The following is a 230,686-nucleotide window of genomic DNA, read 5'->3' on the forward strand; positions in this document are numbered from 1 at the left end:
GAAGTGCCGTTATTTATGTTGAAGGAAAAGCTGGATGTGATCTGTTTAAAGAAACTCAACGTAACCATTTTCCCTGAACCTGATTTAGAAAACTGGAAGAAGTTCATCGACAAATTAAAATATCCCAAAGGCCAGGTAAATATTGGTTTAATCGGTAAATACATTGAACTGCAGGATGCATACAAGTCCATTCTCGAAAGCTTTATTCATGCAGGTGCTATTAATGAATGCAAAGTAAATGTGGTGAATGTGCACAGCGAATTTATTACCGATCAGAATGTGGGTGAAAAGCTCGCAGGTTTGGATGGTTTGCTGGTAGCGCCTGGTTTTGGTAACCGTGGTATTGAAGGAAAGATCACCGCTATTAAATATGCACGTGAAAACGGGTTGCCATTCTTTGGTATCTGTTTAGGTATGCAAATGGCTTGTGTGGAGTTTGCACGCAATGTATTAGGATTGAAAGATGCACATTCGTTTGAAATGAATGCTGAAACACCAGACCCGGTAATTGATATGATGGAAGAACAGAAAAAGATCACCAACAAAGGTGGTACCATGCGTTTGGGTTCTTATCCATGCGATATTAAAGAAGGTACATTGGCTGAAAAGATCTACGGTAGTTTACATATCAACGAACGTCACCGCCATCGCTATGAGTTCAACAATAAATACATGGAAGCGTTTGAACAGGCAGGTATGATTCCCAGCGGTAAAAATCCTGAAACCGGATTGGTGGAGATCATTGAAAACCCAAAGCATCCATTCTTTATTGGTGTGCAATATCACCCCGAATTGAAGAGTACGGTAGAAAGCCCTGCTCCTTTGTTTGTGCATTTCATTAAAGCCGCAAAAGAATATTCGGAGAAGCAGCAATCAGTTAAAAATCCTTTGCTGGAAAGTGAAATGATTTAAAGAGTTTCTAGTTTATGGTTTGTGGTTTTTGGTTGCTTAAAATTTGAACCTGCTGATAAGATTCAACAGGTTGCTCTAACAAGAAACCAAAAACCACAAACCATAAACTGAATTTAATTTTCCGGTTTGCCAATCATCTGCTGTTTGATCTTTTCCCAGAAGCCCTGCACATTTTCATCATTTCGTTTCCAGTCTTTACCCCAATGATTAAGCTTATTCTTTTGCTCGTCTTTCTGCATACGGAAAAATTCTTCCATGGTTTCGGTATCCTGCTGCATAGATAGTTTGTTGTAGAGCCGTTTCATTTCACGTTCGTAATCCACGCTTTCTTCGGCCATTTGTTTTTCCAGTGCTTCACGTTGTTTTACTTTTTCGTCGTACACGCCAACGGGCAATAATGTTTTTGCAATCACCGGCATCAGCTCGATCAACATCAGGATAATTAAAATAAGATAATATCGAAACTGCAATGCGCTGTTATCCTTCAAGAGGTTATTCATTGCTTCAATGCGTGTAAGAAAGCCGGTGTTCAGGTAAGCAAGAAAATCTGTTTCCTGTTTCTTGATAGCTTCTTCCATTGTTTTCAACTCTTCATCAATCGCCTCAATACGGGGCTGCTGCTGTGTTTGCAATGTTTTGTAATCATCATCCAGCTTTTGATATTCGTTTCGTTTGGCAATAGCAATATCCTGTATGCCTACTTTACCACTACCGCCGCTGCCATCTGTTTCTGCAATAAACTTTTCTCTCGCATTATTTACTTCGGCATATTTTGTTGAGAGGGCTTTTTGCAAAGTTGCTTTTTCTTTCAGCAATTCATCTTTCCTGTTTTTGTATAGAAGATCCAGTTCTGTTCGCTTGGTAAGTTTTCGTTTTTCATTATCCAGCGATACCTGCATTTTGATCTCTTTATCGAACATATACAGAATGGCTGGTTGTGCCATAAACGTACCAATGGTGAGGGCCAGCAGACCACGAAAAAGTAGCGGGGGGAACTTGCGTTTATTAAACTGGTTGATGCCTTTGATCAGTGCACGGTCAATACTCAGGATCACAAAACCCATAAAAATGCCACTGCCAACATAGAGAAATACATTGTCGATAACGGTCGAGAAGAAATAGGTCCAGGCGAGTGTGGCAAAAATCCAGGTGGCTAAAACGCTCATTCCCACAATGCGGTAGCGGTTCCTGTCAACCACACAATCTTTGATCAGTTCTTTTTCTGCTGTCGCCAGCCACCAAAACAACTCATCGGTTTGGGTAGGGGCATACGTTTCCCGTTCGTACATGGGAGTAATCGGTTGGCTCATACTAATGATTTAAATTGTTAAGCTTGGTTAAAGCAGGAACAGCGAAGTGGTTAAAGTTGCAGATAAAACGAGCAGTAAAATTAGTTATTGTAAAAGAAAAGCAAAAACCAAGTTACAAGGATCAAAATCCAATGTTCAAGGTACAAGAACCAAAAGTCAGGATGATCTTCATTGATTGAAACTCTCTGGATTTTGGAGCCTGGACATTGGATTTTATATCTTGAGCCTTGAATCTTGTGCCTTCTTTTCGTACCTCGTACTTCAAGCCAAATACCTACCTTTGCCGCTCCAAAATAATTACTCAAATGAATTTTGACCGGAATACGATTATTGGCTTTGTAGCGATGATGGTTTTGTTGTTTGGTTACATCTTTTTTACCCAACGTCAGCAAGGTGCATTAGAGGCAGAAAAACAGCATATTGCAGATTCTACTGCTAAGGTGGAAGCAGTTAAACGCAAAGCTGCAGAAGAAAAACAAAAAGCGTTGGCTGCTCAACAGCAGGCCGATACATCAAATAAAGCTCCCATTGCAGCAGATGAATTTCAAACAGGAGCCGCAGAGCAGATTACTGTAGTTGAAAACGAGGTGATGAAGGTAAATTTCACCAGCAAAGGTGGTTACCCTAAATCGATCGAATTAAAAAAATACAAGCGTTTCGATGGTAAACAAGTTGTACTTGGCGGCGATAAGCACCAGTTGGTTTACCAGGTGAATGCAGGTGCCAATAAATCGGCCAAAACAAGCGATCTGCAGTTTGCCGCAGGAGCTGTTACTACTTCGGCTGATGGACAGGCGATCACTTTCAGTGTTGTGAATGCTGCGGGTCAATCAATAGAACATGCTTACAAAATCAAGAATAACAGTTACCTCATCGATTGGACTGTGCAACTTAAAGGAGCTGATAAATTATTAACGCAGGGAATACTCAACCTTAACTGGGATATTACTGCCAACCAGCAGGAAAAAGATCTGAAATACGAAAAAGGCCAGAGTAATATTGGTTTTGTTGAAGACGGTGGTTATGATTTTGAAGCAGCAGGAACAGGCGACAGCAAAAAGTTTGGTGAGAAAACAAAATGGATCGGCGTTAAACAACAGTTCTTTAATACATCGCTTATTGCGGTAAATAATTTTGCTTCTGCTGAAACTAACTGGACCGTTCCTGAATCGAAAGATGATTCATTACACAAAGTAATGGATGTGCAATCAACACTTCGCTTTAATCTGGCAGGTGTATCGGCTGCAACTATTCCCATGCAGTTGTATTATGGTCCTAACGATTACCATATTTTGAAAGCATTTGATAACAAACTCGAAAGTCACGTACAGTTGGGTTATGGCATTTTTGCGTTTGTAAAATACATCAACCGTTTTGTGGTAATGCCTGTGTTCGATTTCTTTAATAAGAATATCGGCAGCATGGGTATTGTTATTCTGTTGCTTACCTTCTTTATCCGTTTAATCATTTCTCCGCTTACGTACACCAGCTATTTAAGTGGTGCAAAAATGAAAGTGCTGCGCCCCGAAATTGATGAGCTTAAAAAGAAATACGGCAGCGATCAGCAGGCAATGAGCATGGAGCAGATGAAACTTTTCCGCCAGGCGGGTGTAAACCCATTAGGCGGTTGTATTCCTGCAGTGTTGCAGATTCCCATCTTCTTTGCCTTGTATAGTTTCTTTAACTCCAATATTGCATTGCGTGGCGAAAACTTCTTGTGGGCAAAAGATCTGTCGGCATACGATACAATTGCAAATCTGCCGTTCAATATTCCATTCTACGGCGATCACGTGAGTTTGTTTACCATTACGGCAACTATAACCAGCTTGTTGATCTCTGTTTACAACCAGTCGATGACACCAACACAGGACAATCCGGTAATGAAGTACATGATCTACTTCTTCCCGATCATGCTGTTGTTCATCTTCAACAGCTTACCATCGGCATTAACATGGTATTACACTGTATCGAATGTGGTTACACTTGGTTTGCAGTTGATCATTCAGAAGTTTATCATTAACGAAGATAAATTGCATGCAAAACTGCAGGAGAATAAAAAGAAGCCGGTTTCGAAATCGAAATGGCAGGAGCGTTTAGAACAAATGCAGGCAAGTAACCAGAAACTGCAGGATATGCAGAAGAAAGGACAAAACAAAAAATAGTCTTAACAAAGTTTAACAAAGCCCCGGATAATCTCCGGGGCTTTTTCTTGTTTGCAAATGCAACTTGGCTCACTATTTTTATATCTTTAACCGTATAGAATTGAATTCACTATGAAGCAAATGATTAAAGCCGGATTTCTGTTTTTGTTTGCGGGGTTTGTACAGGCTGCAACAGCACAGCAAACCTACAGCGAAGGAATGGTAACGTATAACGTAGTTGTAAATACCGGCAACAACGAACCGAAAGCTGCCGATTTGTTAGATGGGGCTACTCAAAAAATCTGGTTTAAAGGGGTTAACACACGTACCGAGCTTTCCAGCATTTTGGGTAAAACAGTAACACTGCACGATTCAAAAACTGGAGCTGCGGTGGTAATGAACGAGTATGGTGAGCAGAAGATTCTGATACGCATGACAAAAGAGGATTACGACGACCGTAACAACAAATATGCAGGTGTGCAGTTTGAGCTAATGCCCGAAACAAAAAAGATTATGGGCTACAATTGTAAACTGGCGATCGCCAAGTTGAAAGATGGTACAACCTTTCGTGTATATTACACAACCGAACTTGCATTCCAGAATAAAGACTATGGCGCACAGTTTAAAAACCTGCCGGGCTTTCCGTTAGAATATGAATCGGAGTTCCAAAAAATGAAAGTAACCTACATTGCCGATAAAGTAACGTTCGATCCTGTTCCGTCTGTAATGTTTGATGTGCCGAAAACAGGGTATAGAGAAATGACTTACGAAGAAATTAAAAAAATAAGAAAGAATTAAAAAGATAAGTGCAAAAGAAAGCCCCGATATTATCGGGGCTTTTAATTTATTTGATCTCTTTCTGCGGAGTTTTAAACTTGTTGAAGACAGCCTTTTTCTTCACCGGTAAAACATACAGGTTATTACCTTTTTGAAAGGTAACCGTGTTGCCACTTAAAACCAGCTTATTGTTGTTTGTTGATGAAAAGCTGAATCCACTCTTAAAACGGAAACCGTTTTGTAACGTTAATGGACTGCTTTTAAGGTTAAGCGATGTTTCGTTCTTCTTTTTACCGCCACCACCAGAAAAGAAAGAGGCAGATGAAGCTGTAAAGAAAAGGGCAAAACAGCTTACAAACATTAAACTTTTCCGAAGAAAGTTTTGGCTATATGTTGTTTTGGCTGTCATTTGATTGCAAATTTAACGATGAATAATGGGATTCTGTTATCCGTCTATCATTTTTTTATAATTATATTAACGCATGTTGATAACTAAATGTTACATGCCTATTGTAAATTTTCTGAAATACGGGGTAAATTACAGTAACCCACCCGCAACTACATGAAACAAAACCCCTCAAGAAACGACAAAGAAGAAATCAGAGAATTACTTCGTTTGTACGAAAACCTCAAGAACGGCCGTTCGCATTCCTTCCTTGAAGAGGAGAATTTTGAAAAGCTGGTTGATTATTTTGACGATAAGGAAGACCTTACACAAGCATTGGAGGCGGCTGAATTAGGGATTGAGATTTACCCCTACTCATCTTTATTATTGGTAAAAAAGGCAGATCTGTTGCTGGCAACCCGTCAGTACAAGGCGGCTTTGGAAGTGCTGGAACAGGCCGAGCTGCTTGATAGTAACGATATTAACCTGTACATACTTCGTACCGATGCTTACCTGGCATTAGATCAACAGGAAAAAGCAGTTGAGTTATTGGAAGAAGCATTGCAGTTATTTACAGGGGAAGAACGTTTGGAGCTCCTTTTTGAGTTATCTGATGTATATGACGATTATGAAGAATTTGAAAAAGTGTTCGACTGTTTAAAATTGATTTTGGAAGAGGATCCTGCTAACGAAGAAGCGTTGTATAAAATCTGCTTCTGGACCGATTTTACAGGAAGAAATGAAGAGTCGATCAAACTTCATTTAAATATCATCAACGAAAATCCTTACAGTGAACTTGCCTGGTTTAACCTCGGGGCAGCTTACCAGGGATTGAAGTTGTACGAAAAAGCAATTGATGCATACATGTACTGTATTGCTATCGATGAAAAATTCGATTATGCATACCGTAATATAGGCGATGCGTACATCCGTCTGCGCAAGTACAAGGATGCAATTGAAATGCTCGAAAAAGTACTGGAGTTAAGCAGACCCGAAGAAGTTATTCATGAAGCAATTGGTTATTGTTACGATCGTATGGGGCAATATGCACAGGCGAGGTTTCATTACCGTAAAGCTTCACACATGAACCCCGACGATAGTAAGCTCTACTACAAAATTGCCTGCACATACATTAACGAAGCACAATACGAAAGCGGAATAAAACAACTGCAGCAGGCACTGCGTATTCAGCGTACACAACCGGAATATAATCTGGCAATGGGAATGGCTTTGGTGGAAATTGGTGAGTACAAAACAGCTATTGAACACTATACACATGTAATAAAAGCAAGACCAAAAAATGTAAAGGGCTGGAGCGCTATTTTGGAATGTATGCTTAAAGCCGATATGCTCGAAAATGCAGATGAGTATGCAATTGCAGCTTATGAAGCTACAGGCGATAAACCCGTATTTCTTTTTTACAGAGTGGCTGTCTTTTTTGCACAAGGCAAAACAAAACAAGCCATCACACAGCTTGAATATGCAATGAGTAAGGCGCCCAAGCTTATAAAAAAGCTGATAGAGTTACAACCTCGCCTTTTGCAGCATCCACAGGTGGTTGAGCTTGTTACCCGTTACAAACGATCGAACTCTTTATAAGTCTACTCGTTATCTGACGAATGTCAGTAAATCACTAATTGCAGGTTGCGGCTCTATCCCTAAATTTGCCACGATTCAACAAAAAAAGCAATTGGATGAACTTTAATCTTACGCAAATTCCGGAACGCAACAAGAAGCCCCGTACGCATGGTATTACAATGGTGATGGATAAGGGGCTGAGTATAGAAGAAGCTAAAAATTTCATGAGTATTGCCGAACCGCATGTAGATGTGGTGAAGCTTGGTTTCGGAACTTCGTTCGTTACCCCCAAACTCAGAGAGAAGCTCGAGGTATATGCATCGTATGATATTCCCGTTTATTTTGGAGGAACCTTGTTTGAAGCATTTCTTATCCGTAATCAATTTGAAGATTATATCAGCGTTTGTAAGGACTACGGCGTTACCTACATGGAAGTAAGTGATGGCTCCATTGAAATACCGCATGCAGAAAAATGCGGTTACATTGAAAAACTAACCAAACACGGTACAGTTTTGAGTGAGGTTGGCAGTAAAGATGCGGCACACATTATCCCACCCTATAAATGGATAGAGTTGATGCGTGCTGAACTGGAAGCAGGTTCAAGCTATGTAATTGCAGAAGCACGTGAAGCCGGTAACGTAGGTATCTATCGTGGTAGCGGTGAGGTGAGGGAAGGCCTGGTGCAGGAGATCTTAACACAGATTCCTGCAGAAAAAATTATCTGGGAAGCTCCGCAAAAAGCACAGCAGTTATATTTTATTGAGTTGATCGGTCATAATGTAAACCTGGGCAATATTGCTCCAACTGAAGTTATTCCGTTAGAGGCAATGCGTATAGGTTTGCGTGGCGATACATTCCACATGTTTCTCGATAAACAAAAAGCATAATGCGGCAATTTGGACTGATCGGTTATCCGTTGAGCCATTCGTTCTCAAAAAAATATTTTACAGAGAAGTTTGCAGCCGAAAATATCAGCGGTTGCAATTACGAACTGTATTCAATCGAATCGATCGATCTGTTGCCTTCTGTACTGAAGCAGGTCGATGGGTTGGAAGGTATGAATGTAACCATTCCGTACAAGGAATCGGTATTGCCTTTTCTGCACGAGCAATCAACAGCAGTGCAGGAAATAGGTGCCTGCAATTGCATCCGCATCCGTAATGGAAAACTCACCGGTTTTAATACAGATGTGGTTGGGTTCCGTCAGTCGATTGAACCATTGTTAAAAAGTCAACATCAAAACGCATTGGTGCTGGGCACAGGTGGTGCAGCCAAAGCGGTGGTTTGGGTATTGAAACAATTAGGTATCAATTACAGTTATGTTTCCCGTACCAAAAGTGAAGGTGTTTTAGGTTACGATGAAATAACAGGAGAGCTGCTGCAGAAATATCCGCTTGTTATTAATACAACCCCTTTGGGCATGCAACCCAATGTGCATGCAAAACCATCATTACCCTACGAATCGGTAACAGCAGATTTTCTTTTTTACGACCTGGTGTACAACCCGGCGAAAACAGCATTTCTTGAAACGGCGGAACAATACGGGGCAACCATTAAGAACGGTGCTGATATGCTGGTAATCCAGGCAGAAGAAAGCTGGCAAATCTGGAACAGTTAAAGATTATTATGGAACTATAGTTATCATTGTGATTGATACATGATGCGCAGAACATTTTTTCTTTTCATTTTGCTTGCAGTTACATCCGTAACTGTTTTTGCACAGGCCGATAAAGCGGATGAATATCTGCAGGCAGCCCGTAAACTCCGTAAGGAAGGAAAATGTACCGAAGCGCTTCCTTTATTTAAAAAAGCAATTGAAACAAAGCCAACGCTTGCAGCTGCACATTACGAGCTGGGCTGGTGCTACAACGAAATGCAGCAATACGAACAGGCATTACCTGTTCTTGAAACAGCATTAAAACTCGATCCTGCAAACTTCCGCATCATTTACGAATCGGGTTTTGCACAATACAAATTGGGAAAAACAGAAGTGGCTTTGCAGAATTTCAATCGGGTTTTGCAAATGAATGGTTCGTTTACCAAAGCATATATTGCAAGAGGTGATTTGTATAAGGATGTGCAGAAAAATACAAATGCTGCATTAACTGATTTTCTTAAAGCTTTTTCAATCGACAGTACAGAAAAAAAACTGCATTACCGTATCGGCTGGTGCTATAACGATCTCGGTAAATACAATGAAGCATTGCCTTATCTGCAAAAAGCCATCAGCTTCGAAGAGCAGAATTATCTTTCGCACAGTGAACTTGGATTTACACTTTTTTCGCTGAACCGATACGACGAAGCTATTGTTTGCTTACAAAAGGCAAACAGCTTAAAAGCCGGTTTTGAAACCACTGTTTATTACCTGGGTTTATGTTTTGTAAAAAAGCAAAAGAAACAGGAAGCGGTGCAAAAGTACAATGAGCTTGTACAGCTAAACAGCAACTATGCTCCCGAACTCTTAAAGGGAATCAAAGAAATGAACTAATTATCGCCGGATAAGTTTGCTTTTACTTCTGCAGGTACAGCGGCAATCTTCTTCACATCGTAGTTGTAACAGATCATCCCGGTTTTTGCAAGTGCAGCAACAATGCTTTCTTTGTTGCGTAAACGGTAAAACAGATCGAACCCAACAGACGAAAAGTTTACTGCTGCAATTTCAATCGTCAATACATCTCCGTAAAAAATCTCTTTCTTAAACTCAATGCCAACATCACTCATAATTAAACCAACGCCGGCACAATTTAATTCGCTGTAACCGTAGTGGGAGAGAAACTGCATTCTTGCTTCGTGTATTATTGACAGCACTGCGTCGTTACCAACATGGTTGCCATAATTAAGATCAGTAATGCGTATAGGTATTGTTGCTGTAAATGAAACAGCTTCGGGGTAGGCAATTTTAATACGAGACATGAAGGCTGTGCTTGTTTATTGTTGTTCGGTGCTGTTTACCAATTCGCTTAAATCAATATCACCTGCCGATGCAGAAATAGCTGCTGCAAAGGCCATCTTCTCCCGCCATTTTTTTATCTGCTCATTGCATTCTTTCGATTGCAGCGCAGTAGCAGCATCTACCTGTGTGCTGCCATTGGAAACAGCGCATTTAAGATTGTTGATTTTTTTCGATACACGAACCAGTTCTCCATTATCATTCAATACCATGTAATACTGGTTTTCGGAAAAACCGGTAGTGCTTGCAGCGGCATCAGTTGTTTTATGATGAATGCCTTGGTAAGCCACCGTATTCTGCAGGTTATGATCGGGAACTTCAACATAAGCAACAGCATCTTTCAACGACGATTTCTGCCTGATGCGTTCTTTTATAGCTGCACGACGTACCACTTCTGTATCAGCCGTTTCTTCATCGGTTGCAGCAATCATATTTGAATCGCTGTTAGAAGAATCGGTGGTAGCAGCAGCTGCATTTTTAACTGCCGCATCAGTTACAACAGCAATACTTTCTTTTTCTGTTGAATTGCTGTTAAGCATACGATAACCACCAAACGCAATAACACCTGTAATAACAGCTGCAACAGCTATGCGTAAGATCTTTGTATTGTTGTTGATGGAAATAACTTTAGCAGGTTCGTTTTCCTGCAACTGCTGTTCAATAGCATTCCAGTTAGAAACAGGTGGTGTAACTTCTGCCTGTTGCAATGCTTCTGCTATTTCTGTATCGAATGAATCTGCTGAGAGTTCTGCTTCAATCGCATTCCAGATAAATGGCGGAACAGTTTCTTCTGTTGATAGTAATTTCTGTTGAAGTGTAAGATCATTTAACGCAGGTTCAATCTGCAACCATGCATCTGCCGGTGCTTCCGTTTCCATTGCCAGCAGTTGATTGCGCAATGGCTCGTCTGCATCCTGTTCGTCGAGCGTAACAGCAATCTTCTCCCACACGCTTTGTGGTGGTGGGACTTCTGCATTAAGAAGCGTTTGTTGAAGATTGGAATCGTTCATATTCTTTAAATCGATCAGCGTTTAATTTTTTCCTGTAAGATCATTCTTGCTCTTGCCAGTTGCGATTTGCTGGTGCCTTCGCTGATGCCGAGCATATCGCCGATTTCTTTATGACTGTAACCTTCTACCACGTACAGGTTAAAGACAGCTCTGTAACCCGGCGAAAGGTCCCTGATTATTTTCATCAGATCTTTTTCATTGATGTTTTCAATGGCCGATACAGATTTCAGTTCAATGCTTTCTTCTTTTTCGGTTAACGACAGATCGTTTTTCTTTTTGCGGATCTGCTCAATGGCTGTGTTTACGAAAATGCGGCGAACCCATCCTTCAAACGAGCCTTCTCCCCGGAAACGTTCCAGGTTTTTATACACTTTAATAAAGCCATCCTGCAAAATGTCCTGTGCGTCGTCGGCATTGCTCATATACCGCAGGCATACGGCATACATTTTTCCGGCGTACTTATCGTATAGCGCTTTCTGCATACGTCGGTCGCCTTGAATGCATCCCTGTATTAAGTCGGCATCTGTGAACGTTTGGTTGCTTTGCATGCTTAATTCTCTTTGATTATTGCTGAAGGAACTGGATCATTTTGTCTAACCCTTTTTTACGGTGGCTGTATTGGTTCTTTTCAGCCATCGTCATTTCGGCAAAAGACCGGTTACTTCCGTCGGGTAAAAATACAGGGTCGTAGCCAAATCCACCTGTTCCTGTTCTGTTTTCTAAAATCGTGCCGTTGCAGATGCCTTCAAACTGGTACAGTTTACCATTTCGTATAAGCGAAAAAACGGTACGGAAGCGAGCCCGGCGGTTGGCTTTACCTTCAAGATTCGTAAGCAACTTTTCAATATTAGCATCAAAATCTCTTCCTTCGCCGGCATAACGAGCCGATTTTACACTCGGCTCTCCATTTAATGTTTCTACCTCAAGCCCTGTATCTTCTGCAAAACAATCTTGTTGAAGACGATTGTATAAAAAATCTGCTTTGTGCTTTGAGTTCTCCTCCAACGTGTCGAATGGCTCGGGAATATCTTCGGTAATACCTGCATCCTTCATAATAAGTATGCGGAAACCTGCGGGAAGGGCGGCTTCAATTTCTTCGGCTTTGTGCCTGTTGCCGCTGGCGAAAATAAGTTGTTGCATAGTGGCTTAAAGACCGAGCATTTGTTTTAATGCTAGCCAGAGTTTTGATTTTTTGGTTTTATCTGTACGAATTGCTTCCAGCGATTCGGTATAACAGAGTTGATAGTTTTGTTGCTGCAGCACTTTATAATCGGCGGTTTGAATAGGCAAGGCATCAATTTGTACGGCTGCTGCAATAACGTACCTGGGTTGCAATTGCTGCACTAACTGTTCAAAAGAAGAACGATTAGCGACTACATTTACAAGTGCAATATCTTCCATATTCATTTTACAGGCATTGAGTACATCGCTTAAAAACTGGAAGTCAGCATCATCGAGGTAAGGGTAGTGGTGTTCTTCCACCAGCCAGATAAAGTTTTTTTTGTTTTTGCCTGTAAATCCAGGTGTGGTGGCTGTTTGCACATCTGCAACCGGTTGCTCTGTTACAGGAGCTTTTAAGGGAGTAGAATCTTTTTGAATGTCGTTTTCAAGAACAACAAGTTGTTTACCATACAATTCGGCTAATTGATCGCCTGTAAGTTGAATTTGTTGAAAAGACATAGTTCGTTTGCAGCAGAACCGTTGTTTATTTTTTTCGTTTCTTTGCGCAACAAAAATAAAGAGTTATGGTTGGCGCACTGGATATTTCAATAACAAAATCTGAAACAAGTAAACTCGGCACGCTTGATCTGGCAAATATTCCTTTTGGAAAATATTTTACCGATCATATGCTGGTTGCCGATTATGAAAACGGAGAGTGGAAGAATGTGGAGATCAAGCCTTATCAGCCCATTACAATTTCACCTGCCAATGCTGCTATGCATTATGGTCAAAGCATTTTCGAAGGCATCAAAGCTTACCGTCATGAAAACGGTGAAGCATATATTTTCCGTCCGTTCGATAACTTCAACCGCTTCAATAAATCTGCAGACCGTATGCAGATGCCTGCAGTACCCGAAGAAATTTTTATTGAAGGCATGCGTAAGTTGATTGAGCTGGATAAAGAATGGATTCCTGCCAAAAAAGATCATTCGTTGTATATCCGTCCGTTCATGTTTGCGAACGATGATGTAATTGGTGTAAAGCCGAGTGATAAATATAAGTTCATGATCATTCTTTGTCCAACAGGTCCTTATTACGCTGTACCGATGAAGATCTATGTAGAAGAACATTTTGTTCGTGCAGTGCCTGGTGGTGTTGGTTTTGCAAAAGCTGCCGGTAACTATGGTTCTTCCATGTATCCTACAAACGAAGCAAAGAAAAAAGGTTACGACCAGGTGTTGTGGACTGATGCTGTAGAGCATAAATACCTGCAGGAGTTTGGTATGATGAATGGATTTGTGATTATTGGCAATACTGCTATTACTCCAAATCTGGATGAAGGAACCATCCTCGCCGGTGTTACGAGAGATACGGTGATTACTATTTTGAAAGATTTAGGTTTAACTGTTGAAGAAAGGCCGATCAGTATTCATGAAGTGGTGGAAGCATACCAGAACGGTACATTGAAAGAAGTGTTTGGTACAGGTACCGCAGCAACTATTTCCATGATCAAAGAATTATGTTACAAAGACAATGTAATGACCTTTGATACAGATAGCTGGACTATTTCTCCCGAAGTGAAGAAGCGCTTAACCGATATTCGTGAAGGAAGAGCAGCTGATACACACGAGTGGTTGTATAAAGTATAAAAATCATTTTAATAGAAACAAAAGAGCGGCTTTGAAAAGAGCCGCTCTTTTTATTTTGGCTTTTTATTATTTTACATTTTCAGTAACAAACAGTATAGCATTTGTGGTTGATCGGTAGACACAACGAGGGCTGGCAGCGGTGTAAAGTTGAACAGTACATAGGTGCGGGCAGTAGAACATTAACAATGGCAAAGTCATATGCAAATTGAAGAATAAAATCCAATAGCTTTGATTTATTGACTTAAATATGAATAATTACTTACATGCAACGTCCTCCCAAACTGTGTAATAAAATTGCAACTAATTGCAAGGAGAGACGTTGCTGGGAAGGAAAGTATTTTACATTTTCAGCAACCAACAGTATTGGATGTGTGGTTGGTCGTGTGATACAAATGACCAGCAAATGAATGTTAGCAATGGAACACCAACAAAGGCAAACTTTGCGTATTGAATAACGAGATACATCACGACCATTAGCCATTTTTAAGATATGCCTGAAGTATTTAAGTTGCCAAGAGTGATTAAAAAATTATTGTACTCGTGTTTTTCAATTATTAGGCGTATTAACGCTTGAACATATAAATTGTAAACATCAATAGTAGTGGTTTTTGCCTCAATTTGACCAATCTTTAAAACATCAACAGATTTAAATGATCCTCTATCTTCAAACAGAACAGACTCTTTAGTTTTATCATAATCTTTAAAAAAAGTAGTCAATAAGAAAGTTTCTCGATCTAAATCCATTAAATTTTCAACAGAATTAATAGTATCTGTGAACCAGCTAATAGATTTTGAATCTAATAGTAATCTATTTAAACTATCTCGTGACAAAATCCTCGCATTATTTATTATTGCAGAGCCGTAAAAATTCTTTTCAAATGAATAAATGAAATCTTGGGTTATCGCATACCTCAACTCAATCGAATTCACAATGTAATGTAGTTTTTTTAGGAAATCATTTACGTTTCCACCAGCACTATACCTTTTTACATTGGCTTGAAAATACAATGCAAACACAAGTGCTTGTAATGGGTTGTCAAATATTTGAAACCCACCATCCCCTGTGCTAATGAAATTATCTTTAAAATCATTAATTTTTTTACCATAGCTATTGAAAAGAAAATTTTCATGCTTAATAACATTAGCAGCGGTTATCTTATATAGTTTTTCAAAAATAACAGGTACATAAACTTGTTCTGTTAATGGGTATTGACTGTATTTGTATATATCAATTCCTAACACAGTTTTTTCATGAATGTATTCATTAGGAAGATTTCTGATAATGTCTATATTATCGATAGCTTTAATTAATTCCTCAGGATTAAATGTTTTCATATTGTTCATTGTTGTCGAAAGCGAATGTTTCTGCTATTATACGTAACATCGCTCAAATCGCAAAGTCACCAAATCAATTTCTTCGTGGCAACGTCTCTTTGCCGATGTTGGTATTGCCGTCAAATTAAAAGTACCACAGCCGTTGTTGCGTGTTTTTCACCAACAACGAATTCAAGGGCTATGTAAGTTACCTGAAGAGTAACTATTATTCATCGGCCAGGTATTACGAAACGTAGGTGGATGATTTTGGCTTTCTTACACATTGGCGGGAATAGCGATGACTTTTATTCCCAGCAACGTCTCCCAATAGATGCACCGATTGTTTGTATTATGAACGTGGGACGTTGCGTACTACGAAGAAGAAGTTTATTTTTCTCAGCAACGTCTCCCAATAAAAGCAGCCGATTGTTTGTACTATGATAGTGGGGACGTTGCGTACAATCATCAATATAAAACTCTTCTCTGTGCTTTTCAGCGTAGTATAAATGTAAACGCTACAACAAAAGAAAGACGACCATTTGGTCGCCTTTTCTTTTTTATCTGATCAATGTAATCGTTCCCTGTAACCTAAACACGGCTCCATCACCACAAATAACATCGGTGATATAGGTATAAACACCGGAACCCTGTTCATAGCCATTGATGGTTCCATCCCAACCAACAGCAGGATTATTGCCTTGTATATTTTCTCTTGTATAAACTGGTTTACCCCAGCGATCGTACACAATAATGCGTCTTATCTTATCTACTCCATCACCCATTACAAAAAAGCGATCGTTTCGTCCATCGTTATTTGGTGTAAACGAATTTGGAATATAAATGCGGCCTGCCAGGCAACCAACCAATACAGTTACACTATCTGTTGCTTTACATCCTGCAATATTTCTTACTTCAACAGCATAAGTAGTATTGTTTTTGGGCGATGCCACAGGGTTGGCACAAGTGGTACAACTTAAAGTATTTGATGGCGGCCATGTGTAAGCTGTTACATCGGGTGAGCCAATTGCAAGCAGTTGTGCCGATGTGCCTCCCATAATAACCGTATCGTTGCCTGCATTAACCGTTGGATAATTGTAAACATATACCGTTACTGTTTTTGTATCGGTAAAGCAATTATCGGTATCGGCTCCTGTAACTGTGTAGGTAGTGGTTGTTGTTGGTGTTGCTAACGGATTCGCTGCTGTTGTACTGCTCAGTCCTGCAGGTGGAGTCCATGTATAAAGTTCTGCCCCTGCAGCAGTAAGTCGTAAGCTTTCGCCTACACACAAAGTATCGCCTGAACTTATACTCATTGTAAAAGGTTTGCGAACACGAACTACAACCGAGTCGCTGTTGCGGCAACCTTGTGCAGACGATCCTGTAACATAATAAACAATATTGTTTGTTGCTGTTGACACAGGATTGGTACAGTTGGTGCAACTTAAATCAGTTCCGGGGCTCCATAAATAAGTTGATGCTCCTGATGGATTTAATACAAAGCTGCTGCCAAGACAAATAGTGGTGTCTCTGCCTGCATCGATGGTTGGTGTTTGATTAACCGTTACTGTAGTTAAGGTACTGTCGGTACAACCACTGCTGTTTTTGGTAATTAACCAGGCAGGGTATGTTCCTGCTGTTGTGATGGAGAAATTCGACAGATTTTGTGTGTTGATGATTTTGTTATCGATCTTCCACGTCCAGCTGATTGCGGAAGTATCGGGGTTCGCCAAACTTCCATTTAGATTTACCAACGCCGGACTGCAATACGTAGTTGTGCCGCTAATTATCGGTTGCGGTGTTGATACAACTTTTATCAGCTGAGGTTTGGTTATGGTATTGGAACAACCATTTACCGTATTAATGGTAAGTGTAACATCATAATAACCGGTAGCCGAATAGGCGTGTGATGGGTTGCGTAGGTTGCTTGTAGTACCATCGCCAAAATTCCAGAAATAGCTGCTTACAATATCAGCTGTTACAGATGAATCTCTGAACTGCACAGTACCGTTATCGCAAAGCACTGTTCTGTCGAAACTGAAATCGGGTTTCGAACCAAATATTTTAATGGTATCAATACCAATGAGCGGAGTAAGGCAACCTTGTGTATCCTGTAAGATGACTTTCGGAACATAAAATCCCGGATACTGATAATTAAAGCCGATAATTGAATCGGGTGTGAACAATGTATTACCATCACCAAAATCCCAGAGGTATTTTACGTTGTTGTTAGCTGTTACAGCAAAGTTTACCTGCATTGGAAAACAACCGGAGATAGGGGTGTATGTAAGCGTACCAACAGTATTTGACAACACTCGAATACGCATTTGTTTTCTGTCTGTACAACCACCTGCTGATGTTACAGTTAATGTAACAATATAATCGTTCGGTATTGCATAGGAGTAAGATGGGTTAACAGCTGTTGATGTATTACCATCGCCAAAATCCCACAATACTGTTTTATAAAATGTAGATGTGTTTGTGAACTGTACCTGCAAAGGGGGACAGATTGTGAACGTATCGCTGGCAATAAAATCGGCTTTAGGAACATCAACAGTTATGTAATTTGTTTTTACAATTGAATCGATACAGCCAATTGCTTCACGTCCGATGAGCTTTACGGTGTACTTGCCTGTTGCAGTATAACTATGTGTTGGGTTAACTGCTGTTGAAATAGTACCATCACCAAAATCCCATGTATAAGTCAGGTTACTGCCCGATGATGTGTTGATGAATTGAACAGAGCCGTTGGGACATGATAATGTATCAACAGCATAGAAATTGATCTTTGATTCAAAAATATCAAGTATGGTTCCTCCCAAAGTACTGTCAACACAACCATAAGAATCAGTTACGATCAATTTCGGAAAATAAGTTGATGCAGCAGTGTAAGTATGTTGTATTGGCGAAGTGGGGCTTGTTAATGTATTACCATCGCCAAATTGCCAGTTATAACTTGTAATGGGATGTATGCCGTCTGTAATAGTTGTACTTGTAAATGTAACAGCCTGTCCTACGCATTGCGGATTAGGCAAGGCCGTAAACGATGGAGCAGGACCGTATACATTCAGCACTTTTGTAGTGCTGTCTTTACATCCGTTAATGTCTGTAACAACAAGCTTCACAGTATAGTTTCCTGTTGCTGTATAAGCGTAGCTGAACGATGCAGTTGTTCTCGTTGAACCATCACCTAAATCCCAAAACCAAGCAGATACATTGGCTGGATTAATATTGCCTGCCGAAAAATTAAATGATTGTAAACGGCATTTTGCATTCTGATCGGTAGTGATAGTGGGGGATAGATTATAGAAGTTTACGGCCTGACTGATTGAATTTGTACAGCTGCCGTTTGTAACAGTAAGTGTGGCTGTATATACACCCGGCGCTGCATAAGTATGTGTTGGATTACTTGCAGTAGAAGTATTCCCGTCGCCAAAATTCCACAAATAAGTTACAGCGCCATCCGAATTGTCTACAAAGGAAACGGTAGAAGTACTGTTACAGTTATAATTCAATGTAAAGTTTGCAATTGGCGGCAGTATGTTGATGTAGTTTGTTTTGGTAATGGTATCACGACATCCGTTTTTAATTGAAATAAGCCTTACAGTCATAGGCCCTGCTTTTGTATACGAGTACGATGGGTTCTGCATTGTGCTTGTACCGTTATCGCCAAAGTCCCAACTCCATTGATCGGGCGATCCGGTACTCATATCGGTGAACACAACCGGTTGTCCGGCGCAACTGCTTAATGGGGCGGCAGAAAAGTTTGCTGTTGGTTTGGTACCTGTTTTAACACCGTTAACATAGCTGATTGTTTCTGTACAGCCCGAACTTGTTGTAACTGTAAGCCGAACAGTATAACTGCCTTGGTTTGGATAAAGATGGCTGGGGAATTGTTGTGTTGATGTTCCTCCATCACCAAAGTCCCAAAGCCATGATACAACTGAATCAATAGAAGTAACAATGGGTGTTGGTGTAAAGGTATAAGGGTAACATCCTCCTCCCGGCATATTCGCTATATCAACCACTGTTTTTTTAATGCGGATGAAATCTGTTTTTGTTAAAGAACCGGAACATCCTGCCGATAAAGTAATATTTAAACGAACGGTGTAATTTCCTTCGGCAGTATAGGTATGGCTGGGGTTTTGTAAAGTTGAAGTAGTACCATCGCCAAAATCCCAAAACCATTGTTTTACTCCCGGTGTGTTGTTAGAGAAGTTGACAGTAAAGGGCGCTTTGCACGAAATAGAATCGTTAACAGCAATAGCAGGTACAGGATTGTTAATGATGTTGATTGTTTTTATGGCAGAGTCAACACAGTTGCCATAATTATTTACAAGCTTAACCGTGTATGTTCCTGTTGTGCTGAAAATCTTGATCGGGTTGGCTGCAATTGAAGTAGTACCATCGCCAAAATACCAGGTAACTGAATTGGATACCGGTATCGATTGATTGGTAAACTTTACTGTATCGCCAATACAAACACTGTCTCTGAAGCTGAAGTTGGAGTTGAAATTGCCGATACTCATTTGATTGTTCTTGACAATGGTATCGATACAGCCTTGATCACTTTCAGCAATTAGCCGTACGCTAAAAGTGCCTGCTGTTGTGTAAGTATGAACAGGATTGGTATTGGTAGAATTGCCGCCATCACCGAAGTCCCATTTATAAGAAACAGTACCCGGGCCCGTGGTTAAATTTGTAAACGTAATTGCTTCCGGCGGCTTACAGTTAACAGGCGAGCTGGCACTGAAATCCGCTTTAACCCCTGTTGTTACCCGTATAAACGAAGGTTTTACTAATAAGGAGAAGCAACCGTTGCTGTTTGTTACTTTCAGCGCAACATTGTAATTACCGCTGCTATAATATACATGATACGGGTTTTGTGCGGTGCTGGTTGTACCGTCGCCAAAATCCCATTCCCAGGAAGTAATTGTTCCTCCCGAGGTAGCTACGGAATTATCGGTAAACTGAACCCGAAGCGGAAAGCAGCCAACAGAACTGGTGGAAGTGGAAAAAGCAACCTGCGGAGGTTGCAGTACGTTGATATAGTTTGTTTTTATAAGCGAATCTTTACCTGCAGCATTGGTAATGATCAGTTTTACAGAATAAATTCCCGGAGTAAGATAAGTTGTTGATGGGTTTTGCTGGGTTGAAATGGTTCCATTCCCTAGATCCCAACGCCACCCGGTTGGCCCGCCAGTCGATTCATCAGTAAAACTTACAAGTAGGGGAGCACATCCGCTGGTTGGACTTGCTTTAAAGGCGGCAGACAGCTGGCTCCAGCCCTGGGAAGAAATGGCTACAACCAATAGAAAGAGTAAAAAAAACTTCCTGGTTGTGCCTGTATTTGGCGGTGTTACGTCAGCCCTTAGTTTTGTCATATAGTATTCGGTCTTTTCTGAACGAAAATGTGATATTGGGTGTAAAGCTGTGCTTGAAAACAAAAATAGCTTTCATTTTCAATATTTTATAGGAAATGCCTTATTAAATCTGCCTGGTTTTTCGTTCATAATATTCATAAACGTAAAACCAAGAGGAATAATGTCTTTTAAAAAAGTTTACTTATTTACATTGATGTGAACAGAAAACTGCGAAAGTTTTTTGTAGTTTAAATATGTACACCTACCTTTGCCGTCCGAAAAATAATAAGGTAAGGAATGCCTACAATACAACAATTAGTAAGAAAAGGAAGAGAAATCATCAGGGCAAAAAGTAAATCCCGTGCGTTGGATGCATGCCCGTTCCGCAGAGGTGTTTGTACACGTGTGTACACAACTACACCTAAAAAGCCAAACTCGGCTCTGCGTAAAGTAGCAAAAGTGCGTTTAACCAACAAAGTGGAGGTAATTGCCTACATCCCTGGTGAAGGTCACAACCTGCAAGAGCACTCAATCGTATTGGTGCGTGGCGGTCGTGTTAAGGATCTTCCGGGTGTACGTTACCATATCGTTCGTGGTTCGCTCGATACTGCAGGTGTAAAAGACCGTAAGAAGAGCCGTTCTAAATACGGAACCAAGAAAGAAAAAGCTAAAAAATAATCCTTCGGCTCTTTTAAGAGTCTTAAAATAACAGTACAATGAGGAAGACGAAACCTAAAAAGATAGCGCTGGCACCAGATCCAAAGTTTAACGACACACTGGTAACACGTTTTGTAAATAACCTAATGTGGCAAGGTAAAAAAAGCACTGCTTTTACCATCTTCTACGATGCAATTGATAAGGTTGCAAAAACAACCGGCGAAGACGGTTATGAAGTTTGGAAAAAAGCTGTAGCTAACGTTACTCCTGCTGTAGAAGTACGTAGCCGCCGTATTGGTGGTGCTACTTTCCAGATTCCTTCTGAGGTTCGTGCCGACAGAAAGATCTCCTTAAGCATCAAATGGCTGGTTCGTTACAGCCGTGAGCGTAACGGTCGCAGCATGGCTGATAAGTTAGCTAACGAAATCGTAAGCGCAAGCAAAGGCGAAGGTGGTGCTTTCAAAAAGAAAGAAGACACACACCGTATGGCTGAAGCAAACAAAGCGTTTGCACACTTCAGAGCTTAATTGCATCTGCATTAAAATAAATGAACCCATCAGTTTACTGATGGGTTTTTTATTGAAATAGATTTTACGCTTTACCGCTCAAACCAACGCTTAAATGCCGGTGCTTTTTCCCGGCTTACATCCTGTTCCATTTTTAGCGGAGCTTTTAAGGTAAGGGTGAGTTTTTGGTTTTCGTGTGGCTTGATAGTTTGAATAGCATCGATATGTACAATGCTTTGCCTGTTGGCCCGGTAGAAGTATTTAGGATCGAGCAGTTCTTCAATTTCTTCAAGCGTTACATAATCAAGAATATATTTTTCGCCACTGAACGTATAGAGATAGTTAAGGTTGTCCCTTACAAAACAGGCAATGTCTTTTGTAAGCACAGGAATCCAGTTGTTACGAACGCTCACCACAAATTTTTCTTTATAAAGTGTTGTTGCAGGCAAAGGGTTTTGCAACAGCTTCATTAACTCTTCCATGCTGGATGGAAGTTTTGGTTGTTGCTGCAGCATCGTACGACATTTGTCAATGGCTTTTTGCAGTTCATCCGTGTCAACCGGCTTCAGCAAATAATCAATACCGTTTACTTTAAATGCACGGATGGCATACTCATCATAAGCCGTCGTAAATATCACCGGGCAGTTAAGTTTAAAATGCTCAAACAGTTCAAAGCTTACACCATCGCTCAGCTGAATATCCATAAACAACAGATCGGGTTCTGCATTTTGCATAAACCATTTCCTGGCGGTTTTTAAACTGGTCAATACATCCAGTATCTGAACATCGTCAGCAACAGTACTGATCTTGTACTGAAGTTCTTTGGCAATGAGGTTTTCGTCTTCTATGATAACTGCTTTCATGTTCTGCTATTTAAATCCAGATTACAATAGTGGGATGCTGATGGTGAAAGTGCTGTTTGTTTCTTTTATTTCCACAGGCCGGTTGCTTAAGTACATATAAAGTGATTGCAGGTTGGCCAATCCCTGTTTATTGCTCGTCTCTACAAATTTTTTCTTTTGCAGATTGTTACGTACAACAATGCTATCATCCTCAACAACTATCTCCACTTTTAACGGCGTGTCTTCATCAATTATATTGTGTTTGATGGCGTTCTCAATAAGGTTCTGTAATGTAACGGGAACAATTTTGCGATGATGATATTCTTCCGGAACATGAAACAGCACATCAAATCCTTTTTCGAATCGGATGCGTTGCAGCTTTACGTAATTCTCTGCAAACTTCAATTCATCAATAAGCGATACGGTTTCACTATCCCTGCTTTTTAAAATATAACGATAGGTCTTGCTGAGACTATCAAGAAAACCAGCCGCCGTTTTTTTATCAGCACCCTGTATTAAACTGTTGAGCGAGGTTAACGAGTTAAACAGAAAATGCGGATTCAGTTGCTGCTTTAAACTTTCATACATCACCAGTGCTTTTTCTTTTTCCAGCAACTGTGCTTTGCTTTGCAGGTTATGCAATTGTTCCTGCTGACGGATACGGTACCGATAAAAACCATACAGCAAACCTGCAACTGCTGCTGCGATCAGTAACCAGAACCAGGTGGCTTTGTAAAACACAGTATCTACTTTTATCAGAATACTTTTCTCTTCCGTATTCCAGTTGTTGGCGTTAATGGTCGATTTAAAACGGAATGTATAACTGCCTCCGGGAACATTGGTATAAACTGCTTTGGGGTCCTGCGTGTAATGCCACTCCTTTTCCAATCCATCCAGTTTGTAGGCATACCATGCCTGGCCGGGATTATCATAATTCAGAGATTCAAGTTCAAGCGTAAAAAAGTTTTCGTTTGAATGAAAGTGCAGGCTTTTACATTCAGCAAAATTCTGTGTTGTGTGAAATGGTTTGCCGAATACTTCTACCGATGCCACATAAGTTTGTGCTGCTTTTTTTCCTTCGGTATAATTCAACGGATCAAAAAAGATATAACCTTTTACCGAAGGAAAAACCATGCGACCATCTCTTGTAACATGTGCAGGATGCTCCGGAAATTCCATCGCAGGCAACCCAAACGATTCATCAAAATAAGAGAAGAACTTACGGCTGCTGTCGAACATCATCAATCCTGCTGAGCTGCTTAACCATAGGCGATCTCTTGCATCAACCGCTATACCCATTACAAGATTTGAACGAAGACCATCTTTTGCCGTAAACCAATACTCCTGTTTTTGTTGCAGATCAATTCCACGCAAACCATGAAAGCTGCTGATCCAGATGACTCCCTTTTTATCTTCCTTAATATCAATCGTAAGATTAGCATTTGAATTCTTTTCTTCTTTCTTACCAAAGATCCATTCACGAGTTGTTTGCTGTTGCGGATCGTACATAGCCACACCCTCGCCACCAAACCCGATCCACAACCTTTGTTTACTGTCTTCAAATACAGTGCGAATGCTGTAGCCTTTGTATTTTTTTAAAACAGGATGTGTTGCAATGCTGTGGATCTTTTTATCGGCAACTGCATAATAATACAAGCCATCGTTCTGATTTGTACCAAACCATACGTTACCGCTTTTGTCTTTATTAATGTTTAAATAAAATCCCTGCGGTAATGAGTCTTTGCTTGTTAAGAATTCCATTTTACCGGTGATCCTGTTGTACCGATTGACACCTTTACCCGTTGCGATCCATACCACATCACTATCTGCAAGAACAGCACGAACAGAATTATAATACAGTTGATCGGGCTTACCGGTTTCGTTACGCCAAACTTTATATTTTTTTGTAGATGTGTTGTATTGTGAAATACCATCGCCTGTAGTAAACCAATAGTTTCCATCGTCATCTTCAGAAAAACCTCTTGCCAGCAAATTGGCATCTGCATTCGGAAAAGGATATACAACAGAGAACAATGTTTGCGATGGATTAAAATAATCAACACCACCCAGCATACTGATCCAGATATTACCATCGGGTGCTTTGTAAATAGTGCGGAGAATATTTACTGCAATGCTACCGGGCACAAAAGGTTGGTGTTGATGAAACCGCAGTTCACCTGAAACAATATTGTACTGGATCAATCCTTTTAATGAAGTAACGATCCACACATTGTGATTGGCATCGGCAACAAAATTCAAAAAGCTCATCTGCACTTTCAGTTCCCTGATGGAAGGCAGCTGATCGATCGCCACAACTGTATCTGTTGACGGCGTAACTTTCAGCAGTTTAAAATTGAACACATTGCTGAGCCAAATATCTCCACGCTCATCCATCATGACCCTGTCTGCACCCAAACCAGCAAAAACAGGAACAGTATGAAAGGTTGCCTGCCTGCTTTCAAGATCATACAAAATATAGCCACCATAACTGCCCATTAGTAACTGCTTGCCTTTTTTGTAAAGGCTGAGTGGATAGTGCTGCTTAAATAGTTCTTTGTTGTTAGCTGCTGTAAAAGGAGAAAGTTTTTTTTCGGTTGTGCTGTACACAAACGCTCCTTTGGCAGTAAGCAGAAGCAATTGTGTTTTACCTATTTCCGTAATGCTGTTGATGCGAAGTTTTTTTGTTGATTGCTGCAACTGAAAATGATCCGCAGCATAATTGTATTCAACAAGCCCATCATCGTACCCGATCCACAAACGACCTTCGCTGCTGCAAAACATCGCATAGGAAATTCCTCCAGGTGGCGAGGTAGTATCATTTTCTGTATGCAGGAATTTGCGAATGCTGCTGCCGTTATAACGGTTCAATGCGCCGTAAGAAGCAAACCACATATATCCATACTTATCCTGCACAATGGCATTGATGATGCCATCGTTCAATCCATCATTTACGGTAAGATGATGAAAGTTGAATGGCGCTTTTTGTGTACGAGACTGCAAACAACAAAACAAAAGCACAAGAAGAATGATATGCCTGCCATACTGCATGGGTGGAAATTAATAACAAAACCCCGCTGCTCAAAATATGAACAGCGGGGCAGTGTTGTTTTCTAACGAAGCGTGGTAAATTTCAAATGAGGCGTTTGTTTCATTCAATGTTAAAGTTGTTTATATCCATATTCGATCTTAAAGAAGTAAGTCGGATCCATTAAGTCCTTAACCTCTCGCTGAACGGGATAACCATCTTTATCAAAGGTCCAGTTATAGCGGAGGTCATACAGCAGCACATTGGTGGCTGAGTATCCTTTTTCACCTGAAGGCAACCAGGCACTTCGCCGACCAAAGACAGTAGCATGAGGCAATGTCCAATACATAGGATCGCCTTTGTATGGCATTGCGTTATCGTACATCATAGCGTAATGGCCATCAATTGCGTTATTCAGATACTTCTTAACTGATAGCAAGCGATCGTTTTCAATAGTGTAAAAGGCCTCGTACAAATAATTTGGTCGTGAGTATGTGTATTTAACCATGTAATTGTTTTTATCATACTCGTAAGCCAGTTCAGCAACTATCGTTCCTGCTGCATTTTTTTCCCATCCTTTCACAACCAAACCTCTTTCGTCCAGTTCAAAAACCTTGCTTGTGGTAGGAGCATTATTAAAATAATCCTGTTCAATGATTTTGTTTTTTTCAGGATAACTATAGGTTGTCTTTCCATTTTCGTAAGCATCGACTATGATCCTGTTCTGGTCATCGAAACTATAAGTGTTTGTTCTGGCTTTTCCATCACTATGAGTAATCTTGAAAGATGTCATTTGTTTTGATACTTTCTCAACTGGGTTACTTTGATTATCTTTTTTGCAGCTTGCAAAAGCAATTACTGCTGCAAGCAAAATGATAAAATGTTTCATGTGTTTTTCTTTAGTTGATTATTGTTTATTTAAATAGAAGGCGCCCTGGTTTGCAGTTCCGTTCACAACCCACACTCCTTTGATCTGTTTGTTTTCGTTAAGGAAGCCGCCTGATAATGTAGCTGTGTACTGTCCCTTATGATTGTAAGAAAGATCAAGCCCTTTTTTATCTGGCGTAAGAGCATAGGTGCCATCAAACTTGTCAACATTGGTCGTATCTGTTCCCAATACAAGCCCGTAAATACGAAGCGTGCCATCTTCTTTAAAAAGAATACTGAAATCGTTGATGTAGTTTGAAGCGTCGGTTCCCAGTTTGCCAATCCAGTAGCCTTTTACCATGGCATTCGGACTTTCAGGTGCAGGTTGTTTTTCTTTTTTGCAGGATGCTGCAGCAACAATTACCGCAAGCAATACAATTACTTTTTTCATGACTGATAATGTTTAACGTTGTGTGTTTTTTATTTTGTTAACAGCACAAAATTGAAAAGTAGCAGCAGCTGAAAAAAGTTTAAGCAGATGAGTGTGCTTTGGTTTGAAATGAAGCGGGTCAGTTCTTTAATGAACCAATTGATAGTTGACTGAAAATAAAAAAGCCCCATGCTGTTGCATGAGGCTGTCATGTGTTTTTGATCGATCAGTTTTCCTATGCGTTGATCATAACATCGGAAAGAATAGTATAACATTTTACCCAGGCTTGTTTTACATCGGGTGTATAATCACGCCCAAGACCCTGTTCCAATGTCCACAACAAAGCATCGCCCACAATTTTATATTGCTCCGGTTTTACACCATAGGCTACATGGCGTCTCGACATAGCTGCAATGTCATCTGTCAGTTCATCCAAATGGTCGAGCCTTGCAACAATGGTGCTGATCATATCCATCAGTTTCTGGTATTGCAGATTCATGTCTTTGGGAAACATTTTCCGCACCCCCGGATGATCAGTAAACAGTTTCCCATAAAAGGTATCGCCCACTATAACAGGATTTACATCCCTGAACAGCCGCCACGATCTTTTCACCAGCAAAATTTCCTCCTGCGTCATCAGTAACAATTCATTTAACGTTAATTAAAGTTCCATAATCTGCTCGTTGCAAAAAAGAAAAACTACCCGAAGTGTGGTAAATCTATATTGAAACGTAAAAAGCCCCGCCTGAGGCGGAGCTGCTTTATCTGTACCAAGAGAACCAACTATGCTCGTTGAGGGGTTTCCGCTACTGCATCAATCATAGCAGAAGAAAGTAACTGGTAACAGGCTGTCCATGCTTCTTTTACTTCCACCGTCCACAAAGCTGCCAACGCCTGCTCCAGTGTCCATAACAACGCACTGCCAACAATAGCGTAATGTTCTTCCTTTACACCATATTGCACATGGCGTTGTGCCAGCTGTTTAATATCGGTGAGGATCGTATCCAGCTTGTCAAGACGATTAATCACATAACCGATCATGGTCATGAGTTTTTTCGATTGCATGGGAATTGGCTCACGGAACATGGGACGCAGATGCGGCGCAGTATCAAGCAGGCGCTTATAAAAGATGCCACCTGCCACTACAGGATCAATACGCTCAACAACCGACCATGAATACTTTACCAGTTGAATATCACTTTGTGTCATACGATGTTTTTTTATGGTTATACAATTAATATTCTTGAAAGATCATCGGGACAATAGCGGATATGGATGGTATCGCCAATGCCCGGCTTTTGTTTTTTGTTGAGCAGTGTTTGCATGTGGCGATAAACAATTACTCCTTTTATTTTCAACATCACCCACATACGCAGCTGTACATAACCTAACAACTCATCCTGCTCTTCCACCATATCCAGTATCTGTGCTGTTGCCGGTACACCTGTGCGTAACAGGAAGCGCTGCCATTGCAACTGCTCATACAGCGTACGGCGGTTACTTTTCTTTACCATCCTGTTTATCCATTGTAGCAACATATCCCCGGTTTTACATGCAAATATTCAGTTGTAATGAAGCGGTTTAAAAATTTATCCAACCGAAGCGTATGGAATTTGAACTGAAGTGTAAGTGGGGAAAAAGCGAAAGAAGAGATATAACGGTTTGTTTCAATTCAACCACGTTTCATTTCAAACTAAGCCCTTCACATTCATTCATTTTTTTAACTGCGGTGTTCGTTTGCAAATTTTGACTCGTTAATCAAAACACTTACAAAAAAAATCAAGTAAAATGAAACAGTTAAACTTTGTATTGCTCATGCTTTTCTTTGCCTTAACCGTACATGCGCAAATACCCGATGCTATTAATTACCAGGCAGTGGCCCGCAATACCAGCGGACAAGCATTGGCAAACCAATCAATAAAAGTGCGGTTAAGCTTTGTACGTGGTACAACAACCTTATACAGCGAAACAAGAAATGTAACCACCAATGCACTCGGGTTGTTCAATGTACAAATTGGAAGTGCAGGTGCAACAAGTGCAAGCGGCGATTTTGCTGCTATCTATTGGCTCAATAACACACCTGCTATTATGCTGAAAGTTGAGCTGGATGTAAACAACAGTGGTGTGTTTACTGAAATGGGTACGCAAACATTAGCGACTGTGCCTTATGCATACGCTGCAAAAAAATCAATTGATGCAGTGAATCTTGGCGGACGATATGTTGATGATGTAACTGCACCAAATAACGGAGATGTGATGCTATGGAATGCTGCTGAAAATCGATGGAAGCCCGGGGTTGCTGCAACTGCTTCCTCCAGCGCTCCAACAATTACAAACCTTGCAGGATTTATTGCACCTATTGTACCTTCTGCACAATGGGCTTTTTTCCCATCTTCTGGAAATACAACAACAACAATTACAATTACCAAACCAACCACTATTGTTGCCAGTGCAACTGCGACACTTGGTCATAGCAACACAGGACAAACAGCTTTAGATGTATCAATAATGCCTGCCTACCAGCTAACTTCAGGTGCAGGCGGGATTGTTACAATTTTTAACCCGGGAAATTTTCCGGCTGCAAACATTGCCAATTTAAGAGTGCCCTTTTCTGCTTCCAGCAGCGTAACCTTAACAACACCCGGTACTTATAAAATAGGGTTTGCCATAAGGAACAATACATCGCTTACATTAAATAACAACGACTGGCTCAGTGGTTATATCATGATCTATCAATAATTATTTACTCATTAGCACATACACTATGCTTACAAAAATAAAAACTGCTATAGCCTTTATGATGCTGGTACTCCAGGTAAAAGCGCAGCAGTTAACACCGCAGGTGATCAATAGCGGAGGCAATAGTAAATCTGCAGGCAGCATTGTATTAGAAGATGCATTGGGAGGATTGGTTGTGTCAACGATTACTACACCCGGCACAATGTACACACAGGATTTTTTGCAGCCAGATGCAGGGATCACTTCGGTATTGCCTCCGTTCAATAACGTTGTGCTTAATACAGGAAGCGGAATTGATAATGCTGGCACAACATTTATCAATAAAAATGCAGGCATCCTTTTGGAGTTTACTTTAGGAGAAATGGCGAGCAAATCATACCAGCAAACCAACGCAATAGTAACGCAGGGAATTTTGCAACCTTACAATAATCTTGAAGGGCCGCTGCCTGTAGTTGGTTTGGAATTTAACGCCAAACGCATCAGCAACAGCAATGTGCAGCTCGATTGGAAAACGGTGCAGGAAATCGACAACAAAGGCTTTTCTATTGAGCGTAAGAAAGAAAACGAAACAAAGTTTGCACAACTTGGCTTTGTTCCATCAGCAGCAGCAAATGGCAACTCATCATTACCGTTAAACTACATGCATATTGATACCAACAGTTATGCAGGTAAAACTTACTATCGTTTAAAACAGGAAGATATTGATGGTAAATTTTTTTACTCGGTTGTTCGATTAGTAAACGGCAGTAATGCAAAACTGGTTGTACTGAAAGCATGGCCCATACCTGCAGTTGGCAACTTTAATGTTGTTGTGCAGGGAATTGCAAAACAGGAAACAGTGCAGTTGTTTGATGTTAATGGACGGCTGGTAAAATCGGTATTGGTAAACGATCAGATACCTGTTACCATCAACGGGCTAACGCCGGGCACGTACATCTTAAAACTTTCAAGTGATGGAGGTTTAGTTCAAAAAGTAATTGTGCAGTAATTGACGTAAAAGAAACAGCCATCGTTCAGAAGATGGCTGTTTCTTTTAAAAAATTGTAGCTCCAACTTAATACTTGTACGTTGTTACCCCTGTTGTACCATCGGAAACAAACTGTGTGATTATCTTGGTTACATCACCATCAGCATCACGTTCGTAACTATCTTTTGAATGCCAGGTAAGCACTCCAGCAGCATTGAATTCTTTTTCCTCTATGGGCAAATATTTCAACGGCTTGCCAAATAAGTTATGTGAATGCCAATAACCCCAGGCTGTAAAATGTTGCTTATTTTCCTTTGATGCATCAACAGTGTAAACCATTGAACCGGTTTGTGCTCCGTTATTAAATTTCTTGCCAGAAATCAACTTCCCGTTTTCGATCACATACTCACGACCATAGGAGCCGCCGTATGCCTGTGTAGAATGTTTAACAAGGTATCCTTCGCCATCGTAAGTGATGCTGGTATTTTCAAGCACGACTCCGCTTTTATCTTTTGTGATAATGGAAGTAATAAATCCTTTTTCGTTCAAGGTTGCTTCTATGGTACGTGCAATACTGTTGTCACTGTTACTTTTTTTGGTAACCATAAGCTTGGTGGCTGATTGGTACTCGAAAAAATAACTGTAGTCAGGCTCAATGCATGAACTGATCCTTCCGCTATTATCATATGTGTACTTAGAAACATCGTCCAATACGTTATCATACATATAATCTACCTGAACAAATTTTTTCCCTGCTTTCGGATTAACAAGTGATGGAGTTACAGTTACGTCTTTCCTGCATGATGTAATTGTAAGCAGGAAAAGAATTACTGCTGTTACTGTTTGTAGTGCTTTCATTGCGTTTGCTTTAATTGATGAGTGTTTTTTGTTTTGCTGCACAAAAATGCACTCACGCAGACAGCCTTTAAAATGCAGTTAGCTTAAACGGATAAACTAAGTGGTGAAGTGATGAAAAGAAGCAACAAAGAGTTTTATCTGTCCAGCCATTTTTTAAATTCCGGGCTTTTCAACCGGCTCATATCAATTTCCAGTTTATGATTGGGTTCTTTTAGCTTAATGATAAGCTTTGAATTTTCAACCGGCTTTACTGATTGAATAGATTCGATGTTGATGATGAACTGCCTGTTTGCCCGGTAAAACAGGTGAGGATCGAGCAGTTCTTCCACTTCTTCCAGTGTTACATAATCAATGATGTATTTCTCGCCATTAAGCAGGTAAATGTAATTCAGCACTTCTTTCGAAAAACAGGCAATATCACTTGCATTAATAGGCATCCATTGATTACGCACATTCACAATAAATTTCTCTTTGTATTTTGATGCAGCTGACGGGTTGGCAATTGACTGAAGCAGTGCAGCAAAATCAGCTGCAGGCTTTTCATTTTTCTTCCGGAGTTTTCTGCATTTCTCAATTGCATCTGCCAATTCCTTCTCCTTTACAGGCTTCAGCAAATAATCAACACTGTTTACTTTAAATGCACGGATGGCATACTCATCATAAGCCGTGGTAAAAATCACGGGACAGGTAAGACTAAAATCATTGAAGATATCAAAGCTTACGCCATCGCTCAATTGTATGTCCATAAATAAAAGATCGGGCTCAGCATTTTCACCAAGCCATTTACGTGCAGTTTTCAAACTCGAAAGCACCTGCGTTATTTCCACATCTGGCGCAACTTTTTTAATCTTGTTCTCCAGTACATTGGCAATGATCTCTTCATCTTCAATTATTACTGCTTTCATAATTTTATTTTTAAATAAGAGGAACTTTTATCAGGAAATAATTATCTGTTTCTTCAATCACCACGGGCAAATTGCTCAGGTAGCGGTAAAGTGTTGTAAACTGTGCCAGCCCTTTTTTATTCGACGTTTCTACCACATGCTTCAACTGCAAATTGTTTTTTACAACAACATAATCGTCTTCAATAAAAATATTGATCACAAGCGGGGTGGTTACATCAATAACATTATGCTTGATGGCGTTTTCAATAAGATTCTGCAGTGTAACCGGTGCGATCTTATAATGAAAATATTCGTCCGGCACATTCATATTTATCTGCAACCCTTTTTTAAATCTTGTTTGCTGCATGTTAATATAGAGTTGCACAAACTCAATTTCATCTTTCAGAAACACGGTTTCGGTATCACCATTCTTTAAAATATACCTGTATATGCCCGACATCTGCTCAAGAAAATCGCCTGCCACCTGCTGATTAGTTTCAATAAGACCCGATAAAGAAGTAAGCGAATTAAAGAGGAAGTGCGGATTCAATTGCTGTTTCAGGCTTTCATACATCACCATTGTTTTTTCTTTCTCCAGCAACTGGGCTTTGCTTTTCAGCTGGTACAATTGGCGCTGCTGCTTTGTACGATATTTATACAGCGCATAGAAAAAAGAGGCGATCAATAATAACAATGCTATCCTGAAGAGATTTGTTTTATAAAAAACAGTTGCCAGTTTAATGGAAACTGTTTTGGCAACTACTTTATCCCAGTTACCATTGCCAACCATGGCCTTATATAAAAAAGTGTATTCAGCACCCGGCACGTTGGTATAAACAGCTTTGGGATCTTGTGTATAATGCCATTCTTTTTCAAATCCGTCGAGCTTGTAAGCAAACCATGTTTGTGAGGGGCTACGATAATTCAATGCAACAAGATTGAATGTAAATGAATTTTCATGCGGCTTTAACTTCAACACAGGATCTTCATCACCTTCTTTTATTGAATTATATGACTTGTCAAAAATGGAATAGCCCGAAATATAAAAAAGCAGACTTTGTGTTTCTTCTTTATATGCTAATGGATCGAAACGTATAAAACCATTGTACGATGGTAAGATGATGTCGCCATTGGCAGCCGTAATACCTGCATGCTCAGGAAAACCAATGGAGGGGAGTCCATCGTTGATCGTGAAATTTGTCAGACGTTTTCTATCGGGGTGCAGCATGGCCATTCCGCCATTTACACCAACCCAAACTCTGTTGAGACTGTCAACAACAAGTGGCGCCGTCATATTACCGGCCAATCCGTTTTTATTATTAAACGAAATAAACCTGTTGCGTTCTACATCAATACCGGTAATACCATTGAAGCTGGTTACCCAAATCACGCCATCCTTATCTTCTTTAATATCTACCACCTGGTTGCCAATAAGTCCTTTGTTCATTGTATCGGAAGCAACATAGTGTTTTGTTTGCCCAGTTCGTTTATTCAACATGACCACACCTTTTCGGGAAAACGAGATCCATAGTCTGTTCTTACTATCCTCCAATACGTACGATGTTGGTGAAAACCCTTTGTATTTTTTTAGTTGAGGATGAACACTGATGTTGTAAAATTTCTTTTCAGCAAGCGAATACCAATACAGCGATGCTGAATCGTTTGTACAAAACCAGATATTACCACTTCGGTCTTTGTTGATAGAGTTATAAAAACTACCTGGTAATTTTTTTTCATCAACCATCTCCATCTTTCCCGTTGCATGATCATAATAGTTTACGCCGGATGCTGTACCAATCCAGATATTATTCTCATCATCACATAACATAGAACGCACAACGTTATTACCAATAACAGGCGTTTTGTTTTCATCGTTTCGCCAAACAGAATAATTCTTTGTTTTGATATTGTATTTTGTTACACCATCATGGTTTCCCATCCACAGGTTGCCATCTTTGTCTTCAGCTACCGCTCTGCCTGTACGTCTTGCACGCTCATCGAGCCTGTCGGGAAATGGAAAAACGGCAGTAAACAAATTCTGATCCGGTTCAAAATAATTAACACCGGTAACATCACAACCCAGCCAGATAATACCGGTATTGTCCTGGAAAATGCTGCGATATGTATTGCCGGATGGGCCTGACGGAAAGTTGCTGTTATACAAATGTTTTACAAAGCTATCGGTTGAGGGTTGGTATTGCATTAAACCATCAATGGCAGTTATTACCCAAACTCTGTCTTTATTATCAACCATTACAGCAATTACATTCAACGGTTGTGTATTAAGTTGAGCAGTTGAGTATTGATCGTAGATCGTAAGTTTTTTAAGATCGGCACTAAGCTTTACCAATTTAATTTCACTGTAGGTAGTCATCCAAATATTTCCTGCATGATCGGGGCGTACGGATATAACGGGCATGTTTGCCATTGCAGGAATGGAAACAAGATTCGACTTGCCTGTTAAAGCATCCATTATAACCAAACCTTTATTTGTGCCTAACAGCAAGCGGCTATTGGAAAAATAAACATCATTGATAGCATTGTTTTGCAAAGCAGAGTCGGCCATATTTTTTGACACTGCATAATTAAATGCCGTATTGCTGTTATAGTTATACCTGAACAATCCTTTTCTTGTTCCAACCAAAAGAATGCTATCGTTAATACTGGCAATACTGGTGATGAAAATACTTTTAAAGGCTTCAATTTTTCGAAAGCCTGCAGTTTTAAAATCATATTCCATTAACCCGGTTTCACAGCCAATCCAGAATCTTCCTTTCTTATCTGAATGCATACAACGTGGCTGGCTGCCGTATGGAGACTGTGGATTGCCAGGTAAATTGGTAAACTGTTTTACTGTCTTTCCGTCGAACCTGTTCAAAGCAGCAATTGTACCAATCCATATAAAACCAAACTTATCCTGACCAACACACCGTGCAGTACCATCGTGCAAACCATTTTGCAGATCAAGCTTATGAAAATTCAAGGAGGTCTGTTGTGCAGACACATACAGGCAGCAGAAGAACGACAGAACTATCAGCAGTTGTTTTACAAGTTGTTTCGGTATGCTCATAACAATACAGGAAAGCTAAATAAAACAGGCGGTGTTTACAAGTTTGAGAGAGCGATATGCCGAAAAATGAATTGAACTGCATAAAAACCAAAACGAGCTGCAGCATACCTGAAACGAACGATGCATCTTTCTTTTAAACCCGTTTTTTTACACGGTTTGGCTGTCTGCATTTTATTTGAAAACAACATCACATCGCTAAAGAAAATTGTCACATCAACTGCATAAACTTTTAAACAGGTAATTACTTTTTCATTTTTGATCTGCAAACAAAAAACAAACACCAATTACTAAAAAGTATTAAACCAAACTAAAATGAAAAAGTTATTTCTGCTTTGTTCACTAATTACAGTTGCCTTTTTTACACAGGCACAAAATGTAGCGATCAACAACGATGGCAGTTCAGCAACAGCCAGCGCTCTGTTAGATGTAAAGAGCACAACAAAAGGTTTTATGATGCCACGCATGACATCAGCTCAGCGTGCTGCTGTTCAAAACCCTGCACTTGGCTTGCTGGTATTTGATACCGATACAAAAACCATTTGGGTATACGACGGTAACACTTGGAAAAACTTATATACAAGTGGCGGCCTTGCACTTCCGTATACACAGAGTATAAATTTAGCTACACCCGGATTTCTTGTAAACAATAATGGAACCGGTGCTGGTATTGAAGCTACTTCATCAAATGAATTTGGTATGGCGCTCAGTGCAAAAACAACAGGGGCATTCGGTTGGGGATTGTTTGGTTATTCAAACAGACCCGGTGCAAAAACAATCAATGCTTTTACTGATAGCGGTACTGTTTTTCATGGTGAGAATAATTATGTAAGTAATACCAATACGTTAATGAACCTGCTTAACCGTGGTTTGGCAAAAACATTGAGTGTGCAACTTTCAAACACAAGTTCAACATCACCCAATATGCAAGTAGCAGGTAATAACCTTGCTGAGCAACTAATGATCTACCAAACAAATACGGCCAACACAAAAGATGCGGTATTGGTTAACAACTCCGGTTCAGGAGCAGGTGTGCACGCTATTTCAACAAAAGGCGCAGGTATTAAAGGTGAATCATCGGCTAATGGATACGATGGTGTGCATGGTGTACACTCAGGTGGAGTAGGTGTAAGGGGTGAAGCTATTTCAGGAACAGGTGTAATTGGGTACAGCACTTCAGGAACAGGTTTGGCTGCAAGCAGTATTTCCGGTACCGGTATTTATGCAAACAGCATTTCAGGTTTAGCGCTGAATGTAAATGGTAATATTAAAATCGCAGGCGGTAATACAACTCCAGGCGAAGGCAAAGTATTAACAAGCGATGCAAATGGTAATGCAACCTGGCAAACGCTTCCTCCTCCTCCGGCAGCTGTTCCAAAAATTGCTTTCAGAGCAGCAGGCATGGCTGATCCTACCGGTGTAGATAATATGATTCCATCTTCGCCTCCCGGTGAATACGCCATCAGAAAAAAAGTAGATTTTGCTTCTATAGGTTATGATATTGGTGGTGTATATACTTTATACAACGGAAGCAATGAAAATACTGCCAGTAAGTTTTCAGTACCACTGAACGGTCTTTACCATTTTGATGCACAATTCGAATTCATGTTTGCCATTACGTTTGATTTCAGAGAAATTGAAATATCGATCATGGTGCAACGTGGTACAGAAACATTTGAAATGGCAAGAGGTGGGGCTTATGTAAATAGTGTTGATAATACAGTAGCCAGTGTAAGTACCGATTTAACTTTACTTGCAGGCGACAAAGTATATGTAGCTGCACGTCAATATAATTTAAGTTCATTGCCTTCACCATTTGTAAGTTCAGTTTATTCAAACTTCTTCAGTGGACATCTTGTGTTTCCTTTCTAATAACAGCGCCTAATTATATTTTATGAAACATTACATCACTCTGTTGCTCTTGCTCCTCATGTATGAGCGAACAAGTGCACAACTGAAAATAGAAACGGGTGCCAATTGGGTCATCAGTGGCAACCCATCGGTTGTATTGCAGGATATGAACCTGGTAAATGATGGAGCCATTACTGCCGGAACCGGAACCTTCAAATTCACGGGGCTTCAAAGCTCTACCATCGCCGGCAGCAGTGCATCCGGATTTTATTTACTGGAAATAGTTAAAACAAATAATTCAAAAATTTTACTTGGTAATAACATCAATGTCAATCACTCGATCAACTTTATATCAGGTGAGTTAGATATGAACGGCAGAAATATTTTTCTTGCTTCATCTGCTTACCTCAATAATGAAACTGAGTTAAACAGGATTACCGGTATAAACGGCGGTTATGTACAGATCATTCAAAACATGAATTCGCCGGTACAAATTAATCCGGGAAATCTCGGCGCCATTATTACAAGTCCGGTTAACCTCGGTTCGGTTACCATCCGCAGGGGGCACACAGCACAAAGCGGTACCGGTATTACAGGAAGCATCAACCGTTATTACTCGATAGTTCCTGCAAACAACAGTAACATCAACGCAACGGCAAGGTTAAGTTATTTTGATGCTGAATTAAATGCACAAACAGAAACTAATCTTGTTATCTATCAAAGTACAAATGGTGGAACCAATTGGAATAATCTATCGAGAACGATCACCAATACAGTTTCAAATTATGTTGAGAAAAATGCAATAGCAAGTTTGGCACTGCAAACGCTGGGCAACGATAATGGAAATGTTAGTGTAGTAACCGGGCTTACATTTAGCGGCAGCAGAAAGAAAGCATCCGATGTGCAGTTGAAATGGACAACGCAAACCGAAACAAACATGAGCGGTTTCCAGGTGCAACGCAAACTTGACAATGAAGTTGATTTTACTGACAAAACATTTATCACTTCACAAGCGGTGGGTGGTAACAGCAGCTCTACATTATCCTATCAAACAACAGATGCAAATGCTTATGCCGGGATGTCTTATTACCGTTTGAAAATTGTTGATAAAGCAAATAACGTCAGCTACTCTCCAATCATCAGCGTTGCGGGAAAAACAACAAAGGGCAATGGTGGCGGTGGTCCTGGAAACAATCGCATGATGGATGAAGAAGAAACAGAAACAATGAAAGTTACTGTTGGTCCAAATCCTAACAATGGCAACTTCTGGTTTGTGGTGAGTGGTATTGAAAAAGAAACAGCTGCTACACTCTTTACATTAGATGGAAAAGTGTTGAAACAATTTAAAGTGTTCAATATGCAGCAGGAAAAAATAAATGGATTAAGAGCCGGAGTTTATATTTTGAAAGTACAAGGATCAGAAACCGTAAGAATTGTGGTACAATAAAAGCAACCCAAAATCCTGTCTATAAAAAAGCACTCATTCTATTGAGTGCTTTTTATTTATCGGTCTAACCATTTTTTAAATACGGGTGCTTTTTCCCGGCTCATATCAATTTCAAATTTGTGATTGGGATCTTTTAAACGAATGGTAAGCTTGGAATTTTCCATGGGCTTTACTGTTTGCACTGCATCAATATTAATGATGTACTGGCGGTTGGCACGGTAGAACCTGTTGGGATCAAGTACTTCTTCCACATCATCCAATGTAGAAAAATCGAGCATATAACGTTCACCGTTGAAGAGATAGATATAGTTGAGTGTTTCTTTTGTAAAGCAGGCAATATCACTGGTGTTTACCGGCATCCACTGGTTCCTGATGTTGACAATAAATTTCTCTTTGTACTTCTGTATCTGTTGTTGCGGATTGGCCAAAGCCTTCATCAGTTCGGTAAAATCAGCAATAACAGGATTTCGTTTTTCAATAATGGCTTTGCACTTATCAATTGCCCGGCGCAGTTCTTCTTCATCAACAGGCTTCAGCAAATAGTCAACGCCATTTACTTTAAATGCACGGATGGCATATTCATCATAAGCAGTGGTAAATACAATGGGACAGTTGAGTTTAAAATGTTCCAGCAGTTCAAAACTCACGCCATCGCTTAGTTGAATATCCATAAACAGCAGATCGGGTTCTGCATTGTTCAGAAACCATTTCTTTGCCACTTTCAGGCTGGGAATGATCTCAACAATCTCTACCGATGGATCAACATTCCGGATCTTGTTCTGCAAAACTTTGGCAATAATTTCTTCATCTTCTATAATAACTGCTTTCATATAACTATTTTAATGTGATCAGATCAAAGGAATACGAATAACAAACTCAGTGCTGTTTTCTTCTATCTGTACAGGTCGGCGACAGAGATAGTGATACAAAGATTGCAAACTTGCAAGCCCTTGCTTATTGGATGTTTCCACCATGTTTTTCTTTTGCAGGTTGTTTGATACATGCAGGTATCCATCGCTTGTTGTAATGGTTATGATCAGTGGTGTGTCAAGATCAATTACATTATGCTTCATGGCATTCTCTACCAGGTTCTGCAATGTAACAGGTGCAATTTTTTTATGCAGCTCATCTTCATCCACATTTATTTTTACCTGCAAGCCTTCTTTAAATCTTGTTTTTTGCAGGTTGATATAGGTTTGTACAAACGCTAACTCTTCACGTAAGCTTACCAGCTCAGCATCTCTGTTCTTTAAAATATACCGATAGATCTTCGACATCTGTTCCAGAAAATTGCCGGCCATCTTCTGATCGGTTTCAATTAAGCCCGACAGTGATGTGAGTGAATTAAAAAGAAAATGTGGATTTAATTGTTGCTTCAGACTTTCATACATCACCATCACCTTTTCTTTTTCCAGCAGTTGTGCTTTACCCTGTAACTGTAATAATTTTTCCTGCTGATGAATACGGTAACGGTATACGGCATAACCTGTTGCCAGTAAGGTTAAGAACAGTAACAACCGAAACCACCATGTTTTATAAAACACCGTGTCGATATGAATTGCAATTGTTTGTTCTGTGCAATTCCATTCTATACGGTCGTCAGATGCTTTTACACGAAACGTATAATTGCCACCTGGCAGTTTTGTATAATCAGCAAAACGGTTTTGTGTGTACTTCCAGTCGTCATCAACGCCATCTAGTTTGTAAGCATACCAGGTGCCCGATGCATTTTGGTAATTAATGGCTGCAAAACCAATGCTGAAAAAGTTTTCATCGTACTTCAAATCAATTTTATTCTGCAACAACGGTTGTTCCTCCTTGCCTGATAATGTAAATGAAGTAAAATAGGGAACCAGTTGATTGTGCTCCTTCGTGAAATTCTTTGGCGAAAAACGAACAAACCCATTTTGCGTTGGCATCATAATATCGCCCCCTGCTAGCAAGGAAGCAGCATGCTCCGGAAATTCAACAGAAGGCAACCCATGTTGTAAACCAAAGGAAGTAAAATAAGTACGGCTGCTGTCGAGCATCATCAAGCCACTGCCTGTGCCCATCCATAAACGATTCCATGCATCAACCGCCAGTGCACTAATACTGTTATTGATGAGCCCGTTTTTGTGATTGTAATTCCTGATGCTGAAGTTAACCGGATCAATAGCCGTTAAACCGGTAAACGTACTGATCCATATAATCCCTTTTTTATCTTCCGTTATATCCACAACAGAGCTTCCTGCTATGCCATTTTTTCCTGTAGTAGAAGCTTGCCACTTGTATGATTTTTTTGTTGCAGGATCGTACATGCCCGCACCGGTTCCATTAAAGCCGAGCCAGTACCTTCCCTTACTGTCTTGAAAAATTTTTCGTCCACCATTTCCTGCAAACACATGTAAACCGGGAAATGATTTTATGCTGTGGAATTTCTTTTCACTTGTGTTGTAGTAATAAAATCCATCACCATCTCTGCTGGAGAACCAGAAATTTCCTGCACGATCTTTATCTGCTGAAAAAAAGAAGAAAGCAGGAATGGAATCTTTCGATGTGTAAAAGATCATCCTGTTTTCCTTTTGCAGATATTGATTAATACCTCTGCCGGTAGCAATCCAGATGTTGTTTTCATCATCACATAAAATACCACGAACGGAATTGTAATGAAGCATGTCTGTTCTGCCTTCTCTGTTGTTCCATTCTTTGTATTCATTTGTTACAGGGTCGTATCGCACCACACCATCTATTGTACCCAGCCAGAGTTTGCCATTCAGATCTTCTGTTGCAATCCTTGCTACACGACGGTTACGGATATCCTGTTCTGTATTGAATGCCGGTATTATCTGAAAAAGATTTCTATCAGGATCAAAATAGTTCACACCATTATTTCCGCCAACCCACATCGTACCATCCCTATCGGCGTAAACAGATGTGTGCAGGTTGGTGGATGGCGTCCACACTTTTAAAGGATCATGCAAAAAGCGGTCGAAGCTGTTTTTTTGTTCGTTATACAACAACAAACCATCGAGCTGTGTGGTGAGCCACACTCTTCCTTTATGATCTGTAAGCAGTGAAGTAATGTTTACCAGTGTGTTTTTGCCCGATTCGAAATACTGATCGTATGTTTCATAACGTTGCAGATCGGGTGAGAATTTAAGCGGAGAATTTTTGCCATTTGCTATGATCCAGAAATGATGTTGTTTGTCGATGGCTACTGAAGAAATACCAACGCCTTCAAGCAACGGGATCGAACGCTTCGTTATCCGTTCTGTTTTTATATCAAACTCAAATAGTCCTTTGTTCGATGCAATAAAAAGAAGACTGTTCAGCCGCTCAATATTATTTGTTCTCAGTTTGTAACTGCTGTCAGCATAATTCCGGTAAAACACTGCTTTTTTTGTAAGCGGGTTATACTTTACCAGTCCCTTATGTGTACCGAGAAAAACAGTTGTTTTATTCACCGGAATAATTTGTGTAACCCATACATTCTCCAATGCTTTTATTGCGGTAAACCGATCGGAGGCTTCATTGTATTCCAACATGCCATCTTCAAGACCAACAAGAAAACCTCCGCTGCTGTCGGCCGACATCACTCTTGATAATGAAGTGGGGAAAGAAGTGCTGTCGCCTGCTATATGGCTGTAACTTTTAACTGCAAATCCATCAAAACGGTTAAGGCCAACACGTGTAGAGAACCACATAAAACCTTTACTATCCTGCGCAACAGCCATAATGCCGCCATCATTTAAGCCATCCGCCACCGTTAGTTTCCTGAAAAAGAAACGGCTTTGCTGAGCAATGGGTGCAGTTAGCAGAACAAACAATGCAAAAAGAGTAAGCAGGAGTTTCATGTATCCTCAAATTTATTACTCCTGTTGTGAAAAGAAAATTTATGCTTAAAAACCCGCAGAAACAAAGTTGAAGTGTAGGAAAATGAAGTTAAACCGTAAAGCCCCGCTTTTATGCGGGGCTTTACCAGAATAAAGAGTTGCAGTTACTGGAAAGTGCAGGTATAAACGGTTGATGATTGACCGCCTGAAGACCGGCTGATGGTTTTGATGTAACCATCAGCATCAGTTGTATAACTCAGATCAATGGAAAAAAATACTTGTCCGTCGGGTGCGAGCATCTTCGCATTCTTCAACAGATTCTTCGATTGTTTTCCGAACTGTGCATCGGTTACAAACTGAACTCCCTTGAAATCAAACAAATCAATTTGGATGGGGTTATACTGATTTGTGTAATATTCAAATACAAACATTGCTGTTTTCATCCCTCCTTCGTAAGCCGACATTGTTGTAAGGTTTCCCGCCTGGTATTCATAAACGTATTTTGCAAAACTATTCGAGCTGTTTGCCTTTATTGTCTGCTCAACAAGATACCCTTCTGCGCTGTATTTAAATTCCTGTGTGGCAGTAAGCCCCCCCGAATTATAGCGATCAAGCTTTGTTACCCTGCCCTGCGCATCCTGCACTGCATTCTGATATTCGTGTAAAAAACCTGATGCTGCTTTCTTAGCCGAAAAAGGAATACCCGGTTTGTACGATACTTTCATGTCCGTATTGGTAAACGACATCAGTTTACGGTCGTTTGAATAAAACATTGCCCACTCACTCATGCCGGGAGCTGTAACACTAATCAGATTCTTCGTGAATAAAGGTGTTTGTTCTGAAGGGCCTTCTGTTTTTTCTTTTTTACAACTGCTAAGCAGTGCAATGGCTGCAATAAAAAGTAATTTTTTCATAAAAAATAGTTTATGTGTTTTTAATAGTTAAAAATGTCATTGAAATTTGTACGTATAGGTTTGCGTAGTATTCTTTAGGATAGAAGTCATAATTTCTGCCACCGGGTAACCAGCTGCATCATGTGTAATGCTGTTTACCCTGTGATTAATAAGTTCGCCATTCGCATTATACTCCTTTGCTTCTTTCAGATAATACTTTAAAGGTTTGCCATGAAGAACCTCTGAAGGCCAGTTATACCAACAGGCTAATCCTGATTTGTTTATTCTTGAATTATCGTACACATACTGTTCTGTTCGGTAAAGCACCCCGCCAGTATATGTTTTTAATAAAACAGGCACTCCGTTTTCGTATGAAAAAAACTTTTCGTGTACACTACCGCTCCCAATTCCCTTCAGCGACACTAAGTTTCCAGACGCATCATAGCTAAACAGGTAGGTGTAAGTGATGCTGCCATTGTTCTTGTATTCTGCTTTTGTAATAGCACCGGCTTCATTTAATACACACTCAATTGTTTGATCAACTGTACCGTCGCTGAGCTTGCTTCTTGTAACAATAAGACTTGCATTACTTGTGTATGAAAAACTGTATTTGTGATCACTGTCAAGATAAGTTGTAAGCCGGCCATTGTTATCGTAACTCATTTTGTAAACCTCTGGGGTTGTGCCATTGTAACTATAGCTGAACTCGGCCAGTTTACTGCTTTTTGTATTTGATTCCTGTGAAGGGATCGTGTTCTTTTTACAGGAGAATAGTAATAACGAAACTGTTAATACCAGCAAAAGATGTTTCATGATTTTTTATTTGATGTTTTTAAATAGGATGTAAAAATGCTTTTTCAAAGTCCTTCTTAAAAAAATAAGAAAGTAATCCGGAAGAATTTGCAGTTAACATGTAGTAGAAGCCCGTTCATCTGTAAACAGAATAATAAGGAGCGTCGAAAATAACAGGCATAAAAAAGCCCGGTTGAAACCGGGCTGCCTTACCAAGAGAACTGAACTATTGAAAAATAAAATTGTAGTGCTTTAACATTTCGCCATTGCTTTCAATTTTCATTGAGCGAACATAACCATCCGCATCTGATTTATAAACATACTGAAGCGTGATTGCTGGAGAGCCCGGCGTAATTATTTCTAAACTTTTAGTGAGGTTTTTTGAAGGCATACCAAAATGCCCATCGCTTACAAAGCCAATTTGTTTCCAGTCAAAAAGATCAACTGCAATTGAATTAGGTTGGTTGTGATAATGATCAAAATGAATGGTTGACTTTAGCATTGCATTTTCATACTCCTGTATTTTAACCAGGTTTCCTTCTTTATAGGTATACACAAATTCTTGCTTATTATTATCGATACTTATTGTTCTTTTTGCAAGTTGACCATTTTCATTATAACTGAATTCTGTCCTGCTTTCTGGCAAACCGTTCGTATACCTGGCAAGTTGAATGATCTTTCCCGATTCATCTTGTTGTGCATATTCGTAGGTAATTTTCTCATTACTTTCTTTAAGTAATTGTGTAACAAAGCGATTGTAACCGGGCTTGTAATAGTTTACTACATCGTTTGCAACATAAGCCAGCAAGCAGCCATTTTGATCGTATAACAAATTGGTGCGTTTACCATTTTTCTCAACGATTGTTGCCAATTGTTTAGTAAATGCCATTCCTGTTTTTGTTTCAGCCACAAGTATGCTTTTTCTGCAATTCAATAACAGCAGAGCTGCTATTATTGACATGGTTATCACTTTCATAAATTTCCTTTAGCGGCTGTAAAATTGTATCAGAACCGGTACAGATAAAAACTTTACTGCGTCAATGGTCTGTTTTATTTATTAAAAGGTAGAGAACCTCATGCGAAGTGATTTCGAAGAAAGAAGTTGCCAACCCATTACAATTCAACTTCAGTTTTCTACTATTCAACAGAAAAACCACACAGCAACGGGAGATAAGTTTTCAAACCGATCTCCTGTTTTTCATTTTTGATCTGTGAAATAACAAAACACTTCATTCTTCAACACAAAACATCTATTTATGAAACAGCTTTTCTCTTCAATTTTTCTGTTACTGTTTACTGCAACAGTTTGGGCGCAGGCGCCACAGTTAATCAATTACCAGGGGGTTGCACGCAATGCAAGTGGTGTGGCTTATGCATCGCAACAGGTTAGTGTGCGTTTAAATATCCGTACAGGTTCTCCCGATGGAGCAATTGAATACAGCGAAACAAGAACAGTTACCACCAATCAGTTTGGTTTGTTTAATATACAGATAGGAAGTTCAGGTATGCAGGCCGTATCTGGTTTTTTTTCTACCATCAGCTGGGGCGCAGGAACTAAGTTTCTGCAAACAGAGATCAGCGTTAATGGTCAGCCATTTGCTAATCTCGGCGCAACACAAATGCTGAGCGTACCTTATGCGCTGCACAGCAGAGAGGCAAAGGATCTTATTTTTCCATTCACAAAAACGGGAACAAATACAACCGATTTGTTTAGCATAGCAAACAACGATAACACTGCAACATCTTCTGCCATTAAAGCAAATGCAACAGCAGGTCGTGCAATATTCGGCAACTCCAATACAGGCACAGGAGGCTACTTTGTATCAAGCAGCGGCATGGGAGTATTTGGTTATGCTCCCAACGGTACGGGCGTAACAGGTATGACCAATTCTGCAAGCGATATTGGAATTTCTGCAATAAATAACGGAGATGGTGTTGCACTTTCTGTAAAAGGAGGGTTGCGGATTTTTGATGGTAATACTAATCCGGGTACAGGAAAAGTGCTTACAAGCGATGCAAATGGTAATGCCACATGGCAAGCACCTGCAACAACAGCACCTGTTGCTTTTTTTGCAACCGGTGCAGCGCAGGGAGGGCTTCAAAATATTCCAAACAATGTTGAGTATAAAATTCATCCGGCTGTTCAGGATTATGACGGAAGCAACAATTTTACACTCTACAACCAAACACCTTCAAGCACTTTTACAGCTCCAACAACTGGCGTGTATCGATTTAATATTGAGGTTACGATTGATTCATATCATTTTGATGTAAACATTAAATACGGATACATGCGGCTGTATGTTAAAAGCAATGGCGTTGAAACGCAAAGTGGAAATGACGGCGTATGGGAACCTGGTTTTGGTACGATCAGTTTAAAAATTGATGAAGTGTTGTTCTTAAAAGCAGGCGACCAGGTATGGGCTGAAACGTTGACCAATACCGAAGATGGCAGTAATCCCATTCTTAAGAAATGCAAGTTTGCAGGGTATCTTATTAAATAACAACAGCACTTAAAAAAACAGGTATGAAAAAAATACAATTATTGCTGCTGCTGTTATTCCTGATTAACCTGCTGCAGGCACAAACCATTACTCCATCTGTAACTAACAGCAGCGGCCTATCAGGAGTTGCAGGCAACATTCATTTCGAGTTTAGCCTCGGTGAAAGTTTTACAACAACTCTTTCAAACGGAATGCTTGTTACACAAGGGGTGTTGCAACCAATAATGATTCAGCAAGGACCACTTCCTGTTCTCGGTCTTGAGTTCAATGCAAAACGCATCAGCAACAACAACGTGCAGCTCGATTGGAAAACAACACAGGAAATAGATAACAAAGGCTTTTATGTAGAGCGTAAGAAAGAAAACGAAAACAAGTTTACTCAACTCAGGTTTGTACCATCGGTAGCTGCAAACGGCAACTCCTCATTACCATTAAACTATACGCATATTGATACCAACAATTATGCAGGCAAAACTTATTACAGGTTAAAACAGGAAGATATTGACGGCAAGTTTATGTATTCTGTTATTCGTTTGGTAAATGGCAATAATACAAAGCTTGTTGTATTGAAAGCCTGGCCCATACCGGCTGTCGGCAATTTTAATGTAGTTGTTCAGGGAATTGCAAAGCAGGAAACAGTGCAGCTGTTTGATGTGAATGGACGGTTGGTAAAATCGGTAGCCGTTCAGGATAATGTGTCGGTTACAATCAACGGACTGGCACCGGGCACTTACATCCTGAAACTTTCAAGTGATGCAGGTTTAGTGCAAAAAGTAATTGTACAGTAAGTAAACAATGTACAATGATAAAGCCGCCTTTCAACAGGCGGCTTTCTTGTTTTGAATAAAATGTGTGCGCCGGTCTTCAAGCTTCTAAAACGGCTTATTCGCTTTTAAGCACACTTCAATAATGAAAACGAACTGTTGATCCTGTTTTGTTTTTACAACATTCTTCTTCGCTGTTTCTTTGTGTCAGAAAGAAAACATCACCTTACTATGCTAATCATGAAACATCTTAATAAACAATACTTGTTGCTAACCTTCTTTCTTTTTATTGCAGCTTTATTCTTGCTTGTGTCATGCAGTAAAATGAATACTGCAGGTATAAAAAAAGATTTCAACACGGGCTTATCGGCAAGCTATAAAAATATGGAGCCCGGTAATGTGTTACTTATTATGAATAATGAAGTGCTCAACCATACAGATATTCCGGTAGGAGAGCAGTTTATTTTAGCAAACGACGGCATTAAAGGATTGACAGAGAAAAATGGATATGTGCAGGTTGGTTGTGCTCTAACCATCAGCAATAAAAAAGGAGAAGTGCTGTTACAGGATGATGATTTGTTTGCAGACAAAGACCGGTTTAAAAAAGAAGATGCACAAATGCTGAAGTGTACGGTTAATACAGGTTTGCCAATGCAAAGCGACGAAGATTACAATGTATCCGTTGTGTTTTGGGATAAGAATGGTACAGGCAGAATTGAAAACAAGGTTACAATTCACATGATCGATATGCCTTAACGGTAATTAAAAATATTCTCATTAATGGTTCTTGGTTTTGGATTGATAACGGCGCTTTTCCAGGCGCCGTTTTGTTATTTACAGCAAACAAAAAAGCGAACAGTAGATTGTTCGCTTTATGTATTTCAAAGGTTGGCACTATTTCTTTGCCTTGTGTTTTTTCTTTTGCCTGGCTTTGCTTTTTGTAAAAGGCACTTGTACAATCACCGTTTCTCCACGGCCTTTTTCGTTTGCAATACTTTGGATGGTCCATAAGTCGAGTTGATTATCGCCATCAACAACACTGCCGCTGTAATCGCCCCAGGCTACGCCATCTGCTGCGCCTTTACCTTCGCCTGCACGAACAATTTCTTTTATAGTGCCTGCCCCATCATTTGCTTTACGGTATGCAAAACGTGGACTTACAAACATGTTTGCATTTGCTTCCTGAAAACCAACCAGCACATCTTTGTTTTTGTTAACAGCAATGGTTGTTTGAATATAGTTGGTTGTATCGCTTTTAATTAAACCGGTTTGTACAATAGTTCCATCTGTTGCATTTACCTGGTGCCATTGTACAGCAGAACGGCCTTCGCAATTAACAGCCTGCGAAAACCAGATGCTGCCACTTTGCAAAACCAGATTCTTCGGATTACGATCGCCGGAAGAAACTTTTTGTTGCGTGTTGTATTGCGGCGATTGTGGTGGACCACCAACATATTTTAAATTATGCGGTTTGCTGCTTACCAAAATACAAACAGGTGTACCGTCAGCTGCTTCTGTTACTTTGCGAATGACAAACTGATCACGAACAATTTCGAAGAAATAAATATCATCCGTTCCGTCTTGTCCGTACACAGGATGTCCAAGGCTGCCGTTGAAATGATAGATTGTTGCCGGCTTGCCCGATTTTGCATCGGCCGTTTTTAATACAAATGTTCTTTCTGTTCCACCGGGGAAAGAATAACCGATCCATTTTTTGCTGTAACCAATACCGCCACCATCAACACCTTTGGGTGCAGGAACAGGGTAGGTGTTCCATGCGCCTCGTGGATCGTTGGTTTCAGAAACAGAAACATTCACCGGTTTTATTTTTGCCGAATCCCAGTACACCCACAGATCAAAACCAAACACCTGGTTATGCGCATCAAAAAACAGTTTCGGATCGATACCGTTGTTGAAACACTTTTGTGAAATGCCTTGCTGGTACTCGCCTTTTTTATTGTAAATAACCAAACCGTTATTCGTTCCGTGAAGTATATAGCCTCCACCTACTGCAATTTGCGGATCAACCTGGCGGTTGCCATCCATGGAACCATCAAAAACCAGGTAGCCATTTACCGTACGGGCATTGCCACCTTGTTTACGTTCGGCACATTCACCGTTATTATTAAAACTGGTTTTGTGAATTGGACTGATGATTTCGGTTCGGGAAGGACGAACCGTATCGCCGATCGATTGCGCTTGCAGGCTGCCGTATAATCCGAGCAAAAGGGTGAAAAAGAAAGCTTTGGTCATTGGTTTAGAAGAATTTGCAGCAAAGTAAACCGCTGTGGAAATGCAAAAGCAGGGTCAATCGTTTGCACGATTTCGACCGTTCGTATAAAAGAAAAAGAGACAAATAAGCGAGGGGATTGGAGGTGGGTTCAGAAACTTGAAAAGCAAAAGGCTAAGTGCCTGAGTGTTGGCGAGCCCCAAACAGGAGTTTTTCCTGTACCTGTTTTGGTTGAGGTTTGAAAAAAATCCCTACTTTTGCGCCGCCAAAGTTTCCAACCAAAGGGTGCATTTGAATAGCGGATATGGGGTTCGAAATTGATTGGCATCGTATGAGAGTATAAATCTTACATATCAGCCCTCACCTTTTAACAGGTGTATCCTACGGGCAGAATGTCTCCAAACAGGGGATAGCAGTTCAATAGAATTCATAGAGTACAAGAGTGCGACGCCGATGTGGTTGAACAGAATTACGTAAGGCGATTTCACAAAATATAAATCACGATTTTTTAAACGATAAACATTCAAACAAAAACAGTCATGGCAGACTTAAAATTTCAGAGAAACTTTGGTATTGCGGCGCATATTGATGCCGGTAAGACCACAACTACTGAGCGTATCCTCCGCTATACCGGTATGATTCACCGTATTGGTGAGGTGCACGATGGTGCAGCTACAACCGACTGGATGGAGCAGGAAAAAGAAAGAGGTATTACTATTACTTCTGCGGCAGTAAGCTGCCAGTGGAACTTCCCAACTGTATTGGGTAAGCAAACTCCGGACACAAAGAAATATTCTTTCAACATTATTGATACTCCCGGTCACGTGGACTTTACTGTAGAGGTAGAGCGTTCTATGCGTGTATTGGATGGTCTGATCGCTTTGTTCAGTGCGGTTGATGGTGTAGAACCACAATCGGAAACTGTATGGCGCCAGGCAAACCGTTACAATGTACCACGTATCGGTTTCGTAAACAAAATGGATCGTAGCGGTGCTGACTTCTTAAATGTTGTTAAGCAGGTACGTGAAATGTTAGGTTCTAAAGCCGTTCCTCTTCAGTTGCCAATTGGTGCAGAAGATGATTTTAAAGGTGTGGTGGATCTGATTAAAATGAAAGGGATCATCTGGCACATGGAAACAGAAGGTATGACGTTCGATGAGATCGACATTCCTGCTGACATGGTGGAAGAAGCAAAAGAATGGAGAGCGCAACTGGTAGAAGCTGTTGCAGAATACGACGATCAGTTGATGGAGAAATTCTTCGACAACCCGGATAGCATTACTGAAGAAGAAATTCATGAAGCTGTACGCAAGGCAACAATTGATCTTTCAATTGTACCGATGATGTGCGGTTCTTCTTTCAAAAATAAAGGTGTACAAACTGCACTCGATGCGGTTTGCCGTTACCTGCCTTCACCTGTTGACGTTGAAGCGATCAAAGGAACTGATCCTGATACAGGCGAAGAATTAGTTCGTAAACCTGATGCAAAAGAACCATTCGCTGCATTGGCGTTTAAGATCATGACCGATCCTTTCGTTGGTCGTCTGGCGTTCTTCCGTTGTTACTCTGGTCATTTGGATGCAGGTTCTTATGTATTGAACGTAAGAAGCGGTAAGAAAGAACGTATCAGCCGTATCATGAAAATGTTTGCAAACAAACAAAACCCTGTTGAGTTTATTGAAGCAGGTGATATTGGTGCAGCGGTAGGTTTTAAAGAGATCAAAACCGGTGATACTTTGTGCGATGAAAATCATCCGATCACTTTAGAGAACATGTTCATTCCTGAGCCTGTAATCTCTTTAGCGGTTGAACCAAAAGCACAAGCCGACGTAGATAAAATGGGCTTAGCGATTTCTAAATTGGTTGAAGAAGATCCTACACTCCGTGTTAAGACTGACGAAGAAACAGGTCAGACTGTATTGAGTGGTATGGGTGAGCTTCACTTAGAGATCATTGTAGACCGTATGAAGCGTGAGTTTAAAGTGGAAGTAAACCAAGGTGCTCCGATGGTGGCTTACAAAGAAGCATTTAAACAAACTGTTGAGCACCGTGAAGTGTTGAAAAAACAATCGGGTGGTCGTGGTAAGTTCGCTGATATCGTATTCGAGATCGGACCTGCAGATGAAGAATGGCTGAAAGAAAACAGCGGTAAACAATTCCAGTTTGTAAACGATTTGTTTGGTGGATCGATTCCAAAAGAATTTGTTCCTGCTATTACAAAAGGGTTTGAAAATGCAATGAGCAACGGTGTATTGGCCAACTATCCAATGGTTGATATGAAGATCCGTGTGTTTGATGGTAGCTACCATGATGTGGATTCTGATGCAATGAGCTTTGAATTGTGTGCAAGAAGCGGTTTCCGTGAAGCTGGACGCAAAGCAAAACCAACATTGCTTGAACCAATCATGAAAGTGGAAGTTGTAACTCCTGATCAGTATATGGGTGATGTAACAGGTGACTTGAACCGTCGTCGTGGTATGCTGGAAGGTATGGATACAAAAGGTAATGCACAGGTAATTAAAGCAAAAGTTCCGTTAAGCGAAATGTTCGGTTACGTAACTCAGCTCCGTTCATTATCTTCTGGTCGTGCAACTTCAACAATGGAGTTCAGCCACTATGCACCAGCACCAAATAACGTTGCCGAAGAGGTAATTGCGAAGGTGAAAGGTAAAGTGAATGCTTAATTGTAAGTAGTATTCCTAATATTTGAAAGCCCCGACAATTTATTGTCGGGGCTTTTTTCGATATTTGAGACAAACCTGAATATTTTTTGTTACGATCTGTTAAAGTGAAACTAAATGAGAAAAAGCGTAAGGCTAATCTTTGTATTGTGTTTTCTTTTTAATTGTTTTCAAACAGCTGCTCAAAATCCTTATAATCTAAAAGATGGACGACAATTCGGTGGGTATTGCGATGCTTGCGTTGAAGTAATTAAACAAAAACCGAAAGAAGCTTTGTTTGGAATAGACATACATCAAAACGGAGATGTGTTTGTTGTAATGACTGACTTTTTTTGGTTTGAAAAAATATTTTCTGTAGCAAATGCTGTTACTGTTGATATCGTTTCTAAAGATAGATATGATTGTGCCGGTTCGAAGGAAACTAAAGGACTGTTTAAAGGATTTGTTTTGTTACCATTGTTAAAAAAGGATTTTTCTAAGAATATTCAGAAGATTGGTAATAACCAAATCCAATTAAAAGTTGGCACATTGCCGAAAAGCCTTTCCGTAAAAGAGATTGAAGGAAACTTGATTATCTTAAATGGCGATCTTGTATGTTTTTACTCAAACTTTATTAATATTCAGAGAGCGGGGTGGGAGTTGTTGCCGATGGGGCTTTATACAGACACTCTTTCTAAAACTTACTCATCCGATGAACTGGATAATACAAAGCTTTTTATTTTCTCCAAATATTTGCAGCAGGATGTTAATTTTCAAAAAAGTAAAACAGGTTATAATGATACAGATATAAAGCCTCTTTTTGACTCACTTTCACTAAATGGTTTTCTTATTAAGAAAGTTGAGATTAGAGCATATTCATCTGTTGAAGGGCCTTTGGATGTTAATAAACGCCTTATGCTTGGTAGGGCGAATGCAATTATAACCGCTTTTAAAAAGTATGACCCAAAACTGAGTAACATTAAAATTGTAACTGCAGAAAACTGGGTTGATTTTATTGATGATGTACGAAAGTCAAAATTCTCTTATTTGGCAACACTACCAAAAAATGAAGTTAAACGTAAGCTTACAGATGTGCAGATTTTAAATGAAATTGAACCTTTATTAACAAAACATCGTAAAGCAGTTATAACCGTTTATCTGGAAAAGAGGGCTGGCTTAAGCACTTATTCAAACAAAGTTTTAGGTGATGAATTAAATGCTGCAATCAATACAAAAAAGGCAGAGAAGGCGAGATTGGTACTAAAAGAAATAATGCAGCGAATTGAGGACAACAAACTACCTGATAATTACTTTAATGAGATTGAGATACCTCTTGAGAAGGAGTTTGTAGAAGTAATTAGTGATAGAGAGGTGTATAAGTATTTTTTAGCACAATCTTCAGAATATGAAGCATTGGAAGTGTTTCGTGAATTACAAAAGTTAGATAATACTAATCGTGCAGTAAATTATAATGTTTGTGCTCTTTCCATTTTTGCATGGAAACATGGCGGTGAGGATATTGATAAGAAAAAATTATTCATCAATATCGAAAATTTAAAAAATGTAAATGTCAATGAATCGCTTATTAAACGGATGCTTATTAATTATTACATTCTGATAAGTGAGGATTATTTAAATGCAGGTAACTATTCTGCAAAGGACGAATCTTTACTGGAAATAAAAGACTTATATCGGGACGTTTTGCTAACAGACGAAGAAGTGTATTCGTTGTGTAAATATTTTGCGTTATATTCTCGATTCGATTGGGCTGAAGATCTGATTGTTCCGAGAGTTGCTAATTTGAATGTAAACGAGAATCTGCTTTTTTATTTCATTAATCTTAGTTTTTATTACCCTAATCGTTATAAAAATGATGTTTTCAAAGCCGCACTTTTAAACGCACTTAATCTTAATTCGGAGCGCTATTGTGATTTCTTTAAACCTAATCATAAGGGCGGAGCAAGCTTTCAATTACTTGAAGAAAGCATTTTCAAAACTTATTATTGTGAGAATTGCTTAAGGTAATTGAGATATATTTTCACAGGCAGAATCTTGCGATTAAAGAAGAAGGCAAATGACAATCGGTGATTAACGATTTTAAACTGCTGGGCTGTACAACGAATCTGCTGGATAATTGCATATTTATATGCAATCGAATCACATCAATAAATTATAAAATGAATTGTTGATTAAAATATCTGTCTATTTACTTGCAATTGGTTAAACAGTTTTTTAGTTTCGTTGTGCGTTGGAACATTTCCTATTTTACTCCGCATTCCTCCTAAACACCATACATTAATCTACTCCCTTCAGTTAACCCTACCTTTCTAAACTTCTTTTATTCTTACCAACACCTGTATGCACAGGGTATAATTTTTTTCCAATGTCCGGAAACCGTATTGCCGCTTTCTTAAAGCGGAATAAATACTTATTTCCAATGGAAGAGTAAGAACCATACGTGTGTTTATTTCAATTTACTCAGTGATGTAATTATGCATCAGCCGCATTAAATTATGATCGGTTGTAGAAAGGATGCTTGTGTTTTTACACCATCCTTTCTGTTAACCATAACTGTTTACATCGCTTCAATTATTCTGTGTAAAGCCAGTAATAAAAGTGGTTACAGAGTCCCTGTCTTTATTTCCAAGTCCTTCACGCTTCTGATATCCTTTACAGTATGGTTAATTCAATTGCCTGGCAGGATGCATGTTAAGCAATCCGGTTTTTAATTGTGCCGGTTATGAAAACTTCCAGCGCCCCAATCTTTCCTGGAAAAATCAGGGTTAATTATTTTTTAACTGATAAACTGATTTTTATGAGTAGTTCTTTAAACCGATGTAGAACATATCCCGGTTTGCCAACGTGTTGGGGCAGGAGGTATGCATCTGCAATTAAACTGTTGTTGCTTTCCTTGCTGTTGCTTCCTTCCGCAATAGTGAAAAGCCAAACCGTCCACTGGTCACAATCGTCGAACAAAAACAATACACAGGGAACTGTTGTTTGGATCGGTTCAATTGTGCAATCGAGTAACTCTACTTTTTATGAAGGACAGAGTACACTGCAACGGCTTTTTCTGTTAGATATTCCCACCGATCCAACAGGAAAATACAAATTTACATTTAAGCATCTTGCTACAAAAGGATCCATTAATGCTTACGATTTTGTTACAGGTTGGTACAATACCAACGGATCACTAAACGGCAAAGCCATATCAACATCAAACGATATTGATCCGAATTGCTATTTAGTCATCAATAACTGTAGCGAAACAGGACAAAACAATGATCCTGTTTTTATGATCTGCGGAACACTTGATGCCGCTCCATTGGTTTATTCAAACGCAGTACCATCCAGTTCTTATGCAGTTCCTTCGCCTGGTACTCCCAACGTATCATCTAATTCAAACGTAAAAGCAAGAGTTGATGATTGGGATAATAATTTTTCACCAACAGGTTCTGATGGAAGAAGAATTACGATACAATCGAATGCAACAGTGAGTGCTGCTAATCTTGTAATGACAGGTTATGGAGATGAAAACGGCGATGTGTATGCACACTACGAATTATCATGGACAGGCCCCACTGCTCCGGGCAGTTATTCTATTCTTGTAAAAATCGGCGGTCATATTGCCGATCAATTATTTTATGGTACAGGAAAAGGAGCATCAAACATTAATGGCGGTCCTTATCACTTTAAAGTGAGTAACCTTTATTTAGGTAATGCGCCATTTGATTCGCAACATACAATTTCATTAGGCGACAGAGATAATCAATTAAAAGGAGCAGATATTCTTATACCTCCTCCTCCCTGCGATATTACTCCACAATCGCAATCGATTTGTGCCGGAGGAACATCGCAACAATTCTGTGGCCCGGCAGATATGGCTAATTATGCATGGAGTATTTTGCCTGCAGGAGCAAGTTTAAGTGCTACGAATACACAATGTGTAACCGTAACATCAAATACGCCGGGAACCTATACGCTTACCTTAGTTACAACAAAAAGCGGAGTTCAATCTACGCAAACATGTAACGCCACACTTATAGTAAATCCAAATCCAACTGCAGCTGCAGGACCAGATCAAACACTTTGTCAAACCAAACCCAATGGCCCGACAGTGTTTAACATCAGTGGTACTGCACAAAATGGTACAGGTGCATGGAGTAAAGTAAGCTCAACCGGTGGTGCCGATGTAAGCTTTGGCAACGCCAGCAATGCTGCAACAACAGCAAGCGTAAGCGGTATTGGAACAGTAACCATTCGTTTTACTGTTACAAGTAATACAACACCGGGTTGCGGAACAGCACAAGACGATCTTGTGTTGACAGTAAATGCTAATCCAACAGCAGCAGCAGGTGATGATCAAACACTTTGTCAAACCAAACCAAATGGTCCTACAGTGTTTAACATCAGTGGTACTGCACAGAATGGTACCGGTGCGTGGAGCAAAGTAAGCTCAACCGGTGGTGCCGATGTAAGCTTTGGTAACGCCAACAATGCTGCAACAACAGCAAGCGTAAGCGGTATTGGTACAGTAACTATTCGTTTTACAGTTACAAGCAATGCAACACCAAGTTGTGGCGATGCAACAGACGATTTAGTGCTTACAGTAAACGCCAACCCAACAGCAGCAGCAGGTGATGATCAAACACTTTGTCAAACCAAACCCAATGGCCCGACAGTGTTTAACATCAGTGGTACTGCACAAAACGGTACCGGTGCATGGAGCAAAGTAAGCTCAACCGGTGGAGCCGATGTAAGCTTTGGTAACGCCAACAATGCTGCAACAACAGCGAGTGTAAGTGGAATAGGAACAGTAACCATTCGGTTTACTGTTACAAGTAATGCAACACCAAGTTGTGGCGATGCAACAGACGATTTAGTGCTTACAGTAAATGCTAATCCAACAGCAGCAGCAGGTGATGATCAAACACTTTGTCAAACCAAACCAAATGGTCCTACAGTGTTTAACATCAGTGGTACTGCACAAAACGGTACTGGTGCGTGGAGCAAAGTAAGCTCAACCGGTGGTGCCGATGTAAGCTTTGGCAATGCCAACAATGCAGCAACAACAGCGAGTGTAAGTGGAATAGGAACAGTAACCATTCGTTTTACTGTTACAAGTAATGCAACACCAAGCTGTGGCGATGCAACAGACGATCTTGTGCTTACAGTAAATGCTAATCCAACTGCAAATGCAGGCGACGATCAGGCGGTTTGCCAAACCAAGCCAAGCGGTCCTACTGTATTTAATATTTCCGGTAGCGGAACAAACGGCACAGGTGCATGGAGTAAAGTAAGTGCAACCGGAACAGCTGATGTTAGTTTTGGCGATGCCAACAGTGCAGCAACAACAGCAAGTGTAAGTGGTGTTGGAACAGTAACCATTCGTTATACTATTACAAATGAAAATTGCGGAACAGCAAGCGATGATGCAGTATTAACTGTAAATGCAAATCCAATTGCATCTTGCAGTTCAACTCCATCGTTGATCGATATTAATTCTGCTGCTCACAATACGCAATTAGATGTTGATTTGAGTGCGAATGCAGATACAGATCCTACACATTATACTTATGTGTGGACAGAAGATGGTGTTGGTTCACTTAGTGCAAACAATGTTAAGAATCCGGTGTATACAGCTGCAGTACTCGATGGTGGACAGGTGATTTCATTCACTGTTACCATTACACATATTGCAACAGGATGTACAACTGTTTCTAATTGTTCTGTAACAGTAAATACAGCCGGTAGCTGTCCTCAGGTTACAACTTCTGCAATATGTAATGGATCTACAAGCAGCTTCTCAGCAGACAGAGCACCTGCTCCAACTGAAACATGGACATGGAGTGCAAACAACGGAGCCGTTATTAATTCTCCTAATGGTCAGCAATCAGTGTCTGTTACAGCAGGTAACCAAAGTTTTACGTTGAAACTCACCATTACGTTTGCAAACACAGAGTTATCGCCAATTGAATGTAATTACGAAGTGCCGGTAAGTTCATGTGCAGGAAGTTGTACTTACACACAAGGTAAGTATGGTAATACAAGTACTGCCTGTGATGCTGATGGTACCGATGGTACACCGGTAACTTATCCATCTGTGCTTGATATGATCAAAGCACTGTTAGGTGTAAATGGCGTTGCCGATCCGCTTTATATCGGTGGCGATGGAATTGCAAAACCAAGAGTAACTATTCCTGCAACTGCAAGTGCAGCAACTTTACTGCATGCATCAATGCCGGGTAGCAGTACACCAAGAGAACTGTTTGGAAATTGTACAGTTGATAATGTTCCTGTATTACCAGCTTGCTGGACACCCGGAACAAGCGTAACAACTACGTACATCAACAAACAGGGTAAGATCAATAATGTACTCTTATCGCAAACAATTGCACTTGGCCTTAACATGCGGTTGAGTGGTAGCCTTGGTGGCTTTGTTTTACAGGCAGGTACATTTGCTACTGCAGCACGTGATGGTGGTTGCGGTTCAACAGTTCCAAAAGTAAGAGTATGTTATTACGATCTTGTTTTGTTACAATGGGTAGTTCAAAACGAATACACATTCAAAACAATTACGCAAAGTGTAATTGATGCATTAAGCTGCAAACAATATCCTTTAACAGTAGCTGGTTTATATCAACTGGCAAATGATGCCTTAGGAAATATTGATGGTACAGTTGGTTACGAATGCGGAGCCAGTCTTGCAGATATCAACAAAGCTGTATCAGCAATTAACGAAGGCTTTGATGAATGCAGGATCTTTATCAGCTGGACAGAAGTTCCTTGTGGCACAACTCCGGCAAGCAGGATTGATATTACAGCATCAGGAACAATTAGCGGAAGCGGTTTGGCAGTAAATGAACTCAAGATCGCAGCTTATCCAAATCCATTCAGGGATAAAGTAAACTTTGCAATTACAGCACCTGTATCAGGTAAAGCTTCACTGGAAGTGTACAACCTGTTCGGTCAGAAATTACAAACAGTTTACGAAGGATATCTTGTTGCCGGCAGAAATCAAATTGTTGAGTTTACTCCGGGAACAGTTGCCAGCGGGGTATTGATCTATAAGTTGAGTATGGGTGATAAAGTGATAACAGGAAGAGTGATCAATATTAAACAATAGCGGGTAGTAGTAGGGAGTTCATAATGGAAGGCTGTCCTCACGGGGGCAGCCTTTTTTATGCGCATAAAAAAATCCCGGTTATTAACCGGGATTTCTATTCTTAAAAAAAGTTATTAGTTGATGGCATAGCAATACGTACCCGACCTTGTTGGCAGAAAATCGTAATCGATCCAGCCGTAGCCGGCATCGCCCCAACCTGTGCCCCATGAATTTTGAACGAGGTATGCATTTTTTGCATCATCATAACCGCAAATAACTACTGCGTGTGTTAGTGATCCCGAACCGGAATAAGCTTTCCAGATGAATCCTGTTTTTGCAGCAATAAACGAGTTGTCTGCAAGTATGGTTACAATTACAGGATGCTTTTGTGATACCAGCGCTTTAATAGCCGCTTTATCGTTTGTATAGAGCTTCGAGTAAGAACCTATTTTATAGTTCTGTGCTTCTGCAAGCTGTGTGCTTGTTGGCAATAAAGAACATCCGTTGCTGCTGCTGTACGGCATAGTCTGAAATGTGCTGATGCCTGTTGTTTTAATAAACTCAAGTGCTGTTTGCATTGCAGAACCCGAATTACAATCGGTGCTGAATTTAATTTGATTGTATAAAAACTCCGGGCTGAAAACATTGGTTGCAAAGCTGTACGATGTTGCACCCGAACGATAATACTGTTCGGCAGAACGGGCACTGTAACCAACAGAAAATGCTACGCAGGAACCTTCGCTTCCCTGGTTACCAACAGGAGGCATTGTTAAACTGAAGCCTGATGTAGTTGGAGGTTGAACAACAGTTGTATTAAGTGTTACAGAAACGGAAGTTGTTGCCTGGTTACCTGCCGCATCTTTTGCAAGTGCAGTAATGGTATAAACGCCGCTGGCAGCAGATGTTGTGTTCCAGCTATAACTATAGCTTGAAGAAGATGCACTTCCAACAACTGCACCGTTAATGCTGATGCTTGTAAATGTTACGCCAACATTGTCGGAGCCGGAAGCATTAATTGTAATGGTTGTGCCTGTGTTATAAGACGAACCGTTTGCAGGCGAACTGATGCTTACTGATGGAGCAATAATATCGCCAACAATTACATTGCTTACCCATACCTGTACAGAGCTGCTGGTTTTGTTACCTGCAGCATCTCTTGCTGTTACAGTAAGTGTATGCGAACCATTTGCAACCGTTGCAGAGTTCCATGTATTGGTAAAGGGTGAAGTGCTGCTTGTGCTGATGGTTGCACCATCTACTGCAAGACTTACCGATGCTACAGCAATATTATCTGCTGCATTTACAGTTACAGCATTTGCGCCTGAAACAGTTGCTCCGGATGCAGGAGAGAGAATACTTACAGTTGGAGCAATTGCATCACGTTTGCCTCTTGCAGCAATCATTGATACACGTACAACTTCGCTGTTTGCATTTGGAGCATCGGCTAAATAACCGGCAGAAATAATGAGGGGAACTTTTGCCTGTAATACAGGATCATCGTCAACAACGCCGGATACTTTTGATTGTGAAACCTGGGTTTCGCTTACGGGTACTTGTGTTGAGTTTTCCTTCGAGCACGACATCCATAAAACTGATAACAAGAACAACCCTGTCAAGCCCCGGGGCATGGCATTTTTTTTCATTTAAACTACTGTTGGTTTTTTTAATACGAAATAATGTTTGGCGATGAAGCCCATAGGTATGCAATCCAGGTATAGTTGTTTTTCACTGCCTGGCAGGTGTGTGAATGAAGGGATGATGCAGCTTCGCCACGGTAAATGCGCAGGCGTTTACATAACATCCTTCTTTGAATAGTTTTCTGGAAATTGTGTCTGGTACTGTCTGTTGGAGAATGGTTCTTCTGCGAACTGGATTTTATTCCGCTGGTCCTTTTTTATACGATTCAATTCCGCTCTGCCTCAAAGATTCGATCCTTTTTTACTCTGCCGTAATTGTGTGTAAACAAAACAATAATTATGCCACTCAGCTGTTGAATTTATTCGTCTGTTCTCTTATATATGCAAAAGTATTTTGTTTAGACATAGCCAGCGTTTACGTTGACTTTTACAGGTTGTAAAAGGGCTGATTAATACTTGTTAGCAATTGCAATGCAATAGCAAATTGAACCGACAAGCGTTTGCCGGCTTGAACTTAAACGATTGAAAAGAGCTGCATAATGTATAGCATAAAATAAGCTTCTGTTATTGTGCTGTTTGTTTCGGGCTCGGGTTTGCCGGTTGTTAAAATTTTGTCACAGCTTTTACACAATGCATATTTTTCCTGCTGCCGGCGGAAGCTGCTTTTCCATTATCGGTACATTCTTCCAAAAAAAAGAGCTGCAATCTGCAGCTCTTTTCAATTATTGTAAACAGTTTTATCTGCTGTTTGCATCATTCATACGGATGTTTCTTCCCTTGAACTTTTTACCGTCGATAGACTTCATCATTTGCTTTGCAGCTTTACTATCTACTTCAACCCAGCTGTTCATTTCACGCATATCAATTTTGCCAAGTACATCTTTACGCAAATCGCTCATGTCTAAAATAAACTGCAGGAAACTGGCTTTGTAAAAACCATCTTTGGTACCAAGGTTTACAAACAGTTTGGTGTAGTTGCCCGAACCTCCGCCGTTGAAATCACGGCCTTGTGTATCACGGTAAGGTTGACGTTCACCACGGGCTCCACGTGCCGCACCTCTGTCTCTATCGCCACCACGACCATCACGTTTAAATTTATCAAACTCACGGCCACGTTCACGAATGTTGAGGTCTTCTGCATTTTCGTAATATTTCAGGAAACGGTCGAACTCCATTGCTGCAACACGTTTCAGAATATCTTCCTTACTCATCTCTGCAAACTTCTCCTGCAACATGGGTACGTATGTTTCGTACTCTTCATTGCTTACATCTGTGCTGATGAGTTTATCCATAAACGAGAAGAACTGTTTGCGGCAAACATCTTTACCGGTTGGTATTTCCAGTTTATGAAACGATGATTGTACAATGCGTTCTATCTGGCGGATCTTGCCAATTTCACGGCTGTGTACAATACTCATACAAATACCTGTTTTACCTGCACGGCCTGTACGTCCGCTACGGTGTGTGTATACTTCAATGTCATCAGGTAACTCGTAGTTAATTACATGCGTTACTTCTTTTACATCAATACCACGTGCAGCCACATCGGTAGCAATAAGGAGTTGCAATGTTTTATCACGAAACTGACCCATTACTGTATCACGCTGCTGTTGGGTAAGATCGCCATGCAGTGCATCAATATCATAACCTTCACGTGTAAGCTTTTCAGCTATCTGTTGTGCATCAACTTTTGTACGGGTGAAGATGATACCATAAATCCCGGGATTGAAATCGATCAAACGTTTCAATGCTTCGTAACGGTGTTGCGATGAAACAACATAGTACTGGTGATCGATGTTTTTGTTGGCAGTGTTTACTTTACCAACTGTTACTTCTACCGGTTCGCTCATGTACTTACGGCTCACCTTACGGATCTCCGGTGGCATGGTTGCACTGAACAACCAGGTACTTTCTTTCTTTGGTGTGTTCTGTAAAATAAATTCAATGTCATCCTGGAAGCCCATGTTCAGCATTTCATCCGCTTCATCCAAAACAACGTACTGAATTTCGCCAAGGTCAATAGCTTTACGTTCAATCAGATCGATCAAACGGCCGGGCGTTGCTACAACAATATGCACGCCCCGTTTAATATCACGGATCTGCATACCAATGGAAGTACCGCCGTATACGGCCAGTACATTCATGCCTTTTACGTTCTTTTTAAAACGTTCCAGTTCTGTTACAATCTGCAAACAAAGTTCACGGGTGGGGCATACCACCAGTGCCTGGGGATATTTCTTACTTGTGTCGAGTAATTGTAAAAGGGGTAAGCCAAAAGCGGCTGTTTTGCCGGTGCCTGTTTGGGCAAGGCCAATAAAATCTTTGGTTCCACTCAGTAAAACCGGGATGGCTTTTTCCTGGATGGGGGTTGGGTTGGTAAACCCGAGTTCTGTAATTGCACTCATCAAACGTTCATCGAGTCCAAGCGCATCAAATGTGTTCATTCTTAATAATTTTTAACAAGGCGCAAAGGTAGGCTTTTAAGGGGAGACTGGGGGGAAGAAGTAGGGATGTGGTAAGGAATACAGACTGTTGCAGGTAGTGGGATGCCTGATTTAGGATGCAGGAAGTAGGATTTCTGATGTCTGATGTAGGAAGTATGAAGTAGGAAGTCAGCATTAAAGCTACCCACTCACCACTCGCTATTCACAACTCACCATTTCCATTACCTTTGCCCGATGCGAAAATTGGGCATGGACGAACTGAACCGCAAAACGGTGGATGAATTTAAAGAAGCGGAAAAAAACAGGGTGATTGTTGTGCTGGAGAACATCCGCAGCATGCAGAATGTGGGCAGTGTGTTCCGTACCGCAGATGCTTTTTTGGTAGAAGCCGTTTATCTCATTGGCTACACACCACAACCTCCACACAGGGATATTCATAAAACCGCATTGGGCGCAACGGAAACAGTTGCATGGAAATATTTTAAAACCACTGCAGAGGCTATTGAAGAGTTGAAAGCCAACGGGTATAAACTGTTTGGTATTGAACAGGTGGAAGGAAGCATTATGCTGAACGAATTTGAACAGCAGCCTGGTGAAAAAATTGCCCTCTTTTTTGGTAATGAAGCAGAAGGTGTGGAGCAGGAAACCTTACTGCAGTGCGACGGTTGTATTGAAATACCGCAGTTTGGTATGAAGCATTCGTTGAATATTAGTGTCGCAGCAGGAGTGGTGTTATGGGAGTTGGTGAGAGGAGTGGAGAAATGAAGAATGAAAAATTAAAAATGTAAAATGAAAAAGGAAAACCCCGTCAGCAGTTGTAAACCCTGACGGTGGTTGGATAAAAGAGAAATAAGCAATGTCTACAGTAAAAAACTATCTGTCTTTAATAAAATTTTCGCATACCATTTTTGCGTTGCCGTTTGCGTTGATTGGGTTTTGTTTAGGGGTTGAAGATGCGATCTATTGGAAATGCTTTGATGATGGCATTGATAGGTATCCCTTTAAAGAAGTAATGAAGGTTTTTCCACTTGTTCTCCTCTGTATGATCTTCGCCCGCAGTGCAGCCATGGCTTTCAATCGTTACCTCGATCGAAATTTTGATGCAAAGAACCCTCGTACGGCCATCCGTGAAATACCTGCAGGTATTATTTCGGCCAACAGTGCATTGTTGTTTACCATCATCAACAGTGTGTTGTTTGTGGTTGCAACGTTCTTTATCAATACACTCTGCTTTGCATTATCACCCGTAGCATTATTGGTGGTGTTGGGTTACAGTTATACCAAACGTTTTACACCGCTTTGTCATTTGGTGTTGGGCTTGGGTTTATCGTTAGCGCCCATTGGTGCTTACTTAGCTGTAACAGGCGTGTTTGATGTATTGCCTGTTTTGTTTTCATTCACCGTATTATTTTGGGTAAGCGGGTTCGATATTATTTATGCCTTGCAGGATGAAGAATTTGATAAGCAATATGAATTGAAATCGATCCCTGCATGGTTAGGTAAAACAAAAGCATTGCGTGTGTCGCAACTGTTGCATGTGCTTTCTGCTTTTTGCGTAACAGCAGCAGGTTACTATGGAAATTTCGGTGTGTTATATTGGATTGGTGTAGCGGTGTTCATTGGTATGTTGGTATACCAGCATTCCATTGTAAAACCAAACGATCTCAGCAAAGTAAACATTGCGTTTATGACAGCGAATGGGATTGCCAGTGTTGTGTTTGCCGTGTTTGTGATAGCGGATATATTTGTAGGGTAGGCAGTTCATAGTTGATGGTTCATTGTTCATAGAAAATCACACGCTTATGGCTTTTCGTTTTGAAGAATTAAAGGTCTGGCAAATGGCACTGGACTTGTCGAATGAAATTGACTTGCTTAGTAAAAAACTTCCCGTTGAAGAACGTTTCAGTCTTGCATCTCAAATCAAACGTGCGGCCGATTCAGTAGTGTTGAATATTGCAGAAGGAAGTACTGGACAAACCAAGCCGGAATTTAAACGGTTTCTTGACATCGCACTTAGGTCGGCTGTTGAGGTGGTAGCCTGTTTATTCATCGCTATAAAGCGTAATTACATTACAAAAGAGGAATTTGATAAAAATTATATTGCATACGAGGTGATTTGTAAAATGATCACAAAGCTGCGTGACTCAATGTAGGGCGTTACTATGAACCATGAACAATCAACCATGAACTTTTAACCAATGGCACGAATTCTTTGCATCGACTACGGCGGTAAACGCACCGGTATTGCAGTAACGGATCCTTTACAGATTATTGCTACGGGCTTAACCACCATCGAAACAAAAAACTTTATTCCTTTTCTGAAAGACTATTTCAGCAAAGAGCAGGTGGAGAAAATTCTTATTGGTATGCCCACCAATTGGGATGACAGCGACACCCATGCCACCCCGTTAGTAAAGAATGCCATCGCCCAGCTAAAGAAAAATTTTCCGCAGATACCCATTGAAACAGTTGATGAACGCTATACTTCCAAAATGGCCAAAGATGCCATGCTCGAAATGGGTTTAAAGAAAAGCCAGCGCAGGGATAAAAAGCTGGTGGATGAAATTGCAGCCACGATTATGCTGCAGGAATACCTGGCGAGGATGTAGAATGTATGATTTATGATGGCGGATGTTTAATCTCTCACGCCTTTCCTACATCATACATCCTAAATCAGACATCTCTCTGCTTTACTTATATTTGCAGCTAATTTTTATTGAGGCTGGTTTACAAACCATAAATCCGCCATCCTAAATCAGACATCGCATGATTCTTCCTATTGTCGCATACGGCTTTGATGTACTTCGTAAAGTAGCAAAAGATATTACGCCCGATTATCCGGGTTTGGATAAGCTTATTGCCGATATGTGGGAAACCATGTATTCATCAAATGGTGTTGGGTTGGCTGCTCCGCAGATCAATAAAGACATTCGCCTGTTTGTGGTAGACAGTGCACAGATGTTTGCCAATATGGATGAAGAGGAGACCATGTTGTACAACGACCGTCCCGGTATTAAGCAAGTATTTATTAATGCACAGGTGGAAGAACTGATTGGCGACGATTGGGCTTTTAATGAAGGCTGTTTAAGCATACCCAAAATTCGGGAAGATGTTTACCGTGCAGAAGAAGTAACTATTCGTTTTATGGATGAGAACTTCAACGAACATGTAAAAACATTCGATGGTATTACTGCAAGAGTGATCCTGCATGAATACGATCACATCGACGGGAAACTGTTCATCGATCACCTGAAGCCGTTGAAGCGCAAAATGCTGAAAGGAAAGCTTGATGATATTTCGAAAGGGAAGGTGAGTGTGGATTATAAAATGGTATTTCCGAAATAAATATGCTTATGCGATTACTGCTTTTACTTGTTGCTGTACTTTTTGGTTACAACGCAAATGCTCAAATTGAAGTTTTAACTGTATTAAATCCCAAACCGGAGTCGAAGTATATTGTGGGTTTTGGTGCCATGTTAAAGTTTGGAGTGCCGGTATTAGAAAAAGCAGATGAAATAAATATTGAAGTGGGGGTAAAATTCATTCCTGAAATTGAATATCCTGATTCGTATGGTATAGCCTATGTTCCTGTAAAATTAGGATACAGGTATACGTTAGACAGGAGCGGAACAGGATTTTATGCAGAACCTCAACTTGGTTACAGCGTTTACGGAGCAAGAAGTTACCAGAATATGGATGGTGCCGATGTGGATGAAATAATCAAAGGCCCCATAAGTGGTTTAAGTTTTGGATACCTGTTTCCTTCCGAAAAAATTGTTCAACTCGATTTATCGCTTCGTTACGAAAACGTATTCTACAAACAGGGGTCTGTACACACAATAGGGTTACGACTTAGCAGTCATTTCCGGTTTAAAAACAGAGATTATTGATTTGCTTACTCATCATCTCCGGTAAGATTCTTCGCCTTCGTATACACTCTCCACTTTTCAATTACCTGCTGCATATCTTTTGCCAGCTCACTATCGAACAACATCCGTTCCTGTGTTTTAGGATGCGTAAAGCCCAATGTTTTTGCATGCAGTGCATGGCGTGGACAAATAGCAAAGCAATTATCTACAAACTGTTTGTACTTGGTGTAAACAGTTCCTTTTACAATACGGTCGCCGCCATAGGTATCATCATTAAATAACGGGTGACCAATATGCTGCATGTGTACACGTATCTGGTGTGTACGGCCTGTTTCCAGTTTACATTCTACCAGTGTTGTATAGCCGAAACGTTCCAGTACTGTAAAATGTGTAGTAGCTTCTTTGCCATATTCACCATCAGGGTATACATCCATAATCTTGCGGAAACGTTGGTGACGGCCAACGTGACCTGTAATTGTTCCACTATCTTCTTTAATATCGCCCCACACAAGCGCTACGTATTTTCTTTCAACTGTATGATTAAAGAACTGTTTGGCAAGATGTACACTGGCCTGTTCTGTTTTTGCCATGATCACCAAACCGCTGGTGTTCTTATCGATCCTGTGTACCATACCAAAACGAGGTAACTCATCTTCGGTAAGGTTGGGTTTCTGTTGCTGAAAATGCCACAGAGCACCGTTTACTAACGTTCCCGAATAGTTGCCGCAGCCGGGATGCATCACCATGCCGGCTTCTTTATTCACCAGCATTACATGATCATCTTCGTAAACAATATTCAATGGAAGCTCCTCAGCTTTCAGATCGGTATCCTCAGGAGCAGTGTCGGTAAAGGTTACAATATCATCACCTGGTTTTACTTTGTAGTTGGCTTTTACCGGGTTGTTGTTTACCAGCACCATGCCCGTTTCTATACCACGCTGTACTTTATTACGGGTAGCGCCTTCAATTTTTGTCATCAGGTATTTGTCAATACGCAACGGTTCCTGCCCTTTGGTAACAACAAAACGTTTTTTCTCGTATAGCTCTTCCGAGCCATCGCCGTTCTCCAGTTCACTGTCTTCGTCAAGTAATTCTTCGTCGATCATTGTCTGCAAAAGTAAGTGCTGCGTTTCATCCGTTCAAATCAACGTAAATTTGCAGGCTATGACACAGTTTGTGCAGTTTGAAGATTTGGGAAACATGCCCTATAAACAGGCCTGGGATTACCAGGAAAGTTTATTGAAGAAAAATCTGGAGGTAAAGGCGGCGTTAAGAAATGCAACCGATAGCCAGGAGCCAATCACCACTCACGACTCACCCTTCACGACTCATCATTACCTGCTTTTCGTTGAGCACCCACCTGTGTACACATTGGGTAAGAGCGGCGATGTAAACAATATCCTCATCAGCGAAGAAGAACGTACTGCAAAAGGCATTGAATATTATCCTACCAATCGAGGTGGCGATATTACCTTTCATGGTCCGCAACAAATTGTAGGTTATCCCATTTTTGATTTAGAGAAATTCGAAACAGACATTGGTAAATATCTCCGCAAGCTGGAGGATGTGATCATTCTTACCATGGCCGATTATGGGTTAAAAGGCGATCGTAGTCCTGGCGAAACCGGAGTATGGCTCGATCCGGATGTGAAAGGCAAGGAACGGAAGATCTGTGCAATGGGTGTTCGGTGCAGCCGCTGGGTTACCATGCATGGCTTTGCATTTAATGTAAATACTGATCTGAATTATTTCAACAACATCATCCCCTGCGGTATTCAAAACAAACAGGTAACATCGTTGGAAAAAGAGTTAGGCCACGCCGTTAGTTTTAACGAAGCTAAAGAACGGGTGAAGAAGAATTTTGAAAAGGTATTTGATATACAGTTATAATGGCTTGGCGAAATAGAGCAGTGTTTTATGATCGCCAAAGATCCATTCTTCTTTTTCTATTTTATAAATAAACAGCAACCAGCTGTTGTCGCCCGATTTTATTTCTATCTGATTATTAACTACCGCTATGGTGCAGGGTGCTACTTCCGTTTTATCTTTTGAATAGAACGTTAATTCTGCTGTTGCTGTATTGTTGCCATTGTGTTTAATTGCTTTTATATAACGGATCAATACCGATTCGTTACTGATGGCTCCGGGCTTTGATCTTCTGCGATAGATGGTCCAGGTTGTTCCGTCTAAGTCGGCAAGGTTTGGACTTATCGGTGTATCCAATACAGGATCAGTTACAGCATTTTTTCCCAACGTCTCACGCCAGAAAATTTCTTTCTTCACCAGTGTGTGTACTGTTCCGTCGTCGTCAAGCAATATCAGTTCGCTTTCTGTAACAGTTTTTATGGTGTAAATATCTGCTGCAGCAATAAGTATATTTCCGGGTTCATCAATAACGGCTTCTCCACGCATGATGGTTTTTGTGCCATCACGTGTTTCAACTTTATTGGTATTGGTAAAATGGAGATAGATGGTGTCGCCAATCGGCAGGTCGCTTTTATCCTCAGTAGTCCGTTTTGTTTCCTGCCAGCGACCCTGCAGTTGCTCTAATGAGAACTGAAAGGTTTGCGTTTTTTTTGAATTGCCGGTATTGGTTGGAGTTACGCCTTTTCTTCCTACACGTTGTGCAAATACTAAACAAGGTGCGGAAAAAAGCAGGAACAGTAATAGGGCTAAATTTTGTTTCATAAGTGTGGATGCAGGGGGAAAGCAATCTGCAACATACTTCAAATTACAAAAACAACGCCATTCTTCAAATGAAGAAGCAAAAAGCTTAATAATCTCTTGTTATAAGGAACTTATTTTTCTCCTTCAGCTTACCGTCTTCCAGCAGTTCAAAGTGGTACCAGCCCGATTTCATGAAGTTTACTTTATCGAGCGTAAGGTAGCTTTCGGTAATTTTTGGAATAGCAAAAAGGAGCTTGCCATCTTCCCGCATAAAACGGATGCTGTATTTTTTTGCTGCGGCATCGGGCAGGTTAATTACAGGGTTGCCATCATCTCCTGTAAAAACATAGATCGACGGAACCCAAACAGGCTTTGGCGGCGTCTGTGGTTTATCTTCTTTCACTGTTTCTTTGGGATGTGTTGCAACTACAGGTTTATTGTTTTTTACGGGTTCAACGGAGGCAACAACTTCTCTGCTTGTATCTATAAATAATTTGCGTGATGGCGTGAAGATATAGTTCGTACCCTCAAATAAAATAAAAATGCGGTAATAGCCACTGTCGTTCTTGGCTGTTTTATCAATATAACTATAGCTTTTTGCATTCGGGTTCGGCACAGAATGGATGGTGCTGAAGCTGCGTAAACTGTCTTTCGACCGTTGAATATTTATCTGCGATACATTCTTATACGGGCTGTTCCAGCTTAATACAATTTCTCCTGTTCTTTTTTTAATAGCTGTAAATTTTGGCAGCGTATCGTTTTGTGCAAATACAAAAATAGTTACAAGGAGGAGAGAGGAGAGTAAGCTCAGTTTCTTCATGGATGATGTATGCTGATGGTTGATCACAATAAAGCGCAAATATAGTGCCGTTCAGAATAACAAAGTTCCTGCAGGCAGGCTGTTGTTTCCCTGTAGTCCACCGCTGTGTATGAGCAATACGCTACAGCTTTCGTAAAAAAAGCTCTGCTCAGCAAGCGCTGTTACTGCCTGCATTAATTTACCCGTATACACAATGTCGGTTGGAATACCGGTTTTAGTATAAAACAAATTCATAAAGTTGAATTGCTCCTGTGTTGTGCGTGCATAACCTGCACCTGCAAATTGAAACAGCACTTTTGTTGTTGCTTCGGTTTTAACATGTGCATGTTGCTGCAAAAAAAGTTCCTGCTCTGTTTCTTTTATTTTTAATGCAGGAATACCAATTACTGTTTGATGTGCTTTGGCAGCAGCTGCTATTCCTTTAAACGTTGTTCCGGTACCCATCGAACAAAGAATGTGTGTATAGCTGTCGGCCTCAGGAACTGCAGCAAGTATTTCTGTACAGCCAAGAAAACCTTCGTAATTATTTCCACCTTCAGGCACAAACAGTAAATGACGGTATTGCTCTTTAATAAAGTTTACAGCCTTGCTGTACGAATCATAATCTGCTCGGTTTACCGGTAGCAGTTGCATACCATGTGCTTTGCAAAATGCAAGTGTATTGTTTAACGGTTCCATCACTTCACCACGGATAATACCAACAGAAGAAAGACCTTGTTGATAACAGGCAAAAGCAGTTGCACAAAGATGATTTGAATAGGCACCGCCCATTGTAATAATTCCTTCTTTTTTTTCTTCAAGAACTTTAAGCAGATTGTATTTGAGCTTAAAGCTTTTGTTACCCGAAATAACAGGATGCAACAAATCGAGCCGGGCTACCGTAAAAGGGAAAAACAGACCATTTTCCAAAGGCCATTTGATGTTGTGATATGCTATTGTTAATGGAATCGTTTGCATGATGCGGGGGAACGATAGTTTCCTATCTTCGCAGCGCTCAAAAATAATCGATTACATGCAACCAACACTTTTAATACTTGCAGCAGGAATGGCCAGCAGGTACGGCAGTATGAAACAGATGGAAGGCTTTGGTCCTTCCGGCGAAACCATTATGGAATATTCTATTTACGATGCCATCCGTGCAGGATTTGGTAAAGTAGTGTTTATTATCCGTAAAGATTTTGCTGATAATTTTAAAGCAGCGTTTGAACCCAAGCTGAAAGGTAAAATTGAAATTGACTATGTATACCAGGAGCTCAATTCGTTTACAAACGGTTTTGCAATTCCTGCAACAAGGGTGAAGCCATGGGGTACAGCACATGCAATCCTTTGTGCGAAAGATGCTATTAAAGATCCGTTTGCTGTAATTAACGCCGATGATTTTTATGGCAGAGATGCCTTTGAAAAAGCAGCAAAGTTTTTAAAGGAAGAATGTGCTGCTGATAAGCATTCAATTATTGGTTACGAGCTGGCAAAAACATTAAGCGAAAATGGTACCGTTAGTCGTGGAGTTTGTGTGGTAGATGAGAACAATAATCTTGTAAGTATTTCTGAGCGTACAAAGATCTATCCCGAAAACGGAAAGATTGTTTACGAAGATGCAGAAGGTAAACACGAAGTGCCCTATCACTCAAGTGTAAGTATGAATTTCTGGTGCTTTGATGCATCGGTGTTTGATCTTGCTACCGATCTGTTTGCAGATTTTCTTAAAACAAAAGGCCAGGAAGAAAAATCAGAATTTTTCATTCCTATTGTAGCCGATCATTTTATTAAAGAAGGATTAGGTGTTGTAAAAGTAATTCCAACTTCTTCGCAATGGTTTGGCGTTACATACAAAGAAGATGCCCCGGGTGTACAGAAAAGTGTGAACGACCTGGTTGCTTCAGGTGAGTATCCGGCTTCGTTGTGGGGTTAATGTAAAATCAGTTTGCCGCTTGCAGTATGTCCTGAATTGCCTGTGGCCCGATAGATATAAAATCCTTTCTGTAACTTTTGAATATTGATCAGTTGCGGGAAGGATTTTAATTTTTCGCTCAACACTAATTTGCCACTTAAATCAAACAATTGAAATATATATTCGTCTCTTGTGTTTGAAAGAACCTGTAAAGGCTCATTCAATCTTACAGGATTAGGATAAACTGTAATTGTTTTTGGGCTGGTGAAATAAACGGTTCCGGTATTTGAATAGAGAACCCTTCCATCAACAAGTGTAATCGCAACCCTGTATGCATTGCTGCCATTAATAAGGAATTGATCGTTGAAAATAAATTGCAAACTGTTTTGCAAATTTTGTTCGTTCAACGGTATAAATCCTGTTGCTGATAGTTTTTCAAAACGTATTTTTTGCACCATATAGTCTGTTCCCAATACAAACGAAAGCAATACGCTGTTGTTAACCGTCAACTCTGCAAGAAAAGTTTTTACATAGCAATCGGTTCCCTGGGTTTCATAATTAAATGTGTAGGACGGCATCGCTGCATTATTGCGTAACAAAGGAGTAATACTGTAATATTTTGAAGGGCTACTGGCTTTTGAAAACAGAAATGAAGTATCGGTAACAATTCGTATCTGTTCCATATAGTTAGTGCCAAGACTGGTAATGCGATAAGATGATGCTTCATTTATTTTAGGCCAGGTTAGCAAAACAGAATCTGCACAGTTGAAACCAACAGCAGGTAAAAGGCGTTTGCTGATAGTAAAAGTATCCGATATATACCGTGTTCCGTTTACCGTAAAGGCAAGCAGCGCTTCGCTGTATACATTTGGGGTTATCCACTTATAATATCCTTTTTGTAAGTCTGCAGATTGGGTGATGTTTTGCCATGTAATTCCTTTGTCGAGACTGTATTCTATTGCTCCTGTATTATTTGCATAACTGGATTGAAAACGCAGTATATGCGAGTTTGCTGAAAAGAGATAGTCGGATGATGTTGGAAAATACCATGCAAACTTGTTCAACGTATCAAGTTGATAAGCGATGGAAAATGCTTGCGCACCTTGCGGTATAGATGACCCCTTAACGAAGAACTGGTAATCGCCGGCTGTGGGATTATCGAGTGTAATTTGTTCAACTACATTCAACGTGTCTTTTTTCCGAACCGGCAATTCTTCTATAGTTGTTACAGATGGAGTAGGGTTTAAGACCCATGGTAAAAACAGGCTTCCACTTGCAACGTGCTTCAGTTCAAGATCAAGATCATTCACCAAAGCTTTAACCGTTCCAGGTTGGGCGGCAGGGTCAGTCCATACCAATGTGACCTTTAGTTTTTTTATTCCTGTTGGTACAGTGATGGTAAATTGTTTTTGCTGTTTATCGGCTATCGTTTCATTAAAATAATGGGTTTGTAAAAGTGTACGGACTGCATTAGTTGCATTTAATTTTCCGTAGCCCGATTTGTAATCGATACCAACTGCATCAACATCCTCAGCACTGTTCAGCAAAACAGCTTTTATAAGCGATGCCTGTGCATTGGTATTATTATTTAAGTTTCGGTAAGTATGATGAAGTACTGCAGCTACACCAGAAACAAGTGCTGTTGCACCGGAGCTCCCATCTTCGCCAAATGCAACAAGCTCTGGTTTTATACGTCCATCGAAAGCAGGACCTTTTGAGCTGGGCGATAAAACAACGTCAGTGGAATCAGTATGCCCTACAGTAATAATATTTTTTGCCTGTTTAAAATTGCCAGTAAGATTTGCGTACCCATTTATGTTGGCGTAGGTTCCTGTTGTGGCAAAAGAAGAACCGGAGTTGCCTGCCGAGAAAAGATGAACAACTAATGGGTTTGCAATTACAGATGCATCGTAAGCAGCTGCTTCGGCTCCATAATAACTTTCAATTATTGTTCCGTATGAATGATTTTGTACAAGTATGGGAGTTTGATAATAACTGTTTGGTTCCGGTAAAAGATTTAAAAAACTTGCCGAACTGATTTTTGATTTCCATGCAGCCCCTTTTGTATTGTACCATGCATTACCACCCCCCGAGGTGATGGTTGCAATTAGTGAAGCATGCGAACTGATAGAAGCTGCACTATAAGCGGAGGGGATTATTCTTCCTTTAAAATCTATATCGGCAGTATCAAACATCTGCTCTTTTACAGAAAGTACAATGTTATCGCCATTCAAATTCGGAAAAGCATTTTGTATTGCTGAAATATTATTTGCCGAATAATCTACAAAACCAAGCATTAATTCTTCGACTGGTTTTTGTTGCTGATCGGCCCATTGAACAACATCAGAGGAGAGTAATTTTTGAAACGTAAGTGTCGAACAGTTGATAATGATGGTATTTGTTAACGGGTATATACGAAGTAGTTTTACCTCTTGTTGAAATTTAATTATTTCCAGAAAGGAGTCAATTGAGGATACTGTAAATGTAAAAGAACTAAGTTCATCAGTTCCAAGACGGGCAAAATTTATACGAAGCAATGGAGAAATTTTGGCTTCTGTTTTTTTGCTTAATGTTTGAGCTTGAACGCTTTGGAAAAAGAATAACCATATCAAAGCAGCCCCTCCTGAAACAAGGCAAAAAGCCCTTTTAGTGTTACAGACTATCGAATTCATTACATCAATGTTCGGGATTTATTTAACACAAATGTTGGTAGTTGGATTTTACGAAAAAAATGGTTTGAAAATTATAAGCAATTCATGTTTATAGTTTAAAATAAAATTAATAATTTAACATACATTTTCAACCTAAACATTAAAACATGAGAAGACTTCTTTTAGGCTCAGCTGTAGTATTATTTGCAGCATTATTTATTGTAGCCTGTTCTAAATCTGCAAAAGAATCTGCACCCGATCAGGTGTCCGATGAAATCTTAAGCTTAATTGCTTTTCAGGGTTTGTCTACAAGCAATGTAAAAGCAGTTAGCGGCGGCTACCTCGTCGAAGGCGACATCTTCATAAGCAACGATCAATTAAAGTCTGTTCCCGGTGGAGCGAATATGACTATTGCAAGCGAAGAACAGTACCGTACATTTAACCTGGTTTCAGTAAGCGGCACAAGAACGATCAATGTGTATCTTGAGCTCGCCGACCCTAATGCAGGTACTTATTTTGGTCCGGCACTTGATGAAGCTATTAAGCGTTATAACGATTTAAATCTGTCGCTCAAATTTAATCGTGTTACTTCTGCTCCCGGAACAGGTGGTATGACTGTAAAGGCTTATTACGAAAATAGCAATACAATTGGCTTTGGTGGTTTTCCTTCAGGTGGCAACCCTTATAATCTCATTAGCCTTAATACAAAATATTTTACTGCAAGTGCCAATACTAACTGGCTGGCAACTGTAATTGCGCATGAAATGGGCCATTGCATTGGTTTCCGTCATACAGATTATATGCGTCGTGCATATAGCTGTGGTTCGGGTGGCAACGAAGGACAGGCAAAGAATGGCGTTGGTGCTGTACTTATTCCTGGTACACCTTCAGGTCCTGATGCACTTAGCTGGATGCTTGCTTGTTCAGATGGAACAAACAGACCATTTAATGCAAATGATGTGATAGCCTTAAACTATCTCTATTAAGCGTAGTGATCGTACAAAAGCATAAAGAGAAAGCCCCGCAATTTGCGGGGCTTTCTCTTTTTATTTGCGTAATGCTTTGTATTGATTAATGAGAGCATTGGTTGATGCATCATGCGATGTAACAACAGCATCGCTTTCCAGCTCAGGGAGAATTTTATTCGCCAATTGTTTACCCAATTCAACACCCCATTGATCGAAACTGTAAACATTCCAGATAACACCTTGTACAAATATCTTGTGTTCGTAGAATGAAACCAGTTCGCCTAGTGTAAACGGCGTGATCTGTTTTACAAGAATGGAATTAGTAGGGCGGTTTCCTTCAAATACTTTGTAAGGAATCAACTCTTCTTTTACACCTTCAGCAATCACTTCTTCTTTTGATTTGCCGTTCATGAGTGCTTCTGTTTGCGCAAAGAAGTTACTCATGAGCTTGTTGTGATGATCGCTCAGCGGATTATGACTGATAGCCGGAGCAATAAAATCAGAAGGAATTAAATGTGTGCCTTGATGGATCAATTGATAAAATGAATGCTGACCATTTGTACCCGGCTCACCCCAAATAATCGGGCCTGTGCTGTACTCAACTTTGTTGCCGCTGCGATCAACATACTTACCATTGCTCTCCATATTTCCCTGCTGGAAGTAAGCTGCAAAACGGTGCAGGTATTGATCATAAGGAAGAATGGCTTCACTCTTTGCATCAAAGAAATTTACATACCAGGTGCCCAGCAATGCCATGATCACAGGAATATTTTTATCGAAGGCTGCAGTTTTAAAATGTTCATCAGCAGCATAGGCGCCTTTCAGCAATTCTTCAAAATTGTTATAGCCAATGGTTAAGGCAATAGATAAACCGATGGCGCTCCACAAACTGTAACGGCCACCAACCCAATCCCAGAACTCAAACATGTTGGCTTTATCAATACCAAACTTCACCACTTCTTTTTCGTTGGTAGATAATGCAGCAAAATGTTTGGCAACAAAAGTTTCGTCTTTTGCATGCTGCAAAAACCAGCTTCTTGCACTGTGTGCATTGGTCATGGTTTCCTGTGTGGTAAATGTTTTTGATGCAATAAGAAACAACGTTTCATCTGCAGTTACTTTTTTCAACGTTTCTGCAATATGTGTTCCATCTACATTACTTACAAAATAGGTTTCAATACCATCAACCCAATAAGCCTTTAATGCTTCGGTTACCATTACAGGGCCAAGATCGCTACCTCCAATACCAATGTTTACAATGTATTTGATCTTTTTACCGGTGTAACCTTTCCATTCGCCACCGTGAATGCTTGCACAAAAGCTTTTCATTTGTGCCAATACACGTTGCACATCGGGCATTACATCTTTTCCATCAACCAAAACAGGCTTGCCGGAGAAATTACGAAGAGCAGTATGCAACACTGCACGCTTTTCAGTATGATTGATCACATCACCGGCAAACATCTTTTCAATTGCTTCTTTCACCTTGCATTCATCTGCTAACTGTTGCAGCAGCTGAATGGTTTCTTCGGTAATGATATTTTTAGAATAATCGAAGATGATATCGCCTTCGGTAACATTGAATTTTTGAAAACGGTTTGCATCAGCTGCAAACAATTGTTTCATGTGTACCTGTTTCATTTGTACAGCATGTACTGTTAACTGTTGCCAGGCTTTTGTTGTAGTTGGGTTAATCGATGAAAGCATATTCGTTCATTTTATCAATAAATATTATTCAGCATCGGCCAGCAGTTGCAGGCTTTGCTCTTTGTCTTTGTGCAACTGTTCAATCAGTTTATCCAATCCGTTAAACTTCACTTCTTCACGTAAATGATATTTTACAAACACTTTTAAATGGCGGTTGTAAATGTCTTCTTCAAAATCGAACAGGTTTACTTCAGTTGTTTTTTGTGTGCCGTCAACAGTAGGTCTTGTGCCAATGTTCATCATCCCTTTTAAAATTCTTGTATCGCCTTCAATCTGTGCAAGCACAACATACACACCGTTTGCCGGAACCAGTTTACCTGCATCCTGTATCTGCAGGTTGGCAGTAGGGTAGCCCAGCTTGCGACCGAGTTTATTTCCTTCCACCACATATCCTCTGAAGAAATAGGTATAGCCTAAAAGTTGATTGGCTGTTTGTGCATCGCCTTTTGCAATGGCTTCACGGATTTTTGTTGAACTTACTGCTACTTCGTTCAACACCTGTTTCGGAATTTCTTTTACATCGTAGGCAAACTCTTTTCCCATCTGCTGCATCAACGCAAAATCACCTTCACGGTTGTTGCCGAATTTATGATCGTAACCAATAATAATGAGTGATGGGCTGAACAGCTTTACCAAAAAATCCTGGATGTACTGTTGTGCAGTTTGTGCTGCAAAAGCTTTATCAAACGGAACAACAACGAGGTTATCCAATCCCTGCTGTTTCAACAGTTCAATACGTTCTTCCAGTGTAGTAAGTTCGGCTACTTCCTGCTCGGGTTTAAGCACTTTACGGGGATGTGGGTAGAAGCTGATGAGTACCGATTCGGCTTCCCGTTCTTTAGCTTCAGCAATTAATTGCCGGATAATTTGCTGGTGACCAAGATGCACACCATCGAACGTACCGATTGTTAGTACGGTTTTGCTGAAAACCGGCAGTTGCTGCAGACTTCTGTAAACCTTCATAATTTGAAGGCACAAAAGTAACACATTTGATGTGTGGAAGTGTTAGTTTTGCGGCTCATAATCATCGGTACATGTCATTATACAATAAACGGGGCGTTTCAGCGCAAAAGGAAGAAGTACACAAGGCAGTAGAACATCTCGACCAGGGTTTATATCCAAATGCGTTTTGCAAACTCTATCCTGATTATTTGGGTGGCGATGCCGATTGGGTGAATGTGACGCATGCCGATGGTGCAGGTACCAAAAGTATTCTTGCTTATCTGTATTGGAAAGAAACGGGTAATGCATCGGTTTGGAAAGGCATTGCACAGGATGCTATTGTTATGAACCTCGATGACCTGCTTTGTGTAGGTATTTATGATAATATTTTATTCTCTTCAACAGTAGATCGTAACAAAACATTGATTCCGGGAGAAGTATTGGAACAGGTGATCAACGGGTCGGCTGAGTTGTTTGCACAACTGAAAGAATATGGGGTGAACATTCATTACCTAGGTGGCGAAACGGCTGATGTGGGTGATGTTGTGCGTACCATTGCAGTTAATGGAACGATGACGGCTCGCTGGCCAAAGAGCAAAGTAATCAGCAACGATAAAATAAAAGCCGGTGATGTAATTGTGGGTTTAGCTGGTTTTGGACAGGCAGATTATGAAACCTTTTACAACAGTGGCTTAGGAAGTAATGGCTTAACAAGTGCAAGACACGATGTGTTGGAGAAATATTATGCGCATCATTTCCCTGAAACATTTGAATCGAAATTGAGTGATGATGTGGTGTATATCGGCAAACATCGTTTGGCTGATGAAGTGCAATTGCCGAATGGTGAAACATCACTCATCGGTCGCTTGTTGCTTTCACCAACAAGAACATTTGCACCGGTGTTGAAGGAAATTCTGCAGAATCATTTTGATGCAGTACATGGTTTGATCCATTGCAGTGGTGGTGGACAAACCAAGTGTATGAAATATTTACCAGGACCAATGAAGATCGTGAAAGACAATCTGTTTACACCGCCAATCATTTTTGATCTGATACAGGAAGCTTCCGGTGCTGATGCACGTGAAATGTACCAGGTGTTCAACATGGGTACAAGGCTCGAGATTTATACCAATGAAAAAGATGCGGATACATTGATCAATATTTCGAAATCGTTTGGTGTTGATGCACAGGTGATCGGCAGGGTAGAAGCGAGTGAGAAGAAAGAGTTGCTGATTAAATTGAAGGATGAAGAATTAACCTTCTAGAAAATAGAAAAGCGAGGCTAAACCTCGCTTTTTTTATACAAAGCAATTTTGCTTTCTATGTTTTAATTAAACGTAATTGAAGTTGTACTTACAGGTAAACGGAGATTTATTTTTTGTATTGACCTACAATATACTTTTCTCCCGTTTTGAATTGCGGGAACCCATTTAGGGCCTTTTTTAATTGCTTCTATCAGCACTTCTGCAAGCTTCGTGTTCTGCATGGTTTTGGCTTTTACCTTACTGACAAATCCATCAGGAGTAACAATAAATTCAACTTCACACAAGCCGTCTTTACCCTCTGCAGTTAAAGCATCAATATTTTCTCTTATTACTTTTTCCATATACCTGTTCCATGCAAGTTCTCCACCGGGAAACTGAGGCATTATTTCTGCTTTTGTAAAAATGGGAGTGCCTTCCGGAATACTATTTGTGTTTTTAGGCAAAGTGTCTTTTGCTTGTTGCGGTTGTTCTATTGTATTTTTTTCTGTTATAACCGCATCTTCAAAAATAATAACGCCATCTTTTGCCTCAGATCCATATTTAGTGATCGCATCTTTATTGTTCTTTGGAATTACAGTAACTGTTTTTGCTGTAATTAATAAAGAGTCTGTCATTTTTCTTGTAGATTTCTTTCCATTAATAATGATAAGGTGATTATTATAAGTGTTGTTATCAACTAGAATTGAATCAGAAATCAGCTTTGTTACTTTTTTGTTTGAATTAGGGATTGTATCGTTTTGAGTGTTGGTAATTGTAGTTATGTCTGATGCTTTATTTTTTCCGGATGCATAGTTCACAATACCTTTTAAAATAGCTGCTGCTATTTGTTCCTGGTTCTTTTCGTTTGATACAAACTCCGCATCGTTTTTATTACTGATAAATCCGCATTCAATCAAAATAGAAGGGAAGGGAGCTGATTGAATAACATAAATACCCTTTTCCCTTTGCTTGATGGCAGGTTCACGAATAGCCATAATATCTTTCATCTCGCCAAGAATGGTTAAGCCAAGCTGCTTGCTTTTGTCAAGATAAGGAGTACCATCTTTCGCAACATAAATTTCTACACCATTTGCAGGGTTATCTGATTTGGTTCCTTGCCGAACAACAGGTGGCGCATAAGCGGCATGAATGGAGATAAACAGATCGGCATTTTGTTCCGTTGCAATACGTAACCGGTCGTTCAATGCAACATCGGTTTCTGTTGGTCTGGTAAAAACGAGTTTAAGGTTTACATCTTTATTGAGTGCTTTTATTTTATTGCAAATGGCCAGAACTACTTCATCTTCCTGCAAATTGTTTAAACCTCTTACGCCCGTAGGAATTCCATTTTTATAACCATGTGCGGCATCAATTACAACCGTTAATGGTTGTTCTAATTCAGAAAACGGGGAGAGATTTGTTTCACTACGATTAATTTTTACAGCAAAAGCAGTAACCAAAAACGTAAGCAACGGCAGTAATAACAAGCGGCTGATATAGCTCGCTTTCGGGTTTTTAAGTTTCGACAGCATAAGGAGTCTTCGTTTAATAGGTGAATAAAAAAAGGGGTTGGTGAAAGGAAGTGTATGACCGGGAAAAGCTGATGCAAGGATCATTGCAGCCAGTGCAGAACTGTCCTGATCCTGTACCGCTTTTTTATCGGCAATAAATTCATGGATCATTGATAGTTCTTTGCGTATAAGCCAGAAGAACGGGTTTATCCAAAATGCAATCAGCAAGAGATTCAAAAACAATTTATCAAGGCTATGTTTTTCTTTTACATGCACCAGCTCATGGGCAAAAATCTGTTGACCATGTATTGATTCAAATGCAATATTTCTGTTCCAGAAAATGTAATTGAAAAAAGAAAAGGGTGTGCCTTTGGCGTCGGTATCAACGAATACCAGCTGTTCTGTTTTCCAATGCTGGTATTTTTTATAAAGACGGAAAATTTGAACAAGTGCTTTTATAAATCCGGCAAATATCAGCAGTGATACTATCAGGTAGAGATAAGTGCTGATGTGTTCTGTAGTAAAATGATTTGTTACTGAAGCTGTTTGCTGCACATCTTCTTCAAACCAGGTTTCGTTGGTGGTGATGGTTTGTAAAACTTTGTACGAGGTAGCTGTTTGCTCAGCAGGATGATACCAAAGCTGAAATTGCAGCAAAGGAAGCGTTAGCGACAGCACTACAGCTGCCAGCAAATAAAAGCGATTCCATTGATGAAAGATTTTGTTACGTAGTGCCAGCCAGTAATAAGCGGTTAATACACCGGAGCAGATGATTACTTTCAGCAGGTATTCGGTTAGAGCAGTCATGGTTATTTCTTTTTCAGGGTTTGTAAGAGTAGTTCAAGCTCTTCGATGCTGAGATTGTTTTCTTTCACCATAAAGGAAACAGCTTCGGAAAACGAGCCTTCAAAATAACCTTTCACCAATGTTTTCATACTGGCTTTTGAATAAGCTTCTTTTGTAATTGCAGGATAGTATTGATGCATGCGGCCAACCACATCAACCTTGATGTATTTCTTTTCTATTAAAATTTTCAGCAACGTTGCAACGGTGTTTTGATGCGGTTTGGGAACAGGCATTGCATCTACAATTTCTCTCAGGAATGCTTTGTTCAGTTTCCAGATCGCCTGCATTACCTGCTCTTCTGCTTTGGTAAGCGGTTTTAATTTGTCTGCACTCATAAAACGAATGTATAACTAAAAAATTAGTTTAACAACTAAAAATTTAGTTAAAGAAACATTTCAGCTTTCTTTTTCATTGGTTTGCACTTATTTTGCGGTATATAAAATTGTAGTATGCTTCCGATCGTCGAAATAAACAACGCCAATATCTATCAAAGTGGTAATCTCATTCTCAGCAACGTTAATCTCTCGGTTAACCAAGGCGAGTTTGTGTACCTCGTTGGTAAAACAGGTACAGGTAAATCATCTCTACTTAAAACGCTTTATGGCGAATTGCCTTTAACCGAAGGCGATGCTACAGTATCCGGATTTAATCTGCGTGACATGGATTGGAAAAAAGTTCCTTTCCTTCGTCGTAGTTTGGGTGTGGTGTTTCAGGATTTTCAATTGCTCACCGATCGTAATGTGCACGAGAATTTAAAATTTGTACTGAAGGCTACAGGTTGGAAAGATGAAAACCTGATGGAAGAAAAAATCAACGATGTATTAGACAAAGTTGGTTTGAAATCGAAAGGATTTAAAATGACCTTTGAAATGAGTGGTGGCGAACAGCAACGTGTTGATATTGCACGTGCATTGCTCAACTCTCCTAAATTAATATTGGCCGATGAACCTACGGGTAACCTCGATCCCGAAACAAGCGATGAAATCATGAACCTGCTTTTCCAGGTTGCACGTGATTATAACACAGCAGTGATTATGGCTACGCATGATTTTATGGTGATCAAAAAATATCCTGCACGTATGGTAAAGACCGAAGGCGGTAAAGTGTGGGATAATGCTACTGTAGAGCACGCATAAGCTGCTCTGCATTTTTTCTGTTGTTAAAATTGTTTTGCAAGAGACCTTCTCTTATCTGCACATCATCATCGGTAAACTCTTTATGAAACAACCGGAATATCTGGTATTTCATTTCAGTAGGATTGTTTGCAAGCTGACATGCAGCCTCTAAACCTGTACCATTAAGCATGGCGTTGTTTGCAATAACATGTCGTCCTTTAAATAAGGCGTTTAATAATTTCAGTTTAATGCCCGACTGTATCATTGAAGGCAACACATGCACCTGTGCTTTCTGCATCAGATCGTTCAGTTCATCTTCACCGGGGTTAACTACCATGCAGGTGTGCGGATATTTCTGAGCTAATTCAACTAAGCGATCGGGAGGATTTTTTCCTGCAATTACAAAGGGAGTTTCCAGCTCATGAAAAACTTTTTCCAGCAACCAGCTTGCTGTTTTTTCATTTTCAGCTACCGATAAGTTACCGTGGTATAAAACGAAATTTCCTTTTCCTGTTTTGGATGTAACAATTGTATTGGGAATAAATGCAGGCAGGTAACTGATGTTCCCGGCTTTGAATGTTTTTTGATATGTGCTGCAGTCGTTTTGCGAAATAGAAAGTATGCGATAGTCTTTCAATGTAGCTTCATATCTTTTCAATAATCTGCTTTCGTGTTGCATGTAAGCTTTACGCACAAGCGATGTTTCCCACTTACCCAGTTGTTTATAGTATTCAAATTCGGTATTGTGTAAACGGATGGCGATATTCTTTTTTGTAACAGCACCTGAGCTTAAGCCGTAAGTGCAATGCACGCCTTCAAAAAAAACGGGATAATTATCTGCTTCCAAACGTTTCCATAATTGTTCATCGTTACGGGAAGCAACAATATAAGGGAGTTGCAGTGAAAAACCTTTGTGCCCTTCCTGGCGGGTGTAATAATACACTTCTGCACAATATTTTTCCAGCTCAGTTTGTTCGCCACGGCCATATTCAAAACAATGCAGGTGAACTTTAATTCCCAATTCATGCAATGCTTTCACTTTGTAGAATACATCAACCACGCCACCATAATCGGCAGGAAAGGGAACATCAAACGAAACAATATGTATGTGATCAGCCAAGGAGTTTTTTATAAAAGTTAATTAATCGTTTCTCTTCTTCCTGCCAGTTTAAAACAACTGCAGCTTTTTGGCAGTTTGCTTTTAACCGGGCATATAAAACAGGGTCGGATAATAATTTGTTTAAACCTTTTGCAATGGTCTCTTCACTTGTATCGGGTATCAGCAATGCAGTTTCAAATTGGTTGTTGATATTCCGGTAAGCAGGATAGTCAACACATAACTGCGGAACACCTGCCTGTATATAATCGAAGAAACGATTTGCAAGCGAAAGATAGTTACTAAGTCCGTTGTTTTCAAATAGTGTAATGCCTGCGTATGCAGTAGAGGTAATATTTTTCAACTCTGCAGGTTTTAATTTGCCTTTCAATAGCACTTTTTCTTCAAGTTGATTCTGAGCAATTAAGGTTTGTGTTTGTGCAAGAAAATTCCCATCACCATAAATATGCAACGAAACATTTACCAGCTTCATAGCAGGTATCAATGTTTCAAAACTACGGCCTTCGTTTACTGCACCCTGGTAAAGGAGGAAGGTTGAAGGTTTAGGGTTTAGGGTTGAAGGCTGTGTATTGTTTTCCGTATGCCTTACGCCTTTTACCATTTGGCTGTTTATCACCGGCACATTCCTCACCACTTCATACTTCACGTTATACATTTTTTCAAACTCTTCGGCAATAGGTTCGCAAACAGTATAACCATATCGGAATTTCGGAACAGCAAAACGTTCTATCCGTTTCCACATGCGGTAGCGTGAAGGGCGGGTAACAATTTCTTTCATCTCACAAAACAACTCATGTGCATCGTATACACGCTTTGTGCGTTTTAATTGCGAAGCAAAGTAGCAGGGTAGAATGGTGTCGAGATCAATTGCGCAAATACAATCAGCTTGTTGTAACAACAACCAAAAAAATAAACGAAGGTTGTACTCTGCATAAAACAATGGGCCTTTGGTAAACCAACAGAATAATCTTTTTTGAACAAAGGGATGTTGTTGAAGCGCTTCCGATTGGTTGAGTTTTCGTCCAACCAATGTAACAGTATAGCCTTGTTGTGCAAGTGTTGTACAGATCCGGATCATACGTTGATCGTAAGTAAGGTCGTTAGTAACTGTACAAATGATGTTTGGCAAAGAATAATTGGTTTTGCGCAATTTAGTAAAATGAACGATGAATCATCAATCAACTTTTTTACCCAGCCATATTCCTAACGAAACATCTGCAATGAAAGAGAATTCATTATTCACCAATGGAGAGTAGATGCTTGGTCCGATGCTGCAATCGAAACTAAAACGGTTTTTATAATTACGTTGTATGCCCCATACAATCCCAACATTGGGTAAATGCGATGCCTGCTTTATTGAATAATTTCCCTGGCTGTTATGATAATAAGTTATTCCTGAATATGCATACTTGGTTAAAAGTGAAATATAGTTTACCGAATTTCTGTCGGTAATTTTTCCCTTTCTCTCTCTTAATTCGAAGTTGTAATAATAACGGAGCTGCAGAGCCGCAAGTACTGCAGGCGAAAAGGAAGAAGATGATCCAAGCGAAGAGGAGTAGGAGTACGACCATCCGAAACTGAAAGCAGCTTTGGTTTTTATACTCAGCTTATCCGAAACAGGATGTTCATAAGCTAAGCCGGGTGAAATTATTGTTGCTGTAAATAGGGGTTTAACATAACCGCTTTTTTGAGCAATTAATGAAGATGAAAAGAGAAGTAAAAACAGGATGATAAGGTTGCGCATCTTTTTTCAAGAAAGATATGCAAACAAATTCAGCCTCATTTGCCGATGATTTTTTACCTTACTTAATATGAATCTGATAGAAACGTTCTATACAGCTTTTGCCAAAGGCGATTGGCAAACAATGGCCAATTGCTATCATCCTGATGCCGAATTTACCGATGAGGTATTTGTTGGGTTGAAGGGAAAAGAAGTACCGGCCATGTGGCGCATGTTAATTGAACGGGGCGGCGGCAATATGGAAATAACGCATAGCCATGTGCAGCTAGCCGGCGAGCAGGGTAATGCCGATTGGGTGGCGGTGTACATTTTTTCAGCAACAGGCCGGCGGGTCATCAATCGTATTCATGCAGAATTTGAGCTGAAGGATGGAAAAATTTTCCGCCATCGGGACAGTTTCGATCTGCACAAATGGGCCGGGCAGGCAATGGGTTTCAAGGGCCAATTGTTGGGTGGAACCGGATTTTTCAGAAAAAAAGTGCGGAAAACAGCCAGGGCAGGGCTCGACCGCTTCCTTAGCCGGAATAATTAATCTGTCAAATGCTGCTTTTTCAGGATATTTCCCCTACCTTTGCCGCCAATTTACAGATGTACAATTTGGATGTCAATTAAAAAAATCTGAGATGTCAGCAATTACAAAAGAAAAAAAAGCAAGCATTTTCGCCAACTTCGGTGGCGCTGAACAAAACACTGGTTCTATTGAAGGTCAGATCGCTCTGTTAACTGAGCGTATCAATCACATTTCTGCTCATCAAAAAGCAAACAAGAAAGACTTCTCTACAAACCGTGGTCTGATGCAACTGGTAGGTAAACGTAAGCGTTTACTCAGCTACCTGAGCAAGCACAACCTGCAAGGGTACCGTGCATTAATTGAGAAACTCGGTCTCCGTAAATAATTTACGGTTATGTAATAAATCATTATTCCCAACACGTTTTTTTGCGGTTGGGAATTTTGTTTTTCTTACAGGTTTCTCTTTTCACTTCATTATTTCACAGAATTGCTTGCAAGGCCTTTATCCCGCCTGCCTTCCTGTCAATTCAAAAACAAGATTTGTATGTTATTAAATCCTATCAGCAAGTCGTTCGATCTGGGAGATGGCCGCATCGTGTCCATCGAAACAGGTAAACTGGCCCGCCAGGCCGATGGTTCTGTTACTGTTCGTCAGGGTAACTGCGTTATCCTCGCTACAGTAGTTGCTAACAAAGAACCAAGAGAAGGACAAGACTTCTTCCCATTATCAGTAGACTACCAGGAAAAGTTTGCATCTGCAGGCCGTATTCCCGGTTCGTTTTTTAAGCGTGAAGCAAGACTGAGTGATTACGAAGTTCTCACCAGCCGTTTGGTTGACCGTGCTTTACGTCCTTTATTCCCCGAAGATTATTTCTGCGATGTGCAGGTTCTCCTCAGCCTTATTTCATCTGATGCAGAGGTTATGCCCGATGCAATGGCATGTTTGGCTGCATCTGCCGCACTCGCTGTTTCTGATATTCCCATCAAGGAAATTATCTCTGAAGTACGTGTAGCGAATATAGATGGTGAGTATGTTGTAAACCCAAGCCGTTCACAACTGGCAAAAGCTTCTTTCGATTTCATTATTGCAGCTACTGAAAAGAACCTGATGATGGTGGAAGGTGAAGCAAAAGAATGCAGTGAAGAAGAACTGGTAAAAGCATTGGAAGTTGCACACAATGCAATCCGTGTACAAATTAAAGCGCAACAGGAATTAAGAGACGCTGTTGGTGTTACTGCAAAACGTGAGTACACAAAGCCTGTTGTTAACGAAGAACTGAATGCGAAAGTGATCGCTTTTGCAAAAGATAAAGTATATACTATTTCAAAAGCAGGTAGCAGCAAGCACGAACGCAGTGATGCTTATGATGTACTGAAGCAGGAATTAATTACCAGCCTCGGTGAAGAAGCAACAGATGCAGACAAGAAGCTCGCTAAAAAATACTACGAAGATCTCAAGTGGGAAGTGGTACGTAATATGATCCTCGATGATCGTATCCGTCTCGATGGCCGCCAGTTAGACCAGGTGCGTCCTTTGCAAATGGAAACTGAGCCTCTGCCAACTCCACACGGTTCTTCTTTGTTTACCCGTGGTGAAACACAATCGCTCACTACTGTTACACTTGGTACCAAACTCGATGAGTTGTTAGTTGAAAGTGCAGCAAAAAGCGAATACACAAAATTCATTCTCCACTATAACTTCCCTCCGTTCTCAACTGGCGAGGTGAAGATGATGCGTGGTCCTGGCCGTCGTGAAGTTGGTCATGGTAACCTTGCTATGCGTTCATTAAAACAAATGATGCCTGGTAGCGAATATCCATACACTGTACGTGTAGTGAGTGATATTCTTGAATCAAATGGTTCGTCTTCTATGGCAACTGTTTGTGCTGGTTCATTGGCGTTGATGGATGCAGGTGTTCCTGTTCAAAAACACGTTAGTGGTGTGGCAATGGGATTGATCACACGTGGTGATGGTAAGTATGCTATTCTTACAGATATCCTTGGTGATGAAGATCATCTTGGTGATATGGACTTTAAAGTAACCGGTACACGTGAAGGTATTTGCGGTGTGCAGATGGATATTAAAGTAGATGGTTTGAGCATGGATGTAATGCGTGCAGCATTGGCACAGGCTCGTAACGGTCGCTTACACATTCTTGATGCAATGTATGAGTGTATTGCAGAACACCGTCCTGAGGTGAAACCACATGCACCACGCATGGAGAAACTCATTATCGATAAAGAATTTATTGGTGCTGTTATCGGGCCTGGTGGTAAAGTAATCCAGGAGATCCAACGTGAAACTGGTACAACCATTACGATTGAAGAAGTAGGTAACTACGGTGAAGTAAGCATCTTCTCACAAGAGAAATCAGGATTGGATAAAGCTGTAGCCTGGGTTAAAGGTATTGTAGCTGTTCCTGAAGTGGGCGCTGTTTACGAAGCAACCGTAAAAGGTATTAAAGAGTTTGGTGCGTTTGTAGAATTCCTTCCAAAGAAAGAAGGTTTATTACACATCAGTGAAATAAGCTGGAAGCGTTTGGAAAGCATGGAAGGCATCTTCAAAATCGGCGACCAGGTGAAAGTAAAACTCATCGGTCTCGATCCGAAGACTGGTAAGTTCAAACTCAGCCGCAAAGCGTTAATGCCAAAGCCGGAGAGTGCACCGAAACCACAGCCTCAACCAAGACAGGATGAGAGCAATGGTGAAGAGCGTCTCTAACTTTCAATGAAATAAGTGAACTTTACAGTCCCGCTGCAAGGCGGGACTTTTTATTGCGTATGAACTAGGTATGCCATACTTATCTGTGTTTCGAATGAAATGCGTCAAGCTATGGTAAGTATGGCATACCTGTCTGCAAAACAGATATTAACTATGATCAATTATATCAAAATTTCAGTGCCTGTTACAAGCGATGAGCAACAGGAAATACTACTGGCTTTGTTAAGCGAAGAAGGATATGACGGATTTGAAGAAACAACCGATGCATTGAATGCATACATCAGCGAAGAGCAATTCGATCAGCAGCAGTTGGAAGAATTGTTGCAACCATTTTCTCTCAGCTATACAAAAGAAGTAATTGCACCCAAGAACTGGAACGCAGAGTGGGAGAGTAATTATGAACCGGTTGTAGTAGATGAGTTTGTTGCAGTGCGTGCACACTTTCATCAAACAATTGCAACGGTGCAGCACGAAATTGTGATCACGCCAAAGATGAGTTTTGGTACAGGCCATCATGCAACTACATGGCAGGTAATGAAGCTGATGCAGGGAATTGATTTCTCTAACAAAACAGTTTTTGATTTTGGTTGCGGCACAGCGGTGCTGGCCATTCTTGCAGAAAAATTAGGTGCAACTTCTGTACTTGCAGTTGATAACGATGATTGGTGTATTGAAAACTCATTGGAGAATGTTGCTACCAACAACTGCACAAAGATCGTTGTTCAAAAAGCCGATGTGCCATCAACACATCAGTTCGATATTATTCTTGCAAATATCAATCGGCATATTCTGTTGCAATACATGGTAACAATGGCAGCTTCCCTTAATAATAAGGGTTATATTATCATCAGTGGTTTTTATAAAGATGAAAATCAGTTGCTCATTGACGCTGCAACCGCACAACAACTGCAATTAATAACAGCATCTGACAGAAACAACTGGAGTGCATTATTGTTTCAAAAGATAGCATAACATGAATGCGCTGTTGCTCATATTGTCAGCTTATCTTATTGGCTCCATTCCTACAGCTTACTGGATCGGTAAATGGTTTTTTCATATCGACATACGTGAACATGGCAGTAAGAATATGGGTGCATCCAATACCTTTCGTGTGCTTGGTTCAACATGGGGTGTTATTGTGTTGATAATAGATATGGGAAAAGGTATTGCTGCAGTGCAACTTTCACATGCAGTAGATTCGTCTATATGGCTGGGTTATGAAACCACATTCTGGAAATTGTTGTTGGGACTCGTTGCAGTAGCCGGACATATCTTGCCGGTGTTTGCCGGTTTCAGAGGAGGGAAAGGCGTAGCAACTTTGTTTGGTGTTGTGCTGGCAATACAACCATGGACAGCTTTAATAAGTATAGCAGCTTTTGTAGTGGTGGTTTTTTTAACAAAGTATATTTCACTCGGCTCTGTTATTGCTGTTACAGTATTTGCTGTATGCGTTTGGTTTGCAGTAAAGGAAACAAATGAATATATGCGGTGGTTTTCAATTATTGCAGCGTTGTTGGTAATTGTAATGCATTATAAAAACATTCTGCGTTTACTCGCAGGAAAAGAAAATAAATTCACCGGGTTTAAGCGGAAAAAGTAATCTTAACGTTCTTTTGCAGGAGTTGTTTTTTAAACTTGGTACGCAAATTGAAATCTGTAAGTAAAATCAATGAAGATGAAAAAGATAATTAGTTCGTTGGCAATTATAACGGTACTGCTTGCTGGTTGTGCAAAGAACCAGATAACTGGTCGCAGTCAGCTCAAGTTATTACCTGAAAAAGAATTACAGGCAATGGCTACACAACAATACCAGCAGTTTCTTGCCGAAAGTAAAGTTGTGTCGGTATCGGTTAATAAAGATGCAGAGATGGTACGCCGTGTAGGTACACGTATTGCAAATGCTATAACCAATTATTTAAAAGAGCAAGGCAAACCTGAAATTCTGGAGGGTTATAAATGGGAGTTTAATCTTGTTGATAATAAGGAAGTGAATGCCTGGTGTATGCCCGGCGGTAAAGTGGTTGTGTACACAGGATTATTGCCTGTAACACAAAACGAGGCTGCTCTTGCAGTGGTTATGGGCCATGAAATTGCACATGCTATCGCCCTGCATGGTAACGAACGTATGAGCCAGGGTTTGGCTCAGCAATTAGGTGGCGTAGCATTATCTGTTGCTGTTGCAAATAAATCTGCAGAAACGCAGAACCTGTTTATGAATGCCTATGGTATTGGTACAACAGTGGGCGGTACATTACCATTCTCCCGTAAACAGGAGCTGGAAGCCGATCAGTTCGGATTACGCTTTGCGGCCATGGCCGGATATAACCCGCAAGAGGCGATTCCTTTCTGGCAACGGATGGCACAAGCAAGCGGAGGTCAGAAACCACCGGAAATTTTAAGTACCCATCCATCCGATCAAACCCGTATTACCAAGATGCAGCAATACGTAAAAGAGGCCATGCCTTATTACAAACCAATAGGTAAGTAATTGAAAATTATATTTTAAGCATATCAAGCCGGCTAAAAGCCGGCTTTTTTGTGTCTTCAAAAACAAAAAAATGTTTGTTGATAACCTGTGAGTGATGGGGAAATTAACTACCTTTGCAATCCACTTTAGTTCTCATCAAAATTTACATTGGCATGTCTATTTCTCTCTTGGAAAAACTCCAATTGAACGAAGAAAAGAACTTATTAATTCAGGGCTTACCCTCTTCAATCGAAAAACAATTTGTAAAGTTATCGTTCGCCAAGAACGTAACTCCGTTGTTACGCAGTAAGAAGATCGATTTTGCCCTCGTCTTTGCAGTAAATCAAAATCAATTAAACGGAATCTTAAAGGAAGTGCTGCCAGCATTAGGCCCCAACGCCAAATTCTGGGTAGCTTATCCTAAATCGGCTTCCAAAATTGTGAGCGATTTAAACAGAGACGGAAGCTGGCAGTTTGTGTGCCAGTGCGGATTTGAAACTTCAGAAGAAGTAGTGCTGGATCATGTATGGACTGCAATGCGTTTTGAACGTGCTATTGCATTAGCTCCGAAACCAGCAAGATCAACAAACAGAACTTCAAGGTTAACACCGGCTGAAGCTTAAATCCGTTCACCAACTAATTACACTAGCCGTCTGCAAAAGGCGGCTTTTTAATTTACATGAGTCATAAGAATATTGAAATAAAAGCAAGGTGTGTAAACCCTGAATTTATTCGTGCTTATCTTCTACAGCAACAGGCCCGCTTTGTTGGTACAGATGAGCAGACCGACACATATTTTAATGTAAACAACGGACGGCTGAAGTTGCGGCAGGGGCCAATTGAAAATGCGTTGATCTGGTACAGCAGGGAAAATAAAGCAGGACCCAAACTGAGCGAAGTAAAATTGTTCCGGGTGCCTGCAAACAGCGATGTGCTGAAAGAACAACTTGCTTTTGCAAATGGTATAAAAGTGGTGGTGAAAAAGAAACGGGAGATCTACTTTATCGAAAATGTAAAGTTTCATATTGATGAGGTGGAAGGGCTTGGCAGTTTTGTTGAAATTGAAGCAATAGATACCGATGGCAAACTTGGCTTAGAAAAGATCAATACACAGTGCAACTATTATTTACAGGCATTTAAGATACCCGAAACCGATCTTTTAACGCATTCTTACAGCGATCTGTTGTTGAATGCATCTTAGCTTTGTATTAGTAATGAACTGGAAATACAATCATCCTGTACGAAACGTTTTTACCTACGCAACATTGCTGTTGCTGGTGGTTGGTGTTGCCGCTCTTTTTTACTGGAATAAAGAAACTGTTTTTCTTACGCTTAACAATCAGCACACCGATGTTGCGGATATTATTCTGAAATACTTTACCTATGTGGGCGACGGTATTTTTATGGCAGCATTGGGTATTATTCTCTGGCTCATTGGTAAAAAGAAACTTGGTTTGTTGTTGATCCTCTCATTTATTTTAAGTGGCTTACTTGCACAGGGAATTAAACGTTTGGAACAACGGCCACGCCCCGGATTGTATTTTGAAAAGCCGGAAGTGATTCATAAAGTGGATGATGTTTTATTGAAAGGGCACAACAGTTTCCCCAGCGGGCATACCACTACAGCCTTTGCAACATTCAGTCTGCTGGCATTTGCCACACGCAACAAATTTGTGCAGTTATTCTTTTTTGTTGTAGCCGTTGTAGTCGGTTATTCACGCATTTATCTTGGAGCACATTTTGCCGAAGATGTGTTGGCCGGTGCAGCACTTGGTTTCAGCAGCTCTTATTTTCTTTGCTGGTTATTGCGTAAGAAAGAATGGGATTAACGAACAATCACCGTTCCCAATGCTTTGGTTAATTCCATCTCCAGTTCTTTCAGATGCTGATGTGTTTTAATGAGTGTGATCAGTTCTTCATCGTTATGCGGCAGTTCCATATCACGTTGGTTTTCTTCAATCATTTTTTTGATCTTACGCAACTTCAGATAGGTTAAAACCGATTGCAGTTCCTGTATGTACAGGTCTTCTTTTGTAGGAAATGGTTTTTCGTAAATACGAATCCAGTTCGGACTTAATTCGTTGCCGAATTCGGATAAGGAAACGGTGAGTTTACTGATGTTCTGATCTTCATGAAAAATAAATCCTTTTAAGGTAGGTTCTGCACCCTGTTGATAAGCTTCACGATAAACCGTTGACAAATGCAGCAGCTCTGCATCTTCAATCATACCCCATTCATCTATTTCTGCAAACACATGCTGTGCAACTGTTGTTTGCTCATCCCAATGCAATAAGCCAAACTCAAGCAACAGGCAAACCAATGCCCGTTCATTTTTTATATCAAGATTAAAAAACTCAACACTGTCGGTATAACCAAATTCAGGAGGAGGCATATCCGGTGGCACATCGGTAACCACCTGTTGAAACCGTTCTTCCTGTTTAATTATACGTTCGCTGGTGAGTTTATTTACCAATGTGAGTAAACCAGCTTCATCGATTTTCAGCAGCTCTGCACTCTTCTTAATGTAATCCTGCTTGCGTGTAAAGTCTTCAACCTTGTTAATACGGCTGATGCTTTCTGCAATGGTATTAACAGCTGCAGCTTTTTTGGTTGAATCGTTACCTGCATCTTTCAGCATTACTTCCAGCTGAAAAAGGATCACATCTTTTTTATTGTTACGGATAAACTCATTGAAGCCCTGTGCACCAACTTTGTTTACATAACTGTCGGGATCTTCATTATCCGGAATAAGAACAAGACGAACATTCAACCCTTCTTCCAATGCAAGATCCAAACCACGCATGGCCGCTTTTACACCTGCAGCATCACCATCGTAAAGAATGGTAAGATTGTTACTGTATTTTTTGATCAACCGTAATTGATCAGGAGTCAACGAAGTGCCACCGCTTGCTACAACATTTTCAATGCCTGCCTGGTGTAAAGAAACCACATCGGTATAACCTTCTACCAGCAAACATTCATCGTTCTTATCAATGGCCTGTCTTGCGAAATAAGTGCCGTACAGAATTTTACTCTTAACATACACTTCGTTCTCCGGCGTATTGATGTACTTGGGTGCGTTTTCTTTTTTACCAATGATGCGTGCACCAAAGCCAATGATCTTACCGGTATTGTTATGAATAGGGAAGATGATGCGTTCACGATAGTTATCCATCAACTCACCATTGCGTTCGGCAACAATACCTGTTTTGGTCAACAGCTCAGGATTGTATTGTTGTTTGATGGCTTCACTTGTAAAAGCATCACGCTGGCGGGGAGAATAACCGATCTGGAATTTGTGAATGATATCTTCCCGAAAGCCACGTTCTTTCAAATAGCTTAATGCAATAGACTGGCCTTCTTCTGTTTCAAATAATTGCTTTGCAAAAAACTGCTGAGCAAACGAATTGATGATATAAAGACTGTCGGCGGTTTGCCGCATTTCTTTTACCTGCGGCGAAGAATAAGTTTCTTCAACTGTTACATTGTATTTGTTGGCAAGAAATTTCAATGCATCTACATAGCTGTATTTCTCATGCTCCATGAGAAAGCTTACGGCATTACCACTCTTGCCACAACCAAAGCATTTAAAAAGTTCTTTTGCCGGCGATACGGTAAAAGAAGGCGTTTTTTCGTTGTGAAAAGGACAGTTGCCGAGATAATTGGCTCCACGCTTCTTCAGTTTCACAAAGCCGCCTACTATTTCCACAATATCAATGCGGCTTAAAATCTGTTGTATGGTTTCCTGCGAGATCAAGGGGGGCAAATTACGAAAAGTACGAAAGACGGGAAGAAAGAAAGTCGGAAAGCCCGAAAGTATCAGGCTGATAAATGAACGACTTGTTTCTTTCTGACTTCCGGACTATAAGCTTCCCGACTTTCCGACTGTTTCCCTTACATTTGCACCCGTTATGACACTAGAAAAATTAAACGATATAAGGGAACGCATTCTTGTCCTGAGGAGGTTTCTTTGACGTCGAGAGCCGTCAATATAAAATCACAGAAGACAAACAACTCTCTCTAAGTCCCGGTTTTTGGGACGATAACAAGCGGGCAACTGAAATTCTGAAAGAAATCAAGAACAACGAGTATTGGGTAAATCTCTACGATGAAACCAGTACAGCTGTTGAAGATTTTGCTGTGCTCTTCGAGTTCTGGAAAGGCGGCGACGCTACAGAAGAAGAAACAAAAGAAGCATTTGAAAAAGCCATCAACGCTATTGAAGATGCTGAGTTTAAAAGTACACTCAATCAGCCGGAAGATGAACTGCCTGCAGTTTTACAGATCAACTCAGGTGCTGGTGGTACAGAAAGCCAGGATTGGGCCGAAATGCTTGCACGTATGTATCGCATGTATGGCGAAAAGCAGGGCTGGAAAGTAACTGAAATGGATTGGCAGGATGGTGATGGTGCCGGTATTAAAACCTGTACGTATCAATTCGATGGTCCGTTTGCGTATGGTTTCCTGAAAGCTGAAAGTGGTGTGCATCGTTTGGTGCGTATTTCACCATTTGACAGTAATGCAAGACGACATACTTCTTTTGTGAGCGTTTATGTTTACCCGTTAGTTGACGATACGATTACTATTGAGATCAACCCTGCTGATGTAAAAATGGAAACATCACGAAGTGGTGGTGCCGGTGGACAGAACGTAAACAAAGTAGAAACGAAAGTACAGTTAACGCATATCCCAACAGGCATTGTGGTGGTTTGTCAGCAGGATAGAAGCCAGCTGGGTAACCGTGAACTGGCCATGCAGATGTTGAAGAGCCGTTTGTACGAAATGGAATTGCAAAAGCGTAATGAATTGAAGGATGCCACCAATGCAAAGAAGAAAAAGATCGAGTGGGGCAGTCAGATACGCAGTTATGTATTCCATCCGTACAAGATGATCAAAGACCATCGTACCGATTTTGAAGTAGGTAATGTAGGCCCTGTGATGGATGGCGAACTGGATGGTTTCATCAAAGCTTATTTGATGAGTGAGAAAGAATCGGAATCGAATTAATTTGAATGAGTTTAATAAAAATGCCCTCGCTGAAGCGGGGGTATTTTTTTGTGCAAACGGAAGCGCAAGGCATATGAGCGATAGTTTGTACCTTGCGCCCATCTTTAAACCTGCCTTTGGGCGGATCGTAAAAAGCAAAACTCACACGTATGAATCTTGGTTATTTCAGTTATCCCTTACCGGCCAATGAGCCTGTTTTAAATTATGCACCCGGTTCAGCCGAAAAGAAACGTTTGAAAGAAGTATTAGCCGAATTAAAAAGTAAAGAAGTGGATGTGCCGATGTACATCGGTGGTAAAGAAGTTCGTACCAATAAAAAATACAAATTAACTGCTCCGCATGAACACAAACATGTGCTGGGTTATTATCATGAAGGTGAAGAGAAACATGTACAGCAGGCTGTTGATGCTGCCTTAGCAGCAAAAGAAGCATGGGCCAACATGAGTTGGGAAAACCGTGCAAATATTTTCCTTCGTGCAGCAGATCTGATCGCAACCAAGTATCGTCCGTACATGAACGGTACAACCATGCTGGGACAAAGTAAGAATGCTTACCAGGCAGAAATTGATGCTGCATGTGAGATCATCGACTTCCTTAAATTCAATGTTCATTTCTTAAGTGAAATTTATCGTCAGCAGCCCATCAGTGGTGCAGGTATGCATAACCGTATGGAGTATCGTCCGCTTGAAGGGTTTGTACTCGCTGTAACACCATTCAACTTTACTGCTATTGGTGGTAACCTGCCAACAAGTGCTGCCATGTGTGGTAATGTGGTGATCTGGAAACCGGCGCATACACAGATCTACAGTGCACAAATGTTCATGAAGATTTTAAAAGAAGCAGGCTTGCCTGATGGCGTGATTAATTTGATTTATGTTGATGGCCCAACTGTAGGCAAAGTTTGTTTTACACATAGAGAATTTGCGGGTGTACACTTCACCGGTTCAACTGGTGTGTTCAACAACATGTGGGAAACCATTGGTAAGAACATGAGCATGTATCGTTCGTATCCACGCATTGTTGGTGAAACAGGTGGTAAAGATTTTGTGATGGTGCATAAGAGTGCCGATCCTGATGTGGTGGCAACAGCATTGCTCCGTGGTGCATTTGAATACCAGGGGCAAAAATGCTCTGCTGCATCTCGTGCTTATCTGCCTTCAAACATCGCAGAAAAAGTAAAGAAGAAACTGGTTGCAGGTGTAAACAGTTTTAAAGTAGGTACTGTAGAAGACTTTACAAATTTTGTGAATGCGGTGATCGATGAAAAGAGTTTTGACAAGATCAAATCATACATAGATGCTGCTAAACGTTCAAAGAAAGCAAGCATCTTAGTTGGTGGCGAATGCAATAAGAAAGAAGGTTATTTTGTTCAGCCAACAGTGATTGAAACTACTGATGCGAAATATACAACCATGTACGAAGAAATTTTCGGACCGGTGTTGACCATCTATGTTTATCCTGCAAACGAATATGAAAAAACATTAGAGCTGGTTGATTCAACTTCGCCTTATGCATTAACAGGATCCATCATTGCACAGGATCGTTATGCAGTTGAACTGGCTACTTCTAAATTGCGCAACAGTGCAGGTAACTTCTACATCAATGATAAACCAACAGGCGCAGTTGTAGGTCAGCAACCATTTGGTGGTGCAAGAGCAAGTGGTACAAATGATAAAGCAGGTAGTATTTTAAATCTCTATCGTTGGTTAAGTGCAAGAACAATTAAAGAAACATTTAATCCGCCAACAGATTATCGTTATCCATTCCTTTCAGAAGAATAAATCATCTGATAAATAAAAATTGCAAAAGCTGCCCGCAAGGGTGGCTTTTTGTTTTTATTCAATTACTTATAAAAGTCTGTATCATGATTCGGTCACTGCAATAACTGTTTTGGCACGGTTTTTTAAAGGGTAGGTTTGTCTTCGCCGGCGATATTGTTCATTAAAATCAATTACAATGAAAGCATTAATAATTTCAGGAGCATTTTTATTTATGGCAGGATCTGTGTTTGCACAACATAACAATGTGCATGTAGGTTTGAAAGGAGGTTTGAATATTTCCAATCTTGCAAGTTCACCCAATGCAGGTTACGATGCGAAAGCAGGATTTCATGCAGGCGGTTTAGCACATATACATCTTAATAAATCCTGGGCTATACAACCGGAAATTATGTATTCCGGACAAGGTGCGCAAAACAGCAGTACAAAAACCAGATTGCATTATGTAAATGTACCTGTTCAGTTGCAATACATGTTCGATCGTGGTTTCCGTATTCAAACAGGGCCACAGGTAGGTGTGTTGGCAGCAGCTAACGTACAACAAGGCGATGTAAAAACCAATGTAAAAAGTTCGTTCAAAACTGCAGATGTTGGTTGGACGATTGGTGCCAGTTATGTTGGTGAGTCAGGTATTGGTGTTGATGCACGCTATAATTACGGATTCACAAATATTAATGATGCGAGCTCGGTAAACTTGTATAATCGAAACGTGCAGGTAGGTGTGTTCTATGTATTTAAACACAAATATTAATACAAGAAAATTGTTGATGAAGCTGTACGAATACTTTTCGTACAGCTTTATTTTTTTAACTGGTGGAATAAGCCCCAGCCAAAAGGCGAAAAAGTTGCAGTTCGGATAGAGCAGGCATGAAGTGCATTACTTGTCCATTGATTACAGGTTGTGAAAAGGCCATACTGTAACGTTGATTTATACATGTAATCGTAACCATAAAAACCTTTGTAGGAATGCACAATAGGTTTGCCATCCGATGTTTGAAAACTCCATTGAATATAGTTGATCAGTTGCCTGTATTGGCTTGTCGACAAATAGCGTTTAACCGTTACCGGTTGTTTTAAAGGCCATACCGTATCTCTCCATTGTACATGCATTATACTGTTGTTGTTTGGCAGTGCAACAATTTCGGCAACTGTTGAAAAACGGTGCCGTTCATTTGCTGCAACTTCCGTCATCCAGTCTGCATCGGCCCATGCAATGCTGATGAATTTTTTGTTTTGATGTTTACGTATTGTATCATCATTAAACCAATTCATCCAGTTGATGAGATGCAATGAATCTTCAACAGGCAAATACAGTTCGGTGTGAAATCCATCGCCATGTATGAGCAGGGGAATGCCGGAACTGTTTTTTACTTCATGTTTGTTACGGGGCCAGAAACAGCCGATCAATGTAAACAGAATGTACAGCAACAACAGATCGAAAAACAGTTGCAGCAGAAAGAAGAACAGGTTTTTGATATGTATCAGCCAACGCATCAAAACCAATTTAAGCTATTTACTACGAAGTGTTTATTTTTATCAAAATTTCAGCGAGTGAAAACGATCTTATCAAACGAACAGTTACAACTTACTATACAACGCCTCAGCCATCAGTTGATCGAAAATCATTACCCGTTTACCGATACGGTGATCGTTGGCCTGCAGCCGAGAGGTATTTTCCTGGCCGATAAAATTGTAAAAGCCATTCGTGAGAACTATCCCGATGTAAAATTGCAATACGGCAAACTCGATATTACATTTTATCGTGATGATGTGCACAAGGAATTGCATGTGGCCAATCAAACCACCATTGATTTCGATATCGAAAACAAAAACGTCATTCTCATTGACGATGTGCTGTACACCGGCCGTACCATCCGTGCTGCCATGGATGCATTGGTCGATTTTGGTCGCCCGGCCAAAGTGGAGTTGCTCGTGCTGGTCGATAGGCGTTTCAACCGCCAGTTACCCATTCAGCCCGATTATACCGGCAAGGCCATTGATTCAATCCTCAGCCAAAAAGTAACGGTTGACTGGGAAAAACCGGAAGTTGTGTTGCATTAGCAACCGGTCGGAACAACTGCCTGTGCACAAAAAAATATTCTTTTATGCCGCTCCCCAATCAGTAATTTGATTGGGGAGTTTTTTTATGATCTTTTTTTCGACCTTTTTTCGATATTCCCGTATAATATTAAAACAGGCGCATTACATGCAGAATGGCTGGGACACTGAATTAATAGAGCGATGTAGAAAAGGAGATTCAAATGCATTCAGACAACTCGTAGATAACTACCAGGGGATGGTATATGTGTTTGCATTCAGGATGCTTTGCAACGAAGAAGATACAAAAGATGTGGTGCAGGAAACCTTTATTAAAGTGTGGAGAAACCTGTCGAAATACAATACTGCATTAAAGTTTACTACCTGGTTATATAAGATCACTGCTAACTGTTGCTACGATCATCTCAGGAAAGGAAGGCAGCGAAAACAACATGTGGAAATCGACCAGGTAAAGCATGTTTGTGAGCAAATGCTTCAAAGCAATATGGAGCAGAAGATTATTAATGAAGACCTGGCTGCGGTCATCAGCCAGCTTACACATCAACTTACGCCCAAGCAAAAGCTGGTGTTTACATTAAAAGAGTTGGAAGGATTTGAGGTAAATGAAATTTCAACCATCACTGATCTTTCGCCTGAAAAAATAAAAAGCAACCTATATCTCGCCCGAAAAAATATTCGTGAACAACTTGAAAAAATGTGAGTATGCAATCGTCGGATTCCTATCAAAAAATGATCACTGCTCTGCAAAATGCAAAACCGGCACCGGCCGATGCTGTAGGGCTGACCAATTCAATTATTGAAGCTATTGAGAAGGATAAAGGGAACAAACAAAAAAGCAGGATCTATTACCTGTTCAGGAATGTAACAGTTAGTTCTGCTGCTATGTTAGCGGGTGTATTTCTCTATCAAACATTTTTAGTTGATGAGGAACAGTCGCACACAAAGCCAGGCATTGCAATAAATGCTCAAGCGCCGGAAAAACCAGCCTTAATTGACCGGGAGAATTTAGTGCAATCACTTAGGGCCTATATCAACGATCAAAAAACAGCAAGAGATAAATTCAAAAGACATATGCAGGATTATACATTCAACAATATAAACCAACGATAAAGATGAAGAAGATACTTTGGATAGTTTTAGCGGCAGCGCTCTATTCCTGCGAGCCGGGAAACATGACGACTATTGTTCATGCTGATGGAAGTTGTGAGCGGGTTTTTGTTGCAAAGGCCAATGATGCATTTATAAAAGGCGATAGCACAAACAATCCCTTCCCGGTTTCAATTGATAAAAACTGGAAAGTGGAATGGCAGTATAACGGAGATGAAAAATTCAGCGAATGGCCTTTAACCAATTGGACAAGGCAACCGCAAGACAGTGCGAAAGAAATGAAAGTGTATGCCACAAGAAAATTTGCATCAGCAAGAGAAATGGCAGAGAACTTTCGGTTTAATACCAAAAGCAAATGGAATGATCTTATTCCTAGGCCTGTATTTGAGAAAAAGTTCAGGTGGTTTTATACGTACTACAGTTACAGCGAAACCTATCCCCGTTTACCCATTAAATTTCCATTACCCATGGAAAACTATATGAGTAAAGAAGAAGCTGATTATTGGCTTACGGGTATGTCTGCTTTCGATAAAGGAATCAGTGGCATGGATCTGTATGAAAAACTGGATAACATAAAAGATAAATTTGAAACCTGGGCTTCTGCAAATGCATGGGAACTGCAATACGCAGCTGTGTTGCGTAACCTCCATCAATTCCCCGGTAATCCGGGTTCAGAAAAAATGGTACAGGAGAAGGATAGTATTTATAAATCGGTGAGCAACGAAAGCAAAGAAGATTATAAAGTAAAAAACATTGGCGAAGTATTGAACAGGCATTTTAACACGAATGCGTTTAATCCCTTACTGAATGAACAAAGTGAAATAAGCAGGGAAGTGAATAATCCAGTTGAGATGGAGAAGTTGAATGACTATACATCCACTTTTTTTAAATACCGGTTGGTGATGCCGGGACAATTACTAACAACCAACGGCATGATGGAGCAGGATACAATTTCCTGGAACCTCGATGCAACAAAGATGCTGAACAGCGATTATGTGCTCACTGCCACGTCAAAAAAGATGAATACATGGGTGGTTATTGTGTTCGGCATGATTGTGATCCTTGCACTTGTACTATTGTTTCGAAAAAGGCCATAGGACCGCCCGGAAGGCTCAATTTTGACTGTTATCTAATTTGCTTTAACTTCGCCCTTTAATGCAACTATCCACTCGTCATTTACTCGGCATTAAAGATCTTACGGCACAGGATATTCAACTCATCCTTGATACTGCCGCTCAATTCAAAGAAGTTTTACAGCGACCGATCAAAAAAGTACCATCACTGCGTGATGTAACGATCGTAAACCTGTTTTACGAAAATTCCACCCGCACACGTATCTCGTTTGAACTGGCGGAAAAACGTTTAAGTGCCGATACCATTAACTTCACGGCATCCGGTTCTTCTGCTGCAAAAGGCGAAACCCTGCTCGATACAGTCAATAATATCCTGAGCATGAAAGTGGATCTGGTGGTTATGCGTCATAGCGCCAGCGGTGCACCGCATTTCCTCGCCAAACATATCCCTGCAGCCATTGTAAATGCAGGCGATGGTATTAACGAACATCCTACACAGGCATTGCTCGATGCATTTTCAATCAGAGAAAAATTAGGAACACTCGAAGGAAAGAAGGTGGCCATACTGGGAGATATTATGCACAGCCGTGTTGCACTCAGCAATATTTATTTATTGAAGAAGATGGGAGCCGAAGTAACCGTTGCCGGTCCGCCCACACTCATTCCAAAATATTTACAACAGTCGTTTGGTGTAAACGTATCGTACAACATTGAAGAAACATTGAAGTGGTGCGATGTGGCGAATGTGTTGCGTATTCAGTTAGAGCGACAAAATCAACCTTTATTCTCTTCTCTTCGTGAATACAACCTGGCTTACGGTATTAACCGCAAGTTGCTCGATTCGCTCAACAAAGAGATCGTTATCATGCATCCAGGCCCCATTAATCGTGGAGTGGAACTGGATAGTGATGTGGCGGATAGTAAACAGTCGATCATTCTGCAACAGGTAGAAAATGGTGTAGCGGTGCGTATGGCTGCATTGTATTTGCTGGCAGGTAAACGTTCCGAAAATTAATTGCAATGATTCGTGCAATCGTTCTTCTGCTTTTTTCAAACATCTTTATGACCATTGCATGGTATGGGCATCTGCGTGAGCAAAATGTTCCGTATTGGAAAGTAATACTCATCAGTTGGGGAATTGCTTTTTTTGAATATTGTTTGATGGTGCCTGCAAACCGTATCGGTTACCAGGCAGGTGTAAGTGCTTTTCAGTTAAAGATGATACAGGAAGTAATTACACTGGTTGTATTTGGCGTGTTTGCTGTTGTATATCTCAAAGAACCTTTTCACTGGAAGTATATCGTGAGTTTTCTTTTTTTATTAGGTGCTGTCTATTTCATGTTTAAGAAATAACGCAGGCAAAAAAGTAAACCGGACTTGAAAGCCCGGTTTCTTGTCTTGATCATCAAAAATGAAAAAAGGACTATCGGTTTTTGCTTGTATTATTCGTTGTAAACATCTTCTTCATCCTCCTGTATCACAAACTCATCTGAATCCAATCGGCTGAATTCGTTTACATCTTTCAACGTAAAACTATCCATACCGGTTGTTTGCATCCACTCACCATGTTCTATACGAAGTACCTGTGCAGGTAAACCAAAACGAACCTGGAACTCACGTTCAAGATCAGCTACTTTTTCGGTCGGCATAATATCGATGATGCCATCTGTATGTCCGGCTTTGATTGTTTGCAGTTGAACATCATCTGGCAGAATATCTTTTTCGCAGGAAGCTTCAAATATTTTATGCGGAACGCTGTAAAACTCGAGTTTGAGATAAGGATAGTAAGAAGAAAAAACAGTTTTGATTTCTTTCAGTGTAATCCGGTCGTGCAATTGAATGTGCATACAGTAATCTTTAACGATAGTTAAAGGTATTTGTGTAGCAGCAGCTCATGTATGCCTGTTGTCAAAAAAGGGGATGATTGTTATCAGAAAATTTTGAAGGGAGAGAATCTGCTGAATTCTCCTGTCATCCCAACGTTAGGAGGGATCTGATCAACGCTTGTACTGCAGCCCAACAGATCCCTCGTATCTCGGGATGACAACAATACTCATCACCAAACCAACTTCGCAATTCTTCCTTTACCGCCTGCTAAGAAAACAGCTTTACCTTTCTTTGCTTTTTGCACCACATGAAAACCCTGTGCAGAAATATTGCGCCAGTTCATACCTCCGTCTTCACTTATATCCACACCGGAAATACCGCAGGTAATGAGTTTCGATTTGGATAAATATTCAACACAACTCCTGTAACCAAACGGTGGAGTAGTGGGATGTATAAATGTTTTACCTGCATCTTTTGTTAACACACAATTCTTTTCAGTAGACTTTGGATTTGTAAAATCGCCACCAACGATGGTGAATGTTTTTTTATCCCATGCAGCAATAGAATTGGCGCCTGTTGTTTCTTTTCCCTGCAAAAGCGGTAACACAAATTTATCATTACGGATAAACAAGCGTGAATAAGTGCCACCTGTGATAAATGCCAATTCATTTTTTCCAAGCGCACGGATATTGGTTCCGCTGCTGGCAAACATCGCTTCACCCGGCTCTGCAGAAGGCGCCATCTGTTCCGGCATGCTGCGCCATGTATTACCGCCATCAACTGTTACCGCCATGAAGATTTTTCCATTCATGGGATCACCGATCACCATACCACTTTCATTGCTGAAAAATTCCATGGCATCTAAAAACATTCCTGCACGTTTATCCTGGAAAACGATCTTCCATGTAATACCACCATCAACTGTTTTTAAGATCACAGCCGGCGTATCAATTCCCATGATGATCGCAGTATTTGCATCAAACGCTTCAATATCTCTGAAATCAGTTTTTGCAAAACCATCAACCTTGTTCCATCTGAACGTTGCGCCACCATCAATCGAACGACCGATCATGCCATTAGCACCACTTGCCCAAACAATATTATCATTCACCACACTTAATCCACGGATAGATGTTGTATGATTACTATCGAGTAATTGAATGGTTTGTGCCGATGATTGTACGCAGCAAACAAAAAGCAAAAGGGAAAAAGCGAAGAAGTATTTCATATGCTCAAAAATAAGTAATGCAAGAGTGAAAAAATCGTAAAGACTTCGCATAAATCATGCCTGCAAAAATTCAAAGACACATGTTGACTTTGAAAGAGCAAGATTTTTTCTTGTTCTTTTTGCTTGTCCAAAAAGAACCAAAAAAGACCCCGGCAATCAATATACAGCCTGATTGCCGGTTCACGCCTTGATTTTACTTCTATACTACTGTAGTTAAGGACAGATGAATTCACATCAACATCCTATGTGCTATCATTACAAGTAATACTAAAGTACTGCCAAGGTTCTACTGTTTAAATCGGTAGCAACAGCTGCTTTCTTTCGTACTTTGTACCTCTTACCCCGTACTTTTCTCTTGCTAACAGCAGTTCGCATTATCTCCATAATTTCCTACATTCGCCCCGATTGCAAATTATATGACTGAATACAACTATCTACCGCTCGACGAGCAACAGCTCACCTTCGATGAAGTAAAGAACTACCTGCATCATCAGCAATTTGTGTCCATCACCTTTCGTGCACATCATAAGATCGAAAAATGCAGGCATTACCTCGATCAGAAGATGGCGCAAAGCGATACTGCTTTCTACGGCATCAACACCGGTTTTGGTTTTCTGCAGAATGTAGTGATACCCGATGATCAGTTGGAGCAATTGCAAAACAATCTGCTGATGAGCCATGCATGTGGTATGGGTGAAGAAGTGCCGGAAGAAATTGTAAAGATGATGTTGATGTTAAAGATCAAATCGCTCAGCTATGGTTACAGTGGTGTGCAGGTTGATACAGTGAAGCGATTAATGGATATGCACAACAGTGGCGTACTGCCTGTTATCTATCAACAGGGGTCATTGGGTGCAAGTGGTGATCTTGCTCCACTCAGTCATTTAAGTCTACCCTTGATCGGAATGGGAGAAGTGAAGTATCAAGGCACAAGAATTAAGGCACAAGAAGTACTAATGAAACTCAACTGGCAACCCATTCATTTAAAAAGTAAAGAAGGGTTAGCGCTCATCAACGGTACACAGTTTATGAGTGCCTATGGTTTGTATTGTTTGGTACAGGCCGAACGATTGATGCAATGGGCCGATCTCATTGCTGCTATTTCCTTTGATGCGTTTGATTGTATCGATCAACCCTTTCATGAAAAGATACAGGCTATTCGTCCACACAGCGGACAAATACACACCGCTCAACAATTGCGAAACATTTTAAGCGGGAGCGAAATTGGTCAGCAGAAAAAACAACAGGTGCAGGACCCATATAGTTTCCGTTGCATACCGCAAGTGCATGGTGCAAGTAAAGATGCATTGGCACATGTAAAAGAAGTGTTCATGCGTGAGATCAATTCAGTAACCGATAACCCGAATGTATTTCCTGATGAAGACCTCATTGTAAGCGGTGGTAATTTTCACGGTCAGCCGTTGGCGTTAGCGTTGGATTATTTTTCAATAGCGATGAGTGAGTTGGCGAACATCAGCGAACGCAGAACCTATCAACTCATCAGCGGACAAAGAGGCTTGCCTTTATTCCTTGTAAAAGAAGCCGGACTCAACAGCGGCTTTATGATTCCGCAATACACAGCAGCAGGCATTGTGAGCGAGAACAAACAACTCTGCACACCATCATCGGTTGACAGTATTTCATCAAGCAACAACCAGGAAGATCATGTAAGCATGGGTGCCAATGCAGCCACCAAAGCTTATCGTGTCATGAAGAATGTAGAAAAAGTATTGGCCATCGAATTACTCAGTGCTGCACAGGCATTGGATTTCCGCAGGCCGTTAAAAAGCTCTTCAAAGATCGAAGAAGTGATGACCGCCTTCCGCCAACACGTAAGCTTTGTAGATAAAGATCGGGTGCTGCATGATGATATGATGAAAGCGGTTTCATTCATAAGCAAGGATTTGAACCACTAAGACGCAAAGGCGCTAAGGAGCACGAAGAAGAAATGAACCACAGAGACACAGCGACGCAGAGGAAGAAGACGGTAGTCGTTAGCCGATAGTGGATAGTAAAAGACAATAGTCAATTAACAATAAGCAAATCAATTCGTGTTCATTCGTGCTCTGCCCTCCGTAGTTTTAACGCAGGAGGGAATTCGTAGCAAAGAAATCTGTTTTCATCCGTGTAATCTGTGAGTAACAAAATCTTAATAATCTTTTCAATCCCATAAATCATGGTTCAGACAACCTACGACGCAATAAAATACAAAACCCCAACCGGCAGTGAAAAAACCTGCAAAGGCTGGATACAAGAGGCCGCATTACGCATGCTCCTCAACAACCTCAACCCCGATGTAGCCGAACGCCCCGATGATCTCATTGTATACGGTGGCAGAGGAAAAGCAGCAAGAAATTTTGAAGCCCTCGATAACATCATTGCAGCATTGAAAGTATTGGAGAACGATGAATCGTTACTCATACAAAGCGGCAAGCCTGTAGGCATGTTGAAAACACATAAAGATGCACCACGTGTACTCATCAGTAATAGTCAGTTAGTACCCAACTGGGCCAACTGGAAACATTTTGAAGAGTTGGAACAAAAAGGATTGATGATGTACGGACAAATGACCGCCGGCAGTTGGATCTACATCGGCTCGCAAGGCATTGTACAAGGCACGTATGAAACGTATGCTGCATTAGCTGATAAACATTACAACGGTTCATTAAAAGGAACATTGAACATCACCGCCGGTCTCGGCGGCATGGGCGGCGCACAACCACTCGCCATCACCATGAACGAAGGCGTTGCATTAATAGCCGAAGTAGAAGAATGGCGCATCGATAAACGCATCGAAACAAAATACCTCGATGAAAAATACACAAACATTGATGAAGCGATAGATAAAGCTGTAAGGTATAAGGCAGAAGGCGTAGGGAAAAGCATCGGTGTATTATGCAACGCTGTTCATCTCTTACAACGACTCATCGAACGCAACATCATCCCCGATACACTAACTGATCAAACAAGTGCACACGATCCACTCATTGGTTATGTGCCGCACACACTTACAAACGAGCAAGCCAACATCCTCCGCACACAAAACCCAACGGAGTACCTTGAACGCAGTTACGAAAGCATGTACCTCCATGTGCAACTCATGCTGCAACTCATGGACAAAGGCGCAATCACCTTCGATTATGGAAACAACATCAGGGCAAGAGCGAAAGAATTTGAAGACCGTAAGAAAACAAGTCCGCAAGAAGAAAAGTCGGAAAGTCCGAAAGAAAGGCAACCGTCTTCCGGACTTTCCGACTCCCCGTCTTTCCGTCTAAATCGCTGCTTCGACTTCCCCGGCTTCGTTCCCGCCTACATCCGTCCGCTTTTCTGCGAAGGCAAAGGCCCCTTCCGCTGGGCTGCACTCAGCGGCGATCCCAATGATATTGCTGTAACCGACGAACTCATCATGAACATGTTCCCCGAGAACAAAGGCATGATCCGCTGGATGAAAATGGCGAAAGAAAAAATTGCTTTCCAGGGATTACCTGCACGCATCTGCTGGCTGGGCCAGGGCGAACGGGAAAAGGCAGGTCTTGCCTTTAACGAACTCGTACGCACCGGCAAAGTAAAAGCGCCCATTGTTATTGGTCGTGATCATTTAGATACAGGTTCGGTGGCAAGCCCCAACCGTGAAACCGAAAGCATGCTCGATGGCAGCGATGCTGTTGCCGATTGGCCCATCCTCAACGCACTCGTAAACACCGCAGGCGGCGCCAGTTGGGTAAGCCTGCATCATGGTGGTGGTGTGGGTATGGGTTACAGCATCCACGCCGGTATGGTGATTGTTGCCGATGGTACTGATGATGCTGAACAACGTTTGAAACGTGTACTCCGCAACGATCCGGGAATGGGTGTGATAAGACATGCCGACGCCGGATATGATATTGCTAAGGAGACGTTGAAAGCAAACGATCTTGATTTCAGGGAGAGGTTGTAGTTCATGGTTCATAGTTCATGGTTCATGGAGGAAAACCCCCGTCTGACAAGTTTCATCCGGGAAGGCAAAAGACAAAAAACAAAAGCCAAGTGAAAGACAATTGGCAATAGGCAATTTGCAACAGGCAAGGGGAAAAGCGGATGACAACTGACATCTGCTGAATATAGTTGTCTTCCCGAGGGAGGATGGAACTGCTGGGTTTAGGATGGGGTAGGTTATGGCTGAGGTAAAGGGTATGATGGCTTTTGATGGAGTTAAAACGGGTGTATTACTGCTGTTGACAACGGAAGATGAACGAAGGATGAACGGAGGATGCTTGCATTTGCGCAGGTGAATGAGTAACTTTAAGCTACTAAACGCTGACTTATGGCAAGAACCAATAACAACGTGCTGCTGCGCCAATTACGAGGGCAGCTTGGAAAGCAACTGGTGGTGAAACGATACGGTACTAAAACTGTGGTGACTGCTTACCCCGATATGAGCAACGTAAAGCCCAGTACATTACAAATAACAAAGCGGAGCCTTTTTGCGGAAGCGGTGGCTTATGCGCAAGGTATTTTGCATGACCCGGTAAAGAAGGCTGCTTATGCCCAGCGACTAAAGAAAGGACAGCGTGTGTACCATGCTGCGATTAAAGAGTTTTTATCCAAGACAAAGGATGTGTAATATCTGAGCTTGTTTTGCAGCATTTAATCTGCGAATTAATGATGCAAGAAGAGATGTTATCTTAAACTAACCGGACCGACTAGTGCCAGGTACCTGGTTGACGTAAAACAGCATACTTTCTAAAACTCTAAATTTCAGGCACAATAAGGCAACGCTTATTTTCTCCGCCTCATTCTTGCGCCAGGCTTCTGAATGTTAAAGACCTTATATGCCTGGACTAGATGGTATGTTGCTTTCAGCTTCATTCCACCTCTTTTTTCCTTCGCACATAATAAAGTACAAACACGCCTTCTACTCTAAAAACAAGTTCAGTTTCATTTAATGTAACGATCACAGCTTCCGAATCTTCCTGCTGTATCATGCTGCCATTAGCACTGATACGGTACCTGCCACTGTCAATCATCACCGTTCCCTTTGCTGTTTTAAGCCGAACAATAAAGTTTACTGAATCAATAAATGTTGTGATCATACCTACGCCTTTTTCTTTCATAGCTACCGAATCATCAAATACTCTTAAAAATTCAATTCGTTTAAACTCCCATGTGCCAACTATAAGTTGTTTATTATGTTCCTGGCTATATCCAGTTTTACCAATAATGAAGCACACAACTACAGCAAACAGGTAAATGCGTATTCTTTTTTTCATAAAAATTGTAGTGAAGGCTGCCTGTACATTAAGCAGCAGCCGTGTTGAAGTGTTAATTCTATTGTACAATTATTTCTTCAAACACATAATCTCTTGGCAGGTTTTCAAGCACCTCTTTTTTAATCTTTATTCCTGCATTTTTGTCTTCAATGATAAAATGATAAACAGAATAACCATACATAAACTGTAACTCTTTTCCATTAACAGTAATGCTGCTGAAATTTGTACTTGTACGGGAGTTGCTACTGCTTAAACCCGGAATTGAATAACTGTCTTTAAATTTCACGATCTCACTATTCACCGGCTCTGTAGTAAAAGTGATGGAGTTGTCCGAAAGCTTTGTTGTTTTAGTAGCAGCAGGAATACGTTGTTCAATGATGATGCAAAAAGTCGATTCACCCGTTCTTACTTTTCTGAACCAGATACCTTTATCAACGTTGGGTAACGCATCAACTACTTCAAAGTTTATTTTATTTGTAGTGTATTTCGTTTTATCAAGATAAAATTCCAGCGGTCCTATTTCGTTCTTTCCTTTATTGATGGCGGTAACATTCATGGTTAGCTCACTGTTATCGGTAGTGCCGATATCGGTACTAAGCTGCAGTTTTCCTGCTAATGATTTAAAAATGTTTGCACGCAAATGATTGATGTCAATCGAAATCTGAAATGTTTCATGCAGTCGTGGCTGCGGCGTTGAAATAGTGAGTTCTATTGCTTGTGGCTCTGCAAGAAGTGAATCAACATTCTGAGAACGGCCAAATGCAGCCAGTAAACTAAAACAGGTAAAGAAAAACAGTTGCTTCATGGTTTTTATTGTTTTGATCCGGTAAATCATTTCCGGCAATAATGACGGTGATATTTTTCTGCAGCCAGCACATATAATGAAGAGCAAAATAGTTTATTTTAAGAAACATTCAATTTCCGCCGGGGGCTCATGCAATGAAGAGGTCCGGGACGATGAAAAACCCTGTTACGAAACGTCCCCTGCGGGAGACGTTTCTGATAAAAAAAGCATCAGCAGCCGTGTTGAATTTTATGCCGGGAAAATAAACCTCACTTCTGCACCGGGAGAGGGCTGTACACTCGAAGTGTTTATTCCCAACTAAAGGAAAGAGAGAGTAGGAACAAGGCTCAAAAAAATCCAAAGTCCTGGGTACAGGACGCAAGTATAAAAAGCAGGAATGTTCAACCACCTAGGGAAGCAGGTCTGAAAGTTGTGCGTTACCGTTACTTTTTCTCCAGCATGTCTCCTGCACAAAAATGACGCACAGCTTCAAAAAAAACACGGTCACTGTAACCTTTTCGATACTCACGGGCTCTGTTGTTTCAGAACAGTTTTTTAAACAGAAAAAACAAGTAACATGGAAACAACACACACATCGCAAAAACTAAGATCGGTTTACAGTATGCTCAAACTTACCTATGGCATTGTACCAATTGTGGCCGGGCTCGATAAGTTCACCAACCTGCTCGCCAACTGGGAGCAATACCTCAACCCTGCACTCGCAGAGGTACTCCCTTTTTCACCACACACATTTATGATGATGATCGGCGTAGTTGAAATTGCAGCGGGGGTAATTGTTCTGTTAAAACCAACAGTAGGAGGTTATGTTGTAATGGCCTGGCTTTCCTTAATTGCATTTTCGCTGCTCGCAAGTAAAGAGTACCTCGATGTAGCTGTACGTGACCTCGTAATGGCCATCGGTGCCTATTCATTTGTAAAAATGGCAAACATCATGGGTGCAGCGAAAACCGGAACTGTCGCAGCCAGGCAGGTGCAGCTATCCTGAGTTGCCTTTGTACAACCGCTATGTAACTTTGTACTACCATTACTGTAAACAGAAAGAAATGCCTCTTGATAAACTTAGAAACAGCGTTCAGCAATTTGACGATACCGATGTGATAGGCGAAATAGTAAAAGGCAACACAGCTATGTTTGAACTGATCATCCGTCGGTATAACCCCTATTTATACAAGGTTGGCAGAAGCTATGGTTTCAACCACCAGGATACAGAAGACCTGATGCAGGAATCCTTTATCAGCGCTTACACACATCTTGCACAATTTGCCGGACGCTCTTCTTTTAAAACATGGCTCATCAGGATCATGCTGAATCACTGTCATCGGAAAGCAGCTAAGTTCAGCTACCAAAAAGAACAGCCAACCGAATTACTACCCGATAATGCAAACTTTATGTTTCTGCAAAACAATCATAGCGACAACAGCAATACCGTTATCAAGCGGGAATTGAATACCATCATTGAAACAGCTCTTCAACAACTTCCACACAATTACAGGATCGCCTTTACGCTTCATGAACTCACCGGCTTAACGGTGGCGGAAACGGGCCACATTATGCACGCCAGCCCTTCCAACATCAAAGTGCGGCTCAACAGGGCCAAAGCCCTGCTGCGGAAAGAAATAGAAAAAACATATACCGCCGCCGACATCTATGAATTCAATCTGCTGTACTGCAATAAAATGGTGCACGCAGTCATGACACAAATTGCGGCAATGGAAAAAACAGATCCGCCTGCTTCCGGAGGGGCAATTGATTAAACAGGGTGTAAGCTTGAGGATGGCGATGCACTACCTCATTGCTACAGCCCTGGCATCCCGTAAATGCTGGGGGAGAGATAAGGTTATACAGGCACATCTTTTCGCCTCATAATAACGTACTGTTCATGCTCCAGGATAAAATAGGCATAGCCATAACAGAAATAAGCAGTACTCCCTTTTTTTGTAGTTGCTGAATCAGTGATATAATTAAAACGAAAACCCGCTTCCTGCAATTCGTTTTTATTTACAATCACTTCACTGGTTGACTTACCAAGCAAATTCTTTAAAACCGAACTGTTTTTGCGGAGTGTTAATAGGATATTCTTGGTCTGGTCATCCTGCAGCATTTTCATTTGCCGGCTGTAGCTTAACCGGCAGGCAGTGTCACAAAATTTTTTGCGCCGGTTTCCCTCGAGTGGCTTATCACAGGTAAGGCAGTTGTTTGTATGAAACATTCTCTCTTCCAAAGCAAAACTTTAAAAATTACAGATGATGAAGTTAAAAACAAAAGCGCAATAGAACGATACCTCATCCTCCTGGTCTAATGCAATGGGTCCCGTAATCATATAACCACCATACATCACTTAATCTTTTCACGAACGTAAAGCACTGCAGCACCGCCACCTGTTATACCTGTATGGCTGTTGGTGGGTTTGCAAAATACAGAGGCCTGCTATAATTGGAGCCGGGCTATCTTGTTACGAAACGTCCCCTCCGGGAGACGTTTCTGAGAAAAAAATATGTATTAGCTAATCTCTAATTACTACTCGTTTCTTCAAATTCCTCAACACTTACAGGATCAATTTTCAATTGATTTTCTACCCATTCCTCCTGAAGCTTAACATCTTTCTTCATGGCCTCTTCAAGTGCTAAACTTTCTCTGTATTGTTTAGCCTCTGCTGCCATAGTCCATTTTGGATTCAGGCCCATTTTTTCAATCTCATCTTTTATATCAGTAAGCGTCACTTTAAAAAACTCTTTCCGGGGATTGATCTTGTTCATTTGCATTTTTAAGAAAAGTTTATGCAGTTGTCTTTCTAAACCTGGAGCATCTTCACTGAAGATCATCGAATGAACATCAAATTCAAATGGTACACTTGCATCTCCAAGTTCACGAATCCTGTCTAAAGGTTCAAGCCTTCTCGTCATACCAATTTTAAATACATCTTCTCCAAAAGAACCAATATTTGAAATAATGTACACATTGCCTGATTTTGTTTGCTGCGCCATCGACATTGCCCGTTGGTTCTTCTCTTCAGCAGCCTTTAGTTTTTCTTCAAGTTGTAAAAGTTGCAATTCAAATTTTTCTTTTTGCTCTTCATTTGCTTTTGCAACCTCGCTTTGTGCTTTTTCAATCAGCTTCTTCAATGTTTCTTCTTCTTTCTGCGCTTCCTTCATGGCTCTTTCAAATTCCCTGCGGGCTTTTTCTTCTTCACGAATTTGTTCTTTAATTCTTCGTTGCTCCTCCTGTTCCTGCCATTTTAATTCCTGTGCTACAACAGCCCATTTTAATTCATCCAGTCTTGCATTTAAATAAGCTTCTGTAATCGCTGCATTTCGAAAAGCAGTACCGTTATAGTTAACAAGCTGGTAAGCATCTTTTATTTTTTGCTGTAGTGTTCCGTAATTATCCTTTTTAACCTTCGATAAAATGCTGTCAACTTTTCCGTTAAAAGCATCCAGTACAAATCGGATAGCGATTTCTTTACGGTTTGCCTCAACATAATCGCATTTGGCACCTGTTCCGTTCTCCGTCATTTTTGTTGAAAGCTGTCTTGCCTTCTTTAGCATTTCACCTGCTTCCAGGTGGCCAAACTCTTCAGCTAATTCATCAAGCAGGCTATAGGTAGGCACGAGATATTTATCGCCATAGCCCTCAATAATGTTTTGCATGGCCTTAATGGTGCCTTCCAGCTCATTTGCTTTTTGCAAAGCTTTATATGCATCACCGGCAATTTGTTCGGCTTTTGAATTTGCATCCGCAACGATTTTTACAGATTCGTTATTTGCAGAATTTAGAATAGCACTGGCTTTATCTTTCAATTCAGTTGCTTTGCTGTTTGCTTCTCTTCTGATGCCTGAAGCCTCTTCCTTTGCATCTTCCAGTTCTTCTTTTGCCTGTAGTATTAGGCTGTCAGCTTCGGTATGTGCACTTGAAAGCATTTCGTTTGCTTTTTCTTCCACATCAACCAGTCCTTCATATTTCACCAGCTGATTTATTTTTTGTTCATGGTTGGCGCATAATGTAGTAAGCGTACTGACTTCAGATTGTTTTTTATTTAAAGAGTCTAATGCTTCCTTTTTTTCTTTGTTAGCTTTTTTAAGCTGGAATAATAAAAGAACGAAGGCAATAAGAAGTAGGAGTAGAGCAAATTCCATAAGTATAGTTTATTTGATTATCGTTTAAAACTTGTTAGTGCATACATGAATCTGGCCATTAGTTTCATCTTAAGTTACTTTCATGTGCTTTCATTAATTTATTGAACCTTCCCCAGAAACGTCTACTTTGCCTTTTAATTAAATTCATGCCATTTATATTAAGCATTTTCTGATCAGCTTTATTGATATAGCTTAAATAATTTCCCCAGTTGTACTCTTTTGTTTTGACGTACTGTTTTGGATTTCCAGCCAATGGTCGAAACTTTATGCTCCTATTAGCTCCCTTATAAGTAAATCGCCTGAATAGCTTGGACTTAAATATCCTTCTGTCAGGATTTTTACTATGTAATGCAAATGACTCCGCTCTACTAAAAGCTCCTTTCATTGATCTGTAGAATTTTGAAAATCCAGAAGGTTTAATTAGCACATGTTGCCCATCAAATACAAATCCTAAATATTCCAACGGTTTCTTTATATATACCTCCTTTGTAAATTCATTTACTTCAAACCCCTTAAAAATGTCATTATGATTTTCAAAATGATATAGTTTTGTTTTTTCTGGTTGTATTTCGAGTCTAGTAACTTCGCTTTTTATTGTAGCTCTTAATGTTTTAATAAGTCCAGTTTCATGCTGCCGTTCGCATACGACAATCAAGTCATCACTATAACGTTGATAAAAACCTCCAACATTCTTTACAGCTTCAAAAATTAATCTGTCAAAATCAATCATATATATGTTGGCCAACGTAGCACTTATCGGGCTCCCTTGAGGTATTCCTGTTTTGTTGTTTTTTGATATTACCAGATTTAGATTCTTTTTGATAAACTCAACTTTGTCACAATATGCTATTGCATTTTTTTCTTTAAAATATTTTGTTCCGTTAATTTTTTTTCTAACATATGTCTTTTTTATTGGCGAATTAGGTATGCCTTTCTCTACCAACATTGTTTGGTCATATGCATCAAAAAGCTGTTGGGATTCTACATACTTAATTCTTGTTAAAGCTTTAAAAACGTTGTAATGATCTGGCGGAAGAGTGATTTTATTTAAGACTTTTGCCCATTGTTTTTTTAAAATATTATGGTTCAAATTGTCAAAAAAAGATGTTACGTCGGCAATGATTACAGAGAGTGTTTTGTGCTTATTAGTGAGAATATATTCAAAAGCACTTTTGGCAAAGTCGATATTGCATTTATTACCCTCTTTTCCAGGCTCTAAGGCTATTTTTCGATACGCAACAATAGATTCATTGAACCTCTCTTTTTCAATTACTTGCTCGTATGCGCAACTAAGTAATTGGTTGTATTTTGAAAATACCATCGCATCTAAATGAGACGCAAAAAAAGTGTCCCTAATTTTTGGCTTCTGTTTAATTCGTCTTCTTTTCTTTGATGGGTTTTTTACAAGTGCCTTCTTGTCGGCTCTAAACTTTCTTTTTACTATAGTTTTATGAATGAAGGGTAGAAAACTATGCTTCCTAATTTTAGTAGGGTTCTCAACATACTGTTTCACTCGATTATAGTGTTTGACTCTAATCGGCATTCCGATATGTGGATACTTCTTTGTTTTAAACCATTCTTCTATCTCTTGCATAATAAAAACAGGGGCAGGTTACGTAGCAGGTTTGGAATGTACATGCTCAGGTTTATTCAACCTCGAAGCTTCCCTCTTGTGGAGGTAGGCAACGCTACTCTATTCAGGTATAGAAATTGCTACCTTTGCTTTAACAACTCTAAACATAATAACTATGTTCAAGCCGTCTCTTCTCAGTATCAAGTTCAGACTCCCAACAGCATGTGCGCTGTTGATAACAGCTTCCTCATTAATTCTTACGAATAATTTGGAAATTGGTATTGCCTTTCCTGTTTAGCGTAATTCCTAAACAGTTCATTGTAGCTAAACGTAGCATTCCGACCACTCATCTGCCCCATAATTTTAATCTTTTTTTATTATTCTGTTTTTAATAGTACTTGTTTAAAGTTGGCGCTATACATATTTCGACATGAAGCTGTGTAATTATCTTAGCATAATATTAAAAGAATTTAAGCTGAACAATTGTAAAGAATCAAAAAGTACATTGCCAGTAGTTCCCGCCATTAAAACAAGAACAGTTCATTACTTCGCTATATCGTCAATGCAATGATAGCAGATGCACTATTATTTCTATGCTCCAACTTGTCTTATCCAATCTCGAATGTGTGAGCCTATTCTCTCAATGTCTCGGTTACCAAGGTCTCCACTATGCATTATAACATTTCTTGACCGTTCCACTGTGTCGAGTATTGTAGCTGCCCAATCAAAAGTAATTAAGTGAGGTTCGAATAGTTTCCAATTCCTCCTGATTGTATCTGTTAGATGCTTCATCTCAGTATAGTTGATGGGACTAAGTCCTCTTGGAGTATGCCATCTTATTTTCTTTTCGTCCTCCATTCTTCCTTCTGCTTTTTTTCTTATACCTTCATCGACTGACGTTGTCCACCAATTTTCTCCAACCTCTTCTAACAACTTCTTTTCTATGAATGCTCTGACAGAATTTTCAAAAGCTGCTATTGCAGTATACACTACAGCCATTTTTTTTGACCGTGTTACAAAGGTGTCATCCATTTCATCTATTGCAAGTGTTGAAGCCAACAACTTTGCATCTTCTTCAGAAAAATGCGTTTTGCTTTTCCTTCCCGCTTTATCTAATGCGTCTTCTGTAAGAAGCCCCTTAAATACGAATGAATAATAACTGTCCATTAAAACAAATGTTCTTTTAAACTTTTAAATATTGCGTCATAAACGGCTGTGTCCCTCGTTTCTGGTAAATGTATTTGAATGTTGTAATGAAGACTAGGTTTATCGTTTCCATCATTCAAAGGCACATGTTTTATAACTGTTTCTTTTGGTGGTTCAGAATGCTTCTCTTCCTTTTTCTCTGCTGCTGTGGTAGTCTTAGAAGTTGGCTGAATTGGTTTACTCCAGTCTGCATAATCTGCTAAAGCTTTAAAAGTTTTTGCCATTAATGCAAGAATATTGTCTTCTTTGGACCCTTGTGTCAGTGTTTTAAATTTATTTTTTACTTCTGTCTCAGTTAATTCATATGCTTTTTTATTAATTGCAAATAAATCAGAATAGGCTTCTTCGACACATTCTGCCATAACTTTTCTGGATTCTGCTTGGTCAAGAAATCTAAAGTATTTTTCGGTTGGAGCATTGGATTGGTCTATTAGCCCTAAATCCTTGAATAACCTTATGTATAAAGAATCATTGCTGCTTGTAAATCCTAATGTCTTGAGAAATCCAGTCGACAAACTCGATGGAGCTTTTGCAGAGAGTAGGGCAGTAAATATTGCGTCAAAGTTTTTTGTCGTTACTAGATACGAAGTTGATAGTGCCATATGAATTTTCAGTTTAGTTGCTGTTTAATTGCATAGCTGATAATACATTAATTGTCGTAACCAATTTAATTTCACTATTGATATCAATAGTAAGCAGTCATACTTTTTAATTATTTGCACTCAAATACATTTAAGTTTATTGAGTATAAACGCTCTAAACGTTTACTCCTGGTTATTCGCTAAAAAAATCAATAAATAATTAAAGTATCCCGGCGTATTATCATGTATTTCTTCTTGCGCAGCAATCAAAAATATATTCCGGGGTATAGCGTGGAGTGGGTTAGCTCTGGCTTTCCGGTGTTCACGGTAGCAGTTTCACAATGCTGGGCAGCACTAATATAGTGCTTTTTTTATATTAACAAATTATGCCGTTGTCAATTACTTCTTACTCTCTTAACTCTTTTTCTTTTTGCTGTCAAACTCCAATACAAAATCAAATAACTCTTTCGGCTGTATTTTAAATTGAATTAAAATATCAGCAAGTGAATCAATAGTAAAATTCTGTTGGCCTTTAAAAACTTTTCCTAACCAGCTATGATCTTTACCAATAGAAGCATCTAATTTTCGAAGCGTATTTTCTTTTTCTCTTTCTTCAATTAGATTCTTAAGATTTTTGCCAATTTTTTCACGGAAGTCACCTTTAATTTTTTCACTCATAAAAAAGCTTTAACATGAAAGGTGAATGAATCGATAAAAAAAATCGTGGTATTATAATGCTACAGTTAATAATTTCCCTATCTTAGTTTTAATATTGCGTTTCTTCAATTAACTAATTGATGCATTCGCTTGGATTCTCGTCTTGAAACCTAGGAAATTTCGACGCACACGGGATGATAAGTGGATGCCCACGTTACGGCGTGGGCTCTCTTATACGTGTGCAGGCTTCCTAGGGCCTCAAGGCGGTAAGCTGAGTTACCACGCCTGTTTTTATATTTTGTATCACAGTATTACTTGTACAAAAAATCAGTTAACTCTTCTTATTGCATATCGAGACTTTCAAGCGCACCTAAACCATAAAGCATGAGAGTTCAACACCGGCACAACGCTTTTTACTTACTGCAAACGAAATTCTGTGTGAAGCCCCAAGATCATGGGTAATACCACTACTTACAAACTATCCTGCTTTGCTTTAGCATAGCGGCCCTTCCAGTCTTACAAACATTCCCACAAACCATATTTCTTAACCGCTCCCTCTAAAAGGACAGACGCTCCTTGCGGAGCGTCTTACTCTCCCTCCTTTGGAGGGAGTTGGAGGGAGGCTCAAATTCTTTCGCAAAAATGAAACAACTCATTTATTGCCTGGCACTGCTTTGCCCATTGCTAAGCAACTGCCAGCAAATCACCATCAAAGGAAATGTTATTAACGAAGAAGGCAACCCCGTTTCAGCCGCCACCATTATCCTAAAAGGTACAACTATTTCCACCGTAGCCAATGCAAAAGGGGAGTTCACGCTTCCCAACACAAAACTCAATGATTCAATCATTGTATCAGCCATCGGTTATCAAACGGCTGTTGAGCCAAACAACATGCGGGGTCTTATAACGGTCATCCTCAAACGTAAAGTAACCCAGTTAGATGAAACCGTCATTATTGCCTATGGAACCAGCACAAAACGGTTTAATACGGGGAACGTTGCAACCATAACAACGGCACAGTTAGCAACACAACCCCTGTTGAACCCCCTGGCCGCCCTGCATGGCAGGGTGCCGGGGCTTGTGGTTACACAGAGCAGCGGTGCTCCCGGTGCGGCCATCAAAATAGAGATACGTGGCCGCACTTCTTTGGAGTCGTCTGCTTCCGGTAACGATCCGCTCTTTATCATTGATGGTATTCCTTTTTCGCCCGGCAACGAAGTGGTGAGCCAGTTGCGATCTTCGGCCAATAACCCACGTTCTGCATCGCAGGGAGGGCTGAGCCCTTTTGCGCTTATTAACCCTGCCGATATTGAACGCATCGACATTCTCAAAGATGCTGATGCCACTGCCATTTATGGCAGCAGGGGAGCCAACGGTGTGGTTCTCATTACTACCAAACAGGCAAAACCCGGCCGCACATTGTTTACGGTAAATGCCTATACCGGCATTTCACGCATCGCTACCAAAGCAGAGCTGCTCAACACCCAACAATATCTGCAGATGCGCAGGGAAGCTTTTGCCAACGATGGTATTGCACCCACCATAGCAAATGCCCCCGACCTGCTTTTATGGGATACCAGCCGTTACCGCAATTTTGTAAACGATTTTATCGGCAACAGCGCCAGCAATTCCAATATCCAGTTATCCTTGTCGGGCGGTAACAGCAACACCCGCTTTTTGCTGGGCACGGGTTTTAACAGGGAGACGGCTGTTTTCCCGGGCAGCTTTGCGGCCAGCAGGGCATCGGCCAATATCAAACTCACGCACAATGCCCCTTCGCAAAAACTCTCTCTTACGTTTACGGCATCTTATGCAGCGGCAGTCAACAATTCCATCAAGACCGATCTTTCTACCTATATTAACCTGCCGCCCAATTTTCCTGCCCTTTATGATGCGCAGGGCAATCTTAAATGGTCGGAGGGAGGTGTGTCTTTCGCCAACCCTTTAGCCGAACAGTTACGTTCGTACAAAGCCATCAACGAAAACCTCAACACGGGGCTGCTCTTATCGCTGGTTCTTACAAAGGCACTGAGCTTTAAACTCAATACGGGTTACAATCTGTTCCGCAGCAACGAACGTTCCCTGCATCCGGCGGCTTCGCTTGACCCGGCTTCTTCTTCTTTACCTTTTTCCAATTTTGCCGGTAACCGAATGGGTGGCTTTATTATTGAACCACAACTCGAGTACCAACGAAAATGGAAACAGCTGCGTTTTACAGGGTTGCTTGGTGCCACGGCACAGCAAAATGCCGCCGAAACAGAATCGGTAAACGGGCTCAACTACAGCTCTGATCTGTTGCTGGCTTCCATGGCGGCCGCACCATTGCTTATTGGTTCCAACAGCGAAAACCGCTACCGCTACACGGCCCTGTTTACAAGGCTGACCATGCAGCTCAACAACAGGTACTTGCTTAACCTTTCTGCCCGTCGTGATGGCTCGAGCCGTTTTGGTCCGGGAAACCGTTTTGGCAATTTTGGCGCCATTGGTTTTGGCTGGATCTTTTCAAAAGAAAAATTCCTGCAAAACCAATCCATCTTAAGCTTTGGTAAATGGCGCAGCAGTTATGGTATTACGGGCAGCGACCAGGTGGGTGATTACCGTTACCTCGATACCTGGCAAAACACAGCGCTTACCTATCTGAATGCAAACGGCCTGCAGCCATCACGCCTGTTTAACCCGAACTATGGCTGGGAGGTCAATAAAAAATTTGAAACAGCACTTGAACTGGGTTTCTTTAACGATCAACTCTTTTTTTCAGTTGCCTGGTTTCAGAACAGGAGTGGCAACCGCCTTGTTAACTATTCGCTGCCTGCCATTACCGGTTTTTCTTCTGTTCTCCGCAATTGGGATGCTCTGGTGCAGAATACGGGTTGGGAGTTCCTGTTCACTTCACAAAACATACAAACAGCAAAGATCAGCTGGTCAACAACAGTGAACATGACCTTGCCGCAAAACAAACTGCTGGCATTTCCCGGTCTTGATGCATCGCCTTACCGCAATAATTACAGGGTAGGGCAGTCGCTCTCTGTTATCTATGGCTTCCGGTATCTAGGTGTTGATCCGGCCACCGGTATTTATTCCTACCAGGATCTTGATTCAAACGGACTATTGAATACATCCGATTACCAGTTGCTGGGTAATACCGACCCGGTTTTTTATGGTGGTGTGGGCAACAGCGTCAGTATCGGGCAGTTTCGGTTTTCCTGTTTTGTGGAGTTCCGTAAACAGCAGGGGCGTAACTATCTTGCCACACAGGCTGCCACTATTCCCGGCCGTGGTATGTTTAACCAACCCCTGCTGGTACTCGACCGTTGGCAAAAGCCGGGGGATATTGCAACCATTCAGCGTTATACCACTACAACAAACAGCACTGCATACATCGCAGCTGTTACACAGCTGGCGGCTTCCAATGCCATCTTTTCTGATGCCTCATTCATTCGTTTAAAAAACCTGGCTTGTTCCTGGTCATTACCGCAGGCAATCGCTGCGAAGATGAAACTGCAGGCACTCAGTATTCAACTGTCGGCACAAAACCTGTTCAGCATCACCCGTTATGCTGGTGCCGATCCCGAAAACCAGAACTTCTTTGTATTGCCTCCTTTACGCACGGTAACAGGCGGTATTCAATTCAGCTTTTAAATAAAACAATATGCAATCCATAAACAACTACATCCTCATTTTTTGCTTCGCTGTTTTTGTTACAGCATGCGAAAAGTTTGTGCGCATTCCTGTACCTGAAACACAGGTGCAGGCACAGCGTATCTTTTCCGATGAGCGTTCTGCCGAAGCAGCACTTACCGGTTTATATGCACAGCTTACAGCCACCACATTAAGCATAACAAATGGCGGCCTCTCCATTTATCCCGCCCTTTCGGCCGATGAGTTATACAACACATCGCCGTCGGCCGATCTTGATCCGTTTTATACAAACAGTATTCCGGCAACTAACGGTACAGGTATCAATACCCGTTTATGGTCGGCTGCTTACAAATACATCTACCATTGCAACAGCATTATTGAGCAACTGGAAACAGCGTCTTTATCTGCTGCATTTAAAAACAGGGCGATGGCTGAAGCAAAACTTATCCGCAGTTTGCTGTATAGTTTTCTTGTACAGTTGTTTAACGATGTGCCGCTGGTGCTTACTACCAGTTATGAAACAAATGCGGTGCTGCCACGCACGGCTTCTGCAAAAGTGCTGGAGCAGATGCTTACCGATGCTGCCGATGCATACGATCATCTTCCACTTACAGGAGTAAAAGCAAAACCCGTAAAAGCAACGGCTGCTGCTTTGCTGGCAAGGTATTACCTGCTGGCGGGTAACTATGCAGAAGCAGAAAAAAAAGCAGCGCTGGTGATTGATGCCAATACTTATTCGCTTGCTGCTAATCTCAACAATGTATTTACAAACACATCAACAGAAACCATCTGGCATTTACCAAAAGACCAGGGCAATACGGCCGAGGGTGCAGCTTTTGTTCCGGCATCAGCAACGGTGCGACCTGCCTATGCACTCAGCAACAGTTTACTCAATGCATTTGAACCAAACGATCAACGTAAAACAGCATGGACAAAAAGTAATACGGTTTCAGGTTTCACTTATGTGTACCCGAACAAATACAAAGCAAGGCTGGCAACACCTGTTACGGAAGCAGCTGTTGTGATACGTGTTGCAGAACTGTTGCTGATCCGTGCCGAAGCAAGAGCAAAACAGGATAAGCTTGTTGAAGCAACGGCCGATATGAACAGTATCCGATTGCGTGCCGGTCTAACGGCTACCAACAACCTAAGTAAAGAACAGCTGTTACTTGCAATTGAAAAAGAGAGACGAACAGAACTGTTTACAGAGTGGGGGCACCGCTGGTTCGATCTTAAACGCACCGGTCGTATTGATGAAGTGATGCAGGCCGAAAAACCCGGTTGGAAAAGTACAGCACAGTGGTATCCTATACCGCAAAACGAATTACTCCGCAACGCATTTCTCACACAAAACCCCGGCTACGAATGAAAAAGTATTGTTTAATCATTGCACTGCTGTTATACAGTGCAGGAGGTTTTGCACAGGCAATTACCATTGGCGAAAAATGCCCTGATATTTTGCTGAAGAATATCTACAACTATCCCAAAAAAGAAATGAAGCTGTCTGGCTTTAATGCCGATCTTATTATTTTGGATATGTGGGGTTACTATTGTGAAGCATGCATCAAGGCGTTGCCAACGATCGACAGCCTACAGAAAAAATTTGCAGGCAGGCTGCAGTTCATTGCGGTGAACATTGAAAGTGAAGCAGCAACAAAAGCGTTCTTTGCAAAACGCAAAGCCATTCAAATGCCGGGGGTTCCTTTTGTTTCAGGCGACACGGTATTATCAAAGCTATTTCCCCGTGCGTTTGTACCCTGGCATGTGTGGCTTGATAAAAACCTGGTGGTACAGTACATTACGTTTGGCAGCAATGCAACCGAAGAACATATTGCTGCCTTTCTGAGTGGTAACAAACCCGATCTGTATGGCCTGGAAAACCTGCCAACTAAAAAGGATTCGTTAAACAGTCTCCGTGATTTTTTCTACTATTCAACCATCACACAAACAGTGCCCGGTGCCAACAGAAACAACGATTACGGCGTTATAAAAAACAACCGCTTCTTTCTGACAGAAGAAGGCGCAAAAATTACGGGGCTTGCTCAAACGGCCATGGAAGGTCTACACAACATAAAATTCAAACCGGTGGATACGGTGATACTGGAAGTAAAGCAACCCGAAAAGTTCCGTCGTCCTGCATCCGTTAGTACAACCACATGGGATCAGCAGCACAAATACAATTACTACCTGATGCTTCCGCAGGAAAGGAAGGACAAAGCCTATGAATATATGCTGACCGATATTCAGCGCTACTTCAACATCACGATCACAATGGAAAAAAGAATGGTGAATCATTATGTATTGATAAGGCTTGATACCATTGATCGTATCAAAACAAAAGGAGGGGTCAAAGCAGATTCATTGATGATAAGCTCGGTTAAACATCCGGTTGATTCAAAGAACCGGTACATGATCAATTGCCCTTTTGCAGCATTCAGCCGAAGATGGCAGGCATGGGTAGAAGGAATATTGCAGCAACCCTTTAAAGATGAAACGGGCTACGAGGGAAATATTGATGTAGTGGTTGATGCAGCACTGATTGACACACATACCTACGACGGATTTAAAAAAGCACTCAACAGGCTCGGTTTTGATTTGGTTTATGCCACACGGGAGAAAACCGTGCTGGTTATTAAGGACAATTGAAAAAGGAGCGGTTCTCCGCTCCTTGTTTTTGGTTATTCTGTTTTTTTGATCTGGTCCAGCCCGGCAGGTGGATGCATTTCGTTGGCCCGGTTGTTTTCTTCAAAGGCCCGAACACAATCCACATCATCGGTATCCTGGCAATCCGTTGCAACAGCTTCCTTTGCAATCGGGATACTGCTGTTGGGGTTGAGCAATGCACCTAACTGATCGTTAACGGCATCGTATTCATACCAGAAATAAGTGCTGCTGTTTGCTTTTGCCACAGGTTGTTTATTGGTAAAAGCAAACAATACAACGGCAAGCACAATTGAAAGGAAACCGGTTAAATACTGTTTCATAATAAACTGTTTTTAGTAAAAAATAATGCCTACTCTTTTACAGGTTTTCGGCTTCGCCTGCTCACTTCAGTTCCGTTGCGCACCGGTGTTGAAATGAAGTATTTTTTATTGCCTGGTTTTGCGTAATGCATGTAAACCGACACTATTCCATGCAATGAAAAAAAGATTAAACCATATATGCTGCTGCCAGCTCATCATGCTCAATACGCCTCCGCAACTGCAAGGCAGATCGTTTACAAACAACAGCATCGCAACCAGGTAAACAGTAAACAGCGTTAACAGGAATAAGGAACTGTACAAGCCGAAGGATTGAGTGCGGGGGAAAAAAAGGAGCAGCGCAACCAACAGTTCTGTTAAGGGGATTACATAGCTGAGGCCGGCTGCCCCATGACGCAGGAGTGCCGCTTTATTTAAACTGTAAAGAAAAACGTGATGCTGAAATAACTTACTGATACCTGTGTAGAAAAACAGTGCAATCAACAGAAAGCAGGAAACACGTATTGTAACAGAAGGGTTCATAAGTCATAAATGGATGAATGAAAAATGTCCCCTTGTTTACGGTATAAAATTCCATCATAAAAAAAGAAAATGCAAATCAAACAGGTTTCAAAAAGGGTATAAATGGTTTCAAAAAAGACAAAAGGTTTGTAAAAGAGCAGGGTTGTTTCAAAACAACGGCGCTTATGCGTTACCGTATTGTGCACGGTAAGCACCCGCCGTGCGTTTGTATTGTTTTTTAAACAGCATCATAAAATGTTTTTCGGATGTAAACCCGCAGCTGCGTGCAATGACGGTGATCTTGTCGTCTGTTTGTTTTAACAGGATGGCTGCCCGTTGCAAACGTTTTTTCAATACATATTGATGAATGCTGGTACCATAGGCTACTTTAAACCGTTGCATCAGTTTGGTTTTGCTAACATGCAACAGCCTGGCAAGCCGTTGAAGTGAATGATCCCGGGAGGGATCCTGATCGATCAGTGTTTTGATCTGTGCAGGTAATTTATCTTTCATATGCTGCTGTTTCAGGGGTTCGTCATTGCATACTGTCTCCTGTTTTTGTAACAGGTCAACAGTATACTGTGGTACTTTTAACTGCCCAACAGAATCTCCCCCGATTAACCATGAAAGAATTAAACATAAACCTGCGCATGCGTATGAATAATCCTTGTGTTGTAAAATTCTGCAATCAAAAAACAGGATGCAAATAAAAAAGGTGCGTAAAAGGAGAAAAGAAGTGCACTTTTGTACGTTGCTGTTTGTTGTGTTGGAATTTTTACGATCATGGTTTGTGATTGATCATTTTCTTAACCGGCGTCCATCAATATTTTATCGAGGGATCATTCTCTTTGTGCCATTCAAAGTATCCTTGGTGGCAATCGTTGATCAACTCAAGTTCTGTACAAATAGTAATAGCGAAAAAACTATTATGTGAAACCGCCGATAGCCGATGTGAAACCCTCTTTTCACGATGTGAACAGATTGCGATACCGTTTCTTTAAACAAAAAAATACTGTTTGACGTAACTCCACAAATCAATTACTACTGTAAAAGGGATTTTTTCTTTTGATAGCAGGAATTTGCGTTCTCTGAATTGCTGTATTTGGTTTTCTTGAACCGGATCTGCGCTGTATTAGCAGGGAGTAAGTACAACTGGATGGGTGTTTGGGATGAGAGGTATCTCTACATCCCGAGACTGTACCATTGCAATTAACCTGTTAAAACAATAACAGTAAAAGAGGGTAGAGATCCCTCGTTCCTCGGGATGACGTTCTATTGAGCAATAGAACAAAACCGCATCAACAATCCCAGATTGCTTCGGCGCAAACCCACCCACAAACCCAGCACCCTCGCAAAGACGCTCCGTAGGAAACAAACGTCATTGTGAGATGCATCCCGGCAATATCCCAACAGATCCCTCATGCTTCGGGATGACAGCAGTATTGAGCAGCAAAGCAAAATTCATCAAATGATCAACAGGCAGCACTTAGGATGATCGTGTAAGTATTACTGCTATTAACTACAGTAGTACTAAAACTTCATCAAGGCATAATCCGAATCCGTGTTGTATATCGAATTCGGGGCCTTTTTGTTTCTTCTGAGCGAAGTTGAAGGATTGGCAAGTGTTTACATCCCGACCGTAGCGTCGGGGCAAAAGGAAAAGAAAAACATCTTGGAGAAAATACTTTTAGAGTGCTGCCTGAATTGCAGCTGAATTAAAATCCTTCATTCGCAGGTTGGTTAAATTCCAAAGTATACAATTCATGCTTCTGTTTTAACACTTGGTTATAATAGCCCCGGTTTTTGTTTAACTGCACAAATAAGTTTGCGGAAAAAAGAAATGAACTTACTAAAAGAACAAAAAGCAATCGGTGTGATCACTGTGTTAGCAGGGCTGCTTGCATTGGCATGTATTCTTGCAACACTTGTAGCTGTTAATTTTAATAATGAGGCAATGGCAGATCCGGTGCTCGTTTTAACAACAGCCGGTACCAATACTGTTGCAGCAAGGTGGAGTATGCTCTTTGATATGTTTGGCTATTATCTTTTACTGCTTCCGGTAATTTACCTGTTGCACGACTGGATGAAGGAAAAAACAGCATGGAATAACCTTGTGACTTTTTGCGGTCTTGCTTATGTTTTAATCGGCAGTATCGGTGCTTCTATTCTGGCTGTGGTATGGCCAAATATTATCGATGCGTTTCAGCATGCTGCTGTAGCCGAACAACAAATATTGAAGGCTGATTTTCGTTTAATCAATGATGCGGTTTATAATGGTTTGTGGAATTTGCTGGAGATGGGTTTTGCAGCAACATGGTGGATCGTTACGGGCTATCAACTTTATAAAAATAAATTCAACATTGTTGGCTGGGTTAGTATAGTTACAGGTGTTTCCTGTTTAGGAGATGCATTGGCAGGAATATTTCAAATTGGCTGGCTGCATGAAGTTGCTTTAAATATCTACCTCGTATTCGCAATTGTTTGGGCGTTTGTAACGGGAGTATTTTTAATGCGGAAAAGATTAACTGCTTCAGATCTGGTCTGCGTTTAGCAATTCTAAAGCCCGCCGCTTTTGCGTGTTATCAGCAACGGCACATGCATTGCAGCAGAATATAAATCCCTTGTTGGTGGTACATTCGGCTCCGCTCAGTATACACAACAAGGGCTGGGGTAAACAAATTTCATCAGTTGATCAAGATGCAACACACAGGGTGATTGTGCAATTACAACCGTACTTCACTACAGTAGTACTAAAACTTAATCAGGGCATAATCCGAATCCGTGCTGTATATCGGATTCGGGGTCTTTTTTACGCAACCTATTAGTACGGTTGCCTATTTGGACAAGCAAAAAGAAAAGAGAAATATTTTGGTGAAAGCATTATCAGAATGCAAATACTAAATAAGATCATCAGTAAATAATTACCCAACAGATCCCTCATGCTTCGGGATGACAGCAGTATTCAGCAGCAATAAAAGGCTCTGCATCCCTTATCTTTGCCCAACTCATGGGGTGCCATACTTGAGAAGTTGTTTCAGGAAAATCATTCAAACAACTTCTGCGGGCTGAGATTATACCCACATACCTGATCCGGGTAATGCCGGCGTAGGAAAAGCAAGTTGCCATTGCATACCCGTGGGTGTTTAAACAACAAGTGATGAACATACATGAATGGGTGCAAACATTTTTGCAGCAACTGAAAGCAGTTCCCTTACTCGAATGGATAGGCGTTGGCTTTGGCGTTGCCGAAGTATTGCTGGCAAGAGCCAATAAAATTGCACTCTATCCCTGCGGTATTATTGCCGTGGTTATTTCCACTTACATTTTTTTTGATGCAGGTTTGTATGCCGAGAGTGCGTTGAATCTTTATTACTTCATCATGAGCATTTATGGATGGTGGTGGTGGGTAAAACGAAAAGATCATGCAGCACCGCCCATCAGTCGTGCAACAAAGCGTGACTGGATAACAACTATCGCCATTGTAGTAGCAGCTTTTGTATTGCTGTATACTGTGCTGGTAAACTTTACCGATTCTACGGTGCCGCTTGCCGATTCATGGGTGAGTGCCACAGCATGGGCAGGTATGTGGTTACTCGCCAAACGAAAAATTGAGAACTGGATCTTGCTCAACATCAGCAATGCATTTGCTATACCGTTATTGTTGTACAAAGGGCTTCCGTTGTATGCAGCATTAACACTGTTCTTATTCATCATTGCTGTACTTGGTTATATCGACTGGAACAAAACCCTCAAACAAACAAAACATGCAACTGCAGTTGAATAAAAAAGAGATCGCCGGGCTGAAACGTTTATGTGCATTGGCTGAACAGCAAGCAGCACTAACACCTGCGTTGTTAAAGATCATTTACAAAAAGAAATGGTTCAAGCTATTCATTCCAAAAGAGCAGGGCGGACTTGCATTGAGTTTACCCGATGCATTAAGGTTAGAAGAACAGCTTGCATACATCGATGGCAGTCTTGGCTGGACGGTTACACTTTGTGCAGGTGCAAATTTCTTTGCAGGGTTTTTAGATAAAGAGAAAACAGGCAAACTCTTCCATGCAAAAAATGTTTGCCTGGGTGGAAGCGGTGCAGCAACAGGTATTGCCACGCAAACAAAAGATGGTTACACGATAACCGGCAAATGGAAATATGCAACAGGCGCACCGCATCTTACACATTTCACCGCCAACTGCATCATTGAAAAAAACGGCAAGACTGTTTTGCATAAAGATGGCACAGTAATGATCCGTTCCTTTTATTTTAAGAAGAGCGAAGTAAAGCTGTACAACGATTGGGAGGCGATGGGTTTACGGGCAACAGCCAGCCGCAGTTTCAGTGTAAAAAAAATAAAGCTGAAAGAGGAGCGTAGTTTCTTGATCGATCATGCGCATGTAACATTAAACGATCTTGTTTATACCTATCCCTTTATGCCCTTTGCTGAAACAACATTGGCGGTAAATACATTGGGCATGGCCCGGCATTTTATGGATGAAGCAATTGCCATCATCAAACAAAAACAACAAAAAGCAGGTAATGCTTCGTTACAGGTTGCAATGGATGCTGTGCAAAAAGCACAACGGGAGATCGCTACTGTTGCAACTGCCTTTTATACCATTGCTGATGCATCGTGGCAGGAGTTAAGTGAACAAAAGAAGTTATCGGGCAAAACAACAAAGCAGATCAGTAAGGTCAGCAGACAACTGGTAAAGCTTTGTCGTACGCATGTAGCAGCCATTTATCCTTATTGCGGTTTATCGGCCACCTCACAACAATCGGAGATCAATCGTGTTTTCAGAGATGTGTTCACCGCCAGTCAGCATGCGTTGTTAACGTTTGGGGAATAGGGATGCTGCTCAAATATCCTGTCATCCCGAGGAACGAGGGATCTGTTGATCAGCAGTACAAGAGTTGAGATCCCTCCTTCGTCGGGATGACAAGTCTTTTCATCTTTTGTATTATTTTCAACTGCATGAAACCTATCGGAACACACAATTACTTCGTATACATCACAACCAATCAAAACAAAACGGTTCTTTACGTTGGTGTAACCAATGATCTTTATACAAGACTTGTTCAGCACCACGAACATGCGAAGCCGTTTACATACAAGAGTTTTGCAGGGAAGTACAATGCTTACTTCCTGATTTACTATGAGCGTTTTGGTGAAATAGAGCACGCTATTGAAAGAGAAAAAGAATTGAAAGGCTGGCGAAGGAGTAAAAAAGAAGAACTCATCAATTCGTTTAATCCGGAATGGAAGTTTTTAAATGATGAAGTTGAATAAAGTAACAAAGCACAAGTTTTCCTGTCATCCAGAGGAACGAGGGATCTGTTCAATAGTAGTACTGCTATCCGGCAGATCCCTCCTAACGTCGGGATGACAGCTCTAATGAGCATCAGCAACAAATAATCAAACAAAAGAAACTCTCATCCTCATCATCATTCAAGGAATGCAATACCTTTCGTCTTTCAAAAACAGTTATAATACAGAAGAAGCATATTTATGATCAACTGGGGAATTATCGGCTGCGGCGATGTAACCGAAGTAAAGAGCGGACCTGCCTTCAACAAAGTGCCCGGCTCCAAACTCGTAGCAGTCATGCGTCGCAATGCAGCCAAAGCAGCAGACTATGCAAAGCGGCACAACGTACCACGCTGGTACAGCGATGCAGAAGCACTCATCAACGATGCAGAAGTAAATGCCATTTATATTGCTACGCCACCTTCGTCGCATGAAGCGTATGCACTGGCAGCCATCAAAGCAGGTAAGCCCGTGTATGTAGAAAAACCCATGACGCTGAACTATGCAGCTGCAGTAAACATGGCAGATGCTGCCAATACTGCCAATGTAAAACTCACAGTGGCACATTACCGCAGGCAATGGCCTTTGTTTCAAAAAGTAAAAGCACTGCTTGCAGAAAAAGCTATTGGTGAGGTACGTTTGGTACAATTGAATTTTTTCAAACAGGCGCCAACTGCTGCCGAGTTAAGTGATGAAAAATACATGTGGCGTTTTGATCTTGCTATTGCAGGCGGTGGTCTCTTTCATGATCTTGCTCCACACCAGTTGGATATTTTGTATTACCTGTTTGGAGGTGCTGCATCTGTAAATGGACTTGCAGTAAACCAGGGTGGTTATTATGCTGTACCTGATCTTGTGAATGGGCAAGTGCTTTTCAAAAATGGCATTGTATTTACCGGCAGCTGGTGTTTTACAGCAGCAGAAGCATGTGATGAATGTGTGATCATCGGCAACAATGGTTCTATCCGTTTCAGTTTCTTTAATGATAACAGCATTACACTGCATCGCAACAATGAAACCATCCGTTTCGATTTCGAACGTTTGCAGCATGTACAGCAACCGATGATTGCAGAAGTAGTAAATTATTTTTCAGGCAATGCATCCAACCCCTGTACAGCAGAAGAAGGAGCAGAGATCATGCGGTGGATGGATGAGATGGTGAAGTAGGTTGTATGATTCATTTGCTAAGTTGTATGCTGGTCAGGCGACCAGCAAAGGCGGTGAAGTTGAAATTATCTGTCACCCCGAGGCACGAGGGATCTGTTGACAGTAGTGCAAAAGCCTGGCAGATCCCTCCTTCGTCGGGATGACAGGTTATTGGAGCAGTATCATGAAATCAACAAACAAAAAAGTCTCCTGCTTAGCAGAAGACTTTCAAAAAATAAATCAATAAAGTTCTACGTCAGTATCACTTTCTCCATCACATCACCTGCACGAATCGCATCAATCACTTCCAAACCTTCAGTAATTTTTCCAAAGCAGGTATGATTACGGTCGAGATGTTTTACACCGTTGCGGTTATGACAAATGAAAAACTGGCTGCCGCCTGTATTTCTTCCACGATGCGCCATCGACATGACACCACGATCATGAAATTGTTTGCTGCCGGTTAATTCGCAGGGAATGGTATAGCCTGGTCCGCCTGCACCTGTACCATCAGGACATCCGCCCTGGATCATAAAGTCGGGAATAACACGGTGAAATTTCAGACCATTGTAATAACCTTCGCTCACCAGTTTTTTAAAATTGCCTGCTGCAATAGGCGCATCATCATCATACAATTCAAATTTCATAATGCCTTTGGCAGTATGTATTTCGCCGGTTGTTAATTTTATTTCGCTCATTGTTCCTTTTTTAAGACTGCAAAAGTAGCATTTCGCTGCAAATTGAATGGTAGCTGTCGGGCATTTTTCTGTCTGATGAAAATAGCCGGTAGTTTACGACTTCCCAATCTTAACAATGTTTTGCCACCCACAACTTTTACATCAGCCAAACGTTTTCTATTTTGTAGTTGCAATTCCGGTTGATGCGGAACTTATTTCGCAGCAACATTCATCTAAATCGTACCGTATGCCTGCAACTCTACTCAAACATGTTTGGTTACTTTTCTTTATTACAGCCTGTGCATCTGTTTCGCAGGATCATCTCAGCAGTAACCGTCAACAGCAAAAAAATAGTAACACTGCAATAACTGCATCAATACAAATTGATACGCTGCTTATTGATGAGCAGCCCAAACCATTAACTGAACTTCAGCAAACAGAAGAAGGACAAATTGTATTGCAGGAAGGTTATTACGAAACAACTTATAAAAGTTACTGTCTGCAACCCGGCACACCCGATCCAACAGACAGGGATGCCTACCTGCAAAGTCCATTGCAAACGAACAGAAAAGATATTGTTGAAACTGTGTTACGTACATCGTTACAAAAGCCGGAGCTTGAGCAAAAAAATATTCAACTCTTGTTATGGTCGGTTGTAAGCGGTTCTGATTATAACAAACTTTCATGGCCTGTACAGTTAACCGCACAGCAGTTGCTTACACGTAAACAGATCTTTCAATTGAAAGGTGGGGTAGCAGGTGTGGTAAAAACAGTTGCACAGCATTTACCCGATGCACGCATTACGGGTGCACAGGTGAGCATGAAACGATTATTTGAATCGGGTGCCAATACATATGAGTCTTTTGAACGTGTAGCAGTGCTCCGTGAAAAATCTGTTGTGCATAACGAAGCATATAAGAAAGAGCAATGGAATAAACAGGCAGGCGGTTATTATCTCCGTTACTTCCCTAACGGTTACCAGCAGGTGAAAGTGCAGGTATATGTTCCCAAGGGTACACTCGACTCAACAGGAATGCAGGAAGGAAATTATCTGTTGTTCGATCCGGTAAACCAAATGGCCGTTCCTGCAAACTCCAATGCACAACGTTTGGGTATTGGTGCACCTGTTGTTGAGGTTATCCGTAAGATCATCCGCATACAAAGAGATGTGCCTGTGCCAACAAAGAAACCAACTGCTCCAAAAGAACAACCCAAGACAAGTAAAGAGCAACAGTAGAAAGTTATTTGATCCGATAGCTATCGGTTTGTTTTTTGGGTTTATTTCTTTGGTTGTTGTTGCCTGGGCCTTGGTTCTTTATTCCTTGAACCTTGTCCCTTTATTCTTGTTACTTTTGCGTTGTGAATGATCTCTTGCAAAATCCCGTCTTCAATGCTTTATCTACAGGTGATAAACGGTTAAGTTTTGGTACAGACAATATAAAATATTTTGATGCAGAAGTTTCGCCGTATGCAGGCTTCCCTGAAGAATATCAAAATGGTTTTGCAGACTTGTATGCAATGTTTCCTGAAGGCCGTAGAATTTTATTTGCCAGGCCAACACCCATCGATATTCCCAAAGGCTGGCAAGTACAACATGAAATAAAAGGGTTGCAGTTTGTGTACGAAGGCAACAATGTTATTGATGGAGATTTCTCAAGCATTGTTCCTTTAACAACTGCACATGTTGATGAAATGATCGAACTGGTAAGGCTTACCAAACCGGGTCCTTTTGATAAACGCACCATTGAGTTTGGTTCTTATCACGGCATTTTTGTAAACGGTCAATTAGCTGCCATGACGGGGCAGCGTTTGCATGTGGCTAACTATACAGAACTAAGTGCGGTGTGCACACATCCCGATCATTTGGGTAAAGGGTATGCTTCTGCTTTAATGCAGCACCAGATGCAGATTATTTTAAACAATCAACAAATACCTTTCCTGCATGTGCGTGCAGATAATGAACGGGCCATTGCTGTTTATGAACGGTTGGGCTTTGCAGTGTCAAGACCAATGTATTTTTATTTTATGAAGCGTTTATAACACAAATAAAAAAGAGCGATCATTATTTGACCGCTCTTATTGAATAGTTGTTTAACTGAAATTATTTACGCAATTCTAAATGCAGTTCACCATCACGCTGTGCGATCAATACCCAGTTTACAGTTGGTTGTGAAGATGGGGCTGCAGGTGTTTGTTTTTCCTCCTTATCCTCTGCTCCGGTGTTTTTTGGCAATGCTGCAATGTAATTGATGCGTTCATTTTTCGTCATCGTAACAAAACTTCCTTTTTCCTCGTAATAAAAATGCACTGCAATAAAACGCTTTACATGATCTCTTGATTCTTTTGGTAAAAAGTTTTGCAGTTTCCAGAAATCACGTGAGCCTGCATGTTTAATTGCTTTATACACATTACCGCTGCCGCAATTGTAAGCAGCAATGGCAAGTAACCAGTCATCAAATTCTCTATACAAATTGCTTAAGTATTTTGCTGCTGCTGCAGTGCTTTTGTAAATATTCCTGCGTTGATCTTCTGCTGCAGTTATCTTTAATCCCAATGTTTTTGCGGTTGCAGGCATCAGCTGCCAGATACCTGCTGCTCCTGCATACGAAGTTGCAGTGTTTTTCATTTTCGATTCAACAACGGCCATATAAACCAATTCTTCAGGTAAGCCTTCTTTAATAAACAATTTGCGAATGAGTTGAAAACTGTTGTTGTTCTGCTCTTTTATTTTATCAAGCAACTCATCGTGTTCATCAATATAAGCAGCTGTAAATTTTTTAGCAGATGCATGCATTGGAATAAATGCAGGTTGTTCGTTGTTTGCTGTGCTCAACGAATCGGTTGGTACAACATAGGCTGCCTGTTGCAATACAGGCTGCTGCACAGCAACAGTTGCACCTGCTTGCTGCAGCAAGGCCAACGGCATACACAATAAACCAAAACGTTTTAATTGCTTTGTTTTCATAACACTGTTTTTTCGTAAAGAGATACGGATAGGAAATGGATCTTCCTTAAAACAGTTTTTCAGAAAAGAATTGGAAAGAAATGATCAAAAAAGCCAGGATTGATCGGGTTACGGCGCACTATTTTCAATAATCGTGCTAAAGTGAGATTACAAAACTAGAGCGCATTCTTTCGATGAACGAATTTTTGACCATGAAAAAATACGATGACACGACAAACAGCTGAATCACAGTAGAATAAGTTTTCAACAGCAATTCTGTCAGGGAGAAATACGATGATTAAATTTTTTCAAAAAAATAATTCCTTATTCATCTTTAAGCTACTGAAATGCTGCAATTTGTGGTTTTGTCTGCTGCGGATTGTACGCAAATACACATGGTAAGGTCTTATTTAATAGTCCTGAATAATTGCAGTGGGCATCGTTTTTTTAATAGCGATCAACGGTCTTATGAAACGAAAATCAGCGACGATTCATCATTTTAATTGCTGTAAAAAAATTTATTGATAAGATGTTTACACAATTAGTTGCTGATGGAAAAAGGACTGCGTTTATATTCTTGTTGCTATTTTATCGCTTCTTATCTTTAAAGAAACAAAGGAAACATGGAAACAAATACACAGGCAGCGTTGCTCGTTAAAATGACGGTTGCAGCATGGGATACACAGAATAATTATTTTACCAAACTTATTGATATGTTGAGCGACGAGCAAATGAAGAGTGAAATTGCTCCCGGAAGAAATACAGGTGTATATCTACTCGGACATCTTGCAGCTGTAAGTGATGCAATGTTGCCGCTGCTTGGCTGGGGCGATAAGTTGTTTCCGGAATTAGAAGAAGTGTTCATCAAAAATCCGGATAAAGCAACTGCAGAAAAACCTTCTGTTGCTGAGCTCAAAGAAAAGCTGCAGGCTGTTAATACTACCCTCTCTTCACATATTCATGCAACAACACTTGATCAATGGCTCGACAGACATATGGCTGTATCGCATGAAGATTTTGCAAAAGAACCACATCGTAACAGGTTGAATGTTTTGATCAGCCGTACCAACCACATGGCTAATCATATCGGACAATTGTTATTACTGAAACAAGCAAGCTGATAGTACTGCATAAAGTTAATTACTGCTGACAGCTGCTCTTGTTTGTTGCTCTTTTAAAATGGCAGCAAGGTAGGGGGCAGCTGTTTGCTGTAACATTGCTTCTGTAAGATCAAGTGCATGTGGATTACTGATCAGCTGCAACCAGGGTTTTGCAGCATCAAACGGATAACTGCCAAATACAATTACAGGTGTTCCTTTTGCAACGAGGTTTTCATCATCATCCAGTATCCATTGCTCGGCCCAGTTGTACAGGTGTTTTGCATCCGCTTCTGCTAAACGTAAACAGGAATGCGATGCCGGATAACCCGGCAGCTCGTATTGATGAAAACCAACACCCAGTTTGTTTTCTATATTGAAATTCCAACGCAGATCCCACTCATCGTTAAACGTGCTGGTTGTTTCTTCTGCCTTCCAGTTGCAGAAGTATAAACCTGTGGGAGTAGTGTCTGCTTTTCGTCCCATGTTTGTAGGACCTGCGTACACCAGCTCGCCATATTCGTAGGCAGCAAATGTTTGTGATGGGTAAGAGAAGAAAAGAATTTTCTTTACAGCATTTAACGAAGTTACAGCAGCAGGAAAGTGAAGATACATTGCACGGTCGCCGGTTAAATCATCGGGCACAAGTATTGAATCCATTTTTGTCAGGTTAATACCATCTGTTCTGTTTACAGCAAGCACAATTGTTCTTTCTGATGCTGCAGGTTTTTTAGCAAGCCATTCCTTTGATTTTTCCAAATGATAACTTAAACGTGCAGGTTTGTTCCAGTGTTTTTTTTCTCTCGGTATTTCTTTCTTTTCTGTAACCTGGCAGCATTGAAAAAATGCAGCGGCACATACTACAAGCATACCTGTAATATGGATTGTACGTGTATTCATAACCGTTGGATTGATGGATGTAAACTGCGTTTTGCAAAGCATGTGCCACAAAAAATCAGACAGTGTTGGTACAAATAAAAAAGGGAATACAAGCACTTGTATTCCCTTTTACTTTAACTGTTTTTCATTGGTCATTTAACTGAGAGTTGAATTTCACCTAAATCGGTAAACTCGCCTTCTCTTACTATAACATTTGTGATGAGTTTATGCTGATAAGGCTCCAATGCCTCAATCCATAACTGGTAATTACCGGCTTTAAGTTTACTTACTTCAAAGTAGCCATCTGTAATATTGCTTTTAACAGTATCGGTGCCCATTACAGCATATGCCCGCAATGCATTTTCCGGCGGTATAACAATTCCTTTTATTGTGCCGTTATTTTGTACAACAAAGGCCGACAAGAAAAATGCCGCAATCAGTAAGCCAAAAACATATAAATACTTTGCTTTCATATACGGTTGTTTAAATGAACAAAGTGATGTCTGCAAAGTATAATCAAGCATCATGCCATGCCGGTCAATTGTTCGTATAGCAACAGCATGATGCCTTTAATGGGAATGAGTTACGTTGAAAAAAACTTATCTTATAACAGTTCATCTTTTGTTTTTGCTTCTGTTTGTTTGGCATCTCTTGTATTTTTCTGTACAGCAATAGCCGCAAATAAACTCAGCGTAAAGCTCATGGCATAAAAGCCTTTTTCACTTCGCAATAAATCTGCATTCCACAAACCAACGGTTAACAGAACTATTGCTGCAATCGTGCAGAACCAGGAGAGCCCGTAATAAATAGTTGTAACAGGAATTCCTTCTAACTGATCACGCACAGCTTTCTGTACAGATATAGCAGCGAACAAACCGAAAAGTAAAACAGTAAAATAGTAGCCTTTTTCATTCAGCTCCATATCTGCATTAAACAAGCCAATAAGAAAAGCAGTAATGCCAACAACCAATGCCAGCCAGGATGCTGCAATAAATGCGGGAGAAGGACCAAGGTTTTGTTTCTGTTCCATGTTGTGTTTTTTGATGTACTGCAAACCTATCTGCACTGTAGCAGAAACTTTTTGACAAACATCAAAACTCAACACTGTAATTGTTAAAGCCTGCTGCGAATGCGGCTGAGTGTTTCCTGGCTGATGCCAAGGTAAGAAGCAATTTGTCCTAAGGGCACACGCTCAAGAATGTGTGGCGAGTCGTTCAGCAATTGTTCGTAACGCTCTGCAGCAGTTTTAAACTGTGCATTCACATAACGCTCTTCCAAACGGATATAATATTTTTCGTAGGCAATGCGTACAATGCGTTCTATTTCGGGATGATTGTTGAACAAGGAAGTAAGTGTGTCTTTTGAAATACTCCATAAAATACTTCCTTCAAGCAGTTGTATATTTTCAACCGCCGGTTCCTGTGTAATAAAACTATGAAAGGAAGTAACAAAGTCGTTTTCAAAACCAAACCAATGTGTGATCTCTTTCCCATCGAGTGTATAATAGCCACGTAAAGCACCTTTCTCTACAAAATACAAATGCCTGCAAACCGCAGCTTCGGTAACCAGTTGATGATTTTTTGGATAAACTACCTGTTCGAAACAATTATGCAGCAGTTCTTCTGTTTCGTTACTGATGGTTGAAAATTGCCTGATCTGGATCAGCAGTTGTTGCATAATGTGTGAAGTTGTAAGTTATTATTTCGTGTTTGCAAATAATTCAATTAAACAACCTGCTATTACTTGCACAGCTCCCGGTATGGTTTCTTTATAGGCAGGAGCAAAGAATGGCGAATGCAGTGAAGGTAATGCTGCTGCATTGCTGTTTTGTGCAGCAGTGCCCAGCCATAACAAAAAGGCGGGTGTATCTTTAAAATATCTTCCATACACACCAAAGTCTTCACCAATCATAACAGGCAATACGTTTTGTACTGCAGCAGCACCGTTTCTTTTTGTAACAACTGAACGTAACTGATCGCCGAAAGCGGGTGTGTTGTAAACAGATGGTATCGACATATCCAGCAAATCGTATGTGGGCAATTTATCATTGGGCAAACCTGCAGCAATTGCAAGATTATCGCCAATAGTTTTAAGTCGTTTAAAGATCAATTCACGGGAGGTTTCACTGTACGAACGGATGGTTAAGCGAAGTAATACTTTATCGGGAATAATATTGCCTGCACTTCCACCTTGTATGCCACCAACAGTAATTACAGCCGGATCGTTCGAAGAAAGATTGCGGCTTACGATCGATTGAATAGCGGTTACATATTGTGCAGCAAGCAACACCGGATCAATTGCCTGGTCGGGTACAGCACCATGACCGCCCTTGCCATAAATCGTAATATTCATCATGTCAACAGCAGCCATCATATAACCATTGCAAAAACCAACAGTACCGGCAGGCAAACTTGCGTGATCGTGTACGGCTAACAGTTTTGATGGTTTTGGTAATTGCTGGAAGTTTGCAGTCGTTACCATACGCTTTGCTCCCTGCCCGGTTTCTTCTGCCGATTGTGCAAGCAATACCAATGTGCCTTTCCAGGTATTGCGTTGTTCGGCCATTAGTTTTGCAATACCTAACCACACACTCATATGAATATCATGACCGCATGCATGCATAACAGGCAGCGATTCGTTTGCACGCATCATGGTAGCATTACTTGCAAAGGATAAGCCTGTTTGTTCTTTCAAAGGCAAACCATCCATATCTGTTCGGTAATAAATAACAGGGCCGTTACCGTTTTTTAGTACAGCTGCAAAACTGTGGTAACCCAGCGAATCGGTGATCTGGTAACCCCATGCAGCAACTGTTTTTTTAAGATAGGCAGCTGTTGCAGCTTCCATGGTACTTAATTCAGGATTTGAATGCAGATGTTGATACCATTGGCTGTACAATAAACTGTCTTTCGTTGTTTGTTGTTGAAACGGTTTTGTTTGTGCAACAGCAAAACCAACGACGAGCGAAAAAGCAAATGATGCAGCAACTACTTTCATAAACGAAACAGCCTTGTTTGCGGGCAGATGCCTGCGAAGTTATTATTTAATCAGAAAAGGGATGAGCGTTAAAGAAAGAAGTATCTTCAACCCAAATCATTGCCATGAGAAAGAAAATGAATTTCTTTTTTTGTTTGCTGGCTTCTTTGTTGTTGTTCAGCAGCAGTCAGCTAAAACCTGCAAAGCAATCCATTTACCAACTAACGGTTTATCATTTTACAACTGCCGAACAGGAAAAACTGTTGGATAATTATTTGCAGCATGCATTGCTGCCTGCATTGCACCGGCAGAACTATTCAAGCATTGGTGTTTTTAAAGCCATTGCAAACGATACGGCGAAACAGAAACAGATCTATGTGTTGATTCCTGCAACATCAACGGAAAGCTTTGCGGCTATTACAACTAAGCTGGAAAAGGATAGTGATTATCTGCAGGCGGGTAAAGAATATCTTGATGCGGTTTATACTGCTGCTCCTTACAGCCGCATTGAAACTATTTTATTAAAAGCTTTTCATCTTGCACCAACCTTAACGAAACCGAATCTGCAATCGGCAAAGAAAGAGCGTGTGTACGAGTTACGCAGCTATGAAAGCGCAACTGAAAAGATCTTCCGTAATAAAGTGCACATGTTTAATGAGGGTGATGAAATCGGCCTTTTCAAACGCCTCAACTTCAACGCCATTTTTTACAGCGAAGTAATTGCCGGCGGCAAAATGCCCAACCTGATGTACATGACAAGCTTTGAAAACATGGACGACCGTAATGCACACTGGAAAGCATTTGGTGCCGATCCGCAATGGAAAAAACTTTCAGGCGATCCGTTTTATAAAAACAATGTATCACACATCGATATTACGTTTTTACGTCCGGCAGACTATTCTGATTACTGATTGTTCAACATGTAAAAAAGAAACAGGCTTACTGTTGTTGCTTTCGATGACAAACGGCATAATGCTGTTACTGCCTGTTTTTACCTGGTAAGGCAGATGATTACTTTTACTTTTTAAACAACCTTATTATGAAAAGAATTGTTATTCTCTTTTTTGTGTTGATGGGTATCAGCTATACAGCAACAACGCAACGTTTGCAGTTGCCCGACAACGGCGCAAATTATAAAAACAAGATCAGCCGTAAACTTGCATTAACCGATATTGATATTGTGTACAACTCACCGGGTGTTAAAGGTCGTGAAGGAAAAATATGGGGAACCGATATTGCACATTACGGTTTCGCTATTTTAGGTTACGGCTCTGTTGTTGAAAGTCCCTGGCGTGCAGGTGCAGATGAAAATACCAGCATTACATTTTCTACAGATGTAACCATTAACGGTGTGCCTTTGAAAGCAGGCAAGTATGGTTTCTTTATTGCACTTTACCCCGACAGCTGTACGCTTATCTTCAACAAAAACACTGAGGCATGGGGCAGCTATTTTTACAACAAAGAGCTGGATGTTGTACGTGTTTCAACAAAGCAACAGAAAGACCAGAAAGAAAGTAAAGAGCGTCTTGAATATACCTTCAGCAAACAAACGGCACAATCGGTGGAAGTTGCTGTAGAGTGGGAACGTTGGCGCATACCCTTTACAGTTGGCGTAGATAGGATAAAGACAACGCTTACAGCTATTCAAACACAACTCAGTGGTGCATTGGGTTTCGATCCGCCTGCACTTGAAGCAGGAGCACAATGGTGTTTGCAAAACAATGTCAACTTCGAACAGGCTTTGCATTGGATCAACACCGCTGTAGCACCAACCTTGGGTGGTGTAAAAACATTCAATGCATTAAGCACCAAAGCAGGGCTGTTAACCAAACTCGGCCGCACACAGGAAGCCGATGCATTGATGAAAGAAGCAATGGAAACAGGTACTGCTCTTGAAATACATGGCTATGCAAGGCAGTTGCTTGCGCAGAAAAAAGTAAACGAAGCAATGGAAGTGTTTCAGTTCAACTATAAAAAATACAAAGGAGCATTTCCAACCAATGCCGGTTTAATGCGTGGTTACTCTGCATCAGGCGATCTGAAGAATGCATTGAAGTATGCAAAACTTGCATTGGCACAATCGCCCGACGAAGGCAATAAAAAAGCACTGGAAGCTGCTATTAAAACTTTGGAAGCGGGGAAGGCGTTGTGATGATGAGTGATGAGTAATGAATGATGAGTGCGGGCAGCGATATATTGTTTCGGCGTAGAATTGAATGATGAACAATCTGCTTCTTTATCCCCTCCTTGGAGGAGGAGTAGAATCTTAAACAAACAGCATAACTGAAAGGGGTGGGTTCAATAAATTGATAAAAGAAAACCATGTCTTATAATAACTAAAACGGGCGGCCAAAGGCCGCCCGTTTTAGTTATATACTGAGCGCAGTTGAAGTGTGAGCGACTTGCTCTCCGTAGCTTTAGCGAAGGAGAGAGTCGAAATGTCTGCTGTTACTTATTGCTTACTGATGCGATACATGTTTCCATTATCCGTTACCGCATACAACATACCGTTGAAATAAGCCACATCACGAAAACGTTCCTGCTTATCGGCAAGTAAACGTTCTTCGCCAACAACTTTGTTATCCTTGATCACTAAACGACAAATATGCGAACCGCTTAAGCCACCGATAAACAGATTGTTTTCCCATTCAGGAATAGCATTGCCTTTGTAAAAAGTCATACCACTTGGCGAAAGCGTAGGATCCCAGTAGTAAACGGGTTGTTCCATGCCTTCTTTTTGCTGAATAGCATCACCAATTTTTTGTCCGCTGTATTCTGTTCCGTAAGTGATCGTTGGCCAGCCATAATTTTTTCCTGCTTTGATAATGTTCAACTCATCACCACCACGTGGACCAAATTCACATTCCCACAAATCACCTGTTACAGGATGAATATCGAGGCTTTGCACGTTACGGTTACCATACGAATAAATCTCGGGCATTGCGCCTGCTTTGCCAATGAACGGATTGCCCGGTGCAGGCTTTCCATCTTTCGTGATCTTGAAAATCTTTCCAAGACCCGATGCAAGATCCTGCGCCTGTACACGACCTTCCAGGATCGAACGTTCGCCGGTACTTACAAACATGTTTCCATCTTTATCAAACACAATACGTGAACCATAATGTGCATTACTTTTTAAAGCCGGTGTTGCACGAAAGATCACTACTGCATTATCAACTGTGCCGGTTGCTTCGTTCAGCTGCCCTTTTGCTACAGCCATCAGATTAACCGTACCTGTTTTTTCGGAGAAGCTCCAGTAAATTGTTTTGTTTGTTGTAAAATCAGGATCGGGGGCAACATCAAGCAAACCACCTTGTCCCGATGCATCTACAGCAGGTAAGCCGGTAATTTTTTTAATAAGTTTTCCATTGCCATCAAACAACTGCATAAAACCCGATTTGTCGGTAACCAGGAAATTACCACCTGGTATCGGCACAATGGCCCATGGGCGACCGATAGCTGTAGCCAGCTGATCTACTTTATATGCAGTGGTTGTTTTAATACCACCAATTCTGGTTTGACCGGGGAAAGCTGGTTTGTAGTCGGTACCTGCAGGTCTTGTTTCAACCGGCGGAAGATTGGTTGTATCGGAATAAGGATTGGTTGGTTTATCAGCACAACCATAAGCATGTCCCGAAAGAAGGATTGCGCTGCCGTAAAGAAGAAGTTTCGCCTTCATTGTAAATTTTGTTTGAGGAATAAAAATAATGAAACCTGCAATGTGTAACAGGTGAAATGTGTAAACGGTTCAAACAGCGGTTTGGTTGCATGATGGTAGTGGAAATGCCCGGTACGGTTCAATCAACATTATCCGTTATCTTCAGTTGCCAAACGAATTGCATGCAACCAAAACAATACGGTATTCTGTCGCTCCCTGTTATCGTTGGAGCACTTGGTTTTTTTGTTGATATCTACGATCTTCTTCTGTTCAATATTGTACGACGTTCCAGCTTTGCTGATCTCGGTGTTCCCGAATCATCCATGAAAGATGTTGGCGAGCACATCATCAGCTGGCAAATGCTTGGTCTTACTGTTGGTGGCATTCTCTGGGGAATACTGGGTGATAAGAAAGGAAGAAAAAGTGTGTTGTTCGGTTCTATTCTGTTGTATTCACTGGCAACAATTGCCAATGGTTTTGTACAAACCGTTGATCAGTACACATGGTTGCGTTTTATTGCCGGGCTTGGACTTGCAGGCGAACTTGGTGCAAGCATTACACTCACAAGCGAATTATTACCGAAAGAAAAACGTGGTATTGCTGCGGCCATTATTGCAACCAGCGGAGTGATGGGGACCATTACTGCATACTTCATCCACAACTGGAGTGGCGGCGATTGGCGTTTGTGTTATTTCATTGGTGGAGGCATGGGACTTGCATTGTTGTTCTTACGTATTGGTGTACTCGACAGCCGTATGTACGATAATGCAAAAGAGAAACATATACAGATGGGGAATTTTTTGATGCTCATCAACAACAAGGATCGTTTCTTTCGTTACATGCGTGGCATATTGATTGGTCTTCCTGTTTGGTATATCATTGGTGTTATTATCAGTTTCTCCGATGAGTTTGCAAAACAGTTTGGCATTACAGGTTTCGATCAGCCAAAAGCATTGATGCTGCAGTATGTGGCCCTGGCCTTTGGCGATATGTTTGCAGGTATCATCAGTAACGTTATCAAAAGCCGTAAGAAAACATTGTTCCTGTATTATGCCATCACCGCATTATTTCTCTTTTTATTTTTTGTGTTGAAGGGTGGAGGCAGTGCAACCAACATGTATCTCTTATGTATGGGTTTAGGTTTTGGTTCGGGCATATCGGTGTTATACATTACCATGAGTGCAGAAGCATTCGGTACCAACCTGCGGGCAACAGCAGCTATTTCTATTCCTAATTTAGTTCGTGGATGTTTGCCGTTGTTATTGATCCTCTTCCAGTTTCTGCGCAGCGAAAAAGCATTTGCCAATTATGTTACGGCTGCATGGATCACCGGTGCTGTTGTTATGCTCATTGGTTTCATTTCGGTAATTAAAACCAAAGAAACCTTTGCGAAGGAACTTGACTTTGTAGAGTTGTAATTTTTGGTGAACCACGAAGACACAAAGAACATAAAGGAACACGAAGGGATAGAATGACGCTTCGGTTGTGGCTCTGCGTTACGAAGAAAGCTGCTCCTCATTAATCGTCATTGCGAGGAACGAAGCAATCTTCCGATACGAAGTAATCATTTTAGTTTGCTGGCGCAGGTCTCCGACCTGTTGCCACTCGTTACTAAAGTAAACAACAAATACAGTTAAGTAAAGTAACGCATGTGCACGTGTCGGAAGACTTGCGCTAGCAATATTTTTTCTGCTATCTGCATTCCTTTCGTGTCCTAATTCGTGGTTTATTTATCTGTGTTCCTCTGCGTTCATCTGTGAGCCATTCATATTATTCGTGTTCCATCTCTCCCCAACTTGTTTTATATTCCCGTTCCAAAACAATACGCATGCAGAAATATTTCGTCGTTGCCTTTCTTCTCACAGCAACAGGTATCAACGCACAAACAAAACCCGACACTACAAAGACCGATCTCAACAAACAACTCTCCGCTGTTAAATGGCGCAGCATTGGTCCTTTTCGTGGCGGACGATCGAACTGTGGTACAGGTGTGCCCGGCGATATCAATACCTATTACATGGGTACAACAGGTGGTGGTTTGTGGAAGACCGATGATCTTGGTTTAAACTGGACAAATATTTCCGATGGTTATTTTAAAACAGGAAGTGTGGGTGCTGTTGCTGTGCCTGAGAGTGATGCAAACGTTGTGTATGTAGGTATGGGCGAACATGCGGTGCGTGGTGTAATGACACATCATGGTGATGGTGTGTACAAGAGTACCGATGCGGGAAAGACATGGAAGCACATCGGGCTTGAAGCCACACAACATATTGCACGCATTGTAGTGCATCCGAAAGATGCCAACACATTGCTGGTGGCAGCACAGGGTGCATTGTACAGTAAGAGCAAAGAACGTGGCATTTATAAAAGCACCGATGGCGGTGCAACCTGGAAGAATGTTTTGTTTGTAAATGAAAACACAGGTTGCAACGAACTGAGCATGGATATGAATAACCCACGCATCATTTATGCATCGATGTGGGAGCATGGCCGAAAACCCTGGCAGGTGATCAGTGGTGGTGCAGGAAGTGGTTTGTATAAAAGTGTTGACGGCGGCGATACATGGCAGAAGTTAACAACAGGGTTGCCAACAGAAATGGGTAAGATGTCCATTGCCGTTAGTCGTTCAAACCCGGAAAAAGTATATGCACTCATTGAAAGTGATAGTGAAAAAGAAGCAGGTGGTTTATTTGTGAGCAACAACGGCGGCACAAGCTGGAGCCGTGTTACAAACGATCACCGGTTGATACAACGTGCATGGTATTATATCGAATTGTTTATCGATCCGAATAACGATCAAACCATTTATGTATTGAGTGCGCCCGCCTTACGTTCAAAAGATGGTGGTAAAACATGGGAGAACTTAAGTGGTACACATGGCGATTATCATGATCTCTGGATCAATCCAAAGAACTCCAACAACATGCTTATCAGTAACGATGGTGGTTCTGCTGTTTCAGTAAATTTTGGAAGAACATGGAGTCCGCAGAACAATATGCCAACAGCACAGTTCTATCGCATCAATGTCGATAATCAATTTCCGTATCGCATCTATGCAGGTCAGCAGGATAATACGTCTGTTTCTATTCCCCATCGTTCGTTTGGCGGTGGAGCCATTACTGCAAGCGATTGGGAAGCATCAGCTGGTGGTGAAAGTGCGTTTCTTGCATTCGACCCTAACGATCCCCGTTATGTATTGGGTGGAAGTTATCAAGGCACCATTGAAGTACTCGATACAAAAGCAAAAGGCAGCACCAATATTATGCCGGCACCTATTCAGTATCTCGGTAAAGATGCAAAAGACATTAAGTATCGGTACAACTGGAATGCACCTATCATCTGGAGCAAGCATGAACCGAATACCTACTATCATGGTTCGCAGTTATTGTTGAAGACAACCGATATGGGCCGCACATGGAAAGAAGTATCACCCGATCTTACACGCAACGAAAAAGAAAAGCAGGGCAAAGGCGGTGTGCCTTATACCAACGAAGCAGTGGGAGCAGAGAATTATGGAACATTGGCCTATGTAATGGAATCGCCGTATGAAAAAGGGGTACTCTATACCGGCAGTGATGATGGTTATGTGTATGTAACAAAAGATGGAGGAGCTAACTGGACAAACATTACACCAGCAGGTTTGCAGGAATGCTTGATCAATGCTATTGAAGTATCGCCACACGATAAAGCAACAGTGTACATTGCCACAACACGTTACAAGTTTAACGATCATACACCCGGCTTATACAAATCAACCGACTATGGTAAAACATGGGCAAAGATCAACAACGGAATTGCCAACAATGCGTTTACACGTGTAGTGCGTGAAGACGATGTGCGGAAAGATCTGTTGTATGCAGGTACAGAGTTGGGCATTTATATTTCGTTTGATGGTGGTAAACAATGGCAACCCTTTCAATTGAATTTACCTGTTACACCCATCACCGATCTGCGTGTACACAAGGGCGACCTCATTGCAGCAACATCGGGACGTAGTTTTTGGGTGTTGGATGATCTGCACATATTACGCCAATACAACAAAGAGCAAAACAGTGTGCAATTGTACAAACCTGAAGATGCGTATATCGCCAATGGGTTTAGTGCAATGAACAGTGCAAGTCCAACAGGTACCAACCGCAACTTTGGTGTAAATCCTGCCAACGGTGTAGTGCTCTATTATAACCTGCCCGAATTAAAAGCAACCGATACAGTCAGCATCAGCATTAAAGATGCAAGTGGTAATACCATCCGCAGTTTCAGTTCTGTTGCAGAAGAAGCAGGCGATTGGGATGGTGCACCACCACCAAATCCAACACTCAGCAAACGTAAGGGACTGAACCGTTTTGTGTGGGATATGCGTCATGTAACCATGGACGGTATTCCAAATGTATATATCGAAAGCAGTTTTGCAGGACATAAAGCCATACCCGGTAGCTACACAATTATATTAAAAGCAGGAACGCAACAGCAAACAACCAATGCGGTTATTTTAATGAATCCTTTGTATGCAACCACTGCTGCCGATTACAATGAGTATGATGCGTTTATGCGTACTGCAGAAAACGAAGTAACGGTGATGCATAAGCTCGTAAACAAATTCAACGGAAGACGTTTACAATTGGATGAGTTGATCAAAAACTTAACTGATGCAAAATATGCAGCACTGAAAAAAGAAGCGGATTCGTTGAGTAAAGACATGAAAGCATGGGATGAAGACATGATCCAACGCAAAAGCAAAGCCTATGATGATGTGGAGAATTTCCCGAATAAGTTTACAGCGAACTATCTTTTCCTCATTAATCAAACAGAAAGTGATCTGCCCCGTGTCAACCAACCAAGCATTGATCTGAAAAAGGAATACGATGCACAATGGGTTGCTTTGAAACAAAGAGCCGATGCACTAGAAGTTCGATTGAATGCATTGAATAAGAAATTGAGTGAGGTGGGAGTTGGAGCGGTTTGGAAATAGTGGAGTAGTTGATAGTTCATTGATCATGGTTCATAGAAAAACCCCAGCATCTGAAAGTATTGCCGGGGTTTTGTTTATAATTTTAATTCAAATAAAAGCTTATGAAAGGACTATTGTTAATCTCTGCATTGTTATTATTTCATTTATTGTGTTTTTCTCAATTTAGAGAAGAAAAAGTTGATTCGATTGCTTATTACCAAAAGCAAATTCAGCAAATGTTTGAAGCGAGTCGAAAAGCCGTAATCAACGATACGAATTTTAGAACTATGCAGATAAACCTGAACAGGCTCGCTAAAAAAACAGATAAATATGGTGCCTTTGTCATTTACACTTCGGTTTCATCTGCAGACTTTTCAAAATTTAATGCAGATAATGCAATAAGTGGTTTCCCTGCATTTAAAGGAAATATGGTTGGTTTTGGTATTGGTATGTCACGGAAAAAAAATCGCCGAATATTTGAAATCAACTTTGGAATGGTAAGTCTTACGAAAAAGGTTGAAAATGACAGCAGCATGATAAAAACAGGATATAATCATATTACTCAATTTGAATTTGGATACGACTTAGTAAAAGATCGAAGACTTAATTTATATCCTTATGCTGGATTCGGTTTACGTGAAATCAACATATCTTTTAATTCTCCATATAGAAGAAACAATAATCCACGCAACATTACAGAAGTTGTACAAAATAATCAATCTGTAGGAGGGTCACAGTTTGGATTAAGTGTGCAGGCAGGGATTGGGCTTGATGTTGTTCTCACAAATATCAACCATACAGGTGGTACAATACTGTTTGCAAAAGCCGGAACGAATCAATTGCTTATAGGAGATCGAAAGTTTAAACTTGATGGGTTTGAATATGATCCTCAACTTAGGTATAGTAGCCTGGTAATAGCAGTCGGGTTTAAATTTTTTGGCAGATAACAAACGCCCCGCTTCGTGTCTTCACGAACATGGAAAAATTGTAAAAAAGGTTCGTGAAGACACGAACCATGGCAGAGTAACGATAAGATAGATCCCGAAAATATTTATGTTCGTTACATGAATTACAAACCATTGAAAGAGTATAAAGAATAAAAAAACCAACCGGTCTAAGATCTGCGCCAGTAACTGTTGCACCAGACCCCGGCATAAGAAAAATTTGAAAAGCAAAAACAGACGATTATAATATAGTACAGCATTCTAAAGCCCCATTAACTCTCTTCAAGTGCAGAAAGAAAAACAGGATCGTAACAACAAGCTCCAAAGCTGCGATAATTTTTACATCCCCGCCAGCAATTGATACAAAATGCAGCAAGAATGAACGAAGCAGGCAAACTCAAAGAGCAGGCTTTGAATATCATTGCAGCCTGACGGCTAAACCGTCAGCAGATCATCAGCAATGGACAATAACAGACTTGCCACAAAACCACATTATCAAATCTTGGATGGACTCCGGGGAGTAGCCGCTATTATCGTGGTATTTTTTCATCTTGCAGAACCGCTTGCCAGCAATCATTTAGACAATATTGTAAATCATGGTTACCTCGCTGTTGATTTTTTCTTTCTTCTGTCGGGTTATGTAATCGGTTATGCATACGACGACAGATGGCATACATTCACCGTCGCAGGTTTTCTTCGCCGCAGGTTTGAACGATTGCAACCATTGGTTGTACTGGGTATGACACTTGGGGCCATCGGTTTTTACTTTACCGATTCAACCATCTGGCCGTTGATACATACAGTTCCTCTATGGAAACTGCTTGTGGTATTGCTGATCGGTTATACTGTTTTACCTGTTCCGCTTTCAATGGATATACGTGGCTGGCAGGAAATGCATCCGCTCAACAGTGTTGCATGGTCGTTGTTCTTCGAGTACATCGCCAATATTTTATATGCGATCGGCATAAGAAAATTATCAACAAAAGCATTAGCATGTTTTGTTGTACTGGCTGCAGCAGTGCTGCTGCATTTTGCAGTAACCAATGCCAATGGTGATGTTACCGGTGGCTGGACTTTGAATTTTGAACACATGCGTGTGGGAATAACCCGTACCATCTTTCCGTTTTTTGCCGGCCTGCTTTTATGCCGTGTAACAAAACCGGTGTACATCAAACATGCGTTCCTGTGGTGCAGCTTACTGGTGGCGGTTGTTTTGTTTATGCCACGGATAGGTGGAGCAACACATTTATGGGCAAATGGTTTATACGAATCATTTTGCATCATCATTGTGTTTCCGCTCATCGTGTACATTGGTGCAGGTGGCGTGGTGCACAGCAAAACAGAAAGTAAGATCTGTACGTTCTTCGGCAAGCTTTCGTATCCCTTATACATTACCCATTATGTGCTTGTTTATTTTTATGTTGCATGGATAAGCAACCACAACGGCATTACATTAAAGCAGGCATGGCCTTATGCACTGCTCACACTTGCAGGAACAATTGTATTGGCTTATGCAAGTTTAAAATTGTTCGATGAACCGGTACGGGCCTGGCTACGTAAAAAACTAAAGTAAAAGTGATGATGCTCTTTTAACCTGTTATCATACGATACAATTTTTCAAACAACAGTTTTTTAATGGATTGTTGAAATATCTTGCAGTGTAAATACACATACACATGAACAGCTTAGCAGGAAAAACAGCGTATATAACAGGCGGCACAAAAGGTATTGGTTACGGTATTGCAAAAGCCTTACTCGATAAAGGAATGAATGTGGCGATTACAGGCCGCTCTTTACAAGCTGCAGAAAAAGCAGCAGCAACATTAAGTACAGATGGTTCAACCGTTCTTGCATTGGAATCGGATGTAAGTTTATTGGCGTCGGAACAAAAAGCAATGGCTGCTGCTGTTGAAAAATTTGGACAGGTTGATGTGGTTATTGCCAATGCGGGCATTGGTCATTTTGCATCTATTGAAAACATCAGCGAAGAACAATGGAAAGAAACTATCGATACCAATCTCACCGGTGTGTTTAATACAGTAAAAGCCGGTATTGAACCATTGAAGAAAACACAAGGCTACATTATTACCATTGCAAGTCTTGCAGGAGCAAATTTTTTCGAGAACGGATCTGCTTACAATGCAAGTAAGTTTGGATTAGTTGGCTTTACACAAGCCGTAATGCTTGATCTGCGTAAGTATGGCATTAAAGTAACTACCATTATGCCCGGCTCTGTTGCAACTTATTTCAATAATCATACACCCAACAATGCCGATGCATGGAAGATACAGCCCGAAGATATTGGTGAGCTGGTGGTAGATGTTTTGCAACTGAACCCACGCACATTGCCAAGTAAAATTGAAGTAAGGCCAAGCATGCCGCCTGTGAAATGATGAAAGAGCTTTGTTGTTTATGGTTTATTGTTGAAACTGCTGCTGGTGCAGGCTGTTTAGTAAACATAAGCGCCTGATATAAGATAGTCTGTTGTTGAAACAAGGTTAGCGAAGGCAAAACTTTTACCGCTTCATTGCTTATATTGTGGTATGACAGCTACCAGCACTTCACCTGCACCACTCGATATTCTGCAACATGCATTAAAAACTATTGCAGGAGTTGATGAAGAACATTTTGCCATGAGTTATGATTTCTGGCAACACAAAAGTTTTTCGAAGAACGAATACTATAACGAGTACAAACATGTATGCAAGTATCTCGGTTTTATTCTTGATGGTGTGTTCCGTACTTATTACATCGATGAAAAAGGAGAGGAGAAGAATGTGTTCTTTTTTTCGCAGCACCAGGTAGTGGTATCGTTCCAGAGTTTTATACAACAGGCGCCCTGCAATTATTATACACAAAGTATGACGGAGTCGCAGGTGTTGTACATCCACATCAATCAGCTGCAGGAGCTTTATAAAAAAAGTCATCAATGGGAGCGTTTGGGAAGATTGATTGCTGAAATGGCCTTCAGTATTTCCATGCGCCGTACAGAAAGTTTTTTATTCATGAGTCCCGAAGAACGTTACCTGCAACTGGTAACCGATCATCCCGACATCTTCAACAGTATTCCCTTGTACCAGATATCATCCTATCTCGGCATACAGGGGCCATCCCTCAGCCGCATCCGGAAAAGAATTTCGGGTCGGTAAATCGATTTTAACCCAGGTTAAAGTTTTTGCGATTGCTGCCAGCGAGCTTTGTGTTATCAAATCAAACATAAAAACACAAAATCATGAAAGCAGTTCAATCAAAAACAATCGTCTTCGTTACTGGTGCATTTGTAACTCATCTTGGCTGGAAACCCTGGCAGGATTATTTTGAAAGCAAAGGTTACACAACCTATGCACCATCCTGGACTAACAAAGAAGGTACAGCCAAAGAAGTAAGAGACCGCAAACCAAATGATCTGGCGCTTGCACGCACACACTTAATTGATGTGGTAAACAATTATGCAAAGTTCATTGAATCACTTCCTGAAAAACCAATTGTGATCGGTCACTCTCTTGGTGGTTTAATGACGCAGATCTTACTCAACCGTGGATTGGCAGCAGCAGCAGTGGTTGTACACTCTGTTCCTCCGTTGGGTGTAATACCTTATGAATTTTCATTTTTAAAAGCAGGATGGCGTTCGCTTGGTTTATTCACTTCACTGGATAAAACTTATATGATGAGTTTTGAAACCTGGCAGTATGCATTTACCAACGGTATGAGTTTGCAGGAGCAGAAAGACAGTTATGAAGCCAATACCATCCCCGAATCGAAACGTGCTGCAAGAGGTGGTTTATCACTCACAGCAAAAATCGACTTTGCAAAGCCACATGCGCCGTTACTTTTTGTAGCAGGAACAAAAGATAACATCATTCCATCTACCATCAATAAACGCAACTTTAACCGTTACAAAGACAAAAACTCAGTAACCGATTACAAAGAGTTTGCAGAAAACAACCACTATGTGCTGGGCTTGCACAATTGGCAACAAACAGCAGGATATATTTTCGACTGGATCCAAAAACAATAAGAAGCTTTCGTGGTTTCGCCTGGCAGTTGTTTCTTCTTAACCGAAGAGCAACTGTTGGCGTTTGGGGCATATCTTCTTTTTCCGTTGCCGAACAGCTATTCCAAAACTTTACACAATGCATACTTTGATTACTCAACGGATGTTGTAACTTTAAGTGTACTACTTGCTTGTCCATTAAACTCATTCGATGCTCCACGTCTTATGAGGAACCGCAACTATCATTTTAAAAATTTGCGGTATGAAAAAGTTTAATCAACGCCCCGGTTGGCGGGCACGATTCCTTTTATTCCTGATTGTTGGTTGCAGTTTCCTGAAAGCAAAAGCCGATCTGTTTCCGTTCAATGCAACGTATTCGGGAGCAAATGAAGTTCCTGCCAATGCATCAACTGCAGGTGGGATTATTGTTGGTGTATACAATGATGCAACCAACACTATTTATTACAACATTATCTTCGGGGGGTTATCGGCCAATTCAACGGCAGCGCATTTTCATGCACCGGCAGCACCTGGTGCTAATGCAGGTGTAACGCTTGGGCATGCCGGTTTTCCTACTGGTGTTGTTGCAGGCAATTACACCAAGATTGATGTGTTTACGGATGCACAGGAAACAAACCTGAAAGCTGGATTGATGTATTCCAATATTCACACTTCGGCATTGCCGGGTGGCGAAATAAGGGCACAGATTGTTCTTGGTGCTGCATCAACAGAAATCTATACGTTCAACAGAACTTATAGTGGTGCGCAGGAAGTGCCGCCAAACACATCAACTGCAACAGGAACAATTATGGGCGCATATAATGCCGCTATAAACAGGATCTTTTTTGCTATTCAATTCAGCGGACTATCTGCTAATGCAGTAGCGGCACATTTTCATGCACCTGCATTACCAGATGCTAATGCAGCTGTAACAATTGGGTATGGCGGTTTTCCAACAGGAGTAACAAGTGGTAATTATAACAGAACGTTTATGTTAAACGACGTACAGGAAAAGTATCTTTTAGCCGGGTTAACGTATTCAAATATTCACACAACAAAATTTCCCGGTGGCGAATTAAGAACGCAGATTTTCTTTGATGCTCCGTTTGAAGCACCGGTTATTACCTGCCCTGCTGATATTACCACATCTAATGACCCTGGTTTGTGTTCTGCGTCTGTTGTTCTTGATGCAACAGTAACCGGCACACCTAAACCGGAAATCATTTACAAGGTTGGCTCAACAATCATCGCCTCGTCTCATGCCTTCCCTGTTGGCACAACAACGGTTAATGCAACAGCTATTAACGGAGGAGGTATTTCTACCTGCTCGTTTACTGTAACAGTGAATGATACAGAAGCACCGGTTATTGGTAATCTGAAAGCTGACCCCGCAGTGCTGTGGCCTGCCAATCATAAAATGAGAGACGTAAAGATTATGGTTGACAGCTCAGCAGACAGCACCAGCATCAGAGATAATTGTCCCGGACCAATTTCCTGTGTATTGAGTGTTACAAGTAATGAATTGGTAAATGATGCAGGCACTGGTAATACAAGTCCCGATTGGGAAATTGTAAATAATCATTTCGTAAAATTAAGAGCAGAACGTTCGGGAACAGGAACCGGAAGGGTATACACAATTACGATGAAATGTACAGACAGGGCCGGTAATATGAGTGAGGCTGAAACAACGGTGATAGTGCCACATGATATGTCGGTTAAATCAAGGGCAAATGGAAGCAGGATGATGGAAAATACGCTTGCAGTTTCGGTGTACAATAATCCAACAAAAAATTATTTTACACTGGTTGTTGAGCCTGGTATTAGTAATGAAAATGTTTTTGTACGGTTGTTCGATATGACAGGAAGGGTAGTGGAAACAACAAATTCAGCATCACGAATAATAAGAGTTGGGAATACTGCAGGTGCTGGTATTTATATTGCGGAAATAAGAAGAGGTACAGAAGGAACTCAAATGAAGTTAGTGAAGCTGGAATAATGTTTTGATGGTATAAAGAAAGCAGGCACGATAATTTTTCGTGCCTGCTTTTGTTTATTTAATGTAGCTGAAATTTATTGTAACCAGATGGTTTGTGTAAATGCGCCATTGGCTGCCGCATCCCATACTTCTAAGCGTATCCATTTTTTATTGCTGAGGTCAATTGTTTGGGTGATGGTTTGTTCGCCAAAGGCAACCGTTTTGCTTAAATCGATTTTATGGCGATAGGTTGTTTTACCATCGCCATAAATAAGTTCAGCAAACTGCAACGGAAAGGTCCAGTTAACGTTGAAAGACACAGTTGTTTTTGCAGCATTGATCAACGTTGCCGGCTTGCCAACGCTTTGATTATTCACCGTGAACGAAGGGATCAATACTTCACCTGTTGTTGTAAAAAACTTGCCTGTTTCCAATGCATCCAACACTGGTTGCCAGCCTTCGCTATACGATGGCAGTTTATCCATTTGCAGATAATTTACATTTAGGTGTGCATACATTTCATTTTCCGGTTCAATAGTAAACAGGTCAGCTTCACCAATTACTTTTTTCTGATGTCCCCAGTTGTTCATATCGTCCATTAAGTCGAGAATGCGACCATTGCCGAGTTTTTGTTGCGAAAGATCGGCAGGCATTGCTTTCCATGCAGCACCCAAAAAACGATCGGATGTAAAGAAGGATTCTGTTTTGTATTTATCAGGATAGCCTGTTGATCCTTTTGTACGTGCATGTGCTGTCCATGCAAGTCCACGTTCCTGCTCCAGCAATTGCTGCATTTCATTTGCGTTGGCAATATTGTACACTTTGCCATAAACAGGATGTTGCGAAATCATAGGCGCATCTTTTTTTCTCGACATAATCCAGTAAACAGGTTTGGGAAAAATCTGCAACCAATGCCCACCAAAGAATTCGTTTGGTTCTTCTCCGGGCATGAGTAAAAAATCTTTGTCAGAATATTTCTTACACATGTCAAACAAATACTTCAACTCCAGTAAACGCAATTCATCCGGTCCTTTCGGATGAGCTGTGTAGTGAAATTCTGCGAGGTGCACCATATCAATACCTGTTGCTTTAAACACTTTTACAAAGCTCGGCGTATCGGGCATGGGTTTGTTGGCGATCATTACATTTACCACAAACTCATTATGGAAATGACTCGACATGGTTTTGTAACCGGGCAAAGCAACATACTTATCGTTGTGTGTAAGTTTCTTTACCTGTGTTAATACATCGTTTGCATTGCTTGCAGAAAGCTGGCAAAAAAAGTTCAGTCGTTGTGTTGTGTTGGGTGGAGCGTTAAACCAGGGAACAAATCGCCGGTCGCCATTCAAATCCTGTCGTATGCCAATGCCGTATCCATCAAATGCATTTTTAAACTGCGCCCCGTACCACGTGAATTTTAAATTGAATGCTTCATCCAGCGGATAGAAATATTGATGTGGTGCAGGGAATACAGCAATACTTCCGTTGCTGCTGTTACCGATGATGGTACGGTATTTCACTGCCTGGTTTTTTACCGTATCGTTTAATTGTGCTGTTTGTGTTTGCAGTTGATCATGTACATCGGCATGCGAAATTGTTTTCCAGTTTTGCTGTTTGCTTATCAGGCCTGCGTCATACACAATAGCTGTTGAATCGTTGGGAGTTGCTAATACAGCAGCTACATTAAACATGGCGCTGCCATTGTACAACGTAATTTCAAGTACTCCTTTAAAATCCTGCGCCTGTAGTTCGCTAATGCGTATAACAGTTCGTGAGCCTTCACTTCGCACATCTGCTTCTGTTTTTTGCAGATTTACTTTGTACGATTGATAGGGTTTCTGATGCACTTTGTCAAAGAAAATATTCCAGCCGTTTTGCGATACAAGATCACGCTTGCCAATGGTTAACCAGAACAAGGGATCTGCTTCCTGCACAAGTTCATGCACTGTTGAACCTTTTATCAGTTGAATACTTTTAAATAATGCGGTTTGTTTATCAAGATTGATGATAATACGACCATATTCGTTATTGCCTGCCGGCCATTTAACAGAAAAGAGATTGTTTTTTTCTACAGTAACTGTTGCTCCGTTCTTTTTGTTGAAGCCGGTTGTAGTAACAGGTATTTGAGCGTTGCAATAAAGGGTACAGAGCAAAAAAGAAAGAAAGAAAAATTGTTTCATGTGTAAACGAGTGGTATTAACAATACACGCTCAATTGTGAGCATAGCAATCGTGCACAAAATATTTGTAAAGTTTTTTTCCTGATAGTTCAAATGTTTCTAAAGTTTGTTCATTTGTTTCAACAATTATTTTTCCGTTAGTTTTGGCGCTTCAAAAGGATAAAAAAGTATACATGTCAAAAACAAAAATTACGGTTAACAGTAACGGATCATTAAAAGTAGAAGGCGATTTTGAAATAGTGGATAAAAGCGGAAACGTTTACAATTTGCAGGGCAGAGAAATTGTTACACTTTGCCGTTGTGGGTTGTCTAAAAACAAACCATTTTGCGATGCTTCGCACAAAGGGCATTTCGAGCATGAAGCGGTAGCGTTTGATCTGCCTCCCAAAAAGACAGTTTAAGTTGCAAAAAAGGGTTGCTTATGGCAACCCTTTTTTTATATTCTGACAGAGCGTTGCTGTTAACGGTGATGCTTAACAGTAAGAAAGATTATCTTCATCAAATCATGGTATTAGTGTTTCAGATAATCATGGCGTTATTGCTCATTTTGTTTATCATTTTGATAACGTTCAGAATCGGCCGGCCCAAATTGCAAAGTCAGCTGCCGGTAAACTATAAAGAGCTGCTTACAGATTATGTAAAGTTTTACCAGAGGTTAGATGAAGCGGGTAAAGAAGCATTTGAAAAAAGAGTTGAACAGTTTTTAGCAACGGTAAAAATTACGGGTATTAATGCAGAAGTAGAAGATCTTGACAGGATATTGCTTGCGGCCGGTGCTGTTATTCCGGTATTTGCTATTTCCGATTGGCAATACATGAACCTGCATGAAGTGTTGGTATACCCCGGTGCATTTAATAGCGATTTTGAACAACATGGTGCAGACCGGAATATTGCAGGCATGGTGGGTACAGGGCCATTGCAGAATGTAATGGTTATTACTAAATGGCAATTACGCCAGGGGTTTATTAATACCGGCGATAACCGTAACACAGCTATCCATGAATTTGTTCACCTGGTAGATAAAATGGATGGAACTACGGACGGTGTTCCTGAAATTATATTGGAACGGAAATATGCAGAACGATGGAAGATGCTGATGGAGGAAACGATTGTACAAATGAAAACAAATGGATCGGATATAGATTTGTATGCTGCAACAAATACTGCAGAATTTTTTGCTGTGGTTTCTGAATATTTTTTCGAACAGCCTGAGTTGTTAAAGCTTCATCATCCGCATTTATTTGAGATGCTGGAACAGATATTTCATACAGGAAAGCTGCAGATGGCCGAACAGTAAATTGATACAGAAAAGCAGTATAAGAAAACTGGTTTGCATGCAACTGCCCGTTGTCATAGGAATCTGTGACAGGTGCTTTGTAAATTGTACATCGTAAAAGCAGAGTAGTATGAAAATTCAGGAAGGTTCTATTATTATCAGCACGGCAATGCTCAACGATACTGCGTTCGATCATGCTGCAGTTATTATTACAGAACATAACGAAAAGGGCGCAATGGGTTATGTTTTTAATAAATTGTTTCCACGCAATTTTAACGAGTTGGTAGAGTTTAAAAATGCTGTTCCTGTTCCTTTGTATGAAGGAGGACCGGTACAAACCGATATGCTCTATTTTATGCATTGTCGCCCCGATTTAATTGAAGGAAGCGATATAGTTGCTAAGAATATATGCGTAAATGGTGATTTTAAAAAGGCAGTACAATTACTCAATAACGGAACTTTAACGGTGGATGAAGTTCGTTTGTTTATCGGTTACTGCGGCTGGGATGCAGGCGAACTGGAAGCAGAAATTGAAGAAGGAAGCTGGCAATTAACCAATGCGCCGGTTGATTTCGTTTTTTCGTTAGAGGTAGCAGCGATGTGGAATAAATTGCATACTTCTTACAATATTTAAACAGTTATAAATTTTTAATAGCGAGGTGATAGGCTTTCTAAAAAAGCATTTCGCATCATTAAAAATGAAATAGATTGCCGAACAGATTTCTTTTTGTAAAAAATCAAACAACATGAGAAGATTGGTATCAACTTTTTCAAAGTGCTGCAATGTTGCATTTGTTATAGCAGTACTAGTATTAACCTGCAATTACCAGGCCCGTGCAGGAAAAAGCCCTGTAATGCACTACAGCATTTCTTTTCCAAAACCCGAAACACACAGCTACCATGTTCAACTGCAAACAAGTGGGTGGGCAAGCGATTCTCTGCATTTTAAGTTGCCCAAGTGGACACCTGGTTATTATCAATTGATGAAGTATGCTGATGATGTGCAAAATATAAATGCCCGGGATCAAAACGGAAAAACGCTTACAGTTAAAAAGATCAATGAAAATACATGGAGTGTTGTTGGTTCGAGGCAAAAAACAATTACGGTAGAATATGATATAAAAACAAGCAGGCAGTTTGTAGCGAATAGTTATGTAGATAGTTTACACGCTTATGTTATACCTGCTAATACCTTTTTATATGTTGATGGATTTTTACAGATGCCGGTTTCTGTTAAAGTAAATATGCACAAACAGTGGCCTGATATTGCAACGGGACTAATGGAACAGAATGCCACACAAAAGAATGTATTTGCAGCTGCAAACTTCGATGAGTTGTACGATTGTCCCATTCTTATCGGCAAATTGCAGGCACTTCCTTCTTTTACAGTAAAAGGAATTGAACACCGGTTTATCGGTTATCAAATGAGCAATTTCGATCAACAACAGCTCATGGATCATCTGCACAAAATAATTGAAACAACAGTAACAATGATGGGCGATATACCTTATAAGCGGTACACGTTTATCGGCATTGGCCCTGGCCGTGGAGGTATTGAACACCTTAATAATACTACAGTAAGCTTCGATGGTAAAGGGCTTAATACTGCTGCAGGAATGAACCAGATACTGAATTTTCTTACACACGAATATTTTCATCACTTCAATGTAAAACGTATACGCCCTTTCGAGCTTGGTCCTTTTAATTACGATGCACCAGTGCGTACAAACCTGCTTTGGATCAGCGAAGGATTAACAGTGTATTACGAATACCTGCTCATTAAGCGAGCTGGTTTAATGACAGAACAGCAACTCTTCAGCAATATTGAGCATAACATTAATGCAGTAGAAAATAGTCCGGGCAGGCAATTTCAATCGTTAATGCAGGCAAGTTACAATACATGGGCCGATGGGCCATTTGGAACACAAGGCAGAGAACCCGGTAAGGCAATTTCTTATTATGATAAGGGGCCGGTTGTAGGCTTGCTACTCGACTTTACCATTCGTAATGCAACCCAAAACAAGCAGTCGTTGGATAATGTAATGCAGTTGTTGTATAACCGTTATTACAAACAGCAACAACGTGGCTTTACAGATGCAGAGTTTCAGCAAACCTGCGAAGAAGTTGCCCGAGTTCCGCTGACTTCTTTTTTTGAATACATCTATAGCACAAAAGAGCTTGATTATAAAACCTGTTTGGGTTACGCCGGGTTGCGTTTAGAAGAATCAGAAACAACAGCAAATGATGGAAAGAAAACAAAGCGGATGTTGCTTGCCCGCAATACCGACGCAACTGCTCTTCAGAATGAAATTCTGCAATCATGGATTAACGGGAAATAAGACCAACCAAAACTGATTGTTGTAACAGCTTGCATTACTAAAATAAATGCGCTACCTTCTTGCAGTATTCCTGCATATGAGAAGATGTTTGTTCACTTTTTTATTGCTGTTTGTTTGCATATTGGTTTATGCGCAACAGCAAAATTCCCGTTCGTTTGCAGTTATTGTTGGTATTACCGAATATGCAAGCAAAGGTATTCCTGCGTTACGCTTTGCTAATCGTGATGCTGAAGCATTTGCAAATTACCTGCGTAGTAAGGAAGGTGGCAGAGTAGCCGAGGAGAACATGCGTTTATTGCTGAACGAAAAAGCAACTACCGCCGCCATCTACGATGCACTTAACTGGCTTTTGGAAGAAGTGCAACAAAACGATGTAGTGTATTTTTATTTTGCCGGCCATGGCGATATGGAGAGCAATACCATTTTTAAACTTGGTTTTTTACTTGCCTACAATACACCACGTACCAACTATATCAACAATGCTGTTCGTATTGATGATCTGAACAAATTCGCCACAACACTATCGGTTAACAATAAAGCAAGAGTGGTATTAATTACCGATGCTTGTCACTCGGGTAAGCTTGCAGGCAGCGATTTCAGGGGAAATGTATTAGCCGCCGATCAATTACGTACAGCTGTAAAAAATGAAATACGTATTACGTCCTGTGGCCCCGATCAGTTGGCAATGGAAGGTGAAGCATGGGGCGGTGGACGGGGAGTTTTTTCATTCTATCTCATAAACGGATTAATTGGTTTTGCAGCAAAGGAACCCGATGGAGTGGTGCGGTTGAAAGATATCCGTAATTATCTCGACTCTTCGTTTGCAAGTGATCTGTTTCTTAAACAGGAAAAACATCATCAGAATCCTGTTGTTACCGGTTACGATCAATTTCAGTTGTCTGTAAAGAATGCAAGCATGATGGCCGGTATGCAACAACGGCAGGAGAATGTAGTAGTGTTGTTGTCGGCTCCTGTTCGTAATGAAGATGATCTTTCACCCAATGAATTGATCGATAATATTACCAACCGGCTAAAGAAGGAAAAACTGGATTCTGTTATTGATTTTGTGCAATTGGAAAAACTGCCGGCCAATAACATTGCAGCAGCTTTTTTAACCATGTACAAAAGCTTTATTGAAAAAGACGTGCAGCAGGAACAGGGTGCACGTACAATAAAATACATACAGCGATTGCAAAACTGGATAGCTCAAGACAAGGAAAATCAAAAGCAGTTCAACGATCAGTTGGTAATTTTTCTGCACGATGTTGCACAGGAAGTAATTAATAAATATCTCGAAGGCGATGCTGCAGAACTGGAACGGCGACGTTATTATAATGCTGCTTCAAGTGGTTATGATCTGTATCCTGTAATGTATGCAGTTGCATTGAAGTTAACAGAACCGAACGATTTTCTGCATCACATACTCAAGGTAAATAAATATTATTTTGGCGGAGTGGCATTGATGTTGAAAATTCCTCTTGCAAAAGATCCTGCATCTTTAATTGATAAGGCCTTTCAACTGGAAACTGAAGCTTTGCAGCTCGATTCAAATGCTGCTTATATCTACAATACGCTTGGAGTTTTGTACCTGTACAAACAGCAGTTTAAAAAAGCAGAAGAAAGCTTTTTAAAAGCAACAGAAAACGCTCCGCAATGGGCTGTGCCGTGGAATAACCTGATAGCAGTTTATACTGCACAGAAAAAATATGCAAATGCAAATGATGCATATGTAAAAGCCATTGAACGTAATCCGCAACAGGCAGATATTTATGCGAATGCAGGAATAATGTACGAGCAGCAGAAGAACGATCTGTTTGCGGAAGAAATGCAGCGTAAAAGCATTTTCCTTAATTCACGTCATTTTTTTCCATTTGAAAAACTGGCAAACATTTATACACGCACAACTGCATATGCATTGGCCGATTCGCTTTACTACGAAGCAGATCTTCGAAAGAAAGGCTTTCACTTTTCAACAATGCATTCAAGTGTTGTGTTGTCTCCGAATATCATGGTCTTGCCCAAACCGTTGGGCTGCGATTTTGATTCAAGCAATGTTCACATATCAGATATTGCAGCCTGGTATGCGTGGGGGAAATACTATTTTGATTTTGAATTGTATGAAGAAGCGATCAAAAAGTGGAAACATGTTGTACAGCTTGATAAAACAGATCCGGTCATCTACCATCATCTTGGCAAAGCTTATTTTGCAATGAAGCAATGGGCCGAAGCAGACATCATGTTTAATCTTGCCAACCGGTTTTACATTAATAGCGAGCAGTTTAAAATCCATGCCGATTCTATTATGGCACTTACACGTTCACCTGTTAATGCAGAATGTTTAAACGGCACTTACGGCTATGCTTATTTCGCACTTGTATTCAATCATCAGCTAATGGCTTCGATGTACGAACAGTGGAATCATTTTACCGAAGCCGAAATTTATTATCGTAAGATCATTGCGGCCAACCCTGCAAGCTTTAGCTACAATAAACGGTTTTGGTTGATGTTGGAGAAGCAAGGTCGTTACCACGATGAAGAAGAAGCCCGGATTGCATATCGTTATGCAGATTCGCTGAATCCTGAAACGGGCGACAATGAATTGTATGGATTTTACCGTCGAATGGAGCAACTGTTCCCGGATGAAGGAGAATGGCATTTAAAAGCAGGTCGGTTTCTGTATTATTATCTTAAAACAACAGCACTTGATTATAGCAGTGATCGTAAAGCAATTTTTCCGGATGATGTTGTGCCTGTACCCGTTGATCCTGTAGAAGTAGAAAAAGAATCCCGTAAGCCGATGTTTATACGGGAAATAAACAGGAGCATGCAATTGTATTACGAACCGGCAATAGATAAACCATACAGCAACGCAATTCTATCGCTGCAGCTGGCCGATTCATTGTCGGTACTCGATGATGCACTTTCGGCAGACATTAACGATAAGATCGGCGATCTTTTTACCTGGCAAGGTGTGCCCTTGTTTGCTGCAAAGCATTACAAAAAAAGTGTGGAGCTGATGCCTGCAAATTCGGGTGTGCGTTTAAAGTTAATTGACGCAGAAGACCATACTTACCAGTTTTCAGACGCATTCATCCATCTCGATACATTACGAAACAGGGGAGAACTGAATTTTGAAAAGATGCTTTTGCTTACGAAGTATTACATGCACATGTCTCGTTTCGGTGAGGCAGAAATTTTATTGAACAAGGCTGCAGCAACACATCTGCACACAATGCCTGCTGTACTCGGTTTATATGGACGATTATACCTGTTGCAGCAAAAGCCCGAGAAAGCGATCAACTATTATCAGCAATATCTTCAATTACAACCCAACGATGCAGAGGCTATGTACAGCATCAGCAGAATGTATGCATTGCAAAACAAAAATCAGCAATCGTTGAAGTGGTTAACAAAAGCATTTAACGCAGGATTTAATTACGGTTGGGTGTTAAAGTTCGATCCGTTGATGGATAAGTTACGTAAAACAGCAGGCTGGCGATCGCTTGTGGTAAAACAAAAGCCTAAAGAATATCCTCCTCCTGTAAACAGCTATCCCAAAGCTTCTATTCAATAACAAAAACAGGCGTTTGGTAACAGATGTTTTGATCAACATGTGGTTTGCTGCAATACGTATTTCTCGATTTACGGAACGTTTGTGTTTCGGTAGATTTAAAAACAGTAAGCCAGCCCAGAAAATTTGGTTTGTTGGTATTGCTTTTACTTATTTCTGTAAGCAACGCATCACGGAAATACATAAAAAAGAAGCTGCCGTATTTTTTATTGGATACTGCCAGTTGATTTTTTGTTGCAGCAATGCCAATAATATTTGTGCGTTTGGGATTTAGAAAAAGTGCTCTGCTTTTTTCCGGATCCCATGCAGGGTTGGTTGCTCTTTTTTGCGGATCGGCACTTACATAAGGCAAGGGCATTTCCGGATCCCAGTTGCAGCAATCGCCCAATACAATGTTCATGCGGGCGCCTTTTGCTTTTATTAACTGCATAACAGTATCAATGGTTAAGCTTTCTTTTACATAATCCTGTGCGGGTTTCGAACGTAGATCGATCATTGGATAAACGGATGTTTTTTTCTTTGTGCGAAAGCCATGACCGGAGTAATAAAACACAACAATATCGTTGCGTTGGGGTTTAAACTTTTTTATTTCAGCTAAAACTGTTGCTCTGCTGTAAGCTGCACCATAGATCTTAATAACATTCATTGGCTTTATACCAATTACATCGGTAAGATCGGTAAACAGTTGTTCTGCAGAAGCCATGTCTTTGTTTGCAGCAAAGCCAACGGTTGAATCGGCTGTGTTGGCAACAATGATCAAATGGATGCGGGTGTTTTTCTCCAATGCATTCAATGCTCTTGTTGTTGTATTGAAGAGATTAATGTAAAATGCTTCTGTAGAAGAAAAGTAAACCGATACCAACTCTTTTGTTAACTGTTCGTTCGTAATAAACGTAATGTCGGAAACTGAACCCGCTGACTGTTTGCCATTGCTGCCCGCAACAGTAACAGTGGTTGGCAGCATTTCTTCATTTTCAATTGTAAACAGAAAATCAAAATCTTTAACAGTTATATTACCGCTGACCAGGCGATTTTTTTTAGCAGTATATAACACAGATCGAAGCTCTTCATCTGCACCTATCGGTTCGGTCAGCTTCATTTCAAGTTGTTGTTCAACAAGAGCAGTTTCTTTTTTATATCTTACGAAACCCGATCCATCTGGCTGTATTACCATAAATGCGTTGCAAGTGATGGAGTCCTGCAAACGAAACCGGAATGTGTAAACACTCTGGCTTTTTAAGGCAGTTAAAAGCAGGAAAGAAAACATGAAAAACAGCAGACCTTTCTTCATGATGAGTTATTTGTTTAAAACTACTCTTTCTGTGTGAGAATTGCCAACCCCTTTACCATAAAGGATTTCAGGTCGTCAATAAAATCGGTAAGGGGTTGACCGTTTCAAAAACTTATCGTAAACTTATAGGATAAAACAAACGCTTATGTACATCAAAACCAATCAACTGATCAAAAGTTTATTTGCTGTAATGTTCATTGTGGCTATCTCTTTTACTTCCTGTAACAACGAAGGAGAAAAACCTGAGTCGAAAGATTCTGTAGCTGCTCCTGTTACAGAACCAACTCCTGCAGCGCCCGACAGTACTGCTAAAGATTCAGGCGGAATGGACTCAGGCGAAGTAAAACCTGTTGTTCCAACACAGCCTAAGTAATTAATCAGCGTTCTCATCTCTTTCATCAGGGTTAAGCTGCAGCTTTATTTTGCTCTGCTTAATCCTGATTTTCTTTTCACCACCAGACAATGCTTCCCTGTTATTTACAAGCCAGTTAATAAGCCAGTGCTCAAACCGGTGATGCGCCGGAATAAGTACAGCGGCTATGGCAACAAAGATCATCATTTCAAATACGGGTGTATGGTGTGTAAGTTCTTTTACTGTTGGGTGCAGCAGTAAGGTTAAAAACTCAAAGAAAATAAGCAGTGAAAGTATGCCCATTACTTTAATAAAGCGAATAGGTATGCGCACCTTACTCAATAAAAGCGTAAGCAGAAAAAAGCCGGGTATAAAAATACTGATGAACAATAATTGCAGTTGCTGACGTCGTTCTTCTTTTGCTGCCAGCTTTTCTTCTTCTATCTGTACCTGCCGCATTTGTTCGTTAATGGTAATAAACTGAATATCACGCAGGCGGTTTTTATTGTTGATGGAATCGTTTAAAACCAATACCGTGTTGTAATAGTAAAAAGCACTGTCAATATTTTTTTGCTCACGGTAAAACGTTTTTAAAAAGTCAGACGATTTTAGTTGCTCCGAAACAAAACCACTTTTGCCTGCAATACTGTTGGAGTAGCTGGCATAATATAAAGCAGAGTCTGCAACCTGATAGTGATTGTACAATTTTGCAAGCCCCAATGTTGCTTCACATGTAATAAGATCGTCGTTTGCTTTTTGCAGATACATGATTGCATTATGATAATAGTGCAAAGAAGAATCGAATTGGTTTGTTTTACGGTAATAATGGGCAAGCCCGGTCATTGACGCACCAATAAAATCATCATTCTGTTGGTCTCTTGCAATTATGAGTGAACGGTAGTAATAACGATAGGCAGAGTCTAAACGGTTCAGCTTATCAAATACATCACCTTTGTTTACATTAATATTGTATTCGTAGTCGGTTACTTTATGCAACTGCATCACTGAATCTGATTTCCGGTAGTAGAGAAGTGCAGTTTCGTAATCTTCTTCCATTACATACACAATGCCTGTATTAATAAGTACGCTTGTAAGGTTAATAGGAATGTTTCGTTTCTCTTCGATCTTTAACCGTTGCAGATTGTACTCCAATGCTTTTGGATAATTACCAAGATTCAGAAATGTATTTGCCAGTACAGCCAGTGCCCTTGACTCGCCCGCAACATATTTAATTTTTTGCGCCAGCAATAAAGATCGTTGTGTAAGCAGCAAAGCTTCATCCGGTTTTGAATTGGTTAATTCTCCCGCAAGTTGCCACATAAGATTTACTTTGTTACTGTCAGTAGTTTCGGCCGTCAATGCTGTGCGTAAGCTATCCGTTTTATTTATTGGTTGCTGGCTGTAAGTTGCAAAAGCCAAAAGGCAGAAACAGCATGCCGCAATAAGTTTATTTATGTACAGCGGCTTTTTGGCAAAGTGGTTGGGAGAGTAATTGTTTTGCACGTTAGTAAGATAGGAATTATTTACAGGAAACAAAAGGTTGCGAAAAGCCGTTAATATGAACGAATGGTAATTGTTTTTTGTTTGATGAGTGGTTTCTGTTGTTATATTCGTCAATAACAAAAAGGATTAACTTTCCTGTTTATTCGATCATTATTTAATTTGGTTTTATAAATGCCCGGAGATAGTTTATACATTAATAACGAAGCCGCTAAAAAAAACACATACGATGCCATTGTAATTGGTTCCGGCATAAGCGGGGGCTGGGCTGCAAAAGAGTTGTGCGAAAAAGGATTGAAAGTTTTGTTACTCGACAGGGGGCGCAATGTGGAGCATATCAAAGATTATCCTACTGCTACAATGCAAACATGGGAATTTCCGCATCGCCTACAACTTACACAAGAGCAAAAATTGTCTCATCCTATACAGAGTCGTCATTTTTCGTATAGAGAAGATAACAGTCATTTCTACATAAACGATCTTGAAAATGCATATGTAGAACAGCAGCGTTACGATTGGATAAGAGCTGATGTTGTTGGCGGCCGTTCGTTGCTGTGGGGAAGAGCATGTTACCGTTGGAGCGATTGGGAATTTGAATCGAATTTAAAAGACGGGCATGGCATTGATTGGCCCATCCGTTATAAAGATCTTGCTCCCTGGTATAGTTATGTAGAAAAGTTTACAGGCATCAGTGGCAATAAAGATGGCTTGCCGCATTTGCCCGATGGCGAGTGCCAACCGCCTTTTGATATTAATGCAGGTGAGCGTTACATGAAGGAACAAATTGAAACGAAATTTAAAAACAGGTATGCTGTACATGGCCGCACTGCCAACCTAACACAACCGGTAAAAGGCAGAGGACAATGCCAGGCAAGAAATCTTTGTCATCGTGGCTGCCCCTTTGGTGCATACTTCAGTACTAATGCGAGTACCATTCCTGCTGCGTATGCAACAGGCAATTTAACGGTGCGTCCGCATTCGCTGGTTAATCGAATTTTGTACGACGAACAAAAACAAAAAGCAACAGGTGTTGAAATAATTGATACGCAAACAAAACAAACCGAAGAGTTTTATGCACGTATCATTTTCTTAAATGCATCAACCATTGCATCGGCTGCTATTCTGTTGCAATCAACATCGAACCGTTTTTCCAATGGATTAGGTAATAGCAGCGACCAGGTAGGCCGTAACTTAATGGATCATCACAAAGGTGTAAGTGTTACTGCAACACTTGAAGGTTTTGAAGATAAGTATTATTATGGCAGACGACCATCTCAATTATACATTCCCCGATTCCGAAATATTTTTGATGACAAGGCTGCTGATTTTGTAAGAGGCTATCATTATTTTCTTACAGCAACCCGGCCACGAACAACAGCAGAAGGATTGTTGGGTGAAGAATTAAAAGCAGCATTAACCGAACCAGGCCCATGGCAGGTTAATTTTAGCGGCTATGGCGAATGTTTGCCTTATGCCGATAACCGTGTTACATTAGATAAAACAAAAACCGATGCGTTTGGAAGACCACAGGTTGCTATTGACTGCAGGTTTAGAGAAAATGAACTGAACATGCATGCAGATATGATTGAATGTGCAAAAGAAATGGCTGAAGCGTCAGGGTTAAAAAATATCCGTGTTAATGCAAATATATCAACACCGGGTAATGCCAATCACGAAATGGGAACCATACGGATGGGGCGTGATGCAAAAACATCTGTATTGAATGCGTTCAATCAAATGCATGACGTATCCAATGTATTTGTTACCGATGGAAGTTGTATGACGTCGGCCTCTTATGTAAATCCTTCTGTAACATTTATGGCGCTTACAGCCCGTGCCTGCGACTATGCTGTAAACGAATTGAAGAAGATGAATTTATAATGCAAAACGCTCATTGCATAAACTGCAATGAGCGTTTTATATGCTACACACAAAATAGGCTTATAAATAAATTTAAGCACTCTAAAATAAAACGTCATCCTTCGACAAGCTCAGGACGAGGAACGAAGCAGTCTGCTATTTTAATACAACCGTGTTTCGTTCGCTATGATTTTTTACGACAACCGCTTATTGTTTTTCGTTTTGTTTACGAACGTATTTTGTAAGAATAACAATCGTCTGTCCTTCTATCTTTCCTTCAATCTGCTCTGTATTATCTGGTACAAGACGAATGTTCTTTACCACAGTGCCCATCTTCGCATTCAACGTAGAACCTTTTACATCCAGCGACTTGATCAATACAACCGTATCGCCTGCCAGTAATTGTGCGCCATTGCAATCTCTGTGCAAATCAACACTGCCATCGCTTTCATGATCGCCTGTTGCTTTTGCCCATGCAAGATGCTCATCGTTGAGGTATAGCATATCAAGATTATCTGCTGCCCAGCTTTCGTTTCGTAAACGGTTCAGCATACGCCATGCTACAACCTGCACCGCAGGAACTTCACTCCACATACTTTCGGTTAAACAATTCCAGTGACTGTTGTTCAGTTCAACTTTCTTTTCTATTTGTGCTAAACAGTTGTCGCAAACAAGAATACAATTGTCCGCATTGGCCTGGTCTTGCGGCGGCACTTCATATATACTCAGGATTTGCTCACTTTTACATAACTCGCAGGTATTGCCGCTGCGCTGGCGGAGAACATCTTCTGTCTTCATCTTACGTTATTTTAAGGGCGGCGAAGGTAATAATTTCAAATTGCAGCAAAAGCTAATCTTCGTCAGCTGTTAATTGCTGCAATAACCCTACGATTTTTCTTAATTCCTCTTCATCTGCCAAATACATATTGCCGGCATCGGTAACATGGGGGTTTGCAAATGTCATTGTATTGGTAACAGCTTTACGTGCAGATGTATGAAACTCGTAAGCACCGGTTTCTTTTGCCAATTGTACGATGTTCGATGAACGAACACCTGCACCCGGCATAATACTTATGCGCTGCCCAGCTGCATGAACCAGTTGTTTTAATAAAGCAATTCCTTCAGGAGCGGAAGCTGCAAGCCCTGAAGTGAGGATACGCTCGCAACCACATTCGATCAATGTTTCCAACGCTGCAAAGGGATCGGGCACTGCATCGAAAGCACGGTTACAGGTAACTTTCATCGGGTAAGCCAATTCAACCAGCTGTTGCATATGTGCTTTATCAATTAAACCATTTTGCAATTGCGCCCCAACCGATACGCCATTGCAGGCAAGCTCTTTGCACATTTTTATATCGTCGAGTACAATCTGCCATTCATCCGCATCGTAGAAATAATTCATACTCCGTGGACGAATGATCGGAAACACATCAATACTAACGGCTTCCCGTACCCGTTTTATTGTTCCGTACGATGGGGTAGTGCCACCTTCAATGGGATTGTCGCACAACTCTACACGAACCGCACCTGCCTTTTCTGCAATAACACAACTTTGAACAGTAAATGCACAAACTTCCAGTTCACGTTTCATGCCGTTAATTTTTTCTGCAATGTAATTTTTTAAAATGTTATTCTTTTTCTATCTTAAGCGAAATAAACACTTTGCTAAATGAAACTGCTTCACCTTGTATTCAGCTGCCTGGTTTTTTCATCCTGCCAAAAAGAAGCTGTAGTAACCGATACAGTTCCTTCTTCATCAACTAAAATAGCTGCAAAGCCTGCACCTTCTGTAGTAACTTATTTAACAGGCGATGCTGCCGATGTAACAACAGCTGCAACAGCAGGTTTTCTGCTGATGGGCGGCAGTACCGATGTGGATGCTGCCATTGCCTGGTTTCTGCAACGTGCAGCCGGTGGCGATGTGGTGGTAATCCGTTCAAGTGGTGCAGATGGGTACAATAGCTATATGTACAATATGGTTAGCGTTAATTCGGTTGAAACAATCATGATCGACAGCAGGGAAAAAGCATCACTTGCAACCGTTGCAGATAAAATACGCAATGCAGAAGCGTTGTTTATTGCCGGTGGTGATCAGTGGAATTATGTAAACTACTGGAAGAATACGGCTACAGAAGATGCAATCAACTACCTCATCAATACCAAAAAAGTAACAGTAGGCGGTACAAGTGCAGGGCTTGCAGTTTTAGGTTCGGCTTATTACAGTGCAGAAAAAGGTTCTGTTACAAGTGCGCAGGCATTGGCAAATCCCTATCACCGCTATGTAACATTAGGTGCCAACGATTTTATTAATGCGCCTTTGCTGGCAAATACCATTACCGATTCGCATTATTCGCAACGTGACAGACAAGGACGACATATTGCATTTATGGCAAGATTGATGAAAGACTTTGGTTACGCTACAACTGTAAAAGGAATTGGTGTTGATGAAGAAACGGCTGTTTGTATTGATGCTGCAGGTATTGGTAAAGTATTCGGTTTGAACAATGCTTATTTTTTAAAGAATACAACACTTGCGGCGGAAACCTGTGTAAGCGGTTCGCCACTTACATGGAACAGAAGTGCGCAGGCAATTACAGCTTATCGTATTGCAGGTTCAACAACAGGCAACGGCTCGTTTAATGCAAACAACTGGACTTTCAGCGGGGGTACATCTTATTTCTACTATGTAAACAACGGCGTTTTGTTTTAACGGAAGCAGTCATAATAAAAGCATGAATGTATGAGCAGTGTATTTTTGCACTGCTCTTTTTTTAAATAAACAAGCTATGCAATTCGAAATATTTACAGCAAGTATTAACACAAACGAACTTCCTGCCGGAATAAACATTTATCTGCAATCGCTTTGGTACGATGCAAAAGATAATTGGCACAAGGCACATGCGTTGGTAGATAGTTTAAACGACAACACAGCCTGTTGGGTGCATGCCTACCTGCATCGCAAAGAAGGCGATATTGGCAATGCTGATTACTGGTACAGACGTGCAGGTAAAGTAAGACCAACGGTTTCGCTGCAACAGGAGTGGGAAACAATTGTAAAAGCGTTGCTGTAGTTTTTGTATTAGAAATAAAATCATCTGAACACTGCATGATGCAGATGTAGGCATCCTTCCGTAAATTACAAGTATGGATGAAGTGCAGCAATCACCAACAAGTCGATTAACAAGAGTAAAAATAAATCTGCGGTATGCTATGCAGCTTGCATGGGCAGCATCACCGAAATTACTCATCCGTTATACGGTGTTAGGCATGTTTAATGCCATTATGCCGCCGATATCGGTTTACCTGGGTGCTGTGTTGGTTAACCAGATTGCAGGTGCAAAAATCAACCCCATTACATTTAACGATGTATTGCCTGTAGTTGTTGGTCTTTGGGTAACTTTTGTTGTACAGCGTGCTGTTGGTGCATACACAGGTGTTGGAAGAAATTTGTACGTACGGAGGGTAGAGCTGGAAGCAGAACGCAGGCTGTTGGAAAAAGCAGCAAAGGTTGATCTGGGGCATTTCGATCAATCGAACTGGCACGACCGTTTGGCGAGAGCAAGACGGGATGTGAGCTGGCGGCCCGGCGATCTTACATGGTCCATCCTTGGTTTGTCGGGTAATATTGTAACCATTGTTTTAATGTCGGGCTTACTGGCGAGCCTGCATTGGGTATTGGTTGTATTGGCAATTGGGGCTGCAGTATTATCGCTTGTACTTGAAAGCAGGGTTACATCTAAACTCTACAAATATTTTTACCAGGAAACACCCGATGAACGTGAACGGCAATATGTAGGCGATCTGCTGGTGCAGCCAAAAAACACCAAAGAAGTAAGGGCCTATGTACTCGCCGATTATTTATTAGGCAGGCACCGCAATCTGTCTGAAACATTATTTAAAAAGCGGGAACAGATGCTGAAGATGGGCAGCCGTATATCGGTTGTTACCGGCATTATTACAGGAACCATTCTTGCACTGGCTTATGTATTTGTTGCAGTAAGAGGAATAAAAGGCACGATCGATCCCGGTGCAGTGGTATTGGTAATCGGTGCGTTTACATCGGTGTCGGGCACGCTGAGTAATATTTCGAGTACGTTTGTGGCAGTAGATCAGCATACAACTTTCCTCGACGATTATTTTTCTTTTCTCCATGTGGAAACATTGTTGCCCATACCGGAAACACCAAAAACAATTCCACATACATCCATTGAGGATATTGTTTTTGAAAATGTGAGTTTTCATTATCCCGGCGGACAGGGAGATGCATTACGGCATCTTGATCTTCACATACGAAAAGGAGAACTGATAGCACTTGTTGGAGAGAATGGAGCAGGTAAATCAACACTTATAAAATTGTTGCTTCGTTTTTATGATGTAAATGATGGTTCAATCAAAATAAACGGTGTTGATATACGTGACATTCATCCCAACGTATTACGAGACCATATAGGTGTATTGTTTCAGGATTATGCAACCTATGAATTAAGTGTACGGGAGAATGTGGCAATGGGCCGGCAAAATGGTACGGCAGACGATACAAAAATTGTTCGTGCATTACAGGATAGCAGAAGTGAATGGCTGCTGCAGAAAATGCCAAACGGACTCGATTCCAAAGTTGGACGTTTGTTTGAAGGTGGGCACGATCTTTCAGGTGGTGAATGGCAACGGTTGGCATTGGCCCGTATCATGTATCGTAATGCCGATATCTGGATATTGGATGAGCCAACTGCATCACTCGACCCTGAAGCAGAGGCCGCTATTTTTGCCGAGTTGAAAGAAAACTTAAAAGGAAGAATCGGTATTGTCATCTCCCACCGTTTTTCTACTGTACGTATTGCCGATCGTATTGCCGTAATCGGCGATGGGCGCATAACCGAAGTTGGTTCGCATGAAGAATTAATTGCTGCAGGTAATACCTATGCACGATTGTTTGAACTGCAGGCGAGCGGTTACCGCTAAGCAGTTACTGTTTTGCTGTAAAAAAATTTTGCTCCAATAGCAACAGGTAATCCAATACATACATAAAGAATGAGGATTGCAATTACAGCTCTTTGCAATTGAAAAGGAGCCGGGTTTATTTTGCTTAAAGGTATAACGATGAGTGTAGTAACAGCCCATGCAATAACAGCTATGAGTAAACTGTTTAATGCAATGTTTTTATGTAATAGTTTCAGTTTAGGATAAACAAGAAAAAAGACGATGGTGCAGGAAAAGGCAATAACAAGATGAAACAATAAACCAAGCAATGCAACTTCAGCCCCGCCTTTCATGGCAGTACTGCCCAGCACGCCGCTTGCAATAAACTTCAACACGGTTTCGGGTGTTGTGCCACGCATTACATACGCCTGTGTACAGGCAGCAACAATATCAAGTGTACCTGCAAGCAATCCTGTTTTTAAAATCTGTTTCCACATTTGTTTAAATATAAACGAAAATATTCAGTGGTCAAATGCAGAAATTATGAATGGCTTACTTTACGTTTTGCTGTTTTCTTTTTTACTGCCCCGCCTGATTTACGGGTTGTTTTTTTGGGTGCAGGTTTCTTTTTAGCAACAGCTTTTTTCTTAACAGCGGGTTTCCTGGCAGCGGCTTTCTTCCGTTTGGTTTTAATAACAGGTACTCTTGTTGTTGTTTCTTCTGCATCGGCAGAAACAATACGGGAGTTGCGGGCTGTTCTGCGTACACGTCTTGCTGTTTTTTCAGTGTCGGTTAAGCCTGTGTCATCTGTAATGAATGTACGTTGGTTGTTGATGGATATTTCTTCAATGATCCGTCCCACTTCGTAAGGCACATTTCGGGCAGTGTCGCTTAAGTCGGATGGATCAGCAAAGCCCAGCGTATGGCAGTATTCATGTGCAAAATGGCCTGCAAGTTTGGTTGGCTCCAGTTGTCGGAAAAAATTAAGAAAAGTGAAAATGCGATTCTGTTGTGTATAGCCGATGGCATCGGAACTGGTTTGAAGATCGAGCGTAAGATCAAGATCTGCTTCATGATCAATACCGCCATTGGTATCTGCCTCGTCACCATTCATAATGATGCTGTAAACTTCTTTACTGCTGTATTGTTCTACAGTATCAAACTTTGGATGATCTTCCACCCGTTGTTTAAACTCAACCGAATTCACAGCCTCACTAAATAGTTCGAGAGATATATCCAGCTTCTCAATATCTGTTGCGGTATAGCGTCGTGTTTTTACTTTGGTGATGCGCATTTTGTTCATTGTTTAAAAAATTATAAAGGAAACATCAGGCCAACACTTCCGAAATAATGCCAGCGTTCGGGAAACAGTTTCGAGTTGAACTCCGGCGAACGGTAGATACTTCGTCCCTGGAAAGCCCATGTTTTTGGTCCTGTTTTTCCTTTCTTGAAATATTCAAATGCCAGAACAAAGCCCCATTCAAATTCGTACAGACCAACATTGGTCCATTCGGGTTTCAATGTGTAATCGCTGTGTTTAAAACCTTGCCCAACCAACATGGCGTTGCGGAACATGAGTGTACCATTTACACGGCCATACAGAAATCCTTCAAACACATCTTTGAATCTTGTTTTCTTTTTTTCAGGTGCAGCCATTTCGTACGATCCGCTGGCGAGTGATGAAAAACCTCCGTTCCAGCGTGCCTGGTTGCGGTTACGTAAATGACCAAGCCTTGCATACAAACTTGTATAAGCCCTGTCGTAATAACCAACGGAAGCACCTAAGTTCCAACCAAGATCAAAAACAGATCTATCATCAATACTTACCGTGTTTTTTTTAGGAAACGACAACAAAGGTTGAAAGCGGTTGTAATCAAACAACAACGCCGGTGATCCTCCTTTGGAAATTTGGTTATTCCAGCCTTTCGGATCAGTAGGCCGGCCTTTTACAATGTTCTTGTGCGCAAAGGATTGAAACCGGTAACCGATGTTCGTACCAAATACGCCATAGTTAATGCTGAACGAATGATAGGTTTGACGAAGCTTTCCCTTTTTATTGAACTTTTGATGCCGTAATGTGGAAGAGGTGGACACGTAAAGTAAAAAAGCAAAGGGCCGGTCACCCACAATGGGGGCACTGCTATCGATAATGCGTGGTGTAAAAGCAGTTCCGCCAAGGGCGATGGAGCTTCCATAAGCATCAAAGTTGTCGCTGCTTTCTTCTATTTTTCTGAAAGGATAAAACAACCAGCTTTTTCGTAACCATGGATGCGAAATAACAAAAGCTGTTCCCTGTGTATAATTGCGGTCTTCGTTTTTTGTTAAGGGAAAACGAAACAGAAAATCCTGGTCGATCTGTATGCTGAACGTAGCCGGTATTTGAATTTCGTTTGGCGGTTTTTTTTTCAGCTTAAGATAACGGCTTGCAGGCTCTTTTATACTTATGGCAGTGGTTTGTTCGGATTGTTGTGTTGAATTGATTGGTTCGATTTGCTGTGCATGAATCGGCAGTGTAAAAAACAAGAAAGCAATGAGTGTAAACTTTGTTAGTGTTAGCATGGCTGTTGATTTTTATGACAGATAAATCAATACGAAAGATAGAAAATGCTTTTGGCAATTAAAAGGTATAAAAGCGGGTATACGCTGCGTATTATTACGGGTTAGGCTCTGGCATTGTTATTGTCGCAATTTGCCCGAACATTGTCGCAACAGTACATTGCAAATGCAGAAAAAGGAAACGATGTTTGCAGTGTTAAACAATCATCATCAAAAAAATACAACTTGTATGGAAACGCAGGCAACAACAGTTATCACAGTACAAACAACAGTAAATGCACCCATTGCAACTGCATGGGAAAGCTGGAACAATCCTGATCATATTACACAATGGGCTTTTGCATCTCCAGACTGGCACACACCCTGGGCCAAGAACGATCTTCGTACAGGCGGAAGTTTCTCCTCACGCATGGAAGCAAAAGATGGCAGCTTTGGTTTTGAATTTGGCGGTGTTTACGATGCTGTTACTACCAATGAACTCATTGCTTACACAATGGGCGACGGACGGAAAGTAACTGTACAGTTTTCGGCAGAAGGCGATGCTACAAAAATTGTGGAAAGCTTTGATGCAGAAACGGAGAACCCCGTAGAAATGCAACAGATGGGCTGGCAGGCAATACTGGATAATTTTAAAAAGTATACCGAAACGTTATAAGATAAGCTGTAAAAAATACAGCGTACTCAAAGTACTCGTCACTGCGAGGCACGAAGCAGTCTGGATTATGTTACATTCATTATAACGGAGATTGCTTCGTGCCTCGCAATGACGATCTTTTTTAACACCCTATTTTTTGTGAATGGTTTTTGCTGATGAAAAAAGTTAAATAGCTTACACGCTCAATACTTGTTCATGGATAAAAAGAAAATCGTTCAGTTGTTTTTGGCATTGCTTTGTTTGTTTGTGTTTGAAAGTGCCCGTACCGGCGAAGAAAAGTTGAAAGCAAAAGAGCAGCTTACCACAGGAGCCGATCAAACCGAAAAATATCTTCCTTACCTGAAAGGCAAACGTGTTGCCATCCTCGCCAACCCCACAAGCATTATTGGAAAAAAACATTTGGTAGACAGTTTACTTGCTCTTGGCGTAAACATTGTAAAAGTGTTTGGTCCCGAACATGGTTTTCGTGGTAAAGCAAGTGCAGGTGTGGAAGTGAATGATGAAAAAGATCCATCAACAGGTGTATCTGTTATTTCGTTGTACGGTAATAAACGGAAGCCAAGTAAAGCCGATCTTGCAGATGTTGATCTGATGATCTTCGATATACAGGATGTGGGTTGTCGTTTCTATACCTACATCAATGTCCTCAGCCATATTATGGAAGCTTGTGCAGAGAACAATAAAGAGTTGCTGATACTTGACCGCCCCAACCCGAATGGATATTTAGTTGATGGGCCGATACTGGATATGAATTATAAATCGGGAATAGGCATGTTTTCGATACCCATTGCACATGGTATGACCATTGCTGAATTTGCACAAATGATCAACGGAGAAGGATGGTTACCCAATAAGCTAAAGTGCAAACTAAAAATCATTAAAGTGGCGAACTACAATCACGATATGCCGTATACATTGCCTGTTGCCCCATCGCCCAACTTAAATACACAGCAGGCGATCATGCTGTATCCATCAACCTGTTTGTTCGAAGGCACAGCTTTGAATCATGGTCGTGGTACGTACTTTCCGTTTACTGTTTTTGGCAGTCCGTTGTTAAAAGGAAAGTATTCGTTCTCCTATACACCAAAAAGTATTCCCGGTATGGCCGAAACGCCTTTGCATATGAATAAAGAATGTTTTGGTTTGGATTTGCGCAAGTACGATATCAATCAACTCCGAAAAGCAAAACGTATCAACGTACAATGGATGAAAGAACTGTATGCTGCATTTCCTGATAAAGCAAAATTCTTCGATCGTTCGCAGAGTAATCAAATGAATGATATTAACAGGCTGGTTGGGAATGCAGTGTTTAAAGAACAGATCATCAAAGGAACTCCCGATAAAGAAATTTATGCATCATGGGAACCCGGTTTGTCGAAATATAAAACCATGCGTAAGAAATATTTGTTATATCCCTGATTTTTCATTTATAAATCACACATCATGAAAAATGCAATCTTGTTTTTTGCAGTAACTTTTTTATCGACTGCTGCTATATCACAAACTTCTGTTGCAGGTTCATGGAGCAGGCAGGAGGGAAGCTTTACTGTAACGTGGTTATTTCAGGATGGTTTCTATTCCTGTATCAAGTATGATGTAACAAACAAAGTATTCAGTTATACAAAAGGTGGTTCTTATACAGGTAATGGAAATGAACTACAGATGAATCTGGCTTTTCATACAACTGAAAAGGAAAAGATAGGTACAACAGAAACGGCAACTATAGTTGTAAAAGAGCAAACACTTAAGCTTACAACAAATGGCGTTGAAGAAAATTATAAACGTGTTGATGATGGCAAAAACGCATTAGCCGGTCATTGGCTCATTACCGGCCGCATGAACAACGGTACGATGCAAACAATCACACCCGGTGCACGACGTACCATTAAACTACTCACAGGCACACGTTTCCAATGGATCGCTATTAACAGCGAAACAAAAGAGTTTTTCGGCACAGGTGGCGGCACTTACACATTTGTAAACGGTAAATACACCGAGCATATCGAATTCTTTTCAAGAGACAGTACAAGAGTTGGAGCCTCGTTGAGTTTTGATGGTAAAGTGGAAGGCAGTAACTGGCATCATTCCGGTCTTAGTTCCAAAGGCGATCCCATTAATGAAATTTGGACAAAAGGGTTGAAGTTGTGAGTGTTGAGGATACTAATCTCCAAGCTTATAGCTAAAAGCTGCAAGCCATAAGCTGATTCACGCCGTTCATGTATTTCTTTTCGCTCAATCTTTTCGGCTTCTCATTCGCCCTTATCTTTATTTTTTCCAGATTTAAAATAAACCATCAAGCGCATGAGAATTTTTGTATTCATTTACATGATGTTTTTTGCTGTGGCGGTAATGGCGCAGCAACCTGTTAAGCAAAAAGCCAACTACGCATTGGCAGCCCGTTTCTCTCCCGATAAGATCAGTAAAATGTTATTCAGCACCAGTGTTGATCCGCATTGGCTTAAACTAAGCGATCGTTTCTGGTATGTGTACGAAACACGTGAAGGAAAGACCTGGTACATTGTTGATGCAAAGGATGCCAAGAGCGGCAAACGTCCTTTGTTCGATCATGCAAAGCTTGCAGCAGAAATAACCAAGATCGTAAAAGATCCTTTTGATGCACAGCATTTGCCAATTGAAAAACTGAAGTTTACGAAAGATGAAAACAGTATTACGTTTGAAATTAAAAGCACGATTGATGAAGTAAAGAAAGATACTGCGGCTGCACGTGGTGGCAGAAATGGTGGAGCCGGAGCACGCCCCGGTGGAGCGCCTGCTGCAACAGAAAAGAAGATCTTTTATTTTGAATACAATCTCATTACTGCTGTATTAACCGAATTAAAAGATTATCAGAAGCCAAAAGACCGTTTGATGTGGGCTTCGTTCTCTCCCGATAAAAAGTATGTGCTTTACTCAAAGAAAAATAATCTGTATTACATGGATACGGCGAACTACCGTAAAGCACAGATCAAAGAAGAAGACAGTACCATTGTAGAATACCAGTTAACAACCGATGGCGTAGAAGATTATGGTTATGGCGGTGGTTTTGGTAACGAAACAAATGTGGAGAAAGAGCGTAACAAAGACAAACGCAAATCGGCATTTGTTATGTGGAGTCCCGATGGAAAATATTTTACACTTACACGTACCGATAGCCGTAAGGTAAAAGATCTGTGGGTGATCAACAGTATTGCAGAACCCCGTCCTACATTGGAAACCTACAAGTACCAGATGCCCGGCGAAAAAGAAGCGCCCATCCGTGAACTGTATCTTTTCAACTTCGAATCAAAAACAAGCAAGAAGATCGGCGTAGCAGCATTTAAAGATCAGGAAATCGGCGTATGGTCGGCTCCCTTAAAACAGTTTCAGCGTGATGAAGAAAACCGTGCAACCATCTGGCTTGGTACCAACGAAAAGTTTTACATGAACCGTACCAGTCGTGATCTGAAGCGTATCGATGTTTGTGCAGTAAATGTTGCAACAGGTGCTGTAACAACACTCATAGAAGAACGAATGAATACCTATGTTGAGATCCGTCGTGTAGGATTGGTGAACGATGGTAAAGAAATGATCCAGTGGAGCGAACGTGATGGCTGGGCACATTTCTACTTGTACGATGAAAACGGAAAATTAAAAAATCAAATCACAAGCGGAGCTTTCCATTGCGAAGACATTGAAGCGATTGATGAAAAGAACCGTGTTTTGTATTTCACAGCCAATGGCCGTGAACCCAATGAAGATCCTTATTATTTGCATTTGTATCGTGTAAACTTCGATGGCACAGGATTAAAACTGTTAACCACCGCTAACCACGATAACCAGGCAAGTATGGATGATAACATGCGTTACTTCATCAACACTTATTCACGTGTGAACACAGCACCGGTTTCGTTGCTGCAGGATAACACAGGCCGTGTAATTATGCAGTTGGAGAAAACAGATATGAGTGGTTTGCTTGAAGCAGGTTACAAATTTCCTGAACCGTTTAAAGTAAAAGCAGCTGATGGTATTACCGATCTGTATGGTGTTATGTACAAACCCTTCAATTTCGACAGTACAAAAATATACCCCATCATTGAGTATGTATATCCCGGTCCGCAAACAGAAGCGGTAAACAAAGCATTTGGCCGTGGTATGGATCGTGTTGATCGCTTGGCGCAATTAGGTTTTGTAGTGATTACTGTTGGTAACCGTGGCGGTCATCCATCACGCAGCAAATGGTATCACAACTATGGTTATGGCAATCTTCGTGATTATGGTTTGGCCGATAAGAAAGCAGCCATTGAGCAGCTGGGCTATCGTCACAAATTTATCGATGTAAACAAAGTTGGTATTCATGGGCATAGTGGTGGTGGTTTTATGAGCACCGCTGCCATGTTGGTGTATCCCGATTTCTTTAAAGTAGCTGTGAGCAGTGCAGGTAATCATGAAAATAATATTTACAACCGTTGGTGGAGCGAAAAACATCATGGTGTAAAAGAATTAGTGAGCGACAAAGGCGATACCAGTTTTGTTTATTCCATTGAACGCAATCCGGAGTTGGCAAAAAATCTGAAAGGACATTTGATGCTGAGCCATGGTGATATTGATAACAACGTGCATCCCGGTAATACGCTGCGTATGGTCAATGCATTGATCAAAGCCAACAAACGATTTGAGCTGGTAGTGTTACCCGGTCAGCGTCATGGTTACGGAACAATGACAGAGTATTTCTTCTGGAAAATGTGCGATTACTTCAGCCTGCATTTGTTGGGCGACGATTCGCAACCCGTAGATATGGAAGAAATGAATCGTGAAATTGAAAAGGGCGATCCTGGAAAATAAACTCAACAAAACAAACAAAAAAGCCACTTCCACGGAAGTGGCTTTTTTGTTTGTCTGCTTTTTCGTCCTGTCTGCAATTAAATTTTACTCGTTCGCCCATAATTCGTTTTTCTTCTGAAAGCTTTTTAGTAAATTAGAAGTCCGGGCTCCTTCCTTACCCGTACTTATATTATGCCGCTTTTTCAACAGAGAAATATCTATACAACTATTATTGCATTTGCAGTTGGTATGTTTCTATGTAGTAATGTATCGGCACAATGTCCTCCCAATATTGATTTTGAAAGAGGTGATTTTTCTAACTGGACTGCTTATACAGGTAATGTATCTGCAACATCAGGTCAGAATGTAATTACACTTAGTGCAAACGGGCCTGGTTATGGTAACCAGCATGAAATATTCAGCCGTGTAAATAATGCAGGCGACAGAGATCAGTTTGGTGGTTTTCCTGTAGTTTGTCCCAACGGCAGTGGCTATTCAGTAAAATTAGGTAATACAACAGGAGGCGCACAGGCCGAAGGTCTTTCGTATGAGTTTACCATTCCTGCGAATATGAATACATATTCCATTACTTACCATTATGCAGTAGTGTTTGAAGGACCTAATCACCGAGAATCGGAACAACCACGTCTTGAAATGGAAGTACTGAATGTTACTGATGGTAAAGTAATTGATTGTTCCTCGTTTAAGTTTATTCCTTTTGGAAGTGCGTTGCCGGGTTTCTTCGAAGCTCCCACAAGGCAAACAGAAAATACACCGGTTTGGTGTAAGGACTGGACAGCAGTAACCATTAACCTCAATAACCAGGCAGGTAAAACCATCCGGTTATTTTTCAAAACGGCCGATTGTACTTTTGTACGTCATTTTGGTTATGCCTACATCGATGTAAATACAGAATGTACCGGTGAATTTACAGGTGCTACTTATTGCCCGAACGATACACTGGTAAATGTTGTTGCCCCTTACGGCTTCCAGGGTTACCAATGGTTTAACAGCAACTTTACACAGGTACTTGGCACATCGCAAAGCCTCAGCTTACGCCCTCCATACCCGGTAGGAGAATTGCTTGCTGTAGAAGTAACGCCGTTTAATGGGTATGGTTGTAAAGACACTTTGTATGCACGTTTGCTTGATACACTTTCATTAAAAGCCAACGCAGGAAAGGATGCTGTTTTTTGTGGCACAACACCTGTTTTAATTGGTGAAAATGCAAAACCCGGACTTACTTACCGATGGTCGCCGGCAACGGGCTTATCAGATCCAAATATCGCCAATCCATTTGCTTCACCACCGGTGTCAACAAACTATGTAGTTACCGTTTACAGTGGAGGAGGGGGCTGCTTTAAAAGAGATACTGTGCTTGTAAAATCATCGAACCCCGATACGACAATTTCTTTTGCCGGGAAGTATGCTTTTTGCAGCACCTCGGGCGACAGTGCAGTTGTAAGTGTGCAGCCGGGAGCCCTTGTGCAGTGGTATAAAAACAATCTTATACTATCAGGCGCAACACAAAACAGTTTACGCATAATAGCCTCAGGCACTTATCATGCTGTGCTTCGTAACGTAGATGGATGTGAATTACAAACAAGAAGTGTTACTGTTGAAGTGGAAGATCCGCAAAAAGGAATTACCTACCCGATAAGGTATACGTTTATCAATATGCCAATTACTTTGCAGGCACGCACATTTGGTAACGAAGTATTGTGGAACCCACCTGCTTTTTTAAGTGATGCAGCCTCTGTAACACCTGTGTTCGAACGGCCGTCGATTGGAAACCAGTTGTATAATATCCGTATTATATCACGTTTAGGTTGTATTACTATTGATACGCAGTTTGTAAAAACGATTCCAGGAGTAACTGTTTATTTGCCCAATGCCTTTACACCCAACAACGATAACCTCAACGATCGTTTCTATCCAATAACAGATGGTATTAAAGAAGTGTACTCGTTTAAGATATTCAGTCGCTGGGGTGTAGAATTATATTCATGGAAAGTAAATGATCCAGGTTGGGATGGCACATTCAAAGGTGTGCCGCAAGTGCCGGGAACTTATGTTTGGCAGTTCAGCGGAATTGGTATTGATGAAAAAGTGTACACCCGAAAAGGAACCATTACACTCATCCGCTAATACCTGTTTTTCTTTTTGCTCCTTATTGCTCTCTTTTCAGTTTTGCTTTAGTAAGTTTGAAGACTTATAACTTTTTATGCGATACAGAATTTTTTTTCTCTTCGTTCAGGTAGTGCTCTGTTGCAGCATTAATGCACAAAAAACACAAGAGCAGGCTTATGTATTGGCCGACAGCTTACGGGCCAATGGGTTAGTTGCACAGGTAAGCATGCAACAGGTAAATACAAAAAAAGAAGCAAAAGCCAGTTTAAAGGTTGCTGATGTTGCATTGTTTGTTGAAGCTGATAAAAAGGAGCAGGATGTTTTGTTTTCGTTTCCTGAAGGGGCTACTGTTATTACAAAGGGTATTGATGTAAGTGAAGAAGGAAAACATAGTCTTGAATGGGAACACGCTTTTCCTGCTGACAAACCTGTGCAGCTATATATTGCTACAGCAAGTGATTCAGCTGGAAATTTTACACTGTACTCAGGATATGCTTATTTGCCCGAAGTGAATAAATGGAAATTGATCGGGACCTGTAAAGTGAACGGGAAATGGGGCGCATTAAAATCTGCATCATCATTTACAGCCAATTTGAAAAAACAACCCAGTGCTTTACTGGTACAGCAAGTGTGGGTGCAGCGTGGAAATGGTTCGTTTAAGGAATTGTCTGCAACAGCAGCAAAAGCGCCTGTACTTGCGCCGTTTTCAAATATTGATAGTCTGCAGCAGGTAAAGATCGATGAAGAAATAATACAGCAGGCAATTGCATCGGGCAAAACAGATGCAAAGAATAAAGCAGTTGACGTTTATTACAGCATTGTAAAAGAAGGAACAGGCAGGGCTGTAGCTGTTACCGATACGGTTACAGTTTTTTATAAAGGTTATTTGTTCAGCGATGATTCCGTATTCGATCAAACAAAAGAAAAACCTGCAACATTTCCATTGAACCGCTTGATACGTGGCTGGCAACTGGCACTACCTTATTGCAAAGTGGGTGGTAAAATAAAAATTGTAATCCCTTCCGGTCTTGCATATTCTATCCGTACACGCTCACCTAAAATTCCACCAAACAGTATACTGGTTTTTGAAATAGAAGTGGTGGATGCAAAACCGCAACAATAAGATGAAAGCTGCTACCGTACAGGAAATTAAACTTGAACTGCAACAACTGCCGCAAACTAAAGTAACCGAATTGTGTTTGCGTTTAGCCCGTTTCAAAAAAGAGAATAAAGAACTGCTTACTTATTTGTTGTTTGAAGCAGATGATATGCCGCTGTACATTAAACATGTAAACGAAGAAGTGGATGCGTTGTTTGAAACCATCAACAAAAGCAATGTATATTTTGTAAAGAAGACCTTGCGGAAGATTGTACGTACTGCTGCTAAATACGTTCGTTACAGCGGTAGCGAAACGGTAGAGGCGGAAGTATTGATCTACTTATGTACAAGAATAAAAGAACTTGGTACAACTATTAACAGCAATACCATCATCAGTAATATCTACAAAGCACAGTTGAAGAAGATCGATAAAGTCATTGCTGCTATGCATGAAGATCTGCAATACGATTATGTGAAGCAGGTGAGGAAGCTGGGTTGAAGGTAACGGTTTGCCGCTTTGCGAAGGCGGGGATTTTCAGCAATAAACTTCATAATATGCACAAAGCTTGAATTTAGCATTACACTGTCATAGAAGCAAGAAACCCCCGCTTTTGCAAAACGGCTGTTAGCGGTTCGGCTTTCTTTTCTGTCGGTCAAATGTGTCATATTTCTCCTGTTACTGCAAGTCCGATTATTATGCCAAAGAAAATTGTCAATGCTATTACAGACATTGTGTTGCTGATAATTACAAGTCGTCTGTTCTCGGGTTTGTAGTTGGAAAACCAAAATGTAAAAGTGCAAAGCAAACTGTGTCCGAAGTTTTTAGTAACCAATGGTCCAAAATGAAAGTAAATTGGTGAGAAGTCCGTCCCATTTTCTGAGTTGTAGATACTGCTGTTAATGAAAACTCTGCCGAAAAAGGTCACGAAGAGAATAACCATTATAGCAACAAGGTTCTTGATATAAAACCCAAGGAATGGTTTGTCAATAAGAGTTACAGGCTGTCCGCTTACGTAGTCAATCTCTTTTACTTTGTAGTTCTCTTTGTTGAAGTAAACGTGTTCCGTCTCTTTGAGAAGTTTTCCGCTCTTGTCAAACTGTTTCCAAATGCCGTCTCTGTGACTGTCGTGATAATTACCAGTCCAATAGTTGCCTAAACTGTCCGTGATTGTCCAAAGTCCTTGACTTAAACAATGGTCGTCTGATTGATTTACTATTTGTCCGTTTACCTTTTCAAAAGTCCGACAAGCACCAAGATAGACAGTGTCGCCATTTTCACGAACTTCCATTGTCTCCTGATATGGTAAAGTGTCGTTGTCCTTAACCATAAATTTTTGTCCAAACGCTAAAGTTGTCCAGCAAAGAATTGTCAATATGATTGTCGTCTGTCTCAATGGTTGTGTCGTCTTTTAAGCTGACTGCTAACGTTGAAGCATTTGCGATGGCATGGCAATAGCTAACTGTCAGCCGGAACAAATGCTTAATTAAAAACTGATGTTGAAGTTAAGAACTAATGTTCAACAGCGTAATGTCAGCCGAAACTAAAGCTGAAATTTGATTTGCAGCCGATTGCTCCAATGTCCAACCATGCTATTGCAAATACACTTGTTGTGCGTTCGTTTATTTTTTGTTTGGGTCATACTTTGCAAAGTCAGGTCTGTCTTGATGCGTCCATGTCAATTTAAACCCTGTCGTCAAAATTTGTCTGTCCCAATCTCTTTTTATTTCAAAATTTTGTTCTGAAAAACTGCCAATAAAAACTGCAATTGCAATTATTATTGTTGAGAAAGTCCATAGAAATCCAGTCAACCATTTTGAAGCCTTGATTTTTGTCCAGTAATGGTGGAAGAGAAATACAATTATAAAGCAAAACAAAAAATAGATTATGAAGTCAAATAAAAATTCAAGTACAAAAATTTGAAGAGACATTGATGTGTGCCATCCGTCGGCTGCAAAAGCCAATGGAAATCCAACCATCATTGTGTCAGGAGCGTCAACAGGTAAAACATACCACCATTTTGTAATTAACCCAAACAAAATAATTGTCAAGGGAAGAATAAGTCGCCATGTAAGTTGTATCAATTTCATGTAAGAAGTGTCCGCTTAAATGACGCACAACACATAAATATACGTACCTTCTTGGTGAAAAATCATTTGATTTACAGATGAAAATTCAACAAAAGCTAATACACTAATACGATCCTTCTTTTTACATTTTATTGTCTGCTGGAAAAAAATCTACAGATCAAACTCCCAAACCGTTCTGTACGTCCCATGCTTTTCAGCATAGGTCAGAAATTGATTATAAAAAGGATCTGCTCCAACCGTTGCACTATCGCCAATAACAAAGAGTTGTTCCCTTGCCCTGGTGATCGCTACATTCATACGCCTGTAATCTTTTAAGAAACCAATAGTTCCATCATCATTACTTCGCACCAATGAAACAATGATTGTTTCTTTTTCCTGTCCCTGGAAACTATCGATGGTGCTGATGCGTAAACCTTTTGCTAATTGTTCCTTAGCAGCAACTACCTGTCCGGAATAAGGAGAGATGAATGCGGTACGCTGTGCATCCAGTTGCTCCCGTTCCATCAACTGACGAACAATGTTCAATTCACCTTCATTCTGCAGACTCACACCATCCGGTCCATGAGTTTCATTGTAACCCGAACCTGCTGTATCAATAAAGGTTAAATGCACACCTGTATCGGCAAGATGTTCGGCCGTATGCAAGAGATCATTATAAAAATAACTGCTGCTGAAACCCGCAATGGTCTTGCGCATGCGGTATTGAATGTTGAGCAAGGACGCTGATTGCAGTTTATCGATCGCCACTTCAAGAATTGAACGGTTAAAGCCAAGTATGGCTGCTTCGTTACTTAACACCGTTGGTGGTAATTGCCAATGATCACCCGCCAACACTATTTTCTCAGCCAATGGAAATACACACCATGCCAATGGTTCAATACATTGTCCTGCTTCATCGATCACCAATGTGGTAAATATTCGGTTGCCAAGTTCAGCATCGTACAAACCAATTGGTGTGCCTGCAATTACCTGTGCATCGTCAAAGAGTCTTTCTTCGTTGTAGTGTTGCAGTTTTTTTATTTCGGTGCGGATGCTTTTTACTTCTTTAAACAACAGGTTGCGTTGTTCCCTTTCTGCTTTGCCAAAACTGCGTTTGTATTTCAAGGCCATGCGGCGAAATTCTTCGACCCGCTTTTTTAATTCTTTTATTTCTTTCAGCGCTTTGCTGTTGTTGAGTTTGCCTTCGGGAGTATGATTGAAAATAACTTCATCAACCTTTGTTGCATTACCAACACGCAGGAGATTAATGCCTTGCTGCAACAATCCTTTCGATAAGTGATCAACAGCAGTATTACTCGGTGCAGCCACCAATACTTTTTCTCCCTTTTGTACCAACTGCACAATGGCTTCGATCAAAGTTGTTGTTTTGCCCGTGCCGGGAGGACCATGCACAATGCTTACTTGCTCATTATTCAGAATAGCTGTTACAGCCTGCTGCTGACTTTCATTCAAACCTTTATTACTGAATGTTGCGTTATTGTTTGAGTGCTGTTGTTCATGATCAAGCAATGCATTATTGTCGTGCAGTTGCTCAAACAGTTTGTAGTTGGGTTTGTTGTTCTCCAGGTCCAGCAATGTTTTTTTCATAATGCTGGTGGTACGTGTATCCGGAGCGAGTTTGATGCCTACGCCATTATCTTCTATCCAATCAGGAAAATCAGGAGCAAACAAACGGAACTCACCATTCTTGCCATCTAAATTCAGCAGCACGCCTTTGATCGGTTCTTCACCCGTCACAAAACATTCAATGGCGGCACCATCCCGAAATAGATTTGCTTCCGGAGGAAATTGCAGCTTGAATGTGATCTCCGGGTAATCGGCATAACCAAAGTTTTTTCGAGTAACAACAATGGGATGTAGAGCAAGCCCTTCGGCTTTCAGTTGTTTTAACGAATGTGTCTGATCGAGTTTGTAACGGTTGGCCTGTTCCTTTTCTTCGAGATCAATACACTGCAGTAAACGTTGAATGTGCGGATGCATGCCGCAAGTTAATACGGATTTTTGGAAGGATTTATTCTTGTGTCGTACATATTTAAAATGAAAATGTACTTACCCATCACTTTATAGTACATCTTGTTGTGCTTTGTAATAAGGATGGCTCTAATGTTCTTTACTTTTGATGAGGGAGCTCCTAAATAAGGTTGTTTTGAAAGCTGATCAAGTCTTCTTTCAATTTTTTGGAGAAAGCCAACTGCTACTTCATGCGTCCATTCTTTTTCAAGATACGCTAAAGTCTTGGTCAGTTTATTCAGAAAACGTTTTTTGAGAATTACTTCGAGCGCCATTTATCCGTAGCTTTTTTAAATTCTTCCAGCGTAACGGTATCTTTAAAATCGTCTTCATTTGCAAGCTGTTCCAGCTCTTTTAATTGCTTGCTGTTCAAGTGATCAGTAACGTCGTTATTCTTGGTGTTTCCATAAAACACCAAATCTTCTTTCAACAATGAAAGGAGTTCTTCGTTATCGGTATTTTCAATTAATGCAACCAGTTCTTTTTTTAATTCTTTCGCTCCCATGTATTGGCGTTTTAATAAAGTTACTTTTTATTTCCGGTAAAAGCATGACGGAATTCAAATAAACAATCCCCATTCATCTTCATACTCATCTTTTTCAAAAGTACTCACCCAATGTTTGAACAATTCTCTGAACTTGTCGATCTCTTCACGTATTACTCTCCGGTATTCATCACTCATCAATCCATCTTCTAAAAAACCATTGGTGGAAATTTTAATGTATTGTGCATTCTTCCGAATGATCGAAGCATTCTCCATGCGAATGGTATATAAACCAACTTCCGAACTTTTAATTTTCACCGCCACTTCAAACGCATCGCCTAACACAGAACCTTTCAGGTAATCCATGTGTTCTTTGTCGTACAAACCTTCATTGTCGGTATCTGGCATGGAGTCAATTGCTGCACGCAATACCGTCATCACATCGTTCCATTGCACATACATGGCTTTGCATGCTTCCGTTGTAGGTTTTGGTTTCCAGCTTTCACCTTCTTCTTCTTCAAACTCATCATCGTCATCCCATGGAGGTAATTCGTGTAGATCGTCGTTTCGCATAAGATCGCTTTTTATAAAATTACTTTTCCGCCGGCCATTTTTCAAAATCCTTAAACCAACTGCTGTTCCAGTATTGATAACGTGGAATAACGGTTGCTTTCAACCGGCGCAAAAAATCAGTATAGTTTTTTTGTGAGGGCATGCTCCATAAACTTTCACTCACAGCAGTCATACGTGGGAAAACCATGTAATCAACTTTCGTTGTCCATTCCATGTACTCGGTCCAAACGTTTGCCTGTCCGCCCAATATTTTATCAGCCAGTCCTTTTTGTTTGATGGATGCAGGAACAGGGTCGTAATTATAAACTGCTTCCAGGGGATTGTAACCATGAATCGCCAGACTATCTTTCGGATCTTTACTTTGGTAATGATCGAAGTAATAAGGTTTGCCCGGCGTCATAATAACATTAAACCCTTTGTTCGCCGCTTCAATTGCTTTTGCATCGTTGGCCCAGTTCATCACAATGGTTGATGTATCGAGTTTGCCTTCCATGATCTCGTGCCAGCCGATCACTTTTTTGTTTTTCTCTTTCAGGTATTTGCTCACCTGCTCAATAAAATAAGTTTGCAAAGCCACTTCATCTTTCAGTTTATTTTGTTTGATGAACTGTTGCGTAGTCGCACTTTGTTTCCACCACATTTTACTGCACTCATCGCCACCCACATGAATATAAGGCGATGGAAACAGATCAGCTATTTCATGAAATACTTTGCGCAGAAATTCAAACGTAGCAGGTGTTGGCGCCAATACATTGTTTACTCTGTTGTACATGCCCCATGTTGCTGCAACGCCCCATTTGTTGGTTGGGTCGGTACTTAACTCAGGATAAGCAGTAATGGTTGCACGGCTATGACCGGGAATATCAATTTCAGGAATGATGGTAATGCCACGCACTGCAGCATACGCAATGATCTCTTTTACTTCGGCTCTTGTATAATAACCGCCGTAACGTTTGTGTTCGTAACGTGCAGGTGCATCTTTAAAATGACCAATGAGTGTTGAATCTCTCCATGAACCAACACTGTTGAGTTTGGGATAGGAGAGCATTTCAATCCGCCAACCCTGGTCATCGGTTAAATGCCAGTGAAACGTATTGAACTTATGAAAGGTCAAATAGTCGATATACTTTTTCACATACGAAACAGGAAAGAAATGACGCACCACATCGAGATGCATTCCACGATAGGCAAAGCGAGGATAATCAAAAATGCGACAGGCCGGCACTTCAACAACAGCAGTTTGTTTTAATGGCAGTAATTGTAAAAGGGTTTGAATACCGTTCACAATTCCTCTTACTGTTTTTGCTTTGATGATGATCTGCTGTTGTTGCGATTCCAGCACATACATTTCATCTTTTGAAATCGAATTGCTGAACTGTAAAGAAATCGATGCTTTTGATTTTGCATCCTTTCGGTTTTGTGCAATTGTTTGCAAACCGCATTGCTGTTGTAATTGCTGTTGCAGGTAAGCTGCCTGTTGTGTAAAGATGTCATCAAAAGAAATAACTGCATTTGTAGTAAGTTTTACAGGCTGTCCATTCAGCTGTTCTGTTTTTACAGGAACCGGAACAATAGTATTCAACTGCTGTGCATTGATTGTTTTGCTAAGAAGCAGCAGGAATACGAAAAGCGTTTGTTTGTGCATGCGGTAAAGATAGCAACTGTTGATTTTTTGACGGAAACAGCAGCGTCATTTAACAAAAACGATTGTCGTAATCGGCCTTTAGTTTGTCGCACCAACACCTTTTAATCCTTGCAAAATGATTTTATGTTTGTTCTGTTAATCAATAAAACTAATTATCATGCAAAAGATCACTCCTTTCTTATGGTTCGATGGTAATGCAGAAGAAGCCATGAACTTTTATCTGTCTGTGTTTAAAGATTCAAAAAAGATATCAACCATGCCCGGTCCCGGTGGTTCGGTAATGGGAGTTGAATTTGAATTGAACGGTTTGGAATTTAAAGGCATCAATGCCGGGCCTATGTTTAAATTCAATGAAGCTGTTTCTTTTTTTGTGAATGCGGAAACACAGGAAGAAATTGATTATTACTGGAACAGCCTTATCGCAGGCGGTGGAGAGGAAAGTATGTGTGGCTGGCTGAAAGACAAGTTTGGTTTAAGCTGGCAAATCGTTCCTCCGGTATTGGGCCAGCTGCTGGGACATCCTGATCGTGAAAAAGCAGGACGTGTAATGCAGGCGATGTTACAAATGAAAAAGATCATCATCGCCGATCTTGAAAAAGCAGCTCAGTAATTTTTTGTAGATTACCATTTCAACATAAACCCTTCATCATGCCTGCTACAACCAACTGGCCCGAAGCAATGAAGCCTTTGCTGAAGAAATACAAAGGCAAACAACATCCGCTTGATTACAAGAATACGTACCAGCTGATGGTAATGGTAGTACTGTCGGCACAGGACAGCGATCGCAACATCAATAGTCTTGCACCTAAATTATTTGAAGCGTATCCAAATATGCAGGCGTTGACGAAAGCAACAGAAGAAACCTTGTTCCCGTTCATCAGTAAGGTGCGCAATTTTGGAAATAAAGCAAAATGGCTCACAGGTATTGCTGAAAAGATAAAGAAGGACAGCAATATTCCTGAAACACTTGATGCATTGGTTGAACTGCCGGGTATTGGCCGCAAATCAGCCTGTGTTATTTTGCGTGAAAGCGGTAAGCCTGCTGAAGGTGTAATTGTTGATCTGCATGTAGTGCGTGTGGCTCCACGTTTAGGTATTGCAACGGGTACTGATCCCAAGAAAATAGAAAAGCAGATTATGGAAGCACTGCCGCAAAAAGACTGGGATGCAGGTATGGCCATGTCCTTTTTAGGAAGGGAAATTTGCAGACCAAAACCTAATTGCGAAAAATGTTTAATGAATACGGTTTGTGAATATTATAAAGCGAATGGCTGATTTGTGAAAGATTTTTGCGTGATTATTTAAATGCGGATTGTACTAACAACAATACAAAAAGGATAACGCTAAATCATTGTTTTCCAGTTTCGGAATTTTCCAGCCCCAGCTTCTAATATCATATATATATTTGTGTTGTAGGCAATTTTTTTGACAAACCGTTACAGTTTTGAAACTCAAACTTCTCATCACTATTTTTTCATCAATTTTCCTTTCAAGTTGTTTGTTTGACAGCGATAGCGGCAAAATAATTGGCGAGTATGAAACTGTTTGGATAGACATTCCGCAAACAAGAAGTATTAATAAAGGTGAAGAAATCATACCTGCTTACGTTTCAGAAATAGGACACAACTCCAATTTTATAATTGCTAAACAACAGCCCATTAAGCAAGGCAATATTGTGACAGTACATACAGACACGACAAATTATTACATCATTACAGTTTCTGACAACTCATTCCAAGACAAACCAGTTTACGGACCGTTAAATAAAAAATCCTTTGACAGTTTAAGACAAGAGCTAAAAATTGAGAATATCAAGTTTGATATGTTCTATCCCGAATATTGACAAAATTGAAGAATCAATTATGTGTGACAAATGCTTTAATGATGAAATAAAATCTTTTCCTACACAAGCTGACTTTGAACAGTTTGACTTAGTGTTGACAAAGAAAATCGCTAATGACAAAAGTATTAAAATGGGCAAGTTTGTTGACACAGCCTGGAAAGATATAGGCTATCAAGTTTACGAGTGTGTTGTGTGCGGACAATTGTGGAAACTTTCAACACCAGAGTATTCCGACAGAGGCTACTTTTTACGACTGACAAAATAAAACTGCCTACAACAGGCGGTTTGGCAATATGGCGGGGCGACGAATGTATTCTTAACTTTTTGTTCGCTAATCAGCTTCAGTTCCAGCCCTTCTCTGGCGCAGGTCTCTGACCTGTTGCCAAACGTTATTAATCTTGCCACAACAAACTATTGCAAAAAAAGTAACGGCCATGTACAGGTCGGGAGACCTGCACCAGCAAAGGTCCTGCACAAGCGAAATAACGCCAAGCAACAGAATAAACAATGAGCTTTTGTATCTTTAAGCCCTTTCCGTTAGACGCAACTTGAAATCGATTCGAATGAAAAATAACTTTACTCTTTCCTTGTGTTTTATTTTGTTAAATACTTTTTGGGCCTGTGGTGACGGTAAGAACTCGACAGGAACGAATAAAGCGGTAGATGAATATATGCGACATCAATTAAATGGAGATTGGCATGACAGTACTAATCTTCGAGTTTGGCGTTTCAACTATGACTCTGTTTATTATTATGATAGAAACAAGGCATTTGCTTATCGGCTAGATAGCCTTAAGCTCAGTGTGAAGTTCGACAATTCAGAATCATTTGCATATGTTGGGTGGATAACCGTTGAAGGCGACAGTTTAACTTTCGACGCCGGAGACTCGAAAATTGTGCTATATCGGTTGAAGAAAAAAACGGCAGCAGATTTAGACAAGCTTTTAAAAAGAACAAATCGCTAATCATCGGCAGTTGTTGGCTGAACGTCATCTAGTCAACTTTAGTTGTTGTTTTCATCAATACTAATCCTAATGGGCTTTTGTGACTCTCTGGCGCAGGTCTCTGACCTGTTGCCAAACGTTATTAATCTTGCTACAACAAACTATTGCAAAAAAGTAACGGCCATGTACAGGTCGGGAGACCTGCACCAGCAAAGAAACCGTAAACCCGATTTGTATAATTTAAGCGATGGTTGTAATATTGAAGCGCAGCACTTATATCTGCTGTAATGAAAACCATCCTTTTAATGGAAAACCAAAAACCGCCATTTAATCGTCGTAAATTTTTAACCAACGCTGCAAAAATTGCAGGTGTTGGTGCTGCGGGTTTCATTTACATGAAGGGTTGTAACAATGAGCCTTCCGAAGTAGAGCCCGGTCCCGGAAATAAGCATGTTTTTCTTACCAATCCTTATTTAGTAACACTTGAATCTTCAAAAGCCTACATACGTTGTATTACCAATTTAAAAGCATACAGCTGGGTTGAGTATGGCGAAACAGAAAAGCTTACGAACAAAGAACATGCAACCACTAACGGACTTGTAAATGCCAACACACGCATCCACGAAATAGAGCTGAGTGATCTTAAGCCCGGTACAACGTATTACTATCGTGTTGCATCTAAAAACATCATCGAGTTTCAGCCTTACAAAGTTGTTTACGGCGAAACCATTTACAGCAAATTCTACCAGTTTAAAACAATGGATGAGCAGGTTGCCGAAACAAGTTGGCTCATCTTAAACGATATTCATGATGTAAGAGGATCGTACGAGCATATGATCGGGCTTAACAAAAACGAACCGTTTGATTATGTGTTTTTAAATGGCGACATGTATGATGATATCGAAAACGAAGACCAGGTTATTGAACTCATGATTAAACCCTGTGCAGAAACTTTTGCAGCAGAAAAGCCAATGATCTTTGTAAGAGGTAACCATGATATACGAGGAAAATACGCAAGAGAAATGCTAAACTATTTTTCTTTTCCGAAAGGTCCATTTTTCACTTACCGGCACGGACCTGTTTTTGTAATTGTGCTTGATACAGGAGAAGATAAAGAAGATGCTGCTGCTGTTTTTGCAGGTCTTGTAGATTGTGAAGCATTTCGGAAAAAACAAGCCACATGGCTTGAAACGGTATTGCAATCGGACGAATATAAAAATGCGCCGTATAAAGTAGTGAAGATGCATATCCCTACGCATTATACCACAGGAGGTAAAGGCGAGTTGCATTGTCGTGAATTATTTACACCGTTGTTCAATCAGTACAAAGTGGATTTGGTTATCTCCGGTCATACACACAAATGGGGAGTATATCCACCTAACGATATTCATCAATATCCGCTTGTAATTGGTGGCGGTCCGAGAACAGGTGCCCGGACTTTAATAAAGGTAAAAGCTAACATGCAGCAATTGAAACTGCAAATGCTTGATGATTCGGGAAAACAGGTTGGTGAATATCTTATAAAACGTTAGTGCTTTTATGATACGTCCTGCAACAGAAAACGATCATGCAACACTCATTAATGTGTGGGAAGCTTCGGTACGTGCAACCCATCATTTTTTGCCCGAAGCTTATCTACAGGAAATAAAACAGATTCTGCCGCATGTATTTTCGTTAATACCTGTGCATGTGTACGAACTTTCAAATGGAGATGTTTGTGGTTTTGCCGGAGTAGACAGTGGTAAGATCGAAATGTTGTTTCTCCATCCCGATGTGCGTGGAAAAGGAATAGGAAGGGAGATGATTCGTTTTTGTATGCAGGAGCTTGCTGCAGATAAAGTGGATGTGAACGAACAAAACCAACAGGCGGTTGATTTCTATAAACATATTGGTTTTACTGTTACCGGCAGAAGCGAACTGGATGGTGCAGGCAAACCCTTTCCTTTGCTCCATATGCAGATGGCAACTTCAATAAACAATTAGTTTGATTCTCTGTTTTTGCCGAACCATCATCTTGCTTTAGTTTAGCAGAAATTATTTTCATTGTCAGTACTTCCTCCCGATATCAGAACTGTGCAGGTAATGCGTTACGTAACACCTTTGCGTGAAGGTGGATCGTTGCCTGCAATTGCAGAAGCAGACGATGGTTTTTTATATGTACTGAAATTTCGTGGTGCAGGGCAAGGGAAGAAAGCATTGGTTGCCGATTTTATTGGTGCTGAAATTGCAAGAGCCATAGGCTTAAAAGTTCCTGAAGTGGTGTTTGCCGAACTGGATGAAGCTTTTGGCCGCATGGAACCCGATGAAGAAATTCAGGATCTGCTCAAAGCAAGCCAGGGATTGAATCTTGGTCTGCATTATTTATCCGGTGCAATTACGTACGATCCCGCTGTAAACAAAACAGAACCGTTACTTGCTTCTAAGATTGTTTGGCTGGATGCATTGCTCACCAATGTAGATCGCACAGCACGCAATACCAATATGCTCACCTGGCGAAACGAACTCTGGCTCATCGACCATGGTGCTGCCTTATACTTTCATCATTCGGGTTACCAGTGGGAGGAGCAATCGATGCGGCCGTTTGTACAAATCAAAGATCATGTGCTGTTACCACAAGCCAGACTTTTGCAGGAAGTTGATGAACAACTGAAAGCTGTGCTTACTCCCGAACGGATTGCGGCTATTGTATCGGTTGTGCCTGATAGTTTTTTAGCAAATGAACATGAAACAAAAGATGCTGCTGCATTGCGTGAAGTATATGTACAGTTTCTTAACAACAGAATACAACATTCATCCATATTTGTAAACGAAGCCATCAATGCAGGAAAAGTGCATATTTGAGTATGCCGTAATACGTGTTGTGCCACGTGTGGAGCGTGAGGAATTCCTCAACGTGGGTGTGATCGTTTTTTGCAAACGGCCGGCATTTCTCGATATGAAATATGTGCTGGATGAAAAACGTTTGCTCGCCATTGATCCCGAAATTGATTTGGCAGATGTGCAGATGCATCTGCAGGCCTACGAACAAATAAGCAAAGGCATTAAAGGAAACAGTCCCATTGCAGAGCTCGATCATGCAGCAAGGTTCCGTTGGTTAACAGCTAAGCGTAGTACCATTGTGCAATCTTCGGCTGTGCATCCCGGTTTGTGTGCCGATCTTTCTGCTACTACCGAAAAGCTGTTGCAAAAGCTTGTACTTGTTTAATCATCTTTATACAACTGTAATGATCGAACTAAAAGGTAAACCGGTAGATGATGAAACAAGATGCGAACATTATCAATCGCAGCTGGATATTATTGCCATTAAGTTTAAATGCTGCAACACGTATTATCCCTGTTATTTCTGTCACGAAGAAACGGCCGGGCACACAGCAGAGCGCTGGCAGGCGAATGAGCTGGAAACAAAAGCTATTCTTTGTGGAGTCTGCAAAACAGAGTTAACCATCAAACAATACCTCAACAGCGGTTACTGTTGCCCCAACTGTAATGCAGCTTTCAATCCCAAATGCAGCAATCACAATCATCTTTATTTCGACTTGTAATGCAGGACTGCTGCTGATTTTTATCATTTCTGCAAGTATTCTTCATGTATTTTAATCAGTTAATTTTCTAATACTGGTCATTCGTTGTGTTTTGTGTTTGATGGAATTTTAGGTCTGTATTCAACACATCACTTATAAAACACATCAATCATGAAACGGGAATATTGGATTAATGTAAAGCATGTTGATAATCGTCTTGTAATTTTTCTCAATGGCGAAACAATCTGGGATAGTGGTATTGTTCATGGCGATCCGCAAATGGATGAAATGATTGAAATTACCAATGAGCTGCAGGAACATCCTGAATATGCGAGTGAACTGATCTTTGAAGGCTTTAATGATTCGTACGATTCAAAAGGCGTAGACGATCAACTGAATCCCTGGCATTTTCAATACCGCATTTTCTCAAGAGTGTATGATGATAAAGGAATACTGTTGAAAGAAACCGATCTTATCCGTCCGTATAATGAAAAGCATTTGTCAAATCCCAATATCAAAGCAATTGATAACAGCTATCAGTTGATATTGAAAGATGATGATTACAAAGTGATCTCCAATTCACTGGTGCAACACTTTTATGAATAACAGAAAACAAACAGGCGTTTCATTTTTGAAACGCCTGTTTGCTGTTAATCCTTTCTGTTTTACTTTCGGGCATGGGTTTACTCGAAGTAAGAAATGTTTTTAAGAAAGAAGGAGAAACAGATGCCGTAAACGGAATCAGTTTTGTACAGAAGCCATTTGAGAAAATTGGCATTGCAGGCGAAACAGGTTCGGGTAAAACAACACTCTTAAAAATGATTGCCGGGTTTGTGCAACCCGATGCCGGCGAAATGTATTTCAAAGGGCAAAAAGTATTGGGGCCTTTCGATCAGTTGATACCCGGGCATCCCGGAATCGGTTACCTCTCACAGCATTTTGAATTACGGAATAACTATTGGGTCAATGATTTTTTAGAGATGGCCAACAAACTTTCAGAAGAAGAAGCAAGCCGCATCTTTTCTGTTTGTGAAATTGATCATTTGCTTCGCCGCCGTACACACCAGTTATCGGGTGGCGAAAAACAACGCATTGCTTTAGCCAGATTACTTATTACTTCTCCTTCTTTATTAATCCTGGATGAACCGTTTTCCAATCTTGATGTAATGCACAAAGCTACCATGAAGCGTGTGGTAGAAGAAGCAGGCAAACAATTCAACACCAGTTTTATACTTGTATCGCACGATCCTGCCGATCTGCTTTCATGGGCCGATACGATTTTTTTAATGCAGGCAGGAAAAATTATACAGCAGGGTAGTGCTGCAGAAGTATATTTAAATCCGGTTAATGAATATGCTGCCGGATTACTGGGAGAGTATAGTTCTGTTGATGCGGCATTGTTTAAAAAAGAAAGTGATCGATCCGAACTATTACTTCGTCCACATCAATTGCAACTAACAACAAAAACCGATGATGCAGTTGAAGCAATTGTTGAAATGGTAAATTATCGTGGTTCGCACAGTGTATTACAGCTTGCTGTAAATAAAGAACGCTTATTCCTTGTACAAGTAGGAATAAGCGTTCAAAAAGGCGATACTGTTTATGTTAAGCTTGTAGTGTAATTGCTTAGTTGTTTATCCGGCCCGTTTAACATTTACTGCACTTAAGCCCTTGTGTGTTTGTTCAACTTCAAATGTTACTTTGTTGTTTTCTTTAACAGGCTCTGCTAAACTGTTAATGTGTACAAAAATGCTTTCGCCCGAAGAAAGATCTTTAATGAACCCATAACCTTTCGATTCGTTAAAGAAAGAAACAATACCGGTACGTATTAAATCGGCAGGATCTGCTTCTTCCTGTTTGCGTACACCAATTTCAATATCTTCCAGGTTTATTTCTTTAACCTTACTTAAATCGGGTGGCGTATCTGAAATATTTCCATTCTCATCAATATAAGCAATCATATCATCGAAAGATTTGCCTTTCGCATTCTCTTTTCGTTCCTGCTTACGCTCTTCTTTTTCTTTTTTGCTTTGTTGCTTTTTCTTTTCTCTTTCTTTTTTATTCCAGTTATCGGCCATTATAAAAGATTATGGTTTTTAGTTTACAGTTTATAGTTGTTTTAAAGCCTGTTTTATAAAATCGGTAACTGTTCCGGAGAAGAAAGAACAGTGTGGTGGCGTTCAATGTAAAGTTAAGTCTTTCGCAACAGAGTATAAGCTTTAAACTGCTGAACGTTATTATTTGCCTGCAGAAACAAGGGGTACAGACTTCCATTTTAAAATAAAACAACGAAAGCGGGCCAAATAGCCTACCTTTGCTGTTCTTATTGTTATCTCTCCCTTGTTTGTGAGTATCCTTCTCCTCAAATATGTGATATGTTAACCTAAGGCAGATAAAGTATCATTTCATTTTGATAGCCTTATCACATTTTTAATTTTTAAATTTTAGTTCGTGTTATTTAATGAATTACAGCTCATTGAGCCTGTATTGCAGGCTTTGAGCAAAGAGGGCTACAGTAGTCCAACACCCATTCAGCAAAAAGCAATCCCACCTATTCTTCAACGTAGCGATCTTTTAGGCTGTGCACAAACCGGAACAGGTAAAACCGCAGCGTTTACTATACCTGTATTGCAGTTAATGCATCAGCAACAGCAGGAAAGTGGAAGAAAGCATGCGCAATTACAAACATTAATTCTTACACCTACACGTGAGCTGGCTATACAGATCGGCGAAAGTGTAAAGGCATATGGGCATTTTTTAAATCTTCGTCACCAGGTAATTTTTGGTGGTGTACCGCAGTTCAGCCAGGTACAGGCATTAAAGCGTGGTGTAGATATTTTGATTGCAACACCCGGCCGTTTACTCGATCTGATGCAGCAGGGGCATATCAACTTAAGCACCATTCAGTTTTTTGTTTTGGATGAAGCAGACCGTATGCTGGATATGGGTTTTGTGCAGGATGTGCGCCGCATTATTGCCAAGCTTCCTGCTAAACGTCAAACATTGTTTTTCTCTGCAACCATGCCGAAAGAGATTCAACAGCTGGCAAATATGTTGTTGACAAATCCTGTGAAAGTAGAAGTTACTCCGGTAAGTTCTACTGCCGAAATTATTCAACAGTCGGTTTATTTTGTTGAGAAGCAAAACAAACTTTCATTGATGGTGAAGTTGCTGGAAGATGCATCCATTGAATCGTTGCTGGTGTTTACACAAATGAAGCATGCGGCCGATAAGCTTGCACGCCAGTTAAACAATAACGGCATCCGTACCGAAGCTATTCATGGTAACAAATCGCAGAATGCACGGCAGGCAGCATTGAACAATTTCAAAAAACGAAAAACACGTGTACTGGTTGCAACCGATATTGCTGCACGTGGTATTGATATTGATGAGTTGACGCATGTACTCAATTACGAATTACCAAATGTTCCCGAAACTTATGTACACCGTATTGGCCGTACAGGAAGGGCAGGAGCAAGCGGAGTTGCATTTTCGTTTTGTGATTGGAGCGAGAAAACATTTTTAACCGATATTCAAAAGCTCATCAAAAAAGAAATACCGGTTATCAAAGGTCATCCGTACGATATTGTAACCATGCATAGTTCACCTGTGGCTACAACCAATACCAACGTTATTCCTGTTATACAAAACCAGGCAAGAGGTGGCGGACGCCGTTACGGCAAAACATTTTCGCAACGATAGTATTAGTAGCGGTAACAAACAGCATTAATACTCATGCCTGCTCCAACAGAGGCAAACATAATTACATCACCGGCCATAAGCTGGTGATTTTTTATTTCAGCTTTTCTTACAAGATCATACAGCGTAGGTATAGTGGCTACCGAACTGTTACCCAGCCAATGAATACTCATTGGCATAATATGTTCGGGTGCGGTATTGATGCCATATAACTTGTACAGGCGGTTAATAATCCCTTCATCCATTTTTTCATTTGCCTGGTGAATAAATACTTTCTTCAGTTCATGAATGGATAAACCGCTTTTATCTAAACAATCCTTCATTGCCTGCGGCACATATTTCATAGCGTATTCATACACTTTCCGCCCTTTCATTTTTATAAAACGTACATGCGGATCACTTTCAGGATAAAACGATGGCCCCATGTTAATATAATTAACCTCTTCGAGTGCATGTGTCTGCACTGATGTGCTTAGTATGCCAGAGCCATTCTCTGTAGTGTTATTGTATTCAATTACAGCTGCACCTGCACCATCACTGAAGATCATGCTGTCACGATCGTAAATATCAATTACACGTGACAGAGTTTCTGCACCAACTACCAATGCTTTTTTTGCAATACCGGCTTTAAAAAAAGCATCGGCTTGTATTACACCTTGTAGCCAGCCGGGACAGCCAAATAAAATATCGTATGCTACGCAGTTGGCATTATGGATACCAAGCTTATGTTTTACCAATGCTGCCAGCGAAGGAACGGCATCTGTTTGTATCGTATGCTTTAATACATTACCAAAATTATGCGCAACAATTATCTGATCTATTGTTTCAGGATCTACACCACTTTTTGTAATTGCTTCTTTGGCAGCAATGGCAGCAATATCGGCCGTACTTAAATCGTCGCTTGTATAACGGCGTTCCTCAATACCTGTAATCTGCTTAAACTTTTCAACTACTTCATCAGGCGGAGTAGATAAGGGTGCATGTTCTTCTGTATAAAACAGATGCTTTGCAAAGTCTGCGTTTGTTTGAACAACAGGTGGTATATACGAACCTGTACCTGTAATAATGGAGCGTTGCATAAAATATGGTTATCGATAAAAAATGCCTGCATTAGTGCAGGCATTAGAAAAATTATTTGCAATGAGGTATCATTGCTAAAACTTGAAAAGATCATTCGGCTGTATCTGCTTCATCCGTTTCAGTAATTATTTCATTAGTCTCCGATAAAGTTTCATGTTCCAGCTGTTTAATTGAAAGTGAAAACGCAGTTGTCATCGAAAACTCAATCTTTTTACCTGCAAGTATGCGTTTTGTAGCCTCATCTTCCAGCAAAAATGCAGCAAACTCTTTTGCAAATGGTGGTTGCTTCATTTGGCCAATCATGCGTGCATTATCCAATTCCAGTTTATTGAAACTATATCTTGTTTTGCGACCTCCCGATGCACGTTCAAAATCGGTATGGTTCATTTGCAATAATTGTTCAGTTTGAGCAGATCGTTTCAGTAAAATCTGAATAACGGGTAAATACTTTCGCCAGGTTTGTGTAAACATATTTAGGGGATTAATAAAACAAACAACTCAGATAGCTTCGCTTAATTTAGTAAATTCTGCACCGTTAAAAATACGGGCAAGGCTTGCATCTTTTGTACGGCTCCATTCTTCTATTTTTGCTTCAGAAACAATTCGCCAAAAATTTTTATTCTTCAGTTCTTCGTAATCGTTGTTGTGGATAAAGATACCTTTTACCGTACTTCTTTGCTTAAAAAAAATATTTACTTTTTTACTTTTTCTTGTTTCAATGAACTTTTCAATCATGTCATTCGTCATGCTGCACTTATTTTATTATTAAGAGGTTGAAGTAATAATTACCAACGGTCGTTTCGAGGCCTTTCTTCACGGGGTCTTGCTTCTGTTACCTTAATGGCACGTCCGTCAACAGTTTTTCCGTTTAATTCTGCAATGGCAGTATTAGCAGCATTGTCATCAGGCATTTCTACAAAACCAAATCCACGACTTTGATTCGTCATTCGATCAATTATAACTTTTGCTGATGATACCTGGCCATAAGATGAAAATAACTGGCTTAAATCTGCATCTTTTACAGCAAAGCCTAAATTGGAGACATAAATATTCATTCTGATTAATTTGAATGTAAAACGTTGAGCTAAATGCTGGTGTAAAAGAAAAATAAGAGGGACGATGGTATAATTCGCTTACAAAAGATTACTCAAATGATTATTGAAGGTAGCCTTTCTTTTTCGTTACTACTGATTTATTTTGAAAGGTGCAAGTACGGAACATCTTAACTTGCCACATTTATAAATACAATATGCAGCAACGAATAGCTCAACTGGCCCTGGTAGTAAAAGATTACGATGAAGCCATTGCTTTTTACCGTAATAAATTATTATTCCGTTTAGTGGAGGATACAGTTTTAAGCGAAACCAAGCGTTGGGTAGTAATGGCACCTCCCGGTAACAGTACTACTTATCTGCTCCTTGCGAAAGCGGCTAATGAGCAGCAGCTGGCAAGTGTAGGCAACCAAACAGGAGGCAGGGTATTTCTTTTCCTTCATACCGATGATCTTATGCGTGATTATGAACGTATGAAAGCCGAGGGAGTAAACTTTGTGCGTGAGCCTTCGATTGAAGCCTTTGGCAAAGTAGCTGTATTTGAAGACCTCTATGGTACGCTTTGGGATATGATTGAACCGGGGGAAAAGTAAAAGGCAGAAGGAAAAAAAATCAAGAAAAACCAAGGAGCTGGATCCAATGCCCAATGTTCAAAAAACAATCCCGATAATTATCGTAACCAAGATCCAAGGGCATCTGAGTTATTTGTACCTCCGTTCTGTGTGTTAAAGCATTGTAAGCAAGGCGAACGATCAAACCCAAAAACTCAAACCTTCTCCAATACATCCCTTATCGATGGAAATGTATCGTTTAGATATTGCTCAATCTCTTTTTTTTTCACCCATTTAATTTCTAAGATATCTTCTTCTGTTTGCGGCTTGGTGGTTTGTGGTCCCTTCACCTTCATTTTATACCAATGCGAATCTTTAAGTATGTGTTTACCAAATTCGTTATAAGTATGATAGGTAATAGTGATAAGTTTTTTTAATTCCGGTTGTTGCAAACCTGTTTCTTCCTCTACTTCCCGTACGGCACATTGCTCAATTGTTTCACCCGGGTCCAGTTTGCCCTTAGGCAGATCCCATTTACCTCTTCGGTAGATGAGGAGGTATTCGCCTTTTTCGTTTTCAACAAGTCCCCCCGCTGCAGTTATTAATGTAAAATGTTTGAAAAATACTTTCCTCAATTCATCGAGATTGGAATGAAGCAGTATGCCTGCATGAAACTCTTCTTTTGCAATTTCATGCAATAATGATTTAATGGCGTGGCCCGATATTTCATCTATAAAAACCGCATCGGGGTGATGCCTGTATTCTTCAACCGTTTCATCCAATTCATTGCAGAGGAAAACCGGTTTGTCGCCAAAATAGATTTTGATATACATGCAGGGTTTAAGGTTTGGGTTGCAAGTTACGTGTTACAGGTTGCATGTTTAAGGTTTCAGGTTGCAGGCTGCTTTTGCTTTGCGTTTTCTTTTTTGTCTTTGGGTTTTCTTCTTGATCCTTGTGCCTTTTCTTATTATTTGGATTTTGGGCATTGGTTTTTCTTAAGCCTTACACCTTTAGTCTTCTCGCTTGTTCCCCTACCTTTGCCGCATGACAAATGAACAAGCTGTAGCCGAGAAACTGTTACAAGTTAAGGCCATCCGGTTAAATGTAAAAGAGCCCTTTACCTGGGCAAGTGGCTGGAAAAGTCCTATTTATTGCGATAACCGGAAGGTGTTATCGTTTCCGCATGTGCGTGAGTTTATAAAAAGCGAAATGTGCAATGTTATTTTCGAACAGTTTCCTGATGCAGAATTACTGGCGGGTGTTGCTACGGCAGGTATTGCCTGGGGTGCAATGGCAGCCGATCAGTTGAAATTGCCGTATATCTATGTTCGTCCAAAACCAAAGGAGCATGGGTTGGGTAATCAGATAGAAGGCGCCTACGAGCCCGGACAGAAAGTAGTGGTTATTGAAGATCTTATTTCTACCGGTAAAAGCAGTCTGCAGGTGGTTGATGTGTTGAAAGCTGCCGGTGTGGATGTGATTGGCATGGTTTCAATTTTTAACTACGGTTTTGACGCAGCCAAAAATGCTTTTGCAACAGCAGCTGTAGAGTATAAATCGCTCACTAATTACCCAACGCTTATTCAGCTGGCAATTGATAAACAGATTGTGGAAGCAGGCGAACAGGAAGTTTTGTTAAAATGGAGTGCCGATCCCGCCAATTGGAAGGGAATGGAGTAATTTCAGCTAAAATTCAACAGATGAAAACATTCTTCAGCGTACTCTTTCTGGCTCTTGCAGTTACAGTTTCGGCCCAGTACAAAAAGCCAATTATTGCACAAATTAAAACACCACAGGCTCAATGTACCGAGTGTAAAGAGCGTATTGAAAAGTTTATGAAATCGGAAGAAGGGGTAGTGAAAGTGTTAGTAGACATCCGTAAAAAGATCACAACCGTCACCTTTGCTCCCGACCGTACAAATATTGAAAATGTAAAAACAGCCATCGCCAATCTCGGTTTCGATGCCGATGATGTGGTAGCGGAGCCCGAACAATACAAACGCTTACCCATTTGCTGCAAACGTGAATCGGATGGAGGTGGGCCTCCCAAGAAACAGTAAATGATGTTTAAAATAGTTAGCCCCGTCTGTTCGACGGGGCTTTTTTATGTCTCTGAATTTCTGCTTTGATTGAAAGTTAGGTGGAGATTCTGCCTCTTTTCGGAAGATAATTAAAGGAAAAACTCGTTTCAAAGCCGGTGCGAAATAGCTGATCCAAGTCGAATAAAAATCCTGCAGATGAAACTAATTCCCCAAACAATGCCAGTTCGTTTTCTATTTTAAAAAGACTTAGAACGTCTCTTTATCAGTTTTATCAGCAATCTCAATGAAAGATTTTCATCCCCAATTTATGGCCTTGGCTCAAACATACCCACTTCGTGTTTGCCCTCGTAGGCTAACGGAATGGTTTTAAAAAGTCCGCCAACGCCAGCCCGGATCGTGCCTGTTGCACGTACGGTAACCTCCTTACTCGAAATGGCCGACCATGCATTTTTGAAGATATTCTTCATATCAGTTTGGATGCGGAGTGGAATCACAAAATCTGACTTTCTGGCAACTTTGATCAGAGTGTCGCTCAAGGCTCTCCCCAAAAAAACGTCGTCCACATAAACATCAGCCTCAGTATGGTTAACCTGGAAACCTATACGATTAGGATTGTTATACACCAATTCCATGTACACTGTTGTTTGATTAAACCCGATCGACTCGAGCCGGAGATTTTGAAAATCCTTGTACTCTGGAATTTTAAAAGGGTTGCAGGATGAGAAGCCAAGTATTAAAAGTAGCAGGGTGGGGAGAAATCGTAACACGTAAAAATGGTTTGCTGCAAATTAAGCGATGCTGTTGATATTTCTTTCAGAAGCTTTCGCAGAACCTCTTAATTTTGAACTAAAATCGTTAGCCGAAGAAACAAAACCAAAACAATAAAACGCAAGCAAATAAATGTAGTTGATAAAATAGAATAAAAGTTATTGTTATTAAATAAGTTAAGTAAAATTTATTGATTATTAATAATATACAAATTAGCGCTTAAAATTGTTAAAAGGCTGGTGATTTATAAGCATGATATAAAGCAAAGAAAGAGGATTAAAATAGTTTAATAAAATGATTGATTTACAATATTTTGGGGATATTATTTTGTATTTAAAATTTACACAAAATACAAATGTTAAAATATCTCCATATAAGAACTACCAAAGATCGTTGAAATTGAACCGAATGAGGTTGATGGGAGCAAATGGTCCACTCCTCCTTACGGTGCCGTTAGAGGGCGGTAGAGACCAACAGGCAGCATTGAAGGATTTACGGATCTCGTATGCCGAACCCTGGCAACGGATCCATTGGCGGGGCATTCACGACAATTATCGGAAAGCTCCATGGTTCGATGACTACGCTCCCGGGCTGGAAGAGTTATTCCGGAAGCAGGAGAAATTTCTCTACGACTTGAATCTGAAAACCACCGAATGGGTGTTAAAACGGCTGAAACTAAATGTTGACTTTTTGACAGAAAATAAAAACAAAAGAGAAGAAGTGCTCGCAACTACACAGGAGGAAAGTGAGCGTATTGTTCCCGAAAACTGGCCGGTTTATCAACAGGTTTTTTCTGAGCGACATGGGTTTGCCCCCAATCTCGGTATTCTCGATTTGCTGCTTTGCGAGGGACCGCTTGCTGTTCAGTATTTAAAAAAATTGCAACAGCAGTAAAAAGTTTACTGCCAATTAAACGTCAAAAGAGTTTTCTCGTCTTAACCAACTTGACGAAGAATTGCTGACCTGAATGAAGTTACCGACCATTTAATCATTAACTTGTAACCCGCTCTTCAGGCTGCTTAAAAAATGAGAATATTCTTCTGCTTAATTTTTACTGTACTCTTTGGTACCCAACTTTTGCATGCACAGGATTTTTCTAACCGTGGCAAAGATTTCTGGATTGCTTATCCTTCGCATATTGATGGTACTAATTCGGTGATGGGTTTATATATTACCTCCGATCAAAATGCTTCCGGTACAATTAAAGTGGGGGCAACGTCTATTTCATTTACGGTTACAGCCAACACAATTACACGTAAATTTTTAGGTCCGAATGCAGCAGGCGATGCGCCCAATACCGGTGTACATTTAACAGCACAGGACGGTATTGAGGTTGGAAAGGGTATTCGGGTAACTTCGGATAAGCCGGTTGTGGTGTACGCACACATCATCCGTTCAGCCCGGTCTGGAGCAACCCTTGTGCTGCCGGTTTCGGTTTTAAGTAAAGAATATATATTACCCAGCTACCGTAATGTTGGTACAAGTGCAAGCTTTGGAGAACTGGCAGTAGTAGCAACCGATACCAATACAGTTGTTGAAATTACCCCTGCTGTTACCAGTCGCTCGGGAAGCAGAGCTGCGGGAGTTCCGTACACAATCACATTAGCGAATCCGGGTGATGTTTATCAGGTTCAGTTTCAGCAGAATGCTGATATCTCCGGTACGATAGTGCGCTCAATTGCCGCCAATGGCATAAAGTGTAAAAAAATTGCGGTGTTTTCGGCCACTACATGGTCGGCTTTTGATTGTACGACGCCTGTTGCCTCGGGGGGGGATAACCTCTTTCAGCAACCTTTTCCAACAACTTCCTGGGGTAAGAACTTTTTAACAGCTCCATTTTTCAATAATGCTTCCAACAGAGATATCATCCGGGTGTTTGTAAGAGATCCGTCAACAGTTGTTCAAAAAACAGAAGCTGGAGTTACAACAACACTTACCGGTTTAGTAAATGGCTCCTATTATGAGTACACAACAGGTAACCCAACCGCCATCAGTGCCGATAAACCGGCTTCGGTGGTAATGTATATCCGTTCGCAAACATGCCAATCGCCTGCTGTTAATACCGATCCGGAGATGGTGATCATTAATCCCGTTGAGCAGACCATTAACGATATTACCGTGTTTTCAGCTCACCAGAATTTTGTACCAACCGGGCAAAGTCAGGTGAGTAATCATTACCTGAATATTATTATTAAAACAGCAGCAGCCCCGTCTTTTCGAATCAGTGGTGTTGCACCAACAGCCGCATTTACACCCATTCCCGGTACGGCTTATTCTTACCTGCGTGAAGATGTTACTGCAAGATCTGCTACCAATCCCGTGCATAGTTTAAAGGCCGATTCTGCATTTATCGCTATTGCGTACGGTTTTGGCAACGTAGAATCGTACGGCTACAATGCAGGTACCAATGTGAAAGACCTCTTTCAGTTTATTGATACCAAAAACTCGTTAGGTACAGCGCCTTTTCCGGCAGCATGTATCAATTCGCCTTTTAATTTCTCTATAACATTCCCTTATCAACCCGACTCTATCCGTTGGGATTTTGGAACTTTGTTTCCTGCTGTATCGTATACCTCACCCATACCCGACACCAGCTATATGATCAGTGGCAGGATGGTTTATCGTTTTCGAATAACACAAACTTATGCCATTCCTACTGCAGGAACATATACGGTGAAAGTGTATGCCCGTAACCCGTTGGGCGATGGTTGCAGCAGTGACCAGGAAATTGAATTTGATCTGCAGGTGTTCAACCCACCCACTACAGATTTTACTTACAATTCAACCGGTTGTACCGATTCGGCCGTTGTATTTACTTCCAATACAAATTCCGGTGGTAGGCCCATCATCAAACATTACTGGGATTTTGGTGATGGTACTACAGGAAGTGTGGCCAATCCATCAAAAACCTATCTCAACCCCGGAACTTACACTGTTAAATATGTAGCGTTAACCGATATTGGCTGTATCAGCGATACTGTAACAAAAACCATCACACTTACAAAAATCCCTGTTGCCAAATTCGGCATTTTGGATTCTTTATGTGTAGGCAAGGTGCTAACCTTCCGTGATTCATCTTCTTTATCGGGTGGTTTTGGCTCCATTACCAACTGGAACTGGAATACCGGCGTAGGCAACCCGATCAATAATACATCCTCTGCAGACATAACGCCAACGTACGCTGCAACCGGAACATACACTGCAAGTTTGCAGTTGCGTACCAACACGGGTTGTTACAGTCCGGTTTATCAAAAGTCAATTACTATCAGACCAAAGCCAACAGTTGATTTTACATTGTCGCATGGTTGTTTGCCCAACCCTGTAATTAACTTCAACAGCACATCAACAATTGCAGATGGTACACAGGCAGGGTTTAAATATTTATGGAATTTTGGCGATGCTGCAAGTGGCGCATTAAATACAGCAACAGTACAAAGTCCTTCGCATGGTTATCCATCCGTTGGTCCGTTTAATGTACAATTGAAAGTAACATCGATGTATGGATGTATTGATTCAGTTACGAAAGTTGCCGATAAAATTTATCCGCAACCTAAAGCCGATTTTACGGCACCTGCAGAGGTATGCTGGCAAACAGCCATTACGTTTACCGATGCTTCGAACGGTTTTACACATCCCGTAACAAAATGGGAGTGGAGGTTTAGTGATGGCACATCATCAACACAAAAAAATCCGGTAAAGAATTTTACAAATCCCGGCACTTATACGGCAACATTGTGGGTGTTTACCGATCAGAATTGTGTGAGTGATACCGTAATAAAAACGGTTGTGATTAATCCATGGCCTACAGCAAACTTTACCACCAGTGCTGTTTTGTGTGAAAAGAATGTGCTGACGTTTACAAATACGTCAGTTGCAAATGCGGGCAACATTACAAGAGCTTTTTGGGATTTTGGTGATGGTAATACAGCCAATGTAAATACAACAGCAACTACGCATACCTATACCAACTGGGGAAATTATGCTGTTCGTTTTGTAACAGAAACAGATAAAGGTTGCCGCAACGATACGTTGTTGAAAAATATAATGATCAATCCTTTACCAAACCCCGGGTATGTATTGCCCGAAGTTTGTTTGAATGATGCATTGGCCTTGTTCCTCGATACATCATCTATTGCAGATAACAGTGCAGCGCAGTTTACTTACTTATGGAGGTTTAATACAAGCTCACCTGCAATTGTTCCGGGTCCGATACCTGCAAGCAGCACCTTAAAAAATCCAGCTGTTAAGTTTAATAAAGCGGATAATTATCTACTGTCGTTAACGGTTACAAGTAAAGATGGATGTAAAGATTCGGTTGTTGCTATTCCGTTTACAGTTAACGGATCGGTACCAAATGCCGACTTCACAATTTTAACTACCAACGGACAGTGCAGCAACCAGGATATTCAAATAAAAGATAACTCAACAGTAGATTTTGGCTCGGTAACAAAAGTGGAGATCTATTGGGATAATACAAACGCACCTGCTGTTGTTGAAACAGATGATACGCCAACACCAGGTAAAATCTATAACCATCGTTATCCCGATTTCCAAACCCCTTTAAGTAAAACATACCAGATAAGGTACAGAACGTATTCGGGTATTCTTTGTGTTGATGAGCAAGTGAAAACAATAACCATTAATGCAAGTCCGCTTACACAGTTCACCGCATTAAGTGCAGTTTGTGTAAACGACAACTCATTCCAGGTAACACAGGCAAGTGAGCTGGGTGGTTTGCAGGGAACAGGTGTTTATTCGGGCAAAGGAATTAATGCTGCCGGGTTATTTACTCCTTCAAATGCAGGGGTAGGCGTGCATACATTACGTTACACGTTTACTGCTGCAAACGGATGCGTACATTATAGCGAGCAAACAATTGAAATATGGCCGAAGCCTGCTGTTAATGCAGGTGCAGATATAACAGTGCTGGAAGATGGCATCCGCAAGATCACCGATGTAACAGCAACGGGAACAGGGCTACAGTTTTTATGGTCACCTGCAACTTATTTAGATAAGGATACCATACTGTTGCCAACCATCATTGGACCGAAAGATGATATTACTTACATCTTAACTGTAACCAATAATTTCGGGTGTACTGCTACCGACGATCTGTTTGTGAAAGTGTTGAAATCACCCCATCCGCCAAATACATTTACGCCAAACGGAGATGGCATTAACGATTTCTGGGAAATCAAATTCATTAACGATTACCCCGGTTCTGTTATTGAAGTGTATAATACAGCCGGAACAATGGTTTATCGTTCGGTTGGTTACAGTACGCCATGGGATGGTAAATGGAAAGGGCAGCCATTGCCTGCAGGTACTTATTATTATGTAATTGATCCGAAAAACGGCCGCAAACGTATAAGCGGTTATGTAACCATTTTACGATAAGCAGAAGAAGCATATGAAACGAGTTGTTTTGTTCAGTTGGTTTTGTTGTTTGCTGATGGGAGCATGGGCACAGCAACGACCGCATTATACCCAATACATCATCAATCCCTATATTTTGAATCCGGCATTAACCGGTATAGAAAATTATACAGATGTTAAGTTGAGTTATCGGAGCCAATGGGTTGGCTTTCCCGGTGCGCCGCAAACAATTTATGCAACAATGCATACGCCAATTGGTAAAGAAGACTACCGCAACAGTCCAACTTCGTTTGAAGTGCCAGGCGAAAACCCAAGAGGCAAACAGTATTGGGAAGATTATACCGCAGCAGCAGCGCATCATGGAGTAGGCGCAACACTCATCAATTATAAAACAGGTTATATCAACCGCTACTTTGCTACGGTTTCGTATGCTTATCATTTAGGATTATCACCAAAGCTGAATTTGTCAGCAGGTTTTGCCGGAGGTATTTCAGGTACTACTGTTGATGCATCGAAGATTGAATTGGCAAACCCTGTTGATCCGGCAATTGGTGGTGTTACACAGGAGTTCAGAAAAATAAAACCCGAACTGAGTGCAGGTGTTTGGTTATATAGTGATGATTTCTTTGCAGGCGTATCAGCACAGCAAATCATTCCGCAAAAGATCAATCTGGTGTCAAATGATCTTTACAGATCAACATTAGTGCCGCACATTTTTGCAACAACAGGTTATCGGTTTGCAGCAGGCGATGATGTAAATGTGTTGCCTTCGGTTATGCTGCGTTATATACCAAGCATGCCGTTGTTTGTTGATGTTAATGTAAAAGCACAATACCACGACAGGTTTTGGTTAGGCGGTAACTACCGTATTAAAGAAGGCTTTGCTGCAATGGCAGGGTTTAATATTTCAAATACATTAAACGTAAGCTACTCGTACGATGTAAATAATTCGAAATACCTGTTACAGTATATGCAAAGAGGTACACACGAAATTGTAATTGGGTTTTTATTGGGGAATAAGTATGGCGATCTTTGTCCACGCCGTGTGTGGTAATTTACAAACGGATCACTTCCAGTTTTTTTATAACCACACGTTTCGGTTGTTGCACCCGAACCTGCTGGCCGGGTTGTGGCAGCGAATCTACAGGGCATGTGCAGGGTGGTGGTCCCTGTATAAACATTACATCGTTTTCAACCACAATTTCAAAATGCTGTTGCGCACGCTTTACTTCATCCATTAATGCTTTCTGATTGTAAAGTAATGCTAATGCACCGGAACGGTTTGTTGAAAAGCGATGTTTTTCCTCTGCCAGGGTAGTGCTGTCAACATCTTTCTTCAGTCTGCGCATCACATTTACTTTGGCTTTCATCCGTTCTTTCTTAACAGCATCAGATCCTTGTTGAATAGTACGCTGAAGGTTGTAACCTTCTTCCATTGGAAAACGTTGAAAGAATTCGCCGGGAACAAACTGATGAAAAGTAAACTCTTCAGGCCATTGGATATTTATTTTATTGAGTAGTGAATCTGTATTCCATGTTTTTGAGTAGCCCAGGTAATGGCCTGGTGTAACACGTGCAGGCTGCATGTTTTTTCTGCGTGGAGCTTCACGTGTGCGATCTGCATTTTCAAGGTATACATTCATTTCTCTTTCCTGTTGGGCATACTGTAAAGAGTCGTGCTTGTAACGGAAAAGAAATACATCATTGCGCTCCGGATTTTCCGGTTTTTGAACACGTTGCTGTGTGCCTGGTTTTACAATACGTTCGAACCATTCAACAGGCATATCGTTAATAATCACTTTATCAAATTTCAATTCTTCATTTTCCACTTCATCCCACAAAACAATTTTTTCCATTTTTGTTTTAGGATGAAGTTGCAGACGGTACTTCCGTTCTTCATCATGCAATACCACTTCATCTTTTGTTTTTTTTTCTACCACTTCGGTAGTAAGATAATAAGTGGTGTTTGCTGTTTGCTTTGATGGAGCAGAAGAAGCTGTTCTGCGTTCGCTCAACTGCACTACAGGTTTATGTTCTTTCAACATCCAGCCGGTTAACGCAAATACAACAGTGAACAATACAAGCGCCAATAAGCGTGAACTGATTTTGTTTTTTTCTGCAGGTAGATTAAGAATACGCTTAATGCGGTCTTTGAGGTGATGTTTATTATCGCCCAAGGCCATTGCCAGTTGCGGATTTTGAATCCTTGCTTTCTCCACATTCAATAATGCTTCGGCATACACCGCAGCGTTTTGTTGATAGTTCATTACATAATCATCGCAACTGTTTTCCCGTTCTCTGCGTGCAATACCAATTAACAGTAATGCAAACGGGTTAAAAAATAACATCGTTTCCGAAACAGACAAGAGCATGTTCCAGAAATAATCGTTGCGTTTAATATGCGCAAGTTCGTGTAAGAGTACTGCTTCGAGTTGTGCTGCAGTTAAATGTGTTACAGCTGTTGCCGGCAGCAGTACAATTGGTTTTAAAAAGCCGATTGTTGCAGGTATATCAATTTGTTTACTGAAGTAGAGTTGCACATTGCGTTGCAGGCCCATTGTTTCAACCAGGTAACTGAAAAATTCTTTTACTTCATCTTCTACCTTCGTTAAACCTTTATTGCGGAGGGCATTGGCTGCCTGCACCTGTATAATCAGTTTGGCAGCAAACCATAGGAGTACAAATAAGTAGGCTGCAGAAAGATAGGGCAGAACAAACTGTATTTTATAATCGAGCCAGTTAAAGAACAGTTCCCAACGGTTATCGTTGGCGAAACTGTTAAGCAAACTGTTATGCTTACCTGCATCGGTAATTACAAGCGAAGTTTTTTGCAGTAGTTGATTACCCCAAAGGTTGCCGATGGTATAAAGGAACCATGCAAAACCCGTAAACGATAAAACGGTACTGAAAAAGTTTTTTACAGTTGATTGTTTTATCCTGAACAGAAAAACGACAACATGATAAAGCAGGTATAACAAACCAATTTGCCAGATGCTGTTGGCAATTGCTTTACCCAAAGCCTGTAAAAATGCAGATTGAAACAGTTGCTGCATGTGGTTACTGCTGTTTCAGGTTATCAATTAGTTTTTGAATTTCATCCAGCTCTTCTTTGGAGGCCTTGTGGTTGCCCAATGCCTGCATTACAAGCTGTGATGATGAACCCTGGAAAAGGGTGTCTATCATCTTACCTACAAATTGTTTCTGTGTTTTTTCACGGGAAAGAAGGGGAGCATACTTATGCGTTTTGCTGCTTTCATCACGTTTCACCATTCCTTTTTCGTGCATGATCTGCATCAATTTCAGGGTTGTGGTGTAACCTGCATCTTTCGTTTTACTCAGTTCTTCATGCACATCCCGAACGGTAGCCTCGCCACGTTCCCACAATACCCGAAGAATTTCTAATTCACTTTCTGTAGGTTTTAATTGCTTTAAACTCATTGTATACGACTTGTTTCGTATCAAAAATACGAGTTCGTTCGTAAAAACCAAGACCATCCGTCATTCAAAAACGTGGCTTAACAAAATTTTGAATAATAAAGCAACAAAAAAGCCGCTCAATTGAGCGGCTTTGTATGTGGTATCATAGTTTTTATTTCTTTTCCAGTTTCACTGAATCAACAATTGTAATTTGTCCTAACGTTACAGGTACAGTACGTGTTGCTGTTTTGTGAATGGTATCCCCGGGAACATAAGAGAAGGTATAGCTGCCGGCAGGAATATCTTTGATGAGGTAGTTACCGTTACCAACTGTTGTAAAAGTTGAAGCAATGGTATCGGGCCCTTTAATAGCATAGATAGCTGTAATAATTGAATCCGGTGCAACTACGCCCTTAACACTACCGCCAGATGGCAGGAATGAAAGAATGCGAAGTACAGGTTTCAGCAAATACTGACCACTATTACCTGCTTTAACAATTGATTTACCTGCATCAAAATCAAGTATTAAACGATACAATACGCCACCGGTAACATCCTGTTGAATCTGAACTTTTAAACCAGACTGTTGTGCACTTGGTGTAGTAAGATTGATCTTTTGACCATCTTTTGTAATAATGTAGTTGTTATCGCCCAGTAAAAGACGGAGCTGTGAAATACGACCTGCAGGAATTTCTGCATCTGCAAGAATGGTATCTTTTCCGTTTGTAAGATCGAGTAAATTATAAATACCCGGGTAAGCATTCGTTAATGTTATTTCGGCACTATCACCCATTTTAATGGCAATACCTTTTACATCAACCCAAACTTCTTTCACATTCGGATCGGGGGCGTCCGTTAAACGTACCTGTAAACGAGGCTTATCTCCGCTTTTGTTTTTCTGACAACTAACTGCCAGCATTGTTGCTGCCATAATTACAACTCCCGAAAGAATTGTACTGAATTTCAGTTTCATAAAGTGATTTGTTTTAGATGAGTAATCCAATTCGTAGTTCAGATATTTCAAACATCGTTCCAAAATTAAAAACAACGTTGTTAGAACATAAAAAAACAGCTGTTTTAACTCATAAAAAATCCCCACGTTTTTTTGCGTGGGGATTTATCGATAAAATTCGTTTGTTGAAGGATTAATTTACCTGAATATTCAACTCGGTTTTTCCGTTGAGCAATGAACGGTATTTTTCCAGCACATCTTTTGGTTGTACTGTACCGTTGATAGTCAACTCATCATTTTTCAGTTCAATAGAAAATGCTTTTTCATCAACCAGGCCATCGGCAACAATTGCAGCAACAAACGGATTTTCAAATTTTACACCTGTTTCTGCAGTTGTTTTTTGTTCCATCTTCACTTCAATTTTCTGCTCATGTTTAGCATGACCACCTGTGCCATACATCTGCGCAAGGGTAGGAGCAATTACCAATGAAACAATCGACATCAGTTTAATCAAAATATTCATCGATGGACCTGAAGTATCTTTAAACGGATCACCAACTGTATCGCCTGTAACAGACGCTTTGTGTGGTTCAGATTTTTTATAGAATACTTCGCCGTTAATTTCAACACCTTTTTCAAATGATTTCTTTGCATTATCCCATGCACCACCGGCATTGTTCTGGAACATACCCATCAACACACCGCTAACAGTGGCCCCTGCAAGGAAACCACCCAACGCTTCAGGCCCCATTGCAAAACCAATAATCAAAGGAGCAGCAATGGTAATGGCACCAGGCAACAACATTTTCTTGATCGATGCATCGGTAGAAATTGCAACGCATTTATCATATTCCGGTTTGCCTGTACCTTCCATGATACCGGGAATGGTACGGAACTGGCGACGAACTTCTTCCACCATGCTCATTGCTGCTTCACCTACCGCACGGATAGCTAAAGAAGAGAAGATGAATGGAATCATTGCACCTACAAACAAACAAGCCAATACATCGGCTTTGTAAATATCAATACCGCTGATACCTGCTACACCAACAAACGCAGCAAACAATGCCAACGCAGTTAAAGCAGCAGAAGCAATAGCAAAACCTTTACCTGTAGCAGCAGTGGTGTTACCAACGGCATCCAGTACGTCTGTCTTTTCACGCACATCTTTTGGTAACTCACTCATCTCTGCAATACCACCTGCGTTATCAGCAATCGGTCCAAATGCATCGATGGCTAACTGCATCGCAGTAGTCGCCATCATACCTGCAGCTGCTATAGCCACCCCATATAAACCTGCGCATAAGAACGAACCATAGATACCTGCCGCTAATACAAGAATAGGGAGGAAGGTAGATTCCATACCAATTGCCAAACCACCAATAACGTTGGTAGCATGACCGGTAGAAGACTGGCGGATGATGCTCAACACCGGACGCTTACCCATTGCTGTGTAATATTCGGTGATGATGCTCATTAAAGCACCTACTACCAAACCAACAGCAATAGCTCCAAGCACACCCCATTTGGTTATGATGTATTCTTCAGTTGTGCCAGGACGGAAAGTCATGGTTTCGGGGAGGATATACATTACAAGACCAATTGAAGCAATGGCAGTGAGGACGATCGATCCCCAATTCCCCATATTCAATGCCTTTTGAACCACATCTGTATTGATGCCAGCAGAGTCGCTGACTTTTACAAACCAGGTTCCTATAATTGAAAATAAGATACCAACACCAGCAATGATCATTGGCAATAAGATTGGAGACATACCGCCAAACTCATCAATTGAAGTCGTTTGTTGTCCCAATACCATTGTAGCCAATACGGTTGCAACATAAGAACCGAACAGATCGGCACCCATACCGGCAACGTCACCTACGTTATCGCCCACGTTATCAGCAATGGTTGCAGGATTACGTGGATCATCTTCGGGAATACCTGCTTCTACTTTACCTACTAAGTCGGCGCCAACGTCGGCCGCTTTTGTATAAATACCGCCACCCACACGTGCAAACAATGCAATTGATTCTGCACCGAGTGAGAAGCCTGTTAATACTTCAATTGTTTTGAGCATTTCTGCACCATTCACATCTGCACCGGCAGGAACGAAGATGGCTTTGAGAATAATAAACAGAGCACCTAAACCAAGCACCGCCAAACCGGCAACACCCAAACCCATTACAGCACCACCTGTAAACGAAACATTCAATGCTTTGCTGAGGCTTGTACGGGCTGCCTGTGCTGTACGTACGTTACTTTTTGTAGCAATGCGCATACCAATATAGCCGGCAGTTGCGCTGAACACTGCACCAAATACAAAGGCAATGGCAATGCTCCAGTGGCTGTTGGGGTTAGCCATGGCCATAACACCTAATAAAATAGCTACGATTACAACAAAGTAGCCCAGTATTTTCCATTCGGCTTTTAAGAAAGCCATAGCACCGGTTGCAATGTAATCGCTGATTTCTTTCATGCGGTCGTTACCGGCATCCTGTTTAGATACCCAGTTGAACTTTACAAAAGTGTATGCCAGGCCAATTACAGCCATAAACGGAACGAGATAAATCAAATTCTCCATAAACAATAGTACGTGTTGTTGTTTTTTAATGATCTCCGGCAACGATGCCGAAAATAGATCAAGGGCGGCAAAGATAGGGGAATGAGGCTAAAAATGAGGGGGCTGTGGAGGTATGGGGAAAACGGGGGAAAAGGAGTGGTGTCAGAACGTCGAAGACGTCAGGCACCTGTTGACGTAACTCTACAAAAAAACACCTTATTAAACTTTTCCCACGCAAAGTCCGCATACCATTAAAGCAAAACGCCTGCATTGTGTAAAACAGGCGTTTGTTGCAATGAGTGACATAGCTGTGGTCTATTTTTTTGTTGTCCTTATAACAGCTCTTATATACCCAATCGATTCAGCAATTCCCCAAAAAGGATTCTTCATGTCTCTTTCATGTTCCAGGCTTAACATGCCCGAGTAACCAACCTGTCTCATCATTCTTACAAAAGCAGGGTAGTCAATAATGCCACGGCCCACTTCTACCGAATAACCTTGTTTTGTGGGAGCGGTCACGTCTTTTAAATGCATATCAAATATCCGTGTATGGTATTTTTTCAAATCGGCCACAGCATCTTTTCCGTTGCGGGTATCATGACCAATATCGAGGCAAATGCCCATACGTGGATCAAGATCTTTCACATGATTCCATGCATCTTCAGCATCAGGATAAAGTTTAATGTCGGGGCCATGAATATGAATGGCATACTTCATATCATACTCCTGCACTTTTTTATTTACATAAGGCAGTAATTCAATATTCGGAACACCAACAATCAACTTTACGCCAACACGTTTGGCATAATCGAAAGCCCGGTCAACCTCCGCTTCTGTTTTCATGTAAATAGGACCAACTGCATAGGCGGTAACTCCCTTTTCCTTCAGCTTGGTATGGAAGGCTGCAATCTGTTCGTCGGTACTGTTAAGCGGCAAATGAAAATCTTTCACACAGAGGTAATGCACATCTACCCGTTGCATGGTAGCGAGAGCCGTATCAATGCCGAAGTTGACAAATGTATAACCGGCAAATGCCACTTTAAATTTTTCATTGTTATCAGCAGGCGGTTGCGGATCGGGGCGTTGTTGGGCTTTCATTACAAAGCTGCAAAGAAGCCCGACAAGCAAAAGATAATTTTTCTTCATGTGCTAAAGCTAAAGAACCATTTGCAAATAGTTGTTGGTTTTTACGAAAGGTATCGCTGTTAATTATACAGCACTTGCTATATAAATAGAGCGGGATACTATATGTCAATAATTAGTTGATAGATGTTTACTTGCTACTAATGAGGCAGGCACAATATTGTTGACTTAACAAATAGTATTTCTGCCAGATATTGATTTAACTGTTTAGATTTAGAGTAATAGAAAACAAAGTTGCCGGTTTCCGCAATCCTCTTTAAGCCAACTGATCTATTCTTTTTTTTCTTTTAAGTTCGATGAAAGCAATTCAATAGCTGAAAAGAGCGTTACAGAGAGGCTTAGTATAAACGCCAGGTAACAGATCAGGAGAGTAAGTTGTGAAGATTTAATTGATTCCGGGCTCCACAAATAACCGTCCTCAATTTGTTCGGCAGTGTAATAATTGTTCAGCAATTCCATTTCGCAGCTGTGTTCTCCGCTGATATTTTCTTCCTTACAGATTGCCAAAGATTTGTCGTTTAGGATTCCCCTTACATAGATTGCATCCCATCTGTCGACTTTAATTATAAGATGATTGTACTGTTTAAAATAAACAACGGAAGTAATTACGGTTGATACAAGCGCAATCCCACATATCATCAACCAGGTTTTGTAATTCTTTTTATATTGTCTTTTATCAAGTGCAAGGCTGTAAACTGAAAGTGCAGCAATATAAAGAAGAATACACAAGATGATAAACTGAGCAATACCAACCGACAATTTGATAATGCCTCCCGGAGGGGCTATATTCAATAGAAAGCCACCAAAAGCGGCAAACAAAACGCCAATAATCTGAATGCCGCTTTTCAGCAAGACTAATTTGTTACTGCTGGCCATTCTGAAGTTTGATTGTTTTGGTTAAGCCTGCTTCAATATCAAAGGGAACAATTTCATGGAAAGAGATCACGTTGTCCTTTATTATAAGCAAATGATACAATCCATAACTTAATGTGCGAGTGTTATTGGATGGTAAACTATAAGTTAGCTTGTTTCTTGCAGCTTTTGTATCCAGATCTGGTATGATAGCAGCATCGCAACTTAACTGAGAAGGATTAGCCGGACATTTCTTGCTATTTCCTATATCACGCCAGGTGAGTTTATCAACAAAATAACAGGTTGCATATGGCACAGGGTTATTATTATGATCAATAATGTTGAGAAATACCTGGGCTGACGCTACTTTCATCATTGTTTCATAATTATTGAATTGGATCTTTTTTACAAGGCTGTCATTTGATCTGAAGATATAGTCGATCATCTCAATATCTTCTTCATCGAAAGCCGGTTTTAGAAAAATATTGTCAAGTAACAACATATTTTGCGATAAGCCCAGGAGTGAGCTCCTGTATACTTTGTTATTCTCCCACCTGAGACCTTTTATTTTTGATAACTCGTTTAATGTATCAACATAAGCATCTATATCAGCTGTATAATTTCTTCTGATAGTGCTAAGAACTTTTGAAATAGATGTTACAAGAATAGTAGAATCTCCAGGTGTAGCTGCTTCTTGCGATGGCACAGCTGTTCCTTGTCGTTGTGGTATTATGTTGCGAGGCGAATACACGCTGGTAACCAACTTTGCATATTTTGATGTTGGGTTGTAAATATGCTTAGGTTTATACTTTACCGGTGAGGTATCGGAAACTACAGTAGAAACTTTGCTGACAGGAGTTGTGGCGTTTACTCTTGAATTGGTCCTTATACGCTGGCTGCTGGCCGAAGCAGTAAGCATAAGCCACGCAAAAAAGAAGAGTAGCTTTTGCATAATTGTAAGGTTTGGTTAGTTGTAAGGTATAAAAAGCAACATAGAAATAAAATGGTACTTTCCGGGTAGTCTTAGGGTTAAAACACCTCCAATTGCATTTTTCCTCATCTTTAAAGTAAAATCAAAACAGCCATCGTCTAGCTTAACAAATGAAGGATGGCATGGAGGCAATGGCCAAACAACAAACGATCATATCGGCCGTAAGGGATTACAGCCGGCAACTCTTCGGTTTTATACGCAGCCGTGTAAACAGTAACGAGGATGCCGAGGACATTCTGCAGGATGTCTGGTACCAGTTCAGCAATTTTTCGGGAGTTGATTCTGTTGAAAATGTAGGTGGCTGGCTGTACAGGGTAGCCCGTAACCGCATTATCGACAAATCACGCAAAAAGAAAGAAGCGCACCTGGATGGTATGCTGTATGAGGATGATGAGAGTGTAAGCTTCTTTTCTTCTTTACTACGCAGTCATGATGTTGATGCAGAAACACAAACCATGCAACGGGTTATTTGGGATGAGCTGATGGCTGCATTGCAGGAGCTGCCGGAAAAGCAACGCAATGCATTTATCTGGAATGAACTGGAAGATATGACGCTGCAGGAAATTGCCGACCGTGAAAACGAAAACATCAAGACCATCATTTCACGCAAGCGTTATGCCGTACTGCATTTACGGGAGCGGTTGGAAACATTGTACAACGATCTTACAAACAATTAAACTTTTTAAAGATGATGAGGAACAGGAATAAAAAATGGATGGCGTTTATACCCTTGCTGATTGTAGCAGGTATAGCACTCTTTGGCTGGTTGGTGATGTATTTATGGAATGTGGCATTGGTACCTGCTGTTAACGGTGTTAATGCAATTGGTTTCTGGCAGGCTTTAGGCATACTGTTACTGAGTAAAATATTGTTCAGCAGTTTTTCGGGTAAAAAGCACAAGGGTGATCATGCATGGAAAAAGAAATGGAGTACGATGAGTGATGAGGAGCGCACCCGTTTCAGGCAGGAGTGGTGGAAGCGTTGCGGAAAGATGCCCGAAGAAACAAATGTGCCGAAAGATACAACGCAGCAAGGCGAGTAAAGAGTGTGGTTGGTTTTTGGTTTCCTTGTATGTTGATGCAAGGATATTTAAGTTCAAAGGCGGTTCTGTTTTCAGAGCTGCCTTTTTATTTAAAACGCTTCGCCAAACTGTACATAAAAACCCTGGTTACCTTTTCCATTTCCAACACCATAATCTAAACGTACATGCAGTTTTTCGGTTTTATTTACAGCAAAGCGAATACCTCCGCCATACGAATACTTCAATCTTTGTAATGATACAGTACTGAAACGTCCTGCAACATCACCTGTTCCTGCAAATCCTACAACACTCAAACGTTTATAAACAGGCACCCGGTATTCTGCCTGCATGCTGAATAAATGATCATCACGATAACGGCCGCTGAAATAACCACGCATACGATCGGCTCCACCCAACGATGCAATACTGCGGATGGGAACATCCGAGCCTGTATTAAAAAAGCCATAACCCTGAATAGCCAGGATCTGTTGCCGCCAGATGCGTTTGTACAAACGCAGATCGGTAATGATATTGGTGTAACGATGATGCGATAGAAGGAGTGAAGTATAATGTGTGGCTTGCACAGAAACCAAGTGTCCACGGTTGGGCCAGAAAGTATTGTTGCGTTTATCCCACGATAAACTTAAACCCATGCCCGATACCTGGTACGGTTTACTGCCTGCAACATTTTGTTGGTAGAACAAACCTCCGCTTTTTACATTGATGTCGATTACCCGTTGAAAATCGTAGATAACACCGGCGAATACTTTTTGACCAAGCAACCGCTCGCCATGCAGGTGCACATAGAACTGGCGGAAATCGTATGCTTCCTCATTGGCATCAGCTGTTTGATTGCCCATACCCCAGAAACGATCGGGAAAAGAACTGAACGAAAAATGACTGTTCAGAATATATTTTTCACCCGGAAAAAATACTGGTCCGTTTACTGTAAATAAAAACTGCTTGCGTAACGAATAGCTGCCGAGAAAACGAATAGAAGAAGTGCGTGTGGTAGAATCTTTTTTTCTTGTTGTATAAAATGTATACGTGCCGCCTGCACCAAACGACCAGTCGGTTTCAATCGATCGTGATATAACAGGCAGAGCCAGCAAATGATTTTTGTTTTCTGCGGAATCTTTTTTTTGCTGTGCGTTTACAGCAGGCAACAACAATAAAAAACTGCAAAGAAAAAACAGGCAAATACGCAGCATTTACACATTGGTTTGTGAAACGTGAAGAAATGCTTTGCCAAGAAAGGCTGTAATATCGCTTGCAATCATTGCTTCCTGCGATTGTTCGGCAGCAGCAAAATCGCCTGCAAGTCCGTGCAGGTAAACACCCAGCACAGCAGCCTCCGTTGTGTTATAACCTTGTGCGAGTAAACCGGTTAAGATACCGGTTAGTACATCGCCGCTTCCTGCAGTAGCCATGCCTGCATTACCTGTACTGTTGAACCATGCATTACCATCGGGGCAGGCAATAAAGCTGTGATGGCTCTTTAATACAATCACACAATTCAATTCTTCTGCTTTTTCTTTTGCCCGTTCAATGCGTTCAAAATCGTTGGCAACTTTTCCAAACAGGCGTTCAAACTCTTTGGGGTGGGGCGTTAAAATACAGTCGGTATGTAAAAGAGCAGACAAATCTTTTTTTATTGATAAGAGATTTAAAGCATCAGCATCAAGCACTATAGGCTGGTGTGCCTGTTGCAGCAATTGCATTAACACATTTGCTGTTTCTTCGTGCAAACCAATACCGGGCCCGATGCCAATGGCCGCATAGCGTAAGAGATCGGCAGATGCGGCACTTAAATGTTGTTCGTTGCTATCTGTTTCAACCATTGCTTCGGGTACGGCTGTTTGCAACGGAATATAACCGCATTTTGCTGTATGAACTGTTAACAAACCAACGCCACTTCGTAAACAGGCTTTGCTGCTTAAAACTGCTGCACCTGTTTTTCCATACGAGCCTGCAAACAGTAACGCATGACCGAAGTTGCCTTTGTGTGCTGCCGCATTTCTTTTTTTACAGATCGCCTGCGCAGTTTTACTTTCTATGATTTGATGTGCAGCAATAGTTGCTTCGTAATAAGCAGGATGTAAACCAATATGCAGCAGATGGATGCTACCGCAATACTCAGCATTTTCAGCATACAAAAAGCATTGCTTGTACACTTCAAAACTTAAGGTATGATCTGCACGCATACAGATACAGTCTTTACAACTTTTATCAGCAAACATGCCTGTAGGAACATCGATGGAAATAACAGTAGCAGGGGAGTTGCTGATGTGTTGCACCAGCTCGGCAATCAATCCTTCCAGCGGACGATCTAACCCTGTGCCGAGTAAGGCATCGATCACTACATCCTGTAGTTGTAATATGGGAAAAAAATCTGCTGATTGTAAGAAGTGAATGTTGCTTGTGTATTTATGCAGCAGTTCAAGGTTGCGTTGAAAATCGTCGGTTCCTTTTTTGCCTGTTTCAAGTATGTACACTGTTACATCTGCGTCCTGTGTTAACAGCTGGCGGGCTATTGCCAAACCATCGCCACCGTTGTTTCCTTTGCCACAAAAAATATGCAGCGGCTTTTGTGCATAACGCTGTTCCAATAACCAGTTACTGCATGCTGCTGCGACACGCTCCATCAGTTGAAGTGAAGCAATGGGTTCGTTTGCAATCGTGTACCAATCCCAGTTCCGGATCTGTTCAGCAGTAAAAATTTTCATTGTTCGCTTTTATGCGGTAAACTGTTTTATAAAGGTACAGTTACGAGGCCGTAAAATGAAAAAGGCCTGATAACGATCAGACCTTTTAAGAGACCAAGAGAACAAATTATTTTTTAGAAGGGAATGCAAAACGAACAGATACTGCAACTGTGGAAGCACGGAAACGAACTGCTTGAATAAAATTCAACTCCGGCTTCCAGTCAAGAGAAAGATTAACCGGCACACCTGTAAATTGATAATCGACACCAGCAATGCCCGCAATACCGAAATTATCGAAACCACTAAAACCAACATAAGCACCGCCTCCGTAAAACCACTGCAGATTCGGAACAGCATTGATGGGTTTAAAAACTTCGTACAAGGCTCCTAACGCAATATTCTCCCGCAGGTTTAATATTCCTTCTACTGCTTTTCCATTGTTGAAATGATAACGATACGTAAAACCGGTTGAAACAACCTGGTCGTAACTGCCGAGGCGTACACCTGCCTGGTGACGAACCTGTGCATTGGCTGCAAGGCCTGCAAATACAAAAACAAGAATGATTGGTAGAAAA

206 protein-coding genes (2 of these 206 only partly in view) are annotated in these 230,686 nt (G+C 40.8%); 112 read left to right on the top strand and 94 right to left on the bottom strand.

The annotated features are described in order from the left end of the window. On the top strand, positions 1-912 hold the 3' portion of the coding sequence (locus ESA94_RS15260) for a CTP synthase (protein ID WP_129131804.1). 738 nt of this gene lie to the left of the window's left edge; only the last 912 of its 1,650 coding nucleotides appear in the window; the start codon falls outside the window, past its left edge; it ends in the stop codon at positions 910-912. A gap of 113 nt (positions 913-1,025) precedes the next feature. Here ESA94_RS15260 and ESA94_RS15265 read toward each other — a convergent pair whose 3' ends face one another. Then, positions 1,026-2,222 carry a DUF4407 domain-containing protein gene (locus tag ESA94_RS15265; protein ID WP_129131805.1) on the bottom strand — a complete coding sequence of 399 codons (1,197 nt, stop codon included), beginning with the start codon at positions 2,220-2,222 and terminating at the stop codon, positions 1,026-1,028. A gap of 305 nt (positions 2,223-2,527) precedes the next feature. Here ESA94_RS15265 and yidC point away from each other — a divergent pair, with 305 nt between their 5' ends. Next, positions 2,528-4,384 (top strand): membrane protein insertase YidC, encoded by a 1,857-nt coding sequence (gene yidC / locus ESA94_RS15270; RefSeq protein ID WP_129131806.1) that lies wholly within the window; start codon positions 2,528-2,530, stop codon positions 4,382-4,384. A 111-nt stretch (positions 4,385-4,495) separates the two neighbouring features. Continuing rightward, positions 4,496-5,161, top strand: a complete 666-nt coding sequence (locus tag ESA94_RS15275) for a hypothetical protein (protein ID WP_129131807.1) — start codon at positions 4,496-4,498, stop codon at positions 5,159-5,161. A gap of 46 nt (positions 5,162-5,207) precedes the next feature. On the opposite strand, the gene ESA94_RS15280 is transcribed toward ESA94_RS15275, so the two are convergent. Further along, positions 5,208-5,549: a hypothetical protein gene (locus tag ESA94_RS15280; RefSeq protein WP_129131808.1), complete on the bottom strand. Its 342-nt coding sequence runs from the start codon at positions 5,547-5,549 to the stop codon at positions 5,208-5,210. 153 nt (positions 5,550-5,702) lie between these two features. On the opposite strand from ESA94_RS15280, the gene ESA94_RS15285 reads away from it, so the two are divergent. The 4 genes from ESA94_RS15285 to ESA94_RS15300 all read left to right on the top strand — a co-directional run bounded on the left by ESA94_RS15285 (position 5,703) and on the right by ESA94_RS15300 (position 9,591). Then, the gene (locus ESA94_RS15285; RefSeq protein ID WP_129131809.1) at positions 5,703-7,124 is read left to right on the top strand and encodes a tetratricopeptide repeat protein; all 1,422 of its coding nucleotides are present in this window, start codon (positions 5,703-5,705) and stop codon (positions 7,122-7,124) included. A 95-nt stretch (positions 7,125-7,219) separates the two neighbouring features. Further along, positions 7,220-7,990: a phosphosulfolactate synthase gene (locus ESA94_RS15290; protein ID WP_129131810.1), complete on the top strand. Its 771-nt coding sequence runs from the start codon at positions 7,220-7,222 to the stop codon at positions 7,988-7,990. Then, positions 7,990-8,721 carry a shikimate dehydrogenase family protein gene (locus tag ESA94_RS15295; RefSeq protein ID WP_129131811.1) on the top strand — a complete coding sequence of 244 codons (732 nt, stop codon included), beginning with the start codon at positions 7,990-7,992 and terminating at the stop codon, positions 8,719-8,721. Before ESA94_RS15290 ends, ESA94_RS15295 begins: the two co-directional genes overlap by 1 nt. Before the next feature lie 39 nt (positions 8,722-8,760). Further along, complete coding sequence (locus ESA94_RS15300; protein ID WP_129131812.1) at positions 8,761-9,591, top strand: tetratricopeptide repeat protein; 831 nt, start codon at positions 8,761-8,763, stop codon at positions 9,589-9,591. Here the strand turns inward: ESA94_RS15300 and ESA94_RS15305 are convergent. From ESA94_RS15305 to ESA94_RS15325, 5 genes are read right to left on the bottom strand one after another with little or no spacing between them, the layout of a single operon-like run. Beyond that, positions 9,588-10,016, bottom strand: coding sequence for a thioesterase family protein (locus ESA94_RS15305; RefSeq protein ID WP_129131813.1), 429 nt, complete (start codon positions 10,014-10,016; stop codon positions 9,588-9,590). The two genes, ESA94_RS15300 and ESA94_RS15305, sit on opposite strands and share 4 nt — an antisense overlap. 15 nt (positions 10,017-10,031) lie before the next feature. Further along, positions 10,032-11,063, bottom strand: coding sequence for a hypothetical protein (locus tag ESA94_RS15310; protein WP_129131814.1), 1,032 nt, complete (start codon positions 11,061-11,063; stop codon positions 10,032-10,034). A 14-nt stretch (positions 11,064-11,077) separates the two neighbouring features. Then, the gene (locus ESA94_RS15315) at positions 11,078-11,611 is read right to left on the bottom strand and encodes an RNA polymerase sigma factor (protein WP_240671069.1); all 534 of its coding nucleotides are present in this window, start codon (positions 11,609-11,611) and stop codon (positions 11,078-11,080) included. Positions 11,612-11,627: 16 nt separating this feature from the next. Next, positions 11,628-12,203, bottom strand: coding sequence for an RdgB/HAM1 family non-canonical purine NTP pyrophosphatase (gene rdgB / locus ESA94_RS15320; protein WP_129131815.1), 576 nt, complete (start codon positions 12,201-12,203; stop codon positions 11,628-11,630). Positions 12,204-12,209: 6 nt separating this feature from the next. Beyond that, positions 12,210-12,743 (bottom strand): hypothetical protein, encoded by a 534-nt coding sequence (locus tag ESA94_RS15325; protein WP_129131816.1) that lies wholly within the window; start codon positions 12,741-12,743, stop codon positions 12,210-12,212. Positions 12,744-12,808: 65 nt separating this feature from the next. On the opposite strand from ESA94_RS15325, the gene ESA94_RS15330 reads away from it, so the two are divergent. Further along, positions 12,809-13,873, top strand: coding sequence for a branched-chain amino acid aminotransferase (locus ESA94_RS15330; RefSeq protein WP_129131817.1), 1,065 nt, complete (start codon positions 12,809-12,811; stop codon positions 13,871-13,873). A 483-nt stretch (positions 13,874-14,356) separates the two neighbouring features. On the opposite strand, the gene ESA94_RS15335 is transcribed toward ESA94_RS15330, so the two are convergent. Then, the gene (locus ESA94_RS15335) at positions 14,357-15,208 is read right to left on the bottom strand and encodes a hypothetical protein (RefSeq protein ID WP_129131818.1); all 852 of its coding nucleotides are present in this window, start codon (positions 15,206-15,208) and stop codon (positions 14,357-14,359) included. 536 nt (positions 15,209-15,744) lie between these two features. After that, positions 15,745-20,568 (bottom strand): PKD domain-containing protein, encoded by a 4,824-nt coding sequence (locus tag ESA94_RS21785; RefSeq protein WP_129131819.1) that lies wholly within the window; start codon positions 20,566-20,568, stop codon positions 15,745-15,747. 276 nt (positions 20,569-20,844) lie between these two features. Here ESA94_RS21785 and rpsL point away from each other — a divergent pair, with 276 nt between their 5' ends. Next, positions 20,845-21,225, top strand: a complete 381-nt coding sequence (rpsL, locus tag ESA94_RS15345; protein WP_129131820.1) for a 30S ribosomal protein S12 — start codon at positions 20,845-20,847, stop codon at positions 21,223-21,225. Positions 21,226-21,263: 38 nt separating this feature from the next. Further along, complete coding sequence (rpsG, locus tag ESA94_RS15350) at positions 21,264-21,731, top strand: 30S ribosomal protein S7 (RefSeq protein WP_129131821.1); 468 nt, start codon at positions 21,264-21,266, stop codon at positions 21,729-21,731. A gap of 71 nt (positions 21,732-21,802) precedes the next feature. Here the strand turns inward: rpsG and ESA94_RS15355 are convergent, their stop codons facing one another. From ESA94_RS15355 to ESA94_RS15385, 7 genes are all read right to left on the bottom strand, one after another. Beyond that, positions 21,803-22,573: a LytR/AlgR family response regulator transcription factor gene (locus tag ESA94_RS15355; RefSeq protein ID WP_129131822.1), complete on the bottom strand. Its 771-nt coding sequence runs from the start codon at positions 22,571-22,573 to the stop codon at positions 21,803-21,805. Positions 22,574-22,594: 21 nt separating this feature from the next. Beyond that, the gene (locus ESA94_RS15360) at positions 22,595-25,600 is read right to left on the bottom strand and encodes a ligand-binding sensor domain-containing protein (protein WP_129131823.1); all 3,006 of its coding nucleotides are present in this window, start codon (positions 25,598-25,600) and stop codon (positions 22,595-22,597) included. A gap of 110 nt (positions 25,601-25,710) precedes the next feature. Further along, positions 25,711-26,466: a DUF4595 domain-containing protein gene (locus ESA94_RS15365; RefSeq protein ID WP_129131824.1), complete on the bottom strand. Its 756-nt coding sequence runs from the start codon at positions 26,464-26,466 to the stop codon at positions 25,711-25,713. Positions 26,467-26,484: 18 nt separating this feature from the next. Continuing rightward, complete coding sequence (locus ESA94_RS15370) at positions 26,485-26,895, bottom strand: hypothetical protein (protein WP_129131825.1); 411 nt, start codon at positions 26,893-26,895, stop codon at positions 26,485-26,487. 214 nt (positions 26,896-27,109) lie between these two features. After that, entirely contained in the window at positions 27,110-27,511 is a 402-nt protein-coding gene (locus ESA94_RS15375) for a globin domain-containing protein (protein WP_129131826.1), read from the bottom strand. A gap of 146 nt (positions 27,512-27,657) precedes the next feature. Beyond that, positions 27,658-28,083, bottom strand: a complete 426-nt coding sequence (locus tag ESA94_RS15380; protein ID WP_129131827.1) for a globin domain-containing protein — start codon at positions 28,081-28,083, stop codon at positions 27,658-27,660. A 17-nt stretch (positions 28,084-28,100) separates the two neighbouring features. After that, positions 28,101-28,412: a hypothetical protein gene (locus tag ESA94_RS15385; RefSeq protein WP_129131828.1), complete on the bottom strand. Its 312-nt coding sequence runs from the start codon at positions 28,410-28,412 to the stop codon at positions 28,101-28,103. A 250-nt stretch (positions 28,413-28,662) separates the two neighbouring features. Here ESA94_RS15385 and ESA94_RS15390 point away from each other — a divergent pair, with 250 nt between their 5' ends. Together ESA94_RS15390 and ESA94_RS15395 are read left to right on the top strand one after the other, a co-directional pair. Next, positions 28,663-29,613, top strand: a complete 951-nt coding sequence (locus ESA94_RS15390) for a hypothetical protein (RefSeq protein WP_129131829.1) — start codon at positions 28,663-28,665, stop codon at positions 29,611-29,613. 58 nt (positions 29,614-29,671) lie between these two features. Beyond that, the gene (locus ESA94_RS15395) at positions 29,672-30,601 is read left to right on the top strand and encodes a T9SS type A sorting domain-containing protein (protein WP_164972759.1); all 930 of its coding nucleotides are present in this window, start codon (positions 29,672-29,674) and stop codon (positions 30,599-30,601) included. 66 nt (positions 30,602-30,667) lie between these two features. Here ESA94_RS15395 and ESA94_RS15400 read toward each other — a convergent pair whose 3' ends face one another. From ESA94_RS15400 to ESA94_RS15410, 3 genes are all read right to left on the bottom strand, one after another. Continuing rightward, positions 30,668-31,438 (bottom strand): hypothetical protein, encoded by a 771-nt coding sequence (locus ESA94_RS15400; RefSeq protein WP_129131831.1) that lies wholly within the window; start codon positions 31,436-31,438, stop codon positions 30,668-30,670. Positions 31,439-31,572: 134 nt separating this feature from the next. Then, entirely contained in the window at positions 31,573-32,343 is a 771-nt protein-coding gene (locus ESA94_RS15405) for a LytR/AlgR family response regulator transcription factor (RefSeq protein WP_129131832.1), read from the bottom strand. 10 nt (positions 32,344-32,353) lie between these two features. Continuing rightward, the gene (locus tag ESA94_RS15410; protein ID WP_164972760.1) at positions 32,354-35,305 is read right to left on the bottom strand and encodes a ligand-binding sensor domain-containing protein; all 2,952 of its coding nucleotides are present in this window, start codon (positions 35,303-35,305) and stop codon (positions 32,354-32,356) included. Between the two features lie 399 nt (positions 35,306-35,704). Between ESA94_RS15410 and ESA94_RS15415 the strand changes: the two genes are divergently transcribed. Both ESA94_RS15415 and ESA94_RS15420 read left to right on the top strand, forming a co-directional pair. Beyond that, positions 35,705-37,261 carry a complement C1q domain-containing protein gene (locus tag ESA94_RS15415; protein ID WP_129131834.1) on the top strand — a complete coding sequence of 519 codons (1,557 nt, stop codon included), beginning with the start codon at positions 35,705-35,707 and terminating at the stop codon, positions 37,259-37,261. 22 nt (positions 37,262-37,283) lie between these two features. Then, positions 37,284-38,687, top strand: coding sequence for a T9SS type A sorting domain-containing protein (locus ESA94_RS15420; protein ID WP_129131835.1), 1,404 nt, complete (start codon positions 37,284-37,286; stop codon positions 38,685-38,687). A gap of 56 nt (positions 38,688-38,743) precedes the next feature. Here the strand turns inward: ESA94_RS15420 and ESA94_RS15425 are convergent, their stop codons facing one another. The 5 genes from ESA94_RS15425 to ESA94_RS15445 form a co-directional block, all read right to left on the bottom strand. Then, entirely contained in the window at positions 38,744-39,517 is a 774-nt protein-coding gene (locus ESA94_RS15425) for a LytR/AlgR family response regulator transcription factor (RefSeq protein WP_129131836.1), read from the bottom strand. Between the two features lie 18 nt (positions 39,518-39,535). Continuing rightward, positions 39,536-42,523: a ligand-binding sensor domain-containing protein gene (locus ESA94_RS15430; RefSeq protein ID WP_129131837.1), complete on the bottom strand. Its 2,988-nt coding sequence runs from the start codon at positions 42,521-42,523 to the stop codon at positions 39,536-39,538. Between the two features lie 143 nt (positions 42,524-42,666). Then, positions 42,667-43,416 (bottom strand): hypothetical protein, encoded by a 750-nt coding sequence (locus ESA94_RS15435; protein WP_129131838.1) that lies wholly within the window; start codon positions 43,414-43,416, stop codon positions 42,667-42,669. Positions 43,417-43,452: 36 nt separating this feature from the next. Further along, positions 43,453-44,208, bottom strand: a complete 756-nt coding sequence (locus tag ESA94_RS15440; protein ID WP_129131839.1) for a DUF4595 domain-containing protein — start codon at positions 44,206-44,208, stop codon at positions 43,453-43,455. 205 nt (positions 44,209-44,413) lie between these two features. Beyond that, a complete protein-coding gene (locus tag ESA94_RS15445; RefSeq protein WP_164972761.1) occupies positions 44,414-45,076 on the bottom strand; it encodes a hypothetical protein in 663 nt (220 codons plus the stop codon). A 367-nt stretch (positions 45,077-45,443) separates the two neighbouring features. Here ESA94_RS15445 and ESA94_RS15450 point away from each other — a divergent pair, with 367 nt between their 5' ends. The 3 genes from ESA94_RS15450 to ESA94_RS15460 all read left to right on the top strand — a co-directional run bounded on the left by ESA94_RS15450 (position 45,444) and on the right by ESA94_RS15460 (position 48,211). Beyond that, positions 45,444-46,691 (top strand): hypothetical protein, encoded by a 1,248-nt coding sequence (locus ESA94_RS15450; RefSeq protein WP_129131841.1) that lies wholly within the window; start codon positions 45,444-45,446, stop codon positions 46,689-46,691. Positions 46,692-46,714: 23 nt separating this feature from the next. Further along, positions 46,715-47,479 carry a T9SS type A sorting domain-containing protein gene (locus ESA94_RS15455; RefSeq protein WP_129131842.1) on the top strand — a complete coding sequence of 255 codons (765 nt, stop codon included), beginning with the start codon at positions 46,715-46,717 and terminating at the stop codon, positions 47,477-47,479. Positions 47,480-47,695: 216 nt separating this feature from the next. Beyond that, a complete protein-coding gene (locus tag ESA94_RS15460) occupies positions 47,696-48,211 on the top strand; it encodes a hypothetical protein (protein WP_129131843.1) in 516 nt (171 codons plus the stop codon). 138 nt (positions 48,212-48,349) lie between these two features. On the opposite strand, the gene ESA94_RS15465 is transcribed toward ESA94_RS15460, so the two are convergent. Next, the gene (locus ESA94_RS15465) at positions 48,350-49,708 is read right to left on the bottom strand and encodes a hypothetical protein (protein WP_129131844.1); all 1,359 of its coding nucleotides are present in this window, start codon (positions 49,706-49,708) and stop codon (positions 48,350-48,352) included. A 516-nt stretch (positions 49,709-50,224) separates the two neighbouring features. On the opposite strand from ESA94_RS15465, the gene fusA reads away from it, so the two are divergent. The 3 genes from fusA (at position 50,225) to ESA94_RS15480 (ending at position 59,471) form a co-directional block, all read left to right on the top strand. Then, the gene (fusA, locus tag ESA94_RS15470) at positions 50,225-52,369 is read left to right on the top strand and encodes an elongation factor G (protein WP_129131845.1); all 2,145 of its coding nucleotides are present in this window, start codon (positions 50,225-50,227) and stop codon (positions 52,367-52,369) included. A gap of 114 nt (positions 52,370-52,483) precedes the next feature. Further along, positions 52,484-54,370: a hypothetical protein gene (locus ESA94_RS15475; RefSeq protein ID WP_129131846.1), complete on the top strand. Its 1,887-nt coding sequence runs from the start codon at positions 52,484-52,486 to the stop codon at positions 54,368-54,370. A gap of 790 nt (positions 54,371-55,160) precedes the next feature. After that, positions 55,161-59,471, top strand: coding sequence for a T9SS type A sorting domain-containing protein (locus tag ESA94_RS15480; RefSeq protein ID WP_164972762.1), 4,311 nt, complete (start codon positions 55,161-55,163; stop codon positions 59,469-59,471). Positions 59,472-59,584: 113 nt separating this feature from the next. On the opposite strand, the gene ESA94_RS15485 is transcribed toward ESA94_RS15480, so the two are convergent. Then, positions 59,585-61,033 (bottom strand): Ig-like domain-containing protein, encoded by a 1,449-nt coding sequence (locus tag ESA94_RS15485; protein WP_164972763.1) that lies wholly within the window; start codon positions 61,031-61,033, stop codon positions 59,585-59,587. Positions 61,034-61,824: 791 nt separating this feature from the next. Beyond that, complete coding sequence (locus tag ESA94_RS15490; protein WP_129131849.1) at positions 61,825-63,531, bottom strand: DEAD/DEAH box helicase; 1,707 nt, start codon at positions 63,529-63,531, stop codon at positions 61,825-61,827. A 234-nt stretch (positions 63,532-63,765) separates the two neighbouring features. Here ESA94_RS15490 and ESA94_RS15495 point away from each other — a divergent pair, with 234 nt between their 5' ends. The 6 genes from ESA94_RS15495 (at position 63,766) to ESA94_RS15520 (ending at position 67,421) form a co-directional block, all read left to right on the top strand. After that, positions 63,766-64,296 (top strand): RNA methyltransferase, encoded by a 531-nt coding sequence (locus ESA94_RS15495; protein ID WP_129131850.1) that lies wholly within the window; start codon positions 63,766-63,768, stop codon positions 64,294-64,296. 91 nt (positions 64,297-64,387) lie between these two features. Continuing rightward, entirely contained in the window at positions 64,388-65,287 is a 900-nt protein-coding gene (locus ESA94_RS15500; RefSeq protein WP_129131851.1) for a UbiA-like polyprenyltransferase, read from the top strand. 46 nt (positions 65,288-65,333) lie between these two features. After that, complete coding sequence (locus tag ESA94_RS15505; RefSeq protein ID WP_129131852.1) at positions 65,334-65,684, top strand: four helix bundle protein; 351 nt, start codon at positions 65,334-65,336, stop codon at positions 65,682-65,684. A 45-nt stretch (positions 65,685-65,729) separates the two neighbouring features. Beyond that, positions 65,730-66,140 carry a Holliday junction resolvase RuvX gene (ruvX, locus tag ESA94_RS15510; RefSeq protein WP_129131853.1) on the top strand — a complete coding sequence of 137 codons (411 nt, stop codon included), beginning with the start codon at positions 65,730-65,732 and terminating at the stop codon, positions 66,138-66,140. A gap of 157 nt (positions 66,141-66,297) precedes the next feature. Beyond that, complete coding sequence (gene def / locus ESA94_RS15515) at positions 66,298-66,876, top strand: peptide deformylase (RefSeq protein WP_129131854.1); 579 nt, start codon at positions 66,298-66,300, stop codon at positions 66,874-66,876. An 8-nt stretch (positions 66,877-66,884) separates the two neighbouring features. After that, entirely contained in the window at positions 66,885-67,421 is a 537-nt protein-coding gene (locus ESA94_RS15520) for a hypothetical protein (RefSeq protein WP_129131855.1), read from the top strand. 5 nt (positions 67,422-67,426) lie between these two features. Here the strand turns inward: ESA94_RS15520 and ESA94_RS15525 are convergent, their stop codons facing one another. Further along, positions 67,427-68,506, bottom strand: a complete 1,080-nt coding sequence (locus tag ESA94_RS15525; protein WP_129131856.1) for an RluA family pseudouridine synthase — start codon at positions 68,504-68,506, stop codon at positions 67,427-67,429. Positions 68,507-68,564: 58 nt separating this feature from the next. On the opposite strand from ESA94_RS15525, the gene lipB reads away from it, so the two are divergent. Beyond that, positions 68,565-69,290, top strand: a complete 726-nt coding sequence (lipB, locus tag ESA94_RS15530) for a lipoyl(octanoyl) transferase LipB (protein ID WP_129131857.1) — start codon at positions 68,565-68,567, stop codon at positions 69,288-69,290. On the opposite strand, the gene ESA94_RS15535 is transcribed toward lipB, so the two are convergent. From ESA94_RS15535 to ESA94_RS15545, 3 genes are all read right to left on the bottom strand, one after another. Next, positions 69,285-70,088 carry a hypothetical protein gene (locus ESA94_RS15535; RefSeq protein WP_129131858.1) on the bottom strand — a complete coding sequence of 268 codons (804 nt, stop codon included), beginning with the start codon at positions 70,086-70,088 and terminating at the stop codon, positions 69,285-69,287. The genes lipB and ESA94_RS15535 overlap by 6 nt on opposite strands. An 85-nt stretch (positions 70,089-70,173) precedes the next feature. Next, positions 70,174-70,887, bottom strand: a complete 714-nt coding sequence (locus ESA94_RS15540; protein WP_129131859.1) for a hypothetical protein — start codon at positions 70,885-70,887, stop codon at positions 70,174-70,176. Positions 70,888-70,938: 51 nt separating this feature from the next. Continuing rightward, positions 70,939-71,844 carry a 1-aminocyclopropane-1-carboxylate deaminase/D-cysteine desulfhydrase gene (locus ESA94_RS15545; protein ID WP_129131860.1) on the bottom strand — a complete coding sequence of 302 codons (906 nt, stop codon included), beginning with the start codon at positions 71,842-71,844 and terminating at the stop codon, positions 70,939-70,941. A gap of 55 nt (positions 71,845-71,899) precedes the next feature. Here ESA94_RS15545 and ESA94_RS15550 point away from each other — a divergent pair, with 55 nt between their 5' ends. Continuing rightward, positions 71,900-72,799, top strand: coding sequence for a nucleotidyltransferase family protein (locus tag ESA94_RS15550; RefSeq protein ID WP_129131861.1), 900 nt, complete (start codon positions 71,900-71,902; stop codon positions 72,797-72,799). Here ESA94_RS15550 and ESA94_RS15555 read toward each other — a convergent pair. Beyond that, positions 72,796-75,315, bottom strand: coding sequence for a S8 family peptidase (locus ESA94_RS15555; RefSeq protein ID WP_164972764.1), 2,520 nt, complete (start codon positions 75,313-75,315; stop codon positions 72,796-72,798). The genes ESA94_RS15550 and ESA94_RS15555 overlap by 4 nt on opposite strands. A gap of 281 nt (positions 75,316-75,596) precedes the next feature. On the opposite strand from ESA94_RS15555, the gene ESA94_RS15560 reads away from it, so the two are divergent. Beyond that, entirely contained in the window at positions 75,597-76,415 is an 819-nt protein-coding gene (locus ESA94_RS15560) for a M57 family metalloprotease (protein WP_129131863.1), read from the top strand. 60 nt (positions 76,416-76,475) lie between these two features. Here ESA94_RS15560 and pgi read toward each other — a convergent pair whose 3' ends face one another. Beyond that, positions 76,476-78,104: a glucose-6-phosphate isomerase gene (gene pgi / locus ESA94_RS15565; protein WP_129131864.1), complete on the bottom strand. Its 1,629-nt coding sequence runs from the start codon at positions 78,102-78,104 to the stop codon at positions 76,476-76,478. Positions 78,105-78,128: 24 nt separating this feature from the next. After that, positions 78,129-79,067: a bifunctional riboflavin kinase/FAD synthetase gene (locus tag ESA94_RS15570; RefSeq protein ID WP_129131865.1), complete on the bottom strand. Its 939-nt coding sequence runs from the start codon at positions 79,065-79,067 to the stop codon at positions 78,129-78,131. A 71-nt stretch (positions 79,068-79,138) separates the two neighbouring features. On the opposite strand from ESA94_RS15570, the gene ESA94_RS15575 reads away from it, so the two are divergent. Beyond that, entirely contained in the window at positions 79,139-80,311 is a 1,173-nt protein-coding gene (locus ESA94_RS15575) for an AIR synthase related protein (RefSeq protein WP_129131866.1), read from the top strand. Positions 80,312-80,373: 62 nt separating this feature from the next. Here the strand turns inward: ESA94_RS15575 and ESA94_RS15580 are convergent, their stop codons facing one another. After that, positions 80,374-82,608: an N-acetylmuramoyl-L-alanine amidase gene (locus tag ESA94_RS15580; protein WP_129131867.1), complete on the bottom strand. Its 2,235-nt coding sequence runs from the start codon at positions 82,606-82,608 to the stop codon at positions 80,374-80,376. 2 nt (positions 82,609-82,610) lie between these two features. Then, on the bottom strand, positions 82,611-82,982 hold the full coding sequence (locus ESA94_RS15585; protein WP_129131868.1) for a BlaI/MecI/CopY family transcriptional regulator: 372 nt from the start codon (positions 82,980-82,982) through the stop codon (positions 82,611-82,613). Between the two features lie 114 nt (positions 82,983-83,096). On the opposite strand from ESA94_RS15585, the gene ESA94_RS15590 reads away from it, so the two are divergent. Continuing rightward, positions 83,097-83,783, top strand: a complete 687-nt coding sequence (locus tag ESA94_RS15590) for a cell division ATP-binding protein FtsE (protein WP_129131869.1) — start codon at positions 83,097-83,099, stop codon at positions 83,781-83,783. Here ESA94_RS15590 and ESA94_RS15595 read toward each other — a convergent pair. The 3 genes from ESA94_RS15595 to ESA94_RS15605 are packed head-to-tail and all read right to left on the bottom strand — an operon-like array spanning position 83,764 to position 86,623. Then, on the bottom strand, positions 83,764-84,882 hold the full coding sequence (locus ESA94_RS15595) for a glycosyltransferase (RefSeq protein ID WP_129131870.1): 1,119 nt from the start codon (positions 84,880-84,882) through the stop codon (positions 83,764-83,766). The two genes, ESA94_RS15590 and ESA94_RS15595, sit on opposite strands and share 20 nt — an antisense overlap. Further along, complete coding sequence (locus ESA94_RS15600; RefSeq protein WP_240671070.1) at positions 84,875-86,008, bottom strand: glycosyltransferase; 1,134 nt, start codon at positions 86,006-86,008, stop codon at positions 84,875-84,877. Before ESA94_RS15600 ends, ESA94_RS15595 begins: the two co-directional genes overlap by 8 nt. Positions 86,009-86,053: 45 nt before the next feature. Then, positions 86,054-86,623: a hypothetical protein gene (locus ESA94_RS15605; RefSeq protein WP_129131871.1), complete on the bottom strand. Its 570-nt coding sequence runs from the start codon at positions 86,621-86,623 to the stop codon at positions 86,054-86,056. Positions 86,624-86,690: 67 nt separating this feature from the next. Here ESA94_RS15605 and ESA94_RS15610 point away from each other — a divergent pair, with 67 nt between their 5' ends. From ESA94_RS15610 to ESA94_RS15650, 9 genes are all read left to right on the top strand, one after another. Further along, on the top strand, positions 86,691-87,152 hold the full coding sequence (locus ESA94_RS15610; protein WP_129131872.1) for a nuclear transport factor 2 family protein: 462 nt from the start codon (positions 86,691-86,693) through the stop codon (positions 87,150-87,152). 91 nt (positions 87,153-87,243) lie between these two features. Further along, positions 87,244-87,516 carry a 30S ribosomal protein S15 gene (gene rpsO, locus ESA94_RS15615; RefSeq protein ID WP_129131873.1) on the top strand — a complete coding sequence of 91 codons (273 nt, stop codon included), beginning with the start codon at positions 87,244-87,246 and terminating at the stop codon, positions 87,514-87,516. A gap of 159 nt (positions 87,517-87,675) precedes the next feature. Then, entirely contained in the window at positions 87,676-89,853 is a 2,178-nt protein-coding gene (pnp, locus tag ESA94_RS15620; protein ID WP_129131874.1) for a polyribonucleotide nucleotidyltransferase, read from the top strand. Positions 89,854-89,973: 120 nt separating this feature from the next. Further along, complete coding sequence (gene prmA / locus ESA94_RS15625; RefSeq protein ID WP_164972765.1) at positions 89,974-90,825, top strand: 50S ribosomal protein L11 methyltransferase; 852 nt, start codon at positions 89,974-89,976, stop codon at positions 90,823-90,825. 1 nt (position 90,826) lies between these two features. Then, positions 90,827-91,453, top strand: a complete 627-nt coding sequence (gene plsY / locus ESA94_RS15630; protein WP_129131876.1) for a glycerol-3-phosphate 1-O-acyltransferase PlsY — start codon at positions 90,827-90,829, stop codon at positions 91,451-91,453. Positions 91,454-91,528: 75 nt separating this feature from the next. Further along, positions 91,529-92,341 carry a M48 family metallopeptidase gene (locus tag ESA94_RS15635; RefSeq protein WP_240671071.1) on the top strand — a complete coding sequence of 271 codons (813 nt, stop codon included), beginning with the start codon at positions 91,529-91,531 and terminating at the stop codon, positions 92,339-92,341. Positions 92,342-92,493: 152 nt separating this feature from the next. Continuing rightward, positions 92,494-92,943, top strand: a complete 450-nt coding sequence (locus ESA94_RS15640) for a hypothetical protein (protein ID WP_129131878.1) — start codon at positions 92,494-92,496, stop codon at positions 92,941-92,943. Positions 92,944-92,999: 56 nt separating this feature from the next. Then, positions 93,000-93,521, top strand: coding sequence for a class IV adenylate cyclase (locus ESA94_RS15645; protein WP_129131879.1), 522 nt, complete (start codon positions 93,000-93,002; stop codon positions 93,519-93,521). Continuing rightward, on the top strand, positions 93,511-94,149 hold the full coding sequence (locus ESA94_RS15650; RefSeq protein WP_129131880.1) for a phosphatase PAP2 family protein: 639 nt from the start codon (positions 93,511-93,513) through the stop codon (positions 94,147-94,149). Before ESA94_RS15645 ends, ESA94_RS15650 begins: the two co-directional genes overlap by 11 nt. Here ESA94_RS15650 and dnaG read toward each other — a convergent pair. Then, positions 94,146-96,077 carry a DNA primase gene (dnaG, locus tag ESA94_RS15655; RefSeq protein ID WP_129131881.1) on the bottom strand — a complete coding sequence of 644 codons (1,932 nt, stop codon included), beginning with the start codon at positions 96,075-96,077 and terminating at the stop codon, positions 94,146-94,148. The genes ESA94_RS15650 and dnaG overlap by 4 nt on opposite strands. A 154-nt stretch (positions 96,078-96,231) precedes the next feature. Here dnaG and prfB point away from each other — a divergent pair. The 3 genes from prfB (at position 96,232) to ESA94_RS15670 (ending at position 99,856) form a co-directional block, all read left to right on the top strand. Continuing rightward, positions 96,232-97,327, top strand: a protein-coding gene (prfB, locus tag ESA94_RS15660) for a peptide chain release factor 2 (protein WP_129131882.1) whose coding sequence is annotated in 2 segments (ribosomal slippage) — positions 96,232-96,291 and positions 96,293-97,327 — 1,095 coding nt in all. Because the reading frame shifts where the segments join, the coding sequence is not laid out codon by codon here. A 149-nt stretch (positions 97,328-97,476) separates the two neighbouring features. Beyond that, complete coding sequence (pruA, locus tag ESA94_RS15665) at positions 97,477-99,108, top strand: L-glutamate gamma-semialdehyde dehydrogenase (RefSeq protein ID WP_129131883.1); 1,632 nt, start codon at positions 97,477-97,479, stop codon at positions 99,106-99,108. A 175-nt stretch (positions 99,109-99,283) separates the two neighbouring features. Then, positions 99,284-99,856, top strand: a complete 573-nt coding sequence (locus ESA94_RS15670) for a porin family protein (protein WP_129131884.1) — start codon at positions 99,284-99,286, stop codon at positions 99,854-99,856. A 47-nt stretch (positions 99,857-99,903) separates the two neighbouring features. Here the strand turns inward: ESA94_RS15670 and ESA94_RS15675 are convergent, their stop codons facing one another. Then, the gene (locus ESA94_RS15675) at positions 99,904-100,599 is read right to left on the bottom strand and encodes a DUF2459 domain-containing protein (RefSeq protein WP_129131885.1); all 696 of its coding nucleotides are present in this window, start codon (positions 100,597-100,599) and stop codon (positions 99,904-99,906) included. 57 nt (positions 100,600-100,656) lie between these two features. Between ESA94_RS15675 and pyrR the strand changes: the two genes are divergently transcribed. From pyrR to ESA94_RS15705, 6 genes are all read left to right on the top strand, one after another. Further along, entirely contained in the window at positions 100,657-101,166 is a 510-nt protein-coding gene (gene pyrR, locus ESA94_RS15680) for a bifunctional pyr operon transcriptional regulator/uracil phosphoribosyltransferase PyrR (protein WP_205755993.1), read from the top strand. A gap of 145 nt (positions 101,167-101,311) precedes the next feature. Then, positions 101,312-101,863 (top strand): RNA polymerase sigma factor, encoded by a 552-nt coding sequence (locus ESA94_RS15685; RefSeq protein ID WP_129131887.1) that lies wholly within the window; start codon positions 101,312-101,314, stop codon positions 101,861-101,863. A gap of 2 nt (positions 101,864-101,865) precedes the next feature. Further along, entirely contained in the window at positions 101,866-102,273 is a 408-nt protein-coding gene (locus ESA94_RS15690) for a hypothetical protein (RefSeq protein WP_129131888.1), read from the top strand. A 2-nt stretch (positions 102,274-102,275) separates the two neighbouring features. Continuing rightward, positions 102,276-103,367 carry a hypothetical protein gene (locus ESA94_RS15695; protein WP_129131889.1) on the top strand — a complete coding sequence of 364 codons (1,092 nt, stop codon included), beginning with the start codon at positions 102,276-102,278 and terminating at the stop codon, positions 103,365-103,367. 58 nt (positions 103,368-103,425) lie between these two features. Further along, positions 103,426-104,358 (top strand): aspartate carbamoyltransferase catalytic subunit, encoded by a 933-nt coding sequence (locus tag ESA94_RS15700; RefSeq protein WP_129131890.1) that lies wholly within the window; start codon positions 103,426-103,428, stop codon positions 104,356-104,358. Positions 104,359-104,363: 5 nt separating this feature from the next. Next, a complete protein-coding gene (locus ESA94_RS15705; RefSeq protein WP_240671072.1) occupies positions 104,364-104,696 on the top strand; it encodes a DMT family protein in 333 nt (110 codons plus the stop codon). A gap of 89 nt (positions 104,697-104,785) precedes the next feature. On the opposite strand, the gene ESA94_RS15710 is transcribed toward ESA94_RS15705, so the two are convergent. Together ESA94_RS15710 and ESA94_RS15715 are read right to left on the bottom strand one after the other, a co-directional pair. After that, the gene (locus ESA94_RS15710; RefSeq protein WP_129131891.1) at positions 104,786-105,190 is read right to left on the bottom strand and encodes a hypothetical protein; all 405 of its coding nucleotides are present in this window, start codon (positions 105,188-105,190) and stop codon (positions 104,786-104,788) included. Between the two features lie 209 nt (positions 105,191-105,399). Further along, the gene (locus ESA94_RS15715; RefSeq protein WP_129131892.1) at positions 105,400-106,398 is read right to left on the bottom strand and encodes a WD40/YVTN/BNR-like repeat-containing protein; all 999 of its coding nucleotides are present in this window, start codon (positions 106,396-106,398) and stop codon (positions 105,400-105,402) included. 416 nt (positions 106,399-106,814) lie between these two features. Between ESA94_RS15715 and hutH the strand changes: the two genes are divergently transcribed. The 3 genes from hutH to ESA94_RS15730 all read left to right on the top strand — a co-directional run bounded on the left by hutH (position 106,815) and on the right by ESA94_RS15730 (position 111,001). Then, positions 106,815-108,314, top strand: coding sequence for a histidine ammonia-lyase (gene hutH, locus ESA94_RS15720; RefSeq protein WP_129131893.1), 1,500 nt, complete (start codon positions 106,815-106,817; stop codon positions 108,312-108,314). A gap of 260 nt (positions 108,315-108,574) precedes the next feature. Further along, positions 108,575-110,335 (top strand): urocanate hydratase, encoded by a 1,761-nt coding sequence (gene hutU / locus ESA94_RS15725; RefSeq protein ID WP_129131894.1) that lies wholly within the window; start codon positions 108,575-108,577, stop codon positions 110,333-110,335. 366 nt (positions 110,336-110,701) lie between these two features. After that, positions 110,702-111,001 carry a hypothetical protein gene (locus tag ESA94_RS15730; protein WP_129131895.1) on the top strand — a complete coding sequence of 100 codons (300 nt, stop codon included), beginning with the start codon at positions 110,702-110,704 and terminating at the stop codon, positions 110,999-111,001. Positions 111,002-111,242: 241 nt separating this feature from the next. Here the strand turns inward: ESA94_RS15730 and ESA94_RS15735 are convergent, their stop codons facing one another. Together ESA94_RS15735 and ESA94_RS15740 are read right to left on the bottom strand one after the other, a co-directional pair. Further along, entirely contained in the window at positions 111,243-111,647 is a 405-nt protein-coding gene (locus ESA94_RS15735) for a hypothetical protein (protein WP_129131896.1), read from the bottom strand. Between the two features lie 58 nt (positions 111,648-111,705). Further along, positions 111,706-112,452, bottom strand: coding sequence for a hypothetical protein (locus ESA94_RS15740; protein ID WP_129131897.1), 747 nt, complete (start codon positions 112,450-112,452; stop codon positions 111,706-111,708). A gap of 556 nt (positions 112,453-113,008) precedes the next feature. Between ESA94_RS15740 and ESA94_RS15745 the strand changes: the two genes are divergently transcribed. Further along, positions 113,009-113,437: a hypothetical protein gene (locus tag ESA94_RS15745; RefSeq protein WP_129131898.1), complete on the top strand. Its 429-nt coding sequence runs from the start codon at positions 113,009-113,011 to the stop codon at positions 113,435-113,437. Between the two features lie 58 nt (positions 113,438-113,495). Beyond that, complete coding sequence (locus ESA94_RS15750; protein ID WP_129131899.1) at positions 113,496-114,206, top strand: sigma-70 family RNA polymerase sigma factor; 711 nt, start codon at positions 113,496-113,498, stop codon at positions 114,204-114,206. 83 nt (positions 114,207-114,289) lie between these two features. Here the strand turns inward: ESA94_RS15750 and ESA94_RS15755 are convergent, their stop codons facing one another. From ESA94_RS15755 to ESA94_RS15780, 6 genes are all read right to left on the bottom strand, one after another. Next, a complete protein-coding gene (locus ESA94_RS15755; RefSeq protein ID WP_129131900.1) occupies positions 114,290-114,559 on the bottom strand; it encodes a hypothetical protein in 270 nt (89 codons plus the stop codon). A gap of 403 nt (positions 114,560-114,962) precedes the next feature. Further along, positions 114,963-116,585 carry a DUF4041 domain-containing protein gene (locus tag ESA94_RS15760; protein ID WP_164972766.1) on the bottom strand — a complete coding sequence of 541 codons (1,623 nt, stop codon included), beginning with the start codon at positions 116,583-116,585 and terminating at the stop codon, positions 114,963-114,965. Positions 116,586-116,649: 64 nt separating this feature from the next. Then, positions 116,650-118,179, bottom strand: a complete 1,530-nt coding sequence (locus ESA94_RS15765) for a reverse transcriptase domain-containing protein (RefSeq protein WP_129131901.1) — start codon at positions 118,177-118,179, stop codon at positions 116,650-116,652. 570 nt (positions 118,180-118,749) lie between these two features. After that, on the bottom strand, positions 118,750-119,325 hold the full coding sequence (locus tag ESA94_RS15770) for a Swt1 family HEPN domain-containing protein (protein ID WP_129131902.1): 576 nt from the start codon (positions 119,323-119,325) through the stop codon (positions 118,750-118,752). After that, entirely contained in the window at positions 119,325-119,966 is a 642-nt protein-coding gene (locus ESA94_RS15775) for a DUF5343 domain-containing protein (protein ID WP_129131903.1), read from the bottom strand. Before ESA94_RS15775 ends, ESA94_RS15770 begins: the two co-directional genes overlap by 1 nt. A gap of 393 nt (positions 119,967-120,359) precedes the next feature. Continuing rightward, complete coding sequence (locus tag ESA94_RS15780; RefSeq protein ID WP_129131904.1) at positions 120,360-120,623, bottom strand: hypothetical protein; 264 nt, start codon at positions 120,621-120,623, stop codon at positions 120,360-120,362. A gap of 621 nt (positions 120,624-121,244) precedes the next feature. On the opposite strand from ESA94_RS15780, the gene ESA94_RS15785 reads away from it, so the two are divergent. From ESA94_RS15785 to ESA94_RS15795, 3 genes are read left to right on the top strand one after another with little or no spacing between them, the layout of a single operon-like run. Then, a complete protein-coding gene (locus ESA94_RS15785; protein ID WP_129131905.1) occupies positions 121,245-124,241 on the top strand; it encodes a SusC/RagA family TonB-linked outer membrane protein in 2,997 nt (998 codons plus the stop codon). Positions 124,242-124,251: 10 nt separating this feature from the next. Next, on the top strand, positions 124,252-125,610 hold the full coding sequence (locus ESA94_RS15790; protein WP_129131906.1) for a RagB/SusD family nutrient uptake outer membrane protein: 1,359 nt from the start codon (positions 124,252-124,254) through the stop codon (positions 125,608-125,610). After that, the gene (locus ESA94_RS15795; RefSeq protein WP_129131907.1) at positions 125,607-126,887 is read left to right on the top strand and encodes a TlpA family protein disulfide reductase; all 1,281 of its coding nucleotides are present in this window, start codon (positions 125,607-125,609) and stop codon (positions 126,885-126,887) included. The genes ESA94_RS15790 and ESA94_RS15795 overlap by 4 nt, the downstream gene beginning before the upstream one ends. Before the next feature lie 32 nt (positions 126,888-126,919). On the opposite strand, the gene ESA94_RS15800 is transcribed toward ESA94_RS15795, so the two are convergent. The 3 genes from ESA94_RS15800 to ESA94_RS15810 form a co-directional block, all read right to left on the bottom strand. Beyond that, positions 126,920-127,225: a hypothetical protein gene (locus ESA94_RS15800; protein ID WP_129131908.1), complete on the bottom strand. Its 306-nt coding sequence runs from the start codon at positions 127,223-127,225 to the stop codon at positions 126,920-126,922. Between the two features lie 105 nt (positions 127,226-127,330). Beyond that, on the bottom strand, positions 127,331-127,744 hold the full coding sequence (locus tag ESA94_RS15805; protein WP_129131909.1) for a MauE/DoxX family redox-associated membrane protein: 414 nt from the start codon (positions 127,742-127,744) through the stop codon (positions 127,331-127,333). A gap of 162 nt (positions 127,745-127,906) precedes the next feature. Continuing rightward, positions 127,907-128,236 carry a helix-turn-helix transcriptional regulator gene (locus ESA94_RS15810; RefSeq protein WP_129131910.1) on the bottom strand — a complete coding sequence of 110 codons (330 nt, stop codon included), beginning with the start codon at positions 128,234-128,236 and terminating at the stop codon, positions 127,907-127,909. Positions 128,237-129,563: 1,327 nt separating this feature from the next. Between ESA94_RS15810 and ESA94_RS15815 the strand changes: the two genes are divergently transcribed. From ESA94_RS15815 to ESA94_RS15835, 5 genes are all read left to right on the top strand, one after another. Then, the gene (locus ESA94_RS15815) at positions 129,564-130,274 is read left to right on the top strand and encodes a hypothetical protein (protein ID WP_129131911.1); all 711 of its coding nucleotides are present in this window, start codon (positions 129,564-129,566) and stop codon (positions 130,272-130,274) included. Between the two features lie 606 nt (positions 130,275-130,880). Next, positions 130,881-131,507 (top strand): nicotinamide riboside transporter PnuC, encoded by a 627-nt coding sequence (gene pnuC / locus ESA94_RS15820; RefSeq protein WP_129131912.1) that lies wholly within the window; start codon positions 130,881-130,883, stop codon positions 131,505-131,507. Then, entirely contained in the window at positions 131,488-132,570 is a 1,083-nt protein-coding gene (locus tag ESA94_RS15825; protein WP_129131913.1) for an acyl-CoA dehydrogenase family protein, read from the top strand. Before pnuC ends, ESA94_RS15825 begins: the two co-directional genes overlap by 20 nt. Before the next feature lie 125 nt (positions 132,571-132,695). Continuing rightward, positions 132,696-133,010 (top strand): GIY-YIG nuclease family protein, encoded by a 315-nt coding sequence (locus ESA94_RS15830; protein ID WP_129131914.1) that lies wholly within the window; start codon positions 132,696-132,698, stop codon positions 133,008-133,010. 219 nt (positions 133,011-133,229) lie between these two features. Continuing rightward, positions 133,230-134,195 (top strand): Gfo/Idh/MocA family protein, encoded by a 966-nt coding sequence (locus ESA94_RS15835; protein WP_129131915.1) that lies wholly within the window; start codon positions 133,230-133,232, stop codon positions 134,193-134,195. Positions 134,196-134,425: 230 nt separating this feature from the next. Here ESA94_RS15835 and ESA94_RS15840 read toward each other — a convergent pair whose 3' ends face one another. Then, entirely contained in the window at positions 134,426-134,872 is a 447-nt protein-coding gene (locus ESA94_RS15840) for a peptidylprolyl isomerase (protein WP_129131916.1), read from the bottom strand. Between the two features lie 226 nt (positions 134,873-135,098). Between ESA94_RS15840 and ESA94_RS15845 the strand changes: the two genes are divergently transcribed. Then, the gene (locus ESA94_RS15845; RefSeq protein WP_129131917.1) at positions 135,099-136,088 is read left to right on the top strand and encodes a hypothetical protein; all 990 of its coding nucleotides are present in this window, start codon (positions 135,099-135,101) and stop codon (positions 136,086-136,088) included. 122 nt (positions 136,089-136,210) lie between these two features. Next, positions 136,211-136,891, top strand: a complete 681-nt coding sequence (locus ESA94_RS15850) for a GNAT family N-acetyltransferase (RefSeq protein WP_129131918.1) — start codon at positions 136,211-136,213, stop codon at positions 136,889-136,891. A 61-nt stretch (positions 136,892-136,952) separates the two neighbouring features. Here the strand turns inward: ESA94_RS15850 and ESA94_RS15855 are convergent, their stop codons facing one another. Then, positions 136,953-137,816, bottom strand: a complete 864-nt coding sequence (locus ESA94_RS15855) for a lytic transglycosylase domain-containing protein (RefSeq protein ID WP_129131919.1) — start codon at positions 137,814-137,816, stop codon at positions 136,953-136,955. A 602-nt stretch (positions 137,817-138,418) separates the two neighbouring features. Between ESA94_RS15855 and ESA94_RS15860 the strand changes: the two genes are divergently transcribed. Next, on the top strand, positions 138,419-138,916 hold the full coding sequence (locus ESA94_RS15860; RefSeq protein WP_129131920.1) for a DinB family protein: 498 nt from the start codon (positions 138,419-138,421) through the stop codon (positions 138,914-138,916). Between the two features lie 15 nt (positions 138,917-138,931). On the opposite strand, the gene ESA94_RS15865 is transcribed toward ESA94_RS15860, so the two are convergent. The 5 genes from ESA94_RS15865 to ESA94_RS15885 form a co-directional block, all read right to left on the bottom strand. Next, complete coding sequence (locus tag ESA94_RS15865; protein ID WP_129131921.1) at positions 138,932-139,792, bottom strand: L,D-transpeptidase; 861 nt, start codon at positions 139,790-139,792, stop codon at positions 138,932-138,934. A gap of 131 nt (positions 139,793-139,923) precedes the next feature. Next, complete coding sequence (locus tag ESA94_RS15870; RefSeq protein WP_129131922.1) at positions 139,924-140,244, bottom strand: carboxypeptidase regulatory-like domain-containing protein; 321 nt, start codon at positions 140,242-140,244, stop codon at positions 139,924-139,926. A 131-nt stretch (positions 140,245-140,375) separates the two neighbouring features. Further along, the gene (gene yiaA, locus ESA94_RS15875) at positions 140,376-140,801 is read right to left on the bottom strand and encodes an inner membrane protein YiaA (protein ID WP_129131923.1); all 426 of its coding nucleotides are present in this window, start codon (positions 140,799-140,801) and stop codon (positions 140,376-140,378) included. 83 nt (positions 140,802-140,884) lie between these two features. Next, positions 140,885-141,448, bottom strand: coding sequence for a Crp/Fnr family transcriptional regulator (locus tag ESA94_RS15880; protein ID WP_129131924.1), 564 nt, complete (start codon positions 141,446-141,448; stop codon positions 140,885-140,887). Positions 141,449-141,469: 21 nt separating this feature from the next. Further along, a complete protein-coding gene (locus tag ESA94_RS15885; protein ID WP_129131925.1) occupies positions 141,470-142,768 on the bottom strand; it encodes a M20 metallopeptidase family protein in 1,299 nt (432 codons plus the stop codon). A 104-nt stretch (positions 142,769-142,872) separates the two neighbouring features. Here ESA94_RS15885 and ESA94_RS15890 point away from each other — a divergent pair, with 104 nt between their 5' ends. Together ESA94_RS15890 and ESA94_RS15895 are read left to right on the top strand one after the other, a co-directional pair. Next, entirely contained in the window at positions 142,873-143,658 is a 786-nt protein-coding gene (locus ESA94_RS15890) for an NIPSNAP family protein (RefSeq protein ID WP_205755994.1), read from the top strand. 128 nt (positions 143,659-143,786) lie between these two features. Continuing rightward, entirely contained in the window at positions 143,787-144,899 is a 1,113-nt protein-coding gene (locus tag ESA94_RS15895; RefSeq protein WP_129131926.1) for a DUF2911 domain-containing protein, read from the top strand. A 300-nt stretch (positions 144,900-145,199) separates the two neighbouring features. On the opposite strand, the gene ESA94_RS15900 is transcribed toward ESA94_RS15895, so the two are convergent. Continuing rightward, positions 145,200-146,426, bottom strand: a complete 1,227-nt coding sequence (locus tag ESA94_RS15900) for a PQQ-dependent sugar dehydrogenase (RefSeq protein ID WP_129131927.1) — start codon at positions 146,424-146,426, stop codon at positions 145,200-145,202. 161 nt (positions 146,427-146,587) lie between these two features. Between ESA94_RS15900 and ESA94_RS15905 the strand changes: the two genes are divergently transcribed. From ESA94_RS15905 to ESA94_RS15940, 8 genes are all read left to right on the top strand, one after another. Then, positions 146,588-147,823 (top strand): MFS transporter, encoded by a 1,236-nt coding sequence (locus ESA94_RS15905; RefSeq protein WP_129131928.1) that lies wholly within the window; start codon positions 146,588-146,590, stop codon positions 147,821-147,823. 410 nt (positions 147,824-148,233) lie between these two features. Further along, positions 148,234-151,374, top strand: a complete 3,141-nt coding sequence (locus tag ESA94_RS15910; RefSeq protein WP_129131929.1) for a VPS10 domain-containing protein — start codon at positions 148,234-148,236, stop codon at positions 151,372-151,374. Positions 151,375-151,475: 101 nt separating this feature from the next. Then, positions 151,476-152,300 (top strand): hypothetical protein, encoded by an 825-nt coding sequence (locus ESA94_RS15915; protein WP_129131930.1) that lies wholly within the window; start codon positions 151,476-151,478, stop codon positions 152,298-152,300. 499 nt (positions 152,301-152,799) lie between these two features. After that, positions 152,800-153,870: an acyltransferase family protein gene (locus ESA94_RS15920; RefSeq protein WP_240671073.1), complete on the top strand. Its 1,071-nt coding sequence runs from the start codon at positions 152,800-152,802 to the stop codon at positions 153,868-153,870. A gap of 103 nt (positions 153,871-153,973) precedes the next feature. After that, entirely contained in the window at positions 153,974-154,690 is a 717-nt protein-coding gene (locus tag ESA94_RS15925) for an SDR family oxidoreductase (RefSeq protein WP_129131932.1), read from the top strand. Between the two features lie 150 nt (positions 154,691-154,840). Next, positions 154,841-155,446, top strand: coding sequence for a Crp/Fnr family transcriptional regulator (locus tag ESA94_RS15930; RefSeq protein ID WP_129131933.1), 606 nt, complete (start codon positions 154,841-154,843; stop codon positions 155,444-155,446). An 83-nt stretch (positions 155,447-155,529) separates the two neighbouring features. Continuing rightward, complete coding sequence (locus ESA94_RS15935) at positions 155,530-156,315, top strand: alpha/beta hydrolase (RefSeq protein ID WP_129131934.1); 786 nt, start codon at positions 155,530-155,532, stop codon at positions 156,313-156,315. Between the two features lie 238 nt (positions 156,316-156,553). Beyond that, a complete protein-coding gene (locus ESA94_RS15940; RefSeq protein WP_129131935.1) occupies positions 156,554-158,287 on the top strand; it encodes a CHRD domain-containing protein in 1,734 nt (577 codons plus the stop codon). A 74-nt stretch (positions 158,288-158,361) separates the two neighbouring features. On the opposite strand, the gene ESA94_RS15945 is transcribed toward ESA94_RS15940, so the two are convergent. Continuing rightward, the gene (locus ESA94_RS15945; RefSeq protein WP_129131936.1) at positions 158,362-160,446 is read right to left on the bottom strand and encodes a CehA/McbA family metallohydrolase domain-containing protein; all 2,085 of its coding nucleotides are present in this window, start codon (positions 160,444-160,446) and stop codon (positions 158,362-158,364) included. 172 nt (positions 160,447-160,618) lie between these two features. Here ESA94_RS15945 and ESA94_RS15950 point away from each other — a divergent pair, with 172 nt between their 5' ends. From ESA94_RS15950 to ESA94_RS15970, 5 genes are all read left to right on the top strand, one after another. Further along, complete coding sequence (locus tag ESA94_RS15950) at positions 160,619-160,846, top strand: CDGSH iron-sulfur domain-containing protein (RefSeq protein ID WP_129131937.1); 228 nt, start codon at positions 160,619-160,621, stop codon at positions 160,844-160,846. Positions 160,847-160,866: 20 nt separating this feature from the next. Continuing rightward, complete coding sequence (locus tag ESA94_RS15955) at positions 160,867-161,742, top strand: M90 family metallopeptidase (RefSeq protein ID WP_129131938.1); 876 nt, start codon at positions 160,867-160,869, stop codon at positions 161,740-161,742. 109 nt (positions 161,743-161,851) lie between these two features. After that, positions 161,852-162,355: a YqgE/AlgH family protein gene (locus ESA94_RS15960; RefSeq protein WP_240671074.1), complete on the top strand. Its 504-nt coding sequence runs from the start codon at positions 161,852-161,854 to the stop codon at positions 162,353-162,355. A 112-nt stretch (positions 162,356-162,467) separates the two neighbouring features. Further along, entirely contained in the window at positions 162,468-164,060 is a 1,593-nt protein-coding gene (locus ESA94_RS15965; RefSeq protein WP_129131939.1) for a M61 family metallopeptidase, read from the top strand. A gap of 46 nt (positions 164,061-164,106) precedes the next feature. Beyond that, on the top strand, positions 164,107-167,634 hold the full coding sequence (locus ESA94_RS15970; protein ID WP_129131940.1) for a tetratricopeptide repeat protein: 3,528 nt from the start codon (positions 164,107-164,109) through the stop codon (positions 167,632-167,634). On the opposite strand, the gene ESA94_RS15975 is transcribed toward ESA94_RS15970, so the two are convergent. Then, a complete protein-coding gene (locus ESA94_RS15975; RefSeq protein ID WP_129131941.1) occupies positions 167,624-168,922 on the bottom strand; it encodes a caspase family protein in 1,299 nt (432 codons plus the stop codon). The genes ESA94_RS15970 and ESA94_RS15975 overlap by 11 nt on opposite strands. A gap of 145 nt (positions 168,923-169,067) precedes the next feature. On the opposite strand from ESA94_RS15975, the gene ESA94_RS15980 reads away from it, so the two are divergent. Then, a complete protein-coding gene (locus tag ESA94_RS15980) occupies positions 169,068-169,295 on the top strand; it encodes a hypothetical protein (RefSeq protein ID WP_129131942.1) in 228 nt (75 codons plus the stop codon). Here ESA94_RS15980 and ESA94_RS15985 read toward each other — a convergent pair whose 3' ends face one another. Beyond that, complete coding sequence (locus tag ESA94_RS15985) at positions 169,296-170,594, bottom strand: tetratricopeptide repeat protein (RefSeq protein ID WP_129131943.1); 1,299 nt, start codon at positions 170,592-170,594, stop codon at positions 169,296-169,298. Positions 170,595-170,948: 354 nt separating this feature from the next. On the opposite strand from ESA94_RS15985, the gene ESA94_RS15990 reads away from it, so the two are divergent. Next, on the top strand, positions 170,949-172,655 hold the full coding sequence (locus ESA94_RS15990; protein ID WP_129131944.1) for a GMC oxidoreductase: 1,707 nt from the start codon (positions 170,949-170,951) through the stop codon (positions 172,653-172,655). 186 nt (positions 172,656-172,841) lie between these two features. Here the strand turns inward: ESA94_RS15990 and ESA94_RS15995 are convergent, their stop codons facing one another. Together ESA94_RS15995 and ESA94_RS16000 are read right to left on the bottom strand one after the other, a co-directional pair. Beyond that, positions 172,842-173,432, bottom strand: coding sequence for a PhnA domain-containing protein (locus ESA94_RS15995; RefSeq protein ID WP_129131945.1), 591 nt, complete (start codon positions 173,430-173,432; stop codon positions 172,842-172,844). Between the two features lie 52 nt (positions 173,433-173,484). After that, positions 173,485-174,225, bottom strand: coding sequence for a copper homeostasis protein CutC (locus ESA94_RS16000; RefSeq protein WP_129131946.1), 741 nt, complete (start codon positions 174,223-174,225; stop codon positions 173,485-173,487). Between the two features lie 78 nt (positions 174,226-174,303). On the opposite strand from ESA94_RS16000, the gene ESA94_RS16005 reads away from it, so the two are divergent. The 3 genes from ESA94_RS16005 to ESA94_RS16015 all read left to right on the top strand — a co-directional run bounded on the left by ESA94_RS16005 (position 174,304) and on the right by ESA94_RS16015 (position 177,593). After that, positions 174,304-175,344, top strand: coding sequence for a cyanophycinase (locus ESA94_RS16005; RefSeq protein WP_129131947.1), 1,041 nt, complete (start codon positions 174,304-174,306; stop codon positions 175,342-175,344). A gap of 76 nt (positions 175,345-175,420) precedes the next feature. After that, on the top strand, positions 175,421-175,705 hold the full coding sequence (locus ESA94_RS16010) for a hypothetical protein (protein WP_129131948.1): 285 nt from the start codon (positions 175,421-175,423) through the stop codon (positions 175,703-175,705). A 73-nt stretch (positions 175,706-175,778) separates the two neighbouring features. Further along, on the top strand, positions 175,779-177,593 hold the full coding sequence (locus ESA94_RS16015) for an ABC transporter ATP-binding protein (protein ID WP_129131949.1): 1,815 nt from the start codon (positions 175,779-175,781) through the stop codon (positions 177,591-177,593). On the opposite strand, the gene ESA94_RS16020 is transcribed toward ESA94_RS16015, so the two are convergent. Genes ESA94_RS16020 through ESA94_RS16030 form a run of 3 tightly spaced genes read right to left on the bottom strand, consistent with a single transcriptional unit; the run spans position 177,590 to position 180,110 of the window. Beyond that, positions 177,590-178,048, bottom strand: coding sequence for a hypothetical protein (locus ESA94_RS16020; protein ID WP_129131950.1), 459 nt, complete (start codon positions 178,046-178,048; stop codon positions 177,590-177,592). The genes ESA94_RS16015 and ESA94_RS16020 overlap by 4 nt on opposite strands. 44 nt (positions 178,049-178,092) lie before the next feature. Further along, positions 178,093-178,845: a hypothetical protein gene (locus ESA94_RS16025; protein ID WP_129131951.1), complete on the bottom strand. Its 753-nt coding sequence runs from the start codon at positions 178,843-178,845 to the stop codon at positions 178,093-178,095. 20 nt (positions 178,846-178,865) lie between these two features. Next, the gene (locus tag ESA94_RS16030) at positions 178,866-180,110 is read right to left on the bottom strand and encodes a lipid A-modifier LpxR family protein (RefSeq protein WP_129131952.1); all 1,245 of its coding nucleotides are present in this window, start codon (positions 180,108-180,110) and stop codon (positions 178,866-178,868) included. Positions 180,111-180,336: 226 nt separating this feature from the next. Between ESA94_RS16030 and ESA94_RS16035 the strand changes: the two genes are divergently transcribed. The 7 genes from ESA94_RS16035 to ESA94_RS16065 all read left to right on the top strand — a co-directional run bounded on the left by ESA94_RS16035 (position 180,337) and on the right by ESA94_RS16065 (position 189,290). After that, positions 180,337-180,762 carry an SRPBCC family protein gene (locus tag ESA94_RS16035; RefSeq protein WP_129131953.1) on the top strand — a complete coding sequence of 142 codons (426 nt, stop codon included), beginning with the start codon at positions 180,337-180,339 and terminating at the stop codon, positions 180,760-180,762. A gap of 195 nt (positions 180,763-180,957) precedes the next feature. Further along, a complete protein-coding gene (locus ESA94_RS16040) occupies positions 180,958-182,181 on the top strand; it encodes an exo-beta-N-acetylmuramidase NamZ family protein (RefSeq protein ID WP_129131954.1) in 1,224 nt (407 codons plus the stop codon). Positions 182,182-182,205: 24 nt separating this feature from the next. Beyond that, on the top strand, positions 182,206-182,910 hold the full coding sequence (locus ESA94_RS16045) for a membrane or secreted protein (protein WP_129131955.1): 705 nt from the start codon (positions 182,206-182,208) through the stop codon (positions 182,908-182,910). Positions 182,911-183,063: 153 nt separating this feature from the next. After that, positions 183,064-185,583, top strand: a complete 2,520-nt coding sequence (locus tag ESA94_RS16050; RefSeq protein WP_129131956.1) for a S9 family peptidase — start codon at positions 183,064-183,066, stop codon at positions 185,581-185,583. 171 nt (positions 185,584-185,754) lie between these two features. Further along, positions 185,755-187,710: a T9SS type B sorting domain-containing protein gene (locus ESA94_RS16055; RefSeq protein WP_129131957.1), complete on the top strand. Its 1,956-nt coding sequence runs from the start codon at positions 185,755-185,757 to the stop codon at positions 187,708-187,710. A 76-nt stretch (positions 187,711-187,786) separates the two neighbouring features. Beyond that, positions 187,787-188,815, top strand: coding sequence for an FKBP-type peptidyl-prolyl cis-trans isomerase (locus ESA94_RS16060; protein ID WP_129131958.1), 1,029 nt, complete (start codon positions 187,787-187,789; stop codon positions 188,813-188,815). A 1-nt stretch (position 188,816) separates the two neighbouring features. Then, a complete protein-coding gene (locus ESA94_RS16065) occupies positions 188,817-189,290 on the top strand; it encodes a hypothetical protein (RefSeq protein WP_129131959.1) in 474 nt (157 codons plus the stop codon). Positions 189,291-189,453: 163 nt separating this feature from the next. Here the strand turns inward: ESA94_RS16065 and ESA94_RS16075 are convergent, their stop codons facing one another. The 7 genes from ESA94_RS16075 to ESA94_RS16105 form a co-directional block, all read right to left on the bottom strand. Then, positions 189,454-190,080: a hypothetical protein gene (locus ESA94_RS16075; protein ID WP_129131961.1), complete on the bottom strand. Its 627-nt coding sequence runs from the start codon at positions 190,078-190,080 to the stop codon at positions 189,454-189,456. A gap of 331 nt (positions 190,081-190,411) precedes the next feature. Further along, positions 190,412-190,879, bottom strand: a complete 468-nt coding sequence (locus ESA94_RS16080) for a hypothetical protein (protein ID WP_129131962.1) — start codon at positions 190,877-190,879, stop codon at positions 190,412-190,414. A gap of 150 nt (positions 190,880-191,029) precedes the next feature. After that, positions 191,030-192,859: an AAA domain-containing protein gene (locus ESA94_RS16085; RefSeq protein ID WP_129131963.1), complete on the bottom strand. Its 1,830-nt coding sequence runs from the start codon at positions 192,857-192,859 to the stop codon at positions 191,030-191,032. Between the two features lie 8 nt (positions 192,860-192,867). Continuing rightward, the gene (locus tag ESA94_RS16090) at positions 192,868-193,164 is read right to left on the bottom strand and encodes a type II toxin-antitoxin system RelE/ParE family toxin (RefSeq protein WP_129131964.1); all 297 of its coding nucleotides are present in this window, start codon (positions 193,162-193,164) and stop codon (positions 192,868-192,870) included. Further along, positions 193,149-193,394, bottom strand: a complete 246-nt coding sequence (locus ESA94_RS16095; RefSeq protein WP_129131965.1) for a hypothetical protein — start codon at positions 193,392-193,394, stop codon at positions 193,149-193,151. Before ESA94_RS16095 ends, ESA94_RS16090 begins: the two co-directional genes overlap by 16 nt. A gap of 54 nt (positions 193,395-193,448) precedes the next feature. Further along, on the bottom strand, positions 193,449-193,946 hold the full coding sequence (locus ESA94_RS16100; RefSeq protein ID WP_129131966.1) for a hypothetical protein: 498 nt from the start codon (positions 193,944-193,946) through the stop codon (positions 193,449-193,451). A 19-nt stretch (positions 193,947-193,965) separates the two neighbouring features. After that, positions 193,966-195,591 carry a beta-N-acetylhexosaminidase gene (locus tag ESA94_RS16105; RefSeq protein WP_129131967.1) on the bottom strand — a complete coding sequence of 542 codons (1,626 nt, stop codon included), beginning with the start codon at positions 195,589-195,591 and terminating at the stop codon, positions 193,966-193,968. 157 nt (positions 195,592-195,748) lie between these two features. Between ESA94_RS16105 and ESA94_RS16110 the strand changes: the two genes are divergently transcribed. From ESA94_RS16110 to ESA94_RS16160, 11 genes are all read left to right on the top strand, one after another. Next, positions 195,749-196,201, top strand: a complete 453-nt coding sequence (locus tag ESA94_RS16110; protein ID WP_129131968.1) for a VOC family protein — start codon at positions 195,749-195,751, stop codon at positions 196,199-196,201. A gap of 38 nt (positions 196,202-196,239) precedes the next feature. Continuing rightward, positions 196,240-196,866: an endonuclease III domain-containing protein gene (locus ESA94_RS16115; RefSeq protein ID WP_129131969.1), complete on the top strand. Its 627-nt coding sequence runs from the start codon at positions 196,240-196,242 to the stop codon at positions 196,864-196,866. Positions 196,867-197,035: 169 nt separating this feature from the next. After that, on the top strand, positions 197,036-197,434 hold the full coding sequence (locus ESA94_RS16120; RefSeq protein ID WP_129131970.1) for a DUF3997 domain-containing protein: 399 nt from the start codon (positions 197,036-197,038) through the stop codon (positions 197,432-197,434). Between the two features lie 563 nt (positions 197,435-197,997). After that, positions 197,998-198,399 (top strand): hypothetical protein, encoded by a 402-nt coding sequence (locus tag ESA94_RS16125; RefSeq protein ID WP_129131971.1) that lies wholly within the window; start codon positions 197,998-198,000, stop codon positions 198,397-198,399. Positions 198,400-198,683: 284 nt separating this feature from the next. Beyond that, a complete protein-coding gene (locus tag ESA94_RS16130) occupies positions 198,684-199,910 on the top strand; it encodes an FN3 domain-containing metallophosphoesterase family protein (RefSeq protein ID WP_164972767.1) in 1,227 nt (408 codons plus the stop codon). 7 nt (positions 199,911-199,917) lie between these two features. Next, the gene (locus tag ESA94_RS16135; RefSeq protein ID WP_129131973.1) at positions 199,918-200,361 is read left to right on the top strand and encodes a GNAT family N-acetyltransferase; all 444 of its coding nucleotides are present in this window, start codon (positions 199,918-199,920) and stop codon (positions 200,359-200,361) included. Positions 200,362-200,421: 60 nt separating this feature from the next. Next, on the top strand, positions 200,422-201,219 hold the full coding sequence (locus ESA94_RS16140; RefSeq protein ID WP_205755995.1) for a HipA family kinase: 798 nt from the start codon (positions 200,422-200,424) through the stop codon (positions 201,217-201,219). Continuing rightward, a complete protein-coding gene (locus tag ESA94_RS16145) occupies positions 201,197-201,583 on the top strand; it encodes a DUF3037 domain-containing protein (RefSeq protein WP_129131974.1) in 387 nt (128 codons plus the stop codon). Before ESA94_RS16140 ends, ESA94_RS16145 begins: the two co-directional genes overlap by 23 nt. Positions 201,584-201,602: 19 nt before the next feature. After that, positions 201,603-201,920: a CHY zinc finger protein gene (locus tag ESA94_RS16150; protein ID WP_129131975.1), complete on the top strand. Its 318-nt coding sequence runs from the start codon at positions 201,603-201,605 to the stop codon at positions 201,918-201,920. Positions 201,921-202,070: 150 nt separating this feature from the next. Then, positions 202,071-202,505 carry a hypothetical protein gene (locus ESA94_RS16155; RefSeq protein WP_129131976.1) on the top strand — a complete coding sequence of 145 codons (435 nt, stop codon included), beginning with the start codon at positions 202,071-202,073 and terminating at the stop codon, positions 202,503-202,505. A gap of 71 nt (positions 202,506-202,576) precedes the next feature. Continuing rightward, entirely contained in the window at positions 202,577-203,521 is a 945-nt protein-coding gene (locus ESA94_RS16160; protein WP_129131977.1) for an ABC transporter ATP-binding protein, read from the top strand. Between the two features lie 12 nt (positions 203,522-203,533). Here the strand turns inward: ESA94_RS16160 and ESA94_RS16165 are convergent, their stop codons facing one another. Then, on the bottom strand, positions 203,534-203,977 hold the full coding sequence (locus tag ESA94_RS16165; RefSeq protein WP_129131978.1) for a cold-shock protein: 444 nt from the start codon (positions 203,975-203,977) through the stop codon (positions 203,534-203,536). A gap of 373 nt (positions 203,978-204,350) precedes the next feature. Between ESA94_RS16165 and ESA94_RS16170 the strand changes: the two genes are divergently transcribed. Next, positions 204,351-205,601 carry a DEAD/DEAH box helicase gene (locus ESA94_RS16170; RefSeq protein WP_129131979.1) on the top strand — a complete coding sequence of 417 codons (1,251 nt, stop codon included), beginning with the start codon at positions 204,351-204,353 and terminating at the stop codon, positions 205,599-205,601. A gap of 2 nt (positions 205,602-205,603) precedes the next feature. Here the strand turns inward: ESA94_RS16170 and ESA94_RS16175 are convergent, their stop codons facing one another. The 4 genes from ESA94_RS16175 to ESA94_RS16190 form a co-directional block, all read right to left on the bottom strand. Beyond that, positions 205,604-206,677, bottom strand: coding sequence for a 3-oxoacyl-ACP synthase III family protein (locus tag ESA94_RS16175; protein ID WP_129131980.1), 1,074 nt, complete (start codon positions 206,675-206,677; stop codon positions 205,604-205,606). 91 nt (positions 206,678-206,768) lie between these two features. After that, entirely contained in the window at positions 206,769-207,149 is a 381-nt protein-coding gene (locus ESA94_RS16180) for a hypothetical protein (protein WP_129131981.1), read from the bottom strand. 27 nt (positions 207,150-207,176) lie between these two features. Then, positions 207,177-207,425, bottom strand: a complete 249-nt coding sequence (locus ESA94_RS16185) for a short-chain dehydrogenase (protein WP_129131982.1) — start codon at positions 207,423-207,425, stop codon at positions 207,177-207,179. A 38-nt stretch (positions 207,426-207,463) separates the two neighbouring features. Next, entirely contained in the window at positions 207,464-207,733 is a 270-nt protein-coding gene (locus ESA94_RS16190; protein ID WP_129131983.1) for an RNA recognition motif domain-containing protein, read from the bottom strand. Between the two features lie 194 nt (positions 207,734-207,927). On the opposite strand from ESA94_RS16190, the gene ESA94_RS16195 reads away from it, so the two are divergent. Further along, positions 207,928-208,323: a VOC family protein gene (locus tag ESA94_RS16195; RefSeq protein ID WP_129131984.1), complete on the top strand. Its 396-nt coding sequence runs from the start codon at positions 207,928-207,930 to the stop codon at positions 208,321-208,323. Positions 208,324-208,496: 173 nt separating this feature from the next. On the opposite strand, the gene ESA94_RS16200 is transcribed toward ESA94_RS16195, so the two are convergent. Further along, a complete protein-coding gene (locus ESA94_RS16200; protein WP_129131985.1) occupies positions 208,497-209,114 on the bottom strand; it encodes an NUDIX hydrolase in 618 nt (205 codons plus the stop codon). Between the two features lie 211 nt (positions 209,115-209,325). Between ESA94_RS16200 and pyrE the strand changes: the two genes are divergently transcribed. Together pyrE and ESA94_RS16210 are read left to right on the top strand one after the other, a co-directional pair. Next, positions 209,326-209,961 carry an orotate phosphoribosyltransferase gene (pyrE, locus tag ESA94_RS16205; protein ID WP_129131986.1) on the top strand — a complete coding sequence of 212 codons (636 nt, stop codon included), beginning with the start codon at positions 209,326-209,328 and terminating at the stop codon, positions 209,959-209,961. A gap of 20 nt (positions 209,962-209,981) precedes the next feature. After that, positions 209,982-210,341, top strand: a complete 360-nt coding sequence (locus ESA94_RS16210) for a heavy-metal-associated domain-containing protein (protein WP_129131987.1) — start codon at positions 209,982-209,984, stop codon at positions 210,339-210,341. A 287-nt stretch (positions 210,342-210,628) separates the two neighbouring features. Here the strand turns inward: ESA94_RS16210 and ESA94_RS16215 are convergent, their stop codons facing one another. Further along, complete coding sequence (locus tag ESA94_RS16215; RefSeq protein ID WP_164972768.1) at positions 210,629-210,955, bottom strand: NDR1/HIN1-like protein; 327 nt, start codon at positions 210,953-210,955, stop codon at positions 210,629-210,631. Between the two features lie 430 nt (positions 210,956-211,385). On the opposite strand from ESA94_RS16215, the gene ESA94_RS16220 reads away from it, so the two are divergent. The 3 genes from ESA94_RS16220 to ESA94_RS16230 all read left to right on the top strand — a co-directional run bounded on the left by ESA94_RS16220 (position 211,386) and on the right by ESA94_RS16230 (position 217,521). Next, complete coding sequence (locus ESA94_RS16220; RefSeq protein ID WP_129131989.1) at positions 211,386-211,985, top strand: WbqC family protein; 600 nt, start codon at positions 211,386-211,388, stop codon at positions 211,983-211,985. A gap of 132 nt (positions 211,986-212,117) precedes the next feature. Continuing rightward, a complete protein-coding gene (locus ESA94_RS16225; RefSeq protein ID WP_129131990.1) occupies positions 212,118-216,488 on the top strand; it encodes a PKD domain-containing protein in 4,371 nt (1,456 codons plus the stop codon). A 13-nt stretch (positions 216,489-216,501) separates the two neighbouring features. Further along, positions 216,502-217,521, top strand: coding sequence for a PorP/SprF family type IX secretion system membrane protein (locus ESA94_RS16230; RefSeq protein ID WP_129131991.1), 1,020 nt, complete (start codon positions 216,502-216,504; stop codon positions 217,519-217,521). A 1-nt stretch (position 217,522) separates the two neighbouring features. Here the strand turns inward: ESA94_RS16230 and ESA94_RS16235 are convergent, their stop codons facing one another. The 7 genes from ESA94_RS16235 to ESA94_RS16265 all read right to left on the bottom strand — a co-directional run bounded on the left by ESA94_RS16235 (position 217,523) and on the right by ESA94_RS16265 (position 226,346). Next, positions 217,523-219,520 carry a M56 family metallopeptidase gene (locus ESA94_RS16235; RefSeq protein ID WP_129131992.1) on the bottom strand — a complete coding sequence of 666 codons (1,998 nt, stop codon included), beginning with the start codon at positions 219,518-219,520 and terminating at the stop codon, positions 217,523-217,525. A 4-nt stretch (positions 219,521-219,524) separates the two neighbouring features. Continuing rightward, on the bottom strand, positions 219,525-219,905 hold the full coding sequence (locus ESA94_RS16240) for a BlaI/MecI/CopY family transcriptional regulator (RefSeq protein WP_129131993.1): 381 nt from the start codon (positions 219,903-219,905) through the stop codon (positions 219,525-219,527). 151 nt (positions 219,906-220,056) lie between these two features. Further along, positions 220,057-220,857, bottom strand: a complete 801-nt coding sequence (locus tag ESA94_RS16245; RefSeq protein ID WP_240671075.1) for a DUF4382 domain-containing protein — start codon at positions 220,855-220,857, stop codon at positions 220,057-220,059. 172 nt (positions 220,858-221,029) lie between these two features. Continuing rightward, positions 221,030-223,420, bottom strand: a complete 2,391-nt coding sequence (locus ESA94_RS16250) for a sodium-translocating pyrophosphatase (protein WP_129131994.1) — start codon at positions 223,418-223,420, stop codon at positions 221,030-221,032. Between the two features lie 294 nt (positions 223,421-223,714). Beyond that, the gene (locus tag ESA94_RS16255; RefSeq protein WP_129131995.1) at positions 223,715-224,545 is read right to left on the bottom strand and encodes a sugar phosphate isomerase/epimerase family protein; all 831 of its coding nucleotides are present in this window, start codon (positions 224,543-224,545) and stop codon (positions 223,715-223,717) included. A gap of 267 nt (positions 224,546-224,812) precedes the next feature. Next, positions 224,813-225,418: a hypothetical protein gene (locus tag ESA94_RS16260; protein ID WP_129131996.1), complete on the bottom strand. Its 606-nt coding sequence runs from the start codon at positions 225,416-225,418 to the stop codon at positions 224,813-224,815. After that, on the bottom strand, positions 225,405-226,346 hold the full coding sequence (locus ESA94_RS16265) for a hypothetical protein (protein ID WP_129131997.1): 942 nt from the start codon (positions 226,344-226,346) through the stop codon (positions 225,405-225,407). Before ESA94_RS16265 ends, ESA94_RS16260 begins: the two co-directional genes overlap by 14 nt. A 149-nt stretch (positions 226,347-226,495) precedes the next feature. Here ESA94_RS16265 and ESA94_RS16270 point away from each other — a divergent pair, with 149 nt between their 5' ends. After that, positions 226,496-227,062 (top strand): RNA polymerase sigma factor, encoded by a 567-nt coding sequence (locus ESA94_RS16270; RefSeq protein ID WP_205755996.1) that lies wholly within the window; start codon positions 226,496-226,498, stop codon positions 227,060-227,062. 11 nt (positions 227,063-227,073) lie between these two features. Then, entirely contained in the window at positions 227,074-227,427 is a 354-nt protein-coding gene (locus ESA94_RS16275; protein WP_129131998.1) for a hypothetical protein, read from the top strand. Between the two features lie 89 nt (positions 227,428-227,516). Here the strand turns inward: ESA94_RS16275 and ESA94_RS16280 are convergent, their stop codons facing one another. From ESA94_RS16280 to ESA94_RS16290, 3 genes are all read right to left on the bottom strand, one after another. Then, the gene (locus tag ESA94_RS16280; protein WP_129131999.1) at positions 227,517-228,617 is read right to left on the bottom strand and encodes a BamA/TamA family outer membrane protein; all 1,101 of its coding nucleotides are present in this window, start codon (positions 228,615-228,617) and stop codon (positions 227,517-227,519) included. After that, a complete protein-coding gene (locus ESA94_RS16285) occupies positions 228,618-230,132 on the bottom strand; it encodes an NAD(P)H-hydrate dehydratase (protein WP_129132000.1) in 1,515 nt (504 codons plus the stop codon). Between the two features lie 106 nt (positions 230,133-230,238). Beyond that, positions 230,239-230,686 carry the 3' portion of a hypothetical protein gene (locus ESA94_RS16290; RefSeq protein ID WP_129132001.1) on the bottom strand. The gene runs 14 nt beyond the window's last position, so 448 of the gene's 462 nt are visible here — the last part of the coding sequence; its start codon lies beyond the right edge, outside the window; it ends in the stop codon at positions 230,239-230,241.

This window comes from Lacibacter luteus (assembly GCF_004118265.1).
Classification (GTDB): domain Bacteria; phylum Bacteroidota; class Bacteroidia; order Chitinophagales; family Chitinophagaceae; genus Lacibacter; species Lacibacter luteus.

Excerpts from the sequence above, each read along its gene's own strand:
- ESA94_RS15770 (WP_129131902.1), bottom strand. The coding sequence starts at position 119,325 with ATGGACAGTTATTATTCATTCGTATTTAAGGGGCTTCTTACAGAAGAC.
- ESA94_RS15495 (WP_129131850.1), top strand. The coding sequence starts at position 63,766 with ATGCGAAAATTGGGCATGGACGAACTGAACCGCAAAACGGTGGATGAA.
- ESA94_RS15465 (WP_129131844.1), bottom strand. The coding sequence starts at position 49,708 with ATGACCAAAGCTTTCTTTTTCACCCTTTTGCTCGGATTATACGGCAGC.
- yidC (WP_129131806.1), top strand. The coding sequence starts at position 2,528 with ATGAATTTTGACCGGAATACGATTATTGGCTTTGTAGCGATGATGGTT.
- ESA94_RS21785 (WP_129131819.1), bottom strand. The coding sequence starts at position 20,568 with ATGACAAAACTAAGGGCTGACGTAACACCGCCAAATACAGGCACAACC.
- pgi (WP_129131864.1), bottom strand. The coding sequence starts at position 78,104 with ATGCTTTCATCGATTAACCCAACTACAACAAAAGCCTGGCAACAGTTA.
- ESA94_RS15650 (WP_129131880.1), top strand. The coding sequence starts at position 93,511 with ATGCATCTTAGCTTTGTATTAGTAATGAACTGGAAATACAATCATCCT.
- ESA94_RS15450 (WP_129131841.1), top strand. The coding sequence starts at position 45,444 with ATGAAACAGCTTTTCTCTTCAATTTTTCTGTTACTGTTTACTGCAACA.
- pnp (WP_129131874.1), top strand. The coding sequence starts at position 87,676 with ATGTTATTAAATCCTATCAGCAAGTCGTTCGATCTGGGAGATGGCCGC.
- ESA94_RS15540 (WP_129131859.1), bottom strand. The coding sequence starts at position 70,887 with ATGAAGAAACTGAGCTTACTCTCCTCTCTCCTCCTTGTAACTATTTTT.
- ESA94_RS15305 (WP_129131813.1), bottom strand. The coding sequence starts at position 10,016 with ATGTCTCGTATTAAAATTGCCTACCCCGAAGCTGTTTCATTTACAGCA.
- ESA94_RS16165 (WP_129131978.1), bottom strand. The coding sequence starts at position 203,977 with ATGGCCGATAACTGGAATAAAAAAGAAAGAGAAAAGAAAAAGCAACAA.
- ESA94_RS15635 (WP_240671071.1), top strand. The coding sequence starts at position 91,529 with ATGAAAAAGATAATTAGTTCGTTGGCAATTATAACGGTACTGCTTGCT.
- plsY (WP_129131876.1), top strand. The coding sequence starts at position 90,827 with ATGAATGCGCTGTTGCTCATATTGTCAGCTTATCTTATTGGCTCCATT.
- pyrE (WP_129131986.1), top strand. The coding sequence starts at position 209,326 with ATGACAAATGAACAAGCTGTAGCCGAGAAACTGTTACAAGTTAAGGCC.
- ESA94_RS16185 (WP_129131982.1), bottom strand. The coding sequence starts at position 207,425 with ATGACGAATGACATGATTGAAAAGTTCATTGAAACAAGAAAAAGTAAA.
- ESA94_RS16280 (WP_129131999.1), bottom strand. The coding sequence starts at position 228,617 with ATGCTGCGTATTTGCCTGTTTTTTCTTTGCAGTTTTTTATTGTTGTTG.
- ESA94_RS16225 (WP_129131990.1), top strand. The coding sequence starts at position 212,118 with ATGAGAATATTCTTCTGCTTAATTTTTACTGTACTCTTTGGTACCCAA.
- ESA94_RS16135 (WP_129131973.1), top strand. The coding sequence starts at position 199,918 with ATGATACGTCCTGCAACAGAAAACGATCATGCAACACTCATTAATGTG.
- ESA94_RS16200 (WP_129131985.1), bottom strand. The coding sequence starts at position 209,114 with ATGTATATCAAAATCTATTTTGGCGACAAACCGGTTTTCCTCTGCAAT.
- ESA94_RS15905 (WP_129131928.1), top strand. The coding sequence starts at position 146,588 with ATGCAACCAAAACAATACGGTATTCTGTCGCTCCCTGTTATCGTTGGA.
- yiaA (WP_129131923.1), bottom strand. The coding sequence starts at position 140,801 with ATGGAACAGAAACAAAACCTTGGTCCTTCTCCCGCATTTATTGCAGCA.
- pnuC (WP_129131912.1), top strand. The coding sequence starts at position 130,881 with ATGAACATACATGAATGGGTGCAAACATTTTTGCAGCAACTGAAAGCA.
- ESA94_RS15480 (WP_164972762.1), top strand. The coding sequence starts at position 55,161 with ATGAGTAGTTCTTTAAACCGATGTAGAACATATCCCGGTTTGCCAACG.
- ESA94_RS15845 (WP_129131917.1), top strand. The coding sequence starts at position 135,099 with ATGCCTGCAACTCTACTCAAACATGTTTGGTTACTTTTCTTTATTACA.
- ESA94_RS15800 (WP_129131908.1), bottom strand. The coding sequence starts at position 127,225 with ATGAAACAGTATTTAACCGGTTTCCTTTCAATTGTGCTTGCCGTTGTA.
- ESA94_RS15910 (WP_129131929.1), top strand. The coding sequence starts at position 148,234 with ATGCAGAAATATTTCGTCGTTGCCTTTCTTCTCACAGCAACAGGTATC.
- ESA94_RS16275 (WP_129131998.1), top strand. The coding sequence starts at position 227,074 with ATGATGAGGAACAGGAATAAAAAATGGATGGCGTTTATACCCTTGCTG.
- ESA94_RS16245 (WP_240671075.1), bottom strand. The coding sequence starts at position 220,857 with ATGAAACTGAAATTCAGTACAATTCTTTCGGGAGTTGTAATTATGGCA.
- ESA94_RS16215 (WP_164972768.1), bottom strand. The coding sequence starts at position 210,955 with ATGGAATTGGTGTATAACAATCCTAATCGTATAGGTTTCCAGGTTAAC.
- ESA94_RS15395 (WP_164972759.1), top strand. The coding sequence starts at position 29,672 with ATGATGCTGGTACTCCAGGTAAAAGCGCAGCAGTTAACACCGCAGGTG.
- ESA94_RS15290 (WP_129131810.1), top strand. The coding sequence starts at position 7,220 with ATGAACTTTAATCTTACGCAAATTCCGGAACGCAACAAGAAGCCCCGT.
- ESA94_RS15400 (WP_129131831.1), bottom strand. The coding sequence starts at position 31,438 with ATGAAAGCACTACAAACAGTAACAGCAGTAATTCTTTTCCTGCTTACA.
- ESA94_RS16085 (WP_129131963.1), bottom strand. The coding sequence starts at position 192,859 with ATGCATCCGCACATTCAACGTTTACTGCAGTGTATTGATCTCGAAGAA.
- ESA94_RS16025 (WP_129131951.1), bottom strand. The coding sequence starts at position 178,845 with ATGCGCATCACCAAAGTAAAAACACGACGCTATACCGCAACAGATATT.
- ESA94_RS16100 (WP_129131966.1), bottom strand. The coding sequence starts at position 193,946 with ATGCGAAACGACGATCTACACGAATTACCTCCATGGGATGACGATGAT.
- ESA94_RS15895 (WP_129131926.1), top strand. The coding sequence starts at position 143,787 with ATGAAAAGAATTGTTATTCTCTTTTTTGTGTTGATGGGTATCAGCTAT.
- ESA94_RS15550 (WP_129131861.1), top strand. The coding sequence starts at position 71,900 with ATGCAACCAACACTTTTAATACTTGCAGCAGGAATGGCCAGCAGGTAC.
- rdgB (WP_129131815.1), bottom strand. The coding sequence starts at position 12,203 with ATGCAACAACTTATTTTCGCCAGCGGCAACAGGCACAAAGCCGAAGAA.
- ESA94_RS15435 (WP_129131838.1), bottom strand. The coding sequence starts at position 43,416 with ATGAAAAAATTACTTTTTATTGCAGCCATTGCACTGCTTAGCAGTTGT.
- ESA94_RS16155 (WP_129131976.1), top strand. The coding sequence starts at position 202,071 with ATGAAACGGGAATATTGGATTAATGTAAAGCATGTTGATAATCGTCTT.
- ESA94_RS15775 (WP_129131903.1), bottom strand. The coding sequence starts at position 119,966 with ATGGCACTATCAACTTCGTATCTAGTAACGACAAAAAACTTTGACGCA.
- ESA94_RS15715 (WP_129131892.1), bottom strand. The coding sequence starts at position 106,398 with ATGAAATACTTCTTCGCTTTTTCCCTTTTGCTTTTTGTTTGCTGCGTA.
- ESA94_RS15640 (WP_129131878.1), top strand. The coding sequence starts at position 92,494 with ATGTCTATTTCTCTCTTGGAAAAACTCCAATTGAACGAAGAAAAGAAC.
- ESA94_RS15860 (WP_129131920.1), top strand. The coding sequence starts at position 138,419 with ATGGAAACAAATACACAGGCAGCGTTGCTCGTTAAAATGACGGTTGCA.
- ESA94_RS15790 (WP_129131906.1), top strand. The coding sequence starts at position 124,252 with ATGCAATCCATAAACAACTACATCCTCATTTTTTGCTTCGCTGTTTTT.
- ESA94_RS15760 (WP_164972766.1), bottom strand. The coding sequence starts at position 116,585 with ATGGAATTTGCTCTACTCCTACTTCTTATTGCCTTCGTTCTTTTATTA.
- pruA (WP_129131883.1), top strand. The coding sequence starts at position 97,477 with ATGAATCTTGGTTATTTCAGTTATCCCTTACCGGCCAATGAGCCTGTT.
- ESA94_RS15780 (WP_129131904.1), bottom strand. The coding sequence starts at position 120,623 with ATGAGTGAAAAAATTAAAGGTGACTTCCGTGAAAAAATTGGCAAAAAT.
- ESA94_RS15830 (WP_129131914.1), top strand. The coding sequence starts at position 132,696 with ATGAAACCTATCGGAACACACAATTACTTCGTATACATCACAACCAAT.
- ESA94_RS15785 (WP_129131905.1), top strand. The coding sequence starts at position 121,245 with ATGAAACAACTCATTTATTGCCTGGCACTGCTTTGCCCATTGCTAAGC.
- ESA94_RS15700 (WP_129131890.1), top strand. The coding sequence starts at position 103,426 with ATGCAACTATCCACTCGTCATTTACTCGGCATTAAAGATCTTACGGCA.
- ESA94_RS15545 (WP_129131860.1), bottom strand. The coding sequence starts at position 71,844 with ATGCAAACGATTCCATTAACAATAGCATATCACAACATCAAATGGCCT.
- ESA94_RS16265 (WP_129131997.1), bottom strand. The coding sequence starts at position 226,346 with ATGCAAAAGCTACTCTTCTTTTTTGCGTGGCTTATGCTTACTGCTTCG.
- ESA94_RS16160 (WP_129131977.1), top strand. The coding sequence starts at position 202,577 with ATGGGTTTACTCGAAGTAAGAAATGTTTTTAAGAAAGAAGGAGAAACA.
- ESA94_RS15825 (WP_129131913.1), top strand. The coding sequence starts at position 131,488 with ATGCAACTGCAGTTGAATAAAAAAGAGATCGCCGGGCTGAAACGTTTA.
- ESA94_RS15585 (WP_129131868.1), bottom strand. The coding sequence starts at position 82,982 with ATGAGTGCAGACAAATTAAAACCGCTTACCAAAGCAGAAGAGCAGGTA.
- ESA94_RS16255 (WP_129131995.1), bottom strand. The coding sequence starts at position 224,545 with ATGAAGAAAAATTATCTTTTGCTTGTCGGGCTTCTTTGCAGCTTTGTA.
- ruvX (WP_129131853.1), top strand. The coding sequence starts at position 65,730 with ATGGCACGAATTCTTTGCATCGACTACGGCGGTAAACGCACCGGTATT.
- ESA94_RS16130 (WP_164972767.1), top strand. The coding sequence starts at position 198,684 with ATGGAAAACCAAAAACCGCCATTTAATCGTCGTAAATTTTTAACCAAC.
- ESA94_RS15935 (WP_129131934.1), top strand. The coding sequence starts at position 155,530 with ATGAAAGCAGTTCAATCAAAAACAATCGTCTTCGTTACTGGTGCATTT.
- ESA94_RS15925 (WP_129131932.1), top strand. The coding sequence starts at position 153,974 with ATGAACAGCTTAGCAGGAAAAACAGCGTATATAACAGGCGGCACAAAA.
- ESA94_RS15855 (WP_129131919.1), bottom strand. The coding sequence starts at position 137,816 with ATGAAAACAAAGCAATTAAAACGTTTTGGTTTATTGTGTATGCCGTTG.
- ESA94_RS15810 (WP_129131910.1), bottom strand. The coding sequence starts at position 128,236 with ATGAAAGATAAATTACCTGCACAGATCAAAACACTGATCGATCAGGAT.
- ESA94_RS16270 (WP_205755996.1), top strand. The coding sequence starts at position 226,496 with ATGAAGGATGGCATGGAGGCAATGGCCAAACAACAAACGATCATATCG.
- ESA94_RS15425 (WP_129131836.1), bottom strand. The coding sequence starts at position 39,517 with ATGAAAGCAGTTATTATAGAAGATGAAGAAATTATTGCCAAAGTTTTG.
- ESA94_RS15500 (WP_129131851.1), top strand. The coding sequence starts at position 64,388 with ATGTCTACAGTAAAAAACTATCTGTCTTTAATAAAATTTTCGCATACC.
- ESA94_RS15360 (WP_129131823.1), bottom strand. The coding sequence starts at position 25,600 with ATGCAGTATGGCAGGCATATCATTCTTCTTGTGCTTTTGTTTTGTTGT.
- ESA94_RS15590 (WP_129131869.1), top strand. The coding sequence starts at position 83,097 with ATGCTTCCGATCGTCGAAATAAACAACGCCAATATCTATCAAAGTGGT.
- ESA94_RS15300 (WP_129131812.1), top strand. The coding sequence starts at position 8,761 with ATGATGCGCAGAACATTTTTTCTTTTCATTTTGCTTGCAGTTACATCC.
- ESA94_RS16015 (WP_129131949.1), top strand. The coding sequence starts at position 175,779 with ATGGATGAAGTGCAGCAATCACCAACAAGTCGATTAACAAGAGTAAAA.
- ESA94_RS16045 (WP_129131955.1), top strand. The coding sequence starts at position 182,206 with ATGAAAAATGCAATCTTGTTTTTTGCAGTAACTTTTTTATCGACTGCT.
- ESA94_RS15705 (WP_240671072.1), top strand. The coding sequence starts at position 104,364 with ATGATTCGTGCAATCGTTCTTCTGCTTTTTTCAAACATCTTTATGACC.
- ESA94_RS15475 (WP_129131846.1), top strand. The coding sequence starts at position 52,484 with ATGAGAAAAAGCGTAAGGCTAATCTTTGTATTGTGTTTTCTTTTTAAT.
- ESA94_RS15265 (WP_129131805.1), bottom strand. The coding sequence starts at position 2,222 with ATGAGCCAACCGATTACTCCCATGTACGAACGGGAAACGTATGCCCCT.
- ESA94_RS16150 (WP_129131975.1), top strand. The coding sequence starts at position 201,603 with ATGATCGAACTAAAAGGTAAACCGGTAGATGATGAAACAAGATGCGAA.
- ESA94_RS16285 (WP_129132000.1), bottom strand. The coding sequence starts at position 230,132 with ATGAAAATTTTTACTGCTGAACAGATCCGGAACTGGGATTGGTACACG.
- ESA94_RS15440 (WP_129131839.1), bottom strand. The coding sequence starts at position 44,208 with ATGAAACATCTTTTGCTGGTATTAACAGTTTCGTTATTACTATTCTCC.
- rpsL (WP_129131820.1), top strand. The coding sequence starts at position 20,845 with ATGCCTACAATACAACAATTAGTAAGAAAAGGAAGAGAAATCATCAGG.
- ESA94_RS15735 (WP_129131896.1), bottom strand. The coding sequence starts at position 111,647 with ATGAAAAAAAGAATACGCATTTACCTGTTTGCTGTAGTTGTGTGCTTC.
- hutH (WP_129131893.1), top strand. The coding sequence starts at position 106,815 with ATGACTGAATACAACTATCTACCGCTCGACGAGCAACAGCTCACCTTC.
- ESA94_RS16210 (WP_129131987.1), top strand. The coding sequence starts at position 209,982 with ATGAAAACATTCTTCAGCGTACTCTTTCTGGCTCTTGCAGTTACAGTT.
- fusA (WP_129131845.1), top strand. The coding sequence starts at position 50,225 with ATGGCAGACTTAAAATTTCAGAGAAACTTTGGTATTGCGGCGCATATT.
- ESA94_RS15490 (WP_129131849.1), bottom strand. The coding sequence starts at position 63,531 with ATGAACACATTTGATGCGCTTGGACTCGATGAACGTTTGATGAGTGCA.
- ESA94_RS16055 (WP_129131957.1), top strand. The coding sequence starts at position 185,755 with ATGCCGCTTTTTCAACAGAGAAATATCTATACAACTATTATTGCATTT.
- rpsO (WP_129131873.1), top strand. The coding sequence starts at position 87,244 with ATGTCAGCAATTACAAAAGAAAAAAAAGCAAGCATTTTCGCCAACTTC.
- ESA94_RS15365 (WP_129131824.1), bottom strand. The coding sequence starts at position 26,466 with ATGAAACATTTTATCATTTTGCTTGCAGCAGTAATTGCTTTTGCAAGC.
- ESA94_RS15930 (WP_129131933.1), top strand. The coding sequence starts at position 154,841 with ATGACAGCTACCAGCACTTCACCTGCACCACTCGATATTCTGCAACAT.
- ESA94_RS15765 (WP_129131901.1), bottom strand. The coding sequence starts at position 118,179 with ATGCAAGAGATAGAAGAATGGTTTAAAACAAAGAAGTATCCACATATC.
- ESA94_RS15670 (WP_129131884.1), top strand. The coding sequence starts at position 99,284 with ATGAAAGCATTAATAATTTCAGGAGCATTTTTATTTATGGCAGGATCT.
- ESA94_RS16050 (WP_129131956.1), top strand. The coding sequence starts at position 183,064 with ATGAGAATTTTTGTATTCATTTACATGATGTTTTTTGCTGTGGCGGTA.
- ESA94_RS16220 (WP_129131989.1), top strand. The coding sequence starts at position 211,386 with ATGATTGATTTACAATATTTTGGGGATATTATTTTGTATTTAAAATTT.
- ESA94_RS16010 (WP_129131948.1), top strand. The coding sequence starts at position 175,421 with ATGCAATTCGAAATATTTACAGCAAGTATTAACACAAACGAACTTCCT.
- ESA94_RS15645 (WP_129131879.1), top strand. The coding sequence starts at position 93,000 with ATGAGTCATAAGAATATTGAAATAAAAGCAAGGTGTGTAAACCCTGAA.
- ESA94_RS15730 (WP_129131895.1), top strand. The coding sequence starts at position 110,702 with ATGGCAAGAACCAATAACAACGTGCTGCTGCGCCAATTACGAGGGCAG.
- ESA94_RS16195 (WP_129131984.1), top strand. The coding sequence starts at position 207,928 with ATGCAGCAACGAATAGCTCAACTGGCCCTGGTAGTAAAAGATTACGAT.
- ESA94_RS15455 (WP_129131842.1), top strand. The coding sequence starts at position 46,715 with ATGAAAAAAATACAATTATTGCTGCTGCTGTTATTCCTGATTAACCTG.
- ESA94_RS15275 (WP_129131807.1), top strand. The coding sequence starts at position 4,496 with ATGAAGCAAATGATTAAAGCCGGATTTCTGTTTTTGTTTGCGGGGTTT.
- ESA94_RS15960 (WP_240671074.1), top strand. The coding sequence starts at position 161,852 with ATGAAAATTCAGGAAGGTTCTATTATTATCAGCACGGCAATGCTCAAC.
- ESA94_RS16180 (WP_129131981.1), bottom strand. The coding sequence starts at position 207,149 with ATGTTTACACAAACCTGGCGAAAGTATTTACCCGTTATTCAGATTTTA.
- ESA94_RS16075 (WP_129131961.1), bottom strand. The coding sequence starts at position 190,080 with ATGGAAGTTCGTGAAAATGGCGACACTGTCTATCTTGGTGCTTGTCGG.
- ESA94_RS15945 (WP_129131936.1), bottom strand. The coding sequence starts at position 160,446 with ATGAAACAATTTTTCTTTCTTTCTTTTTTGCTCTGTACCCTTTATTGC.
- ESA94_RS15390 (WP_129131829.1), top strand. The coding sequence starts at position 28,663 with ATGAAACAGTTAAACTTTGTATTGCTCATGCTTTTCTTTGCCTTAACC.
- ESA94_RS15940 (WP_129131935.1), top strand. The coding sequence starts at position 156,554 with ATGAAAAAGTTTAATCAACGCCCCGGTTGGCGGGCACGATTCCTTTTA.
- ESA94_RS15315 (WP_240671069.1), bottom strand. The coding sequence starts at position 11,611 with ATGCAAAGCAACCAAACGTTCACAGATGCCGACTTAATACAGGGATGC.
- ESA94_RS15710 (WP_129131891.1), bottom strand. The coding sequence starts at position 105,190 with ATGCACATTCAATTGCACGACCGGATTACACTGAAAGAAATCAAAACT.
- ESA94_RS15460 (WP_129131843.1), top strand. The coding sequence starts at position 47,696 with ATGAAACATCTTAATAAACAATACTTGTTGCTAACCTTCTTTCTTTTT.
- ESA94_RS15535 (WP_129131858.1), bottom strand. The coding sequence starts at position 70,088 with ATGAAACAAAATTTAGCCCTATTACTGTTCCTGCTTTTTTCCGCACCT.
- ESA94_RS15415 (WP_129131834.1), top strand. The coding sequence starts at position 35,705 with ATGAAAAAGTTATTTCTGCTTTGTTCACTAATTACAGTTGCCTTTTTT.
- ESA94_RS15610 (WP_129131872.1), top strand. The coding sequence starts at position 86,691 with ATGAATCTGATAGAAACGTTCTATACAGCTTTTGCCAAAGGCGATTGG.
- ESA94_RS15310 (WP_129131814.1), bottom strand. The coding sequence starts at position 11,063 with ATGAACGATTCCAATCTTCAACAAACGCTTCTTAATGCAGAAGTCCCA.
- ESA94_RS15695 (WP_129131889.1), top strand. The coding sequence starts at position 102,276 with ATGAAGAAGATACTTTGGATAGTTTTAGCGGCAGCGCTCTATTCCTGC.
- ESA94_RS15965 (WP_129131939.1), top strand. The coding sequence starts at position 162,468 with ATGAGAAGATTGGTATCAACTTTTTCAAAGTGCTGCAATGTTGCATTT.
- ESA94_RS15685 (WP_129131887.1), top strand. The coding sequence starts at position 101,312 with ATGCAGAATGGCTGGGACACTGAATTAATAGAGCGATGTAGAAAAGGA.
- ESA94_RS15985 (WP_129131943.1), bottom strand. The coding sequence starts at position 170,594 with ATGTGGCAACTTGCGGGAGAATTAACCAATTCAAAACCGGATGAAGCT.
- ESA94_RS16105 (WP_129131967.1), bottom strand. The coding sequence starts at position 195,591 with ATGCACAAACAAACGCTTTTCGTATTCCTGCTGCTTCTTAGCAAAACA.
- hutU (WP_129131894.1), top strand. The coding sequence starts at position 108,575 with ATGGTTCAGACAACCTACGACGCAATAAAATACAAAACCCCAACCGGC.
- ESA94_RS15560 (WP_129131863.1), top strand. The coding sequence starts at position 75,597 with ATGAGAAGACTTCTTTTAGGCTCAGCTGTAGTATTATTTGCAGCATTA.
- ESA94_RS15355 (WP_129131822.1), bottom strand. The coding sequence starts at position 22,573 with ATGAAAGCAGTTATCATAGAAGACGAAAACCTCATTGCCAAAGAACTT.
- ESA94_RS16000 (WP_129131946.1), bottom strand. The coding sequence starts at position 174,225 with ATGAAACGTGAACTGGAAGTTTGTGCATTTACTGTTCAAAGTTGTGTT.
- ESA94_RS15325 (WP_129131816.1), bottom strand. The coding sequence starts at position 12,743 with ATGTCTTTTCAACAAATTCAACTTACAGGCGATCAATTAGCCGAATTG.
- ESA94_RS16115 (WP_129131969.1), top strand. The coding sequence starts at position 196,240 with ATGCCTGCTACAACCAACTGGCCCGAAGCAATGAAGCCTTTGCTGAAG.
- ESA94_RS15980 (WP_129131942.1), top strand. The coding sequence starts at position 169,068 with ATGTACATCAAAACCAATCAACTGATCAAAAGTTTATTTGCTGTAATG.
- ESA94_RS15420 (WP_129131835.1), top strand. The coding sequence starts at position 37,284 with ATGAAACATTACATCACTCTGTTGCTCTTGCTCCTCATGTATGAGCGA.
- ESA94_RS15835 (WP_129131915.1), top strand. The coding sequence starts at position 133,230 with ATGATCAACTGGGGAATTATCGGCTGCGGCGATGTAACCGAAGTAAAG.
- ESA94_RS15795 (WP_129131907.1), top strand. The coding sequence starts at position 125,607 with ATGAAAAAGTATTGTTTAATCATTGCACTGCTGTTATACAGTGCAGGA.
- ESA94_RS15865 (WP_129131921.1), bottom strand. The coding sequence starts at position 139,792 with ATGAATACACGTACAATCCATATTACAGGTATGCTTGTAGTATGTGCC.
- ESA94_RS15525 (WP_129131856.1), bottom strand. The coding sequence starts at position 68,506 with ATGATCGACGAAGAATTACTTGACGAAGACAGTGAACTGGAGAACGGC.
- ESA94_RS15430 (WP_129131837.1), bottom strand. The coding sequence starts at position 42,523 with ATGAAACTCCTGCTTACTCTTTTTGCATTGTTTGTTCTGCTAACTGCA.
- ESA94_RS15605 (WP_129131871.1), bottom strand. The coding sequence starts at position 86,623 with ATGCGCAACCTTATCATCCTGTTTTTACTTCTCTTTTCATCTTCATTA.
- ESA94_RS16030 (WP_129131952.1), bottom strand. The coding sequence starts at position 180,110 with ATGCTAACACTAACAAAGTTTACACTCATTGCTTTCTTGTTTTTTACA.
- ESA94_RS15990 (WP_129131944.1), top strand. The coding sequence starts at position 170,949 with ATGCCCGGAGATAGTTTATACATTAATAACGAAGCCGCTAAAAAAAAC.
- ESA94_RS16095 (WP_129131965.1), bottom strand. The coding sequence starts at position 193,394 with ATGGGAGCGAAAGAATTAAAAAAAGAACTGGTTGCATTAATTGAAAAT.
- ESA94_RS15915 (WP_129131930.1), top strand. The coding sequence starts at position 151,476 with ATGAAAGGACTATTGTTAATCTCTGCATTGTTATTATTTCATTTATTG.
- ESA94_RS15505 (WP_129131852.1), top strand. The coding sequence starts at position 65,334 with ATGGCTTTTCGTTTTGAAGAATTAAAGGTCTGGCAAATGGCACTGGAC.
- ESA94_RS15295 (WP_129131811.1), top strand. The coding sequence starts at position 7,990 with ATGCGGCAATTTGGACTGATCGGTTATCCGTTGAGCCATTCGTTCTCA.
- ESA94_RS16145 (WP_129131974.1), top strand. The coding sequence starts at position 201,197 with ATGCAGGAAAAGTGCATATTTGAGTATGCCGTAATACGTGTTGTGCCA.
- ESA94_RS15280 (WP_129131808.1), bottom strand. The coding sequence starts at position 5,549 with ATGACAGCCAAAACAACATATAGCCAAAACTTTCTTCGGAAAAGTTTA.
- ESA94_RS16020 (WP_129131950.1), bottom strand. The coding sequence starts at position 178,048 with ATGTGGAAACAGATTTTAAAAACAGGATTGCTTGCAGGTACACTTGAT.
- lipB (WP_129131857.1), top strand. The coding sequence starts at position 68,565 with ATGACACAGTTTGTGCAGTTTGAAGATTTGGGAAACATGCCCTATAAA.
- ESA94_RS16110 (WP_129131968.1), top strand. The coding sequence starts at position 195,749 with ATGCAAAAGATCACTCCTTTCTTATGGTTCGATGGTAATGCAGAAGAA.
- ESA94_RS16080 (WP_129131962.1), bottom strand. The coding sequence starts at position 190,879 with ATGAAATTGATACAACTTACATGGCGACTTATTCTTCCCTTGACAATT.
- ESA94_RS15285 (WP_129131809.1), top strand. The coding sequence starts at position 5,703 with ATGAAACAAAACCCCTCAAGAAACGACAAAGAAGAAATCAGAGAATTA.
- ESA94_RS16230 (WP_129131991.1), top strand. The coding sequence starts at position 216,502 with ATGAAACGAGTTGTTTTGTTCAGTTGGTTTTGTTGTTTGCTGATGGGA.
- ESA94_RS16240 (WP_129131993.1), bottom strand. The coding sequence starts at position 219,905 with ATGAGTTTAAAGCAATTAAAACCTACAGAAAGTGAATTAGAAATTCTT.
- ESA94_RS15335 (WP_129131818.1), bottom strand. The coding sequence starts at position 15,208 with ATGAAAACATTTAATCCTGAGGAATTAATTAAAGCTATCGATAATATA.
- ESA94_RS16005 (WP_129131947.1), top strand. The coding sequence starts at position 174,304 with ATGAAACTGCTTCACCTTGTATTCAGCTGCCTGGTTTTTTCATCCTGC.
- def (WP_129131854.1), top strand. The coding sequence starts at position 66,298 with ATGATTCTTCCTATTGTCGCATACGGCTTTGATGTACTTCGTAAAGTA.
- ESA94_RS16235 (WP_129131992.1), bottom strand. The coding sequence starts at position 219,520 with ATGCAGCAACTGTTTCAATCTGCATTTTTACAGGCTTTGGGTAAAGCA.
- ESA94_RS15900 (WP_129131927.1), bottom strand. The coding sequence starts at position 146,426 with ATGAAGGCGAAACTTCTTCTTTACGGCAGCGCAATCCTTCTTTCGGGA.
- ESA94_RS15575 (WP_129131866.1), top strand. The coding sequence starts at position 79,139 with ATGTCATTATACAATAAACGGGGCGTTTCAGCGCAAAAGGAAGAAGTA.
- ESA94_RS15955 (WP_129131938.1), top strand. The coding sequence starts at position 160,867 with ATGGCAACCCTTTTTTTATATTCTGACAGAGCGTTGCTGTTAACGGTG.
- ESA94_RS15740 (WP_129131897.1), bottom strand. The coding sequence starts at position 112,452 with ATGAAGCAACTGTTTTTCTTTACCTGTTTTAGTTTACTGGCTGCATTT.
- ESA94_RS15815 (WP_129131911.1), top strand. The coding sequence starts at position 129,564 with ATGAACTTACTAAAAGAACAAAAAGCAATCGGTGTGATCACTGTGTTA.
- ESA94_RS15745 (WP_129131898.1), top strand. The coding sequence starts at position 113,009 with ATGGAAACAACACACACATCGCAAAAACTAAGATCGGTTTACAGTATG.
- ESA94_RS16090 (WP_129131964.1), bottom strand. The coding sequence starts at position 193,164 with ATGGCGCTCGAAGTAATTCTCAAAAAACGTTTTCTGAATAAACTGACC.
- ESA94_RS15690 (WP_129131888.1), top strand. The coding sequence starts at position 101,866 with ATGCAATCGTCGGATTCCTATCAAAAAATGATCACTGCTCTGCAAAAT.
- ESA94_RS15485 (WP_164972763.1), bottom strand. The coding sequence starts at position 61,033 with ATGTCGTGCTCGAAGGAAAACTCAACACAAGTACCCGTAAGCGAAACC.
- ESA94_RS16060 (WP_129131958.1), top strand. The coding sequence starts at position 187,787 with ATGCGATACAGAATTTTTTTTCTCTTCGTTCAGGTAGTGCTCTGTTGC.
- ESA94_RS15870 (WP_129131922.1), bottom strand. The coding sequence starts at position 140,244 with ATGAAAGCAAAGTATTTATATGTTTTTGGCTTACTGATTGCGGCATTT.
- ESA94_RS16260 (WP_129131996.1), bottom strand. The coding sequence starts at position 225,418 with ATGGCCAGCAGTAACAAATTAGTCTTGCTGAAAAGCGGCATTCAGATT.
- ESA94_RS16190 (WP_129131983.1), bottom strand. The coding sequence starts at position 207,733 with ATGAATATTTATGTCTCCAATTTAGGCTTTGCTGTAAAAGATGCAGAT.
- ESA94_RS16040 (WP_129131954.1), top strand. The coding sequence starts at position 180,958 with ATGGATAAAAAGAAAATCGTTCAGTTGTTTTTGGCATTGCTTTGTTTG.
- ESA94_RS15385 (WP_129131828.1), bottom strand. The coding sequence starts at position 28,412 with ATGTTGCTACAATGGATAAACAGGATGGTAAAGAAAAGTAACCGCCGT.
- ESA94_RS15840 (WP_129131916.1), bottom strand. The coding sequence starts at position 134,872 with ATGAGCGAAATAAAATTAACAACCGGCGAAATACATACTGCCAAAGGC.
- ESA94_RS15580 (WP_129131867.1), bottom strand. The coding sequence starts at position 82,608 with ATGACTGCTCTAACCGAATACCTGCTGAAAGTAATCATCTGCTCCGGT.
- ESA94_RS15995 (WP_129131945.1), bottom strand. The coding sequence starts at position 173,432 with ATGAAGACAGAAGATGTTCTCCGCCAGCGCAGCGGCAATACCTGCGAG.
- ESA94_RS16035 (WP_129131953.1), top strand. The coding sequence starts at position 180,337 with ATGGAAACGCAGGCAACAACAGTTATCACAGTACAAACAACAGTAAAT.
- ESA94_RS15375 (WP_129131826.1), bottom strand. The coding sequence starts at position 27,511 with ATGACGCAGGAGGAAATTTTGCTGGTGAAAAGATCGTGGCGGCTGTTC.
- ESA94_RS16065 (WP_129131959.1), top strand. The coding sequence starts at position 188,817 with ATGAAAGCTGCTACCGTACAGGAAATTAAACTTGAACTGCAACAACTG.
- ESA94_RS15880 (WP_129131924.1), bottom strand. The coding sequence starts at position 141,448 with ATGCAACAACTGCTGATCCAGATCAGGCAATTTTCAACCATCAGTAAC.
- ESA94_RS16175 (WP_129131980.1), bottom strand. The coding sequence starts at position 206,677 with ATGCAACGCTCCATTATTACAGGTACAGGTTCGTATATACCACCTGTT.
- prmA (WP_164972765.1), top strand. The coding sequence starts at position 89,974 with ATGGCATACCTGTCTGCAAAACAGATATTAACTATGATCAATTATATC.
- ESA94_RS15405 (WP_129131832.1), bottom strand. The coding sequence starts at position 32,343 with ATGAAAGCAGTAATAATTGAAGATGAAGAGATCATTGCCAATGTACTG.
- ESA94_RS15520 (WP_129131855.1), top strand. The coding sequence starts at position 66,885 with ATGCGATTACTGCTTTTACTTGTTGCTGTACTTTTTGGTTACAACGCA.
- ESA94_RS15975 (WP_129131941.1), bottom strand. The coding sequence starts at position 168,922 with ATGAAGAAAGGTCTGCTGTTTTTCATGTTTTCTTTCCTGCTTTTAACT.
- ESA94_RS15890 (WP_205755994.1), top strand. The coding sequence starts at position 142,873 with ATGAGAAAGAAAATGAATTTCTTTTTTTGTTTGCTGGCTTCTTTGTTG.
- ESA94_RS15570 (WP_129131865.1), bottom strand. The coding sequence starts at position 79,067 with ATGAAGGTTTACAGAAGTCTGCAGCAACTGCCGGTTTTCAGCAAAACC.
- ESA94_RS15445 (WP_164972761.1), bottom strand. The coding sequence starts at position 45,076 with ATGGCATTTACTAAACAATTGGCAACAATCGTTGAGAAAAATGGTAAA.
- ESA94_RS15330 (WP_129131817.1), top strand. The coding sequence starts at position 12,809 with ATGGTTGGCGCACTGGATATTTCAATAACAAAATCTGAAACAAGTAAA.
- ESA94_RS15885 (WP_129131925.1), bottom strand. The coding sequence starts at position 142,768 with ATGAAAGTAGTTGCTGCATCATTTGCTTTTTCGCTCGTCGTTGGTTTT.
- ESA94_RS15675 (WP_129131885.1), bottom strand. The coding sequence starts at position 100,599 with ATGCGTTGGCTGATACATATCAAAAACCTGTTCTTCTTTCTGCTGCAA.
- ESA94_RS15805 (WP_129131909.1), bottom strand. The coding sequence starts at position 127,744 with ATGAACCCTTCTGTTACAATACGTGTTTCCTGCTTTCTGTTGATTGCA.
- ESA94_RS15950 (WP_129131937.1), top strand. The coding sequence starts at position 160,619 with ATGTCAAAAACAAAAATTACGGTTAACAGTAACGGATCATTAAAAGTA.
- ESA94_RS16125 (WP_129131971.1), top strand. The coding sequence starts at position 197,998 with ATGAAAAATAACTTTACTCTTTCCTTGTGTTTTATTTTGTTAAATACT.
- ESA94_RS15370 (WP_129131825.1), bottom strand. The coding sequence starts at position 26,895 with ATGAAAAAAGTAATTGTATTGCTTGCGGTAATTGTTGCTGCAGCATCC.
- ESA94_RS15970 (WP_129131940.1), top strand. The coding sequence starts at position 164,107 with ATGCGCTACCTTCTTGCAGTATTCCTGCATATGAGAAGATGTTTGTTC.
- ESA94_RS16250 (WP_129131994.1), bottom strand. The coding sequence starts at position 223,420 with ATGGAGAATTTGATTTATCTCGTTCCGTTTATGGCTGTAATTGGCCTG.
- ESA94_RS15750 (WP_129131899.1), top strand. The coding sequence starts at position 113,496 with ATGCCTCTTGATAAACTTAGAAACAGCGTTCAGCAATTTGACGATACC.
- ESA94_RS15380 (WP_129131827.1), bottom strand. The coding sequence starts at position 28,083 with ATGACACAAAGTGATATTCAACTGGTAAAGTATTCATGGTCGGTTGTT.
- rpsG (WP_129131821.1), top strand. The coding sequence starts at position 21,264 with ATGAGGAAGACGAAACCTAAAAAGATAGCGCTGGCACCAGATCCAAAG.
- ESA94_RS15755 (WP_129131900.1), bottom strand. The coding sequence starts at position 114,559 with ATGAAAATGCTGCAGGATGACCAGACCAAGAATATCCTATTAACACTC.